Source organism: Desulfovibrio sp. 86, from assembly GCF_902702915.1.
Classification (GTDB): Bacteria; Desulfobacterota; Desulfovibrionia; order Desulfovibrionales; family Desulfovibrionaceae; genus Desulfovibrio.
The window spans coordinates 3,196,715-3,380,000 of the sequence record NZ_LR738849.1; the positions used below are offsets into that span (position 1 = coordinate 3,196,715).

A 183,286-nucleotide genomic window follows, 5' to 3' on the forward strand; every position below is an offset into this window, starting at 1 on the left:
ATAGTGTATAAAACCAGCCATAAGCCGTGGATGGTGTACGGAAGGGCTTTCGTTCCCTTGTACTTGGGCTTGTAATCTTCCAGGCGCACAACAAAATCACCGATGGCCGCTGGTTCCACAAGGGTGGCGTGGTGCTTGGCCTTTACCCGCTTCTTGCGGTATCTGCCCAAATTTTGCGCGACATTCGGGAGGCTTTTGTCGTGCAGCTCCGCGTATTCGTAGAGCTGCTTCCAGACACCCGCAACTTTTTTCGCCTGGGCATGTTTTTCCGATTCGGTGAGCAAGCGTATGCAGTCTTCGATCACGGCATGGGTTATATCCCTAAGTTTCATGTGGCCGTAAGGTTTGACAATATATTTCTGCGCCCTGTCGCTCTTGGTCTTGATGGTATTTTTTGACCAGTTGGGGTCGCTTTTGAGCCACTTTTCGACATACTGCTTTACTGTCCAGTGTTGCGGCGAATCGGGTGGCGCGGGGGTATCGGGGTTTCTTTTTTGAGCTTTGGCTTTTCGCGCCATTTGAGGCGGAACAAAGAGGGCGGGGTGAAGCCCCTGGTCGAGATGGGCGCGGAAGGCGGCGTTTAATTGCCTTGCTTCCGCCAGAGAGGTATCGGGAAAAGCGCCGAGCGTTTTATTGTTGGCCTTGCCTTCCCAACGGAAGCGGGCAATCCATTTTTTCGTGCAACCCTTCCTTACGGACGGTTCGACGTGAAGCTCCAGGGCTTCGCCGTCGCCGTAGGCTGCTTTTTTGTCGGTAGCCTTTACTCCCTCAACGAATTTGACAGTGAGTTTTCCCATGTGAAGCTCCAAAAAAAACGTGAGTAGGTATTTGCTTTGTAGCAAATTCCTACTCACATTTCAACTCACATCGGCGCTGGACTGAAGCGGATAAATGCGGACCTACTCACACATTTTTGGCTTCAAAGTATTGCTATTACAGCGACTTAAAAAACTTCCTCGAACCTCTGTGATAAAAGTTTTGGCGTCCCCAAGGGGATTTGAACCCCTGTCGACGGCGTGAAAGCCGCTCGACAAGCGCTTGCCAGCCTTAAATATCAACGACTTACATGCACTGCATGGCGTGTAAATGCACCCAAATGCAGATGCGTTTGTAACCCGTTTTTGTAACCCCTTTGCGATAGCCCATACTCGCAGAGAGGCCCGTTTGTGCTCCGTCTTCGGCCTTACGAAGAGCAGCACATCTTTTTGTCGTCATCACGAAGCACCCCCCGTTTTGGGAATGGGTGCTTTTTTGTTTTCGCTGACTGCCTCATGCCGAGACCCACCCCTGTACCTGCCGGTACCGGGGTGGGTCTTTTTTTGTGCCCGCCCCTTTGGCGAAACACCCTCCGGGGTGTCGTCGTGGGGTGGTTCCCACGGCCTGACGAGCCAGCCGCTCGGTCAATCACCTCAAGCAAAGGAAATAGATTGAGGAAAGCCAGGGCCTAGATAGGCGAAAAGCCAATACGTTGGCGCGTATCGGCTTAACAGCAGAGTGCAAAAATCCTTGTTCTGCGATGGAACGAGGAAACACTAACCCAAAGGGTTCCTCTTTGTCAAGCACATGGGGTCTGCCTGTTTTCGCTTTTTTTCGGCCCGCCCCGTGTTGGGGAGGAGCGCGTGACCATGCAGACATTTGCACCCAGAGGAAAGATTCACGGGCCGATTTTACCACAGTTTGTGTTGGAAACCTCACTAAGTTTTGGAGCCAAGATCATGTACGCCCTGCTGTGCAACTACGCTTCGGAAAACGATCATTGCTGGCCGTCACAGGCTACGTTGGCCGTTCGGCTCTCGTGTAGCGTGAGCAGTGTGAAAAAGTATCTGGCCGAGTTGGCCGGAGCACAGCTCATCAGTGTGCGCCGTGAGCAATATCGCTCATCTGTCTACTATATGTTGCAACCGACAACGCTGAAGACGGTTCGTCATGAAGCAGCAAAGTCTGACCCCCAGGGGACAAATCCTGTCTGTCGCCAGTCAGATGCTGCCTGCGCACAGCCAAATTCTGGCTACATAAATACTCTTAACAAGCAAAGAGAAATACAAAATCCCCCCTTACCCCCCGTGCCGCAAATGCCTCCAAAGGTCGTGCCCACACCCACACGCCCTGCTGCGGGGGGTGGGGGGTCTTTTCTTCATGATTTTGAAAAAGCCTGGGAACTCTACCCCAAAAAAGAGGCCAAGGGCTTGGCCCGTGTCGCCTGGCAGCATCTCAAGCGTATGGGACAGCTTCCGGCCCTGACGGAACTTGAAGCCAGCATCCGCCACTTCATGTCCACGGAAAACTGGCAGCGAGAACAAGGGCGCTTTGTGCCCCAGATGGGCAACTGGCTCAAAGGGCAACGCTGGCTGGATACGTCTGCCCCTGTAGCCGCTGTCACCACACAGGAAGCGGCCAAGACGCAACAGGCGGTCAGTGCTGCGCAGGCCATGCAGGTGCAGCACGAAGCCGACAAGGCCCGGCGCAAAGACGAGTTGGAAACCCTGCGGCCAACCTTTGCTGCTTTTGCCGCAAAATTCCACGAGAAGGAAAGCCCCTGGCATATGCCGATGGCCTTTGGCCTGTGGGCATATTTGCACGGCAAACACATGGCCCCCACGCCTGCCGATGTGCCGGACGACAACAGCCTGGGCATCGTCGCCTTTCTGCAAGCCTTCAAGCGGCGTTGCGAAGAGGCTGCCTGGCAGCAGGCCCATGCTCATAATCCCGCCCTGAACTCCTTTGCGGGCCAGTACGCCGCCAAGGCCGCGCCGCACAACGATACTTCGCTGCACCATCCGCTGTTTTCCCGAAGGCCTCCGCAAGAAGCCTTCGGCAGGGCTGTTTGACGACTTTAACACGAGGGGATTTTTCGTGAAACAAACACATTTTTATTGCCTGCTCCCGGCACTGACCATGCTGCTGTGGGGCTTTCCGGCAGGGGCTGCGGAACAAGCTCCCGCACCTCCGGCACCCGTAATCGGCCAACAAGGGATTGTCCTTGGGCAACCGGAAATGCAGCGGCCTGCCGCTGCGCCCCTTCCTCCGGCTGCGGCGCTTCCTGCAACGCCTGCCGCTCCGGCAGCGCCGCCCGCGCAGGCGGCAACACCTGCTGTACAGGCTGAAGCCAAAAAACAGCCGGATGTCCAGACGCTGTTTCAGGAAAGCCTGCGGCAGATGATGCCGCTCGATGACAGCCAGATTCAGGAATACCGCAAGCATTCGGATCAGCGCGAACGGGCCTTGCTGCCGGTGTCGCCCGCCTTGGCGTCACGCACGGTTCGGGTGTCGCTGGAGCCGGGCACAGCCCCGATCAAGGTATTCACCACGGCCAATATCGCCACGTCACTGCTCATCCACGATTCCACGGGGCAGCCCTGGCCCATCACTTCCGTGACCAACGGCGGGCCGCATTTTTTCCAAGTGCTGCGCCCTGAACTGCCGGACGGGAATCTGCTCAACATCATGCCCACCCAGAGTTACGGCACCACAACCATCGTGGTCACGCTGGACAAGCAGGACATTCCACTGGTCATCCGGCTGGAATCCGACTCCGTGCGCGGGCCGGAGCGCCGGGCTGACGCGCTGGTGCTCTTTCAGATTGCCCAGCACGGCCCCAGGGCCAAGCCGCCTGTCATTCAGGACATCAAAGAGACCGTGAACTCGGCCATGCTGGCCTTTCTGGATCATGTGCCGCCAACAGGGGCTGTGCGGGTGCGCATGGAGCCGCGCCTGGACAAGGTACAAGTGTGGAAGCTGGGTGAGGCGCATTACATCCGCACCAATCACAGCATGATGTGGCCCGCCTGGTCGGCGGTGGTGCATGGCGCGGGCAGCATGAAGTGCTACGAGGTGCCTGTCACGTCACGGGTCATGCTCTCCATTGACGGAAAAATCCAGACTCTGGTGTTGAAGGATGCCGCAAGCGGTGAGGTAAAGCCATGAGCGTCACCAGCACCGAAAAAAAGCGTCGCTTCTTCATGTTCGCCCTGTTGGGCGTGGCCGTGGCCGCTGTAATTGTGATTGGCTCCATGATGCTGTTTGCGCCGAAAAAGCCCCCGGCTTCGGCCAATCTGGGCACGGCCCGCACGGATGCCGTCAAAGGCCAGGCGGGCGGCGAAGGCTCGGAGGAGTACAACAAAAAGCTGGAAACTCACGATCAGCAAAAGGCCAACAGCGCCCTTGCCGCTGGCGAGAGCTTTATTCCCACGCCTGTGGGCACAAAGTCGCCGGTGGTGACGCGCAAGCCAGACACACCCCCGCCGCCCCCGCCAGTGACGCCGCCGCGTGTTGCGCCCGCACAGGCTCCGCGCACAGACAACACCCTGCAAAAACGGATGATGGAGGATTTGGCAGCACTGGACGCCAAACTTTCCGGTGTGGCTCTGGAGCAAGGAAAGATCGTTTTTGTGAGCGACTTTTCCAAGGACAAGACAGTGGCGGCTCCTGCGGCCATCGCAGGCGGCGCGGAACAGCCAACCGGCACCGCGGCGCTGGCTCTGAAGCCCGGCGACATGCTCTACGCCGTCATTGATACCGGCGTGAACTCTGACGTGCCGTCCGCTGTCATGGCGACCGTGGCCTCTGGCAAATACAAAAACGCCCGTCTGCTCGGCAAGTTTCAGCGTTTTGAGGAACGTCTGGTGCTGGCCTTCACCAGGGTCATTCTGCCGGACGGCTCGGACGCGCAGATTGAAGGCTATGCCGTTGACCCGGCCACGTCCGAAGCCTCTGTGGCCTCTTCGGTGGACACGCATTTTTTCAGCCGCTGGGGCGGGCTGGTGGCATCGGCCTTTCTGGAAGGCCTGTCCAACGCCAAAAAGTACAGCGGCTCGCAAAGCACCATCTATGGGGGCATGAACGGCCAGACCACGGATCAGATGGTCTGGAACACCTACAGCCCTGCGGATCAAGCGTGGATTGCCGCTGGCAAGGTGGGGGAAAAGGCCGGGAAAATCTTTGAAAAAGGCTTTGACCGTCCCCCTACAGTCTACCTCGAAAGCGGCACGGCGGTGGGCATTCTCGTGCTCAACGTGAAGGCCCAATCAGGGAGGTGATGTATGGAAAATTACGTCGCCAACGTCATTCCGCACCTGCAACAATGGTGGCCCGTGATCATTGTGCTGGCCTACCTTGTGGGCATCGGCTTTGCGATGGTCTCGCTGGCACAAAGCGTCAGCCACAAGCACCGCTTCAGCCGTTCCACAGCCGTGTGGACGCTGTGGGCTGCCGTGCTTTTGCTGAACATCCCCGCGCTCATGGATTCTCTCGCCATGACCGTCTTCAACCAGACCTCGGAACAGACCCTGAGCTATTCGCCTCCGGCTTCGCCCGGCGCGGTCTACATCCAGTTCGCTGTTTACGGCATCGCCACGGTGGGAGTCATCGGCATCATCCGAGGCCTGTGCCTGCTGCGGGACACGCCCAATCAATCCATGAACCTGAGCCGCTGCATCGTGCATCTGTTCGGCGGCATCATCGCTGTGAACCTCGTCACCTTCCTGCGCGGCATCGGGGCCACACTGGGCGGTGATGTGCAGACAACCATTGCCAAAATCATCGGGTAATGAAGGAGGATTCTATGAACACCCGTTTTTCTCTCACTTCGGTGTCCCCTGTCCGTCTGACCGCTGCGGCCCTGGCTGCCGCCGCTGTGTGGCTCTTTGCGCCGGAACTGGCACAGGCTGCCGTGACCTTTGGCGACATCGGCCAGAACGTGGCCGACAGCGCCAAGGGGGTAGCCAAGGGCGTCACAATGGTGGGCTTTGCCTCTGGTGCGGGCATGGGCGTGTGGGGTTGCATTGATATGTACAAGGCCAGCAAAAGCCAGTCCGGCCAGTCGGGCAACTACGCGCCGGGCATCGCTAAGGTCGTGATCGGCGCTCTGGCGCTCGGCATTGGGGAGTTTCTCGGCTCCGGTTCCGCCACGCTCTTCGGCACTGACCAGACCACGGGCCTTGATGAACTTGGGCTGCGGTAAGCAGGAGGGCGTATGAACTGGTTCAAAAAGAAGAAGCCCTTGCCGGAGCTTGCGACGGTGGATGCGGAAGGAACGACAGCACCGACTGATGTTGTGGAAAATCCTTCCCCGGATGCGCCTCCGGCCTACAACGCCGAAACCATCATCGGCGGGCTTGGCTGGTATCGCTCGCAGTATCAGCGGGCCATGAAGCTGGCGGTGGGGCTGGTGCTTCTGCTGCTTGTCTGCATTGCGGTCGTTGTGCTGCTCATCCTGAAACAGCCCACGCCGCGCTATTTCGCGGCCACGCCCGATTTGCGCCTGGCTCCGCTCATCCCTCTGGACAAGCCCGTGCTCACGCAACAGGGCCTCCTGAATTGGGTGACGGAGACCATCAGCAACGCCGTGTCGCTGGACTTTCTCGAATGGCGCGAGAAGCTCTCCAACGTGCGGGAGAACTTTGACGATACGGCCTTCAAGTCCTTTCTGGCCTCGCTGGGCAGCTCCGGCATTCTGGACATGATCAAGGAGAAACGCCTTTCCGTGTCTGCCGTGGTCACACGAGCGCCGGTCATCACCGCATCGGGCCTTGTGGGTGGCAAAATGACCTGGAAGGTCGAGTTCCCGCTCATCGTGTCCTACGAATCCAGCCAGGGAGTAGAAAGCACCCAGCGCCTCATGGCGACCGTGCTGGTGGCGCGGGCCTCTACCGTGCTCACGCCTCGCGGGGTGGTCATTCAGCAAGTTGTGCTGAAAAGGGGGGACGGCTGATGCTGGATACCCTCGTACACGGCGTTGATCGTGGTCTTCGTGCTCTGTCCGAGACCTTTTACGGGCCTGCGGGGTCGTATTGCAAGCTGGAAACCGTGGACAGAGGTGCCCTGGTGGCCGACGACGGCAGCCTCATCACCGTCTTGCGGCTGGAAGGGGCGCTCAAGCAGGTGGGCCTTGCCGAGCACAAAACCATCATGCTTGGCCTAACGGAAAAGCTGCAATCCACGCTCTCGCGTCCCGGCCACTGCATTCAGGTGGTGTTTGAATATGACCCGGAGGCCAGCGAGGGGCGCATCCGTGAAATGCTGTTGCCCTCGCGCCGTACCGCGCAAAACCTTGGTCTGGACATTGGCCCCTTACTGGAAAACTGGGGTCAAGCGTTGCAACGCTATTGCTCGATGGAGACCTGCTGGCTGGTTTTGTGGACGCGGCCTGGTGTGCTGGCAGAAAGTCTCCGCAAAACAGCCCTCAAAGAGCGCATGGTTTCCATGCGTAAAGCCCCCATGCAACCGGGTTGCCAGCAGATTGCTGCGGGCATTGCCGCCCTGCACGACGCGCACAACGGCTTTGTGACCGGCGTGTTGGATGCTTTCAAGCAGGTGGAGCTGTTAACCTATCCGCTGACGCCTCATGAAGCTTTGCGGGATATTCGCGTGTGCATTGACCCGGACTTCACCAGTCTGGATTGGCAGGCGCGTATTCCCGGCGACCCGTTGCCCCTGCGCCTGCCCGATGCGGACGCTCCGGCATCAGCCATGCTGCACAACGTCATTTACCCGGATTTCAAGACACAGCTCTGGCCGCGTGAGGGACACATGCTTTCGCGCAGTGCTCTTCAGGTAGGAGATCGGTTGTATGGGCCGCTCGTCATGACACTCATGCCCCAAACCCCCAAGCCATTTCAGGAATTTTTCAGAGTGTTGGCTAGGCGGGACGAACGCATGCCGTATCGCGTGGCTTTTCTGCTGGAGCCGGGTGGGCTTTTTTTGGGCCTCAAGCCGCTGCTGTCTGCTGTGCTGGCGTTTGCCAGCACGGACAACAAGCGCTTCAACAAAGCTCTGGAAGGCTTGCGGGCCTTGGACTTGGAGGGAATGTGCTGCATTCGCTTTCGCATCATGTTCTGTACCTGGGCTTCCTGTATAAACCTGCCGGTGCCGCAGGCGCACGGTTTGCTGCGTCGGCGCATGGCGGAGCTGACCAAGGCAGTTCAGGGCTGGGGCACCACGGATGTGACAGAATCCATAGGCGATCCTCTGCTGGGGCTGACGGCCACGGTGCCCGGCATGATGCCTTCAAGTCCGGCTCCGGTTACGGCAGCGCCGCTTGATGACGCCATTGGCATGTTGCCGCAACGTGCGGCCTCTCCCTGGAAAGAAGGGAGTCTTCTGCTGCGTACTTTGGACGGCAAGCTCATTCCCTTTGCCCCAAATTCGTCAGAACAGGCTGCGTGGATTGATCTTGGTGTGGCTCCGATGGGCGGCGGCAAGTCGGTCTTTCTTAACGCCATGAACTTCGCTTTTGTGACCCAGGCCGGGCTTTCGCGCCTGCCGTGGGTGTCCATCGTGGACGTTGGCCCATCCAGTTCCGGCCTCATTACGCTGCTCAAAGAAAATCTGCCCGAAGGTAAAAAACACCTGGCCGCTTATCACCGGCTCAGGATGACGGAAGAGTATTGCATCAATCCTTTTGACACGCCGCTGGGCTGTCGGTGTCCTTTGCCCGCACACAAGGCGTTTTTGTCCAACCTGCTGTCGTTGATGGCAACGCCTGTAAAAGAGACCGCCCCTCCCGAAAGTGTGCCCAATATCATGATGCGGGCCATTGACAGCGCCTATCTGGAACTTTCTGAAGGCAACAAGCCCAAATTGTACCAGTCCAATATACTGCCTGATTTACATGAGCTTTTGTTGCGAGAAAAAGTGCCCCTGGACGCTATCACCACATGGTGGGAGGTGGTGGATGCACTGTTTGTGCGGGGGTACGTCCATGAAGCTATTCAGGCGCAACGTTATGCTGTGCCCGTACTTGCCGACGTTGCAGCGCAGATCGCCCAGAACCAGGGCATCATCTACAGCTATGATCAGGGTGTCCGTGACAAGACAAGAACCGCGTTGGTGGACGCCTCTGACTCGTATGTGGTGCTGAAAAACCCGACGCGCTTTGACCTGGGGGACGCCCAGATCGTCAGCCTTGATCTCGATGAGGTGGCACCGCGCGGGGGGGATTTGCAGGACAGGCAATCGGCCATCATGTATATGCTGGCACGGCATGTGCTGGGCAGTCGCTTTTTTCTCATGCCTGCGGATGTGGAACTGATGCCGGAGCAGTATCAGGCCTACCACGCCGAACGCATTGAAGCCATTCGGGAAGACCCCAAAAGGCTTTGCTACGATGAAGCGCACCGCGTGACAAAGAACACCTCCGTATCAGGTCAGCTAGAAGCGGATATGACCACGATGGCGCGGGAATCACGCAAATGGAACCTTTCCATCGGCTTGTACACGCAATCCATTGACGACATCCCCGACATCATCATCGAGCTTGCCACCACCATTCTCATCCTGGGAGCCGGAACGGACAAGGGCATTGAAGATTTGGCAAAGCGTTTTGCGTTGAACGGAGCCTGTCGCTATGCCCTGGGGCATCTGGGCAAGCCCGGCCCGGCAGGTTCCAACCTTGTGGGGCTGTTCCGAACCGGCGCGGGCCTCTCACAACTGGTGCTCAGTCTGACCATCGGCGGGCAGCCGCTGTGGGCCTTTTCCACCACCACCGAAGACGTGGCCATTCGTAACCATCTCTACAAACGCATGGAACCTTCCGAAGCATTGCGGCGTCTGGCAGCGCGTTTTCCGGGCGGCTCCGCCAAGTCGGAAGTGGAGCGTCGCCGTCGCCGGGTCACTGATCAGAGCAGCGCGGATGATGTGCTGGTCAACGTGATTCAGGAAATCGTCAACGAGATTGCGAGGAATGTATGAAAAAGCTCTTTCTGGCGACACTGCTGGCTTTACTGCCCGTGCAGGCCCTGGCGGCAGGGTGCGACTGTGGCTCCATCAACGCCATGATCACAATGGCGAAAATGGGAACCATCCAATCCGTGAACATCAACACATCGGCGGAAGCCGTTTCCATCCGCTCGGAGATTCTGCTGGCGGCGCAGAACATCATCGGCACCATCAAGACCGAAAGCGCCACCATCGTGCGGGCCATCATCAGCCTGAAAGAAAGCAATGCCGCCATGATCAAGGGGCAGGCCACGGCTGGCCAGGCCACGCGCACGGAAGATGTGTACGGCAAGGCCGCGCAACCCTCCGGGCTATGCGGGGCCAGTGCGCTGGGGGCCGGGGTGCAGCTTGGGGCGCAGGCGTCACGCCAGGTGCATCAGACCATGCGCGGCAAGCAGTTGGAGTATTCCAACAGGCCGGACACAAAACCGGTGGAGTTTCTGGGGCGGGTGCTGGCTGACGATCACCCCACGGAGCAGGAAATGGTGGATTCACTCTTTCCGCTACAGGCAACGCTCACTGAGGATCAGGTGGGCCAGGCGCACGAGACCATCAAGACCCTTGCCAATCCCCGGCCTCTGCCCGTGGTCACAGACGCGCAAAAAGACACGCCCTCCGGCCAGACCTATGCCGTGGGCAGGAAAATTCATGAAGGACGCCTTGCCGCGGCAATGGAAAGCCTCAACAGCCATGTGGCCTATCACGCGCCCACGCTGCCGGATGACGTGGCGAATTGGGCGCAAAGCCAGTGGCAGGAGGCGGGCGGCAGCGGCACCCCTCCGGGGCTTGTCAACGGCAAGATGTCTGAGGCCGGGCTGTACAAGCTGCTCAGTCAGATGCGGCTCGGCAATCCCAACTGGTTCACGCAGGTCACAGCAGCCACGGAGGCGGGGCTTTTGCGGGAACTGGTGATGATGCAGGCCATTCAGATCGAACTGACCCGCAAGAACAACGAGTTTCTTGACCGCCTGAGTTTCACCACGGCGCTGGATTACCTGACGCGCATGGACGGCACCACCGGCAGGGAAATGACCGACCTGTACACCCGCATGATCGGGGCGCAGCAATAGGTGTTTGGTAATGACGACAATGCACACGGGCTACATGAGGCCCAGCACAATCTTCATGGATTCGGTCAACGTGGCCAGGTCGGCGGCGGAAAGATCGCAGAGCTTTTTGCCAAAGCGTTTTTTGTCTGCCGCGCAAAGCTGGTCGCACACAGCCACAGAGCCAGCCCCTGCGGAGTCAAGAGGCACCACGATGGGCGGGCGGGGCTTGGCCGAAGTGGAAAGCGGCACCACCACGACCGTACCCCTGGCTTTGTTGAGCGCGTTGACCGTGAGGATCACGGCAGGGCGGCATTTTTGTATCTCCATCCCCTGGGACGGGTCGAAGTTTACCCACCAGACTTCACCGCGCTGCATGTGCGCCTCCGACTTCTTCGCCGCGAATGCCGTCAGTCATCAGGGCGTCGCGCCACTCCTGCATTTCGGCGTTGAGCACGGCGTCCTGCTCAACCTCAAGCGCAATGAGGTACAGCGGGTCGTTTTCCACGGGCAAAGCCTTTTCGAGCAAATCCGCCACATAGGCGCTTCGCTGGCGGGCAGGCACGGTCTGCTTGAAGCGTTCCGCAATGGGGTCGGGGATATGAAGCAGCAGTTGCATGGTCGTCCTCCTCTGTTGATAGCAATATTAATATCAATAGCAATTAATCTTGTCAATACCCTTCCACGCAGCAACGGAGGAACACAGCATGGCCTCATCTGATATTCCCGCAACCTCTGAGGTGCTGCTCAAAAGTGACGCCAGCAAGCAGTTTTTGGACACCCTGCTGGGACAAGGCTGGGACGCCTGGGGCCAGGGGCTTGGCGGCTCGCAAGCTGCGGAACTCATGCTGCAACTGTTCAGCGCATTCAACATCGTGGCGCTGGCGACCATTTCGGCGCTCTTTCTCTGGGTGCTGGCAATGGCCGTGGCGGGCACGGCGCATGAGGGTACGCCATTTGGCAAACGCTACAGCTCCTTATGGATGCCGCTGCGCTTTGTGGGGGCAATGGGGGCGCTGGCACCCATATTCAAGGGGCTGAGTTTCTTTCAGGTGGCGATTCTGGCCTGCATCGGCTTTTCCATCAACCTGGGCAATTTCGTCTGGGAGCTGGGCACCAACTACTTTGTGGAGCACGGCGGGCAGATCACCGTGCAGGCTCCCGACCAGAACGTGACCCACTATGCCGCCATTGCCAACGGTTCGCTGGAATCGCTGACCATGCAGTATTACCTGAACGAGCGCCGGGGCATGAATGTCTCGCCGGGCGGTCAATGGAAGTACAGCGGCAACTGGATTCGCTCTGGCGGCGAGTACCGCTTCACCTTCAACGGCAACACCGGCTCCATCATGGTGGAGTGCGTGGACGAAGGTGATGCGCTGTGCCGGGGCAAGGTCAATGCCGTAGGCACGGCGGTGTCGTCGCTCTCCAGTGTGGCAAGCCAGCTTGCCAACCCGGATACGCCCGCCGACGCCATTGACCCGTTGGCTTTGCACTCTGCGGCCAACAGCATCAACGCCACCATTCTGTCCTCCTTGCAAAGCTACGCCAAACAGGGGCAGCTCAAGAACAAATTGCAGGACTTTCAGGACATATCCAAGCAGTACGGCTGGTTTATCGCCGGTTCGTCCTACTGGTCAATCGCCTGGATCAATCAGGAAGTGCGCGAAGCCATGTATTCGGGCATTTCGTATGCCCCCAGAGAATACACGGAGTCCGAACTGCTCGCCATGAACTACGGCTTGCAGGATTACGAGGCCGTCAAAGAGCGCGTGGCCAACTACATCAAGACGGCCTACACCACGCGGCGCGGCATCTCGGACACCACGGCGCATCCTGCGGTGACGGATGAAAACCGGACACTGAGCGAAGTCGGCAACTGGCTGCGGGCTACGCTGAACAATCTTGTGAGCGCCAATATCCTGCCCATTGCGGTGGAAAAGCTCTCCACCAACGACCCCATCATGGCCGTGTCCAACGTGGGGGATTACCTCATCGGCACGGCCTGGGGGCTGGCCGCAGCTCTGGGCGGCCTTGATGTGGCGCATTCTATGAGCAAGGCTATTCCCTTTATCGGCAAGGCTGTGCCCAATCTGGACAAGTATATTTCTTTCGTTCTGTTCTCCGTCTTCTTGCCGCTGCTGCTCTACGGCCTGGCGCTGGCCTATTACCTTCCGGCCATTCCCTTTATCCGCTGGATTGCCGCCCTGGCGGGCTGGGTGATTCTCATTGTGGAATCGCTCGTGGCCGCGCCGCTGTGGCTGTGCGCCCATGCCCTGCCCGAAGGAGAAGGGGCAGCCGGGCAGCACGGCAAGCGCGGGTATCTCTTGCTGCTCGGCATCATCATTCGCCCGCCGCTCATGGTGGCCGGGTTTTTCTGCGCCGTGATCCTGCTCAACGTGCTGGGGCGGCTCATCGGGGCCAGTTTCGAGATGTTCATTGCGGGCACTTCACAAGCCAAGGTCATCGGCCTCACGGGCACCATTTCCATGCTGGTGATCCTCGGCATCGTGGTGATCATGACGGCCAACAAATTCTTCAGCCTTATCCACTACCTGCCGGAGCATGTGACCAACTGGATCGGCCAGCAATTCCATTCCCTGGGTGAAAAAGAAGACCAGAGCGGGGTCAAGGGCGTGTTTGTGGGTTCCACCAACGCGGTCTCGTCCGGCGCGGACGGGGCGCGGGGCCTGCGCAATACCGTGCTTGGCAGCAAGCCGAAACCTGACCTCTCTGAACACAATTTCAGGAGTTAGCCATGTTTGAGAACGCCAAAGAAGCCCTTCGGGCGCGAATTGCGCCCACCAGTACACACCTTTCGGCCTTGCGCGGGGATTTACAGAGCCGCCTGCGTCATTTCAGGGCAGAGCGCACCCCGGAAGAGCAAAAGGCTCTGGAAGAGGACTTCGCACAGATGCTCACAGCCTGGGGGATTGCGGATGTGGCGCAACTTCCCGCTGTACTGCGAGAACTACGGTTGCGCCTGGTGGTGTTCATTCTGCCGGTGCTGGTCTGTCTGGGCGCGGCGCTGCTCACGCAGCGGCCTGCCGTATGGCTGGCCGTGGCCCTGGTCGCGCCGCCGTGCTTTTTCGGCATCCTCACCACCTGCTGGCGCGTGGCCGTGCTGAAAAATCGTTGCTTTCAGCCCTTCACAAGCTGGCTGTGCTCACTCGTCGGTTTTACCCAGGAACGCCCGTAGGGAGGCTTCGATGACGGCGATTTCCTTCATGTCGTTCTGCACAGCAAAGAGCTTCAGGGCTTTGGCAAGGTCGCGGTCAATGAGAAAGTATTTGCCCACGCGGTTTTCCTTGCCTTTGGGAGCTTCTTTGCCTTTGCCCGCCGCTGCTGCGGGGGGCGGGGGTGTGTCTGTCTCCGGCTTTTGCTTTGACGCTCCGAATACGCTGTCCAGCAAATCTTCCTGCGGTTCTACGGTTGTGGCCTGTCCCAGACCACCTTTCTTACGCGCCATAACGGGCCTCCAATCGGGTTATCACTTCACTGCCAAGGGCGGCGTAATCCTGCGCCCCGTAGGATTTGGGGTCATAGACAAAGACACTCTGGCCGTGGCTGGGCGCTTCGGCCAGCGTCACGTTGTCACGGATGACGGCCTGCATGAGATCGGTGCTGTGCTTTTCGGCCAGCACGTCCAGAACGTCACGGCACAGCCGCTTTCTGCGGTCAACAAAGGTCGGGACAATGCCAAGCACCGCCAGATTGGGGTTCAAGCGGCGGCGCACCCGTTCCAGATCGTCCTGCATGAGCGCGAGACCTTCCAGCGAATGGAACTCCGTCTGCACTGGGATGAGCACGGCGTCCGCCGCCGCATAGGTGTTGATGGCCAGCAAGTCCAGCGAGGGCGGGCTGTCGATGAGCGCCACGTCAAACATGCCCTGCACCCGTTCCAGAGCTTCTTTCAGCAGCAATTCCTTGCCAATTTCCTGCGCAAAGACTTCCGGCATGGCCGCAAGCTGCCGATTGGCTGGAGCCAGCAGAACGCAGCCGCCCGCCGCGCCTTTTTCCACCGGCAACGCAATGTCCTGCCAACTCGCCTTGCCACGCAGCACATCCAGAATGCTTTTGCCCTCATTTCCCTTGCCCCAGGCGCGGGTCAGGTTGGCCTGCGCGTCCATGTCCACGGCCAGCACTTTCTTGCCGTGGGCGGCCAGGGCTGCGGTCAAGTTCTGGGTGGTGGTCGTTTTGCCCACGCCCCCCTTTTTGTTGGCGATGACGATGCAGCGCATGAAGAACCTCCTGATGCGTCAGTGTGGATGTGGCGCAAAAGATATAGCATTATATAAATATATGTTCAATAGCAAAAATATAAATATATAAAAATATATTTATATGAACCATAACGGAAAGGAGCGAATTTCTATGAAACGATGTGCCTTCTTCCTCTGCATCCTTGCCCTTGCGGGATGCGCAAAAAAGGCTGCTGTGCCGGACGCGGCAAATCCCGGTGACTTTGTGGCTGTCACGCTGGGCGATGCGGCGCAGACCGCCCACGGCGAACTTGCCATGCTGGCAAAACTGCGCGGTCAGGGCCTGCAACCTCTGTTGCCACCCGCCGACCCCTCTCTCAGTCAGTCGGTGTCCATCTCGTGGACTGGCCCTGCCGAAGGCGCTCTCAAAGAACTCTGCCTGCAACTCGGCTACCGCTATCAGGAGACGGGCACCCCTTCGACACAGACCCTCACGGTTGTGGTGCGCGGGCTGAACCGCCCGGCCCATGTGCTGCTGGAAGACATCGCCTGGCAGGTGCAGCCGCAGGCGGTGGTGCGTGTTGATCCCATTGGCCGGGTCATCACCCTGGCCCGCACCAAGAAAGCAGGGGGTCAGTCATGAGCCGCCGTATCTGCCTGCTCCTGGTTATGCTCCTGAGTCTGTGGGGCTGCGCTGCAAAGAAAGAAGCTCAAGAACCCACGCCCCTCGTGCCCATGCCGCCCCTGGAAAATGTCGCGGCAACACCTCCGAAACCCGTTTCTGTGGCTCCGGCGCAGGAAGAGGGCCAGACGCTCACGGTCTATCGGCCTGCGGACACGGCCTCCGGCCCGCGCCGGGGAGAACCGGAAGAGTTGGCCGCTCTGCTTGAAATGAAGGGCGAGCCGGTTAACGTCACCGCCGTGAACCTCATGCGCCCTAACGCTATCCGCGAAGCCGCGCAGACCGTCACGTTTCAGGCGGCAATGGCGTATCGCTACAAGCAGCTTGTGGCAGCTACAGAACGGCACAGCGCCGCTCTGGACGCGGCCTTCAACTTCTCGCCGCTCCTCATGACGCAGGGGGATGCGCTTATTCTGCCGCCCGTGCTCACGCGGGCCGAGGCCTCCATGCGCATTGAATCCGAGGATGCGGCCACAACTGCGAACACCTCCTACGAATTGCTTGCCCCTGCCCGGTATGTACCCACCGTGCCCACCTGGCGCGAGTTCCTGATGACGGACGGCTTCCCTGAGCCGGAAAAACCCAACCCTGCGGTCATGCCCAAGAACGACAAGGAACGCGCTATCTGGCGAGCTGCCGTGCGCGAAGCCTGGGCGCAGGGCCTGACGGAAGCGGATCAGCTTTATGCCGACAACGTGTCCCGCATGGCGCGGCAGTATCGCGGGGTCATGCTCTACCACCTGCTCACCGCGCAGCACCTGCTGAGTCAGGTCAACACGGCTTCCGCCGACCTTGGCATGAAGACCACGGACAACGGCAGCAAGCTCCATATCGGGCAGAAGGTTTACCGCATTACCGCGCCATCAGCCTTCACACCCGACAATGCCGCGCAGACAACCCCACGCAGGAAGTGAACTATGAGTAACGCGCCTGCTGGCCTTTTCCCCAGTGAACCGCCTTTGCGTTGGGAGCACGCGGACATCAACGCCTTGCTCATCTGGGCTACCCGTGAGGGTATGTCGGATTTGCTTTTGTGCTCCGGCAGTCCTGCTTGGATGCGTCTGCACGGTGCATGGCGCATCGTGTCCAGTCGGCCCATTACCGCTGACGAACTCCTGCTGGCTCTGGAACGCCTGACCAAGAACAACTCTGTAGCGGCCATGATCAAATCCGGTCAACGCGACTATGATTTTGCCTATCAGGTGGAAGAGCGACGCGGCCTGCGTCGCCGGTATCGCGGCAACGCCACACCGGTAGCTGACGGCTACTCCACAGGGGTAAAAGTCGTGTTTCGAGCACTGCCCCTCATGCCGCCCACACTGGATGAATTGCATGTAGAGTCTGCCATTCTGGAACACGCCATACCGGATAACGGCCTGGTGCTGGTGACGGGCGTCATGGGGTCGGGCAAAAGCACATTTCTGGCCGCCATTCTGCGGCACATCATCGAGCAGGGGGGCCGCAACGTCACCACCTATGAGGCTCCCATCGAGTTTGACTTTCTCAATCTGCCTCAGCAGGGGGGGCCTGTATCCCAAAGCACCATCCCCGAACATTTGCAGTCGTTTCAAACCGCCACACGCAACTCCACCCGTTCGGCCCCTGATGTGGTGCTCATCGGGGAAAGCCGCGACCCGGAAACGCTGCGGGGGATGATCGAAAGCGCAGAAATCGGCGTGGCCGCCTATTCTACCGTGCATACCCGTTCGGTGCCCGAAACTCTTTCGCGCATCATCAACGTCTTTCCCGTGGAAGAGCGGTTGCAAGTCTCGGCAACTCTCCTTTCTTGTTTGCGGCTGGTGGTGTCGCAACGCCTTTTGCCCTTGCCGGACGGCAAGGGGCGCACCGCACTACGCGAGTATCTGGCCTTTACGCCGGAGATTCGGGAGGAGCTGCTGGAAACGCCACCTGAACGGCTTATCCGCACTTGTGAAACCCTGATCGCGCAGCATGGTCAGCGTATTCAAGACGCCGCAGAAATTGCCTACGCGGCGGGCAAGATTGCCAGAGACAAGTACTTGGCCATTCTTGCTGAAAGGAAAAACCCGGCAAAGGAGTCGCAATCATGAATCACGATGTGCTCTGGCGGGATACCGCCCTCAGTCCCAAAATCTTCATTCTGGACGCTCGCGCAGTCTTTCCCCTTGCCCTGTGGCTCTTTCACTGGGCGTACTGGACGGCCTGTGTTGCAGTGGCCGGAATCGTCATCCTCTATCTTGTGCAGCGCACGGGCATGACGCCGCTGGCCTGCGCCCGTACTTTGCGCGTGGCCTTCATGGGCAGGCGGCGGGAGACGCGACAGCACGAGGCGCACTGGCGGCAACGCTGTCGCTGGTAGCATATAAACATATATTTCTATGTAAAATATAAAAATATTTTCTATGGAGGCCAGTATGGATTCACAAAAGCCTAACATTTACAGCGTTTTTGATGCACCTGTGCGCCTGAAGGAAAAGGAGCGTGTCGTCCTTACCCCTGAAGACATTGAACGGCAGTTGGACGCCGGAGCCTTTGTCATGACTCGTGAGGATGCCATCGCAGCGGGTTTCCTTTCTCCCCATGAAGAACCGGATACGGTGATCGTTGATGTGCGGGAGGGCGTATGAGCCAGGAACACACTGCGGAAAAGAAAAACCGCTTCCAGATCAGCCGGGAAGTGCAGGAAGAGTTCGTCAACTCTGTTGCCGCAAACATGCTGGCCCTCGCAGAGACGGCGGGCAAATGGCAAAAGCCCTGGGTGGCGGACAAGCCCCTGGGGATGCCGTTCTGCGCCACCACGGGCCGGGAGTACGGCGGGGCCAACATGGTCAAGCTCATGCTGACCAGCATCGTCAACGGCTACAACGATGACAGGTGGATGACGTTTAAGCAATTTCAACAAATTCAGGCTGATCATCCTGCGCGGGATATGAAGGTGAAGAAAGGCGTCAAGGGCACCAAGCTCCTGCGGCCCGAAGAGATCACTTTCATCGTCAAAGAGGATGGCAAGTGGGAATATCTTACGGATAAGCAGATCAAGGAGTTCGCCGCCCGAAAGGAACAAGGGCTGGACGTGCCCGATGTGCAGCGCATGACCTTGTTCTATCCGTTCACTGTATTCAACGCCGCACAGATCGATGGTTTTCCGCCCAAGGAACAGCAGGCGCAACCCATGACGCCCATTGAACGTAATGACTTTGTGGAGCGATTCATCGCCTGCACGGGCATTCCGGTGGAGCACCATACGGGGGATGCCTACTACGAGCCGAAAGCTGATACGGTAAAAATGCCTTTTCCCGAGCGCTTCATCAGCACGGAAGAATACTACGCATCCAAACTGCATGAGACATACCACGCCACGGGTCACGCTATGCGGGAAAACCGCAAGGAAAAAGAAACCCCCAACATCAAGAACTACGCTTTTGAAGAAATGCGGGCAGAAATGTTCTCCATGCTGGCCGGGGCACGGTTTGACCTGCCCATGCCGGAAAGCAATTCCTCCGCATACATCAATAAGTGGAATCAGACCTTCTCAGGAGGCGATGCCAAGGCCGTGTTCCAGGCAGCGGCAGAAGCGGCCAAGGTGCTGACCATCATGCACCAGTTTGAAATGGGCGAGCAGCCCAAGGCCCAGTGGTTCCCGCGCAGTGAAAACTGGCCGGGCCTCATTGCTGATCAGGTGCAGCGTGATGCCGCCTGCGGTGCGCACATGCCCGTGCCTGCGGAACAGGTTGCGGCCAGAAGCACGGACGATCCCATGCCCCGCCCAGCGCCGTTGTCGTTCGAAGCGTCGGCGGCTGCCTTTCAGGAAGCGGATAACCCCCTGATCAAGGCCCGCATCATTCTTCAAAATCCCGATTTTCTGGAAATGGCCCTCAAGCAGGATGCCGCAACGGCCCGGTCGCTGGCCTCGCTGTGTGATTCTTTTGCCCAGACGCTGAGCATGGAACTGGACGAAAAGAACCGGGCCGCACTGGCTCCCACCGGAACAGAAGCGCCTGCAACGCGCATGAGGATGTGACCATGAATCTGCTCATTTTGGAATCCCCCGGCAAGGTTAAGAAAGTGCAGTCCTTCCTGGGAAGTGATTGGAAGGTTGTTGCCTCGGTAGGCCATGTGCGCGATTTGCCGGAGCGGGAACTGGGCATTGGCCTGCCGGATTTTACCCCGGAATATCTGCCCACGGAACGCGGCAAGGAAGTGCTTAATCGCCTGAAGGGTCTGGCGGCTTCGGCTTCTGCCGTTTATCTGGCTACAGACCCCGACCGTGAAGGCGAGGCCATCGCCTGGCACATTGCCGATGCCCTGCGGTTGAAAACCCCCAAGCGCGTCACCTGTGGGGAGATCACGGCTGCTGCCATTCAGGCGGCTATCAAGAATCCCCGCTCGCTGGATATGGCGTTGGTGGCCGCACAGGAGGCCCGGCGCGTTCTCGACCGTTTCTGCGGCTATCTCGTCAGTGGGCCGCTTTCCCGTGCCGCCAATGAACGCCTTTCAGCGGGGCGGGTGCAAAGCCCGGCTGTGCGGTTGGTGGTGGAGCGCGAACGGGCCATCAGGGACTTTGTGGCCGTGACCCACTATGGCGCGGAGTTGGTGTTCGCAGACGGCTGGAGCGCAACGTGGCTCACCAAGCCCTGGCTGCAAGCCGGGGAAGAATACCTGCTGGACAACGCTCTGGCCGACCGGGCCGCTGCCGTGCGTGCCCTCACGGTGAAGGAATGCAAGGAGTCCGAAAGCCGCACGGCTCCGCCCGCGCCGTTCACCACGTCCAGTCTGCAACAGGCTGCCTCCAATGCCCTCAAGCTCACGCCCAAGCAGACCATGCAGTTGGCGCAGAAACTCTATGAGGGCGGGCATATAACCTATATGCGCACGGATTCTCCCAATCTGTCAGCGGAAGCCGTGACGGAAATCCGGGCCTTCTGCGAAGCGCAGGGCTGGTCGCTGGTGGACAAGGCCCGCACCTGGAAGTCCAAGGATGGCGCTCAGGAAGCTCATGAAGCCATACGCCCCACGCACATTGACGTGGAAGAGGCCGGGGACCCCCCGGACGAGCAGGCTTTGTACAGGCTCATCCGGCTGCGGACGCTGGCCTCTCAACTGGCCGATGCCGTCTATGACGTGCGCACCGTGCGACTGGGGGCAGATGTGGACGGTAAAGAGGCTGTTTTTGAGGCCAGAGGGCGCGTCCTGCGTGAGCAGGGCTGGAAGGTGCTGATAGCTACCGACGCGGCCACGCAGGATGAAGAAGGGGAAGCGGATGCTCCCGACAATCCTGTGCCCATGTTGCCGCAGGGGGAAAACGTCACCGCCGCCAGCGGCAAGCTCCTGACCAAAAAGACCAAGCCGCCCACGCGCTTTTCCGAAGCCAGCCTGGTTCGTGAACTGGAGAATCGGGGCATCGGTCGCCCGGCCACCTTCGCCGCCATTGTGGACACCATCATGAAGCGTGAATACGTCCGGGTCGAAAAGCGGCAGCTCGTACCCACGCTGTTGGGGGAAAAGGTTGTGGACTTGCTCGCCGGGGTCTTCACCTTTCTGGATTACGACTTCACCCGGATGATGGAAGATTCCCTGGACGCCATTGCCGGAGGCAAAGCCTCATACCGTGAGGTGATGAACAAAGCCCATGCTCGGCTTGTGTCCGAGGTGACGGCTTTCACCGCAAAATACCTTGGGCAAGAGCGCAACGCTCCGAAACTCACAAACTTCACCTGCGATGCCTGCGGCAAAGCCCTTGTGCATATGCAGGGGCAGCGCAAAGACGGCTCCGGCACCTATGATTTTTTTGCCTGCTCTGACCGCGCATGTAACACCAGCTACGCCAATGTGGACGGCAAACCCGGCGATGCCCGCAAACACACTCCGCCCACAAAATTCAAATGTAAAGCCTGCGGCAAATCGCTGGTACGTCGTGAAAGCGCAAAAGGCGCGTTCTTCGGCTGTTCCGGCTATCCCGGCTGCAAGCAGCTCTATCAGGTGGCTGACGACGGCAAACCCGACTTCACTGACAAGAAAGGGATTTCCCAAAAAGGCGGCAAGAAATGAAAGCTCTTCTCCTGACCCTCATGCTTGTGCTGACCTCTGTGCCCTGTTTCGCGGCCTCGTGCAGCGATACCCAGAACGCGGCCACAGAAGCCATCAAAGAGCGCAACGCCCGCGTGAAAGACACCCACAACACCACCATGCCCGACCCGGAAGAAGATCGGGGGCCGCTCTCCAACTGTCTGGGCAGCATTGCCAGCATCGGGGATGCCTTTTCGCTCGGTGTGAGTATTCCCAGCATGGATTCCATCATCAACGGCATGTGCCGCCAGGTGGATTCGCTGATCCAAAGCAAGATGAACGAGGTCTTGAGCGAAGCCCGCTCCAGCGTAGGTGCCATCGGCCGCAATAACCCCTTTCAGGTGTCGGGCAGCAGTGATGTTTCCGGCCTGCTGCGGAAGATCAAATGAGCGCCTATGAAAATATATGTCATAGCAACATAGTTATATATATTGCTATGGTCTTTTTACTCCTGCCGGAGCAGGGCTTCGCCGCAGGGCGGGCGCGTGTCGCTGTTGCCGTGGCGCGCCCGCTCACCTGGGAGTGTGTGGTGGACGCGGCCCACGCCTACAATCTGCCGCTGGCGGCACTGGTGGGCATTCTGGCGACCGAAGGCGGCAAAACCGGCGAAGCCCTCAGCAATACCAACGGCACCTGGGACATGGGGCCGTTTCAGGTGAACACCTGCCACGTTGAAGAATTACTCTTGGCGGGCTTCGCTCCTGACGTGTTGCTGCGCGACGGTTGCGCCAATGCCTACGCCGCTGCCTGGATTTTGCGCAAAGAGTACGACCGCACCCGCAATATATGGGGTGCCGTGGGCGCGTACCATTCCCGCACCCCTCATTTGCGTGAGGCCTATCTTGGCCGGGTCAGAAAGCATCTGGCCCGGCTGGAACGTGCGGGGCTGGCAGGCCTTCTGGCAAAGGCGGGAGGTGTGCGGTGAAGAACCAGCATGAAGATTCCGGCAATACCTTCTTTCTCCTGGTCTGCCTCATGGTCGCCGTGCTGCTTGTGCTGCCCGCATGGTACGCGGCCAGGGCGGGCAGCATCAATAGCTCGCTGCTCGACCTTGCAAAGGCGCAGCTCAGCGCCTTCACGGTGTTTTCCGAGGAAGCGGTAGAGGCTCTGGAACGTATCACGCGGGCAGACCCCGCCTCCCTGACCTGGGATCAGGTGATGAATGTGCTGCGCTACAGCGGCAAATGGATTCGCTGGCCCTACGTCCTGGTGCTGACGGCTCTCGGCGCGATGACCATCTTCATGGGCAGAACGGCAGGCCTTGTCCGCCGCCTGAACATGGACAGCCTGCTCAAGCACAATGCCGAATCCTTCGCATGTCTGCGGCCCATCGTGGGGCGCGGCAAACATCTGCTCTCGCCGGAATCGTATGATGTCGGCCCCTGGCGCATTGCCCGCAGCCCCGTGCAGTTTGCTCTGGAGCACGGCCTGCTGCTGGATACCGAAGGTACGATCTTCACCCCGGAACAGGCGTTGCGGCGTGGCCTTGCCCATGCCGACCTTCCGGCCTGGGGTCACGCCTACCTGGATGAAGAAAAGGCTGGGGCGGTACTGCTTACGCAGCTCGGCAACAGGCTGCGAGGCTTTGGCGCACTGAGCTGCGAACGTAAAGTTCTGGCCGCTTCCTTTCTGGCCTATGCCGTGGGCGACAAGAAAGGGTGCCTCAGCCTGCTGGATGCGGTGTCTGCCTCCTATACAGAAAATCCGGCCCCGGCCTGCCTCGTGCTGGAACAGCCCGCCTTCACGCAAAACATGGTGCGGGTCTGGAACGCCAACAAAAGGCTGCTGGCCAATCCGCTTATCAAGCGTCATGCCGCCTTTGAACTGCCGTGGTTCATGGCCCTGCTCACGCTGGCCCGCCGCAAGGGGGTGCTGGCGTCTTCGCAATTCCTTTGGCTGCGGCCTTGTGACCGCCGGCTCTGGTACGCGCTGAGTCAGTGCGGTGGCCGGGTGGCCTGGGCAGAGGGTTTCGCCGCCTGGGCGCATTACGCGGCGGAAGAAAAGGCGGGCAGGACGCTACGGGAAATGCGCACGGCCCATGCCGTGAAGCGCCTGCGGGACACACTGGCCGCGCAGGGGTGGCTGGCAGACAGGGTGCTTCATTCTGCGCAGGTGGAGGGCGATGTGGTGACGGCGGCGGCTGAGGAGCCTGACCCCCCATATGATGCCAATATTGACCCCAATTTGTACCAGGAACAATTTTGAGGACTTGTCTATGAGCGAACGGAAAGTACGCGGTCTGGAAGACAGAGAGGCTCAGGAACGCAAAACCCTGCTGCGCGATGTGCGTTCGCCGGTGCAGCAACTGGCGGACGCCCTCAAAAACGGCACGGTGCAGACTTCCGGCGTGTTCGGGGCGGGAGTGTGTCTGTTTGCCTTCCCTGTGGCGGCAACGCCGCTGTTCGGGCTTGGCTTGTTCTTCTTTATCCTGCGCTGTCTGTGTGTGAGGAATGAACGACTGCCGTTCCGTATGCCGCTCGGTTTGTACGGCACGGATAGGGGCGACCCCCTGCCCGGCAGACGGGGCTTTGCCAAGCCCGAAGGCATTTTCTTTCTGGGCAATCGCTTGCAGGACAGCAAAGAGCTGTGGCTGAAGGCCAAGGATATTCTGACCCATGCGCTGCTTTTCGGCACCACCGGCTCCGGCAAAACGGAGACTCTGGTCTCGCTTGCCTACAATGCCCTCGCCACGGGCAGCGGCCTTTTCTACATCGACCCCAAAGCCAGCCCCAAGCTGGCCGTGCAGATTTGGCAGATGGCGCGGTTTCTGGGGCGTGATGATGATTTCCGGGTGCTCAACTACGGCACAAGCGGCAAGGTCAAGGGTAAATCCCCGCGCCGTCTCTCCAACACCAACAATCCCTTCACTTTCGGCAGCGCCGAAGCCCTGACGCAACTTCTGGTGTCGCTCATGCCCGTTTCGGATGGGGCCAACAGCATCTTTGCCGACAAGGCGCAGGCCCTCATTTCCGGCGTCATGTATGCCCTGGTGGACTTGCGGGACAAGGGATTGCTCAAGCTTTCCACCAGTGTGATCCGCGACGCCCTGGCTCTGGAAAAATGCGTGGAACTGGCTCTGCGTCCTGAGTTGGACGCGGAATCGAGCGCCTCCATCAAAGCGGCCCTGGGCACGTCCGGCTGGATTGCCGGGCGGGAATTGAAGGATCAGCCTCCTTCGTTTGCGGAGCAATTCGGCTATGCCCAATCCTACTTCGGCAAGGCGCTGTCCAGCCTGACAGATACCTACAGCCATATCTACGGTGCGGAAGACGGCGAGGTCGATTTCGCGGACGCCATCATGCAGCGGCGCATCCTCGTAGTTTTATTGCCTTCGCTGGAAAAAGCGCCTGCGGAACTGGCGAGCCTCGGCAAAATCAGCCTGTCGGCTATCCGTAATGCCTGCGCCGTGGGGCTGGGGGCGCAGATTGAAGGTGACGCCGCTGATGTGCTGGAAGCCCTGCCTACGGACACCATCGGCATCGGGCCGTATCTGTGCATCGTGGACGAATACGCGGCCATCGTGACGCCGGGCTTTGAAGTGGTGCTGACGCAGGGGCGTGGCCTTGGCATTGCGGCCATTGTGGCCAGTCAGGATTACGCGGGCATTCTGGAGGCGGACAAGAAAGGCGCACAACAGATGGTGGCCAACACATCCATAAAAATATTCATGAAGCTGCAAGACGCTGAAAAGACCTGGGAGCTGATACGCGGCCAGGCCGGGCAAGGCACGGTGGTGCGCAGCTCCGGCTTCTCGGTCAACGACAAGTCCGGCTCCGTCTACGCCGACACCATGAATACCACCATAGAAAAAGAAGACCGCGTGGATTTACGCGATCTTCAGGAACAGATCGAGGGTGAGGCGCATTTCATCTTCTCCGGGCAGGTGGTGCGCGGAGACATGTTCTACGCCAACCCTTCACTCAAAATGGCGCAGCTCCGTGTGCCGCAACTTATCCAACTTGGACAGGAGGTTTCCTATGATGTGGCAGCATAACATTTTTGCAATTGTCGTTAGCACGTTGTTGTTCTTGCCTGTGTATATGGCTCATGCCGGAACGCCCATGTCGGATCGCGTTGCCGTGGAAGCCAAAGTCCGGGCCGAAGTGGGCAAAGACTTGGCTCTTCCCTATAATCCCTTTGAAACCCTGGCTGACCGTCAATGCCTGGACGGGCGGTCTGCAAAAGACTTTCAGGGCGATCTTGTGGAGTATTGGGTCAATCTTGAATGCTCCTATTGCGGCATCCGCGAACCGCTGCAAGCCCAACGAGCCGTGCCGGATATGTGTATTGTGGTGCGGCATATTCCGACTGACCAATACGGCGAATCCCTCAAAAAGGCTCTGAGCTACGAGGCTCTCAAAAAGTTCTCTGCCAACGCGGCCAACCTCTTCTGGGACAAGGTGCTGCCGCAGACGGCCCTGGGCATTCCCGTGCCCTATGAAGCCTCGCTCCTGCTGGCCTTTCAGGAAGCGGCCATTCCCGCTGAAAGTTTTGGCGAAGCACTTGCCGACAGCGCCACTACGATCGTCAATGAAGACATTCTCGCGGGGTATGGACGCATCAGCATTACGCCCACCTATGTTCTGGCGGGCATCCGCTTTCCTTCCTGCGACTTCACGGCAGGCCAACTGCGCGAGGCTCTATCCATCGCCAGGAAGGCCCGTGAGGGCGACACGGCGGCGCGGGATAAAGTCATTACCATTATCACCAACGCGCAGCTCAACGAAAAAATGCTCTAACCGGGGGAGGTGCCCTCGTTTTCGCTTGCTTTTTTCTTGGTAAGGAATACAAGGAAAGTAAGGAATAAAACAAGGAGCACCTCATGAACATGGAAGTGTCCACCATGACCTCCAAGGGGCAGATCACCATCCCCGTGGCGGTTCGCAAGAAACTGGATTTGCAACAGGGTGACAAGGTTGTCTTTATTGAGGACGACTCCCCCAAGGGGGGCATCCGCATACTGAACGCGGCCACACTGTCCTTTGGCAAAAGCGGGGAGGTTGTGACCGTACCAAGGTAGGCATTATGGCGCGGCCACGCAAGCAGACCTATGACCCACGGCAACTGAGTTTCAATTTTGACGTGGCAGCGGATCAAATTGAACAACTTCGGCGCGAGAACGCACACGCCGACAAGAAGGAGGAACACCATGCTCGACCGACAGACCAACCCGCTGGACATCGCCCGCACAGTGCTGCGCCCAGAAACCCTGCGCGAAGTACGCCGGGGCGGGTTCCCCAACTCAGCCTATTTGATTCTGGATCGCTGGGCGCTGAACCAGCCGGACGATCTGCGCCGTCTGGAAGCGAGAGGGGAAGTTTCGTTTCTGGTGACGCTGGATCAGCAATGTACGAGGGAAGCGAACGTGCTGAACTCGGATTCGGCCTGGGAAGCCAGCCGCCAGGGGATGAGCGACTGGGAGATTTTGCAGAACGCCGGGGTGGATACGAGCCTGAGAATTACCATATAGGCCCGGACGACCGGCTTGGCCACGGCGGCGCAAAGACCAAGTTTGCCGACAACATCGCCGCCATCCGCCTGCTCAAGGATTTGCAGGAACGCAAGGTGGATGTGGCCGGGCCGGATGAAAAAAAGGTTCTGGTGCGCTATGTGGGCTGGGGGGGACTCCCCCAGGCCTTTGACGCCCGCAACGAAAAGTGGGCTGCGGAATATCAGGAGCTGCAAAGCCTGCTTGCGCCGGACGAGTACGCCAAGGCCCGTCGTTCCACCCAGGACGCGCATTTCACGTCCGAAACCGTCATTCAGGGTATTTACCAGGGCCTGAACACCCTTGGTTTGCGTGAAGGCGGGCCGCTGCGCGTTCTGGAGCCTTCTGCGGGCATCGGCAACTTCATGGGGTTGATGCCCCAGGGCTACAATGCCGACATTCTGGCCGTGGAACTTGACCCCACCACAGCGGCCATTTCGCGCTATCTCTACCCCAAGGCCCGGCACCTGAACAACGGCTTTCAGAATGTGGAGCTTCAGCGGGCCAACTTTGATCTTGTCGTCGGCAACCCGCCCTTTGGCAAGCAGACCCTCTACGATCCCAACTTCCCTGAGCTGCGCGGCTTTTCCATCCACAATTACTTTCTGGCAAAATCCGTCAGTCTGCTGCGCCCTGGCGGCATCGGGGCCTTTGTGGTCAGCCGCTTCTTCATGGACGCGGCAGACCCCAGCGCACGGGCGCATATTGCGGAGTCCGCCGACCTTCTGGGGGCCGTGCGCCTGCCGGAGACAGCTTTTCGGCAGAACGCCCTCACGGACGTGACCACCGATATTCTCTTCTTCCGCAAACATGACGGTCAGCCTTTACGCAGCAAGGATTGGGTGCAGACGGCCACGGTGGAAGCTGAAGACCTGAAAGAAGGCGGCACCCGTCCTGCCACCATCAACAAATACTTTGTCGAACTGCCCGGCCAGATCATCGGCAGCATGGTCTATTCGGGCGGCATGTTTCAGGACGCGCTCAACTGTGTGGCTCCATCAGACATTGATTTGGGTGCGGAAATTGCCAAGCGGGTGCAGGTGCTGCCGCCCATGCAGTATGTGCCAAGGGAAGAAAGCCCGGCAGCGGCCGTCAGCGAAGCCCGCAATGAAGCCTTCATCGCCTCCGACTACTTTCAGTCCCTGAAAATGGGCGCGTTCTGCGTGGAGCCGCAGAGCCGCAAAATCGTTTTCAAGGCTGCCGGTGGTTTTGGCGACAGCACCTACGAAGCGGTGCCCATCAAGAATGATACGGCCCGGCAACGCCTTGCGGCCATGATTCAGGTGCGCGACAGCCTGCGCGACCTTCTCAATCTGGAAAAAAATGACGCAGAAGAGAAAATGATTGAAGGCGCACGGCGTCAGCTCAACGTGCAGTATGACAATTTTGTGCGCCGCCACGGGCACCTCAATTCCCAGACCAACCGCAGCCTCATGCGCGAAGACCCGGAGCATTCGCTGCTGGAGTCGCTGGAACTGGAGTACGACAAGGGGCTTTCCAAAGACCTGGCCAGGCGTCAGGAGCGGTCTCCGCGTCCGGCATCGGCCCGCAAGGCCGCTATTTTCCGGCAGCGGGTGTTAAAACCCACACAGATAGTGGATCGGGCCGACACGGCCAAGGACGCCCTGGTCATCAGCCTGCGCGAATCGGGCAAGGTGGATTTTGCCCGCATGAACCAGTTGCTGCACCGCCCGGCAGAAGCCATTCAGAAGGAATTGCAGGACGAAGGCCTGATTTTCCGCAACCCGGCCAGCGCGGAATGGGAAATCCGCGACAAATATCTCACCGGCAATGTGCGCGACAAGCTCCACAGGGCGCGGGCTGTGGCAGTAGACAACCCGCAGTATCAGCCCAATGTGGAAGCCCTCACCGCCGCCATGCCGCCAGAGATCGAGGCCGTGGACATTGGCGTGAAGTTCGGTTCCACCTGGGTGCCCGGCGAGGTGCTCTCCGACTTCATCGAAGAGCGCATCCACGGAGGCCGGGGGCATCAGAGCGTCAAATACGTTCCCATTCTGGGGCGCTGGGAAGCCAAGGTGTCCATCTATGACCGGTCGGCCAATACGGAGGTATGGGGCATTCCCGAATACCCTGCGGAAAAAATTCTTGAATCTCTGCTCTCCAATCGCCCCATCAAGGTGGAAAAGGAGAGCGGTGCCTATGACGAGCAAGACCGCCCTATCATGGTGGTGGATCAGGAACTCACCGCCGCCGCCATGCAGAAGGCCGATGAGGTGAAGCAAGCCTTTCTGGATTGGGTATGGACGGATGACGAGCGGCGCACCATGCTGGCCACGCTGTATAATGAACGCTTCAATACCCATGTGCCGCCGCGCTATGACGGCTCGCATGTGCAGCTTGTGGGCGCGTCTTCTGACGTGACCCTGCGACCGCATCAGAAGGATGTGGTCTGGCGCGGCATTCAGGAAGGCACGGCGCTGTTTGACCACGTTGTGGGCGCGGGTAAGACGATGGCCTGCATTGCTACCATCATGGAATCCAAGCGCATGGGCTTTTGCGCCAAGCCGATGGTGGTGGTGCCCAACCACCTGCTGTACCAGTGGCGAGATGAGTTTTACCGATTGTATCCCGGTGCCAACATTCTGGTGGCCGACAAGACCGACTTCACAAAGCAGAACCGCGAACGCCTCTTCAGCCGGGTGGCCACCGGCGATTGGGACGCCGTGGTGGTGGCGCATTCCAGCTTCAAAAAAATCGACATGCCCCGCGATATGCAGGAAGAAATCCTGCAAGAACAGATTGATGCCGTCATTGAAGCCATTGCCGACGCCAAGGAAAACAACGGGGGTCGGGCCACCATCAAGCAGCTTGAAAAACAGCGGGAGAAGATGGAAACCCGCTATGAGGCGCTCATGGCCAAAACCGGCCCCAAGGACAGGGCCGTGGATTTTGGCGACTTAGGGGTGGACGCGCTCTTTGTGGACGAGAGCCACGAGTTCAAGAACCTGAGCTATACAACCACGATGAACGTGTCGGGCCTTGGCAATATCACAGGTTCTGCCAAGGCTTTGGACATGTTCATCAAGTGCCGGTATCTGCAAAAAAAGAATGATGGCCGGGGCGTGTATTTCATGACCGGCACCCCCATCAGCAACACCATTGCCGAAGTGTATACGCTGCAACGCTATTTGCAGTCTGATGAGCTGAAAAGCAAGGGCATCGAGTATTTTGACGCCTGGGCATCCACCTTCGGGCAGATCACCAACGGCTGGGAACTTGACGCCACGGGGGTGAATTACAAGCTGAAATCGCGTTTTGCCAGCTTTCAGAACGTGCCGGAGTTGCTCTCCATGTACCGCTCCTTTGCGGACGTGGTGACGAAAAACGATCTGGACGAACAGGCCAAGCAGGCCGGTATGCGCCCCCTGACACCTCCGATCACGGGCGGCAAGCCGCATAATCATGTGGTGGAGCGTTCCGGCGACCAGGCTGTCTACATGGATCAGATCATCCACCGTATGGAGCATCTGCCCAAAGACCCTCGCATCGACAATCCGCTGAAAATTACCAATGACGCCCGCAAGGCCGGGCTGGATTATCGTCTCATTGACTCGGAAGCCGGAGACAATGACGCTTCCAAGGTCAACGCGGCGGTGGATCGCATCGTGCAGATTTGGCAGGACACGGCGGCGGACAAGGGGACGCAGCTCGTGTTCTGCGATTTGTCCACACCCAAGGGCGTGGGGTCGGCAGCGCCTGCCCCCGTCCCCGGGTTGGAGTTTGTGGAAGAGGACTTTGGAGCGGGCGCGTCTGAAGACGTGGGGGATTTTTCGGATCGGGATGACGCAGCGCCTGACACGGATTCGGTGGAACCCGGCGACGATGACGGTGTGGACACATCCGTGGCCGCAGACATGGACGCCTGCGTGGCCGCTGATGCGCGTTTTTCCGTTTATGAGGACATGCGGCAAAAGCTCATGGAGCGCGGCATTCCCGCCGACGAGATCGCCTTCATCCACGATGCCAATACCGACATCCGCAAGGCCAAGCTGTTCAGCGACATGCAGGCGGGCCGGGTGCGCATCCTGCTTGGCTCCACGGCCAAAATGGGCGCGGGCATGAACGTGCAGAAACGCCTTGTGGCCGCGCATCATCTGGACGCGCCGTGGAGGCCAAGTGATCTTGAGCAACGCAACGGGCGCATCATCCGCCAGGGCAATAGCCTGTATGAGCGCGACCCGGACAAGTTTTCCGTAGGTATCTATTATTACGCCACAAAACAGACATATGACGCCAGGATGTGGCAGGTCATAGAGCAAAAAGCCGCCGCCATCGAGCAATTCCGCAAGGGCGACCTGCTCCAGCGCGTCATTGACGATGTGCAGTCCGAAGCCGCCAATGCGGCAGACATGAAGGCAGCGGCCTCCGGCAACCCGCTCATCCTCATGCAGGTGAAGCTGGCCAGCGACTTGCGCAAGCTGGAAGCCCTGTATTCGCAGCACCAGCGGTCGCAGCACCGCCTGCGCGACCGCCTCAAATGGCTTGGCGCTGCCGAAGAGAGGCTTGCCAAGGCTCAGGAAGCCTACGCCGCCAACTGTTCACAGCGCGACAGCCACACCCGCACCTTCAGCGAAAAGGGCAAGGAGCGCATTCGGCTGGAGTGGTTCAAGGACGGCAAAGTGCTGGGGGAGAAAAACAGCGAGCAGATCCAAAACATCTTGCGTGACGGCGTAAAGGACATCACGCGGGAAGCGCGAGCAAAGCCCACCCTGGGCACCTACCGGGGCTTTGAGGTGTCCATGCTGCGCTCGTCACTTGGGGCGGGCGGGGACGGCTTTCGCCTGGCCCTCAAAGGCAAGGGTGAACAGGAGTTTCAGCCCGACAATTTGGTCTACGGCTTTGACGAAAAGTTCAGCCTCTCCGGCATGTTTCAGCGCCTGGATAACTTTCTGGATAAGGGCCTTGAACAGGCGCACCAGACCTATCAAACCAACGTGCGCCAGGAAATGGCGGAATTGGCTACGGTCAAGGCCGCTCTGGGGCAGGAGTTCCCGCAGCAAGGCGAACTGGCCCTGGTGCGCGAGAACCACGGTGCCGTCATGCGCGAATTGAAGCGTATGCAGGATGAACCGGGCTATGTACCAGAATGGCGACTTAGAACGACATTGCCTGAAGCACAAGAAAGTCTGAAGAGGGCTACAGACTTTCCTTCAGTGCCTTGCCGGGGGTGAACTTCACCACCGTTGACGCAGGGATTTGAATTTCAGCGCCTGTCCGAGGGTTGCGGCCTTTGCGGGCAGCGCGCTTTGTGGTTTTGAAGCTGCCAAAGCCCGGAATGGTAACGGCATTGCCACTCTTCAATGTCTCGGCAATGCTGGCAAATAACTTTTCATACGCTGCTTCGGCTTGGGCCAGTGTGGCAAGCCCGGCTTCTTCTTTCAGTTTTTTGATCAGGTCTGATTTGCTCATAAGCCCTCCATAAGTATTTCGGCAAGGTAGCTCATACTCGCTGCTCATGCAAGTCGGCCTTTATGAAACGCTCAAGCCCCTCTTGCTCTGAAACAAGAGGGGCTGTGTACTGTACCGTGCGACCCCACATATCAGGCAAGTCTTACATTCAACTTTGGCAGTTTGGGCAGACCAATTGACCTGCATGGATGTATGCCCCTTTCAGGGGCTTTTTGTCGCCGTGACTTGTACAGATAAAATACTGTCATTTTCTGCCATGCAGACAAAAAAATAGAGGGAAGGCCTGAAAGAGCCAATTTACCGCTTTTTCTAAGAAACATATTTTACGGTGGCCCCTGCTTCAAGCTTTTTACGATTCATTTCGAAGCGTACAGAAAAATAGCCCATATCTCCTATCTGCATGATGCCCATCACGTTCATGCTGGGCGGCAGATCACCATGTTCCTCTCCCCATTGATCATTTAGGTAAGAAACAAATTTCTTATTAAATTCAACGCTAAAAGTTCTGGCAACGTCATCAACCGAGGTGTCAGGAACCGTTAAAATTTGCGTCCAGGCCGTATCTGCCTCTTCTCGTTTGTTCCAACCGGCACTATTCAGAAAAGTATAAAAACCGTCCCGATAGCTTTCAGCATCTTTCAAATCAAGCGTGAGCAGGGAATACAATAACGTTGTATCGCTAGCCATATTTCCTCCATCTGAACTGGGCTTAGGTTTTCTCCTATATTAAATAAAACACACTACTACACCGTCAAGGGGAGAATCGGCTCCGGCCGCCTGCGCAATGTAATGTGCGGCAGCCGTGACAAAAGGAGCGTAGTAAGGCTTTGGCACGGAGGTGTGCGTGAGTGCCCAAGAAACTGGAGGGTTGGGTGGCTATGTGAACATGATTAGAGGCCGTTGCTTTTCATCCGGCCTTCGGGCATAAAAAAGCAGGTGCTTCTAACACCTTTATTCCTAGCGGGCCGTGGCTCATCCACGGGGTCGCTTTCCCGCACTCGCTGGTTGGCGACATTCTTATGTCGTATGGTCTGCCGGGTGTGCGAGGAATACAATACCCTGCTTGCAGGGGAATAACTCCGCCGCCGCTAGGACGGTTAGAAGCTCCCGGCAATCGCTTTTCGGTGGTTGCCATTCTGGCAACACCGGAGAGCTGTCATGACCAATCACACGTCTTTTCCCCTGCCGGAACCAGACGCGGGTGCCTGTCTTGCCCGCGTGTATGAAGCCGTTCCCTGCCGCACACAGGTAGAGCTTGCCGAATTTCTGGGCATTCGCCAGTCCAGCATTTCGGATGCGAAAAAGCGCGGCGCTGTGCCTGCCGAATGGCTTCTCAAGCTGCTGTTGATGAAAGGGATCAATCCTGTGTGGGTGTTGACCGGGCAAGGTTCGCGCTGGCTGCAACCAGCAGAGCAAGTACCTATTCTGCTTCCTCTGGCCACATCGGGTGGCGTATGTACACTGGAAGGGTTCAGTACTGAAGTCCTTCTGAAAGAGCTTTTGCGCCGCGCCTTGCACACAAATGCTTGAGGCGTTGACATTGTCGTCTTCGTCACGAGGCTATTCGTTGTATTGGTTGTCTCAATGATGCAAATTCATCCTGCGCTCGTTATCGGGTGTAGACGGTAACGGCTTTCGTCTGGCGCTCAGTGACAAGGACGAACAGAAGTGCCAGCCTGGTAATCTTGTCTACCGCTTTTACGAAAGACACAGCCTGCCCGACATGTTTCAGCACTTGATAGTTTTCTGAATAAAGGCCCTGATTCATCATTTAAGATATGCAAAGCATCACCAGCCTAGAACTGGCAGAAACAAAAACCGTTAAGGCCGCTCATGGGCAACTGTTCCCACAAAAGGTCAAACTGGCCCTTGTGCGCCAAAACTACGGTGCCATCATGAGTTAACTGAAGCATATGCAGGGCGAACCGGGCTATGGAAGTGATATTATAGGGGTATAGCTATTCAGTAATAATAGGATATTTTGCAAGCTCCTGCCTTGCTATATTCCATATGCTATCTTGTTCGGGAGGCAAGCCGCTCAAATGTAGACGTATAGCGTCTGTCAAAACAGTTTGCGCTTCTTCTGAGAGAATCCACGGCAGAGGGCGAAGACTGGCAACAGATGGTTCTATTGGTTGAATATGGTCAAGGCGTAAAATGGCACTGTGTCCACGTTCATGGGGCAAACTATCCCAAAAGAATTGAGTATACTGTAATGAGCGCACTCGCTGAACAAATTCAGGTTTGAATCCTTCTCTGATGCCGCCAGAGTCGACAGAATAATAAGGGGCAACCAAATACACAGGAGCAAATTTTGCCCTCGATGCTTTCTGCCGTAGATGTTCTTCTACAGCCGTACCTGGCCCAGCTAAAATAAGGACAGGGCGACGTTTGCCCCTGCCTACTGTAAGTATTTCACCGGGGAAACATGGAACAGCCGCAATGGGAAGATTGGTGATTTCAGGTACAGACTTCGCGTTATCAAATGCTGTCATTTTAAAATGTGCAACAGAATGATCTCCAGCATGAGACCCGCCACGTCCAACAGGCTCCAATACATAAGGGGTTTCACCAACATGCCGGACATGCGCTTCAGCCAAACACCACGCGGTTCTTTTAAGGTTATCCCGTTTTTCCCACCAGGAGGTGCAGAGTGGCTGGACACAATCTATCGGATAATCAGGGGTCATAACGAGCCTTTGATTTCCAAACATCTTCTGCAATAGAAACGCTTATGTTTCCCTCAGCCAAAGGGGGACTTATGTCTGCATCAAGCGCAGCAATCCCTTCAAAATAGACAGAATCGTAAACCGCAATAGGCTGCATAGTATTTTTTTTTCTTTTCGCTATTTGCTCAGCTATTTTTGCTTGCAGTATTTTTGACGCACTTGACTGCCATTCTTTGATTTTTTTTTCTTGTTTTGCCGTTAATGTAATATTTTTACTTTTGGTGAACACTGTTGGCTCAAAAACCCAACCAGATGGTGTAAAATCAAGGAATTCTTGCGGTGCAGCACGCAACATTGGTGGTGTATTGTATACGAAATGCAAAATATCAGAAGTACTATTCGCAAATTTCCTTACAGCCCTTGATACAAAACCTTGAATATCAATGCTTAAGTTCTTCGCCGCATCTTGAAGACACTCAATAGAGTTAATATTCCAACGTGTGTACCCGGTGTCAGAGAAGTCAGAAGGAAAATTGGCGGCCTGCGCACCAGAGGCTGTTAGGCTGGGTTCAATTCTTTGCCACAGAGCCGTATCCCAAGGGCCAAAATGATGGAACCTCCATTGAATGCCTGTAAAAGTTTCACCTTCATGGTTTTCGGCATAGGACAAATCTGCCAAATATATATATTTAATAAAATGAATAGGCCCTAGAGAGCGCTCTCCAAAATCATCAGATTTTTGAGCCTCTAGAAGAATATAGGCAAGAAGCGCGTCAACACGCTGGGTATTCATGGGGTATTCGCTTTAGCAAAAAGGCTGAATCGTAGAGCGACTGAAACGCACACGCTCGGTCTTCAACTAGCTATCATACTTGACCCCGTGTTGCCATAGGCAATTTTAGGTTCCCCACGACCACATCCGCGCTCATGCACTAATCAGGCCAGTTCATCGCATCCGCACACGCGGGGCTTCTTGCCTATCTTCGCGCTCCACAACCCCCTCGATCCTGCGCCAGTGCTCAAAATACTTCTCATTCCGCGCCAGGGCCACGTCACCGGCCACGCCGAAGGCATAGGCCGTCGTGCGCTCGGCATAGCGGTGCCAGTCACGACCTTCATTTTTGGCGCGGCCCTGTCTGATGGACGGGGCGCACTGGCGGATGGTTTCAGCCACGGCCTGCAGGCTGTGGCCGTTGGCCCGCAGGCGCAGCGCGATCATGGCGTCCAGGCGCGAGAAGTCTTCCACGGTCAGATGCCTGCGGATATTCTCAAAATGCGTGAAGTAGGCCGCTGTGGTGTCGGTGGGGCGCGGCGCGGGAGAGACAGGGCGGCGGGGCTGCACCTGCTGCCGTCTGGCTTCCAATTGGGCGCACTCCCGCTCAATGTGGCGTGACAGCTCCAGCGCTTTGGCGCATTGGCATTTTTCAGCCCGAAGCAGCTTGACCTTGGGGAAGGTGCCGTCCTCGCGCCGGTGCTTGGGCTTCAGGTTGCCGAAGCCCGGTGCCCGGTGCGGATGAATGCAGCCGGAGAGCTTTTTGTCCCCATATTCCCGATTCAACTGCTCGGTGAGCCGGTTGCCCACGTCGCGGTTGTGCGGGCTTTGCAGCTTGGGGATGGTGAGCACACATTGGTAGTTGTCCGGCGAGCTTTCGAGCACCACGGCGGGCCGGAAGCCGTCTTCATGGAGCTTTTCCAAGCTCTCCCGCGTCATGTCGTCAATGAGGATATGGTGCCGCCCCTCGGAAAGCGGCGTGTAGTAGATGTTTTCGCCGCGTTGCTGCAATCGCAGCATTTCCGGCATGTGGGCCTGCACCTCTTCCAGCGTGAAGCCCTTGCTCATGCCATTCTGCTTCTCGAGGATGAAGACTTTTTTGCCGCCGTCAGCCTCCATGCGGATGCAGGTGACGCGGACGCGATCCGCGTTCACCGCTGCCAGATACTGCTCAAAATACTGCTGCTCTGGACTGCTGACCGTGCTGAGGGGCGCGGGCTGCGGCACAAGCTGTTCTGCCGGAGGTGCTGACGGCATCGTCTCAAAACGCCTTCTGTGCCTCCAGCGGTCGGCCTGAACGTGCAAACCCCGCCTGCGCAGCCAGGTCTCAAAGGTCGGCCTGCCGCGCCGCCTTTGGGGCCGCAACTCCTGCCGAAGCTGGCGCACCTCTTCCTGCTGCTGCACCTTCAGGAAGTGCCGGGCGATGTTGAGCATGGAAAATCCGTGCTTGGCCACACGGGGCAGAATGCGTTGCCGCTGTTCCCTATGCCGCGCCCTGAGCGCCTCCCGCCGAGTGCTGTTTTCGTCGCTTTTGGGAGTCACTTTCGGGGTTGCATGGCGTTCTGCCTGATACTCGCGCCATTCCTCCAGATTAACCGTGCTCACGGGTTCTGGGGTCAGTTTTTGGGGCGGTTCTGTGTCCGTTGTGGCTTCCGGCGCGGGCACAAATTCGCCCAACCGCTTGCACAGCTTGCCCATGCCGAAGTCCCGATCCACGGACGAAGCCTTGACCGCAATGTCCCCCACAAAGACGATGGCTCCTGACCCCTTCTTTTCAAAACGCAGCCCTTTTTCAGCCAGTTTTTCGTGTAATTCTTGCCAGGATTGCGCGTTTTTGATGATGTCGTGCCCGCGCTCCTGAGCAATTCTCTGCGCGGATTTCTCGCCGGTGTGGCGTTCCACGGCCAGGGCTTCCTGACGGGGCTGGGGCGGTTTCTGTACCCTGTTGCGGGCGATTTCTCCGTCTTCCAACATCACATAGCGCGTATAGTCTTCACTGGCCCAACCCTGTTTGCGTTCCACCTTGGCGACGATTTTGTGCCCCTCTTCAATGTCAAAACCTTTGAAGGGCATCGCTACTTTCAGCGTCCCTGGGTGCATGCGATTGACGGCGATGTGGACGTGATAATTTTTCGTATTGTAGTGCAGGCCGTAGACGGTCTGATGCTCCGACAGGCCCATGTGCGCGAGAAATATGTCCACCAGTTCGTCCACCTGGGCAGGGGCAGGCTGCTCGTTCTCCTTCCATGAAAAAATCCAATGTGAGACAGGCATCTTGCTGTGGACGCTCTCCTCTGCAAGCAGAATCATCTCCAGTTTCTGGCCGACATGCGTACCGGACATGAAGTTGCGACTGCCCGCGTGGGCGATTTTTTCATGCGCGTTCGTATTGTGCGGATGGCGGATGTAATCCACCAGATCGCCGATTTGCCAGACCTTGGGCTTGTCCTGATCGGTGTATTTGACCTTCTTGACGATCATCGCTTTTCTCTCCCCAGACGTTCCACGGCGCGGCCCAAAATCCGCAGGGTTTCTTCCTGTTCTTCGAGGTGCTCGCGGCTGGCCCCGGCCTGGCGCAGCGTCTCGAAATGATGCTTGAGCAGCCCCCCGATGCGGCGCAGCTCGCGCAAGGTATTCATGTCCGTGTGGGCGACAATCCGCGACCTCGTGCAAGGGGGTCTGCCCCCGAAGCCGCGTCGCCGGATGCATTCGGAGACCGAAAGCCCGGACATGCTGGCCTGTTCTTCAAGCTGCGCCGCTTCCCCTTCCGTCACCCAGAGGGTGTACCTCTTGTGGAATTTGCCTTTCTGCTTTGTCATGCCTTTGCCTTTTTTCTTCTGCCTCTGGCGTGTGAGAAGCCTGCGCCGAAAACGCCTGCCTTGGGGAGTCCAGAGGGCACAGCCCTTGGCAGGGTGCGTGTTGTCGTCAGACAACACCCAGCCTGCCACGAAGAACCCACGACGGGGAGTGGCATAATTGTGTAATTTTTGCTGTTCGTGTAAGAATGGACGGAAAATCATTTCAGGAGGCAAGCAATGTCAAAAGCAGTCAGATTTGGGCCAGAACAGGTTGCCGCTGCCCGCAAGCTCTTGCAGGAGCTGCCGGTCAAGGAAAAGGACAAGTCCAAGCAGGAGTTGGCGGCGCATCTTGGCAGAGACATCCAGGCCGCATTGAAAAAGGGCTACAGCGCCAAAGACCTCAGCGAGTTGCTGAAAGAAAATGGTCTGGGACTTTCGGCGTCGCTTATTAAGGCGCACGCTGACGTGCGCACAGCTCACAAACGGAGGCCTGTGGGTGGCGCAAAAGAGGAGAGCGGTTCGGTAGTGTCTGGTGAAAAAGGGATGCCGAGAAATGCATCTTTAACAGATGACGCGGATGCAAACCAGTGACCATTTCAAGGAGACAACGAACGCCGTACCGGGCTGCCTTGAGGTAGCCCGCAAGACTACCTCGTGGCGTTGCCGATCTACTGATAGGCGAGCCAACTCATCGTTCATCTGAAGACTATACGGTTGACGAATTGATGGGTGAAGTACAGAGGTGGGGGCTGGAGAGATGAAAGGAAATTATATGTGGTAGAGCTAAGGAAATAGACGGATGCAATTCTGGGATCAATTTATACTGACAGGGTGTCCACCTTGGGGGGCACCTGTGAGCTCAAAGCAACAACAAAATTCCGAAGCAAGAGGCATGGGTCAATTTTTGGTGTTAATATTGTAGTCTTATTCTTACTTCTTGTAACGCTCACACGTAAGTTTTGTCGAGCCTGTGCCGTGACATTGTCTTCTGTGTTAGACCAAACAATTCTGTCTGGGTTGTGGGAAAGTTCGCGCTTGATAATAACGGGGGCACCTTCAAAGATGATCACTTCCTCAAACTGCTTCCCTTTGGCTTTGTGCATATTCATAATGATGACACCAGAATCTGGCTTTGATGTCGTTGCAAAATGTACTTGAACAAATGCTTGGCGTATGATTTTTAGGGCATTATGGTATCCGCCATTAGCAAGCCAGTCTTGTGAAAGAGCCTGGCGCAGTTGCGTCCCTCTTTCCAATATCTTTAAAACGCCTACATGTTTTGCAAGCTCTTTTAGGCGCACGCATTCGCCGTGCGCAAGAATATCCAAAATAGCCATCCAATCTTCGGCCGGATTACCCGTCAGCATAAGTGAACGCACTTGTTCGTGTACCGCTAGCGTGTTAAGAAGGTTAGCCTGCGATTTCTTTGTCTTAGTAGCGTTTTGTGCACTCACTAATTCTTCATAAGCCTTACTGATGGCGATGGCTTCATGCAAATCTTTCTTTGTAGGATTGCCGCCTTTTCTGCCCTTATAATAGGAACACAAGATGTCAATAAAACAGGCCTCGCAGTGTGCAGTTTTGGTTTGCATTAAATAAGCAACAACTTCAGCCCCAAGTATAGAGGCCTCCATTTCGGTGACTGCGGAATGCTTGATTGGGGGCATCTTTGCCGGAGGATTGTGCAAAACGTCGGAAACTAAGTGAACCATGTTTTTTGTAGGTACAAGCACAGCTAATGACCAATTTTTTCCATATTTAGAGACAAGCTGACTTCTGGCAGTATATATAGTTTTCACCAATGTTGTCATAGCGACGTTCGGAACGTGATCACACTGGATTAACTCGATGCCATGATAGCTTTGCTTGCCAAAGTCCCCCGTGAGGATGTCGTCTCCAAACTGAGAAATATCAGTTCCTGGGCTACGGTGGTTGTCTGTACCCAGGTCGAACTCTAGCGGTACGCACAGCCCCCGGAAATGATCCAGCCTTGCGGGGTCTGCGCCAAGCCAATCGTAGATACGTTGGTCTGGGTCTGCTAGCGCTATTAACCGGCAAAACTCACCTAATGCCTGAACAACTTGCCACTGGGCAGTATTTGTATCCTGAAATTCATCCAGAATTATCACAGGATGCATGTCGGCAACGAGCTTGCGGATGCGAGAACTCCTGTGGAGAAGGTCGCCGACTAAGGGGGCATACAAGTCGAAACAAACTTGCCCTTCTTCATATGCCAAGCGTTTTCGCTCTGTCTCCTCGGCGAGCAATTTTGCCTGCTCTTGTTCGGGGGTAATCTTTCTCGACGGAAAATTTGTACGGATGTGAGATAATGCTATGGCCTCACCCGGGGGAGTGAGAATGGTTAAACGCCGTGGAAGTCCAATGAGGTAGCCATGAGTCTTTAAAATGCGCCAAAAAAAGGAGTGATATGTAGTAGTTCAGACTTGATCTGACAGTCGGTTCCGTTTTGATGGTTCCGATTGTCAGGTTAGTTGAGTTGTCCGACCTTTTCCTTCCAGATCTGTTTTCCGTCAAGGAGTGTTTGCAATGGCGTTCTGCCGCAACACTTTTTCCCTTGATGTGTCCTTTCGATGTTGTAATGTTCCATCCAGACATCCAGATCGGCCTGCAGTTCCTCCAGAGAGTTATACAGTTTCCGCCGGAAGGCAACCTGGTAAAACTCGTGCAGGATGGTCTTGTGGAAACGTTCGCAGATGCCGTTTGTCTGCGGATGCCGCGCCTTGGCCTTGGTGTGTTCTATGTTGTTTATGCCCAGATAAAGCTGGTAGTCATGCGTTTCCAGTCTGCCGCAGTACTCTGTGCCCCTGTCCGTCAGCATGCGGATAATGCCCATTTCCATTGAAGTGAAGAATGGCAAAACCCGGTCATTGAGCAGGTCGGCTCCGGTGATGGGTGTTTTGGTAGTGTAGAGCTTGGCAGCCGCCCACTTAGAGTAGGTATCCACAAAGGTTTGCTGATAAATACGGCCGACGCCCTTGATGGTGCCGACGTAAAATGTGTCCTGACTGCCGAGATATCCGGGATGATGGCTTTCTATTTCGCCGCAAGCCTCATCGTCGTGTTTTTTACGCTCCAGAGCTTGTACCTGGGCTTCGGTGAGCACAATGCCCTCTTCAGCGGACTTCTTCTCCAGGGCGTTCAGGCGCTGCTTCATTGAGGCCAGGTCATGGCGCAACCAGATGGAACGCACCCCTGACGGCGACACAAATACGCCGGTTTTGCGCAGTTCGTTGCTGGCCCGCACTTGCCCATGAGCAGGGAAGGCTATCGCAAAATCCAACACCGCCAGTTCCGTGGCCTCTTCCACGCGATTTTTCAGGTTGGGCTTTTTGCGGCTGACCTCAAACAGCGCTTCAACGCCTCCGGCGTCTCGTGCTGTTTGATACCGGTAGAAGGTATCTCTGGAAAAGCCCATGATGCGGCAGGCTCTGGAGACATTGCCGAGTTCGGCAGCAAGGTTGAGAAGTCCGGTCTTGTGTTTGATGACGTTTTGATTGAAACTTTCCATGGGGAAACTCCGTGGGCGCTGTGCCCGGTTGATGGTACGTTTACACTTCCATCAAAACGGAGTTCCCCTCGCTTTTCAAGGGACAACTGTCAGATCAAATCGCGACTACTTCAAGTGATACGTCTCAACATGGATGCATGCCTTTTGCGACGTTGGAATTTTATGCTCATGTTCAATCGCTTCAATAACCCGCGCGACTGTGGCACGAGCAAAACTGAGGAATAATACTCTTTGACCCAGGCTGAGGTGCTGGTCAACGATACGCCCTGCTTTGAGGATTGAAATGGTAGTTTTTCCTGACCCTGGGCCACCGGTAACGAGCAGATTCCCATCTGCATCTATTATCTCTTGTTGAATTTTAGTGAGTAGCATCGGTTCCAGCTTCATGCATAACACACATGTTCATGGCGGCTTCGGGCATGGGCTCACATGCTGCTTTCAGTTGTAACGCTGCGTCACGCAGCCACGTTGGAATCTCAGTTTCACAGCACTGTGCTATAAAGTCAGCGATGCCCCAGTTGGCTTTGGCCCACATGAAGTATTCTTTTAACGCCTCAAGTGCCTTTACCTCTGGGTCAGGGTACTTTTGTGCAAGATGGTGAGGCCAATCAATGCGTGCGACAAAGCGTTTTAATGCAACCTCTGTCGTGCCGCTTAACACCATATTTTCAAAGCCCTTTTCCTCATGCATCAGCAATAATTCAACCTGTTCCTTAATGAGCGCTTTGTTGTTTTCTTCTTGCTTATCACATATGGCGAAAGTCCTTTTCCCAAGCTCGCGGTAAAGCTTGGCCATTCCAGGAATATTGCTCTCGCCATCTGCATCCACTATGCACACGCCAAGCGCTTCAAGCGAAGAGTACTTTTCAGGGTTTAACTCTGCCAGGAGGCGACAGGCAACAGGGAAAGCCGACGCCTCAGTTGCTCCTTCTGCAATAAGAATTCGCCGGGCAAGGAGCCCTTCACAGAATCTGATACGGAATTCTTGTCTGTAGCGCTTCATCTTTACATTATCTGGCAGCGATATTGGGCGATTTGAAAGGATGCAATCTTCCCCGCGTGAAAGCACAACAGTTTGTTCAGGGGTAAATTCTTCCAATACATAGGGGGAATGTGATGTAAAAAGAGTTGGTTCTTCCGGGTTTTCCGTGGGTAGCCCCTGTCAGGAACTGGCCGGGTAGAGGTCCAGACCACCACAGAAGAAGTAGATGGCTGTCTTGAAATGCTCCCGGTTCCTATAACCGCAAGCCTTCCTCTTGATGGCCATGATCTTGCTGTTGAGGCCCTCGGCCACGCCGTTGGTGATCCTGTGGCGGCAGAAGGTCAGGATGTTCTCAAGATGTCTCTGAATCAGTCCGCCCACTTTGCGCATTGAGGCAAGATCTGACCTGTTCACCCAGACCAGCCATCGCTTCACAAAACGTCTGGCCCATCCCGTGCTCAGGTACTTCCAGACGTCGTTCAGGCTTTCCTTCATGGCCCAGGCCTTGGCCACCTTGAGGTTCGCTGTCTTCAAGGCCTCCAGGGCTGGCCGGTGTTTGTCCGGCAGATTCTCCTCCCGGTATAGCCAGAGGAATTTCGTGCCCTTGAGTCGATGGTCATCCTGACTTGTGAGTTCGCGGTGCTCTTGCTTGCGTACCCGGTCCACAGCCTCGCCTACGTGTTTCATGACGTGGAACCGATCGTGAACGATTTTCCCCGCCGCGTCCGGCACATGTTTGAGCGTAGCTTTAAAATAGGGCTCCCACATGTCCATGGCCACGGCCTTGATCCGCTCCAACTGAGCCTTGGTGAACTGAAGGTAGTACCCCTCAAGGCTTTCGGCCTTACGCTCGTCGGCCACATACTCCACCGTGCTGCCGATCAGATCACAAACCACGGTCACATAGTCGTGCCCCTTGCGGAATGCCTTCTCGTCAACGCCAAGATACCGCGAGGGATTCGATTGCTTGCGCTCCCGGCCCCGGCGCACCGCCCTTTCCATGACACCCCATGCTTCGTCCCAGGTGATGCGCAGGATGCGCCGCGCTCCTGTTACGGTGGCGCACTCGGTCAGCACGTCGATGATCAATCGCTCCATCAATATGGTGAAACGTGCCTTGGACTCGGCCCAAGGCACGTTGACCTGAAGGACGCCATGCTCGGGGCAGTCCACTCGGGGAATCCGAGCATGCAGGAACGTCTTGAACTGGCACGTGTCCAGATGGCGCCAGACACGAGGCTCGACATGGTCGCGGCAAGCCAGCTCTCGACCACAAGTAGGGCAAAACCAGCGAACACCAGGACCATGCTCCACGCGGATGTCTACCCGACCTTCCGCCGTGTCCAGTTGGGGACGTCTCAGAAAACGGAAAATAAAGCACGTTAAGCCCATTGCAGACGCTAGATATTGACGAGTACGTCGGGTTTTCTCTTGTTTGAGTTGCCTTCTTGTGGTAGGATAGTAATTAATTACTATCTTACAAGGAGTGCTCGTGGACACCCATCCAAAGCATCTGCCGGCCGATGAACGTCGTGCCGTAACTGTCGAGTCCGTCGTGGCGCTTGCCGGTTCACAAAACCCAAGCGAGATAACCACTGCGGCTATCGCTAAACACATGAACTTGACCCAGGGTGCGCTGTTTCGGCACTTCCCGAACAAGGAAGCCATTTGGCAGGCGGTCATGGAGTGGGTAGCAGAGCGCCTATTAGCCAGAATCGATCGATCCGCACAAGGAATCGAGTCGCCCTTGGCAGCCATGGAGGCGATGTTCATGAGTCATATCGAATTTGTAGCTGAGCACCCAGGCGTGCCAAGAATGATGTTTGGTGAGCTTCAGCGTGCCGAATCGACACCGGCCAAGCGCATGGTGCAAACCTTGATTCAGCGCTACGGCGAACGTTTGCATCGTCTCATCGAGAAAGGCAAGGCCAGCGGCGAGTTGTCTCCCTCGCTTGACAACGAGGCGGCGGCAACGCTGTTCATTGGCACGATCCAGGGCTTGGTCATGCAGTCGCTGTTGGCGGGTGATGTGGGACGTATGCACCGCGATGCGCCGCGCGTCTTTGCAATTTATCGGCGTGGCATAAGGAGTGCGCAATGAAAAAGTTACCCTTGCAAGGCCGCACCCTGGCGCTGCTTGCCGTCATCATTCCTTTGCTGGTGCTTTTTATTTATGTCGGTCTGCGATCAGGGCCGCTCGCCCCGGTCGCTGTGACGGTGGCAAGCGTGGAATCACGGGCTATCACACCGGCGCTGTTCGGCATCGGCACGGTGGAGGCGCGCTACACCTACAAGATCGGGCCGACGTTTGCCGGGCGCGTCAAACGCCTGGAGGTGCATGTAGGCGACCAGGTCAAGGCCGGACAGGTGCTCGGCGAGATGGAGCCGGTCGACCTCGATGATCGGGTGCGCTCACAGGAGTCGGCATTCAAGCGTGCGGAAGCGGCTTTGCGCGAGGCAGAAGCCCGGCAAGCCTACGCGCAAACCCAGGCGCGCCGCTACGAGCAATTGTTTGCGGTGCGCTCGACCAGCGAGGAAATCGTCACCACCAAGCGGCAGGAACTGCAGATCGCCGATGCCGCCTTATCTGCCGCTCGGGAAGATATTGTCCGGGCACGCTCCGACCGCGAAGGACTCGTCGCGCAGCGGAGCAATCTGCGCCTGATCGCGCCGGTCGACGGTGTAGTCGCCGTGCGCGATGCCGATCCCGGCACGACCATCGTCGCGGGCCAGGCCGTGGTGGAAGTGATCGACCCCAAGAGTTTGTGGATCAATGCGCGCTTCGACCAGATCAGCGCATCGGGGCTGGCTGGGGGGTTGCCGACTCTTATCGTCCTGCGTTCGCGTGGTGGCCAGACCTTGAAAGGTCGCGTGCTGCGGGTGGAACCCAAGGCCGACGCGGTAACCGAGGAAACGCTTGCCAAGGTGACATTCGATAACAAACCAGAACCTTTGCCACCGGTGGGTGAACTGGCCGAAGTCACGGTTGACTTGCCGGCGCTCCCGGCCGCTCCACTGATCCCCAACGCTGCCGTCCAGCGTGAGGGCGACAAAGTTGGTGTCTGGCAAATCGTGGATGGTGATCTGCATTTCTCCCCGGTCAAGCTCGGCACTTCCGACCTCAATGGTTACGTGCAGGTGCGCGAAGGGCTCAAGAATGGGGACCAGGTTGTGACCTATAGCGAAAAGGCACTGACGGCGCGCAGCCGCATCCATGTGGTCGACCATATCCCAGGAGTGTCACGATGATCAGCCTGGCCGGCCGCGACATTCTCCATGCCTGGGGAAAATTCGTCTTCACCGGCATCGGTCTGGGTCTGCTGATCGGCGTCACCCTGGTCATGGCTGGGGTGTACCGAGGCATGGTGGACGACGGCAAGGCGTTGCTCGACAACAGTGGCGCTGACCTTTGGGTGGTGCAAAAGGATACTCTGGGTCCTTATGCGGAGTCGTCCAGCCTCAACGATGACGTGTATCGCGCCATTCTCGCCATGCCGGGAGTCTCACAGGCAGCGAACGTGACCTACCTGACCATGCAGGTACGCAAGGGCGAGAGTGATGTACGCACCATGGTGGTCGGCATCGCGCCCGGTGCGTTGGGGGCTACACCCGGATGGCCTCCTTATCTCGTCGCTGGACGCCAGATCACGCGCGGTCACTACGAGGCGGTGGCCGACATCGCCACCGGCTTCAAACTGGGAGATCGTCTTGCCATTCGCCGAAATCATTACACCGTCGTGGGGCTGACACGGCGCATGGTGTCGTCCAGCGGCGACCCGATGGTATTCATTCCGCTCAAGGATGCCCAAGAGGCTCAGTTCCTCAAGGACAACGACGCCATTTGGCAAAGCCGGCGTCGCACCGAAGCCAACCCGGCCTTCAATCGACCCGGTGTTCCTGGTTTGCTGGATGCCGTGATTGCTTCACAGAGCACCAACGCGTTCGTCAATGCAGTGCTGGTCACTCTGAAACCTGGTCATGCGCCGGACGAGGTTGCCGAATCCATCCGACGCTGGAAGCGTTTGACGGTCTACACACGGGCACAGATGGAAGACATCCTCGTCGGCAAGTTGATCGCCACGTCGGCCAAACAGATAGGCATGTTCTTGGTGATTCTGGCCATCGTTAGCGCGGCCATCGTCGCTTTCATCATCTACTCGCTGACGATGGACAAAATCCGCGAGATCGCGGTATTGAAGCTCATCGGCACACGCAACCGAACTATCGCCGCGATGATCATGCAGCAGGCGCTCGCCTTGGGGGTGATTGGCTTCGTGGTCGGCAAGATCACCGCCACTTTCTCAGCCCCCCTGTTCCCCAAATATGTGCTGCTCACGCCAATGGATTCCGTGACCGGTTTTTTTGCCGTGCTCGTGATTTGCGTGCTGGCCAGCATCGTCGCCATTCGCATGGCACTCAAGGTCGATCCGGCCGAAGCGATAGGGTGACCCCATGATTGGAAAAGGAATCCGCATCGAAGGCCTAAGCAAACGCTTTGGCAAAGGTGACACGGCTGTCTACGCGTTGAAGGACGTGAATATGCAGGTTGCACCAGGTGAGGTGGTCGGATTGGTCGGCCCTTCCGGCTCGGGCAAGAGCACGCTGCTTAAATGCCTGGGTGCGGTGATCGATCCGAGCGACGGCCGCATGACGCTGGGTAATGAAGTGATATACGACGGCGGTTGGCAAGTTCGTGATCTGCGCGCCTTGCGGCGCGACAAAATTGGTTTTGTCTTCCAATCGCCGTACCTGATTCCGTTTCTCGATGTCACCGACAACGTGGCCCTGCTGCCGATGCTTGCAGGCGTCGCGAATGCAGAGGCGCGAGCGAAGGCATTGGAATTGCTTACGGCGCTTGATGTGCAACACCGAGTTCACGCCATGCCATCGCAACTCTCCGGTGGCGAGCAGCAACGGGTTGCCATCGCGCGCGGATTGGTTAACCGCCCACCGGTGATCCTGGCGGATGAACCCACCGCACCTCTCGACAGCGTGCGTGCCATGGCGGTGATTCGCATCCTCAACGACATGGCTCGGAAGTTCGAGACCGCCATCATCGTCGTCACCCATGACGAAAAGATCATCCCCACTTTCAAGCGCATCTACCACATCCGCGACGGTGTGACCCATGAGGAAGCTGGCGAAGGGCGGGAGTTCGAATGAGAGAACGATTGAATTACAGGAGAATTTCATGACCCACCGCAAACACAGCCACGCATTTGGAACTATCACCCTGACCGTTACGGCCTGCCTGCTTTTATGGGGTTTTCAGTTGCCAGCTTGGGCTGGTGACGCTACCCAGGTTGAGCCACTGGCGCTACGCAAGATCATGCAGGAACTCGGGCGCAACATGCAGGCTATTACCGGTGCGATTTCGCAGGAGAAATGGGTTCAGGTCGTTCAGCTCGCCCCAAAAGTTGCTGCACACCCCGAGCCACCGCTTACTGAAAAAATGCGCATCCTTGCTTACCTCGGCGCTGATGCGACCAAGTTCAGAAACTTTGACGCGCAGACTCACGAGGCGGCGCTGGCCATGAAGCTGGCTGCTGCGAGCAGCGACGGCAAGGCGGTGATCCAATCATTCGCCCACGTGCAGGAAAGCTGCTTGGGCTGCCACCAAGCTTTCCGTAAACCTTTCGTGGAGCATTTTTATGGAGCACGCTAAAACATGCCAGCGCCCCATCAGCCTCAAAAGACGGCTTGCGGCAACTTACCTGGTAGCTGGTCTGGTCACCGCCGGTCTGGCCGGCTGCGCCGCCGGCCCTGATTTTCAGCGTCCCACCGCACCCGATGTGGCTCGCTACACTGCAACACCGGTGGCTGATAGAACCGCGTCCGCTCCCACGCAGTTCGGCGAAACACAACGTCTAGTCGAAGGGCTTCCGATCGAAACGCAATGGTGGCAAAGCTTGGGTTCATCCGCACTCGACGGACTGATCAACGAAGCTTTCCATGTCAGCCCGACGCTGGCGAGCATCAGCGCCAATTTGCGACAGGCGCAGGAGCTTCTTGCCGCACAGGCGGGCTCGACGCAATATCCACAGGTAGATGTCGCACTGGGATCTCAGCGCCAGCAAATGAGTCCCAGTAGCCAAGGGTTGAGCGGAGACGCACGTCAATTCAGCCTCTACAACGCCAGCGTTGGCGTGCATTACAACCTCGATCTGGCTGGCGGCAACCGGCGCGCACTCGAAGCCTTGGCTGCTCGCGCCGACTACCGTCGCTTCGAACTGAATGCTGCGCGCCTGGCCCTTGCCGGCAACATGGCAACCGCTGCCATTACCCGAGCACGCCTCGCCGCGCAACTAGAAGCCACTACTGCCATTTTGCGCGTGCAGGATGAGCAACTGCGCCTAGCCCATGAACGCGTGCGTATCGGTCAGGCCTCACCTGATGAAGCGTTGAGCCTACAAGCTCAGGCGGAGCAAACGCGGGCAGAACTGCCTGCGCTGCGTAAACAACTGCAACAAACCGAACATCTACTGGCGGTGCTAGCCGGTCGTGCCCCAGGCACGGGTGGCATCCCGGCCTTCACTCTGGCCGATTTCACTCTGCCCGTCGAGATGCCGCTCGTCGTGCCCTCAGAACTGGTGCGCCGCCGACCGGATATCCAGGCGTCAGAGGCGCTGTTGCATGCGGCCAATGCAGACTATGGTGTGGCTGTCGCCAAGCTCTACCCACAGATCAACCTGAGCGCCAACCTTGGCTCTCAAGCGCTGACCACCGGTGCCCTGTTCGGTGGTGGCTCGGCAGTGTGGGGCCTGGTTGCGCAGCTCACCCAGCCTCTTTTTAATCCAGGGCTACCCGCTGAAAAAAGAGCGGCGCTCGCCGCTTTTGATGCCGCCGCAGCCAATTACCAGAGCGTCGTATTGGAGTCTTTGCGTAACGTCGCCGACACCCTGCGCGCGGTGGAAAGCGATGCACAAACTTTGACTGCCCTCGCTGCCGCTGATATGGCTGCACAGGCCTCCTTGCAGTCGGTCGAGCGGCAATACCGGCTGGGCGCGGCCAGCTACCTGCAACTGCTCATCGCGCAGCAACAGGCACAGTCAATCCGGATCAATATGATTGCGGCCCAGGCACAACGCCTAGTCGATAGTGTTGCTTTATATCAGGCCCTGGGAGGTGGTGTCAGTTAAGGCTATGCCCTAACCTGATGTCAGATGTTGAGCACAAACAACGTCAGAGTAGAGTGTGAATTTATATTTATTGACACATTCAGCCAAGGGTAATAGATTTCATCCTGACATTTTTACCTTTGGAGGCATCTTGCAAGGTCAACGTATCGGCTACGTCCGCGTCAGCAGCTTCGACCAGAATCCTGATCGACAACTGGAACAAATAGAAGTCGGCAAGGTATTCACCGATAAGGCTTCAGGCAAGGACACACAACGTCCCGAACTTGAAAGGCTGCTGGCCTTCGTCCGCGAGGGCGACACCGTGGTGGTGCATAGCATGGACAGGTTGGCACGCAACCTTGATGACCTGCGCCGCATCGTCCAAGGGCTGACACAACGGGGCGTGCGCATGGAGTTCGTCAAAGAAGGGCTGACGTTCACCGGCGAGGACTCACCGATGGCCAATCTGATGCTGTCGGTCATGGGAGCCTTTGCTGAGTTCGAGCGCGCCCTGATCCGCGAACGTCAGCGCGAGGGAATCGTGCTGGCCAAGCAGCGCGGTGCCTACCGGGGACGAAAGAAATCGCTGAACAGCGAACAAATTGCCGAGTTGAAACGGCGAGTTGCGGCAGGCGACCAAAAAACCTTGGTGGCCCGTGACTTCGGCATCAGCCGCGAAACCTTGTACCAGTACCTGCGGGAAGACTGACCATGCCACGCCGCTCAATCCTGTCCGCCACCGAGCGCGAAAGTCTGCTGGCACTGCCAGATGTCAAAGACGAACTGATACGGCACTACACGTTCAACGAAACCGACCTGTCGGTGATCCGTCAGCGTCGCGGCGCCGCGAATCGATTGGGCTTCGCCGTGCAGCTTTGCTACTTGCGATTCCCTGGCATCTTCTTGGGCGTCGATGAACCTCCATTTCCGCCCCTGCTGCGCATGGTGGCCGCACAACTCAAGGTGCCGGTGGAAAGCTGGAACGATTACGGCCAGCGCGAGCAGACACGGCGGGAGCATTTGGTCGAGCTGCAAACGGTGTTTGGATTCAAGCCCTTCACCATGAGTCACTACCGGCAAGCCGTGCATACATTGACCGAACTGGCCTTGCAAACAGACAAAGGCATTGTGCTGGCCAGCACCCTTGTTGAAAACCTGCGGCGGCAGAGCATCATCCTACCCGCCATGAATGCCATCGAGCGCGCAAGCGCCGAGGCCATTACCCGTGCCAACCGGAGCATCCATGCGGCATTGGCCGATTCCTTGATACCTGTCCATCGCCAGCGCCTGGACGAACTGCTCAAGCGCAAGGATGGTAGCAAAATGACGTGGCTAGCGTGGCTGCGCCAATCGCCCGCCAAGCCGAACTCGCGCCACATGCTTGAACACATCGAACGCCTCAAAGCCTGGCAGGCGCTTGACCTACCTGCTGGCATCGAACGGCAGGTACACCAAAACCGCTTGCTCAAGATCGCCCGCGAGGGCGGCCAGATGACGCCCGCCGACCTGGCCAAGTTCGAGTCGCAGCGGCGTTACGCCACCTTGGTAGCACTGGCCATCGAGGGCATGGCCACCGTCACTGATGAAATCATCGACCTTCACGACCGCATCATCGGCAAGCTGTTCAATGCGGCCAAGAACAAGCATCAACAGCAGTTCCAGGCTTCCGGCAAGGCGATCAACGACAAGGTGCGGATGTATGGGCGCATCGGTCAGGCGCTGATTGAAGCCAAACAAAGCGGCGGCGATCCGTTCGCCGCCATCGAAGCGGTCATGCCGTGGGACACCTTCGCCGCCAGCGTCACCGAGGCGCAAACGCTGGCGCGGCCTGCCGATTTTGATTTCCTGCACCATATCGGCGAGAGTTACGCCACGCTGCGCCGCTATGCGCCGCAGTTCCTGGACGTGCTCAAACTGCGCGCCGCGCCCACCGCCAAGGGTGTGCTCGATGCCATCGACGTGCTGCGCGGCATGAACAGCGACAGCGCGCGCAAGGTGCCCGCCGATGCGCCAACCGCATTCATCAAGCCGCGCTGGGCAAAGCTGGTTCTGACCGACGAGGGTATTGACCGGCGTTACTACGAGTTATGCGCCCTGTCGGAGCTGAAGAACGCACTGCGCTCTGGTGATGTTTGGGTGCAGGGTTCGCGCCAGTTCAAGGACTTCGACGAATACCTGGTGCCGATCGAGAAGTTCGCCACCCTGAAGCTGGCCAGCGAATTGCCACTGGCCGTGGCCACCGACTGCGACCAATATCTGCATGACCGACTGGAATTATTGGAGGCGCAACTCGCCACAGTCAACCGCATGGCGGCGACCAACGACTTACCGGACGCCATCATCACCACTGCATCGGGCCTGAAGATCACGCCGCTGGACGCAGCGGTGCCAGACGCCGCGCAAGCCTTGATTGACCAGTCGGCGATGTTGCTGCCGCACCTCAAGATCACCGAGTTGCTGATGGAGGTCGATGAATGGACGGGCTTCACGCGCCACTTCACACACCTGAAGACCGGCGACACGGCCAAGGACAAAACCTTGCTGATGACGACGATTCTGGCTGATGGTATCAATCTTGGGCTCACCAAGATGGCCGAATCCTGCCCTGGCACCACCTACGCCAAGCTGTCTTGGCTGCAAGCCTGGCACGTTCGCGACGAAACCTATTCGACGGCGCTGGCCGAGCTGGTGAACGCACAGTTTCGACAACCCTTCGCCGGAAACTGGGGCGACGGCACCACGTCATCGTCGGACGGCCAGAACTTCCGAACCGGCAGCAAGGCAGAGAGCACCGGGCATATCAATCCGAAGTATGGAAGTAGCCCTGGGCGGACGTTCTATACCCATATCTCCGACCAATACGCGCCCTTCAGCGCCAAGGTGGTCAACGTCGGCTTGCGCGACTCGACCTATGTGCTCGATGGCCTGCTGTACCACGAGTCTGACTTGCGTATCGAGGAACACTACACCGACACGGCGGGCTTCACCGATCATGTGTTCGGCCTGATGCACTTTCTGGGATTCCGGTTCGCGCCGCGCATCCGCGACCTGGGCGACACCAAGCTGTTCATTCCCAAGGGCGATACTGCCTACGATGCACTCAAGCCGATGATTAGCAGCGACAGGCTGAACATCAAGGCTATTCGCGCTCATTGGGATGAAATCCTACGGCTGGCCACTTCGATCAAGCAGGGCACGGTGACGGCCTCGCTGATGCTGCGCAAGCTCGGCAGCTATCCGCGCCAAAACGGCTTGGCCGTCGCCCTGCGCGAGCTGGGGCGCATCGAGCGCACGCTGTTCATTCTGGATTGGCTGCAAAGCGTGGAGCTGCGCCGCCGCGTCCATGCGGGGCTGAATAAGGGCGAGGCGCGCAACGCGCTGGCCAGGGCGGTCTTCTTCTACCGATTGGGTGAAATCCGCGACCGCAGTTTTGAGCAGCAGCGCTACCGGGCCAGCGGCCTCAATCTGGTGACGGCGGCCATCGTGTTGTGGAACACGGTCTATCTGGAGCGTGCCACCAGTGCTTTGCGTGCCCACGGCAAGGCGCTGGACGACACGTTGCTGCAATATCTGTCACCGCTGGGGTGGGAGCATATCAACCTGACCGGCGATTACCTATGGCGCAGCAGTGCCAAGGTCGGTGCGGGGAAGTTCAGGCCATTGCGACCGCTGCCACCGGCTTAGCGTGCTTTATTTTCCGTTTTCTGAGACGACCCCCAGTTCAACAGCCTCAACAAACCAGGGCTCGGTCAGCCCCAGAATCCGAAAATATAGGTCCGTATCCTTCATTGGTGCCCTCCGGGAAGGACATTAGCAGATCAGCTACCCACGGAAAACCCGGAAGAGCCAAAGAGTTTGTGACGCTAGTTGCTGTACTTCGTGGATAATACGTTTTTGAGCATAGGGCGGCATTGCCGTTTCTGGCTCTTCCATAACGAAGATTACATTCTGCTGTCTTCCTTCTGCTATTTGCGAAAGCATTGCCAGGACAAGCATATTGATTGTGCCTGTCCCTTGCCGATAAAATGGTGCTGCATGCTCTCCATCACCAGTTGAAATAAACGCAGTAATTACCTTTCTAAGATGTTCACGAGTCAACGTTGATACCTTTAAGTGAGGCTCTCCTCCCCATTCTTTTGGAACATATTTTTTTAATGCAGTGCTTATACTCTCTAGGGTATGTGACAGACCAAGTTCTGGGTTGTTGGCCACCGTTATAGCTGAAAGTGTAGTGAGAGTATCTTCCCACATTTGTGGTCTTATTTCTTTAATGCGCAAAATGATGTCAAGCAAGCTTCCGCGCTCTAAACTTAATGCACGTGAACCAGTCCGCACGGAACGAAGATACAAAAAACCAAATATCCTTTTGTGTTTTTTTGTAAAAATCTCAGGCTTTTCCCCTTCGGTAAGGCTTCGGGTAAAATATGTCTTCCCTTCAAAGTCGTCATCTTCGGCATCATACCAGCCGTGAAAGGTGACGCGAAGCGCCTCAGTGATATTGGCGGCATCTATTCCTTCAGGAGCTGGGACATCATAAAATTTGTTTGCTATGGAATCCCAATATTCAGCGTAATCACCCAAAGTGGCCTTCTGCTCTGTAGTCAAATCTACAAGAGTCACTTCGATCTCAATTTGAGGGGCAGCGCATTCTTCAGCAATTTCTACAGCCTCTTGTGTAGTTTCTGCATCATCTTGTATTGGGACATCCTGTCTGCTTGCGGCAGTTGGTGTATAGCAACCTTTGAAAAAATCATGCTCGTCAATTGGGGGCTGTCGATTAAGACGATCTGGGCCAAGGACAAGATCAAGTGCTTCAAAAATGGTTGTCTTCCCGGTGTTGTTGTCGCCGATCAGAACTCCGTGGGCAGGAAGGAGGAGTTCAGCGCTCTTGACGCCTCGAAAGTTTGCAATTTTGATGCGAGAAACACGCATGCAACCCCTCCTATTCTATAGGCTATTCCTCAAACGCAGCACTTCTGAACTTCAGTGTACTGGCATTTTCTTTCAACACTCGCTGTATGTCTTCCTGAAATCCACTGGCATTTTCGGCTTGAATTTCAATGTTAATGATCGCCTTGGTATCGGTCCGTTCGGTCAAATGGTGAACAATGTTGTCCACAATGTCGGCAAAACGCATTTTTGCACCGTGCGGTTCAATATCCACAGCAGCGTAAAATCGGGTTTTTCGTAGCGTAGGGACAGGCCTTGGCGCTTCACTAGGCAGCGCCGTGGACGTGGACGTTGGCGTTGCGCCAGTTTCTGGCACAGATGGCGTTGCTCCTGGTTGCCTTGTCGCTGCTTCTCGCTCGCTTTTTTCTTCATCCAGCACCACCTGCCATGCTGTAGCGGCTTCCGGATTGATCAGCAGCAAATCGTTATCCATGAAGGGCATGGCGGCAACGCCAAATGTAAAACCAAGATAACGGTCAGTTTCTTTACCCTGAGCAAGCCCAAAGAAATCCCGGCTGGTTGAACCGGCTTGTATGGCTGCGGTAAACACGCTTTCTGTTTTCAGGCGCGGTAAATACAGTTGGCGGCACATGTGCTGCCACACGCTTCGCGCAACGGCTTCGTTTTGCTCTGGCTTCCAGAACCATAGTTTGAGCAGGTTGCGCAGGTGAATGGGTGCCCACTCACTGATGAGCAATTCGTTATCGCGCAGTACCTGGTCAATGGTTTTGGGGATACTCTGAGCTGCCGTGTTCAGTGAGAAAGGTTCCCACTCTATGTCACTAACTTTACCGCTTGAAGCCGTTTGCATGGGGGAAAGCAGCCATTTGTACACTTCGGCTATCATGCGCTGCATGGTGTCCTGTGCTGTGATATGGCTTTGCCGCGCTTGCTTTGCCTGATATTGATCAAGGTTCAGGCGCATATCCTTGATGTCATCTTCAATGGACTTCCATGCTAACACCGTGCTTACCTGATCCAAGAGGCGGCTTGCCCCATCGTAGTCGGGCGCTAGAAAGAGCAGGCGATTTTGATTGACACGAGGCTGTTCGCCACGTTTTTTCAGTACGTCCAGGGCTGCGCCAAAGGCCATGTTGTTGCCGTTACGGCTATACGCCTGAGCGGGGTCAAGCACGACTAGCCGCAGAGCTTCATCATCGGGGATATCTTGGCTGGGGGTAAAGACATGCACACCACTAAAGGTGCTGGTGCGCAATGCCTCCTGCAATTTCCCGCGAATAACAGGGAAAATTGCCTCACGATGGTAGCGGCGTTTACGCTCTTCCATCTCGCGGCGCAGATTGGGCCGGGTATCAAACCAAAAACGCGAATCAGCCGAGTTGATATAGTGGAGACTATGGCTGATACGGCGCAGTGCGTCGCGGAACAAGCCCACCTGTTGCCCTGGCATGGCTGTGCCAAGCATGATGCGCTGTTGTTCAATTCCGCGAATACCGGTACCCGCTGAAAGTAATCCAGACCCCGGCGCACTACCCAAGAAGATAGCACGCGCAACGCGGCGACACGATTGCACACTTCCAAGGCGCGTATCTTGTGTTTCCAGTGTAGTGGTTTCTGCTCTGTCTCCGTCAATATCGCGCTCTATGACCGGATCCCAGCCATTGGGCAGGTAGTAGACCATTTCATTGCGCACATCGGCATCGTAGAGCGGCAGGCTGCCGGGCATGAGCAGGGGATCATTGTTGCCGTCTTTCCACAAGCGGTAGATAACCTTGGCCATGAGCTTGAGCACGCCGCGTGTACGCTGAAAATTATCCAGTGTCGACCAGTCTTCATACAGGCGGTCAAACACTTCAGGATGAATAGGATAGGCCTGCTCCATACGCGCAGCATAGCGGGCATCCTGCGTCTCCATGGGGAACTCGTCTTTATTGCCTGTGTATAGGTCAATATAGGCCCTACAGGCGGCCTTGGCGGAGTCCTTATCATGGGCAGGTGCAAAAAGACGACGCCGAACGATTTCAAAGGCTTCTTCCGCAGCCACAGGTTTCCATAAGGCATGCACACGCCCAAAGCAGTGGGCCAGAGCTTCGAGCGCCATAACACCACGCTGGCTACCCGCTTCTTTTTGTGATTCTGGCAGTGATGCCAACAGCACCGCCGTAGGCACAAGCTTCAGGGCTTCGGTAAGGTTTTGCACAAAACTTAAGTTGGAATCAAAACTGCCACCAGTAAGATTCTTGCTCTCTTCAAACTGGCGGATATAGGCCACCACTTCGTCCATCAAGATAACGCACGGCGCATGGCTTTGCAGCAAGGGTAAGAGCACTTCCTTGCCGGGAGCCGTGCCGGAGCTGTCGGCATCAGCCACTTGTGCATAGGCATCGGCCCCGCCAAGCTGCCAGGCCAACTCCCCCCAGAGCGTGCGCACCGTGCAGTTGCCGCGTTTGGCTGGCTGGTTAGGGGACAGCTTGGTGCCGTCCAGCACCACAAGGCGGGCGTGGGGGGCTTCCATCACATTGGCTGAATCGAGTAAGCCCGGAATGCCCTGCATCTTGCTGGCAGGAGCCTTGCCGTTCACCAGATGATAGACCGCCAGCAGGGTGTGAGTTTTGCCGCCACCAAAGGCCGTTTGCAGTTGGATAACCGGATCGCCCCCCTGACCGGAAAGACGCTTGAGCACCGAGAGCATGAGCAGGCGCATGCCTTCCGTAATGAAGGTGCGGTCAAAGAAGAGCACCGGGTCGAGGTAGCCGACGGGCGCTGTGCCTTCATGCACGCTGCTGATGTCTGCGGCAAACTCGGATTGCTGAAAGGTGCCTTTCAGCACATCTTCATGGGGGACGACCACTTCACGCCAGGGGCGGATTGGGGACATTAGAGCACCTCAGCTTTCCAAGGATGATTCTGCATATTCTGGGAATGAAGGACACGCACAGCAAAGCCAAAATTTGCAAATACTATTTTTAGTTTTTTAAGAATTTGGGCGTAGATACTTTCCTTTGTGAGCAGGTGATTTTCATGCTCAAGATCAATGTAAAGTTCAATTTTGTGGTGGCTTCCATATGGTTGCGTTAAAAAAACTTCGTAGTATACTTCCAGACTGTTATCATTGCTGACGTAAGCAGAAACAAGCCCAAAAATTGTATCTTTAAATTGTAAACTTACTTTTTGTATCAACTCATCAACGTCTTCAAGTGCTTTTTCTTTGTAGCGTTTTGATTCAACAACAATAAGTTTTGTGTTGTCACAGCATAAAAAATCAACGGCTTTTGCTTGCTGTAAAGGCATTATTCGATCTTTGTAAAATGGAGCTTTGTCGTACTGAACAACGTTCCATGTGTCTGGAAATGAAAATTTTAGGCCACGCTCTTCAAAGACAGGCATAGTCTCAGTCTCCCATATTAAGATAGCGTGAAGATTGGGCTATTTCCTCATCAAGCGCAACAATATCCCCAATATGATTGGAAGAACCGCCTTGCGTCACACTGACGCCGTTTCCATCTTCATTAAAGTGCAAACCAAAATATTTTGAATTTTTGAGCTGCTTATTTTCATGTAATATTTCCAGTTCACGGACAAGAAACAGGCTGTGAGTAGCAATAGTAATTTGCATGATAGAGGAAAGTCTTACCAAGATATCAGCAAGGGCTACAAGAAGCTTTGGATTAAGATTTGCTTCTGGCTCATCCCAAAAGAGAGAAGAACTGTTTGTCAGCTCACCTGTCTTCAGAAGATAAGCCAACATTCCAAGCTTCCTGCTGCCCTCTGCCATCAAGTGCGCTTCAAAAATGCCCTTGCCTTTTGAAGAGTGAAAATAGAATGAATTATTCTCAAGGCGCATATCGCCACCCATAATTTCTTCAAGCGGGTTAAGATGTGTCGCGATGTCTGTAAGGCGTTTCCCTTTTAAGGGCACACCATTCAGGTTTTTACATATGTCAAGGTACGTTTCATCAAAAGCGAACTCCTTGTTTTCCAAAGCAAGCGCAAAGCCGGGGTATACTGATAAAACTTCCTTGGGCGGAATAAATAGAGATTTTGCCTTTAATGCTTCCTTGAAATCAATATTGTCGATATTTACAAGGTCAGAACTCTGTGTCGAAAAATTAAATAAAAGGTCTGCTGTGCCATGAATTTTAGCAGAGACTTCACATCTGCTGCGCCCTTGTACACGTGAAGCCAAACGTCCGAGAGAATCTGGCTTGAACAGTGCAACAAGGTGGTTTGCAAGGTCACGCCCATAAGCTTCTTTGGCTGGTGCCTTTTGCATATTTCTGAGAGAACGCAATACAGCATACCCCAATTTGAGCAAATGGCTTTTTCCCGTACCGTTCTCCCCCACAATGACATTGAGGCCGGGAGAAAACTCCAGCTTTGCTTTGGGGAAGCAGGTAAAGTTTGTAATATCCAGTGTTTTCAGCATGGTTTTTCTCCTGCTCAAATATCAAAGCGTATTTGTTCCGGCCCAGTGGTCACGGCATGCGTACTCATAGTTTGTTCAATGGACGGCCACGAGGTGATAAGCTCGTTGTAGGCGCGGGCGTCTTCGGCCCAGCCTTTGCGTTCGCACAGGGTGTACAGGCGATAGGCCAAGCTGCGTATGGCTTCAGTTTTGTTCAGCATATGGGCCAGCAATTTGCCTGCTTCCGCTTCGCCCTGCTGGTTGAGGGCGCGGATAAGCTGGTGCAGCCCTTCCCACACCGGCAGGCGGTTATCCTTGGCCGGGTTCCAGTCGGCAGGCATCTGTGCCCAGCGCAGCAAGCGCACGTTGCCACCGCCGCTTTCCACCACGCCAGCCTCCACAAGGCCGCCCACGCTGGTGCCTTTGGCGCGGGCCAGCACGTCGGCCTCGCCGTATTTGCCCACATCCCAGCCCACCTGATCGAACCAGGCCAGGCAGAATTGCGTGTCGGCGTCAAAGTCGTCTTCCGCCAGAAAGCGATTGATAAGGGTAAGGGCGGTGCGCACGCTCATGGGCGTGCCGTCTGCCTCAAGCACAGCGCTGTATTTGGAAAACACCGCCATGCCCGGCCCTATGATGGCCTGCGACAAATCCACGGGGGCCACAGGCGAATTGACACCGCCGCGCGTCATATCCAGCAGGGCTTCGGGCAACAAGGCGTTGAGTTCGCGGGTAAATTCGCGCCGTGAAATGGTGGGAGCGCTGGGGTCACGCTTGCGGCACACAAGGACTATGGAGGAGGCAAGGGCGTTGGTACCTATTCCTATCATTCTGCTCGATTGTTCACTTCGCATCGGCCATGTGCCAGTAATGGCAAATCCGGAATCCAGAGCTGCTGCTAAAAATGCTTCCCAGCCTGTACTATTGGTGCTGTCATTAGCAGCTGTTTCAGATTGTTTAAAGGCGTAATAAATGCTCACAGGAAATGCAGCATGAGCACATTCTGCCATTTTCTTGATAGCTAATCCCATGCCATTGAGGAAAAATAGTTCAGCTCTTTCTTTAGATCCGTGACGATAAGGAGTTGCAACTAATTCATCCTCCTTAGGAACAACAAGTGTAAAATATATTGCTTTGTAAATAGAAGATAAGCTTCTTTTTATCCATAAATAAAAAAAATCTGATAAGTCGGCGTATCCTATGTTATCATAATATGGTGGATCAGTAGATATAACTTTTCTATTGCTTATTTTATTATTCTTTGCATCGCTTTGAGTTGCTATTCCTGGCAAGCTATTGCCTGCAAGCTTTAAAATACATTGAGAAATAAATTCAGCTGCGGGGTAAAACCCTCCAACGGTATCATATAAAATAGCTGTTTCTGGAAAATCCCAAGTCATAGCGATAGATTGCTTTGCGAAAAGATTCATGACTTTTTGGTTGCCTGCCACCCATCGTGTACAGGTATTAGAAAAGTCAGAGCACCTATCCACTGCAAATGCCAAATACACCCCCACAGCCTCAGCATAGGCCTGTGCGCCAAGGCCGCCAGCGTCCAGCCCCTTGTCGTCGTCCGGCAAGCCTGCCTTTATGGCATCGGCTCGGCATTTGGCTATGGCCTCACCCACCAGATCAGAAAAGGTGGTCAGAGCCACAAGCTGGCGCGGGGTGAAGAGGTCGCCGTAGGTTGCGAGGCCATAGCTGACTGTCCAAAAGTTACGCGGGTCATCAGGAAGTGAAGTCTCAGGCTTCCATGTGGGTTGAGCCTGACCAGCGACTTTCTCGTGCTCCTCCGTCGGCGTCAGGTACACTCTGCCTCTATCGCCTTCTGCCACAATGGCCATGAGCTTTGCGCCCATGCGCCCGGCCATGCCCTCGTTCTTGATATAGTCAGGCGTAAGAGGCGAAGTAGAAAGCAGGCACTGAAAGTTAGCCCCACGAGTGAGCTTGGTCCCAGCCTTCGCCCCTTCCGGCGGTGTACCCACCTTCACGGTGAAGCGGTAGCTGTCGCCTTCCACCACAGGCTGCACATAGGCTTCCTTACCTGTTTTGCTGGACAGCACAAAGGAGGCGGCCAGCGGCACATCCACATGATTAAAGGCCGGGTTAGGGCTTTTGACGGTGCGCGCCCAGAGCCAGGCTATGACGGTGAGCTTTTGACCCTTGTACTGTTCCAAATCAGGCCGTTCTGTCACCATTTCTGGCGTAATTTCTACCTGCGGGTACAGATGCCCGATGCGCTTTTGCGCTTCGGCCCGCATCCACGCGCCATAGCGGCGCACGTCTTCGGCCAGACCCGAAGCCCCTGTCCATTGCCCCTGCAAGCGTTCACCACTGCCCCCCTGTGTGGGCGGGCCAATGGGGGCGCGGCCCGCGAACTTGGGCGGGATTTCAATCATAGCCTTGTTGATGGTCACAGCCACGGGGTTCAAGTCCGAGGCCCAGGCCTCCAGCCCCAGCCGTTGCGCCTCCAAAGGAATGCTGCCGCCCCCGGCAAAGGGGTCGTGAAAGGCGGGGAGTTTGTCAGGGTTGAACAGTTCTGCCGCTTGCGGATGGTTTTTATTGAGGGCGCAGGTTTCGCGCCATGACTTCCATATTTCCGCCTTGGCAGCGTCCAGCACTTCAGAGTTGTTGGTGTTTTCCCACTTAACCAAGTCTTCTATGATTCTGAAAAGCCGCTCGCGCTCGATGGCAGCTTTTTCTTTGTTCAGGCCGCGCCCAAGGTTGCGTTCGTAACCGGGATCATTGACAAGCTGGGCAAAAAGCACGGCGCGCGCCGCCGCCAAAGGCCGCCGCGCCCACCATTGGTGGAGCCCGCGAGGATGCGGCCCAATGCCGGGTAACTTTTCATAGGCGCATGCAGCGTTGATGGCATCCAGCGGCAGGGCTGTTTCTATGAGCTTGCGCGGCGATTTTATATCTGCGGGCATGGGTTAGGCCTTTTTCTTTTTTGCAGGGCGCGGAGGTATTTCGGCTTTAATGGCGTTCACTTTGGGTCCAATTATGTCTTGATGTAATAAAAGCTCAACTGTATCAAGCAGCAACGTTATTGCTTCTGGCTCAGGGTTAAATTGCCTGTGTATTGCTGCATTGCCGCAATCCACGACAATTTCCAAAATTTCTTTCATTTTCTGCGTGATGTGCCCATTTGCGAGGAGAGCATCCATACCCTTCGTGAATGTTCCGCAATCGCCAACTTTTTCAGTGATATAGGCATCTACAATGCTTCTGATTCCCATTGCAGCCAAAGAAAGACAATCATTTCCAAGCGCAATATAGACTTCCCTTAATAATTTTTTATGGGCACTGCCTAAACGTGATGTCCATCCGGGTTCTTTTCTTAGGGTGCGCGGTGGGTATATTTCGTGCTGTGGCTCGCTTGGTTCTTCAGACCAAGTAGAGATACAAACAAAAGATGTTGTCTTGCACCCACAGCAACTTACTATATAACAGACTTCATCTGTATATAATTCATCGCATTCTGGGTGATAGTGAGTTTGTCGAAAGCTACTTTCAACATAATGGTTCGTAACACAAGAACATTTATTGCAATGCTCTTTTCTTGTCATTTTTGGAGTGTTTTGCATAGTAGTCAAAATCTCCCCCCACCCCTACGCGGGCTTTTCCGCACGGCTCATGAGTTTGGCAACATCCAGATTCACACTGGTCACATGCCAGTCGGGTTCCACCTCAAAGGGGTTACGCACATAATGCGGCCCGTCCACGCTCTCACCATCCACAAAGACCAGCGCCAGAATGAATTTGTCTTTCTGGTTGAGGCCATAGCACACTTCGTTACGGGTAACGGTGACGGTGGCGCTGCCGCGCACACGGCCCTTGACCTCGATATGCCGGGCATCGGGTATTTTGCCCTCATGCAGGGGCGGAGTGCTGGTGATGTCCCAGCCACATTTGTCGGCAGAAACATCCTTCACTGTATTGCCTAGCGCCCTTTCTGCATTCATGACGACCTGCATGGCAAGCTGTTCTACCCGGCTTCTGGCCTGCGCGTCTGGACAAAATTGGGCGGCCTCATTCTGCGCCTCCCGCGCCAACAATCCTGCCGGAATAATCAAGGCTCCGCCCGTGACCACCGGGGTAAGCGATACTATGGCCCGCATGGCTCCCAGCTCCTGACGGCGGAGGGTTAGCCTGGCGCTTAAGGTTTCCACCACTCTGCGGGCATTTTCCATATTAGGGCGGGCTTCTTTGTGCGTGTCCAGCTTGCTTTGCCAAAGTTGGTATTGATTGTCTGCCTGCTGGATTTCTTTGCTCAATCGCTCATGCACGGCAGTCAGGGTTTTTTCCACATGCTGTTCGCGGCGATATTTGACTTCGTCCAAATGTTCCGGCACCAGATGCTGCGAGGCAAAGCTCAGTGCCTTCTGCTCCAGATCGCGAGATATCCAGGCTGTATTCAGAAGCTTGTGCAGGAGTGAATTTTCAGCCTCATTTTCTGGAGTAAACGCCTCAAAATCAAGGTGCGGTGCCCAACCTCCGTTGTGAACAGCCCCTGTTTCATCAATGGTCACAAACTGCATGCGGCGGGAAATGGGGCGGTCACCGCCAGTGCTATCGCGGATGGTGTGATCCAGCACAAACATGATTCTGGGGACGGTGCCCGTATCATTGGGGTCAACGAGTACAGCCCCCTGCTTGAGCTTGCCCAGTGAGCTCTCAAGGGTCATATCAACTACGGCCTGCATGAGCGGATGCCCAGGATGAATAAGCCCTGCCAAGGGCGCACCAGCACGGTCTTTCAGGCGCACATAGTCTTTTTCAAAACAAATGCGTTCGTATTTTGCCTGCACCGGCGTCATGCAGCGGCGGCCTTTGCCCATAAGGCTGCGATCGCGCTCTCTGATGATGGCAGGAACGTGCTTGATTTCATAGCGGCCCTTTTCACGCGGGGCCATACTGCCGCCCACCTGCTCAAAAGCCTTGGCAAAAAAACTGCGGATAAAATAGGGTTGAAGTTTGCGGGCTTCAGCCTTTTCCATCTCTTCCTTAACGGCAAAAATGCGCTCTTCAGTCATGCTTTCTTCGCACAAGGCATTACGATCAAGGATGCTGCGAATGTGCGCAGAATCCATGACTCCATCAACCTTGGCGAACAACTTTTCTTTGCGGGCCGGGTCATCACCATAGCGGATGGCTTCAATGAGCAAGTCTTTCAGACTTTGCCCCTCGAACACTTCGCCCAGAATATCAAACACTCTGCCGTCCAAAGCTTTACGTTCTGTATCCAGCTTTTCCAGCAGACGGGTAAAGACTTCGCCCTCTCTGGTGCCAGCGGCAATAAGGTTCCACAAATGGCAAACCTCAATCTGCCCGATGCGGTGAATGCGCCCAAAACGCTGCTCCAGCCTGTTGGGGTTCCACGGCAGATCATAATTGATCATGAGGTTGGCATTTTGCAGGTTTACGCCTTCACCGGCAGCATCGGTTGCTACCAGCACTTGCACTTCGGCATCGGTACGGAAGCGCTCCTGAATGTCACGACGGTCAAGACGTTTGACGTTACCGTGAATGGACACCACAGCGTCCGGATTTCCCAAAAGGCCCTGAATACGAGTTTGCAGGTAATTGAGGGTGTCGCGGTATTCGGTAAAGATAATCAGCTTGCGTAGCCGCCCGTTGGGGTCGCGCATTTCCGGTGTGTTTTGCAAAAGTTCAGAAAGCTGATCCCACTTTTTATCCTGCTCAGATGCAACGATGGCATAGGCCTGCTCTTTCAGGCCCAGCAGCAAGGTTATTTCCGCCTGCAATTCCTGCCTTGTTTCCGCAGTGCTTGCTTCGTCGGCAAGCTTTTCTTCCATATTTTCAAAGTCTTCAGAGTTCAGGGATTCATCGGCTTCCCATATGTTTTCCGGCAAAGCCTGAAGAAGTGAGGCAGGCAGGGCAAAGGAACGCGCTCCTGCGGGGTCTGACAGGGTGGGATTGTCTAGCTTTTCGAGTTTATCCTGCAATTTTTTGTGTCTGCGGGTGAGTGACTGATAAATTGCTTCGGGGCTGGAGGCCAAGCGACGCTGCAATGAGGTGAGCGCAAAACCAATGGAGCCACGGCGTGCGCCATCAACCATGCGCTCGGCTTTGTTCATTTCATTGCGTACATAGTCGGTAACAGCGTCGTAAAGCTCCTGCTCCTTTTCTGAAAGAGGGTAAGGCACGGTATAGGCCCAGCGCTCTGGAAACAGGTGGGAACCGTCAAAACGGCGCAAGTCTTCTTTTATCATGCGGCGCATAAGGTCGCTGACATCCACACTGCTTTTGTCATCGCCCTTCAGTTTTCCACCAAAGCGATCCGGGTCAAGAAGCGACATAAAAAGCCGGAAATCTTCTTCTTTGCCATTGTGCGGGGTTGCCGTCATGAGAAGAAAATGGCGTGTGATGGCGCGCAACTGCTCACCAAGCAGAAAGCGCTTGGTGCGCTTGATGTCGTTACCGGAAAAACTGGCAGAAAGCTTGTGGGCTTCATCCACGACAATCAGATCCCAGTGTGATGCCTTGAGCTTTTCCAGCAAATCTTCGCTGCGTGAAAGCTGATCCAGTCTGGCTATGAGGAAGTCATGCTCGTCAAAAGGGTTAGCGCTGTGCGCCAGCTCTATGTGCTCACGCGAAAAAATTGTGAAGCTCATGCCGAATTTTTCAAAAAGTTCATCGTGCCATTGTTCCACCAGGCTGCCAGGGGCGACTATGAGCACGCGCTGGGCATCGGCCCGCATGTTCAGTTCACGTATTAAAAGCCCGGCCATCACAGTTTTTCCCGCGCCAGGGTCGTCAGCCAGCACAAAGCGCAGGGGCTGCATGGGCAGCATGGACTCATATACTGCCGTGAGCTGATGGGGCAAAGGCTCCACGTCAGAAGCGTGAACCGCCATCATAGGGTCAAAAAGGTGGGCAAGGCTTATGCGATAAGCTTCCAACCCCAGTTTGAAATCATCACCAGAGGCGGTGAAAGCCCAGGGGCGTTCGGCTTCGGCAAGCGAAAGACTGGCTTCGTCTGTGCGAAAAACCATTCGGTCGCCAAGCTGGCCGTCTGGAGTGCGGTACACAACAGAACAGCTTTGGCCCATCGGCTCGACAGCCAGAATACGGACTACCGCATGAGGAATTATGCCGATAACGGTGAGATTGGGCTTGAGTTCTTCAATCCGAAGCATGCTGTTACCTTTTAAAAATTGTCATTGCCAAGCTCACTTTAGCCTGCGGACACCTGCAATTCAGAGCAATCAACCACTATCCTGTACGAGCTGGCAGTCTTTGAACCAATACTGCACTAAAGCTGCTGACACTAACTTTACTCAAAAACTGGCTACCCCTCTTTTCTGGCTTTTTTCGTCTTGCCCGAACCCGGCCCCGCAATGACAAGGTGCGGCCCATCTGTCTGACAGATCACCGCCTGTTGCTGCGAGGTTGGTGTTTGGGGCATTAAGGCCTCCCTGAAGGCGGTCAGATCAGAGGAATATTGAACAGGAGAACAGGAGAACAACATGCAGGGGCTTCTTGATACAGCATTTTTCATGAAAAATCAAATTTGCTGTCGGTGACAATCTACTGTCATCGGCATTGAAATGACGTGTTTCGTGCCGTTCTGAGCAGCGAGTCAGGATATTGCCGGGCAAAACTTTTTTTACCCCAGGGCAAAACTTACACAGTTTTGCCAATGCACCTGCCCCTTGTACTTATGCTACTGCCTCAAATGAATAGCTTTTCCGATAACCAAACAACAAGGAGGCAGTATGGAAGAACGCTTGACACGGCAGCAGCGCAAGGTCGTTGCGCTGCTTTGTAACGGGGTGGGGATAAAAAGGTATTGCAGCCCAGCTTTACCTCCAAAAATCGACGGTGCTCCGACACTTGGCCACGATCAGAAAAATGTTGAACGTGCATAGCAATGTCGCGCTGATGCGGGTTCTCAGTGCGCAGGAGTTGCCGGCAAGCTCAACCGTCAAGCTCACGCCGCGTGGCGCTGAAATCTTTGCGCTCATTCTTGAAGATGTCAGTAACACTGAGATAGCAACGCGATTGGGCATCAGCTACAGCACAGTACGTCGCCACCGCGAAAAAATGCTTCTGTGTAATGCCTGTGGAACCATGAAAGAGTTAATTGCCAAGCATTATGGCAAGTTCAATGAAATAATGGAGAGTTAGCGGAACGACATATTTTCCATGAGGAGGCGCGGTATGCATAACAACGCGATTCCCATAACAGTGACGCCAGCAACAGGTGGGGGGCATTGCGGGACATTTGTCCGCGCCCCCGATGATTTTCTCACTCTCGACGAGCTTGCGAACGCGCTGCGTCTTGACCCGCGCACAGTGAAAAGAGTAGCTTACGCCTTAGGCGGCAAGCGCTTTGGGAACCGCTGGCGTTTCAAATGGGGCACTGTGATGGAGTATTTCAGCAATGCCGACTTTGAGAACGGACAAAGGCAATCGGTGGATGGCGCGGGTGGTTTTGGACGGCAGGCAGGTTGCCTGCAAGATGTTTCCGCCCGGCAAGAAGCACGGCCCGGAATGGCGGGCGGCAAAAGAATGGGAGGAGGAGCAACGCAAACTGGCCGAAGCGGGCCAACTCCCCGTTCCGGTGGTGGAGGAGACGCCCCAGACCCCTACGGGCTGCGAGAGGCTCTTGGCCTGGGGGGAGGCGTATCTGGCCCACGCGCACCGCACAATGGGGCGCACAACGTGGGTTGAGAAGAAGACGCACATGCAGGCCTTCTTCGCCTTCTGTCGGGAGAACCGCATTGAACACCTTGAGGCGATTACAAAGCCCCAGGTTTATGTGTTTCTCTCCCTGGTGCAGGATGAGCGGGGGGCCAAAACGGCCAACAAGTATCGCAAGAACCTGCTGGCTGCATGGAACTGGGGCATGGAGTGTGTGGAAGGCTTCCCGCAGGTGGTCGCCCCCTTCAAAGGTATCAAACCCTTCAAGGTAGAGCAGAAAGACCGCTATGTGCCTTCCGAAGAGGATGTGGTCAAGGTGCTGCAACAAGCGCAGGGGCAGGATTTGGTGTTGCTCCTTACCCTGTACTTCACCGGGGGCAGGCGAGGCGAAATTTTTCGTCTTTCCTGGGAACGGGATGTCAAGCTGGAAGACGGCAAGCTGCGCCTGAGCGACAACAAGGCAGGCAGCGGTCAAAAACGCTACCGTTGGCTGGATATGCACCCGGAGTTGGTGAAGGCCTTGACGTGGTGGCGCGAGGCGCGGCCTTGCAAGGTGGACAACGTGTTCATGCAGACGCATTGTGACGGCGCTCTGGGAGAGCCTTACCGGCAGCGGAACACGTTTATGAAGCGGCTGTGTGCGCGGGCAAAGGTGAAACCCTTCGGGTTTCACGCCCTGCGGCACAAAAGTGCGGCCATCACCTTCGTGACTTCCGGCCTGAACGCGGCCCAGGTGCTCATGGGGCACTACAGGGCGACGACCACAGATCGGTATGTGCGCAGCGCGGGATTGTACACGGATCATTCCGCCATCATGGCGGCACTTGGCGGCAGCGGCATCGGGCAGGCAGTGGGTAGCCTGCTGGAAAGTAAAATTCCCCACGAGATTGCGACTCGCAGGGAAATTGTAACCTCGGAGTTTGTAACCCGGTAACTCCGATAACAGGCACTGTGTGTAACCTGTTGAAATTTTTGGCGTCCCCAAGGGGATTTGAACCCCTGTCGACGGCGTGAAAGGCCGTTGTCCTGGGCCGGCTAGACGATGGGGACGCGCTGTGAGGTGTTCTTTTAAGGGGAAAAAGAGCAAAGTGTCAAGCAGAATTTTATAATTTCTTTCGTCATGTTACACAAAGTGCTGCCAAGGGCTGGCATGGGGGCCGTGTTGCCCCAAACAGGCTTTACCGTCAGGGCATGTTTACTTTGAAGCTACCCTGTAAAAGCCTGGCAGGCGTCTGGTCTAGAGCAGATCAACTTTGAAATGAAAAGCATTTCAAAGTTTTCATTCAGCCGAAAATGCGATTTGCGACAACCATCAGCAGGCTGGTCGCTCTATTAACCAATTGCTGTCTTTGCGGCAGTCGTTGGCGAGGTTACGAGCCTTACGAATGGCGACAGCGATTGCACAGAACAAAACGTATAGTTACTCATGCTGTCTTTATCCGTAGTTTCCTGCGTCACAACGCTTGAAGCATCCGTAGCTTCCTTCGTTGCAACGGCTAAAGCTCGGCTGAATCCACGCCATGTTGTGGCGCGCTGCACGAAAGTGCAGCTTTAGAGCATTTACACTTTTTCAAAGTTAAAATGCTCTAAAGCGTATGCGCGGGATCTTTGCGTGATATCCGCGCGGTCATGCCGGAGCGGGCGTGTCCAAACCTCTAAAGCGTGTCTTTGCAAAGATGACCTGCTGAGAAAACTCAGGCGCATCGCGCCAGTCTGAGGGGCTTCAAAAAAAGGCGTCGGCATTATGCCGACGCCTGCACGGAAGGAAAGGGCACAGCGCTATCCCCAACGCCGTAGAGGGTTCGGCTTTCGGCTGTGCCAGAGCCGAACCCTCCATCCTTTCAAACAGATTGCTTACTATCTCTTCATGCCGATAACGGTTTCCAGCATGGTGTCCACGGTTGTGATGCCTTTGGAGTTCGCCTGGAAGCCACGCTGTGTCGAAATCATCTGCACGAACTCTGTGGTCATATCCACGTTGGACTGTTCAATATTGTAGGCTCGTGTCGTGCCAAAGCCATTGTCGCCCGCCACGCCCAGTCGCGGTTCGCCGGAATCATTTGTCGCAGAGAAGAGGTTGCCGCCTTCGCGGTACAGACCCTGATGATTCTGAAAATCATACAGAGCTATCTGATACAGGGGCAAGGTTTTGCCGTTGGAGTAGACACCATGAACGACGCCGGAGTTATCTATGCTCACGTTGCTTAAAGTACCCGAAGCATAGCCATCCTGAGTGCGGTTTTGTACAGTATAGGATGTCGTGTTGGCCACGCTGGCGTATTCCTGGCGTTGCCCGTTGCTCATGATGGGAACATTGGAATAGTCAACAAATGGGGTCGTGGCTGGCGGAGTAGGAGTCTGTACCGCCAGGTCGGCGAGTGATGTGCTGTTCGTCCACGTAGGAGTGCCAAGGCTTTTGAGGCCGAAATCCAGTTCCGTAATGTAATTCTGCACCTGGCTTACAGGGGTTCCCCCGCCACTGGACATGGTTTCGCTCACACTGTTGGCCAAGGGCTGTCCCGTGAAGTTGGCGGAGAAAACCGGCAGGCCGTTGCTGGACACTTTGGTTGGCTGCCAGGAAGATTTGGCCGAAGGATCCACGGCAACCTGATTGTTGGCGGCAGGACTTTCCGTAGCGCCATAGGTGTAGGCGGTCTGGTTGACCAGCTGACCACTGGCGTTAAAGATCATGACGCCGCTCATGAGCACGCCCGCATTCTTATTGGTGCCAGCCGTGGGATCGTTGTAAAACTTGGTCGGCTCAGTAGTCCAGGTGTTGGTGGCCTCATTGTACCCTGTGCCGCCAAAACTGCGGTTGTCCTGTGAAGGGGGGATGGTGACCAGATATTCGTACATAGTGTACCCGGCGGGCAATCCCTTGATGTTGTATATGGTATTGCCGGTGGAATCTGTCTTGCTGGCGTCAACCTGGTCATAGTAGACTGTCATTGTATGGGTGCCGCCGCCTTCATCATAGACATCAATGCTGGACTGCGTGGCATAGGCGGTATCGGCTATTGGGGGAGTGCTTTTTCCATCCCACAGGTCAAAGAGGGCGGTCATGGGGCTGGTGCTGCTGGTGGTGCGATCCCCCTTGCCATCATTGGTAAGGCCCATAGTGAAGGTAACATTCGTGGTCTGCTGGGGAACGATATTCCAGCTGTCCAGCACGATGTCAGTGGGGGTTCCTGAACCAACATACGCCGACTTGCTCAGACTGGCATTGCCAAGGTTGGTAGCACCGTTGTTGAATGTCAGCTTCTTTTCGTTATTGACCTTCCAGCCTTGCAGCAAATAGCCTTCAGGATTCTGGAGTTCGCGGCTTTTGTTGAAATAGAAATCACCGGCGCGCGAGTAGTACATCTGTTCGCTGTTGGGCTTGCGCACCTGGAAGAATCCGTTGCCGTCAATGGCAAGGTCAGTCGCGGAGTTGGTGGTTTCAAGCGACCCCTGCGAAAAATCACCAAGGATGGCGTACACGCCGGCTCCCGCGCCTATCTGGTTGGTGCCGCTGGTGGTGCCGATGCCCCTGTAAAGATAATCGTTGAAGTCCATACGCTGACTCTTGAATCCAAGAGTGCTCACGTTGGCTATATTGTTGCCGACCACATTCATTTTTTGACCGTGGGTGAGCAGGCCTGAAACGCTTGTCCACATGCTGGCTGAAAGACCCATAACTTCCTCCGTGTCTTGGGATAGGGGGATATCTTTTTTTCTGAGCGGGCGCGTTGTTATGCGCTGCCCTGGCTCATTTTGCCGATTTACTGTTGTTAAAGCACGTCGCCCAGACTGATGTTGTTGTTGGCTGCCGCGTCACGGACTGCCGAATTGATGGCCGCAGCGCTGCTGGCTGCCGCATTGCTGGCCGCAGCGCTGCTGGCTGCCGCATTGCTGGCGGCCGTACTGATGGCCGCTGCACTGGTGGTTGCCGCATCGCTGATTGCCGCACTTAAAGCTGCTGCACTGGATGCTACTGCACTTTTAGTGGTGGCAGCGCTGCTGCCGGTATTTGTACCCGTGCTTGTGCTGGAATCACTGCTGTCAGTTGCAGTTGTCGTGACAGGCAGCGCGACCTGACGAACGTTGGCGAGCGGCATGAGCTGGCCGCCCTCAAGGCCGAGGTAAACCACGCCATTGTCAGTGACAACGCCCGTCACCTTGGCGTCCACCACCTGGTCAGAAAGAACCGCGTCTCCCTTGGTGTCGCGCAGCACAAGGTTGACCGTATATACGCCGTCGCCAGCCACGGTGCCGTCGTTTCTCTTGCCATCCCATGCGAAATCGTATGTCGTGCCCTTGTTCTTGGCGCTGAGTTCTTCAACATAGACGGCGTTGTTGTCGGCATCACGTACTGTAATGGTGCCGCCAGCGGTATTGTCCGCAGGGGCATAGCGGAAGCGCGTGACGCTGACTTCCTTGGTGGTCTCGTTGGTCGTCTTGCCGATGGAGTTGCCAGTAACGGTCACCTGCTTGCCGATGTACGACGTGGCATTGACCATTTGCTGAGTGTTGGTGGCGTCTGTAAGCCCCTTCATGCTCGTATTGAGGTTCATGAGCTGCTCAAGACTGGAGAATTGCGCCATCTGGGCAATAAATTCCTTATCTTCCATCGGGTTCAACGGATCCTGATACTTGAACTGCGTTACCAGCAAAAGCATGAAGGAGTCCTTGTCCAGATTACTGCCCTTCTGTTTGCTCAGGGCTGTATTGAACTCATTATTGGTCTGGTTCAGTGAATTGGTAATGGTGCTGGCCATGGCTTGTTCCTTACGCTCGGCTGTTTTTACGCCACCACATTTAATGAACGGGTGGCATATCTTGCCGCATGGGCAGAAGAATGCACAGGCTGTTCCAAAATGGTTCCGTCAGAATTATCTGAAGAATTTCGCATTGTTGAAAGTTGCTTTAACCGCGCAAGTTCTTCACGCCGGGCATCTTCTTCCTGCCATGAGTTGTGCTGATCTAGATTTTGCCAGGCATTTTCGTCCTGCTGGCGTGAGTTCAGCTGCACCTCCACCTTGTCTACCTTAAGCCCTTGCTGCTCAAGGTTGGTGCGGATGGCATCAAGCTGGCGGGTGACAATTTCGGCTGTTTCTGATTTTTCCGAGCGTATGGTAGCGCTTACTTCGCCGTTGCGCAGGCTGAGGCTGAGGGTGATGGCCCCCAGTTCCTGCGGGTGCAGTTGCAGGTCGAGGCGCGTAGTGCCGTTGCGGGAGCTTGAAAGCAGGCCCTGCTCAACTTGCTGCCCAACATATCTGGCCAGGGGGGCCGGCTGCGCAACGGCTTCGGTTTGCTCAAGGACAACATTGGGATTGTGCATTATGGAGGGCGCAACCTGAGTGTCCTGCCGCATGGCAAAGATGGGACTCGTTTCAACTTTGCGGGTGAGTTCATTCCAGGATGAATCGCGCCCTGTCTCGGCGTTGGCATCCTGGCGGTTCTCGCCCGCGTGGCGGCCTGTATTGTTTTGGCGCTCATCAGTTGCGCGCGTCAGAGGCGTGTCTTCGGATCGCCTGTTGGTGGCGCTCTGGGTATTGGATGCCTGCTCCCTGTTGGAAGAAGCCTTGGAAAACCCTGTGTCGGCAGAAGCTTTTGCTTCCTGGCTGCCTGCATGGCCAATACCAGCGCTCTGGCTGCCGTCAAGCTTTCTGCTTATGGCGTCGCTCTGACGCAGTGCGCTTTCGGCGTCAACGGGCCTTGTGCCTTCATTGCCCGCAGCGTTCAATGTTTCGTCCAACATCTGACGGCTGTTTTTTGATACCGTTTTGCTGATGAGAACCTTGCTTTGCTGGGCTTCTTTTATGCGCAGGGCGCTTGCCTGACGTTCTTTTTCAGTACGGGCGCGGGCCTTGCTCACAAGGGGCTGCAGGGTCGTTTGCAGGGCGGTGTCCAACTGCTTCTGGGCGGTCTTTTGCTCATTGAAAAAACCGCTTGCAGGAGCCATGAGAGCGGAAAATTGTCCCACAAGAAGGGTAACACCGTTGTTGCCGCCAAAACCGTTGGCCAGCGTTTGCAGATTTGAGGAGTCAAGCCCCAGACCACGCCCGAAGGCAAGGGCCTCCGTCGCGCTCACCTCAAGAGCCGTGGTGGCGTCCATCTGCGAAATAAAAGCATAGACGGTGCCGAGCGCCGCTTCTCCTTTGCCTTCAGCCATGAGCTGCTGCACCCGTGCGTCCAGAACGCCCGAGGGGTCTATTTTTTTGAGCAGCGAGGTGATCTGGGCCTTATCGTCATCACTGAGTTGGGGCGCGCCGTTCAAGGTCTGCAAGCTGGCCATAACCTGAGCCAGTGTTGCGCCGTCGGGCTGTCCCGCCAGAGCATCAAGCTTTTTCAGGGCGGCTTCTGGCGCTCCGGCCTTCACAAGATCGTAGCGCAATTGCGCCAGTTCCTGCTTGGTGAAGCACACCTCATCCAGCGTATATGTTACGCCATCGGAAGAGGCGCGGCTGTAGGGGCTTTGCACCTTGGGCGCCGCGGCTGCGGGCTGCTCTTCCTCAAGCGCTGAACTTACCGAGACGTTTTCACCCTCTTGCATGCTGTTGATAGCGTCGTGCACAGAAGCGAAAAAGTCAGCAAAGGAAGAGTTTTCCTTATTGCTGCTGATGAAGGAATCAAATGATCCGGCGCTTGTGGGAAGAATCTGCATCATGCACTCCTTGATGCCCTTCCCATTCAAAGAGTGTTCCAAAATAAAAAATTAGTAATATTAGAGTGTTATGTTTTATGGTGTTTGGCGGCGAAGGCAAGTATTGCCGGAATTGGGGGAGAAAAAGAGGGCAGGGGCCGTACGAACCGGCGCGTATTGGCGGGAAAAGAAGAATTTTCAGGGCAAGCGGGTAAAAAAGGAGCTGATTTCGTCCAGAGTTTTCAGCGCGGTGTTCCAGGCATGTGAGGAATAGCCATCATTCTGCAAGCGCATATGAATGTAGCCTGTAAAAAGACGGATGGCAGGCGGCTGAGAACGCCAGAAGCCGCCCGGCAAGTCTGCTCTGGACATCCTGAGATGTTGCGCGCACTGGCCGCACAGCGAGGCAAGATCCTTGGCGATGTTTTTGGTCACAAGGGGAAAGGCGGCATGCAGCCTTTCGAGTCTCTGCACCAGTAACCCACGCTGGTCGGGGTCGTAGAGGAAAAGAAAGACGGCCTGCCAGAAATCTTCCAGCAGCGGGCGGCAACTTTTTTCTGCCGGAGCGTCCAGTCGTTCAAGGGTGTGCAGCCCCATGGCATCGCGGCCCGTACGGGACAGGGCCATACCCGGCGGCACAGCGGGGCGCCCGGAAGAGTGCAGCAGGCTCAGAATCAGGGCCGCCACACCGGGCGGCGTGAAAGCCTGCTTGCAGAAAAGCTGGCTGCGGTGGCACTGCCAGCAACCGACGCAGCTCATGGCGGCGCGCAACACATACTGCCCCGGAGATGATGGCCCCGTTTCACGGGCATGCACCGGCCCCATTGAAAGGTTAAGTACTGGTACGCCTGTCATGTCCGCCAGATGCATGGGGCCAGTGTCAGGGGTGACGCACAGATCCAGCGTGCTCATGAGCGCCGCCAGGTCTTTAAGAGACAGGCGTCCGCACAGGTCAGCGCCGCGCAGTCCGGCTTTACGGGCCACTTCACGCCCCATTTCCTGTTCTGCCGGGCCGCCAAGAAGCAGCGGCAGGACGCCTTCCGCAGCCAGACGCCGCGCCAGCCGTGCCCAAAAATCAACATCTGGCCGTTTGGCCGCTTCGCTCGCGCCGAGCACCAGCCCGACGCGCCGCGTACCGGCAGCCTTTGCCCGTGGGTGTGCTACCCCCGACAGGTTGGGATGTGTAAAAAGATCCAGCAGATGCAGGTCAGCCCAATGGAATGCATTGTTCCAGTTATTTTGCGTCAGGGCGGCCCGGTACAACTGCCAGTAGCCGCAGACATGCTGATTGCTGAAACTGCCGGGCACGCTGTTTTTTGCCAGCAGCTCAGGCCCAAGTTTTCGGGCCGCCTTGAGCCGCGCCTGGCAGTCCAGAGCCTGCGGGCGGCTGCTCAGATTAATGGCCAGCTCGTAATGGCGCTGGGCCAATGCATCGCAATGGCTTGGCGGAAAAAAAACCACATTGGGCAAAAGAGGCATGAGCCCCTGAAAAAACTGCGGTTCTGCTGTGACCCACAGTTCATGCTCCGGGTGATGACGCAGCAGGTGCAAGAGCAGGGGGAGAGTGAGGATCAGGTCCCCCATACGGTGCATCTGGAGGACAAGTATGGGGTCTGCACTCATGCGCGCTCCCTGTGCCCCGGGGGAGTTTTGGCGGCAGGGGTTCCGTATACCTGGCGCATGTGCTGCAGCAGCGTTTGCAAGCGGTGCGCCCAGGTATGGCAGGCCAGAACACGTTTGCGGGCCCGCTGGGCGACGGTCTGGCGTTCGGTGTGGTTGGCCAGATAGTGCCGCGCCAGATGCGGCGCTTCCTCTGGCTCACGGTAGCAGATCATTTCATGCGGTTCAAAGAGCTGTTCCATCTGGGGGCGCCAGTCAGTAAGAACAAAGGACCCGGCGGCGGGCACGTCAAAAATTCTCTGGTTCACCGCGCCTTTCATCTGCTTGCTGGTACAGTTGAAATTCACCAGCGAGCGGCAGTAAAAGCGCGGCAGGTCGGTATAGTAACTCAGCGCGTCCAGATAACGCGGCTGGACTGGCTCGCGCCTGAATTCGGCCTTCCAGCCGTCATCGCCCACAATAAGCGGTTTCAGGGGCAAAAGGCGGCGCACGCAGCCATTGCGGTACAGGCGCGTGGCTTGCCAGGTGACGGCGGTTTCATAAGCGAGTCTTGCCTCATTGTCGGGTAGGGCTTCATACTGGGCAAACACCTGAGGAAAGGCATCGCGCAGAAAGCCGGCCACAGAGCGCTGCTCGCTCTCCATAAAAGCCTGCGAAACCTCATTGAAGGGGAGCAGCAGGGCGCGGGGAAAGCGCCCGTGCTTCAGGCGGCCGCCCACTTTGTAGACCATTGAATTTCCCACAAAGGAAATATCCGCCTGCCACGCGGCAGGGGCGTCTGCGCCCTTGTCGGGATGAAATCGCTCAGGGTCCGTGCCCAGGGGCAGATAGAAAACATGCGCAAAACCTGAAGTCCGCAAGCTTTCGATATTGTCCGCATCCCAGGTGAACAGGGTTGTCCAGGGGCTGACGCAACGGGAATACAGGTGGATGATGAGGTGGGGATTGTCCACAAACCATGAGGCCAGGGGCAACTGAAGGCGGGCCAGCAGATCCATGAGTACGCCTTCAACGTCCACGCCCATGTGATTCAGCGTGATGCAGCAGTCCGGGCGGAACGACACCACGGCTTCCAGCAATTGCTGCACAAAATCAGTGCAGGCCAGGGTGTCGTTCTTGATATGCACAAGTTTGTACTCAAGACCCAGCCTGCGGCACGCTCCCTCTACCTCGCCCATGAGAAAATATTTGCTGGTGAGCAGAAGGACGCGCGGTTGCGCATCTGCAAATCGCGGCCCCGTGGCCCGGCTCCAGAAGTCGAACTGGACGCTGGCCGCAAGCTCTTTTTGCAGGCGGCCGTAGTAGGCGCGATCTAGGCGCAGATAGAAGGGAAGCGGCAAGGGCAACAGGCGCAAGTCATTATGCTGTGCCTGCCAGTGGGTCAGCTGGCGCAATGCCTCATCCACGTCTGTCGGGGAGACAAGCTGCACTCTTTGGCGGTCTTGTGGGGGCAGGGCGGCAATAACACCGCTAAGTTTTTGGATTTCAGCTTCTTTTTCCACAACGGCCACAGGGCCTGCACAGCGTTCAAGCAGGAGACGCAGGGCATGCCCCATGCCACAGCCGAGAAGCACAGGCAGGACGTCGCGCAACTGTTCATCCGGCAGCGCCTGGACCACGGCGGTTTCTCGCTCCGGGCCGCCCGGTGAAAGCATGGCGAAGCTGCGGGCGCTGCAGAAAGCTTCCAGGTCAACAGGAGCGGCATCGGGAGCGATGTTCTCGCCACCAGGATAGATGGCCCGAAACGAATAGTGGTCTGACAGGGAACCCGGCTGGCTCATTGAGGCGCGCCCAGATGCGAGTGCTGTAAGTGCTCGATGATAATTTCATTATCAACCAGACGGCACACCACTTTGTCGTAGATGCTGTCAATGGTGAGGAAGGCACGCCCGATGGAAAGTTCCACGCCAGGATAGATGCGTCCCGGCACCAGCAGGCGACAGTTGTGCATATAGTTTTCGTCCAGGGAAAGACGCGCCCAGAGATCGTTGCGTCGTTTGATGAGTTGCTGGCGTTGCGCCCGAAGAGCCTCCAGCTTGCGGCTCGTTTCATTGGTTTCGGGCGGCAGGTGTCCGGCAACGGCATTGAGGTGCGTAATGGTCTGTGACTGCTGGGCAATGATGCTGTCGATTTTTTCCAACTGGCGAATGCTCAGCGGGTCATACCCCAGGTAGACCTTGGTGGGAATGCCGGCCTTGTTGCCAAGCTGCTTGCCAACATAAACGCTGCCGTAGGCGTTGATGATGCCCCCATAAGCAAGCTCCCGAACGACGATGCTGGCTCCGGCATACACAGTGGAATACAGACAACTTTTTTCAATAACGATATTGTCGCGGGCGCGGGCCTCCACTTTTTCCAGAAAGGGGGAGAGCAGTTTGCCCCCGGCATCCACCAGGCTATGCTGTCCTGCGCCGCCCCGCACGCCGCCGTCAATCATGAGATTACGTCTGGCGCGCACAACGCCGCCTTCCACCATGCCCATTATGCGCACATTGTTGGCCTGGACGGAAAAGCCCGCCCGCACGGAGCCGTGAATGGCCATGTCGCCCACAAAGAAAATATTGCCTGTCTGGAAGCTGATGTCCTGACGGACATTGAGCAGACATTTTACCGTGATTTTGCCGTCAAGATAAAATACATAGCCGTTGGCGGCAGCGAGCAGATAATTGGGATATTGGGGGTCTACGCGGGTGTTGGGGCCAGCCGGAAACTTGTGCTTGTCAAGCATAAAGCGGGGGTCGGGATCCGGCCCGGCATCTTCCAGGGGGATGATTTCAGCGAGCACCTGACCGTCAATAGCGTTCTGGACGTACCCCAGGCTATAGACGTCAGAAGAGCCGTTCTCTCCGCCCGGTTTGAGGTGGAGGTGGTCGAAATCGGGATTGAAGTAATGCCGCAGGTAGTATTGCACCATGCACCATCCGTAAAGCCTGTAAGCATGCGCCCGGGCGGTCAGTCCGCAGCGTCGGGAATATAGCCCTTCAATTCCTCTTCGCTGTCAAAAGTGGGGAAAAAACCCTCAATTTCCACTTTTTTCAAAAGCTCCGCCACGTGGGGCGCTGGCGTCAGGAGAACCAGTCTTCTGCCGTGCCCCCGGCTCTTGGTGCTGGCGCTCACAAGCACTCCCAGACCGGAGGAGTCCACCTTGTCAACGTGGCTCAGATCCAGAATCACCTGTTTGATGCCAGGGGCCAGAAGGTGTGCTTCCAATTGGCGGCTGAACTGGGGAACATCAGGCAAGAGCATATCGCCCAGATAGCGCAGAACCGTGACGTTTTTATGAGACTCCGCTTGCAGGGTAAACACAGGCTGCCCTCCAGGCTGCGCGGGCGTCAACGGGCAAAAAGATTTGCCGAATCAAGCCATATGGTGACAGGTCCCCAGTTGCACAGGCGTACCGCCATATCGGCACCGAAGATGCCTGAAGATACGCTGACGGCACAAGATTCGTCAACCATCTTCACAAAATAGTCAAACATTGGTCTTGCCCAGTCGGGATCTCCCGCATCGATAAAGGATGGGCGTCGCCCTTTGCGGCAGTCCGCGTACAGGGTGAACTGGGGAACAAGAAGAAGCTGGCCGCCAAACTCTTCAAGCGAAGTATGAAACTTGTTGGAGAGTTCGCCCTGACCGGGAAAGATACGCAAACCAAGCAGTTTATGAGCCATACCCTGAAATGCCGGGCTTGTGCTGAAATCAGGCCCGTCTTCCTGACCAAAGCCCACCAGAGCCATAATGCCAGGGCCGATGGCCGCCACCTGGCGGCCATCAACGCTGACGGAAGCTTCCGTGACCCTTTGGGCCAGAATACGCATCAGGAATGCCCCATGGGTTCTTCGCCATTCCCGGCCGCGTTGGGCACTGTACCGTTTTGCGCCTTGCGCTGCTTGCGTTTGGCCATCTTGGCTTCTTCCTCTTCGCGCAGGGCGCGTCTGAGTACTTTGCCCACAATGGTCTTGGGCAGTTCCTTGCGGAACTCCACAAGGCGCGGCACCTTGTATCCGGCAAGCTTCTGGCGGCACCAGGCGATGATGTCAGCCTTGGTGAGCTCTTCCCCTTCCTGGGGCACAACATATGCCTTGAGCACCTCACCGCGAATATCGTCGCGTATGCCCACGCTCACCGCTTCCTGAACCTTGGGGTGTTCCAGCAGCACTTCATCCACCTCGCGGGGGTACACGTTGTAACCGCTGACAATGACCATGTCCTTCTTTCTGTCCACAATATAAAAATAGCCGTCTTCATCCATGGTGGCCAGGTCGCCGGTATAGAGCCATCCGTTGCGCAGGGCGCTGGCCGACTCATCAGGCCGCCGCCAGTAACCGCTCATGATCTGCGGGCCTGAGACGATAAGTTCGCCCATCTTGCCGGGGGGCAGGGTCAGGGAACCGCCTTCCATATCCACGATGCGGGCGTCGGTGCCGGGCAGGGGCATGCCAATGGAGTTGGGCTTCTGCCCCTGTCTGCCCAAGGGGTTGCAGTGGGTGATGGGCGATGCCTCCGTAAGCCCGTAGCCCTCAAGAATGGACGCGCCGGTGGTTTCCTGAAACTGGCGGAAGATTTCTCTTGGCAGCGGAGCCGAGCCGGACACGCATATCTTGATGCTGTGCAGGTTGAACTGCGCCAGATTTTTCTGCTGTAAAAGAGAAATGTACACCGAAGGTGCGCCGGGGAAAATGGTGGGTTTGTGCTTGGCGATGAGGCGCAGCACGTCCTGCGGCACGTACCGGGGCAGCGGCAGAGTGGTGGCAGCCAGGGCAATGGGGATGATAAGCCCGGTCGTAAGACCATACACATGAAAAAAAGGTAGAAGCGATATGAAGGTGTGGTGGTCTTCTGCCTTGACGTTGATGATGTCCAGCACCTGTCGGCAGTTGGTGCCCAGGTTGGAATGCGTAAGGGTAACGCCCTTGGGCAGGCCCGTGGTGCCTCCCGTGTACTGGAGCATGATCGGGTCATGCATGGGGTCGGCGATGGGGGCGGAATAGCGCTCCGCACCCTTGAAGATTTTTTTCCACTCAAAAACGTTTTTGCCGTCGTAGGGGATGGGGGCTTTTTTGCTGCGGCCCTTTTTAAGGCGATACAGCCAGTTCAGGGGAAAAGACAGGGCGTCAGCCGCGCCGGTTATGATAAAATTGCGCAGGGGCAGGCGGTCACGCAGGGCGGAAACGCGCGGCCAGAGCATGTCGAGCATGACAATATGTTCCGCCCCGGAATCCTGCATATTGGCCATGATCTCTTTTTCCATATACAATGGATTGGTCATGACCACCACTGCCCCGGCCTTGATAATGCCCCAAAAGGCGATGACCGTCTGCGGCATGTTGGGCATCATGAGGGCGACGCGCTGGCCGGTCTTTACGCCAAGGCGCTTGAGCGCCCCTGCGAAAAGTTCGGCAGATTCGTGCAGCTTTTTGTAGGAAATGCGCGTGTTATGAAAAATGATCGCCGGGCGGTTGGGATACTTGTCCGCAGCTTCGTCCAACATGGCGTACAGAGGCTTGTCCCACGGCTCGGTAATGCGGGGGACAAAGGCGTCATAGTGGGCAAACCAGGGACGGTACAGTTCTGTGTTCATGGCGATCCTTATGGAATCAGATGTCGCGTTGCAATGGAGAAGGCGGCACAAGAGCGGGGCAGTCTTGTGCCCACGCGGTAACAGCGGCGTATGCCTTGATGCCCTCGGCGCGGCCCGTAAAGCCCAGTCCCTCCTCGGTGCTGGCTTTAAGATTGACGCAGGCGGGCGGCAGAGCCAGCAGGCGAGCGATATTTTTTCTGATCTCTTCGCGGTAGGGGGCAAGGCGTGGCGTCTGGGCAACAACTGTCATATCAGCGTGGCACAGGCGCACGCCTGCCTGCCGCGCCATGTCCAGAGCCTGATCCAGCAGAAGCGCCGAAGAAATATTGTCAAACCGGGGGTCTTTGTCGGGAAAGTGCTGGCCGATATCGCCCAGGCCCGCGCAGCCGAGCACGGCATCGGTAAGGGCATGGAGGAGGACATCGCCGTCAGAGTGGGCCACAACCTCGGGGCCTGCGGGAATGAGAATTCCCCCCAGCCTCATGGGCCGACCAGGGCCGTAACGATGCACATCATAGCCCATGCCGGTACAGGGACGTGGCAGGGCAGGGGCCTCCTGCAAAAGGGCCAGATCATCGGGATTGGTAATTTTCACGTTGGCAGCCTCGCCTTCAACCACATGAACGCTGTGCCCAAGGGCTTCCAGCAGGGAGGCGTCATCAGTGACGCTCAGTCCCGTTTCCCTGGCATGGGCATGCGCCTGGCGCAAAAGGTCGGAAGAAAAACCCTGCGGCGTCTGAACAGCCATAAGGGCCTGACGCGGCAAGGTTCCTGTGACAAGGCCGTCAGCAACGGTCTTGATGGTGTCCGTCACGGGCAGGGCCGGAATGACCCCGCACGCGCCGCGCTGCAAAGCTTCGCACACGCGACGCACCAGAGCGGGTGTCAGGAAAGGGCGCGCCGCGTCGTGGATAAGCACATGACGGACGTCTGCGGGCAACACGGACAGGGCGTTCCGTACGGAATCCTGACGCATTTCGCCACCGACAGCCGTGAGCCAGGGAATGCCCAGGTCTTCGGCCGCATGAAGCTCGCGCAGGCGCTCTTCGTGTTCTGCATGTCCGTTTTGGGGAAAAACAAAAACAATGCCCGCCACTACCGCGCTGCGGCTCATGGCCCTAGCGGAGTGCCAGTACAGGGGCGCGCCCCGCCAATGCAGAAACTGCTTGGCGCGGCCGTCAGCGGCGGCGGCAAGGCGGCTGCCCTGCCCGGCCGCCAGAAGTATGGCCCAGGGCTTGATCTGCCCTGGGAGGGGGATGGAACTTTCAGGCATGATTGAGCCTTTGGCTGACAGTATGCGGGAGTCGGACTGTAAGCCGGGTTCTGTCACAACGGTTGCCCGTGTGTGACCGTCATTCCTCTAGGAGTACGGTTGCCCGCACCCTCAAGCAACCTACCCGGAAGGCTGTGGCCGGGCCAGCCGCCTTCCCTATTTGGTCTTGCTCCGAACGGGGTATGCCGAGCATGCCGCGTCACCGCGGCATCTGGTGGTCTCTTACACCACCGTTTCACCCTTACCCGACCAAGGTCGGGCGGTTTGCTTTCTGTGGCGCTGTCCGAGGGTCGCCCCTCCTGGGTGTTACCCAGCGTCCTGCCCTGTGGAGCCCGGACTTTCCTCCCCGGGTTTTCACCCGCGGCGACGGTCTGTCCGACTCCCGCAATCTGTGGCTGCATGGGCGGCAAAGCACGCCGCAAGACCGGATCGCATCATCTTTATGGGAGCGATCCGGTCTTGGCTCATGAGCCAAAAGTTTTAGTCAGTCAGCGTCTGCGGCTTGGGGGCGCATTGCGGCGCATCAGCCACGCTGAAGTGCTCGCACCAGAAAATGAGGCGCTGGCAGTTGGGGCAACTCAAAATCTGCTGGCCGCGCTGCAGTTCGATGAAAGACTGCGGCGGAACGGCAATGTGACAGCCAGAGCAGATGCCTTCTTTAACAGCCACAATGACGGGATGTTCCAGGCGTTCACGGATGAATTCGTAGCGCATGAAGACGGGCTGGGGAATGGCTTTGCTGACCTCGGCGCGTTTGGCATTGAGCTCGGTAAGCGCGGCATTGCCTTTTTGCAGCTTTTCTTCAAGGCCGTCACGCTTAACTTCAAGTTCGGCCTTTATGCCCATATGGGTGAGATCAATTTCGGCCAGCGCGTCTTTCTGGAACTGCAGTTCTTCCATGAGAGTCATTTTTTCTTCTTCACGGGAGCGGTTCACTTTTTCCATGCTGTCCATTTCACGCATCATGGCATGGTATTCGCGCGTATTTTCCACCTGCATAAGCTTGTTCTTGCTTTTCTTGATGCGGGCGCTGTCATCATCGATTTCAAGCGACAGGCGCTTTTGCTGATCCTGAAGGTGGGTCAGCTTGTCCACTATATAGTTGCGTTGCGTTTCGCTGGCGCTGAAACGCTGTTCAAGCGAATCCAGTTCGCTGGGGGCACGCTCCATTTCCTGCCGTACTGTGTGAATGGCGTCATCAACTTTCTGCAGCTCAACAAGCTGCTTTATCTGTTCAAAGTAAACGGCATTATTCATTTATTAGATCCTCCTGAGGATTCATGACAGGGCAACGGTGCGAAACGGGGATGCAGAAGGCACAAAGTGCACTGCGACACCGTGAGCACGTTGTTGGAGCACGTGGCACATACGGCGCATCATTTCTTCTTCAAGGCTGTGGTGACCCACATCCAGAAGCGGGATTTCAGCGTCCAGCGCAGTGTGGTATTTTACATCACCAGTAATGAACAACTGGGCCCCGGCCTCATGGGCCGCAGCCAGCAGTGATGAACCGGAACCGGTGCAGTATGCCAGCCGGTCTATTTTTCCTGGGGGCGGCCCGCTCAGGGTCGCCGTGGAAAGATCAAGAATGCTTTCAAGCGCGCGAATGATGTGCTCGACAGTCTGGGGCTGCGGCAGGTCGCCCGCAAGGCCGTATCCCAGCATATGCCCGTCCGCGTCGGCAGGGGCTACCGGTTCAAGCACAGTCAGGTTGTCAAGCCGCAAGTCTGTGGCCAACCAGCCCGCAGGCCCTCTGGGGTTGACGTCCAGCGAGGTGTGGGCCGCGTACAGGGGAACATCCGCGCGCAAAAGCAGGCGCAACACGTCATGGTATGCGTCAAGTTTTGCCGGCAGCGAGGGCTTGAGCGTCAAGGGGTGATGGCTCAGGATGAACTGCGCTCCAAGATCAAGGCATTGCCTGACGGAGTGCGGCGTCGGGTCAAGGCAGACCGCGATGCTGTTGACCTCATGCCGCAAGCTTGCCACCTGAAGCCCGGAAATGTCCCACGGGGCTGCTGCCTTCAAAGGCGCAACTTCTTCAATGGTGTTAATTAATTCAGCTACTTGCATGTATGTGCTCCACCATAAAAAACGGCGCTTTCTTGCTGTGCAGAGAAAGCGCCAAAAATCACCGGCGTTAAAAGAAATTTGAGCGATACCGACAAGATAGTTTTATACCTACCAATTGGTGCGATGCCGTAATCCACAAATATCGATGAGGTCGCACCGTCAGGCTTTGAATCTCCATTTCATAGTTCTAAAATAGGCGGCTGTCAAGACTGGTTGTGCCCAAAAGAGCACTGGTCCGGTTGCTCCGTGTGGGCGGCGGCTGGCAGGAAAGCGCGTTGGCCTGCTGCGGAGAATCAGGTTTTAGAGCATGTTGTCTATGAAAATGAACATGCTCTACCGCTCACGCAAATGCAGCGTGGGCAACGGAAAATGCGGTTTTCGCCTCATGACATATTGTACTGTGAAGGGTTGAAAGCTAATCTGATAATGTCAGCGAAATCAGTACGCCGTTTTGCCAGCATCGGAGAGCCATGTGGCGAATGTGTTGCATGCTTCGTCGCAATGCAGCTGTTCGATGGGCAGTTTTCTTTCTGTCAGATCTCTTGAGAGCTCCTGGTAAATGGCCGCATCATCAAAACCCGCGGCTGCCGCATCTTCGCGTGTATTGCAAAAATATATTTTTTCTATGCGAGCCCACCAGATGGCGCTGAGGCACATGGGGCAAGGTTCACAGCTGGCAAAGACCACCGCGCCCGAGAGGTCAAAGGTTGCAAGTTTTTGACAGGCCTCGCGTATGGCCACAACTTCGGCATGGGCGGTAGGGTCGTTGAGGGGGACAACCCTGTTCATGCCCTCGCCAATTATTTTTCCGTCCTTCACAACGACTGCGCCAAAAGGTCCCCCGCCAAGCCGCATGCTTTCTTTGGAAAGCTCGACGGCTCTTTTCATAAAGCGCATATTTTCCATTAGAATCACCTTTTATAATCAGACAGTAATGAGCTTTAGCCAAAGTTGACCCAAATCAGGCCACATGGCAAGCCGGAGTTGGCCGTTGCGGGCATTTGGCTTCTGCGTTAGAAACTGCGGATGAGTATGCGCAGTTTCTTTCGAATATTTCGTGATCTTTTTTTGCCGCAACCGCGCAATGCCTGCCCGCACTGTGGCGGGATCCGCTGCATCGGGGTTTGCCAGTTTGACAAGAAAGCAGGGGAAAACAATTCTTCAACATCAGAGGTCAATGGAGAGCATCACAGTAATTCTGGCGTGAAAGCCAGGCTTGACAGCAAATAACGAAAAGCAAAATATAACATATTGCCCTGTTAAACGGACGTTGACATAATTGTTTTATGTTTTACGGCGTCATGCATGTCGTGAACTGCATCTCGCCAGAAAGACACGACAGATAAAACAGTTTTGCATCAAAAATGGTTACAGTACTTCCCTCCTGATATTATGCTGCCATGGGCATCGGTTCCGAGTGGGCGGATGTTTGGCGGCAGGATGCTCCGAATCATCTTTTGCAAAATTTTCTATTTCCCCGCCATCATCACCGCTTCGATTCGGGCGTTTTTGTCCGACAACACTATAATCCCGGCAGTCGCCTGCATAACTACAGATGAATTTTGTCAAAAATAACAGCTTGTTCATCAGGCTTGTAATGATGGTCAGTCTGGCCCTCTGCCCCCCCATACTTCTGAGCCATTTGGCAAGCTCGTATTTCATCAGCAAATACGGCTTTGAACAGGCGGAACAGACGGTCTCCAATGTGGCGCAACTTTCCGCAGAATCGCCTGTTGTCATTGAAGGAATGCGGTCTCCAAAAGGGGATGCCTGGCTTCAGATGGCAGGTTTTCTTCGCATGCTCACAAGTGTTTCAGGCGTAAAATTTATTGTGCTCATAGACATGCATGGCAACCGAATATATCACCCCGAGGAGCAAAAAATCGGCGCGCACATTGTGGGCGGCGACGAGGGCGAAGCGTTGCAGGGCAAGACCTATATTTCTTCCGCGCGAGGCACGTTTGGTTTTTCGCAAAGGGCTTTCAGGCCCGTGTTTAACGAAAGTGGCCAGCAGATCGGCGCCGTTGTGGTTGGCATCATGTCTCGTGATATTGAAAAAAACGTATCCGGTCTTACCAGCCACATGACGTGGCTGTTCAGCCTTGCACTGGTCATTGGCCTTCTGTTGGCCGTTTTGTTGTCACGTAAAATCAAAAAAATTCTTTTTGGCCTGGAACCGCACCAGATCGCCCGGCTTCTTGAGGAACGCAACGCCATCCTGAGCACTGTACGCGAGGGCATCATCGCCATTAACAGAAACAACAGGCTTGTTGTCGTCAATGAAATGGCTGAGAAAATCCTGCGTTCCGCAGGGGTGCAGGGAGAGTTGCTGGGACGCCCCGTACAGGAAGTGGTGCCGTCAACGCGCCTTGATGCCATTCTCAAGGAAGGCAAGCCTGAATACGACTGCGAACAGAACATCAATGGACAGATCATCATGACCAATCGATCCCCCATTATTATTCAGGGCAAAACCATTGGCGCTGTGGCAACATTCCGGGATATGACGGAGATGCGCGCCCTGGCGGAGCGCATGACGGGGCTGAGCAATTATGCAGAGGCTTTGCGATCCCGCTCGCACGAATATCTGAATAAATTGCATGTTATTTCGGGACTGCTGCGCAACAAGCGTTATGAAGAGCTTGAAGAATATCTGTCGCAGATCATCGGCAGCAAAATACGCGAAACTTCATCCATCAAACTTAATGTGCAGGACCCAATTCTTGTCGGACTTTTGGAAAGCAAGTTCAGTCGTGCCAACGAACGCCATGTTACACTGACATTGGGCGGAAGTGGTGTTATTCCACCGCTTTCGCCAACAGGATCGCATGCTCTTGTAACAATACTTGGCAACCTTGTGGACAATGCCTTTGACGCTGTCAGCTATACGCAGGAAAAGCACATTGATCTGTCCGTGCATTGCGAGGATGATACTCTTGTCATAACCGTTGCGGATACCGGGCGGGGCATTAACGAAGAGCATCTGCCGGAGATCTTCAAAAAAGGCTTTTCCACCAAGGGGGCGGGCAGAGGCATCGGCCTGTATATGCTGCTTTTGACCCTTGACGAGCTGGATGGATCCATTGAGGTTGATTCTCATGTGGGGCAGGGGACGTCCTTTACGGTGCATATTCCCCTGGCCATGCTCACCAGCGGAGGGCGGGCATGATCCGCACAATAATCGTTGAAGACGATCCTATGGTGGCTGACATTGCCGCCGGATATCTGGAGCGTATTGATGAGTTCAGCCTTGAACATACCGCCAGATCGGGCGAAGATGCCCTGGCTCTGTTGCGTGCCTGCCATGTGGATTTGGTGCTGCTCGACGTGTTCATGCCCGGAATGGACGGTATGGAACTGCTGCGTATTATCAAATCCCAGTTTTTTCATACAGATGTCATTATGATCACGGCAGCCCAGAACAGCGAAGACATCCTGAAGGCCCTGAGGCTTGGAGTGGCGGATTATATCGTCAAACCCTTCACCTATGAGCGCTTTCGGGAATCTATGTTGCAGTTTCAAGAAAAGCGCCGCCTGCTTATGTCGCCTGAAGTCGCCATAACTCAGGACATCCTGGACAGGCGTATTTTCATAAAAAAGCCCGAAGGGGGCGCTGGCAGGCCAAAGGGTATTGATGCCCAAACCCTTGAAGCCGTAGTGTCAGTGTTGAAAGAACAGCCCGGCCTCTTCAGTCTTAAAGACATTGAACGCGTAGCTGGAATTTCGCGTATTTCTTTAAAGAAGTATTTCGATTATCTGGCGGAAACCGGACGGCTTGGCAGTTCCAAGGGGTACGGTGGGCAGGGGAGACCGGTAACCCTGTATAATTGGCTGGGTTGAGCCTTGCCCTAAGCGGTCCGTTGTGTCACGGAACCTGACTGCCGGAGGTGCAGCATGCCACGCATAGTAACCATGGCCTTTGTTTTGACTCTCGCCCTGCTGGCGGCAACTCCGGGCATGACCGCCCAGGCGGAATGGCCTGCCTACAGGGGGAACGTAAAATCACGCATTTACCACAACAATGGTTGCAAGTATTTCAATTGCAAGGCGTGCACTGTGCCGCTGGCCTCTCCACAGGAAGCGAAAGCAAAGGGCTTTCGGGCCTGCAAAGTGTGCGGCGGGTAGTTTGGGCATCACGGAAAAACGAGCACGAAACAACCCGCACAGTGCCGCAGTCCTGATGTCTTCGAAGCCTTACGGCTTTGCAATGTCCAGGTGAGCAATTCCGGTCAGAGTCTTTTTCAGCGCCGCTGTTAACCATGTGCGCATGAACGGGATACTCTCGAGAGTTGCGAGTTTTTTATCAGCGCATTGCACACGACTATATAACAATCAATCCGGCAAATAGGAGGCAGACAAAGAACCCTGCCAACATAAAACCTGCCACGCCGGCTGAGATTGCCATGATAAATACGACGCCCCGGCTTGCGGGCGGCACAGAAATGCTTGGGTGTCCGGTTTTCATTTTTTGCGAATATCTTTCATTATCTTGTTGGATTATGGTTCTTGTTCTCTGCCGAGCGCTTCTCCGCCGGGGAGGTGGCGCATGCTTGTGCTTCAGTTGTTGCCGCATCTTACCTGCAGGGTACACTTCTGGCTGCGCAGGAGAAAGGCATTCCCATAAATCCCTGGTCAAATACATACGTTCCTCTTCGGAAATAATCATGTATGTACCATCCTTCAATCAGAATGCCATTTTTTTGCACAATGCGGATCTGTGCCCCACGTCCAATTTTCGCACGCCAAGCGAAACCCAGCTCCAAAGGCGGTAACTGGAAATGTCGGGTAAGAGCGGGCTGTCACAGAAGCTTCCTTCACCGACTAAAAAGTATTCCTACGTTGACTATGAGAGGGCATGGCGATGCATGCCGTTTTTGCGGGTGGGTATGTTGCTTTGTTGCCATTGATCGACCTCCTTGTTATTAAGAAAATGCGGTTTTTTGTACGTGGTTTTTGGCTGCGGCTATCAGGGCCTTTTCATTTTGAAACACTCCGACGGCTGCGCGAACAGGCGCCGGTCGTGGTGGCGTAAGCGCATATTATTTTGCGGGTACGCGCCATTACGAATGTGGCTTAAACTTTAAGAATACCTATTCTCAAAAGTTCTTTGCTCTAGCTGCTGGTGATAAATATTTAGTCGAAAATTCGAATATGGTCAATCGAAAATTAGAACAAAAAGAGATTTGCGAACGCCTGCGAGATTTGATCGCCTGGCGTAAAAGCATTGATGGCTTGACGCAGAATGATTTTGCGGTGATGGTTGGCTCAAAGCCAACCACGTTTCTTGACTACCTTAAGCCTAAGGGCCAGTCGAAAATTCGACTTGAGCTTTTGAATAATATTGTCCGCGCTTTTCCCCAGGTGAACCGGGAATGGCTTTTTTGGGGAGAGGGCGCGATGTTAATGACAGAAAAACAACGTCTCGGCTGCGACCAGGTGGAGAAACACTCTGCAAATATTAGCGATGCGTTATTGGAAAAACTGCTTGCCAGGAATGAGGAGCTTCAGGAAAAAATCCTGAAGCTTATACGTGAAAATGCCACGTTGAAAACAAGGATGGAAATTTTGGCAAGCGAGTGTGGGCAGGCACAAGAATCCGGCACAATTCAGCCCTCTGGAGAAGATGCGGCAGAATAGCCCCAAGCCTATACGATTGATCTCACTTCGGTTCGATGGTTTCTTGTCTGCTTACAGCCGGTCCGGCGCACTTTCTAGGTTGCGGACGTTTTGAGTCTGCATTCTGATGCATACTGCGGCCAGCCCGAGTAATCCCTTTTTAGTAGCTCTTCAGAGTAGAACCTATGTCACCAGTTTACGTTTCATGACCGGGGTGATGCCGCCAATGCCATGTTTGGCCGTTCATTGTTATATGTCCACAGCCAGGCCGTGGCAAATTCCTGTATTTCTTCCAGTGATTCAAAAAAGATACTGATTCAGCCACCGTAACGGACTGTTCGGTTGTAGCGCTCAATGTAGGCATTCCGCTGCGGTTTTCCCGGTTGAATATGCGTATTGTAATGTTCAGCTTCTCTGCCCACGATAAAAGCCGGACGCTTATGTATTCCGGGCCGTTATCTCAGCGAATTTCTTGCGGGCAACCACTTCAGACGAGCATTTTCCTTTTTCAGCTTTTTCATTCGAGCCATCATGGATGCATCCATTCCGCCGAACCTGGGCCGCCATTTGTAAAAAGACGCGCTACTCATGCCGTGCTTACGGCAAAGTTCGGGAACGGGCAGCCTTTTTTTGGCCTGTTTTAAAATCACCAAGATTTTACTGTCCGTGAATCGGGACTTTTTCAGCGTAAAATTTCCTGATTGCTTATTCTCTGAAACTCTATCTTGAAATACTACTTTTTTTGGGGGGGATTACCAAGATTCTGGACTTCTGCCTGTTCAGCAGCATCACTAGAGTATGAAAAATCAGCGGGAATTGGCTGTAGCGATACCGTGAAGAGCGCCCTCAAGAATTCCAGGATCACATGGCGGCGGCTGAAGAGCAGAAAAGCAATGCACCCCAGAATGTTTCTACCTAAGGGTTGCATGGACAGGGAGGATGTCTGCAATTTTTCTCTATAATTACATAATATTATAAGAAAATTATCTTAATATTCTGACTGGTGCTTCAAGGTATCCTGGGCTGCTAAATGGAGTAGCCCCCATTTCGACCGGACACCCCTCTAACTAAGGAGGAGGTGCTGGAACTATGTCTGGAACTAGTGCTAAAACAAGTTCAACGGTGGAGATAGTAAACATAACGCCCCGTCGCCGTTGGTCTGTCGGCGAGAAAGTTCGCCTGATAGAGGCCAGCATGGCCCCAGGTCAGTCGGTTTCTCTGGTGGCACGAACGTATGGCGTTGCTCCCAATTTGCTTTACCGCTGGAGAAAGCAGATGAGTGAAGGCGGCAAAACAGCCATTGGAGCCAATGACGAGGTTGTCAGCGTTGCCGAAGTAAAGGCCCTGAAAAAGCGAATCCGTCAGTTGGAACGCGTCCTTGGCAACAAAACACTGGAAGTGGAAATCCTCAAAGAAGCTGTTCGCATTGGCCGCGAAAAAAAACTTATCTCGCGGCTGCCCTTGTCCGGCGTGGAGGATTTCCAGTGAAACGGGTCACAGACGCCCTGGCGGTGTCCCGATCCAACACCTATGAACGTAGCCGCAGCCCACGGCCTCGCCCGGAACGATACAGCAAAGCAGAAGACGCATTCCTTCTACCGCTGATCGTCGAACTTTTGGGCGGACGCCAGACCTACGGCTATCGGCGTATCCAGCGACTGCTTAATCGGCAACTGGTTGCCGATGGGCGCACTCCGGTCAACCATAAACGTGTGTACAGGATAATGAGGCAAAATAACCTGTTGCTGGCACGGTTTACTGGCAGCCAACCTGACAAGGCACACACGGGCAAGGTTTCCACACTACAAAGAAATCAGCGTTGGTGCTCTGACGGGTTTGAGATTGCCTGCGACAACGGTGAGCGGGTGCGCGTCATTTTTGCCCTGGATACTTGCGACCGAGAAGTTATGGCCTATGCCGCCACCACTGGCGGGTACAGTGCTGACATGGCGCAAAGCGTCATGCTGGCATGCGTTGAAAAGCGGTTTGGGGATGTCAAAACATTGCAGCCAGTTGAATGGCTCTCCGACAACGGCTCCTGCTACACGGCAAGAGAAACAGTAACGTTTGCCGCCGCCTTGGGCATCGTCAGCAAGTTTACTCCAGTTCGCAGCCCTCAAAGTAACGGTATGGCTGAAGCTCTCGTCAAAACATTCAAAAGGGATTACGTCTTCTGCAATGATCGACCGGATGCCGAAACTGTGATGGCGCTACTCCCTTGCTGGTTTGAAGACTATAATGAAAATGCCCCGCACAAGGCCCTGCGGATGCTCTCGCCTCGTGAGTTTATCCGTTCATTGCAAATCTTGGAGTGTCCGGTTTAGCAGGGGCAACTCCACTAAAGCCTAGCAGCCCAGGATACAAAAAGCTTTTAGTAAGCTGTATTATTAGAGGCTACACCGGCATAACTGGAACGCGACTGGATGCCCCAGTGATCTCCATGCCTTGTGATAATATAGAAAGATTCATAGGTGACAATGCGCTTATGTTCTTTGGTAAATCTTGAAAACTCAACCGCATAGTGCAATTTATCGGCACTGGCCTGGATAAGGTGACGCAGACCCCATGCAGAATACCCCCATTGAACGGAATCCTTAAGGGCCTCGTGCCCGCTGTCTCTGGCATATTCTTCAGGTGTTTGCCAGATTTGAATCTTGTCTCCCGCGATTCGCACATGCGGATAGTGCAACTTTTGCGCTAACTCCAGAGCATTAGCGCGGCTGAAGTATTCAATAAATTCGTCCAGCACTGTGCGACCAATACGGTCGAGATCCATAAGTTCTTCGGGCAGCAATTCTGATGTACATGTGGAAATCATACGCTTTTTCCTTTTGTTTAAAGATTACTTGTGACACACAACAACCTGGCAGCGTCTCCTTTTATGAGTGGATTTATCGATCAGATGGCTCCGGCCAATTTCCAGTACGGGTAAAAGACGATGACGAGCAAAATCAAGGTCATGAATAACCGTGCTGTGAAAAATTTCACTATAGAGCTTAAGCTGACATATCCGGTGGCATAGTACACGAGCAGAACAGCGTACTCGTAGGGCAACACAAACTGATCCAGCCCATATATAAAGGTATATATAAGACCAAGAGGATTCATCCCAAGAGATCTCGCAATCTCTACCAGGGGGACAGTAAAAGCTCCGGCTGCCGCTACTGGGGTCAATAAAAATTTAAGCGTTGTGGCTGAAAGATACGTGCTGACGATAGTGAACAACTCTCCTTTGCCACTAAGGAGGGGGAGTAGTTGGGCAGCAATAAGCTTATCCACGCCTGTGACTTTTGCACCTGCGCCGACAGCCATGCAGCCGACTACAAAAAAGACTGGACCGAGCTTCAGTGTTTCCAGCTGTTTTTTATCTACAAGCCCAAGACCTGGGATAAAGCTGATAAACCCGATCAGCATGATGGTCCAACCGGCATTTATGCCATGGTATTTATCAGTCATCATCAATGCAGTCAGGATGATGAACAGACATACCGCCCGCTTTTCTATGGTGCTTATTGTTCCGATCTGCCGGTATTGGCTTTCTACATAGCTCCTAGTATTTATATTTTGTTTCGGGCGAAGCACCGGCAGAAGGAGCAGCATTGAGCATACACAATAGACAATGTTCGGCACATAGTTTTGGATAAAATAGTCGCCCCAGGTCAGAGCGACTCCGGTTGACTTCATCAGTTCCAGAGCCAGAGTCACATCTCCGCCACCTGTATACAGCCCCATGCGCGGCGCTGTTGAGGCAAGAAATCCGGCTAACATGATGACCGATGCTTCACGTGATTTGGGGGCATATTTAGCAGCATCACAAATGCCGATACAGATGACCGACATAAGAATGCCCTTACCGAGTGCCGTAGGAAGCAATGGGGCAATGATAAATCCGACAAGCAACAAGCCACAGAGCAAGGTAAACATGGAGCCGCTCGTTTTATGGAGCGACCAAAGGGCAATGCGCTTGGCCAGCCCTGTGTGCGAAAGAACAAGACCAGTTAGCAACCCACCAAGAACCAGCCACCCCATAGGCGCTGTCCAACTGACCAACATGTCGTGCGGCGTTCCCACTCCCACCAAAATGTAACTGACAGGCAGCATCATGGCGACGAGATTGCTTGGCATAACACCTGTCGCCCACATGCAAACGGCACACGCTGTTAGCCCCAGAAAGTAGGCTACCTCTTTACTAAGCCCGCCATAGAAGCATGCAAGAATTATCATGCTTGGCGCTAGGATGGTTGTCCCCCATTTGATGCAAGATACGTAAAGTTTTTTGTTTGATTCTTGTAACACTGGTGGCGACAGAATTTGTGTGGTCACGTTACCCTCCTCAACTCAAGTTTATGACGGATCATCCTTCCAATTATTGACTTCAAATTAGCAAGGCGTGTGCCATAGAACTTGAATTCATGTAACATGCTGGTTTGTTAGAATTTTATATTATCGCTTCTCATTTTTTATGCTCCATGTTACAGGAAAAAATCCAATTTTCTGGATTTTTTCTTGTAATCTGCACGGGGAGAGGGATGACCATGCCTGTCAATAACGATCCTTCGGTGAAGTCAGTGCTGTTGTTGTTGCTGTCTGCTTTAGGCAAACCAGTTTCCCTGTTGTACCTTGCAGAACCCATGGGTATTTCACAGAAAGAAGCGCTTGTTTTGCTTACTAAATTGGAAAAACAAGGGCACACTATGCACGATCAGTCGGCAGGACTTTGGATGCTGACCGAGACTTGTCAACCTGCGCAGGTAGTCAATTTTTCTGTCGGATGCTTTGTAGAGAAGGGGCATGCGCAGCACGATATTGCCAAAGGTCTAGCCCTGCTTCACAACAAGGATTACCTCAGTGCAAGTGAAGCCTTGCTGAAACAAGTGCGTTCCTTCATTCATTTCGGCAAAAGCGCGGCGGCAAAGACATGCCTTGATATGCTGATGGAAATTCTTCAGGGGTGGTCATGGCACAACGCTCAAGCGGATGCCATCGCAAAGTATGTTGTCTTGATTCGGTGTACAGAGAATCTTGCCATGTACCTGGCAAAAAACGTCCCTGAAGCACTTGCCCTTTTATCTAACGCAAGGCGGGCCGCAGCATCTATTGGTGATGTGCGTTCAACCCTGTTGCTTGACTTGACTGAAGCCTGCCAATTGCATTTGTCAAATGAGCACAATACAGCTTACACGCACGCATTTCTGTCTAGGACAATTGTAAATCTTGAAGCTTTGGCAGATTCTGATATTTTGAGCTCTACTAAATATGCTCAAGGTCTTATTTACTTTATGCAAGGAGAGTGCAAGGAAACTTTGCGCTGCTTACAACTGCATGAAATAGGAATTTTTGCAGATAGATTTGACTATTTTTCTGCAATGGGAATTAGAACTGCAGCTAGTGCAGCTTGTAGCTGCGGCGACTTTACGCTAGCACTTGGATTAATGGAATCTGTACGCAGGCAATCTCATGTTCAGGGCAACCGCCTTGCAGAATTGTGGAGCGAAGTTCAAGTTGCAGATGTTTTGATGCGTATGGGCGAACATCACAAATCGCTAAAATTTCTTGATGATGTATTTTCCTCTACGCAGGTTGAAATAGAAACTCGATTATGGATTTGGGGAAAAAGAGTCCTTGCCTTTTATTATTATCAAAGAAATATGATTACGGAATCGCATGCTGTCCTCCATAAAAGCATGCAGCAGGCGGCGTTATATGGGCAATCTCGTCCGTATTACGGGTGCACCTGGCTTTTTGACATGCTGTGGTCGTATGAAGAGCACGATTTGCCCCGCATACCTGGATATGATTTTGAGCAGGAGCTTTCGTTTGCGTTGAGTGGGCCTAACAAGATGTTTCGTGCCGCAGCGTTACGCATTCGGGCCAAGAAGTATCAGCGAGACGGGGCTGCACCATATGTGGTGGCAGAGACTCTTCGCCAAAGCCTGGCCTATGCCGAGGCAGCACAGGCGCCGCTGGAGTTGGCGCGAACATGTCTTGCACTGGCTCAATCATATGAACAGGCGGGATCAAAAGAAGAAGCAAATGCGCTTTACGCCAGAGGCAAAAAACTCTTTTCCCAGCACCTGAGTTACGATGGGATTCCTTACCAGCGGCGCCCTAATCTGCTGACAGACTCAGAGGAACTTGCCAAGGTTGAGGCCCTTACCCAATGCCTTGAAAAGAATTCATTTTGGACACAACCCGAAGCAAGAATTCAAGAAATTATTGTTGTCATATGTGAGGAACTGAGAATTGAACGCGGCGCTATCTTTAGCATAGATAACACAGGGGGCTGCACGTGCCTTGGTGCAAATCATATTACATCAGAAGAAATTGGGAGTCTTTTTTTTGAAAAACACTTGCAACGCCTTAAGAGTATTAATGACCAGACCCCTGAAATCTACAACGATGGCACTGAGGCAACTCTATATTTCCCGTTTATGAGCCTTGAAGGCTCATTTTTTTGTATGATGTTAGAAAATATTTATTTACCTGATTATATTGCGCATCTTTCACGAAAAATACTGGATCCATTACATAAACTTCTCAAGCAGGAGTTGCGCATTGTTCATGAAACAAAAAAGCGCATGGAATTCTCGTCATCCACGGCGGCCCACAAAAATAAAGAAGCTGCAGCCAGAATAGACGCCAGCAAAACACCGTATTACGGAAAATCCTTACAGACCATGCTGCAGGAAGTGGATCGTGTGGCGCCTACCGACGCATCCATCCTTATACTAGGAGAAACTGGTGTGGGAAAGGAGGTGTTGGCGAAGCGTATACACGAGCATAGCGGGTGCCTGGGTTCCTTTATCCCTGTTCATCCATCCAGTATTCCTGAGACCCTTTTTGAAAGTGAATTCTTCGGGCATGAACAAGGCGCGTTTACCGGAGCCTTACGCCAACGATGCGGCCTTGTGGAACTCGCAGACAAAGGAACGCTGTTTATCGATGAATTGGGCGACATCCCCATGTCAATACAGGTCAAACTGCTCCGGGTTCTACAGGAAAAAACATTTTTCCGAATCGGCGGAGAAAAGGCACGCATATCTGATTTTCGCCTGGTTGCGGCCACAAACCGTGATTTGCAGTGCATGGTCGCGGACGGAACATTTCGTGAAGATCTCTACTACCGCATTTCTGTTGTTCCATTTGTCCTGCCCCCACTAAGGGAAAGGCGCGATGACATCCTTTTGCTCGCCCAACACTTTATCGATTACTACACTAAACGTTATAAGCGGAAGCAATCTAAAATTTCCATTGCGGAACAGCAGCAGCTTATGGCCTACGCATGGCCTGGCAATATTCGGGAATTAAAAAGTGTCATCGAACGCGCTGTTATCCTCTCTCGCAATGGCACTCTGGACTTAAAACTCCTTGTGACGTCACAGACAAAGGAGCGTGAAACAGTTTCTGATCATGCATCTAACAAAAAAACAATTTATTTCGATGATTTTCCCAGTATTGAAGAGATGCAAAAACGCTACATCAAGTACGTTCTTGAAGCTTGCAAAGGGAAAATATATGGGCCGGGCAGTGCCTGTGATATTTTGAAAATCAAGCGATCCACATTGTATGCCAAGATAAAGCAGTTAAAGTTGGACAAGACATCAAGACTCTACGGTGAAGAATGACAAGACCAGTTCCGGATAATTGACTTTGGCCCACGAATCTCTGGCCGTTTAATCATTCTAGAGAGGATTTATAATTTCAGCCAACTGGGGCTGGCACGTGGACTTCATGCATGAGCGGTTTCGCACGCTCTCTTATAGTTGACTTAGCCCTGAATGCCTCGCCATTGGGGTGGTGTGTACACTCCGGGGTAACCACAGGGTAGTCGCCAGTGTACGCAAAAATGCCCTTACGAAGTTATCGTAAGGGCATTGAAAAATAGGTGAACAAAAGAAAACAGCTACTCTAAGGGGTTCTGCCTAAAAAGAATTTATTTATGCCTTGGAGCAACTGGCGCAGGCTTCCGGTTCATTGCCGCTTTTCTTAAAGATGATCAGGGGGCAGTTTTTACAGATATCCGCGCCCGGGAAAGGATCGCCGGGACGTGTAATGGATGCGGCCCCTGATTTGGCTATGCGTTCCATCAGGCGATCAACCGTAGCCCCGATGTGCGCGCCGGGAATGAAGACGTTCAGTTCGCCGCGCTCGGTTTTGCCTGCGTTGTAGCTGCCGGAGCAGGCCGGGCACATGTTCATGCTCTGTTCAAGGTAGGTGAATACAGAGCCGCCGCAGGCGGAGGAGCTCATAGTCACCATGGGGCGCAGGGGATGGGTATCTGTTCCTGCCATGTAATCTACTGCAAGATGGTAGGATTGCAGGTTGTCGCAGTAAAAATGCACCACGTCCGGCTGCATGACGGCGTCAGCCAGCGGGCCCACAGACACTGCCACAACGGAGTTCAGAGGCAGGCGGGGTTTGGAGCGCAAAAAACGCTCGGCCTGCGCCAAGTCTTTGCAGTATTTGGATTGTGATTTGATCTCAGCTTCGTCGATGTCTTTCCAGCCGAAAGAAACCTGCGAGTTGGTACAACCAAGCTTTTCCTTGGTCGCCAGCACGGTCTGCCCCTGCATGCGTGCGGTTATTTCCCATTGGCAATAAGTAATTGGCTTAACGGGCTCAACATAGCGGGCCTTCTTTTTGAACTCTTCCACATCAGCCTGAGTTTTATGAAAATTTATGGCGATGGGAAAATGGTACAGTCGCAGCTCCCGCATCAACAAGTCCTGCATGTCTTTATAGCTCAGGGGCATTGCGATCTCCTTTTTTGTAGTTAGTAATCGTTGTCAGTATGGGTGGTAATGTTAAAAGATATTCTTCGATATGGCTATACCCCTAAGCACCTTTTTTTGACTTTTACTTCAGCAGGGGCGCGGGTGACAGGCGGGTGACAACCGCGGGCAACCAAATCCAAAATTTCGCAAAAATAACAAAAGGGATGCGCGATAAAATCGCATATCCCTTTGAAATATAATGGTGCGCCCGACAAGAATCGAACTTGTGGCCTACAGCTTAGGAGTAAGCCGCGCATACTTCCCCATGGTTCCCTTTGAATTGTAATACCTTGAAAATCATGGTGCTGTGGTGTAACCCCTTTCCTTAAAGTTCCCCAAATAACTTTGAAGGTGGGCACCATATGGGCACCAAAAAGAACGGTGACGCTACAAATACTGGCGGCGATGATTTGCGTTGGCACGCAAGCAGCGCCACGGGTGTTCTCTATCGTGATCACCCTGAGCGCAAGTATGGCAGACGTTCTGATCGGTATCTCGCAATACGGTATCGCTCTGGTTCTGGCAAGAGAAATCTTGAGGCCCTTGGCTGGGCCTCTGAGGGCTGGACGCTTGAAATGGCGGTAAACCTCCTCCACGAGCTGAAGCAAAACATCCGTTCTGGAGAGCGCCCCCAGTCTCTTAAAGAAAAGCGTGAGATGCAGGAAGCCGCCAGGGCGGAAGAAGCCCGCATTGCCGAGCGCGTGAAGCTCAAGCGCGTCACCTTTGGTGAACTGGCTGAGGCGTACCGCTCCTGGGCCAAGGAGCACCGCCTTGATGCATCCAATGTCGAAGGACTGCTTGACCACCATATTCTGCCCGTATTGGGCCCCCGTGTCGCCCACGAGATTACTACCGCCGACCTCCAGGCCCTTGGGGATACCATTGCTGCCAAAAGGCCGCTCTCCGGGCGCAACAAAAACAACAAAGAAGGCCGGCTGTCGCCGCAAACTGTGCTCCATGCCCTTAAAGTAGTGCGTGAGACATTCAATTATGCCAAACAAACGGACGCGCCTGGAGCTCCTGGCACAGTGCTTTTTGACGGGCCGAACCCTGCTGTCATTACGCACCGTGGACACCGTGGAGTGCGCGTTCAAAAGGCTGATGCTCGCCGACTGCGCGTGCTCAATGACAGGGAGATTGAATCTCTGCTGGGTTATGAAGGGCGCAGGCACGAAGACGTAACCGAGCTGCACGACATGATCCTGCTCTCTCTGGACATTGGCCTGCGCGCAGGAGAGCTTGTTCACCTGCTGCGCGAGTCGTGCGACCCGATAAAGGGCACGGTCAGCGTAATCAAGGGCTCTGAGAACAATGTTTCCACCAAGGGCGGGCGTTCCCGAACCTTGCATGTGGGGCAGCTGTTTTCTGATGCCCTTGCAATGCTTCGGCGCAGAATGGCCAGCCCAAGTGCGGGGCCTTATCTCTTTCCAGGGCAGGATGGCGCCGCACGCGACGCCAACGGCCTTAACCGGGCCATGCGCCGTATTACCGAAAAGCTGAAGCTCAACGAGGGCGTTATCAACGCCCAGAACCGCGTTGTGTGGCATACCTTGCGCCACACTTTTGCCACCCGGATGCTGGAAGCCGGGGCGGACGTTTACATGCTTAAAGAACTTATGGGGCACGGGTCTGTGACAACAACCGAGGTCTACCTGCACCTGTGCGACCTCGATAAGCGTCGCAAAGCTCTGGCCAGACTGACGCTCTCGCAGGGTGGCGAGCCGGGAGCTATATCTTTGGGACAACAATTGTCGTAACTCCTTGTGATTCAAGGTATGCGAGAAAAAACGGAGTAGGGTACACGACCGCGTCGCCAATTTTTTGCCGAACTTTTGGCCCTTTGCCGCCCCAGTCATCATTGGCCAGCTTTTTGGATGAAATGGCCCCACCAGTAAAAAATGGGACTCTTTTTCTGGCTATCATGGGCGGCAGGAGGGGCAGGTAGCTCTTGAGTGCGCCAAGTTCCGGCGCTGGGGGGATGATTGCAGGTGTGCTCATAAAATTTCTCCCTCTGCGTGTGGTAGACGGATACGCAGCCCCCGTTAGTGAGGGAGTCAGATGGAATTTGTGGCCATCGTGCAGGAGCGTTCGGCCCGGCATGATCGGCAGTCCTGATCCGCCTCGCCATGCAGGCGGCAGCGGGCCATGCGTTTGATGCGCCCAATAGCCTCAAACGGCCCTGGCACCCACTCGGCCACCGCGCTATGCAGCATGAGCCCTGGTTCTTCCAGTGGCCCGGCTATACCCAGGATGGGAGTGCCGATGGCCTTGGCCATGCCGATTTGAACTGCAGTGTCTTTGCCGGAATCGCCCAGGTAGACCATAAGGTCGGCCTGCCCGCAGGAGGTTTCACAAAATTCGGCCATAGCGCAGCTCTTGCCGGCGTTCATCCATTGCCGGCGTTCGTTGACGGGCAAGCCCAAAGGCGCAGCGGCCCATGTCCAGTCCAGCACCCTGACGCCCGGCAGAAGGCGCAACTGCGCCTGGAACAGGCGCACGGCATGCAGGTGGCGGTAGGATGCCACGGTGTAGACCGTCAGCTGGTCAGTATTGGCGGGTATGGCGTTCATGCGCGTTTTTCCTGCCGACAAACTTGGGAGATACGGCCACCTTCGCTCAAAATACCGGGCAGCATGTCCAGCAGGTCATGGTGCGTTGCCCGCACGGGCAACCGTTTACCACCAACAGCTATAATGTAGGTGGCCACGTACGGGCCTTTGTTGCAGACCTCAGGCTTGACAGGTTGCCGCTTTTCGAAATAGATTTTTGCCATCAGATAGCTCCTATGGAGTTTTGCCCCGGCGTGGTTCCAGCACGTCGGGGCGTTTTTATTTGCCGTACTTAGCCTCGTGTGTGGCCAGTGCCAGTTTGCGAAAGCTCAGTATGGCCTCAACCACGTCATTGGTTTCGCGGTCGATCTTGACCATCTCTTCGGGGTCAACATCGCCGTCGGCAATGCGTTCCGCAGCCGAGGCCGCGTATTCGCCAAATTCCTTTATGGTTCGGGCCAGGCTCTGCACCAGCTCGCCACCGCTGGCGGCTGGTTGCTGCAGGCGCAAAAAAATGCCGCCGCGCTCCCTGGCCAGAAAATCCACGGGCGCGTCGCACTCGCACACGTCCATAAGCGGCAGCAGCATGTCTGCGCCGAGCTTGTGGCCTGGCTGGCGCGACAGCTCAGACATCATCGTGTTGTAGTTGGTGTAGCCCACAAATTCGGCAATGCTGCCGGGCGTAAGCCCCGAGGGCGCAGCCTTGACCATCTGGTGCGTCACAGCGACCAGCGAAGGGTAGGGTTTGATAACGATATTTCCGGCCATGCTATTGCGCCTCCGTAAATTGCGTGGGCAAAAGTCAAAAAAAGGGTTTAGTGTAATAAGGGGTGCTTATTGAGCGTGAGCCTGCAGGCCAGGGAATATCGGCTCGCGCTTGCGTCTGCCCATTCTTTCTTCACAGGGTTCAGGCAGTAAATCTTTGGGGAAGCCCAAAATTACCAACCTGTCGTGATGCTTTTGGAATATCTCTGGTTTCAATAGAGCTTGGCGGGCACCATTAGCGGTCATACCCAGCTGCTTACCGATATCATTGAAGGAAATGTGATGCGCATCCTTCCAGGCCAGAAGGCGTTCATACCGCGACATTGCCATAGGGTGGCCTCCCTGCTAAGAAAATGATTGCATTTACGCTTTGCGAAATTGGTTCTAAAAGCGTGGCGTCTTTAGTTGGTATTTATGGTAAAAAATTACCAATGGTCAAGTAATTTTATACTATATATGGGAATTTTTCACCATGCTATATGATAGAGTACTGAAAATACTTGATAAAAATCATCTCGCCAAATCAAAATGCGCCCAACAGCTCGGAGTTACCCATAAAACTCTTGGTGGGTATCTGAAGCCAGAAGGCCAGCACAACCTTTGGCAATACTTACCAACATTTTTAGAGTGGTACCCTCGCTTGTCGCGCCAGTGGCTCTACTTCGGTGAAGGCCCAATGTTTATTGGGCGAGGTACCCCCGAGGGTTTGCCCGTGCCACCGCTGGAAATCCTGCGCGTGGGCGAAGCCATGGCAGCAGACTGCGGCGGCTCGTGGGGACAGGTACTGCGCATGATTGTGGACAACGCGCGGGAAGAGCTGGAGACGAACGAATCCACCAATGAAATGAAGATGGCCCCGGAAGCCAAAAAAGAGCTTGCCGAGGCCAAGGGCGAGATCATACGCCTGTACAAAAAGTTAGAAGGGCTTCAGGACGAAGTTATCAACCTGCAGAAAGAACTGCTGGCCATGCAAAGAACTGAAAAACCCCAAACTAATGAATGCCCAGGGCGACCAGTAGACATGGTGTCTGCCCCTGGCATGCCCAGTGCTGCCCATTCGTTGCACCAAGGAACTGACAGGGAATAAGGTTAATTGAAAATCGCCGGTGTATTTGGGGATTTGCTAGGGTTAAAGCAGTGAAAGAAGGCACGGTAATGTGTGCCGCAGACGTAGAGGAACGTAATTTTCAGCCAGATAGAGCCGATTCACCAAAAGGGAGCCACGATGACTGATAACGCCAGTATCCCTCAAGAGCTCAATGCCACTTCGGCCGCAAAGCAACCACAACAGCCTTTTATTGTCTTGCCATTTGATGAAGAAATATCTTTTCAATCAGCAGAAAATCTTTTGGATTGGGTGAACAAAGATAAAGAGATGTTCCAAAGCTTTCGGGAGGATAATTTTCCAGCAGGAATTGATTTGTTAAGAGAGAGAGGAAACAAAGGAAACCTAACATACATAGAAGCTTTAATTTCTGATTATAAATTATGGTATAACAGTTTGGTAGATTTATCAGAAGAAGTTAATTCATTGGCCAGATTGAGCACCACAGCACGCTCGATTGAAGAACTTGATGACAAGAAAAAGTTGCTTATAGAAAAATGGATTGAAAGTACGAATAAAGGGCTAGTTCCCATGCAAAGTCCCATAGGATATTGCGCCATGGGTATGGGCAGCGGTAGTTCAAGTGGGTCAGAAAGCCCACCGGAGCAGTCTACGCAGGGCGGTGTCTGGCTGTATGCAATGATAGATTTCCGCAAACAGCAGGCAAAACAACAAAAGGGGGCAACAGAATTTAGTGAAAATGTTGAAAAATCTATCGGGCAACTTCGTACGCTGAACGGAAATATACAATTAGCACAAGAAGATCTTGAAGCATTCAAGAAGAATGTCTTAAAATCAGCGGCCCTAAAATCTCCGGCTAATGCTCTTGGCCGGTTAGAAAAAAGTCACAGATGTCTTTCAATCTTGTATTTTGGCATTGCGGCATTGATAATTATTGCGTGGATTACTTTTATTGTCAGATGGTATTATCCCGACATTGTTGAGCCTGTCCTGAACAAGTTGCCAGATGCTCCGCTTGAAGCCGGACCCATGATACTTATAAGCTTAGTCTTTACAGGTATTGTTCTGACGTCAGTAATCATTTTTCTTAGACTTGCGGTGTCCCTAGTCAATTTCAGCATTGCCGCCGGTGAGCGAAAGGCAATGGCAACCGCCTACAGAGCTTTGCTTGTTCAAAATGCCATAACGGATGCCCAGCAAATGGTCTTTCTTCAAAGCATTGTTGGCGGCAAACCCACAGGTTTTGTTCAGACCAGTGACATCCGCCTACCAGCGGATGAGATATGCAAGATTATTCGGGCGGTACGTGATGTTGGAACAACTGGTATCACGCCCTCTGGGGCGTAAAGTGCATTACGTTGGCAGGGGCAACGGTGGGCGCTCTTTTTTATGCTCCGCAACCCCATGCCCCGGATTTCACTTTTCGCATAGCCAAAAACCTGTGTTGTGACAAAGTAGCTGTTGACTGTGGCTCCACTGACCGTGAGGGGCATGCTATGAAAAAATCCTGTGGTTTTTTGGTTTTGTTCATCCTGTTTGCATTTCAGGCAGATGCAAATGCAGCCAACATGGAAGATCGTGTTGCCGCGGCCGGAGCCGCCATGGCTCTTGATGCTGCTGGCAAGTCCGCTTTGACTCCCCCCCCGGCCGAAGCTGCTCCATCATGGGACGTAGCCAAGGCAAAATCTCTGCCATATGCCGTGTATGACGCCAAAAGGGACCACCGCGCCACAACGGGCCGCACCAAACTGAACCTGCGCATCATTCTGGCCAGCAAAAACGCCAAGGGGCAGATTATTCCGCTGGAAGACACGTCCACAGTTACCAAGGAACAGCTGGCAGCCACGGTTATTGCTGCTGCCAAATATTATGCCAAGGCGGCTGGCGTGCAGTTTGTGGGTGTGGCTCTGGATTCGCAGTTTGGCGCGGGCGTTGCGACTACGCAGCTTGCCGTTGCGGACTATGCGCCAGACGGCAAAGGCGTTTCCGGCAACGACAACTGGACATGGCAGCAGGTGAAGGCTGCGGAAAACGGCCTGACCAAACAGGAACTGACCATGCAGGAACTGTGGGGCAAGTGGCGCAGCCAGTATCAGACGCCGCAGGGCATAACTGACGAGGCTGCCTTGAGCGCCGCCATTGGCAGTAAATTAGGCATTGCCCCCAGTGAAGTTTCCACTGCCTATAAGCCGCTGTTTGATGTGCCGGAAAGCTTTGTGGACACCGTGCAGCCTGCGCCAGGGCTTACTCCCAAGCAAAAATAACCGCCGCTTCCCTATGCCATTTTGGCCAGCTCACTCTGGAGGTTCTCCACGCGTTCCCTTGCCCAATCGTCTGTCGGGTCAAGCTCCACAGCACGCGCAAATTTTTTCAGTGCATCGCGCAGTAATCCGCCTTTGGCCACGCCATCAGTCGTAAGGCCAGCAAGGTCTTTGAGCGCAGATCCCAAAAGAGAAAAGGAATGGCTGCGTGTCGAATCAAGCTGCACAACACGCTCGTATTTTTCTACCGCACTCTGCAGCAATTCCCGCTTGGTCTCCACATCAGGCGTCATCCTTGAAAGCTCTACAAGAGTTGCCCCAACATTGCTCCATGCAGCAGGCTCTGCCGGGTCAATAGATTTAGCCTGTTCGCATTTTTCAAGTGCATCACGGAGCAATTTTTCTTTCGCGGCGTTATCGGGCTCCAGTTTGGAAAGCCCTATAAGAGTCACCCCCCAAGTAGACCACGCCGAACTACATTCCTTGTCATTCTTCACAGCGCGTTTGATATTTTTTACTGCTTTACACAGTAATTCGTGTTTTGATGCCAATTCATGTTCAATATCTGAAAGGAACATAAGCGTTTCCGCGAGGGAAATCCAGATAGTCGTGTCAACAAGTTGAGGTTCTATTGAAGCATTAGAAAAGTTTTTCAGTGCTTCGTACAGCCGTTTGCACTTTTCAGAGTCGCTCTTTTCATAAAAAGCAAGTTGTTGTAAACAATAACCAGCATTCGCATAGGCGGTAATGGTTGTCGGATCAAGCTCAGCAGCGTACATACTTTTTTCCAGTGCGTCGTTCAGCAATTTAAACTGAAGCGCCGTATCATTTTCAAGCAAGGCAAGTGCCCTAAGAACAAGGCCAGTGTTACTCCATGCGACACTGTTTTTCGGGTCAAGCTCCACAGCTGTTTCGCATTTTTTCCGCGCATCATATAGCGATTTTCTTTTGGCCGCTGTACTCTCTTGACGCCTAGCAATCTCAATAAGACTGAAACCGGCACTACTCCAAACATTACTAGCTGTCGGATTAAGCGCAATAGCCTGCGTGTAATAATCCAGCGCACGCTGCAGTGATGGACCGGCCTTCACATCATCGGGCTCAATTTGAGCCAATTCAGTGAGGCAATATCCGGAATTTATCAAGCCTGAAAAGGAATCACCTTCACTGTATTGAATGTTACATTCAAAATTCTCCAATGCTAACAGTAGTATCTTTTTTCGTTCCGCATGACTTGATGAACATCTAGCATAAAAGGTTAGTACATTTCCATATGTATCAAAAAAGCTACTCTCAGTATTGTACTTGTCCTTAACTGCACGGCAGGTCAGCAAAGCCAACCGCGCTACAAAGCGCCGCTGCCTATACCCTAGCTGGAATTCAAGGTTGAACCAAAAGACAATTGCGGCCATTTCTGGGAAGTGCGCATTTTCACGCGTGGCAATGTCGGCAAGGCTCTCCATGGCTTTCCGCCGGAGGCGCTTGGCCTTCTGTGGATCGGCGCAGCAAAACGAAGCGCGAAATCGCGCCTCGGACAAAGGCCACTGAAAGTGCTTATGCCCCTGCAGATCAGGCATTGCGAGAACATGCTCAAAATAGTAGCAGGCCTCGATGAACAGGCGGTACTGGTCCGCAGGCAAAATGTCTTTGGTGCTCTTGCCCTGCTGCAATAAGCACCACCCCAGATAATACAGACTCACCGCATTATCAGGGGCGACCGCAAGATATTTTTGCCAAAAGAAGCAGGCCTCTTCCCAGTTTCCTTCCTCCATGGCCAGTCGGGCATGGCACGGAAACAGGTATATCCCAGCGACATTGCGAAGATCTTCAATTTTCATGGCAAGCGCGTCTTCAAGCGTGATGGGTTGTGCCGTTTTTAACTGAGGTAGTCGCGACTTGATCTGACAGTAGCCCTTGAAAGAGAAGGGACTCTCCGTTTTGATGGAAGTGTAAACGCACCATCAAACAGGGTACTATGCCCACGGAGAATCCCAATGGAAAGCTTCAATCAAAACGTCATCAAGCACAAGACCGGACTTCTGAATCTCGCCGCCGAACTCGGCAACATTTCCAAGGCCTGCCGCGTCATGGGCTTTTCGAGAGACACCTTTTACCGGTATCAAACAGCACGAGATGCCGGGGGCGTCGAGGCGCTGTTTGATGTCAGCAGGCGCAAACCCAATCTGAAAAATCGTGTTGAAGAAGCCACGGAAGTCGCCGTGACCACTTTTGCCATCGATTTTCCCGCCCACGGGCAAGTGCGGGCCAGTAACGAGTTGCGTAAACAAGGTGTATTTGTTTCTCCCTCCGGAGTGCGTTCCATCTGGATGCGGCACGGGCTGGCATCCATGAAACAGCGTTTACGCGCACTGGAAAAGAAGTCCGCCGAGGAAGGCCTTGTGCTGACGGAAGCTCAGGTGCAGGCCCTGGAGCGTAAAAAGCACGACGACGAAGCCTGTGGTGAAATCGAAACTCACCATCCCGGGTATCTCGGCAGCCAGGACACGTTTTACGTCGGGACCATCAAAGGCGTGGGGCGCATTTACCAACAAACCTTCGTGGATACATACTCCAAGTGGGCCGCAGCCAAGCTCTACACCACCAAGACGCCCATCACCGGAGCCGATTTGCTCAACGACCGAGTTCTGCCGTTCTTTTCCTCACAGGAAATGGGTCTTATCCGTATCCTGACGGACAGGGGCACGGAATACTGCGGCAAGGTTGAACAGCATGATTATGAACTATATCTTGGCGTGAACGGCATAGAGCATACCAAAACAAAGGCCAGGCATCCGCAGACAAACGGCATTTGCGAGCGCTTCCACAAAACGATCTTGCAGGAGTTTTATCAGGTTGCTTTTCGGCGTAAGCTGTATCACTCTCTGGACGAGTTGCAGGTAGACTTGGACGCCTGGATAGACAACTACAATTCAAAGCGAACTCATCAAGGGAAAATGTGTTGTGGCAGAACGCCTATGCAGACACTCCTTGACGGAAAACAACTTTGGATGGAAAAGGTCGGACAGCTCAACTAATCGGACAGAAAAATCCGTCAAAACGGAGAGGACTGTCAGATAAAGTCTAAACTACTACATTTTAACACATCAACAACTTTTTGAACCTCAGACACTTGCTGCAATAGGGGATTCCCGTCATCTATATTTGTCAGAAGCGCCGCGAGGCGCCTGTTATTGCTTTCAATGTTATCCTGTTCCAGCAACACCGAAAGCCGCTCATTATTGTTCGTTATCTTCTGATACGTTCTTTCAAGCGCTTGGTGCGTTTTTTGGAAATCATTAAATTTTCTGCTCACTTCATCCTTTTCTTCTTTTGCTTCCTTTTTAATTTTATCAATTCTTCTTTTTGCATCTTTCAGATACCCAAACACCAACAAAAGAGTGGTCAATAAAAGACCGACAAATTGTCCAGCCCATTTGGGCAGCCCAAACTTTGAGACCTGATTTGAAAAGCCTGACAGCAGCGTTGTGTCTTCCTCAATATTTGCAGTTCTATGCTCCAGTCTATCAAGCTGCTTTTTTTGTTCAGCAGAAGTTTCCTCTATCTGTTTGAGGCGATATTCCACAACATCTGCAGCAGCTAGAGGCACCGCGAAGACAAATAAAACCGCCAGAAGGCAAAGAAGTACTTTCCCAACATTTGCAGCAGTACGCATGGCAACATCCCATTATAATAGTGGAAACAGCTCAAAACGCCTGTATATACATTACGTGATAAAATATTACCACTATTCTAAATGTGATGACAATCCCCAGTTGCCCTCAAATTTGTTGCCGCTCAATACGTTTCTGTTTCTTTTGCCACTGCATTCAATTTTTTTCTCACCCAATACCGCTATCCAGCAACCGTACAGCGGCCCAGTATGTCTATGCTCGGCCGCTGGCCTACCGGCACAACTTCCACCGTTTTGCCCAACAATAGAGATGAGGTCAGGTCTCGTGCGGCTTCTCCATGCGGTTGCCCAAGCTCGGGACAGTCGATTCCATAAATGCGAATAGCGACAACCGTAGAGTCCGACCGGCGCACACGAATGCTGTCGCCATCGTGAACGGAAACAACCGTGCCCGGCCAGGCGTAAACCTGGGCGGGCACGAGCATGAGTATAAGTAATAGCAGAACTTTCATGGAAGAAGCATATGCTAGATAGAGCAGAGTGCAAGTGCTACTCTCGCATCTCCGGCGGCAGCTGCCGCCCCTCGACCTCGCTTTTGTAGCTTTCCAGGCAGTGATCATCATCGCCCAGGATGAGCGCCATGCCATCGACCAGGCGGCGCGGCCAACTGCGCACGCCGTGGATATGCCAGCGCCAACAGTGGGCGCTTATGGTTTCATCCGCCCACCACAGCCCGGGCCTGGGCAGCCGGGGGCAAAGGCAGAGCAGGGCAAGGAGGAAGCCCGCCAGGGCGTTTACAAGCTGGTCGAAGGCGATGAGTAGCTGCTTGGCGTTGTGCAGCAATACAGCTGTGCGCGTCATATGCTTTCAATCTCCGCTGCGGTTGCGCCACGTTCCAAGGCTTCGGCCACAGCGGCCTTGCGCGCGCCGCCCATCTGCATTTTTGCCGCTTTATGGGCCAGTGCGCCCCCTACGTACAGATTGAGAAAATCCGCCGGGCCAAAGTTCAGCCGCACCAGCTCGCCCCCAGCTTCAGGCGTCCAGTTTTTATAGGCGTTCCATGTCACACTGGCAGGCAGGCCCGACAAGCCCGTAGCCGAGAGCATGGCCACGTTGGCGCTGTCCGCAAAATTCTGCTGGTCTGAGGCGTCATACGAAAAATGGTAGGTCACATCAGCCACCACGTAGTCAAAACCAGCAGTAATGGCTGCGGAGGTCTCGGCGTCAATGGCTGTGAGTTTGCGGGCGGCTGCGTTTTCAGACTTGTTGTATTCGGCCAGGCGTGCCACTTCGGCTTCGGCTGCTTCGGCTGCGCGGGCGGCTTCCCATTCTTCGACAGTAATGTATCCCTCTGGCTGTTCATCCCATATTTCGGGGTTGCCATCTGGCGAGTAAAAAGTAGTCATAGTATCCCCCTATACAGGCACGATTTTGATTTTTATGCAGCCTTGACGACCTGCGGAACCGCCGCTACCTGGGTAAGTACCTGGGTTCTCGCTTGCTGTAGCCCCTCTCCCACCAGAGCCGCCATTACCGTAGTAGCCATCATAGGAGGTCGCACCACCTCCGCCACCACCTCCACCGCCATAAAATGCACTTTTTCCTGCAGCGCCGCCACCGGCCGCACTCCCATAGGAAGCCCCACCCGCGCCACCGTTGCCGGGCCTGGCCTCGCCGCCAGACCAACCGCCACCTGGTTCACCGTTTCCGCCGCCACCTCCGCCACGCGCAGTAAGCAACGCTCCAAAAGAGGACGTACCACTTACTCCGCCAACAGTAAGTACATATGAGGTGCCTTTTGTCAGATTTTGCGTAGTCTGTGTACGCTCACCAGCTCCACCTCCACCACCACCTCCACCACTCCAAGCCCATGAGCTGTCTTCATAGTAACCACTTATTCCTTTTCCCCCGGCACCCCCGTTGCCGCCTCCACCAACAGCCGTTATTTGATAACGGCCCGTTTCTGGTACAACCCAGGTACGAGAGGAAGTAATAACCTGTTCACCTATAATGCCAACCAATCTGTCGAATGCCGTTTTTACTCCCTTGGGGGAAATGGAAATACCGCTTGTAGCATCGGCGTTCTGCTCAAAGTCATCGACCAGCTTGACGTGCCCGAAAAACTGACTGTCGCCCTTGCCATATTTTTTTCCGCTTTCATCCAAGTGGGCAGCAAGCGAAAGCGTACCGGGGGCGGGTAAGCCTTGCCCCTCTTCAATAGGGCCTGAGACATCAAGACCATCTCCAACAATGACCGTTCCAGCGCTGTTTTTTGTCGCTAGATTAATCTCCGGCGGCGGGGGAACAGAAATTATTCCCCCTTCCGTCACGGCAATACCTTCGCCGATTTTAACGATGCCCGCCTTGTCCTTGCTAGCCAGATCAGGCGACTTTGCTTCCACACCGTCTACGCGTCCGGAGAGGGCCACCATGCCTTTTCGCAGCTCCAGGGTGTCATCTTCCAAAACCACGACTCGCTCGACTGCACCCTCCAAGCCAGCCTCCGCGACCGCCATTCGCGCATCGTTCTGGGCGGCAAGCGCGTCCAGCCCGGCCAGCGCCTCGGCGAGGCGCGGCACATCCTCATCCTGCTGGTTGGCCAGATCTGGCAGCGGCAGCCCAAGATACGGAGTTTTATTGTCTACCATAAAAGCTCCTACGCCACGGCCATAAGCCGGATGTTGCTTACCTGGGGGCGGGCCGCAATGGTGCCGGTCAGAGCGAGCCGTACTTTAATGAGACTCGCGTCCGCCAACGCCGATGTAAACTTGAATTCCACCTCGCCCTCACCCTGGGTGACGGTACCGCTCACAGTCATGGCTTCCCACGCGCCGCCGTCAATCTGTATTTCCGGCGTCACGCCAGCGCCGGAGGGAATGACGGCATCGTAAATGAGCACGGCTCGCGTGGCTCCGGCGGCGGGAATGCTGCGACTGTAGTAGTCCGCGGACTCCTGCACGCTGCCAGCCAGCAACTGTGAGCCAGGCCAAAGCACAGGCGACCCCTTGGCGTCGCCAAGCAGCTTGGCGGTTACGGAAATACCGCCGCTGACGGGCTCCGTCAGGCGCACGGGCTGGCCTTCGGCAACGGTCAGCACCGTGCCGCTGGGCAGCTCCAGGGCGTATTCCAGACGTGTTTGCGATGTTGGGGTTTCGGCCAGCGACAGCAGGACCACGTCCGTGGCGGCAGAGGACAATGTGGCACTGCCAAGGGGCACGGTGGCGGCCCCATCGGCGAAAGAGGCCCCAAGAAGCCGGAAGGTCAGGTCGCGGTTCTGATGCGCCGTCCAGGTGACAGCGTTGCTTGACGAGAGCAGCACCCCTACGCTGTAGGGCTGGGCGCTCACCCACTGTTGCAGCGTGGAGTCAAACTGGCTCAGTTCCGCGATAGCCAGGGCCGTTGTCGCGTCATTGCAGAGCACGACCACGGCATAGTCGGTGGCGGCAGCCAGCGGCACAGGGGCATCAAACAACACGCGCGTGTGTCCGCCGCCGGAAACCACTATTTGCGACGACGGCACAATGGCCTCGGCAAGCACGGTCCGGGTGGGATAGCCGCCGCTCACCTCGCGGATCTGCACGCGCACTTCGCCACCTTTTGCCAGAAACCACAAATCCACGCCCGCCAGCTGCACACCTTCGTCCAGAATGAACGTCTGGGCCAGGGGATCGATGACGGTGGACGTGATCGTCTGCACCTGGCGCAGGGTGGTTGCCGTCAGCGTGCCTTGCCCCACAAATGTGGCGCTGCCCTTGGTGCCGCCTGCTCCGGTAAATGCCACGGCTTTCGCCCCGGCAGGGATGTCTGCCGGGATGGTGAAAGAGCCGGTGAGAATGCCGGAAGCATTGGCAGCCAGATTGTTTTGCTTGGCGGACACGTTAACACCGTCAAATACGATTGATTGCAGCTTTTCTTTCGGGCCAAAACCCGAAATCGTGAAGGCCACATCAATCTGACGCAGATACTCGAGCTCGGACGTTGTCGAGCCCACCGCCTCGGTCTTGCTTGATGTGCTTGTGTATGTCGTGCCGTGATCCCACGCCCCAGGCGCGTAGACCATGTTTGTAATCCGTCTGGTTTCAGTGCTGGTCCAATCAGTTTTGGTTTCCGTCCAGCGGTCAACCGCTGGCTCGAGCACGACATCAGCGGGCATGGGGTCAAAAGCCTGATAGGGGTTAACGAGCATGCTGCCGGTTTTGTATGGCTGGGCGAGCAGGACGCGCGGCGTGTAGTTGCGGGCCTTGGGCGTTGCAATGTCGGCCGACAGCCCATACACCCGGGCTGAAACCGGCAGGGTGAGTACCCCGCCCACCACGGCAGCGGTCTGTGCGATGCCTTGATCTCGCATACTGTCGTCGCGCAGCGGGTCAACAAACATACCCACGCGTGCGCCAGACTCGCGGGTAGCCACGTCAGCCTCCAGGCGCTGCCGGGCAATTTCCTGCAGCACATAGTCCACACGGTTTACAAGGGCCTCCATGTCGCTCCAGGGCACAACATGCACACCGTCGTTTTTTACGGTTCCGGGGCCGCGCCAGGTCTGCACGATGCTGGCCAGGGAAAGCATGGTTGCGGGCACTGCCGGAGCCAGAGCATTGCTTTCCGACGCTACCCCTTGCAGCCATGAAAACACGCCGTCCGCACTGATGCACAGTCTGTCGATGCGCGGCAGAGCCTGCTGATACGACACCATGATGCCCGTGCCAGGCACCGCGCCGCTGACGGTAAAGCCGTCAAAGTCCACATCGCCCGGGGTCAGGCTCTTGTCCAGATATGTGTACGTGACCGTGTATGTGGAACCAGGATCGGGTTCCGCCCCTGCAGGCGACCAGTCAACCTTGTCGCCATTTTTTTTGTAGTCATTGCCCGCCTCATACACAGTGTCGCCCTGTTTGACATTCACAAGCGACATGACGGACGTATCAGGCAAGGAGTCGGACGCGCCGGCATATGCGCCGTGCACCAGCGACACGGTCTTTTGAAGGGTCACGCGCAGGGCCGTGATCTCATTGATAGGCGGATGCGCAACGGCGATGCGTTGCGTGGCGCTGCCGTCCGCTTCTATGACTTCGGTGTCAATAAAGCGCAGATCGGGCGCTGCCGTGTAACTGATCCGGCGCGAGGTGAGCAACTCGACTCCGTAGCCGTTCACGCGGCAGCGGCCCTCAGTGACCGTGTACACCTGCGAGCCCCCAACACTGTCCGCTGCGCGCACCAGCATGCCCGAGCTGACATATGTGCCGCCGCCGGTCGAATCGCGGTCATAGCGGGCTATGCCCTGGTTAAAGCTGTCAAGGTTGGGCGGCGTCTCTTTGGCCCTGGGTACGCCGTCGTCAATGGAGTGCACGGGGTAAAATTCGCTGCCGGCCACATCAGTGGAGAGAGCCCAAACGGCGGTTACCTTCAACCGCCAGGCCCCGGCTTCGCTTTCGCCACGGCTGCCCACGGCCGGGTTATACAGCGCGGGGTCGTCAAGCTCCGAGATTGCTGTTTCCACCAGCTGCACACCCACGGTTATGGTGCCAGTGGTAGGCACGGTAAATGTTGCGGACTCCACGTCCCGCACCTCACCTTTGATGTAGATGCGCCCGGCCAGGCAGGTGACAGAGCCCGTGGCAGCATCAACAACAATGCCGGCATCGCTGACGATGTCGCCGTCGGCAAACAAAGCGTCAGCGAGGCGTCTGTCCCGAGCCGCAGAAATGCTCTGCATTTCATTAAGTTCGGCCCCCTGCAGGGCGTAACCGTCACGATACATAACCCGGCTGTAGTGCTTGCTTTCATCGAAATTGTCGTAGTGGTCTTTGATCTCAGGCATGGGATGCTCCTTATATGGGCAGGACGAATTCGACGCTCTGCCGCACGCTGGGTGAGCGGTTAATTGAGGGGCTGATAATCTGGGCGGCCAGCAGCAACCCGGGGTCGGCTATTTCAGCAGGCAGAAAATACCGCTGGCCAGGGGGCAGTCCTTCGGCGGGCGAGCCGCCCATGAACACGCCCATTTCGCGGATAACGGCATTGGCGGCGTCGGCAAAGTCAAATTTTGTCAGCACGTACAGATACGGCGTGGGGGTAACGGACGGGCTATAACGCGCCTCTTGCACCTCCCCGTTGTTCCCCTGACTCACGGGAATGACAATGCTCCCCGAATCATCCGGAGCAGCAAAGCCAACAGTGGAAACGACGCGGCGGCCAACCTCGGCCATAAGCGCTGTTGCATTAACCAGTGATGGCAACGTGGCGCCTTCATCGTCCCAGGACGCATCCCCACTGCCCCAGGCGAGATAGAGCTTTTCATTGGCTATAGCGGCGGCAATGGCCGCTCGGCCTGTTTTGGTAAGGGTTGCAAGGGCCATGTTAGTCCTCCGTTGAGGTAGAGGTTATGTTTGTTTCTGCCACGTATGGCCACCAGCGCCGGGAGGTCCACGGGCCGCCCCAGCGCAGGTCATGAAGCGGCAGGGTCCCCAATGCGGTGCTGCCAGAAATTGTGGCGCAGGGCCGTGCCGTGGGCTCATCACTCACCGCAGCCAGGGCAAAGGCATGACGCTGGTGCGTCATGAGGGTCAGCTCGTGAACCTCGCGGTGCACGGGCTGAGAAAGTCGCATGGATGACAAGCGGCCATATCCGTCAAAGGTGGTGGCATACGTGCGGGACAGGCGGGCGTTACTGTCGCCCAATGTACCCGTGCTGCGGCCGTCGGGCGAGCAGGAAAGCACAATTTGCGACCTGGCCACACGCCGTACTCGATTCATGCGCCACGGGGGCAATGGGCGGTCCCATCCAGCGGCGGTCCGCACTGCCCAGATAAGGCTGGAGATCTGCCCAACAACAAAGCTATGGTTACGTGGGTAGCGGTCGGCGGTGAGTCGTGAACGACCAAGAATAAAGCGGTCGACGTAGGGACATAGCGCCCCATAGCGTAGTGACGTCTGCATGCCTGCAGCCAGGTCGGCCGGGTAGAGCTGCTCGGACTGAAACCCCCGGCGACTGCCGAATGACACCATGACGTTGTCGTCAGCAACAGGCACATGCGTGCCGGAATAGTATGTCAGCCATCCATTGCTGAGAGCCGGGCCCTTGGTCAGCACGATGGGGCGTCGGTCAAATCCCGCATAGACACGCCACAGTCTGCTGCGCGCCGGAGCCATCTCATTGCAGATGGCCACGATGCGGCGCACATCGTCCAGGCCGACAAGCTCCGGCAGCCCAAGCTGGTATGTGGCCCACCAGCGACCGGGTCCGTTGGGTTCGATAATTGCCGAGTAGCCAAAGAGCGCCAGGGCCTTGCGCACACTGGCAGGTGTACCCTTGATGCGGTGCCAGGGGATGCTTTGCCGCACCATTTCCGCGAGTTGCTCCCTGGTGGTGGCCACCTCGCGGAAATCGACATGCATTTGCCACGCGAGCAGCTCCAGCTCGGCCATTGTCAGGGGCTTGAGCCCTTCACGAGCCTCTGTCAGACTGGCCAGCGGCGACAGCATGCTTGCTGCGGGTTGGTTCCACAGGCGCGCCTGGAGCAGCAGGTTGGGTATGGCCAAGTTGGTGCTATGCAGTACGCCATTAAGCGACCTGGCTGCGGCCTGCATGGTGGTGTCGCCGGAGATGCTGCCGGGCAGCAGATCCAGAAAATCCAGACTGCCCAGGCTACTCATCATCCACCCCCGTAAATGTCACCGTCACGGAGGTTTCGCGGGCAAGCTGGCGCGGTACGAGTTTCGTAAAGATGGGGCTTTTAACATGCACCCGGCGTGCTCCAGCTTGCTCCATTAAGCTGATCAGCCGTGTAGGATTTATGTCCCGCCCTGGCACTGTGCGTTGCCATATCCTGTAGCTTTCCACGGCTGCGTCAACAGCGGCGCTGACTGTGCTGGCCATGGCCGACGCAGTGCGGGAAAGTGACCATTCGACATCCAGGTCGTAGAACGCCAAGTCTGGAGCCGCCACGGTCACGGTATCGTTAAGTGGCACAGCATCATCAGGTGACATTCTGGCGCGCACGGCCGCAAGCACTTCCTCGCTGGGCAATTCGCCGCCAGTGGCCACTGGCCGAAGATCTACCGATCCAGGCTCCGGCGACCACACGGCCACGTCTGCGATATCCTGATGTGCAGATCTGGCCAAAGCGCGGTATGCTCCACTTGGTCCGGCGCAGCTGAAGGCCTCCGGCGCGAGCTGGATGCGCTCACGAAACGCATCGTCCATCTCAACATCCGCGCCGAGGGCGCTGGTAGCTGTGTTGGCCGTGCTTTTGACATAGGGCAGTGGGTCAACCAACAGGCATATTTGCCCTGGCACAAGGCCGTTGCATGCCGAGCCTGCGTTGTCAGCCACGACCATTCCCGATCCGGCGACCGTTCCCGGCGGAATGACCAGGTCGGAATGCAGGGCAAAGACCATCTTGCGATCGGCTGTGGTTACCCTTGTACCGGCGGGAATTATGACGGCAAAACTTTGTGCTGCTCCCAGAACAAACTGCTGCGTTGCTCGGGCATGGGATACGCCCAGGCGTTCCGTGCCAACGCCTTTACCCAATTCTTCCAGGTGTTGACCTTCGGCATATCGCACCAGGTTTTGTTTGCCCGCAAGATTAATGACCTGATTCTGGGTGGCGATCACATATGCCAGGGAGCAGAGGAACAGGCGCACAGGGTCGCCATCGTACAGTGTGGTGTTCGTCAGCCTCTCGTAGACGGAGATGACCGAGGCCTCGACGCTGGCGGGATCAATATCCGCAAAGCTAATATCATTCACAATGCCACCCCGTCCTTTCCCGCTTCAACGGCGCAAGCATATGCGGCGGGGCAAGCCCGACCGCATGCGCCATTTACGCTAAACCGCGCTACCGCGCGCCCTGCGGGGCCTATGGTATTCATAATGTCACTCCGTCTTTCCGCCTGTAAGTAACCTTTGGATAAAGACGCCCCTGCATAGCCTCATCTGCAGACGGTTCCAGCGTTATGCGCTCCACAAGCACGCGCGGCTCTTTGGTTTCAATGGCTTCGGTGAGGTCGGCGATCAGGCGGGCGGCCTCGTAGGGAGTAGGAGCGTCAATAAACGCGCCAACATGCGCAAAGCCCCGGTCAAGAGCCACGCTGTAGGCAAGCGTTGTGACAATGATGCGGATGTTTTGTTCAATGGCAGCAAGGCCAGTGGCACCGATGGTCAAGGGCATGGATGTTTCAGCAAGTTCAAGGACGGGCATCAGACGTACTCCTTCAGTGCAACGCGCACGTCCACAGCAAAAATTTTGTCGCCGACCGTATAGCGCATGTCCTGCTGCACGGACTCAACAGCGTAATAACCAAAATTCCAGCCGGCGATGATGAGCCGATAGACCTTGCCGTCTTTGCACAGCTTGCTCAGTCGGTCGGCCTCTCTGACAGGATTGACGCCCATGTCCGCCCGCAGATGAATAGGCATGCCCACAGTGGCCAGTTCCGGAGAAAGAAATTCAAGGCGCGGCAGAGCCCCTACAACCTTGTGTTCTTCAAACCGGGCTTTCCGCTCGCGCGAAATCTGGCCAGGCGTCACCGTGCGGCCGCCTATGGGGCTGACCTCAAAAATTATGTCGCCAAGACTGCCGATGCGCATTTAGCCTCCAACAGGTTCTTGAGAGTTCCCACTGCCAGACTGGACACCTTTGTGGACGTGTTGCCGCACCGATACGTTGCCGGCAGTGACATCATCATCCGGCACGTCCAGCCCGCCTTGCTCGATGCGATAATCACCCAGCAACGTACCGCTCCCGGGCTTGCCATCCTTGTCCGTGCAACGCAGCAGCCCGGCCAGGGTGATTGTGGGCGCGCGCAGCGTGATGTTGATCATGCTTTCAGCGAGGATCTCTTTTTCCGCTTTCACGGTGACCGTGCCGGTTGTTTTCAGATCCACATCGCCTTTGACGTCTGCGTAAAATTTGTGAGCCTCACGGTCATAAAAAATGACCGTGCCATCGCTAAAACGGCTGAACTCCAACTGGCGCTCCTGCTCCGGATCTGGACTGGCCTGGGAGTACACAGCGCCAAGAACCACGCCAGCCTCCAGGCCCTGCCCGGAAAAGAGGCAAGCCACAGGTTCGCCATCATCAGGCAACTTGATCTCCTGGTCTTTGAGCACCCTGCGTTGGAGCGTTGGCAGGGGCGCGCTGACCATACCCTGGCCGTCCTCAAGTTGGACCTTGGCAGCGCCGCCGGATACACCGACAACCTTGCCAAAGCGCAAGCTCGCACCACGGTTAGCCTCCAATGCCCTGACGCGCCGCTCCAATGCCGCAAAATCGAAACCGCCCATAATGCCCCCTAATAGTCCAAGGTCTTGCGTATTTCGACGGAGGTCTTGTAGCCAGATCCGATCTTGTGCTCTGCCTTTTCAACGAACCAGCGGCCATCAAACTGGCCAAAGCCCGTCAAGGCCAAGACCACCCCGGCGACCACAGCGGGGTTGCCCATAAATTCGAGTGTCGCCTTGTTTTTTTCCTTATTTTTATTGCGTAGCTCACCCTTGCCCAGACGTATTGCCTCACCCGAAGACTCGACACGCTGATTGAGCTGCAGGGTTTTTTCATCCACATCGGCGTCGGTGGCCCGCACTTTGGCAGTATGTGTCGTGCCCGTAGTGGGATCGGTGTACGCCACATCGGCATCCTTGTAGCCAGTTTTGGAAGAGGACTCTTTAAAACTGTACGACTCTGGTGAGTACATGTTGCCGGTCTTGGGGATCGTGAGGGCCGCAGATTTTGCATCAGCTCCAGCTGCATCAAACATCACGAGTTTGCCATCGTGTACTTTACAGTTCATGCCGCGTTCGCTGGACAGGCGCTGTAAAAAAGCCAAATCACTTTCTTCGCGCTGATCCTGTCGCGCAAAACTGTGGTCCGGGCCGTCGTACATGAGTTCCAAACCGTTTTCAGTTGCGAGCTGTCCAGCCAAACTACCAAGCGAAAAATTTTCCCAGGCGCGAGTTTTATCTTCGTCGCGCAAGCCAGACGTCAGCGCAGACGTGACGGCCTTAAGCTTGACCTTGTCCGGCGGGCCAGTGAACTCAATTTCATCAACTTTGAAAGTGCCGCAGGGTAGGGTCGCGGTGTGTCCATCGCCCTCCCAATCATGTACTGTGATGCTTGCAAAAACAGCGGTACCCTTCTTGGGACGCCATTCTCCGTTCCATTTACCGTCCCGGTCATGGAGGGTCAGCTGCACTTCGTCCGCCTTGCCGCCGGCATTGTCAGTAAAGCTGAAGTCGAGCAGGTATGGGTCTACATAACTGGCGGCATCGTGCCCGCCGATAGAAACAGACAGTGTGACCCGCCGCGCGGTTTTTACTCCGTTCATTGCATCCATGGCGGCAAACCCTCCGTTGTTGTTGAAGATACGGGTAGGGCAGGGACAGACAGCTCAATTCCGGCCGTGAATACGAGAATATCAAGGTGCGCGGGGTTGGCAGCCATGAGGTAATGCATGAAATGCTCTTTGGCCCACAGCTTGTAGGCAATGGAATCCCAGGCATCGCCCTGGACTGTTCTGTATGTCTTAGCCGCCATAAGCCAAACGCTCCTGGTCATGCACGATGCTTGATACAAGGCGCTCAAATTCGCCGCGATTATTATCAAGCGCAGCCATAAGACGCTTTGCAAAGCCGGCATCGCTGAGGCCGTTGAGAGTAAAGTTCATACTGACAGACGCACCAGCGCCGCCCATTGCGGGCATTGCTCCAGCAGCGCCGGGCATGCCGCCCTGACCAAGGGCATCAAGATCTGCTTTGCTGGGGAGTGAAGGGACAGCGCCCGATGTAGGCAAAGCTGGCACGTCGGGAGGGGGAGCCGTCACAACACCATCAGGCACGGGTACTGCTTCGGCCTTATCAACAACACCAAGCCATTCCCCAACCGTGCGCAGCTTGCCGACGGCCCAGCCGACTTTTGCACCAATGAAGCCAAAAACCTTGTCAAACGCAGTGCGTATGGGTTCACAGGTATTGTAGAGGTAGATCATGCCGCCAACCAAGGCCACAACACCGGCAATAACCAGGCCGATAGGGTTGGCATACATGGCTGCATTGAGCAGCCATTGACCAGCTGCAGCAGCGCGACTGGCGGCAGCTCCGGCAATCATTACCCCTTTGTGCCATACCCAGGCGGCGCTGGTACGCAACGACGACGCTCCGCTGGCATTAGCTGCCGCTGCAGTGGCTCCTTCGGCCACAGCGGCGGCACGTAAACCGGGAATAAGGAAACCAAGAGCCGCTCGCGTGATATGGTATGCTCCGCTAACCCCGTGAAACATGTAAGCTGCGCCCATGCCTGCAAGGCGCAAAGTAAGGAAGCCTGCAACCGCGCCCACAAGTACGGTCGTCAGTGTTTTATGTTCTTGGGCAAAACCAGCAATGCTGGAAACGATGGGCCCGGCAGTTTCAAGGATAGAATTGATGGCCGGCAGCAAGCCGTTGCCTAGGATGATTCCCAGTTCTTTTGCCCTATTGCCTGCAATGATCAGCTTATTGGCCGTCGTATCAGATCGATTGCCAAATTCCTGCTGCATTGCCCCTGCGTACTGTGTTTCGTCGCTGGCAATGACCAGATTTTTTTTGACTTGGTCAAGAGAGTCGAGCAGCGGAGCGATGGCGCCAAGAGATTCTTTGCCGAAAATTTCCTGCATCGTGCTCAACTGCTGGGCCTTGGGGAGTTTTTGCACAGCTTCAAGCACACTGATAATCGCAGCCGGACCGTCTGTTTGCATCTGCTTTGCAAGCTTGACCGTACTAATTCCCAACGAGGCATATGCCTCTTTTTGTGCCTTTGTCGCAGCGCTACCCGCAGTCATGGCCAGAATAAGATTTTTAATACCCGTGGCAGCAATTTCCGGGCTTACCTTCATGGCGTCCAATGTTGCGGCGAGTGCTGTCATGGGCTTTGCCGCCACACCGCCGACGTTGCCCAGCGGTCCGATACGCCTCACCACGTCTGCGATGCCTTTTTCAGACGCTGAGGTTGTATTGGCGAACTGGTTCATAAGATCCAGCATACTACGCGTATCATCAAATGAGAGCCGCATAGCGCTACGGTACCCGCCGATGGCGTCCGCAGCTTCTTCAGTGCTCATGCCAAAGGCCACGCTCATATGCGCAGCCATTGTTGTGAAGTCTTGCAACTCATCCATGCCAGCAATGCCCTGCTGCCCCCCAGACGCAAACAGCCGGGCGATTTCGTCATGCGTCAATGGCAGGGTGCGGCCCAGGGCTTTGATAGCAGATTCCATTTCATAATATTTCGGGGTCAGCTTACCGGTATCATCGCGCATGCCGTCGATCGTTTTGGCTGCGTCAGCCATGGCGCTTTCGAAATCTATGGCAGCCTTGACGGGCAGCGCAGCAGCCATCACGGGCACAGCTGCCTCCATCAAACCGCCGCGAATATCTTTCCGGCGATCTGCAGCGGCCTGGGCTTTTGACAGTGACTGCAAACGGTTTTGCGTCCGTGCCAGCTGTGTTTCGGCCTTGGCATGGGCGCGCCCATAGTCCGCCACGGCAACGCCGTACTTTTGTGCCGCCGCCTGAGCCTCTTTATATGCCGCAACCTGACGATGCAGTGTTTCACGCAGCAAAGGATCATGCCCGCCGCCCGCAGCATAAAGTCGCTGCGTTCCCTGGACCTGCGTGCGGAGTGTGTCCGCCCTGGCCAGCGCCTTGGATTTTGCAGACAGCGCCTCCATACGCTGGCTGCTGGACTTGATTTTTTGCTCAACTGTCGTAAATACATTACTGACAGTGGGCGACAGCGTCGCACCAACGGCAAAGCCGATGCCGAATGTATTACTCATGAGGATCTCCGATGGATATTTTTGCCGCCATATTTGTCTACGGGCTTTTTGCTCTGGCTGTGCTGTTCATATGCGGCCCCATGCTCGGAGCCCTTGCCGGGGCCGCTGTTACCGTGGTTCGTGCGCTGGCCAGGGTTGTTACACTCCGGCCGCTCGCCTGATTTCCGCTTCAAGATCCAGAGCGTCCTGAAGCCAGTCCAGGACCTCATCCCAGGTCAACGATCGCAGATCCTGCAACCCCCACCCCGTCAGCCTACCGAGCCGCAGCATCACCTCCCGACGCGTTTTCGGGCTGTTTGGCACCGCGAAAAAAAGCATACTGCTGCTGCAGCTTGAGATAGTCCTCCGCATCCATCGCCCGCAGATCGTCTTCATGCAGCCCGCACAGGGCCGCAAACAGCCGGACTTCTCCGAGATAATCGAGCCCATCACGAACAGGGTTATCAATGAGATCCCCCATGGTCGGACGGCGCATGCAGACGCTGTCGAGCTTGCGGTCTGCAAGCTCGACAGGCCAATCAAGGGCAATGGTCACATTTTTTTCTTTGGCCATGATAAAATCCTTTATGGTTACATACCCAGGTTCGCCCGCACTTCGGCGAGCTGGTCGATACCGTCGAGTCGGAAGATGAAGTTCAGTTTGTCGACTTCGACCAGCTCCCGACCGCCAAGCCACAGTTTGTAGTAGTAGATCTCAAGCTCGGTTTCGGGCTCCATTTTTTTGCCAGGTTCAAACTTGCCGATGCCGATTTTCTTGGGGAGCGACTTGGCCACAACCTTGACGGCCTTGTTCACGAATTTACCGGAGCCCGCATCGAGCTCCTGAATGTTGCCGCGGACTTCAATGTGGTGCCCGACCGGCTGCAGCAGGACCACGGCCTTGTCGTTGGCAGTGTTCCATTTGATTTTGAGAGCCATGGATTTGAAGTGGCCAGCGACGGGCACGTCCATTTCACCAGCGATACCCAAGCCGGATATGGACTCCGTGAGGTATTCGAAATCCGGGGCTTCAACCGTGGCGACGCCAAGCTGATCCACGCCATCCTTGTAGACTTTTGCGTTGGTCAACACGGCAGGAATCAGGTTGGTGGAAGGCAGTATCTGAGACATGACGCGCTCCTGTTATGCCGTCAGGCCGTAGAGAGTGGAGAGGTACGCGGGGTCGTATTCAAGGATGAAGATCAGCTCGCGCGCAGCCTGGGGCGGAGTGAGATAGACATGCCAACGAACCTTGCCAGCCATGAGATCGGTGGTGGGGTTATCCACCTCTTCAAACGTCACGCGGCCGCCAAGCAGGAATTCGCGGCCAACAAGGCCGTTAAGCCATACGTTGAAGGTATCTTGTACGGTTTCGATCATGCGACGGCGCAGCGGGTTGCTCACATACTGCCAGCAGGTGAGCACCAGGGTGTTGCCAACCCAATTGAACATGCGGCGTATGGGTATTGAGGTATCCTTAACGTCGGTGACGCCAGGATAGCCGGCTGTTTGATCGCCCCAGGCAACCAGGCCACCAACCATGTTGAGGCCGGTGACAATGCCGTTGCCATTGAGGTAGGCGGCTTCGGCGGGGGTAAGGTGCATCTCCTTACCGGCATGTACAAGCCCTTCGCATTGGAGGCGTTTGTTGGACGGCGACCAGAACGGGATGCCCTCATTTTCAGCATCGCGCTGGCCAATGACCCCGGCAAGATGGCTGGAACCGTGTTCAACTTTGCCACCGTATACCGGGCTACCGAACATGGCGATCAGGTTGACGTCAGTCAGGTTATTGTCATTGAGCCATGCGGGAACTTCGGTATAGGACTGCACCTCGCCGGGCACATCAATGATGCCTGTGGCGCGGAAATGCCCGCAGATGTTGGTGCAGGCCGTTGCCAACGCCAACGCCACGGACGGCGTGCCGGAAAACCCCGGGGCCAGGATCTGCCCAGGCGTGAGTCGAAAGCGTGGAAACACTTCTTCAACAAGGGACACGCCTTTGCGTGCGTTGGTTGCTGCGTCAATACCGCCGATGATATCCGTGGCAGTGACTTTACTGACATCCGGCGCGCCAGGCGCATCATCGTCAACACCGCCCACATGCTTTGCAGGGTCAAAGACGTTGATGGCAACAATGGGAGCCACCTTATAGCGCGTCAGATAGACCTGCGCCGCTTCATACAGCGTGTAGCCACCGGCGGATTCGTCGGTTGCCGGAGCACCGAACACCGCGACAAAATCGGGCATGCTGTAGATGAGCTTGGGCGCGTTGACAGGGCGGGACGTTTCCGCAGGCAGGTTATGCACCGGGGCCGTACCCACAATGATTGGCAGCGCGGAATTTACTTCTACAGGAGTAACCAGGCCTGTGGCCTGCTCCTGAACATATACGCCGTGGTTGTAACTCATGATTTTAGATCCCCTGCATTTTCCAGTTTGTGAGAATAAAGGCTTCGGCAAAGTGTGGTGGTTGGTCGTCGGGACGATCCCAGAATGCAAAGCGTCCGCGCTCATCGGGTTCAAGCACATATCGCCCGTCCAGAGGTTGCTGTTTGCAGGCAAGCACCGTTCGCCGCAGCAGCCCCAGCAGATTTTGCAGATCGTTTTCCCCGGCCTCTCCATCCTCGTTCCAGATCAACACACGGAGGGCGATGGTCGTGTACGAACAACCGTCTTCATCATGGCCATGTATCGGCTGGATAAGCACAAAAGGAGCGTCGGACGTGTCGCCGCCCTCTTTCGCCGGCAGGCGGCCCACCCGTATGGTCGCGGGCCGAAGCATTTCCTGCCCGGGTTCGGGCCGGGTGTGCCGCTGCCTGCTCGGCAGCGGCAAGGTTGCGAGCTGGGGCTCAAGGCTTTTTCGTAATGCAGTCATGAGTAGATAGACGTTCACCGCAGTTTCCCCAGCCTGTAAGACAGTTCATGCGCCATTCGCTTTTCAAAGTTTTGCCGGGCATTGTTTTCAACCGCGCGGCGCACAGCATCAAAGACCGCGAAATACTGTGCGCTGTATCCATACATGCGCTGCATTTTTTTTCCGCTGCGACGCATGAGGTACAGCTTGCCGCCAAGCCGAACGACAAAACCTTTTGAGCGGCCGCCTCTTTCCGTAGCCTGACGCACCGGCTCCCCAGGGCCGATCTGGTAGCCGGCCAATCCCCACCTGCTGCTGCGCATGCGCTTGCGGGCAGTCACGCGCCTGGGCACCAGGCGGAACTTATCCATAGCAAGAGGTTTGCCCGAAATACGCACAACGCCCTCAAAGCTGCCAGCGCTGCTGGCGAACAGGGGCTTGCTGATGGCCGGGCTGATGTCGCCAGCTTTCAAGAAGCTGTGCAGCCGTATCTGCCTGTTAACGTCAGTGCGCATGGTTGCGGCCGTGCGCCGGATTGCGGAGCGCAGCCCATCATCAACGAGCTTTGGCATGCCCGAGAGCGGACCCAAAACACGCTTCAGATCTTTGACGTCAAACCGCAGATCAATCATGGCGCCTCACGAGTAGACTTTGATGAGTTTGAGGATGAGCATGCCTTTTTCATGGCGCACGCTGTCCGCTTCCGCAGCCACCAGCCAGAATTCGCCGTCCAGTTCCAATTGCTGCTCCGGCACCGGTGTGAAGGGCAGCGCAGATTCATAAAGGAAGACGGTTCTGGTGTTGGACAACAGGGCCAGGCCGGCGGCATCGACAAAGCCGCCGGCGGCCCCGGTTGTCAGCGAACCTTGTGCGTCATCAACGATGGCGACAACAGGGATGCCGTCGATAGTGTGCTCTTCGCCAAACTCATCAAGATCCAGAAAGGTGCCGAGGTCATCGGCAAGGTCGCTGGCAAAGCTCATCGCCCATCCCTCACGTCCCTGAGCGTTTCCAGCCGCACAAGACGGTTGTCGTGATCGACAAGCCTGGTTTCATGCTTGTCCAGCCGATCTGTGATTGCAGCCTGTAGTCCACGCACATCATTACTGAGAGCCTGAAACTCAAACGTAACAAGTCCAAAAAGCATGAGCAGCAGCGCCCCGATGGCCCCAAGCGCGTAATTCAAAACTTTTTCTAAGGACATGTGGCCTCCGCATGCTCAACCCACAATAAGAGTTCTCCGGCTTCGCTGGCCGGGAGGTGTACCCACTGGCCATCCTTGGTCACCAGCTGACCGTCATGCTCGTATGCCCAACTATTTGTCACCACCGCCCCCGGCGTCGTCGGAGCCGGGCTGAGGCTTGCGCTCGTCAGTGCCGCCGAACTTTGACACCCAGGCAGAGCCAGGATCATCACGAACAGCAGTAGTACGTTCAGCGTTTTTCCGCGTTTTCCACCAGTTAACGATCGCATACAGCACCTGTGCGGCCAGCAGGCAAAGCCTAGCCACCGGATTTGGCCGAACTTGCGTTCTTGGCCCGGCCCACGTTCAACGCCGTCCATTGGATCGCCGTATACACAACCTTATAGATGGCGTTGCCCCCTTCCTTGGGGGCGGGCAGGGCCACTGCCAAAGCAGCACAAATGGTGATTGCAAAGGTGACCCAGGTCATGGTGCTTTCGGGCAACAGTCCTTCAAGCATGGAAATGACGTCAAAACTGCCAGCCGAGCTGGCGGCTTCTTCGGCCATGGCGGGAGAACAAAAGGACACAGCAAAGACCATGACGGCCATGAGGGTCACAAAGAACAGGACATGCTTTTTCATGAGAGACTCCTTGCTTCAACCGTTGCGACGCAGGAAGCTACGGGTGAAGACAGCAATTGTGTACTCAGAACGAAGAGCGGAAAAACCGCTGTCGCTATCTGTAAGCCCGCCATGCGGGCTAACAGCTACCGCAATGCGTGCGGGTCATCCAGCCGTCCATGAACTGTCGGTGCTGGTAGTTTTTGGCGGCAAGGCCCACATAGTGTGCGCCCTGCATGCAGTTGAGGGCATGCACGATTTCATTCTGGCCAGAGCGCCGGGCAAGGATGGATGACAGGGCTGCAAGAGTTTTTTGGCCCACTGCGCCGTCTTCCACCAGATCAGTGAAAAGGCGCTGATCAGTGGACTTGTTGTAGTTGAAGGCGTTACACAAACGCTGCAGATATTTGCCGGCACCACCGCGCCCGAGGTTGACGGACTCCTCGAAGATTTCGTTGGCCACAGCCTGCGGAAACTGCGCGAGGCCCATGCGGTTCCACCACTCCGTGCGGTACCAGTCTTCGACCAGATCAGCGAGTCCAGGAATGTTGGTAAGATGGCGGGTGAAGGCCGTGGCCCCCTGGCGGTATGAAGAATGGGACTTGGCGGCATCAATAAGCTGCCACCCCTTCCAAGCGCCAAAGAAATTGCGGGCAATGCCGCTGTATGTTTCACCACCGGCATCACCAATTACGTTGCACCAGCCGCCCTCAAAAGCCTTCACAATGATGTATGCAATCAGGAATTCGGCCATGGTAGCTCCTTACGGCAGATCAAAGCCGTCGTTGCCAGATTCGCCGGTGGTCGCGCCCGTAAGGATATAGCCAGCCCCGGCGAACTGGAGGCGTTCGTCGGTATGCATCCGGACACGGTAGACGTCACTGCGCGTCTGTTCTTCACGGTACTGCTCTGTGACAAGCAGGTTCGGGGCGTCTTCTTCCCATACGAAGGTGCGGCCCAGGGCGGGTTCCTTCAGGTCCTGCCCCCCTGTGGAGACGCAGGCCAGCAAAACCCTGTCCAGAGGCCAGAAGGTTTCCACATTCTTGGGCTGATTGCGGGCCGCGTTATTGTAGACGCCACCGGCGACAATGATATTGGCGACACCAAAGTAGGCCTTGAGCTGCTCAATGGTCAGTTCGCCACGGATTGCGGTGGGGCTGGTGTATTTGATGCGTTCCATCACCGCGTGACACAGGCTGACGTGCCCCAGCACCTCTTTGTCGAGCACCAGGGCATTGGGGGTGAGGCCAACCTCGAAACGGAAATACTTTTTAGCCTTGGTCACGTCCGCCAACGGGTCAGCATTGGCATAATCGTCCCAGGGCTTGGCAACAGCAGAGCGAGAGATGCCGTTGGTTGTGGACATAACCGCTTTGGCCACGCGCTTTTCATGCGAGCGCAAGACCATTAGGGTCGCACGCTTGACGGCAACGACCTCGGCATCAAAGAAGTTGCGGTAAAGAGCGGCCTCGCTGTCATCCACCGGCTCTTCCCAGCCGTTTTCCTTGCAGCTGTAGTCCGCGTCTTCAAACGTCCAATCGCCACGGGCGTAGGCGCTGCGGGCAGCGCGTTGGGTTTCGGCCACTTCCAGAATGGCTTCGGCGGGAATGACGGGGTACTGCGCGGTTTTTTTGGCAGTAAAAAAGGGGGGAAGAACCTGCTGGGCTATGAAGCCCTGGGACGCGGCGTCAAGGCTATACTCATACGCCAGCGTGCCAAGGTCGGGACGAAAAATGGAAGAAGTTCTGGGCATTGGTTACTCCTACTCGCCGGAAAGGGTGGGAACGCACATGGGCATCAGTTCGACAATGCCGCCGGAAGCCGCAGTGCAAAGCGCCATGCCAACCACAGGGGCGGAGCCGCTGCAAGGCACAACAGACCCGTTGGCGCCGCTGGTGAGCAACTGCGCCGCAGTTATGGCTGCAGACGCTACGACTTCGACTGTGCCGGGAGTGTTGAGCATGCGAACGCTTACAGGGTCATCAGCCATACGCGCGCCAGTTTCGGTAACACCGAGAGGCAGCTCGCCCGCGCCGCATACATCAATGCCGGAAGCTGTCAGTTTGACCAGGCTGTCGGCAGGTATGATTCCCGCAGCCGAAAAGGTTTTTCTGGAATTTTCGTGATAAGCCATAACGGGCTCCTACTTGCGCGTCGCGTTCTGCGCGACGATCCATTCTTTGTGGGCATTGGGGTTAGCGTTGGCCACAGCCTTGATAGCCTCGCCCTTGCCGCAGTTGTGGGCCGCTATATGGGCGTCAACCAGAGCGGCGAAATCCTGCTTCGCCGCGTCTTCTTCGCTGCTCACTGCCGCCAGGGGCGATGCCGGCACCTTTGCCGTGGCGGCAGCCAGGGCGGCCAGGGCTTCCTGCTGCCCGCTGGGCTTGGCAGCTTCAGGCTGCCCCAGCACGCCTTGCAGGGTGGCCAGCGTCTCGGCCGAAACACCGGACGCGGCCACGGCCTTCAATTTTTCGCCAGCTTCTTTGCCGAAAATGGCTCCGGCCAGGGCGACAATCCGATCCTGCACGGCAGAGGCGTCAGCCCTGGCGGCGTCCAGCGCCTGACTGTTTTCTGTGGACAGCTCCGCTCGCAGCGCTTCCCGCAGCTCCGCGCGCAACTCCTGCACGGTGTCCGGGTGCTGCGCTTTCAACTCACTGAGTGTCATTGTGCAATCCTTTTGTATTTTGTTGATGAACTCTGTCCGGCTACACACCCGGTCAATGAGGCCCATATCCTGGGCATCCCCAGCCAAAAATATTTTGCCGTCAGCCATGGCCACGGCTTTTTCCCGGCTGACATGACGGCCCTGTTCCACAGCCTGGAGGAACAGTTCATAAACGCTGTCGATATTGGACTGGATGTAGGCGCGCATTTCATCCGACAGAGGCTCGGCCATGTTGCCGGCGGCCTTGTAGTGCCCGGCTGTTATGATGTTGACTTTGACGCCAGCGTTATCCAGCGCCCGGGAGACTTCGCGGTGCATGAGCACCACACCCACGCTGCCCACCTGCGCCGTAGCTGGCGCGGCAATTTCGCGCGCGCCACAGGCTGCCCAGTACGCCGCCGAGGCCATAAGGCCGTCGGCGTATGCGTACAGGGGCTTGGACTGCCCGGCGGCGATCACTGCGGCGGCCAGCTCTTCGGTTCCGTCAACGGTGCCGCCGGGAGACTCCACATCAAGCATGATGGCGCGCACGGAGGGGTCGGCTGCTGCTTGCCGAAGGGCTGCACCGATTTCACGCATGGACGCGAGCAACTGAAAACCAAAAAAGGAGAGGCCGTTCTTGGCCAGAGCGCCTTTGATCGGGATTACAGCCACGGAACCTTCCATGCTGTATGGCGCCTCGATGGGTGTTGCGAGATCGTCATTGGTGCGGGACTCTGGGACTGTTCCAGCGACGAGCTGCGGCAGGTCAGACACAAACGCGTTCAGCGCATCAGGCGTGATGGCCCACAGCCCGGACAGAGCGGTTAACAGGGCATTGAGGTTCATTCTTTTTCCTCCTGGCTTCAACCGTTGCGACGCAGGAAGCTACGGGTGAAGACAGCAATTGTTTACTCAGAACGAGGGGCGGAAAAATCGCTGTCGCTATCTGTAAGCCCGCCAAGCGGGCTAACAGCTACCGCCGCGTCGTCTCCGTCGTGTTGCTGATCGCGCTCGCTGTCTTCGTCGTCGGATGTGTCTGTTTCTTTGGGCTTGCCGGGGGCTGTGGGTGTGGGTTGCAGGCCAAGTTTTTTAAGCAGCTTTTCTTCACGCTGCCGGGTGCGGGCGATGGTTTCAAAGTCCAGACCCCGGGAATGGCAGATGGCAGTGCGTGTTTCTGTGAGGGACTCCAGCCCGCGACTTTCTGCCTCGCGTTCTTTGACTTGGTCGATCTGCCCGCGCGGCGGGCGCGTCCAGACGCAACTGAGCCATGCCTGTGCCATACGGGGAGAATCGTAAATGGACGGAGCGCCAGCGGGCACGGCAAGCAGGCCGCGCAACCAGGCTTCTTCCATGACCATGCCCCAGATGGGGTTCAGATTGCCTCGCACAAACCACTCCTGATAGAGCGTGTGCATTTTCCAGACTTCGAGCAGGGCTGCGCGGGCGCTGGAGTAGTTGGTTTTGGAGAAATCCTTGGCTACCATTTCGTAAGGTTGGCCTGTGCTGGCCGCAGCTGCACGCAGGATGCGCTCATAAAAAGCGTCAAAGGTGGGGCCGGGGCGGGCGGAAGAAATGATGTGGGGCTTGTGCCCGGCTTGCCCTGTGGTGAGGGTTCCGGGCTGCAACTGCGGCGGATATGCAGCAACTGGCCCTGCGGCGGACTTGCCGTCAAGACTGCCCATACCAGCCAGCACTTCGCCTGGGGCTTCGATAAAAACTGTAAAGCTGGCAGCGATGAGAGCGCCCACAAGCTCGTAGTCCACATAATCCGACAAATCGCGGAAAAGCTTCATGGCCGGCGAAAGGATGGTGACCCCGCGTATCTGCTCCGGCATGTCCGAATGGAAGCGGTGGAGGCAGGCGTAACGGTGGCCAATCTTGCGCGGTACATAGGTGAAGTGATCGGACGTGAGGCTGCTGAGGCTGCTTGTATTATCCGACGGGCTGGCGATGAAGTAGCCAAGAGGGCGATTGTATCTGCCCAAATGGACGCCACAGCGCACATCCGCCCGTTGCTGCAGGTCAGAAGGCGTGCGCAGCCGGGCCGGGTGCAGATCCTGTATGGCAAGTCCGAAGGTCCGCCCGGGCTCATCCAGCCAGACCGGCAGATGCAAAAATTCGCCGGTGACGAACATGCTGTGGACGGCCTGATACTGCAGGTCATCAAATGTCAGGGTATCGCCCGCGTGGGCTTCCTTGCACCAGAGCGACCAGGCGGCCTCGGCGGAATCGGCAAAGGCTTCGGCCTGATCCTCGGTGATGCCAAGCACAGCGTGTTCTGGGTACGACTGTGGGCGGAGGCCCGGCCCTGCCACGTTGAGCGCCAGAGAGCTGACACTGCTTGCTGCATGGCCGTCATTGGCAACCAGGGATTCAGCCCGGGCCATGATTGTGTCAAAGGATCTGTTTTCGGCAAGGCGTTGTTCGCGGCGCGGGTTCCAGTTGCCCAAGGTGCCTTCACCGGAACCAGCAAGGCGGCGCACGCCAGTAACCAGGCCGGAGGCCATGTACTGCGCGGCAGCCATCGTATAACGAGACTGCATGCGGCGTGCGCCCCAGATGGGGGCAACATAGCCGATGGCGCGATCAAGCCAGTTCATTTCGAGCTGCGGGGCTTTGGGCATCAGTAGGTCCCCCTGCCGCCGCGACCGGGAACAAGCTGTGTAAACCGCAGGGCCCCACGTCCAGCCTGCTCATCTTCAACCGTGGGCTGGTGGTTAAGCCAGTCAAGGGTGTTGCGGATTTCATGCAGGTCTGCCCGGCGCAGACGGCGCGAACCGATGGTGTATTCCTGACCACGCGCGCATTTGAGCAGGGCTTTATTCCATTCGGCTATTTGTTCTGCTTTTTGGGCTCGGGTGAATGTGGCCATGTTTCCTCGCATCTGTGCTGTCGTCATCCGTACGCCGCGTGGCGGCAACGGCTGACGCAATTTTGCGTTGCACTTTTGCGAGGCTTAACCTGGGGGAAAGAGCGTGTCAGTGTAGGCTGGATAGAATGGAGAGAATGGAGACAGTTTTTTTGAAGTGTTGCGTAATAAAATTGGCGTGTTAGCTGTGGGCGAAAAAACGCGTGTAAAAAAATGGCCCGCACCCCTTGCGAAAGGGTACGGGCCAGTGATGTTAGCGGGTTACAGCGCTCTGGTTATGCGGCCAGCCGCATAGATTGAAAACGTAAAAATAATTAAAAGTGTACAGTATTAAAAGTCTATATCGTAAATGTTATTTTAATGCTGTTGTGATTTTATACTGCATTTTTAATAAAATCTATCTTTCGTGTATATGGTATGCAAGGTATTTTTATGTTATTAAAAAACATGATTTCTTTTCCACGTGGCCGTTCTTTGTTTGCATAGTATGAAATATCAAATTCTACGTTATTTATGTCTTCGTATAGCTTTTTAATTTCTTCTATATTGTCATATGTGACAATCCATGGATGCTTAGAGCCTTTGATGAACTGGGCAAGTGCACTATGGTCTTCTGGTGTATAAAAGTTTTGATACAACATTTTTCCCTTAACATAATATGGTGGGTCAAAATATACCAAAGTTTTATCATCAAAATTTGGGTTTAATTCCTGCACCAGTTGTAAAGCATCTTTGTTGTAAAGTTTAATTCTGCATTTGTACTTTGCAATTAATTGTATTCTTGAAATGAGATCGCTTTTGTTAAATCTTGCATCTATTTTATAATTGCCAGTCTGGTTTTTCCCACCAATTACTCCACCACAAAGAATGCCAGAGCGATTTGTCCTGTTTAGGAAAAAGGTTGCAAAGCCTACTTCCTCAACGGAGTAATTTTTGAAGTTAGTATAAATTTCTTTTTGCTGATGCCATGTTTCCATATCAACGCGGCAGTCTCGAATCTGCTGGCATAGCCCTTCGGTGTTATTGAGGACGCACCACCAAAAAGAATATACACGCTTATCTATGTCGTTGATGACGATATTCCAAGCGTATCCTTCCAGCAAAAGCTTCAAGGCCACTGCAGCACCACCGGCATACGGCTCAACATATGTGCCGTCGCTCAAATTGTTGGCAGTGTAGATGTCTTGGATAAATGGGGCAAGCTTACCCTTGCCGCCAGGGTACCGCAGTGGTGTGTAAAATGCCATTGGGGCTTCCTCCAGTCCCGAAAACTACCACGCCGGTTTTATTCTGGCCAGCTATTTTGTCCAACAAAGACTGATGAATTTTTCAATATTCTCCCAAAATGTGCAAAGGGTTTGCGGGTCTGGTGAGTAATGGGAGTGATGAACCCACGCATTCAGCGTATGCGCGGAAAAGATGGCATCATTTTGGCTTAGCTTATTCAAATTTTCGAATTCTTTTTGATTTATGTAGCTGCCTTTTGATAGGTCTTCAGCGACTTTACTGGCCTTAAAGTATAATTTATCTTTGTCTTTTGGTACAGCGATATCGTGATTGCTTATGTAATTGTCAATTGAAAATTCAATCAACAGTCGTAGTAACACCGCTGCAGCGTTGGGCGCTTTTTTTACTTCAATGCCGTGCGATAGTTCATGGGCGATATTTGATGCTTTTGTGGCGGATTTCGGTATTCCAAGGCGACAACGTTTGGGGATTAAATTTTTTCGATCCCACGATGGTTTTGCAGCAGGGCAGGCAGCATTGTCAGGTGCATGTAGCGGCTTACTCGCTTTAACTGCTCCGTTCGATTCGGAAGTGCCAGCCAGTTCACCTTGCTCTGATGTGTTTTGTTTTGAACTGGAACCAACCTCTGTGTCTGCCGGCTTGGGCTTGGGGACTCCTCGTGCAAAAAGCTCATTAATGTACTTGAGTCTGTCTTTATCAGTAAAGATTTTAAGGGTGGTGCTCCCGCGTTCTGTAAAATCTAAAAATATTTCGGTGAGTATGTTGGCAACTGATTCTTCATCTGCACTAAAGGATAGAATTTCATTTTCCCATTCTATACCAATCAAGTCCCTTACGTCTTTGTCTTGAAAAAGGCGTTGGAAGATTGTTATCTTGATGTTATCTGTTTCAGGAATCCCTATACTTTTGAGGTATGTTAGTACTGCTCGCGCAACATTATTTTGAAGCTTTACACCTTTAAATTCATTAAGGTTATCTTTTTCATTTGAGCCCCATTTGATTTGCCCAATGCCACCTTGAAAGCCAAGGTGAGAAAGCTCCATAAAAGAAAGCGCTGTGTCTTCATCTGTGAGATAACAGTTGATAGATTCACTGATTATAGCGTTTGCATTTTCTGAAAGCGCTGAAAAAGTTGCCTTATAATTATCTGGTGCCTCTGATGGATTATTTAAAAGCTTAAGGGCGGTGACTCTTCTGTTACCGTCTTTTACAGTAAAGCCACCTTTATCATTTTTAACAACAACAATAGGATTTGGTGATAGTCCACGTTCGGCAATGTCTTTTGCTAGAGCTATCATGTGCTCAGCTCTTTTATCTACAAACATTAACCCAATACAATCACGTTGATTGGCAGCTGTACCAATTCGAAAATTATTCGTATCAAGCTGGATGTTTGAAACAGGAATATTGGGCAACAATTCAAATTTATCTCTCATGTTTCCAACTCCCATTTTGGGTCGATGTGTACTTTATTTATGGCATAGATTCTTAACATGAATACTCATGATATTCAATCGCCTATGATGGAGAGATCCTTACTTCAATCTTTCTAGTATATAATGCATAACTACATAATTTTTATTTAATTTTCCACCGCCTGACCCGCCATATACCCCTCAATGCTCCGCACGGTAATCTGCAAGCCCTTGCGATTACCGATGCGGAAGGCCTTAAGCTTTCCGCTTTCCACCAGCTTATAGACCCATGAGCTTGAACAGTTCAGCAGTTCAGACGCCCGTTTCACGTTCACGCGTGCGCCGTCGGCGGCTCTGTCGTAGGGTAGGTTGGTATTCTTGCGGGCCATGTATGCTCCTAAAAATCAGAGCCTCGGCGCATAAAGCCGGGCCGGTTGACGGTACGCTGGGGAAGATCTCTGACAGGCAGTGTGCGTTGCAGCTCCGGACGCTGCGGCATGTGAATGCGAGAGCCCTGTGGAGGCTGAGGATCAGTGATGAGGCGTGCGGGCGCGTTTCGCGCCTGGGCAAGCGCCTCACGTTCAACAAGCATTTGCAGACTGGGCAGCCACGATCCGTCTGTGCAGGCCGTGGCCAGCATGGTGCAGTCCAGGTAGTGGTTGTTTTTACGCTTGCGCTGCCAGACCATTTTGCCGTTGCGGTCACGGATGAGCACCTCGGCCGTGATCTGACTTGCGAACGACATCTCTGTTTTGCGGTGCAAGCTGATGGGCTGGCGCGCATCTTCGGCCAGCCGGGCGAAGATAAGGCTTTTGAAATAATGCGTATCCAGCAAGTGAAGCCAGAGGCCTCCGGGGATGCGAATACGGGAAGTGGGGAAGCGGTCTATCATTACTGCCCGCACAGGCGTTGGGCTTTCATGGCTTGCGCCCTTGCAGGCAAAAACACGCCCAGCCCCGTGAATACGCACCCATCGGTAAACGTCTTCCGTGCGTGAAACAACGTCACTATCTTTACGGGTGCCGCCGGTGTCGATACCAGCGCGCCAGATGCCCAGATCCTGTCCATGCCTGGGTGAATCTTCTTCATAGGGGTAACGGGTTTCCATCAGCAGCGCATGGACTGCATCCCAGTCTGGCAGGCGGCCATAGTCAATAAGCGACGATGCGAGGTTGGCCCTCCACGCCCACACCGTGTACCAGAAACCACGATCCTGAACGTCCACACCAGCGGTAAGAGCTACGGCATCGCCGGGTACGGTGCGCTCCGGCAAGTTTTTGTCAACACGGTCAAGGACGATGTTTTCTTCGACCTCAATTTCTACCGCCCGGTAGGGCAACGCCCACATGCCGTTGGCGTAGTGCTGTCGGAGGGCAGGGGAGTCTGACGCCTCGGCGCGCATTTTTGCAGCCATAATTTCAGACAGGCTGACGTTCTTTGAGAGGATAGCGGGCAGGACAAAGCCCACCTTACGCGGATGGGGCACAGGGGTTTCCGCAGTCCAACGCCCCATGGACACGGCGCGGTCGCGCAGCTGGTCAGTCCACTGGAAGCCGCAAGGGCATTTATATCGTGCAAGCTTGCGCCGTTCCACTTCGCGGGGGTCACTGTTTTTTTCAACCAGCACCAGCCCTTCTTCGCTCAATGGGTGAAACTGCATGCAGGCAGGGCAGCGGGCTTCAAAATGCCGCACCTCATCGCATTCTTCCAATGCCTGCACTATGCTGCATTCATCGCCGCCAATGGGCTTGGACACCCGTAGCACTTTACGGGTACGGGAATAACTGCGGGTTCGTTCCAGAAACTCAAGAGCCGGCACGCCTTGCCCGGCGATTTGTTTATACAATGCCTCTTCATCAAGCATCAGGTCCTGAATGGAAATGGATGCCCGGGCATTCTGTGATTGAGCGCTGGACAAAAATAACGCCGTGCTGTCACGGAAGGATATCTGCCCGCCCCGAACCTTGCCAAGCAGTTCGCGTACCGGGCGGCTGGCGCGGAACATGGGCAGCAACTTATTGCTCACCACTTTGGCCAGGCTTTCATCATCCTGCATGGCAAGCATGCGCGGCCCGGGGCGCATGACCACGCCATAGGCAATGGCCCCGTGCATGACCAGAGTTTTGCCCGTCTGGGCCGAGCCGCACACGTCCACCTCTTCAACATCCGGATGCGACCAGGTGTCCATGATTTCCACAAGGTAGGGGTTCACGTCCTTGCGGTAACGCCCGCCAGCGTAGGGACCATCTTTGACAAGCAGGTTGGCCGCAGCCCAATCGGACAGTGGAATATACGGGCGCTTACGGAAGACGTGCCGCTCGCCATCTGTAAAGCGTATTCGGGCCATCGCTTTAGCCGTTGGCGAGTGTTCGAGCGTTACGGATAAAGACAGCATGCTAGTCGTCTCCGTTCTGCCCCTGCGGTTCATCTTGTTCACCAGCAACAAATTCACGTTCGGACGACCATGCGTCCATCCAGTCGGCGGTCTCCGCCGCCCACCACTTCAAGAGATCGGCCATGAGCCTTTCATCGCCTTTCACCAACGTTATTATTTCTCCAGCTTTTCGAAAGCCGAAGCTGTCCACCTCTGATTTGAAAAACATGGCCCGCGCGGCCAGGTCTTCTTCATGTTGTGACCTGGGCATAAGCAGGCCCTGTTCTTTTTCAAGCTTCAAGCGAGCGCGATCAGCAGTGAAGCGCTTGAGGTCGGCATCGGCAGCAACACGGTTGACGGTTGCATCAGTCAGCGCCCGGTTTTCCGCCTGCGCAGCTGGCGTCAAGTGCGCTGCCGCATAGGCCAACAACGCGCCGTCTTCAAACTGACCCTCGGCATTTGTGGCCACCTTGCGGTCGTTGACGTCGCGGCCGAACTTGCTCTTGGAAAGTTTGAAGCCCTGATTGATAAGAAATGCCTTGGCTTCAAGCTGTGTTTTAAATACGCGCATGACTGGTTTCTCCTTTTGCGGCATCGTTCAGAGCCATCTGCACCCACTGGCCATTGTGGCGCAGCCAGCCCATCAGCTTCCAATAATCCTTTTCTGGCCACCGCTCGTGTCCACTAAGCGTGAAATCGCCCGCCCCATCAGGTACCGGGGTAAGGCCCACGCGGCGCAGAATAGTAAGACTGTCCAACGGGCCAGCTGCAGTTGAAAGCAGGGCTGAAATCCCCGGTTCCGGGCGGGGAGGGCGCTGGTTTATCGGTGCCGCTGTGGCCACAGAAGCTGCCACCTGCTGCACCGCGCAGTGTTCCGCGCGCTGCACCTCGCATTGTTCTGCGCGTTGTTCCGGCTCCACTGTGGGCTGGACTTTCGGCACGTCTTTTTCGCGCGCCCCTTCCTGCGAGGTCATGTCAGGCGCATGTCCTGCCGGCATAGCCATACGCAGGCCTTCAGGAATGCCCGCCTGAACCCACAGGCGCAGGTCGAGGCCAGCGCCAAATGCCTCGCCCGCGTCCTTGCCCATGGGTACAGGCCAACGCTTTGCGGTGGGAAATGTGGCCCGCCAGCGCTGCCAGCCCTCCGCACCTGCTTTGTCAAAGTCCAACGCGACCAAAATGCAGCTGGCCTCCTTCAGCTTCTCGTACACTGTGGTGGACATGTTCCGGATATTGCTGGTCATGGAGGCGAGGCAGCTGGTCAAATCGCCAGCCAGGGCATGAAGCATGTACGAATCCAGCTCGGTCTCCTGCACAACAACCACCCCCGTGTCTTTTTTTGCGGTGCACGGCAGCCACAGCAAATCCATGCTGCTGCCTTCAACAACGTGGTATTTGTGTTCGGGCCGGAACTCCTGGCGATCGACATCGAGGCGGCGGATGCGCAACCGCTCGACAAGGTCGGCACCGTCGGGCCCAGGCATGATCTGCGGCACAATGATGCCCCGTGGCAGCCACAGCCTCTTGGGCTTGCCGTTATCCTTGAGCACCGATGGCAGGCCCCAGCTTTCTCGCGGCCGGATGATGCAATTCTTGCCGCGCTCACCCGGGTTAAATCCCAGGCGGTAGCGCTGCACAGCATCGGCATCCAGCCCGCGCGCCGCCAACCAGGCCATGTGTTCTGGCGCTCGCAGCAGGCACTCTGTCCCCCAGGTCACCAGCTTGGCGGTGTGGGCTTGCCACTTGTCGCGGTCGACGCCCTCAAGCTGACCGAGCTGGCCACTGACTGCCTGGAACGGCTCAACGATCTTTGACTTGGGTATTGCCGGGGCTTTCAGGTTGGCCACCGGAGCTACGCCAACCCGCTTGCAGGCATCGGCGTAGCTCATATCTGCATAGTCACGCAGCAGCTGGATGCCGTCGCCTTTGACGTCGCACTGGCGGCACCAGTAATAACCGCGCCCCTCCTGCTCCTCGGGCCAGATGCTGCACCTGTCTTTTCCCCCGCAGCTGGGGCAGGCCGAGGCCCACTCCTTGGCGGTTTTTTTGGCCGGGTTAAACCCAAGCTCACGAAAGAGGTCAACAATATCTGCGGGCATGGCTGTTTATCCTTAAAGTCCTATTGTCCTGTAAAAGGTCCTATCTCTATCTTTTTATTTTTATTTACTTTTTTAAGAACAGGACAATATGACAAAAACACGGAGTATGTTGTAAAACCCCAATTGTGTTAAACGCATTGGCCCCCCTAGAGAGTTGTCCTTTTGTCATGGCGCAGCTATCCCACTGTTATAAAAAAGAATTTCTGCAGGCCCTTTGCCCCTGAAATGTCATGGCAAAGGCATAAGCTCCTGACAGCATAGTCACTTGGAGACAGGGCGCATGCGTTCGCCGTCCTCAGAGAAGTCGTAGCCGAAGTAGTAGGTGTGGCCGCCGACCTTGCGGCGGTCCACCTTGGCGGAGAGCTGGCGGCCAAAGAGGTGCATGGAGGGCACGGTTTTGGCCGACACGAATTTCTTGTGCCAGACTTGGTACACTTCGTAGACCTCCGTGGCGCTGAGCCTGTATTCGGCATCGGTCTGCTCCAAACAGTGATCGATGAAGAGTTGCATGGTGTCTTCTTCCACCCGGTAATCAGCAGTCCATTGCGTGATGGCCACCGGGGGAATCAGCCCTTCTTTTTGGAATTTGAGGCAGCCGCGCACGAGCCAGGCGAGGATGCCGGGCAGCTCGTCCTCCAGATGCTTCTCAAGCTTGGGGTTGCGCTGGCGGTCGTACTCGCCCTTTGGTTGATCCACGAAGCGATAGGGAAAGTTGATCATCCGCAGCCGCTCCCAAAATGCGGAGTCGTGGGCAGGGGCGCGCGGCAGGAAGTTGGTGAGCAGGAACAGGGTGTGGGTGGGCCGGAATTCTGTGTTTTCTTTATCCCACAGGTAGCGGCCGGTGAGAGAGTCAGATCCGGAGAGCAGCTTCACCTGCGATGTGCTGAAGCGGCGGTTTTCGTTGGTTTCCGAAGCCCAGACCACGCGCAATCCGTTCAAATTCATGATGGTGGGGCTGGCGCTGTCTGGGTCTTTCGGCACGTTGCGGTCCAGCAGCATCTCTGCCGGCACTGGCCCCATGTAGGGCCCAAGCACTTTTTTGAGGGTCTCCATGATGACCGTTTTGCCGTTACGGCCACGGTCGCCATAGAGCATGAGGAACAGAGGCTCGGTGCTCATGCCGGTAATGGCATAGCCTAGCACCTTCTGGACGTAGTCGATGACGCCGTCATACGCGCCAAGGATCTCGGACAGGCTTTGCTCCCAAACAGTGGCTGGAGCATTCAGGCCAGACCACTCAACAGGGCAAGCCCGGCGCATGTAGTCTGAGGGTCGCCCTGGGCGATGCTCGCCAGTGCGCAGATCCACTACGCCATTGGTCACGCCCAACAGCCATGGGTCTTTGTCCCAGACGTCTGGCTTGGTGATCAGCGGCTCCTGGTTGGCCAGGGTGAATTTGATGCAGGCGTTAACGCCCTTACTCGAGTTAAGATATCCAGATCGTTTGCGCAGCCGCTCGGCTGCAGCGGCAAACTTTGCTCCCAGGGCTTCATCGCCGGCGTCCACTGCATCCTGGGCAAGCTTATCGTAGTGGGCGGCGATTTCACGGTACTTGAGGCCCACTTCATCCACAGATGCCTCGACACGATGGATGTGGGTGGACTCCCACTGCTGGCCAATCCAGCGGTACCAGGTCTTGGTTTCAGGGACGTAGACAAGCTTGCCCCTGAACAGGGCGCTGTGCAGAATGCCGTCACCCTTCTCGGCGAAGCCTGCGCACTTGGCCACAAAGTCCGGAGTGATTGCCTCGGCTGGCGGCGTGTCTACCTTAACGGAGGCTTCTTCTTCCTGAACCTTTGCCGCGACAGACGCTGCCATTGCCTCCATGGCAGCGTTGATTGCCGTGCCCGCGGCTTCCAAGTCACCGTGTTTTTCAGTTGCCATGACGCACCTCCACCACTCGGAGGGCCACAGCCACGGCCGCAACTTTTGCTGCAACCACTATCACAGCCGCCATCAACATGACTACGGCGCCGTTTTCTTCCCAAAATCCCAGCGCGAAAAGCCCAAAAAATCCCTGACATCTCGGGCGACCGTTCCGGCCCCTCGACCAGAGGGCGCAGAAGGACCCGTGAAACAAAAAGGAGTGGGCAGTCGGCCATGACCTTTTGCCCTGTCTTTCTCGAAAGAGGGGTGCGGGGAGGGGCGGAAGCCCGCCCCCCTGGGCGTCGGCTGCGCCGACTGAGAAGGAAGCGCCCGCTACATGGGTGTGCCGGCAGCTACTGTGGTTGTCTGGAGCCCCCTCACGGCCGACAATAGAGGCCCAAGGATGGAAGAAGGGTTGGCATCTGTTGGCCAGTCGTTGAGAAAAGGGATAAGCGGGCGCGCCCGCCCGAATGCATGGCAGAAAAGAAAAGGCATGAAGGAATGCCTTCTGATGGTGGGCACCATATGGGCACCAAAAAGAACTTTTAGCCCAAAAACAACAAAAGGGACGCGCGATAAAATCGCGTATCCCTTTGAAATCTAATGGTGCGCCCGACAAGAATCGAACTTGTGGCCTACAGCTTAGGAGGCTGTCGCTCTATCCAACTGAGCTACGAGCGCAACCGAATATATATATTTGTCGGATTGCATGGTGTCAAGTTTTTTGCTTTTACTTGAAGGTTGCCTGTAGATAAAAATTTTCCGTTAGAGCTTGTAACTTTTGAAAAATGTTACAAGCTTTAACGCTGCACGCGAGCGCCGCGCGCCGCACGCGGCGTGGATTATGCCGTCAATCATGTTTTTCGACAGAATGACAAATTACAACGTGAAGCCTTTCAAAGGGAATCTGATCCAGGTGAAAAGCCCCCTGACAGCACAGCAGGCACGGGAGATGCGGTTGTTTTGAGAGTCTTGTTTGTTGCGTGGGCCATACGTAAAATCCGCCGCCTTCAATGAAGAAGGCGGCGGTCAAAACGCGCACGGGAAGGAGGCGCGCGCAGTTGTGGATTGGATCACCGGGGCACAGCGAACCCCGGAATTGGTCAGGTCCTAGAAGCTGTAAGCGAATACAAGCTGGGCTTTGCAGGCATCCCTTTTGTCAAAGTTGCCGTTGCCGCCGCCGCTGTAGTAGCCGTCTTTTTTCCAGGTGTCCTTGTCCATCATGTTCACAACGTAACCCAGTTCAAGATTGGCTTCAAGATTTTCGTAGATCTGCCACTGGTTGATCAGGTTAAATTCAAGCAGGCCGTCGTTGGTCGTCAGGTACGGGCCATCGCCGCCGTAGCCTTCTCTCCACGAAGAGGCTTCCGCCATGTACTTGACCATGGAGGGGGCGTTGGTGCCGCCCCAGTAGGCCACGCGCAGAGTATGCTTGAGGTCTTCCATGAAGCTTATGTCTTTCAGCTGGCCGCCGATACCCCAGGTGCCGGCATAGGACATGTTCCAGTCATTAATGGTGCCGGGCCCTGCACCCCAGGAAAGGTTGCCGTCGCCAATGAAGGACGTGAAGTTGCCGGCACCTGCGATTGACGGCATGCGCTCGGAGCCGTTCTTGATATTGCCGTCATCACCAGAGCCGTACCAGCCAAAGATGCCAGGGGTGGCCCAATCCATCTTGTATTCTACCAAAGCCTTGACGACAAAACCCTGCCGCGCAGAGCTGCCGCGTACGATGTCATTATCATCACCGCGTTTTTTTACATCAAAACGGCCCATCTCTTCCACATAGCCGTAATTGATGTCGAACTCGATGTTCAGGGGATCGAACATGGTGATGCCAACAGGCAGACCGGCCCAGAACATGTTGCCATATTGCTTGCCGGTAGTGCGCGAAGTAAGCGGTGTTCCATCTGCATAATTGAAGCCCGGGGTCAAGCCGGGAATTGTCAAACCAAGAACACCATCGCTGGTTTCCCAGGGAGTAGGACTGTTCTCGTCGATGCGGTCAAGGCCGCGCAGGGCATTGCGGCCAAGCATACCGTACATGGCCCAAGGCGTGATTTCAATACCGTCAAAGGTCATAGGCAGGCTGACGGCAAAGAGGTCCATATTGTCAAGATAGTTATCCTTGGCCTTGCGATCGCCGTTGCCGTAATCTTTAACATTAAAATTGTCATTGACCGGGCGTGCCCAGAAGGCGGTGAGGCCGACGTTCTCGTTGAACTTATAGTTGCCCACAACCGCAGCAACGTCAGCGTCAAGGACGGCAGAACCGCCAGCCATGTTGGGCAGGGCAAGAGCCTGTATGCCCATACGCATACGGGCGTCAGTCTGGGGGATTACCCAGTCGATATACGCGTTCTTGAGTTTGATGACGTTGTTGCCATCGGCGCCGAGAGCGCCGCCTTCGTCACCCTTGCCCCAGTTCTGAGTTCCGATTTCAAAGTACACAGTGCCGGACAGGGCTTCTGAAGCCACTGCATCCAATTGCAAACGCAGGCGCTGGGCCGCGCTGAAGTCGTCGTCTGTGTTGGCTTTCGTTTTTTTTCCTTCGGGCGTTGTGGTGTGTTCTGTCAGCTGGGTGTTCGACAGACTGAAGCCCATGAGCCATTCGCCCTGAGCCTTGAAATCTATGGCTTTGGCCCCCCCGGCCGCGCCCATCAGCAGACCGGCGGCGAGCAGCGCCACCATGCAGCTCTTTTTAAAGCGTTGCAAACCTTTCCTTTGCTTAACGTTCATACCTTTTCCTCCAGATTTTATAGTTTGTGCGGCGGCAATGTGGTCAGGCCGACATTGCGCCACATTTGGACTCCGTGATTGTCATGTCAGCGATTGCCCTTGGCGATGGCAAGGCACCCCCCGCAAGGCTTGCTGAGAGACCATGACCTTTGCTGACAGGTCAGTTATGGGTTTCATGACCATGCTGGGCATGGTGGCCGTCATGTGCATGGTCGTGCCTGTGTTGGCCATCTTTATTGTGACCACATTTACAATTGGCGCAGTTGCCCTTGCAAACATGCTTTTTTTCTTGCTGGATAATGACCCTGTTTCCAGTCACGGCCATGTCAAAACCGCTTTTGCCCTTGAAAATGACCTGATCTTTATTAAATCCATTCAGGATCATGGACGTTTTGAAAGAATCCACAACCGAAGGGTTGGGGTGTTGTATCTGGCGTACATCAATGAAAATACGCTTGCAGGCGGCGTGATTGTGCTGAAGAAGATCAAGTACTGCATTGGCCTGAGGAGGATCAAATTGATCATTGAGGCAAATGTGGAGGTTTTCGTTGCTGAAGCGGTGGGTAACGTCTGAGTTCTGAGTGGAACTGCCATTGTGCGCCATGCTTTCCTCCAGGATGCGTTGTTGACTGGGCGCAAAATGACATTTTTGAAAAGCGATGTCAATAAAAATGAAATTGTTTTTCAAATTATAGGAGTGCGACGCTGGTAACTTCCCTGATTAATTGATGAAAAGAAATGATGTTTTCGTGAAAAAAAAGGTTGAAAAACTTCAGAAATATTATGGTGTTAGATCTGAGCGCATGACGCCCAACATGCCTTTAGCGATGTCAGATGGAGAGCTGCAGAACAGTTATACAGCGAAATTACTCCTACGATTGTAGGAACAGACATTTACCTTCAAGACAATATGTGTGCTTCATATTGTCATGCTGCAAAAAAAAGTAAGACGCTTTTTTATAATATGCTAAAATACAATAAGAATTTTTGAGGGTCGAGGCGTGGGGAGGGACCCTTTTACAAACGGGGCCCTTCCCCACAAAGCGCATCAAAAGTAACATGCGCTAACGAGAATCAGCCGTTGTCCCCATGGGGGACAACGGCTGATTCTCGTATAAAAAACGTGTTGCAGGTTGCGGAAATAGTCAGGCGGCGCGGATTTGCCCCTGCTCAACACAAAAGAGGGCCGCTCCTGGTTCTGCCTTGCGCAGCAGATCCACCATATGGGGCTGGCAGGTAAAATACAGGAGCTGATGCCCCCTGCTGCTGCCCGAGTCCGTCAGGTCCACAAAAGCCCTGGCCGTGCGCTCAGCCCTTTGCGGGTCAAAGTTGACCAGAACTTCATCCATAATAATGGGAAGAGGAACGGCGTGCGCCGCATGGTTCTTGATATAGGCCAGACGCAGGGCCAGATATGCCTGCTCACGCGCGCCTCTGCTGAGATTTTCTGGGGCAAGGGCTTCGCCTTGGGCGGGCAGGATATTCAGCGTCTTGTCCTCAAGAGAAGCGCTGATGCCGAGCCAGCGGCGACCGGTAATGCGGGCAAATATTTCTGAGGCAAGCCGTATGACTTCAGGTTGCCTTTCGCGTTCAAAATTACGCTTGGCAGCTTCAAGAATGGCGCGCGCCAGGGCCCGGCGGCTCCAGTCATAGGCCATACGCTGCATGGCTTCTTCAAGAGCGGCAGCTTCCTGCTGCAACTGCGCCAGCTCCTCATTGTGCGACAGCATTGCAACGCCGGAGCGCAGGGTGCTCACCCTGTCGCCCAATTCCTGCTCCTTGCCCTGAAGTTCAAGCAGTTCTTCGTTGATGTTTGCGCAGCGCTTTTCCTGGGCTTCCTGGCTTTCAGTTTCGAACTGGGGCAGGAATTCTTCCAGGGGGCATTTGTCGGCAGCAAGGCGCAGGGCATCTTCAAGGTCAAGACGGCGTTGTGCAAGGCTGCGCTGTTCTTCATGGCGCGCGGCCTGCCGCAAAAAGTCTTCGGCGTCCGTTGCTCCTGCCAGGGCAAGCAGGCTGCGTTCTGTGTGGATGGCGGAATCCAGGGCTGCCTGAGCGGCGCGCGCTTCGCTTTCAAGCTCCACCAGTTCCTGATCCAGCCCAAGACGGCGGGTCTGGGCCACGGCCATGGCTTCTGCCTCTTCCAGCGCAGCGTCCAGACTGGCCAGCCAGTCCGGGGCATCGTCGGCTCCAGCCAAGGGAGGGCGATCCAGGTTGGCGAGATGCTGCGACAATGGGTCACGCAGGGCAGCCATCTCCGCCTGGCTCTGCGCCAACTCAATGCGTGCCCGTTCCAGCGCGGATTCGGCCGACAGGCAGTTTTCCATATACTTGAAAGCTTCACGCACAGTTTCAGGATCAAGATCCGTACCCAGTCCAAGCCCTTCAAGGCAGTGAGCCCACTGCGCACGTGCTGCATTCAGGCGATCCTCAGCCGCACGCAATTCGTCGGTGGCTTCATTCTGCCGTACTTTGCAGCGCTGCCTGTCGCTTTCGGCATTTTGCAAGGCGGCTTCGGCCTTGATGCGTTGTTCACGCACGGCGTCAGCCTCCCGGCAGGATTCCAGTATCTGGTGCGCGATCTCGGCAAGAGCGTCGGAAAGATTTTCGTCAGGCTGTAAAGGCTGCGCGCCATTGGGCATGACCGGGAGGCGTTCCGCCACCGCTGCCATCTTGCGCATGCGCTCTTCGGTGCGCGCAAGGTCTTCTTCAAGCGCGCCGAGTTCCGCCTGGGCGGCGGCAACGCCGCTGTAGGCCAGTCTGGCGGCTTCCGCTCTGGCAAAAAATGCCGCAGCGCCTTCCGGAGCGGGGACATTGCCCACCTTGAGGGAGAGCATGAATTCATGCCAGCGGCGTCGGGTTTGCTGCACGACGCCCTCAACTTCCTGACACAGCGCCTGCCGCCTGCTGACCTCGGTGCGCGCGAGATCCGTGGTGCGCTTGAGCCCTTCCATATCCTTGCGGGCGCGCTCTTCGTGAAAGCATTGCTCGCGCTCGCGTTCGAGCAGTACTTCCATTGCTTCCAGAGTGACCATATCCATGCTCTGCACCTGCGCTGTCCGGCAGAGTTGGCGGGCCTGTTCTTCCAGTTCGACCACGTGGTTGGAGCATGCTTCACGGCGGTTTTGCAGGCTGGCCAGTTCCTTTTTGCGGCGTTTGGCCTCAGGGCCATTGTGCGGCAGCCCGCCAGCCAGAAAACCCACGCCACAAAGCAGAATGAGATAGCCAGACCAGAGGTTTATGGGAAAATCCAAACCTTCGTTCAGCGAAATGACAGTCAGGCCAAGTCGCCAGTATGTGAGCAGCATGCCAACACCTGACACAAAAAAAATCAGGCCCAAAAGCAGTAATGGAAGATTTTTAATACTTTTGACAGGCGGTTCACTGTCCAGCCTTGCGTCCAGTTCATTGAGCCGCAGCCTTTCCGTCTCAAGCGTTGATGAAAGGGCGCGCAAAGAGCGGAGGGCTGCCGTTTGCCCGTCCAGGTGTTCGCGGGTGGGGCCGTTTTTGCCGCGCTGCTCCTCGCGCAGGGCATCCATGCGGGCCTTGACGGAGAGCAGATGTTCCTCGGCTTGCTGCACGGCCTGGGCCGCTTCACCAGCATGATCCAGACGCTCCTGTACGCTGGCCGCCAACTCAAGGGCTTCGTCCTGGCGGGCGAGCAACGCGTCCAGAGTCGCCACGGCTCCGCTGTTGGCTTCCAGGGTTGTACCGCCAGAAAGCTTCAGCGGAGTGAGCGCACGGGCAAAGGTGGTACGCGCTTCGAGCACGGCACGCTGGCGCAAAGGAATCTGGCGTCGGGCCTCTTCCTGGCGAGCCAGGGACTGGCGTAGCGTGTCGCGCTGGTCGTCATCCAGGGCGGCCACCGGAACAGGGAGCAGCGCCAGATTATTTTGATGTGCAACCACTTCACGCTCGGCGGCTTCCACATCGCGGTTGCACTGGTTCAGCGTATCCACTGCGGCCTGGTGCGCGGACACGGAAGCAGTCATTTCGCGCGCCTGTTTTTCAAGATCTTCACGGGCGAAAAGTGAGCGGTCAGTCAGACGGATGCGGTCACAGCTCCAGTCCGGGCCAAGGCGCGCCAGTTCGCGGGCGAGATCCTCCTCAGCGCGGCGGCAGCGGTCTTTTTGCGCGGGGAGGGCAGTCAATGCCTGCCGGTAGCCGCTTTTGCGTTCCGCCAAACGGCGCAAAGCCGGCAATGCCTCCAGCAGGGGCATATCCAGCCGCACCGCATCACGACGCTCGCGCAAGAGATCAAGTTTTTCTTTGCGGGCGGCGTGATGACGCTCGCAGCTTTCCCTTGCTTCCTGAGCGCGGGCCAGACGGGCCTGAGCGTCTTCGGGGAAAGATTCGTTGACAGGCCCGAGCCGCTCCAGGGCGGTGCAGACCATGCGCCATTCGTTCCATTGCAGCCAGACGCCCAACCGGCGTTCCAGCAGTCGCCGTTCCTCTTCCAACTGGGCTTTATAGCCTCGGATCTCGGTCAGTTCGTCGCGTTTTTGATCCAGTTCACGGGCGAGGTCGTCAAATCCGGCCTGTTGCTGGCGCAGTTCGGCAATACGCTGGCGCAGTTCGTTGAGCTGCTTGAGGGCCTGATTGAGAGGTGGTTTACTGCCGCCGGACTTGAAGATCTCGTCATTCTGTTTTTTCAGGATATTGAGCACTTCGCCGGGGGCGCGCAAGCCGGGGCCAAAGCTGGCGCCATAAAGGGCATGGCGCACGCTTTCGCCGGTGAGGTTGCCCATATGTTCCAGTTCGCTGAGGCTGAAACCGAAAACATTGCGGTATACGTCTCTGCTGACGCCCGAAAGCAGGCGGCGTAAAACGTCTTCATCAAGGGGTTTGCCCTGGCCGTCCGTAAGGGATACCTGTCCGTTTGCGCTGCCCGGACGGCGCGTCAGCCGTAAAAGCTGCGCATCATCCGCGCGCAGGGTCAGGCTCCCGCCTGCCGTGCCACCGCGCAACGCGCCGGGAATGAGCTTGCCTTCCTTGCTGTTTGGGGCCGGATAGCCCGCCAGGGTGGAGCGCAAAAATTCCAGACACGTGGACTTGCCCGCTTCGTTTTCACCCAGAAAAATGGTGAGGCCGGGGCCAAGCCCCTCAACCGTTACATCAGAAAAAATGCCGAATCCGTCCATATGGAAGGACTGGATATACATCAGCGAACCTCCAGAAGGTCAGTGCAAAGGCGTTGGGCCTCCTCAAGGAGCGCCTGCATCTGGGCGTCGTCAGGCTGGGCCAGAATCTTGCGCAACTGCCCATGGGTGAACAGTGGGGCCAGGGCCGGGCCCGCCACCTCCTGAAAAGCTTCATGACTTTCACCCATGCGCCGGGCCATGCGGAGCGTTTCGCCAAGAAGATCCTCGCGCTGCAGGTACTGGGCGGGATCCGTGGCCGGGCTCGTGTCCATGCGCAAGTCCTTGACCCATACTCCGGGCGTGCCGCTGGCAAGGTGCCCAAGGCGTTCCAAAAGGTCTTCCTGATTGCTGGCGTCGCGCAGGACGGCGTCAAGGGCAGTGCGGCCATGCAGGTTTACGCGCGCAAGCAGGGCTTCGCACCCGGGATCGGTATCGCTGGCGGCCTGGTCAAGGCATTGAACCAGATGGTTTTCCACCTGGTCAATCTGGTCAGTGCCGTTCAGGTCCAGATCCAAGGTGGCCCACTGCACGGGCCCAAGACGCATGAATTCCGCATTACAGCGCCATGCGCACTGGGTGGCGGACGGCTCCGCATCAAAGTTTTCAGCCCGGGCCGTGACCAGGAGGCAGCCGCGGGGGCCGGTCTCATTGATGTGCAATCCCTGACTATTGCCGCTGTAGGCAATAAAGGGCTCATCACACAGTATACGGCGCTCGTGCACGTGTCCAAGCGCCCATGCGTCCAGTCCGGCGCTTTTGAGGTCGTCCAGCGAGCAGGGCGCATAGCGGTCAGCCTTGCTTTCACCCTCTACAGTGCAATGCAGCACGCCGAGTTGAAAACACGTTTGTTCGGCATCACGCCGGAACAATCGGGCCAGGTTGCGTCCTTCACGGATTTTGGCGTGACTGATGCCATGTATGACGGCCAGGGGTTTTCCATCTTTTTCAATGAGATGACGTTCAACCTCAGGGCCGAAGATGGTCACATTGTCAGGCCAGCGGATGGAAGCGAGCAGTGAATTGAGCGGATCATGATTGCCGTGGGCGATAAAAACGCGCACCCCCGCATCCCGCAGGCGCAAGCAGCCATCGCGAAGGCGCAATTGGGCTTTGACGCTGCGATCTTCTTCATTATACACATCGCCAGCCAGCACGAGAAAATCGGGTTTTTCCGTTTCGCACAGGCGAAAAAGCCGGTCCAGCGCTTTGAAGGTGGCTTCATGCAGCAACTTGGACAAATGGCCGCCTTGAGCGGTTTCGCGCGAAAGCCCGCGAAAAGGGGTGTCCAGATGCAGATCGGCTGCGTGGATATAACGTACAACGTCCATGCGTGGCCTCACGTGGAATAGGTAGTGAATAAGCGCCAAACTTTAGACTTTTTCTTGAAGCAAGACAAGCGCGCACAAAGTTACGCAGGGCGCAGTGCTGCTATGGTCATGATTACCATGCAGCTACTATTCTCTGAAAGAACAAAAATATAATGGGGTAGGCTAGTTTCCGTTCAGGGTGCGCAGACGAGTGCACTCATTGGCCAGTTGCAGCAATTCCAGATTGTCGGGGGCTTCTTTGAGGCCGTTGCGTGCATGCCCGAGAGCGCGCACGTATTCTCCAGCGTTGAGCATGGCAGTGGCCATCATGGCAAAGACGGCCTGCTCGTCCTTGTAGTATTTCATGACTTCGGCGAAGCAGGCGTCAGCTTCAGAGGGCCGCCCCTCGGAGAGAAGTTTTTTGCCTTCCCTGAGATTGCGGTCAATGTTGAGCTTGCGTTGCAGGGTACTTTCGTAATCCTCCTCTTCAGCACTGTCTTGCAGCTTTTTATAACTATCTGATAATAATTGTAAAAGTTCTTTTTCACTGCCAGGTTGATAAGCAAGTGACGCAGGCAGGATATCTTTCAGGCCAGGGTCTGCGACCAATTCGCTGACAGTGGTGCGAAAGTCGCTGCGCAGGTCTGTGGGGGCAGGCTGCCCGCCCAAATCCTTGAGGGCTGTTATGGTCAGATAGAGGGCGCGCATGGGGTCGCGGCGGGCGCAACTGGCTTTGGCGCGGCCAAGGTCTTCACGGATTTTGCGAACGTTCATTAATACCTCATGTTCTCTGTGCATGCTTGAGGGCAGCGTATCTTTAAGAGCATACTTTTTCAAAGTTGACGATATCCCCGCTGCGGCGTGTTTCACCCAGGGAGCGCAGCGCTTGCGCCTTCATGTCCTCTTACGCCTGCTCACGCAGCAGTCCGAGCTGCTTCAAAGTGGAAGTGAGATTGCTCCTGAATGCTAGATAATAAAAGCCTGTACCGTCAAGATGTTGCAGGTATGCGTCATAACAGTGGCATTGACGGCTGCGCTGGCTGCTTGTTATCCTGTTGCGCTACACAACAAAGGAATACTGCTTTTACGCATCGTTACGCATCCTGAACTTTGGGGCCATCCGGTTTACAGGCATGGGCAGAGCCATGCACGCACAGCAGGAACAGGCGCAGGCCGCTAACAGAAAAAGGAAAATTATGGCGCGCATTCTTTATGGCATACACGGCACCGGGCATGGGCATGCCATGCGTGGGCTGACCATCGCCCGCCGTCTCTCTCGCCACGAGTTCCTTTTTATCGCCAATGACGATGCGCCCAAGATCCTTGAGCCGGAGTTTCCTGTGCGCCGCCTGCCCAACCTGGGCACTGTGTTCAAAAATTACAAGGTGGATCTTGCGGCCACCATTAAAAAAGCCCTGCCCATACTTTGGCATCGTCAGCGGTACATTGATCAGGTTTCGCGTCTGATTGACGAATTCAAACCCGATGTCTGCATGACCGACCTTGAGTACTTTGTGCCCCGCGCCGCAGAAAGGGCGGGCCTCCCGTGTCTGACCCTGGACCACCAGCATGTGATCACGTGTTGCCGTCATGACCTTCCGCCGGACATGTGGTGGGACAGCTTTGTGCAAGGGCTGACGCCACGGTATCTTTTTCGTCCCACGGCAGAAAATCTTATTATTTCCTTCTATGCTCCGCCGGTCTTGCCGCAGTATAAAGCCAGGATAGCGCCGCCCATTTTGCGGAACAGCGTTTTGGCGCTGAATCCGCGCGATGACGGGCATGTGCTGGTGTACCAAAGCAATTCCACGCACCGCAAACTGGTGGACTTTCTGCGTTCGGCCACCCGCAAAACCTGCTATGTTTTCGGGTATGACCGTGAAGAAGGGCAGGAGGATAATGTCATCTTCATGCGCAAGAGCGAAGAGGGCTTTTTGCGCCTGCTGGAAGGGTGCTCATATGTCATCCAGGGGGGCGGTCATACCCTCATGGGCGAGGCCCTGTATCTTGGAAAACCCATCCTCACCCTGCCTCTTAAAGCCATGGTGGAGCAACGCTTCAACGCGATGTATATTGAGCGGCTTGGCTATGGCATGCAGGCCGACATGCTCACGCTTGCGCCGGAACTGCTGAACCGTTTTGAGGCCAGACTTCCCGACTACAAGGCGGCCATAGCCAGAGGCAGTTTTTGCGGTAATGAAACCGTGTTCGGTCTGATTGATTACTTTATCAGGCACGGTTCCTTGCCCACAGTGGGCACGCCCAAGGTTGAAGAATAAGCTGAAGCATTTTACAAAAAAATTAAAGTAAAACTTTAATTGATACGTAAGACCGCAGTTTTTATAGCCGTTTACGAAAGAAATGAGTTAACTGCGCTGCAAGGATTTTTCTAAAAACCCTTCCCACAAAATGCGAGTAGGCAGGCTTTTGCCTGCCTACTCGCATTTCAAGTGTTGAATGCCCTAGTTGGCCGTTGGCGTAAAATGCACTTTGACAACAAGAACTTCGGCGCGTGATGTGTTGCGCATGGGCGGGCCCCAGGTGCCGGTTCCTGCTGACACCACAGAATGAAGCCCATTTTTGATCAGCAGGCCCAGCGGGTTTTCATACAGATTTTCCACCACCCAGTGAAAAGGCCATAGCTGGCCATAATGCGTGTGCCCGGAAAGTTCCAGCACTGCACCTGCCGTGCGCGCCTCATCCAGTGAAGAAGGCTGATGGTCCATGACGAAGAGCGGCAGATCCCCATGCTCCGGCGGCAGATCAGCAAGGATTTCTTTGAGGCTTTTGCGCGGACTCCCGGAAAACATGTGGCCGCTTATATCATCCCTTCCAGCCAGAACAAAGGCATTGTCCAGAACATGCCACTGGTCGCGCAGCACCCGCATGCCGCTGCGGCGCAGGATATCAAGGCTGTCATCAATGGGGCCGGAGATGTATTCATGGTTGCCCGGCACCGCCCAATGGCCCAGCCGGGGTTGTATGCGGGCCAGGGCTGCGGCCATGGCTTCCACGTCAACCAGAACATGGTCGTCAAGGATGTCGCCAACGTAAAGGATGGCATCGGGCTTGTAGGGGGCCAGCAGATCCATGGCGCGCACAAGGCGCGGGGCCGTGATGATCCGCCCGAGATGCATGTCTGCCAGTACGCCGAGAACAAGGGGCGAATGCGTGTACTGCCGGGATACGGCATTGCTGGTGTGTATGGTCAGGTCATATTGCCGCACCACAGGGCAGGCGGCATTGAGCCAACTGGCGCAGCCGATGACGAGAGGCAGGCCCACGACCATCAGGGTGGCCCCCCAACGGGGAGTCGTGGGGGGAACCGCCCAGAGGCGGCTTGCCAGCCCCCAGATGTCCATAAGCAGCACCAGGCAAAAAACATAGAAAAGCATGCCCAGCCAGAACGCGCCCGCCCGCAGCAGCCAGACCTCAGGGGCGGAATCGCCGCCAAGCTTGTACAGCAGGGGAAATGACGCGCCAAGCACAGCCACCGTGAGGCAGAGCGCCGGTCGCAGCCAGCCCGTATGGTCAAGAGCGCGCCATAGCCACCAGGTAACCCATCCATTGGCGAGGACAAGGGCAAACCCCGTCACCACGAAAAATTTTATCATAAATGGATGCGCCTTATGAAGCCCATGCGGCTATAGCCTTGTCCAGATCCGGGCCAGGGCTGACCTTGAGGTTGTTGTCCAGATGCAGATGGCAGACGTGTCCTTCAAGGCAGACCTGGGCGTGAGTTTCCACGGGGCCAGGATGGTTTTCAAGGATGTTGCGCAGCGCCAGCAAGTCCTCCCGGCCCATACGGTGCGAGGGAATCTGCACGCATACCGGAGTATCGTTGAGCCCGCAGCACTCGGCCATCAGCAACAGACTTTGACCCAGAAGTTTGAGTTCGCGGGGGGCGTCCTCATTGTCTTCGTCCAGATCGCGGCTGTCTTCCGGCTCCTTGTCCAGCCTGGCGGTAAGGCACAGCGGCTGCTCCGAATGGAGCAGCTGGCGAACTTCCGCATAACTGCGAGGGAAAAAGGTCACCTCGCCATGGCCCGTGAGGTCTTCAATGGCCGCAAAAGCCATGCGTTCGCCCTTGCTCTTGGTTATGACCTCGCGAATGCCGGTTACAAGCACGGCGCAGCGCACCTCGGCGCCGGGAAACATGTCGCGGGCGTCTTCAAGGGTTGTGAGTCCCAGACGGCGGATTTCACGCACATAGGGCTGCAGCGGATGGCTTGTAAGAAAGAAACCCAGAGCCTCTTTTTCGGCGCGCAGTTTGTCTTCGTCGGGCATTTCGGGCAGATCGGCTTCAGGGCAGTCGAGCCCGATGCCGGGCTGCGGCGCGCTTTCCACCGCCGGGGCCATGGCCAGCAAAGACACCTGATTGGAGTTTTTGTCCTTGGCCTTTTTCTGCGCGCGGGAGACCACTGCTTCAAGCGAAGCCAGCATGGCGGCGCGTGCCACGCCAAAGCAGTCGCAAGCGCCGCCCTTGATAAGAGATTCCAGAACGCGCTTGGTAACCTTGCGCAGGTTCACGCGGCAGCACAGGTCAAAGAGCGAGGCGAATTCTCCCTCAGCATTGCGGGATTCCACCAGTTCGCGGATGGCTTCGTCGCCCACGTTCTTGATGCCGCCCAGCCCGAATACGACCTTGCCTTCATAGGCCGTAAACTCGCGCTGGCTGCGGTTCACTGAAGGCTGCACAACATCAATGCCCATGTCTTTGCAGCAGGAGACGTATTTGAGCAGCTTGTCCTGATTGCCCATTTCCGAGGTGAGCAGGGCAGCCATAAATTCAACTTTAAAGTGAACCTTGAGATAGGCGGTGTAGTAGGAAATGAGAGCATAGGCGGCAGAGTGCGACTTGTTGAAGCCGTATTCCGCAAATTTTTCCATCAAGTCGAATATTTCGTTGGCTTTTTCTTCGCTGATGCCGTTACTTGTGGCGCCAGCCACAAAGGTGACGCGCTCCTTGGCCATGGCTTCGGCCTTTTTCTTGCCCATGGCGCGGCGCAGCAGGTCGGCTCCGCCCAGCGTGTAGCTGGCGATGATCTGGGCGATCTGCATGACCTGTTCCTGGTACACGATAACGCCGTAGGTGTCGCGCAGGCAGTCGGTAAGCGAGTCATGAGGGTAGATGACGGGCACCTGGCCGTGCTTTCGCTTGATGAATTCGTCAACCATGCCGGACCCGAGAGGGCCGGGCCGATATAGCGCCAGCATGGCGATGATGTCTTCAAAGCACGTGGGCCGCAGCATGCGCAGATACTGGCGCATGCCCGAGCTTTCCACCTGAAAAACGCCATCGGTCTCGCCCCTGGCATACAGGTCGTAAGTTTCGGTATCGGTGAGCGGCAGATTGTCCAGATCCGGCGGAGATTGCCCCTGAAGGCTGATGTTGTCCAAGGTGTCCTGAATCAGGGTCATGGTCTTGAGACCCAGAAAGTCGAATTTCACCAGCCCGGCTTTTTCGGTCATGGGGCCGTCGAACTGGGTCACAAGTTCGCCGCGTTTACCCAGATAGAGGGGCAGGTATTCCTCCATGGGCTTGTCGGACACCACAAGGCCTGCGGCATGGGTGGAGGCGTGGCGCGCGAGCCCTTCAAGACGACGTGCCGTATCCAGCAGGTGCTTGACCTGCTGGTCTTCAAGGTAGAGCTTTTCCAGTTCTGGTTCGGCTTCAAGCGCTTTCTTAATGGTCATCTTGAGGTCGGCGGGCACCAGTTTGGCAATCCGGTCGGTTTCGGCAAAGCTCATGCCCAACGCACGGCCCACGTCGCGCACCACGCCCTTGGCCTTCATGGTGCCAAAGGTGGTGATCTGCGCCACCGACCCCTCGCCGTAGGTTTCAACCATATGCCTGATGACGTCGCCCCGACGCCGTTCGCAGAAGTCCACGTCGATATCGGGCAATGACACGCGTTCGCTGTTCAAAAAGCGTTCAAACAGCAGATTGTAGGGGATGGGGTCAAGGTTTGTGATGCGCAAGGCCCATGCCACCAGCGATCCGGCGGCCGATCCGCGCCCCGGGCCTACAGGAATATTGTTGTTTTTTGCCCAGTTGATGAATTCCTGCACGATGAGGAAGTAGCTTGGAAAGCCCATTTCCAGAATGACGCGCAGTTCGTACTGCAGGCGTTCACGGTACATGTCGGCATTGATGGAAGCCCGATCCGGGTGTTTTTTCAGCCTTTTTTCAAGACCATCTTCGGCCAGACGGCGGAATTCCGATTCCATGCTGGCCCCTTCGGGCAACTGGTACACGGGGAAATAATGGTTGCCGAAGTCCAGAGCCACATTGCATTCCTCGGCAATGCGCATGGTGTTGGACAGCGCTTCGGGCACATGGCTGAATGACTTTTCCATCTCTTCAATGGATTTGTAGTACAACTCATGGGTGCCGAACTTCATGCGCTTGGGGTCATCCATGGTGGTCTGCGTCTGTATGCAGAGCAGAACTTCATGGGCTTCGGCGTCGTCCGCGCCAAGGTAATGGCAGTCGTTGGTGGCCACCAGGGGCAGTTTGCAGGTTTCGGCCAACTCCATAAGGGCAATATTGGCTTTTTCCTGCTCTTTCAGTCCGTTGGATTGCAGCTCAAGGTAAAACCGGCCAGGGTAGATGCTGGCGTACTCCAGGGTGAGTTTTTTGGCGAGATCCATATTATCGGCCAAGATGGCGCGGGGGATTTCGCCGGCGATGCAGGCTGAAAGGCAGGTAAGCCCTTCGGAATATTTGCGCAGCAGGGCCTTGTCCACGCGGGGTTTGTAGTAAAAACCCTCAAGAAAACCGTGACTTACCAGTTTGACAAGATTGTGGTAGCCCGTTTTATTTTGCGCCAGCAAAATCAGGTGGTTACGTTTGCGGGCCAGCGGCGATTCCGTTTTTTTGTCCGTATGGTCATGGCAGACGTAAACCTCGCAGCCGAATATGGGCTTGACGCCGAAGTCTTTGCAGCCCTGATAAAAGTAGGCTGCGCCAAAAAGATTGCCATGGTCTGTAATGGCGCAGGCGGGCATGCCGAAATCTTTGGCGCGGGCGCAAAGATCCTTGATGCGTATGGCGCCGTCCAGGAGGCTGTACTCGGTATGGCAATGCAAATGAACGAAATCGGACATGAACTCTCCGGAAATGCTGTAGAAAGAATGGATTGAAGCGTGTGGTGCGGTGGGTCGCAAGCGCGCAGCGAGTGTGAATGGTCTTTATAGCAAATGAGTCACCATGCCTCAAGCGGTTGATAGGCATGCGGACCCGGCGCATTGCCTTGCGTTCGGGCAGGGCGTATAAAAAAGTCATGGAAACAAGTACGGTAACCGCGTGCGATATCAGCGCGCATGAAAAATGGTTTGCGGCATATGCTGCCGGCAAGTGTGCGGAGGAGTCAGCCAATCCCCGTGGCGATGTGGGGCCCATGCACCTGAAAATACGGCACAGCATGGCTGTATTGGAGAATGCCAGGCGCATGGCTGCCTGCGAGAATTTTTCTTCCGTGCAGCGGCGCGTCTGCCTGCTTGCTGCGCTGTATCATGATCTGGGACGGTTCGAGCAGTATTTGCGGTTTCATACCTTCAAGGACAAAGAGTCGTGCGATCACGGCCAGATGGGGGTGCGCATCCTCAAGCAGCAAAAGCGCCTCAATGATGAAACCCCTCTTGTGCGCAAAGCAGTGTTGGCTGCGGTGGCGCTGCACAACCGTTTCGCCTTGCCCAGGGGCTTGCCGGAACTTACGGCCACAGCCGCCCATGTTGTGCGCGACGCCGACAAACTGGATATTCTGCGCGTCATGGACGAACACCTGAGCGGGCCAGGCCCGTACAATCCCACAGTTGTGCTGAGCCTGCCCGATACGCCCGGCGTTTACAGCGAGGCAGTGCTGCGGGCGGCGCGTGAGGGACGTGTGGCGGCCTATGCCGACCTGCGCAGCGTCAATGATTTTCGCCTGCTGCTGGGGACCTGGTTTTTCGACATGCATTTCGCCTCAAGCCGCCGTCAGTTTGTGGAGGACGGCCATGCCCTGAACCTTTTGCGAGGTCTGCCCGAACACGCTCCCTACGGACAGGTCAGGCAGGTGATGCTTGAAAAACTTGAAGCGCTGCGTGAAGCGGCATCATCCTGAAACTGTGCCCGCGACAACCCCCGGCCAGAATCCGGACTTTACGCCCACGCATGCATAAGGCCGACCAAGAAATGAGCGTATTGCACAGTGACCAGCCAGCATGGAGGGGCTTGACGGATCTTCCCGAACCCCCACGTTTTTTTCCGTCAGCCGCGCTTGCGGCCAGAATTCCCTGGCCTGTTGAAGCCCTGGCCACGCCGCTCAATCCTGCTCCCGAATCCCTGTACAGCATGCTTGGCGCACCTCGGCCGCTTTTGTGCATGGCGTACAGGCTTTTTTATCTTTCACTACCACAAGGCGAGGCTTTTCTGAGTCTTGCCCTGGCCGCCGCAAGCGAGGTGCTGGTGGCGGATTTCAAATGCGCCGAACGTAACCTGGAGTTGCCTTGCGCCGCCGCTGCGGCATGTCTGCGGGGACTGTGCGGGGTCCGGGGCACGTCATTTATGCGCGCTGGCGGACTTGAGGGCATGGTTCACCGTCTGGAGTTGACGGTTTCAGAGCGTCGTACCCTTCTTGGCGGAGCGGCGGTTTTGCTGCGGTTGCACGCTGCACGCTGATCAGACTGCAACCGCATGCGGAGCAGAGCGTGCGGAATAACTGCACACGGGAACTCCTGCATCTGGAAAACCTAAACGCGGCACAGAGCGCCCGAAGCGCTCTGTTGGAAAAATTTGCGGGCTGGCGGCTAGCGCGTGAGCGCGCCGTCCCTGGCTCACTGACCCGCAGGCGTCGTGGAGATGGGCGAAGCCGCAGGAGCAGGCGCGGTACGGCCGTCACTACCGGGTGCATCGGGCGAAAGCAGGTTTTCGGGCACAACGCCGGGCCCCGGCACGGTAAGCGTTTCGGGGTTGATGCTGTACCATGCAAACCACATGGAATAGCCACCGAAGTATTCCGGCATTGACGCACCCTTCATGTTGCCCTCAACGGCCGCGCCTGTTGAGGGATCCCATATGCTGCGGGTCTTCAGATCCATAAGTTTGCCGTAACGGCTGATGAACAGGAAGGGTTCGGCCCATATCTGGCGGTTGAACACGCGCACCACGTTGAGCTTGGCATCGTGCGTGGCCAGTAGAGCGTGCGGCCCTGCAAAAAAATTCACCGCGCCCTTTTTCTTCACATAGGCCACATCAATGGCCAGCAAATAGCCTTCATATTCCAGGCAAAGCATATGGGCCTTGCGTGGAAAGCGCTTGTCCATCCGCTGAACAGGGTAGATGAGCCTGTCGTTGTCGTAATAGTTCCCCTTGCGCAGATAATTGCCGTAAGGATCACGGCCGTAAGGGCGGGTTCCGGCAGGCTTGCCCATAACCGGCGCATTGGGATACACGCTGCGGGCCGCACCCCAGTTGGTCCAGAATACGGGAACGGTAGGCAGACCTCTGCCCATAAGGGGGCCGTCAAAGGCCATGCCTGTTTCCTGCAGCCACAGGCTGCCCGAATTTCGGTCAATGAGAACGCTGTTGCCGTCGTAAAGGCGGCCTTCAACGTCAAAAATAAGATTAAGACCGCCCATGGAGGCGTTGTAGGCCATCAGCGTGCCTGTGGTGGGACAGTAGGTAATGGCGTAGGCCACATCATCAACCACCTCGTTGACCACCTGATGCCAGACCATGAATCGTTGCGGGTAGATGTGCGGCCCATTGGGCAGCATGACCACAAAAACGACTTCTTCGGCGCTGGTGTTGAGGTCGGCATCGATAACGCGGTCATAGCGGGGTCTGTACAGCGAGGGAATGGCCCCGTATGAGACGCCGGTTTCCACCAGCTTGCCCATAATGGCCGCCAGTTCCTCCATACTTTTTGGGCGGGCCTGGGCTTCGGGCAGGCAGACGAGCAGCATCAGCAGCGGCAGAAAGAGCCCGAGAAAAATGCGGGAAAGCGCGGGACGCTTCAAGCGGACAGGGGATTTTTTTGCCATAAGCATACGTTTTCCTGACGCAGCGTGCATTGCCGCCCTGGCCTGTTCGGCGAAGGATGCGAGGGCTTGCGCAAGGCCAGGGGGCGTATGCTCCGGCCTGCTGTCAACGCAGATCCTTTTCCTTGCGGTGCGTGGGCAGGTAATCGCTGTAGATATAGTCGCGCAATGCCTGAGGCCAGGGGCGGGGTTTTTTGCCAAGAAATGCGCTCAGTTTGCTGTTATTCAGTACGGAAAATGCCGGGCGTCGCGCTTTTTGCGGCCACTGGCTCGAATCAATGGGCACAACCCGGCAGGATGCCGCAGCCAGCGCAATGGATTCACACGCCAGCTCACACCAACTGGCTTGGCCGCTGTTGACGGCGTGCCAAAGGCCCGTGGCCTGCTTTTCGGCCAGCGCGGCGCTCCATTGGGCCAGATCCATGCTGTAGGTTGGTGAGCCTACCTGATCGTACACAACATTGATGGCGTCACGTTTCACACAAGCTGCCACAATGGTGTCCACAAAATTTTTTCGCCCCGGGCCGAAAAGCCAGGCCGTGCGCAGTACGCAGGAGCGTTCAGGCAGGCTGCGCAGCACGGCCTGTTCGCCTTCCAGCTTGGTGCGGCCATATACGGACTGCGGGTGCACTTCATCACTTTCGGTCAGGGGCGTTTCGCCATGACCGGAAAAGACAAAGTCTGTGCTGTAATGGATCAGATGCCCGTGCCCGAGCGAGCGTAGAATGTGGGCCAGCGCGTCCGGCAAGGCCCGGTTAAGCTCACCGGCAGCTTCAGCGTCATCTTCGGCGGCGTCCACAGCGGTATAGCCCACGGCATTAAAAACCACATCGGCGTGAACCGCATTCAGGCGGGATTGCAGAAAATCAAAATTCAGCATGTCGCCGTCTTGCCGCCCCAATGTCTCAACCTGCCAGCCCCGTGCCGTAAGTACATGCACAAGAGCCTGCCCCAGCAGACCGGTTGCGCCTCCCAAAATCAGCGCCTTTGCCATTCTGACCCCCCCATGCGGCATGCCCCGCTATGTGCGTGGATATGCGATCTCATGTGCGGCCACTGTATCTATGAGAACCGTATGGGTCAATATGGGACGCGCATAAGATGATTCGGCGTCACGCCTTCTTGCCACCATGCTGCAAGTAACGTACAAATGTGACCCATGAGACGTGCGATTTTATTGGTAGCTTTTGGCGCAAGCAGCGCTCAGGGACAAAATGCCCTCAAGGGATTTGACGCTCTGGTGCGCCAGCATTACCCTGGAATTCCCGTGCGTTGGGCCTACACTTCTCTTTTGTTGCGCGAACGCCTGGCCCAGGCCAGGCAGAAGAGCGATTCCGTCCGTAAAGCTTTGCAGCGTCTTTCTTTCGAGCGTTTTACGCACGTGGCGGTGCAGCCCCTGCAGACCATTCCGGGGCGCGAGCATGGCGAAGTGTGCGCGGCGGTGGATGAGGCCATGTCCAATGACAACCTCTGCTGCCGCGTAGGGGTGCCCCTGCTGTCCACGGAAGAAGACCTGCATGCGACGACACAGGCCATTTTGCGCCATTTGCCCCCTGAGCGGATAGCGGGAGAAGACGTGGTCTTTATGGGCCACGGAGCAGAACATCAGGCTGTGGCCCGGTATGCCGATTTGGCGCAGGCCGTGTATGCGCTTGACCCGCACGTGCATGTGGGGGCCATGAACGGCGCTGTGCTGCTTGAAGATATTTTACCCCGTCTGACGTCTGAGCGCGTGTGGCTCATGCCTTTGCTCTCCGTTGTGGGCAATCATGCCCTCAAGGATATGGCAGGCCAGGGCGGTACGTCCTGGCGCGGCAGGGTTGAGGCATTGGGGCACCAGTGTGTTCCCGTGTTGAAAGGTACGGCGGAATACGCCGGTTTTGCTGAAATATGGTTGCGGCATCTGGATTATGCCGCCCAAACCTGTTTCGAATTTGCATGAGGTGATGTATGCGTGGAATTTTGATGACTGTGTTGCTTTTGGGCCTGATGCTTTCCGGTTGCGGGACCGCCAGCAGCAACGGCGGCTCCAAAGCCGCCGTGAACCTGTCGTCCTCGGTGCAGAACGGCAATGCCAACCAGTATAATCCCTATATGCACCAGAGTACGCCCAATCTTCGCGCGGCCTCGTCCGACAGTGCGGACATGCTCAAAAAACTGGGTGGCGGTGTGCCGACCATTGAGGGCGAGGCGGGCCATCGTCCCCAATGGAAATGCGAAATATATCCTGTGGTTTTTGGCACGGCCACTGCGCCGCATGAAATTCTCGTGCTGCTCGATTTTGCCGCGCCCCAGAGCGAAAAGGTCTGGCAGGCCGTGGTGGAGGCCAGCCGCTCGCTTTCACCCCAGCAGTGCAAGATTGTCGTTTTCGCCAACAGTAAGGAATACTATGGCACTGACCTTATGGGGCTTGGCATCTGGATCAGCCATTCCCGCCCAGGTCAGGCAATGCCGTATCTGTCGTACGCCCTCGGTCAGTGGAACAAGGTCAAGGCCGAGCAGAAAAGTACCCGTGGCAAGGCTGTGCCTTTCCAGAACGAATATGACGCCACAGTCAAAAACACGGACTACCCCATCCATTATTCCTATTTTTCACATTTGCGCCCGCCTGTGCCTGCCAGTCAGGAGCTGAGCGTGGCCAAGTACTGCTATGACGCCGGCAACGTAAATTTGTATCAGGCCGAGCAGATCAGCAAATACTACGGAATCAAGAGCCTGCCTGCCGTTGTTGTGGACGGGCAGCACCTTTCTTCCGTCTCTGCGGGTAGCATTCTTAAAGCTTTGCAGTAAGAACGTAAAAGGAACACCGCCGCGCCTTCACCGGTTTTGCGGCAGGTCGTCAGGCAAGACCTCATGTATAAAAAGCCCGCTCTTACGAGCGGGCTTTTTGTGATGCTGGGGGGCAGTTCACAGCCTGAAAAATTCCAATGGCGGTGCCGCGGGAATCATACGGGCAGCCGCAAGCTTGTCGTAAAAAAGTTTCAGGCCGCGCTGCTCTTCTTCACCGAGGCTGTAGACAAGCCCGTTGCTGTAGTAGAAGGCCAGTTCGTCCCTGCTCAGCGGGCAGCCGTGTCCTGTAAGATCAAGTATCACGTCCATATGGGTCAGGCCCCAATCCCGTCCCTGGCGCAGGAGTTCTCCCGGATCAGTGGCGAAAAGGCCTGCGTCGGCGGCAGCCCTGCTTACCACCCAGAGGCCGAAAATAAAGGGCAGTCCTGTCCAGTCACGCCACGCTTCAGCCATATCAAGGCGGTAGGGGTAGTCGGCATGGTTGCGCAGGCGCAGGGCTTCGTCGCCTATGGCCAAAAAGGCTGTTGGCGGATTGTCGCCACGCAGGGCGGGCGTGACCTGCCCGGTACTGTAGGTGACGTTGAGTTTGTAGCGGTCTTGCATGAGCAGGCGCAGCAAGGCCACAGAGGTATGCGTTTCGCCGCTGATCAGAATTTCCTGCCCGTCCAGTTGGTCCAGGGGGACGCGCGAAAGCAGAAGAACGCTCATGACCGGGCCGCGTGAACCTATGGAAAGGTCCTCCACAAGGTAATAGCGTTCCGGTCGGCAGGCATATTCAAAGCAGGATGTGGACGACACGTGCAGCTCGCCACGGGCCATCATGTTGTTGAGCAGGGCGGGCGGGCCGGATACCAGCTCAAAGTCGTGGGGCAGGATGCCCGCTTCAAGCGGATGATAGACTGGAAGAACGTTCAGATAGCCGATACGGCCCATGCGCAGCGGAGGCCGCTGTTGGGGACTGTTCATGACGACAACCTTGTTGCAGGGTGGGCATTGCTTGCCAGAGCAAAAAAAGGAAGCCTGTTTGATAAAATGCGCTGCTAAGGAAGCATTGATTAAAGAACCTCCTGGAAACGCGCAGTTGTAAAGAACGCGCCCGGATGAAAGGCCTGTCTGGCACTTCGTCCGGGCGCGCCTTTATGAACTCTTATACCGAAGGCTGGGGCTCTACGGGCCTGTAGTCCATGGTGCGTTGTACCGGCGTAAACCCGGCGGCGCGGATGACCTTGTGGATGTCGGCCCGGCTCATCTGAAAAGACACTCCGGCCGCAGCCACGACGTTTTCTTCGATCATCAGCGAGCCGAAATCGTTGGCGCCATAAAAAAGGGCCAGTTGGGCAACGTGCGGCCCCATGGTCACCCACGATGCCTGGATGTTGACGATGTTGTCGAGCACCAGGCGCGAGACGGCCAGCAGACGCAAATAGGCGGGCGCGGGCAGGGGATCAACCTGAATGCGCGTATGCGCAGGCTGGAAAGTCCAGGGGATGAAGGCCGTGAACCCCTGTGTCCTGTCCTGTACTTCACGCACGGCAAAAAGGTGGTCAAGCCGGTGGGCCGGGGATTCTTCGTGTCCGAACATCATGGTGGCCGTGGTGCGCAAGCCCAGCTTGTGGGCTTGTTCCATAACGTCGAGCCACTGTTCGGCCGTGCATTTATTGGGCGAAACCTGGGCCCTGACGCCGGTATGCAGGATTTCCGCCCCGCCGCCGGGCAGGGAGTGCAGTCCGGCGTCTTTCAGGCGGCGCAGCACTTCCGTCACGGAAAGATTGAATTTTTCTGCCCAAAAGAAGATTTCCGGCGGTGAAAAGGCGTGAATGTGCAGTTGCGGCCATGTTTGCCGCAACCAGCGCAAAAGGTCTTCATACCACTCAAGGGGAAGGTCCGGATGGTGTCCGCCCTGAAGGAGAATCTGTGTTCCGCCAAGGGCCAGGGTTTCTTCCACCTTTTGGGCCATTTCTTCCCGGCTGATGACGTAGCCGTCTTCATGATCCGGCGCGCGAAAAAAGGCGCAGAACCGGCAGGCGCAGACGCACACGTTGGAATAGTTGATATTGCGGTCGCCCACGTAGGTGACAACGGGTTCGGGATGCATGCGCATGCGCATGCCATGCGCCAGTTGCGCCAGCGTATGGAGGCTGGCCTTGTAGTACAGGGCTTCAGCGGCGGAGCGATCAAGCCTCTGGCCGCTGGCCGCCAGTGCCGCCGCCTCGCGAACATCGGCAAAGGCCGGGCTTTCTTCCTCAAAGGGGCTGTGTGCGGGGGTAAAGATGCTCACTGGCGCGCCTCCGGGCTGTCTGTGTCATTCATGATGTTGAACGTGGCGTTACGGCGCACGGGGGTAAAGCCGGAAGAGCGTATGAGATGCTCCAGTTCGTCAATGGTCATGCCCTGGGCGGACTGGGCCCCGGCCATATGGCCTATGCGTTCCTCAATGATTGTGCCGTCCAGATCGTCCGCGCCGTACCAAAGGGCCACAGGGGCCAGCTTGGGACCCATCATTATCCAATAGGCCTTGAGGTGGGGGATATTGTCCAGCATAAGGCGCGAAACAGCCACGGTGCGCAGTTGATCAAGGCCGCGCTGCGGCCCGACCTTGTCTTCAGGCAGCTTGAGAAGGCTGTTGTCCGTCAGGAAGGGCAGGGGAATAAAGCAGGTGAATCCGCCGCTTTTGTCCTGCTGCTCACGCAGACGGCAAAGATGGTCGACGCGGTGCTCATAGGTCTCAAGGTGTCCAAAAAGCATGGTGCAGTTGGTCTTGATGCCCAGACTGTGCGCTTCACCAGATATGCGCAACCACGCGGCGGCGTCCGCCTTGTGCGGGCAGATTTTGGGGCGCAGTTCTTCATCAAAAATTTCAGCGCCGCCGCCGGGCATCATGACGAGCCCAGCGGCTTGCAGCCTGTGCAGCACTTCAAGGGAGCTGATGCCCTCAAGGCGCGAGAAATGTTCGATTTCCACGGCGGTAAAAGCTTTTACCGGCAGATCAGGATTAAAGGCCCGCACAGCGCGCAGCATGTCCTCAAACCAGGACAAGGGGCGCGTGGGATGGCAACCGCCCACAATATGGAGCTCATCCAGTTGCAGGGGGGTGGCGTCGGCAGCACGCAGGCGGGCCATTACATCGTCAAGGCTCATGGCGAACGCGCCGGGGTCGCTTTCGGCATCACGGCGGAAGGCGCAGAAGGTACAGCCATTGACGCAAACATTGGTGTAGTTGATCTGCCTGTTTACCACATAAAAAGCCTTGTGCCCGTGCAGCCGGCAGCGCACGTGCAGGGCAAGGGCTCCCACGGCGGTAATGTCGGGGCAGCGGAACAGGGCAAGGCCGTCGTCAAAGCTCAGCCGTTGCCCGGCAAGCACTTTTTCATGGATGGACGAAAGGCCCAGTGCGGCGTAGTATGCAGCGTCTAACATGATGAAATCCTGTAGGTGGAGTGGGCCGAAATGGCCGCAAGCAGAGTAGGCCGCCCGCAGCACGCTGTCAATCCGAGGAAACAATGTCTTCAGTTTTTCCGCAAAACACGTTCCAGAGCCTGAGGTTCGGACTTTCACCCTGCCCCAACGACACATATATTTTTCACGCCCTGCTGCACGGTATCGTGCCCGCGCCAGCGGCTCTACGTCCACACATGGCGGACGTTGAAGAACTGAACACGCTGGCCCAGAAAGGCCAGCTTGAGGTTACCAAGCTTTCACTTGGCGTTGTGGCGGAGGTTATGGACAGGTACGCGCTTTTGTCATCAGGGGCGGCCCTGGGCTGGGGGTGCGGCCCTCTTGTAGTTGCCCGCAAAGGTCTGACGCCAGACGACTGGAAAAACGCCACTGTGGCCGTGCCCGGATTGCTGACCACCGCCAATCTTTTGCTTACCCTGCACGGCGGTTTTCAGGGGCCCAGACAGGAAATGCTGTTCAGCGACGTCATGCCCGCCGTGGCCAGAGGCGAGGCCGATCTGGGGCTTGTCATCCACGAGGGCCGATTCACGTATGAAAAACTTGGCCTGACCAAGGTGCTTGATCTTGGCCAGTGGTGGGAAGGCGAGTTTCATCTCCCCCTGCCCTTGGGAGCCATTGCCGTGCGGCGTGATATGCCTTTGCCCCTGGCCCGCCGCGTGCAGAGCGCCATTACGGGCAGCCTGGCCTATGCCAACGCGCATCCCGACACGTCGCGCGACTACATCAGATCCCACGCCCAGGAAATGGACGAAAACGTCACACGCGCGCACATCAAGACATTTGTGACGGATTTCAGCCTTGACCTTGGCGCTTCAGGCCGGACAGCCATTGAGCATCTTGTGGGTCGCGCTGCGGACATGGCGGGCAAAAAACTGCCTGCAGAGGGATTGTTTTTGCGATAAACTGCGCCAAAGCGCAACGCTGCCGCAACATGTTTCCCATATTCTGGCGGTCGCAGCAGACACCGGATGGCCGATCTTTTGGGCCACTGGTTTGAACAGCGCTGATGCTGCTTGCACTTCTGCTGTGCGCCGCCATGGATGACCTTCAACCCCCCCCCAAGACTTATGCTTCATAAATATTTTTCCTTGTCCGAAGCCCGGCGTTTTTACTCCATCGGCCTGCCTATTTTTATCGCCCAGCTTTCACAGACGGGCATGACCTTTGCCGATACCGCCATTGCGGGCCAGTACAGCGCGGAGCACATGGCGGCGGTGGCCGTTGGCAGCAGCGTATGGGTGCCCATCATGCTGCTCGGCATTGGCTGCCTGCTGGCTCTTCCCCCTTTGAGCGCCCAGATGGTGGGCTCTGGCAGGCCGGAAAAAGCGGTGCACCTACTGCGTCAGGGCTTGTGGCTGACCTTGGGCCTGAGCGTTGTGCTCATGAGCTTTTTTTATGTGGCTTCGTGGAGGATGGAATCTTTCGGGCTGACCCCGGAAATGGCGCGGATTTCAGGCGGTTTTTTGCGCGCCATCATGTGGGGACTGCCCGGTTTCATGCTTTTTGTAAATCTGCGCAGCTTTCTTGAAGGATTTGCGCGTACACGGCCTGCCATGATCATTGGGCTCGTGGGGCTGGCCATCAACGTGCCCTGCAACGTCATGTTTGTGTACGGCAAATTCGGCATGCCGGAACTGGGGGGCGTTGGCTGCGGCGTTGCCACGGCCATCAGTTTCTGGGTCATGGCCTTGTGCATGCTATTTTATGTCTGGCGGGATTCGTGCAATACCCATTTGCGGCCGCTTTTTTCTCCTCTCTGGCGCAAGAGCGCTCCGGCTGGGGACGAGAGCGATGGGGTGGGCAACATGCCGCGCTTTGACGGCCCGCTGGTCTGGAGGATTCTGCGCATCGGCACGCCCGGCGCGTTGGCCCTGTTTTTTGAGGTATCGCTTTTCGCGCTCAGCGCCATACTGCTGGCCCCGCTGGGCACGGTAATGGTGGCCGGGCATCAGATTGCGCTCAATTTTGGTTCTCTGGCCTTTATGGTGCCCCTGTCGCTTTGCATGACCGTCACCATTCGCGTGGGGCGCTGCCTTGGAGCGCAGCAGATCGAGCGGGCCAAACTGGTGGCGCGGACCGGCCTTATTCTCAGTGTGGTTTTTGCCCTTGCGATCGCTATCTTCACCGTGCTGTTCCGCCATGGCATCGTGCGTATCTATACAGATAACCCGGAAGTTACGGCGCTTGCCGTACATCTGCTGCTTTTTCAGGCGGCTTATCAGGTGGTGGACGGGCTTCAGGTCACGGGCATAGGCGTTTTGCGCGGCTATAACGACACGCGGATCATTTCCGCCATCTGCTTTATCGCATACTGGGTCATTGGGCTGCCATTGGGCTTTGTGCTGGCCCGCACCAACGTGCTGGCGCCGCTTATGGGGGCCCAGGGCTTCTGGATAGCCTACATTGTGGCCCTTGGTTTTGGCGCCCTGTGTTATCTTTTGCGGGTACGGTTTCTGCACGGCCTTGCGCCCGAAGCCATACTCCTGCGGGTGCGCAGGTAGCGCTGACGGTTATTCCTTGCGGCGTCGGGCCATTTTCCAGGTATACTTCATCACGGACAGCAGATCGGTAAGCCTGTGTGCGTTGTCAGCTGCGACCAGAGGTTCAAGGAGCGGCGTATCGCCATCCGCGCGTGAAACGCCGGAGGCAGATTCCGGGGCGGCATGCTCTTGGCCAAACGCCGTTTGCGGAAAGTCTGTCGTGTCCTGTCCCCATAAAAGGACAGGCAGGATTTCTGCATCGTTATCGCCGGGTTGCCTTTTGAACGCGGCGGTGCTGTCTGCGCTCCGGGGCGGCTTGCCGTCTGCCTGGCTGGCGCTGTGGCCCGTTGCGGCTGGTTGACGTGAAACGGCGGCATTGGGCGACTCTTCTGCCTGTTCAGCATTTTCACGTTGGCGGGCTGCCTGACGGGCTGCCAGCCATTGATTTTCAACCGCTTCCTGACGTTTTCTTTCTTCCTGCTGCCGCGTGAGATTGGCCAGCGTCGAACGGATGGCCTCGGTCAACGGCCCGGCCGCCATGCCCAGGGTACGGCCAAGACTGGTTTCGAGCTCGGCCAGCATATGCTGCGGCTCATCGGTGCCAAGGCAGGTCTGGGCTATGCGCTCGGTCAATTGACGCCGTGGGGTCACATCATGTCCTTGCGAGAGCACCTCGGCGGCCTCGTCGTACTGTCCCTGGCGCATCATCTGAAACGCTTCGGACAGAAAAGGACTTTTGGCGTCCGGGTCTTCCCGGAGCAGCCCGACGTATACGGTGCGCGCCTGGTGCCAGTGACGGGCACGCACAAAGGTTGTGGCTGCCAGCCCGAGATAATGGCGATACTGCGCCATGTCGCCCTTGCCTTTCCAGGCGACGGCCATACCAAGTTCCGCATGCCCCTGAATGACCGCCCCCCTCAGGGCGCGCTGAAAGGCATTTATGGCGTTATTCCATTGGCGCTGCTGCAAGCATTGCATACCCACACGAAAATAGTCCTCGGGCTGACGCACGGGCTTGAGCAGGATGCCGTAGGTGGCAAGCGCCTGGTCAAAAGATTTGGTGTCGGTATAGCGCTGGGCGTCCTGAAGCTGCTGCAAGCTTGGGCGCGAGGCCGTCAGGGAATCCAGATGGGCTTTGAGAACGTTGATGGAGTATGGGCGCGCCAGCAAGGCGCTGGCGCCGCAGCCCAGAGTTTTGAGTTGCTCGACCTCGCTGTCGTTGGGCAGGATGAGCAGAACCGGCAAATCGAGAAGCAGAGGGTGCAGGCGCAGTATGGCGCAGAACTGCTCGCCGTCCATATCAGCCAGTTTTTGCGAGCAGACGACGACGTCGGGCATAAAGGTTGCCTGAACAGGATCAAGAGCTGCCAGCATGCGGGCCGCGTCTATACCGGACGTCATGCTTTCCACACGGTTGGCCCCGGCGTCACGCAGAGCGCGCCGGTCAAGACTGGCCAGCGAATCACTTTCGCTAAGAAGAAGAATGTTCAGAGCGGCTGGCCAGGTCATGTACATCCTCAAGGGGCAAGGGGGCGGGAACTGTCCCCGGGCGGGGAAATTTGCGAGGGGCATTGCTGCCGTTGGCTATGATTCTATAGTGGCGCGGGCATGTAGGCAAGCGAATCAGCGGGCAAAGGGAATGATCCTGGCGTGGCGTAAGGCGGCGCCGTCCTGGTATTCAGCCTCTTGTCTGCCGCCGGGGTAGACGGCATGGCAGTAAGGGCAGTGCAGGGCCTTTTGCCAGCGCTCAAGCCGGATGAGCCCCCCCTCGCTTTCATAGCAGCGCGGGCAGAAGGGGCCTTGCCGCACATCATTGGCAGTCAGCCAGTAGAATCCGTCTTGGACATGCAGGTTTTCAGCAAAAAAAGCTATATCTTCCAGCGTCTTCAGACGAACTTTAAGCATGCTTAACTCATCACGAAGGGCTATGCAGCGGGATTGCACCTCCATGAGCAGGTGGCGGGCCTTGTCGTGCTGACCTGAAGCAAAAAGGTCATTGATTTTTTTGAAAAGGCTATAGTCCAGCATGGTTTTTCCCTGTTATGCGAGTCTATTCGGAACAGGAGAAAAAAGCTTTAGGTCGGGCTTGGGAGGGGTTTTCCCAGATTATGTGTGGATTGGCAGCTGGTTAACACACTTTCAAGGTGTCTGGAAAATTTTTGGAGTTTACGGGCGTGCCCGTCACATTTTACGCCGCGATACAGGCTCAAGCGAGCGCAGCATTTCGCGAAACCTGCGGTCTTCTTCCGGATCGATGCCATCCGGCAGGGCCGTGCCACGCAGCAACTGGCTGTGCAGCATGTCGGCCTCCTTGCGGGCGCCAGCTTTGCGCACCATGTCGGTAGCCGCGTCCGGCACAGGAGACAACACTTCTTCGTTGAGGCGCTGTTCCGCTTTTTCCTGAGCTTCGGCAGCCCGGCGCAAAACATCCTCATTCACCATGATGGGGGCTTCGGCCCGCATGGCCAGGGCAATGGCGTCAGATGGGCGACAGTCCACACGCACGCGCCCGTCCGGCCCTTGCAGCACAAGCAGGGCAAAAAAGACGCCGTCTTTAAGGTCGGTGATTTCCACACGCGTCAGAGAAGCCTTGAGCGCCCTGAGCGTCATAAGCAAAAGGTCATGGGTCAGCGGCCGGGGCAGATTTTCCTTGTTGAGCACAAGAGAAACGGCCATGGCCTCCATGGCGCCGACCCAGACGGGCAGGATGGTTTCTCCGTCCACTTCCCGCAACATTACTATGGGGGTCTTGGTCTGCGGATCAATGGTCAGGCCGAAGACGTTCATCTCTACCATGGCTCCCCCGCGCGCACGGCCATCAGGCTGTGCTTTTTCGCTTCGGTAACGGTTACCTGCACAAGGCGGCCAGTGTGGTCGATTCCGGCGGGCAGCGGCACATGAACAGGCACGCCGTAGGGGTCCCGCCCCTGCCAGCTGGGCTCTTGTCCTTCACTGGTCTTGGGGCTTGGCCCTTCGAGCAGCAGTGTGCTTTGCGCCTGCCCGTCCAGACGGCCGGCGAGCCAGCGGGCCCCCAGTTCGTCCTGAAGCGCCTGGAGGCGCATCAAACGGTCCTGAGCCACTTCTGCAGGTATTTTGTCAGGAAAAAGCGCGGCTCTTGCGCCGGGCCTGTCCGAATAAATGAACGAGAAGCTGGACATGAAGGCACAGGCGCGCATCATGTCGAGCGTTGCCTGAAAATCATCCTCAGTTTCACCCGGAAAGCCCACAATAAGGTCTGTGGACAGCGCGATATCCGGCCGTGCGGCGCGCAGGGCCTCCACCAACTGCAAAAAGGTTGTGCTGTCATAGCGGCGGCGCATGCTCTTGAGTACCGCGTCGGAGCCAGCCTGAAGCGGCAGGTGCAGGCGTGGGCACAGTTGCGGCAGTTCGGCAAAGGCCGCGATGTCCTCAGGACCCATGTCTTTGGGATGCGGGGTCACATAGCGCAGGCGCTCAAGCCCAGGAAGGGCGGCAATCTGCCGCAGCAGTTGCGCAAAGCTTGTGCCGTCGCCGCTTTTGTCCTGGCCGAAGGCGTTGACGTTTTGCCCAAGCAGACTGATCTCTCGTGCTCCCTTGTCAAGAACGGCCCGGCATTCTTCGAGAATGGCCGTTGAGGAGCGCGATTTTTGACGCCCCCGCGTAAAGGGCACGATGCAGTAGGCGCAGAAGTTGTCGCAGCCCTGCATGATATTTATATAGGCCACAGGGTCGGACGGGCCTTCGGCTGTTTCCGGCCCGGCTTCGCGTTCCGCGTAGTGGCTTGTGAAGTCCAGCAGTGAAAGCTTCAGCCCGGGCTCTTCAAGCAGGCGTTCGATGGCCGCAGGAGCGCCGCTGATGCCATCGCTGCCAGCCACGAGGCGCACCTGGCTTTCTTTTGTGAAAAAGGCTTCACCCAGTTGCTGCGCCACACAGCCTGCAACGCCAACCAGAACATCCGGGTTTCCAGCCGTGACCTGACGGATGCGCCCAAGAGCGCTCATGACCTTTTGTTCCGGCTTTTCCCGCACGGAACACGTGTTGACCACGACCACCTGGGCTTCTTCCAGCGGGGCTTCCATAAAGCCCCGAGCGGTAAGGGCACGGCCCAGCCATTGGGAGTCGTGCACGTTCATCTGACAACCGAACGTCATGATATGATAGGTTTTTTCAGTCATAGCGGCTATTGTTCGATGTCCAGATCAGCCTCGTACATGCCGGTAGTGCCTTCTTCTTCCAGGGCGGCCACGCGGTCTTCAAGCCAGTCAAGCACGGCGCGTGCGGTATGGTAGTTGAGCAGCACGCGGCTGTGTATGCAGCGGGTGACTTCGCGCAGGTCGTCTTCACCAGGAATCATTTCATGCCCGATGGAACCGTCAGGGGCCACAAGCTGCTCGGAAAACGCGGGCAGTGAATCACTCTCATGGTAGAAATTCATTTCTATCTCACCCTGGGGGTTGATTCCTCCCCATACGCCATGGCCCGTCTGCAGACGAGCCTCTTTGTCCATAGTATATTTATAGCGGATTTTAGCCGGATGTGCGTTGGGTTTGTTCATGCGCCTTCCTTTCATTTCGTGTACGTATGGTGCAATGGCATATGATAAAAAAGCGGCTCTGCCAAGTAAAGCCGCTTCACGGCCAACGGGGGGTAGCCTTCGGTGCGCCTTAGATGCGAAGACAGCGGTCAGGCTGGCCGCCGTGAAAATTTGATCAAAAAATATTGTCGGCGGGCGTGGCGCTGATCGGATGCAAGGCGATTTGTAGGCTAAAATGCTCTGCTGACAGTGCGGGCAGGCGCTCGACGTGGCGGCGCAAGAGCGGTTTGTCTACGCGATGTGTCTACGCGATGTGTCTGCGCGATGTGTCTGCGCGATTTGTTGTGCAATTACGCTACCTTGTGGACGAGTTGTGCCTTTTGCGATGCATATTTTCAAAGGTAATCTGCTCGATTTGTGCGACTGGCCCTTGACGATGCCCGCCCCTTGGTTAAACTATCCTCTCAAGAACAAGCGTCCGGCCGCAGGGCTGAAACCCGTTTAAGCGACGGCACGTGGTCGTGTTTTTATTCATTGAAGGAGCGTATGTGAGCGAGGCAAGCAGTGCTGGCGTAAAGGAACATGCCATCCAGCCCTATTTTGACATGGAAGGTTTTTTGGTCATGAGCCAGGAAACCCGTCTTGGGGGAGCAGTTTTTGAGCGTCTGGTTGAATTGTGGGGAAAGTGGCTGTCGCAACTCAAAGTGCGCGAAATAACCACGGGCAAAATTTCCTATCTGGCGGTATGGCTGCCGGAAGAAGTGGAGCTTGAAGTGGATGAGGCATGGGGAAAGTCTGCCTCTGACGGCTTTATGATCAATAATCTTGCTCAGTTCATGTGCATGAGCGCAGTGCAGATGATGCTTCCGCAAGTGGAGGACGCAGGCTGTGCGCCCTCACCCAGGCCGACTGAGGCCTTGCGTGCCGTGTTAAGCGAGTTGGGGCTTGAATACAGGCCCGGCGCGTCTGTCCTGTCCCGCCGCTATGCGGTTGTGACGCACTTTCCATTCCGTGGGGGGTGTGAAATCTGTCATCTTCAGGACCAATGCCCCAAAGGGCAGGGTCAGGCTGAAAGTTCCAGCATCCTTTTGCCGGGCCATGAGCGCGGTGCGGATGAAGAAAAGCCCCAGTAGGAGGCTTTCATTGGGCGCTGCCGTGAGAGGTCGCGCCCAATGTTTTTTTCAGCGTCCTTCCATGACGAGAGTGCGCCTGGTGCCGGAAGGTGTGCGCACTACCAGTTCCACAGTACGCGCATTGCGTGTTACGCTTTCAACCAGACACGTTTCAACCGAATCGGAATCGTAGTTGCGAACATCCACCGTGTCGCCCTGAAAAGGCACACGGTCGGGGGTTATTTCCACAAGATCAGCGGAGTCCGCGTCAAATCCATCCCAAGCCCGGGCAACCGGGGGGGCGCACAGGGCTAAACTCAGGATGCCCGCGAGGGCCGCTCCCATAAGCAGGTGTTTCATGCAGGCAGATGTAAATCCATTTTCGCTTCTTGGCAACAGGGATGACGCTACTGTGACAAACGGCGGGCAGAAGGGCGGCCCTCTTTGCCACGACGGGTGCAGTCTTTCGCCGCTTGTGGACAACCACGGACGCACGGTGCGCTATCTGCGGCTTTCCATCACAGACCGGTGCAATCTGCGCTGTATTTACTGCTGCAGCAATGCCCGTCAGACCTATATTCCGCACCCGCAGGTGCTGCGTTATGAAGAAATGGCCCGTATGGTGTCCATCATGGCCGCCATGGGTGTGGTCAAGGTCCGCCTGACAGGAGGCGAGCCTTTTGCACGTAAAGGCAGCGATGAATTTTTGCATATGCTGCACCAGCGTTTTCCGGCCATGGATCTGAGGATTACAACCAACGGAACCTTGCTGGAACCCCATATTCCCCTGTTGCGGCAGATTGGCGTAAAAGCCGTCAACATGTCGCTGGACAGTTTTGACAGGCAGACGTTTGCGCACGTCACCGGGCGCGATATGTTGCCTGCGGTGCTGGCCTCTCTGGATAAATTGCTGGAGGCGGGAATCAAGGTTAAAATCAACGCTGTTGCCATGCGTGGCATTAATGATCGGCAAATGGACGATTTTGTTCATGCCGCCAGAACCATGCCCATTGATCTGCGTTTTATAGAATTCATGCCAATGGGCAGTGGAACCTTGTGGAATGAAGATACCTTCTGGCCTGCCTCACAGATTCGTGCAGAAGCTGAAACCCGCGCCCGGCTCGTGCCCTCGCGTGACGATACGGGCGAGGCCGGGCCAGCTCGCATGTTTGCCATTGAGGGTGGCCTGGGACGACTGGGCTTCATCACTGCGGTGAGTTGTCATTTCTGTGGCTCGTGTAACCGCCTGCGGCTGACCAGCGACGGCAACCTGCGCACATGCCTTTTTGATGACAGGGAATACGGCTTGCGCGATATGTTGCGCGATGCAAGCGTGACCGACGCCCAGATCGGGCAATTTGTGCGCGAGGCATGCGCGGAAAAACCCATTGGCGCGGACTTGCTGGCCAGCAGAACCAAGGGAGCCGTGGCTGACAAGCAGATGGTGGGTATAGGCGGCTAAAAAAAACGATGCCAGCGTATTTGAAAACCCGGGCTGTTCCGTATATACTTAGTCTAGAAAAAATGCCGGACAGTCTTTCTTTGCCAATGCTGATTGTTTTTGTGCGCGATTTGCCGCGTGGCCGCCTTGCGTGAGGTTTTGCGCGGCAAATGCATGAGGCCAAGCCGGACGCGGCAGGCCGCCCGGCTTTCATGACGGATTTTTTGCGGCAGTGCTCCAGAGCTGTCCTTGAAAGTGCTCTGGCAGCAGGGGCGGCAGGTGCTCGCCGTGACTGTACTGTCGCGGCGTGCCCGGCTGTTACGCGCCGGAGCGGGCGTGTCGAAAACGCCGAGAACGGTATTTTCATCGTTGATCTGCTCCAAAGCTGGCGGCAGTACGCACTTCGCGTCGTCAGCAGCACTTTCTGAGATGCAAGGGAATTCATGATCGCCTACCTTGAAGGCCGCCTGGCCGAAATATGGGGCAATGCCTGCCTGCTCGTCACCGAAAGCGGCGTGGGCTATGAAGTGGCCTTGCCCGCCCACACATTGTCGGCCTTGCCGGGCAGGGGCGAGCATCTTGCCTTGTATACGAGCCTTGCCGTGCGTGAAGACGCGCTGGAACTCTTTGGCTTTGCCACCTTTGAAGAACGCCAGACATTTGAAGTGCTGGTTTCCATTTCAAAAGTGGGCGCCCGCACGGCCTTGTCCATCCTTTCCATATACAGGCCCGATGATCTGCGTCGCATAGTGTTTGAAGAAGATGTGATGGCGCTCACCCGCGTGTCGGGAATAGGCAAAAAAACCGCGCAGCATGTCTTTCTGGAGCTCAAGTATAAGCTCAAGGTTGATGATGCGCCGCAGACTGCGGTGCTGGCCGCGACCGGCCAACGGCCCGGGTCGGTGTTCCGGGATGTGCTTGATGGCCTGGCCAACCTGGGCTACGCCGAGGACGAATGCGCCCCCATGGTCAAAAAACTCTTGCTTGAAGAGCCGGATCTGGATGTGACCGGCGCACTCAGAGCCGCGCTGAAGACGCTGGCCAGAGGGAGATCCTGATGGCGGATTTTTGTGAGCCGGAGTGCCCTGTCAATATTGATGAAAGCGTGCGTCCGCACAGTTTGGATGACTTCATCGGCCAGGACGATCTGCGGGCCAATCTACGCGTATTTCTTGATGCCGCCCGCGAACGCGGCAAGGCTCTTGACCATACGCTTTTTTATGGCAACCCTGGCCTCGGCAAGACGACACTGGCCCAGATCATGGCCGCTGAGCTTGGCGTCAATCTTGTCTGCACGTCTGGCCCGGTGCTGGAACGCAGCGGGGATCTTGCCGCCATTCTTACCAATCTGAATCGCCACGACATACTTTTTGTGGACGAAATCCACCGCATGCCCATTGCGGTGGAAGAAGTTCTTTACCCTGCCATGGAAGATTTCAAGCTCGACCTTGTCATTGGGCAGGGCCCGGCAGCCCGAACGGTTAAAATCGATCTTGAGCCATTCACCCTGGCCGGGGCCACCACCCGCATGGGGCTGATCTCTTCTCCACTGCGCGACCGCTTTGGCATTGTGGCCAGGCTTGAATACTACAGCCCCGCTGATCTGGCCCGTGTTGTGCAGCGCACTGCCCGTATTCTGGGCGTGTCCATTACTCCTGAAGGGGCGGAAGAAATTGGCCGCCGCTCGCGCGGCACGCCACGTATTGCCAACCGTCTGTTGCGCCGGGTGCGCGATTTCGCGCTGGTGCATGGCAATGGACAGGTAACGGGGCATGAGGCTTCAGCGGCGCTCAAGCGTATGGATGTGGACGAACATGGCCTGGACCAGATGGATCGCAAGCTTCTTGAAGTGCTTATCAAACACTATGACGGCGGCCCTGTGGGCATAAAAACCCTGGCGGTGGCGTGCTCGGAAGAAGTGCGTACAATTGAAGATATTTACGAGCCATATCTTATCCAATGCGGGTTTCTTAAACGTACTCCGCGCGGCCGTATGGCCACTGCGCGCGCCTACACGCACTTAAAGCTTCTGCTTTCCTGAGGCACTCCTTCGCTGCGGTGTTGGAGTTGCTTCCTGCCACGCGCAGACTTGTCGGCAGGACTTTTTGGGGCAAAAAATCTGCCTGCCAGTCTGCTCCAAGTAAGGTGAAAAAAATCATGCGTCTTGAAGTAGTTGAAGGGGAGTTTTCGGTCAGCAAGGTGTCCGGCATGCATGAGGTAAACCTTGCTGTCCCCTGGCTTTTTATTGGCAGAACCGATGCCGAAACTTCCGTGGTTTGTCTGTCTGCACATGCCCCGGTGCACTGTCTTGCGCGAGAAGACGGCTGGCGCGCTTTTCGGGTGGCGGGACAGATGGACTTCGGCCTGACGGGCGTGCTGGCGGCTTTGGCCACGGTGCTGGCTCAGGCCTCCGTCAGCATCTTCGCGCTTTCCACGTTTGATACAGATTATATCCTGGTCAAAAAGGAAAATCTGTCCAAAGCCCTTGAGGCCCTTGCATTGGCCGGGCACGAGGTGGACTGGTTGGGCTGACTGTGGGGGCTTGGCCGCCCTGTTGATCCGCGCCGCAATGCCCAGTAACAGGGTGTCGTATGTTTTGGGAATGTGTATCCTCGAAGCTGATTTGTAGTAATAAAGAAGGGCACTGCCGCGCAAGCAGTGCCCTTCGTGCGTTTGATATTTTTCGATCTGATTGCCTTTGAAATGTTCCGCATTTTACTTTGTCATTCTGCAGACACTTGCGATGTTCAGCAGATTTCACGCCACGTTGCGGTTCGCCGTACTCTTGCGCAGCGTTATTTGGCGTCGATTTTTCCAGCGCGGGCGGCGTTCAGCACTGCCATGAGCGCCACGCCCACGTCAGCGAATACAGCCTCCCACAGGCCCGAAAGTCCAAGGATGCCAAGCCCCATGAAGACGCTTTTGATGCCAAGAGCCATGGCTATATTTTGCCACACAATGGTTCTGGTGCGGCGGGCAATGCGGAGCAGTTCCGGCAGTCTGGCGGGATTGTCGTCCAAAATGACAACATCGGCGGTTTCTATGGCGGCTTCAGCGCCCAGGCCGCCCATGGCCACGCCTACGCCAGCTGTGGCCAGCACCGGCGCATCGTTGATGCCGTCTCCCACAAAGAGCGTGTTCTTGACGGGCCCAATGGCCTCAAGCGCGCCTGCCTTGTCTTCTGGCAGGAGATCGGCCTTGAGGATGTCCAGCTTCAGGCGTTCAGCCACAGGGAGGGCCTGTTCGGCGCGGTCTCCTGTCAGCATGGCTATGGTGCCCACGCCCATACGGCGGAGTCCTTCAATGGCTTCCGGCGATTGCGGCTTGAGCCGGTCCGCAACCACAAGGGCTCCAAGCAGGCGGCCATTGCTGGCAACCTGAACAACGCTGCCGGGTATGGCTACTGGTTGCGGCACTATGCCATAGGTCTCCATAAGCGCAGCATTGCCCGCGAGCAGGGTGGCATCGGCTGTGTGCACTTCAACGCCTTTGCCAGGAATTTCCTGCATGCCGTTTATGGCCGCGTCGTCAGTGATAATCTTGGCCTCAAGCGCGGCCCGCATCACAGAGCGCGCTATAGGGTGGTTGGAGCGGCTTTCAGCCAAGGCGGCCATTGTGAGCAGTTCATCTGGCTCCACACCCGGAGCGGGCAATACCGCATTGACCTCAAAAACGCCTTCGGTAAGGGTTCCTGTTTTGTCCAGTGCGGCCACGCGAATATCGCGCAGGCTGTCCAGGACTGCCCCGCCCTTGATAAGGATGCCCCTGCGCGAGGCCGCGCCTATGCCCCCAAAGTAGCCGAGGGGGATGGAAATGAGCAGGGCGCATGGGCAGGAAATTACCAGAAGAACCAATGCCCGGTACAACCATTCAGAAAAGGCGCCAAAGCCCAGAATTGGGGGAACTACGGCGACCAGCAGGGCGAGTCCCGTGACGGCAGGAGTGTACCAGCGTGCCACACGGGTGATGAAGCGCTCTGTGGGGGCTTTGCGGGCCACGGCGTTTTCCACCATTTCCAGAATGCGCGCAATGGATGATTCGGCAAAGGCGGCTGTGACCTCTATCCGCAATGAACCGTTCAGATTGATGGTTCCTGCATGCACGCGGCCGCCAGGCAAAAGCCTCAAGGGAACCGACTCGCCCGTGAGAGGGGAGGTGTCAACCTGTGAATCGCCTTCGAGCACTGTACCGTCCAGAGGAATTTTTTCACCGGGCCGCACAAGAATGTGGCTGCCAGGGCCCAGGTCTTCGGGCTTGACGTCACGAGTGCTGCCATCATCAAGAATTTGGTGTGCAATGCTCGGGCGCGCAGCCAGAAGCGCCTTGACGGAGCGGCGGGAATGGCCGGCAGCCCGTTCCTGAACAAATTCTCCGATGCGGTAAAACAGCATGACTCCCACGGCCTCGGGCAACTCGCCCAAAGCAATGGCTGCGATGGTCGCACCTCCCATTAAGGTAAATTCATTAAAGAAGTCCTTATTGAGGATGCTTTTCAAACCCAGGCGGAGAACATCATAGCCACAAAGGATGTAGGGCAGAGCATAAAATATGGCTATGACCAGCCAACTGGGGACATGCTGGGCCATACGGGTATCAGCGAGCATGCCAATGGCGAAAAGCACGGCAGAAACGCCCATGAGCAAAAGTTCGCGTTTGTCGTCGCCCGATCCGTGATCTGGGGCATGGCTGTGGCAACCGCAAGAGCTGCATCCGCAGCCAGATTCGTCTCCGTCAGCAGGGGCTTCAGTAGCGGGAGTGCTTTCGGAGCAGGCGCACGTCTGGTTATGTGCGTGCAGCGGGGTGAGGCCTCCGGCCGGGGCGCAACCGCAACCCTGGGCGCAGCGTTCATGTTTATTGTTATCGGTAGAGCAGTTGCTCATGGTCAGGTCTCCTGGCGGATGTCAGTATGGATCAGTTGGATGTATTGTCTGCGGCGGCGGTTTCAGTGCTGGTACCGGCTTCATCGCTGTCGTCAGCCTCGTCATCGGGAATTCGGATGTGCTTGCGCTTGAGAAAATCGTGGA

Annotated in this window: 166 protein-coding genes, 2 tRNA genes, 2 other RNA genes and 3 pseudogenes (2 of these 173 cut by a window edge); 66 read left to right on the forward strand and 107 right to left on the reverse strand. The window is 55.9% G+C overall.

Annotation, left to right across the window (positions count from 1 at the left end; genetic code table 11):
- Window positions 1-797 carry the 5' portion of a tyrosine-type recombinase/integrase gene (locus DESU86_RS13110; RefSeq protein WP_179981371.1) on the reverse strand. It extends 538 nt beyond the left edge of the window, so 797 of the gene's 1,335 nt are visible here — the first part of the coding sequence; the start codon lies at window positions 795-797; the stop codon falls past the left edge of the window.
- 537 nt (window positions 798-1,334) lie between these two features.
- Between DESU86_RS13110 and DESU86_RS13115 the strand changes: the two genes are divergently transcribed.
- The 9 genes from DESU86_RS13115 to DESU86_RS13155 all read left to right on the forward strand — a co-directional run bounded on the left by DESU86_RS13115 (window position 1,335) and on the right by DESU86_RS13155 (window position 10,784).
- An RNA gene (locus DESU86_RS13115) (hammerhead ribozyme type II) lies at window positions 1,335-1,398 on the forward strand.
- 227 nt (window positions 1,399-1,625) lie between these two features.
- Entirely contained in the window at window positions 1,626-2,828 is a 1,203-nt protein-coding gene (locus tag DESU86_RS13120) for a helix-turn-helix domain-containing protein (RefSeq protein ID WP_179981437.1), read from the forward strand.
- Between the two features lie 25 nt (window positions 2,829-2,853).
- Window positions 2,854-3,924, forward strand: coding sequence for a DotH/IcmK family type IV secretion protein (locus tag DESU86_RS13125; RefSeq protein WP_179981438.1), 1,071 nt, complete (start codon window positions 2,854-2,856; stop codon window positions 3,922-3,924).
- Window positions 3,921-5,036, forward strand: a complete 1,116-nt coding sequence (locus DESU86_RS13130; RefSeq protein WP_179981439.1) for a DotG/IcmE/VirB10 family protein — start codon at window positions 3,921-3,923, stop codon at window positions 5,034-5,036. Before DESU86_RS13125 ends, DESU86_RS13130 begins: the two co-directional genes overlap by 4 nt.
- A gap of 3 nt (window positions 5,037-5,039) precedes the next feature.
- Window positions 5,040-5,546: a hypothetical protein gene (locus tag DESU86_RS13135; RefSeq protein ID WP_179981440.1), complete on the forward strand. Its 507-nt coding sequence runs from the start codon at window positions 5,040-5,042 to the stop codon at window positions 5,544-5,546.
- A 14-nt stretch (window positions 5,547-5,560) separates the two neighbouring features.
- On the forward strand, window positions 5,561-5,959 hold the full coding sequence (locus tag DESU86_RS13140) for a hypothetical protein (protein WP_179981441.1): 399 nt from the start codon (window positions 5,561-5,563) through the stop codon (window positions 5,957-5,959).
- A gap of 12 nt (window positions 5,960-5,971) precedes the next feature.
- The gene (locus DESU86_RS13145; RefSeq protein WP_179981442.1) at window positions 5,972-6,709 is read left to right on the forward strand and encodes a DotI/IcmL/TraM family protein; all 738 of its coding nucleotides are present in this window, start codon (window positions 5,972-5,974) and stop codon (window positions 6,707-6,709) included.
- The gene (locus tag DESU86_RS13150; RefSeq protein ID WP_179981443.1) at window positions 6,709-9,687 is read left to right on the forward strand and encodes a type IV secretion protein IcmB; all 2,979 of its coding nucleotides are present in this window, start codon (window positions 6,709-6,711) and stop codon (window positions 9,685-9,687) included. The genes DESU86_RS13145 and DESU86_RS13150 overlap by 1 nt, the downstream gene beginning before the upstream one ends.
- Window positions 9,684-10,784, forward strand: coding sequence for a hypothetical protein (locus DESU86_RS13155; RefSeq protein ID WP_179981444.1), 1,101 nt, complete (start codon window positions 9,684-9,686; stop codon window positions 10,782-10,784). The genes DESU86_RS13150 and DESU86_RS13155 overlap by 4 nt, the downstream gene beginning before the upstream one ends.
- Window positions 10,785-10,814: 30 nt before the next feature.
- Here the strand turns inward: DESU86_RS13155 and DESU86_RS13160 are convergent, their stop codons facing one another.
- Window positions 10,815-11,138, reverse strand: coding sequence for a type II toxin-antitoxin system PemK/MazF family toxin (locus DESU86_RS13160; protein ID WP_179981445.1), 324 nt, complete (start codon window positions 11,136-11,138; stop codon window positions 10,815-10,817).
- Window positions 11,125-11,379 (reverse strand): hypothetical protein, encoded by a 255-nt coding sequence (locus tag DESU86_RS13165; protein ID WP_179981446.1) that lies wholly within the window; start codon window positions 11,377-11,379, stop codon window positions 11,125-11,127. The genes DESU86_RS13160 and DESU86_RS13165 overlap by 14 nt, the downstream gene beginning before the upstream one ends.
- Window positions 11,380-11,467: 88 nt before the next feature.
- Here DESU86_RS13165 and DESU86_RS13170 point away from each other — a divergent pair, with 88 nt between their 5' ends.
- Entirely contained in the window at window positions 11,468-13,516 is a 2,049-nt protein-coding gene (locus DESU86_RS13170) for a DotA/TraY family protein (protein WP_179981447.1), read from the forward strand.
- A 2-nt stretch (window positions 13,517-13,518) separates the two neighbouring features.
- Window positions 13,519-13,959 carry a hypothetical protein gene (locus DESU86_RS13175; RefSeq protein WP_179981448.1) on the forward strand — a complete coding sequence of 147 codons (441 nt, stop codon included), beginning with the start codon at window positions 13,519-13,521 and terminating at the stop codon, window positions 13,957-13,959.
- Here DESU86_RS13175 and DESU86_RS13180 read toward each other — a convergent pair.
- Both DESU86_RS13180 and DESU86_RS13185 read right to left on the reverse strand, forming a co-directional pair.
- Window positions 13,927-14,229, reverse strand: a complete 303-nt coding sequence (locus DESU86_RS13180) for a hypothetical protein (protein WP_179981449.1) — start codon at window positions 14,227-14,229, stop codon at window positions 13,927-13,929. The two genes, DESU86_RS13175 and DESU86_RS13180, sit on opposite strands and share 33 nt — an antisense overlap.
- Window positions 14,219-15,001, reverse strand: coding sequence for a ParA family protein (locus DESU86_RS13185; protein WP_179981450.1), 783 nt, complete (start codon window positions 14,999-15,001; stop codon window positions 14,219-14,221). Before DESU86_RS13185 ends, DESU86_RS13180 begins: the two co-directional genes overlap by 11 nt.
- 133 nt (window positions 15,002-15,134) lie before the next feature.
- On the opposite strand from DESU86_RS13185, the gene DESU86_RS13190 reads away from it, so the two are divergent.
- The 15 genes from DESU86_RS13190 (at window position 15,135) to DESU86_RS13260 (ending at window position 32,369) form a co-directional block, all read left to right on the forward strand.
- Window positions 15,135-15,605 carry a DotD/TraH family lipoprotein gene (locus DESU86_RS13190; protein ID WP_179981451.1) on the forward strand — a complete coding sequence of 157 codons (471 nt, stop codon included), beginning with the start codon at window positions 15,135-15,137 and terminating at the stop codon, window positions 15,603-15,605.
- Window positions 15,602-16,558, forward strand: coding sequence for a type IV secretory system conjugative DNA transfer family protein (locus DESU86_RS13195; RefSeq protein WP_179981452.1), 957 nt, complete (start codon window positions 15,602-15,604; stop codon window positions 16,556-16,558). Before DESU86_RS13190 ends, DESU86_RS13195 begins: the two co-directional genes overlap by 4 nt.
- Before the next feature lie 3 nt (window positions 16,559-16,561).
- Complete coding sequence (locus DESU86_RS13200) at window positions 16,562-17,713, forward strand: type IV pilus twitching motility protein PilT (protein ID WP_179981453.1); 1,152 nt, start codon at window positions 16,562-16,564, stop codon at window positions 17,711-17,713.
- On the forward strand, window positions 17,710-17,982 hold the full coding sequence (gene icmT, locus DESU86_RS13205) for an IcmT/TraK family protein (protein WP_179981454.1): 273 nt from the start codon (window positions 17,710-17,712) through the stop codon (window positions 17,980-17,982). The genes DESU86_RS13200 and icmT overlap by 4 nt, the downstream gene beginning before the upstream one ends.
- 55 nt (window positions 17,983-18,037) lie before the next feature.
- Window positions 18,038-18,250, forward strand: coding sequence for a hypothetical protein (locus tag DESU86_RS13210; RefSeq protein ID WP_179981455.1), 213 nt, complete (start codon window positions 18,038-18,040; stop codon window positions 18,248-18,250).
- Window positions 18,247-19,644: a zincin-like metallopeptidase domain-containing protein gene (locus DESU86_RS13215; protein ID WP_179981456.1), complete on the forward strand. Its 1,398-nt coding sequence runs from the start codon at window positions 18,247-18,249 to the stop codon at window positions 19,642-19,644. Before DESU86_RS13210 ends, DESU86_RS13215 begins: the two co-directional genes overlap by 4 nt.
- Window positions 19,645-19,646: 2 nt before the next feature.
- Window positions 19,647-21,671, forward strand: coding sequence for a type I DNA topoisomerase (topA, locus tag DESU86_RS13220; RefSeq protein ID WP_179981457.1), 2,025 nt, complete (start codon window positions 19,647-19,649; stop codon window positions 21,669-21,671).
- Complete coding sequence (locus DESU86_RS13225) at window positions 21,668-22,078, forward strand: hypothetical protein (RefSeq protein WP_179981458.1); 411 nt, start codon at window positions 21,668-21,670, stop codon at window positions 22,076-22,078. Before topA ends, DESU86_RS13225 begins: the two co-directional genes overlap by 4 nt.
- A complete protein-coding gene (locus DESU86_RS13230) occupies window positions 22,075-22,614 on the forward strand; it encodes a lytic transglycosylase domain-containing protein (RefSeq protein ID WP_179981459.1) in 540 nt (179 codons plus the stop codon). Before DESU86_RS13225 ends, DESU86_RS13230 begins: the two co-directional genes overlap by 4 nt.
- Window positions 22,611-23,894 (forward strand): secretion/conjugation apparatus DotM-related subunit, encoded by a 1,284-nt coding sequence (locus DESU86_RS13235; protein WP_179981460.1) that lies wholly within the window; start codon window positions 22,611-22,613, stop codon window positions 23,892-23,894. Before DESU86_RS13230 ends, DESU86_RS13235 begins: the two co-directional genes overlap by 4 nt.
- A 10-nt stretch (window positions 23,895-23,904) precedes the next feature.
- Window positions 23,905-25,683 carry a type IV secretory system conjugative DNA transfer family protein gene (locus DESU86_RS13240; protein ID WP_179981461.1) on the forward strand — a complete coding sequence of 593 codons (1,779 nt, stop codon included), beginning with the start codon at window positions 23,905-23,907 and terminating at the stop codon, window positions 25,681-25,683.
- A gap of 67 nt (window positions 25,684-25,750) precedes the next feature.
- Window positions 25,751-26,428 carry a hypothetical protein gene (locus tag DESU86_RS13245; RefSeq protein ID WP_179981462.1) on the forward strand — a complete coding sequence of 226 codons (678 nt, stop codon included), beginning with the start codon at window positions 25,751-25,753 and terminating at the stop codon, window positions 26,426-26,428.
- An 83-nt stretch (window positions 26,429-26,511) separates the two neighbouring features.
- Entirely contained in the window at window positions 26,512-26,709 is a 198-nt protein-coding gene (locus DESU86_RS13250) for an AbrB/MazE/SpoVT family DNA-binding domain-containing protein (protein ID WP_197957568.1), read from the forward strand.
- 129 nt (window positions 26,710-26,838) lie between these two features.
- Window positions 26,839-27,159: a hypothetical protein gene (locus DESU86_RS13255; RefSeq protein WP_179981463.1), complete on the forward strand. Its 321-nt coding sequence runs from the start codon at window positions 26,839-26,841 to the stop codon at window positions 27,157-27,159.
- Between the two features lie 140 nt (window positions 27,160-27,299).
- Window positions 27,300-32,369, forward strand: a complete 5,070-nt coding sequence (locus DESU86_RS13260) for an Eco57I restriction-modification methylase domain-containing protein (protein ID WP_232088430.1) — start codon at window positions 27,300-27,302, stop codon at window positions 32,367-32,369.
- On the opposite strand, the gene DESU86_RS13265 is transcribed toward DESU86_RS13260, so the two are convergent.
- Both DESU86_RS13265 and DESU86_RS13270 read right to left on the reverse strand, forming a co-directional pair.
- The gene (locus DESU86_RS13265) at window positions 32,335-32,607 is read right to left on the reverse strand and encodes an HU family DNA-binding protein (protein ID WP_179981464.1); all 273 of its coding nucleotides are present in this window, start codon (window positions 32,605-32,607) and stop codon (window positions 32,335-32,337) included. The two genes, DESU86_RS13260 and DESU86_RS13265, sit on opposite strands and share 35 nt — an antisense overlap.
- A gap of 309 nt (window positions 32,608-32,916) precedes the next feature.
- Window positions 32,917-33,294: a hypothetical protein gene (locus DESU86_RS13270; RefSeq protein ID WP_179981465.1), complete on the reverse strand. Its 378-nt coding sequence runs from the start codon at window positions 33,292-33,294 to the stop codon at window positions 32,917-32,919.
- A gap of 471 nt (window positions 33,295-33,765) precedes the next feature.
- Here DESU86_RS13270 and DESU86_RS13275 point away from each other — a divergent pair, with 471 nt between their 5' ends.
- Window positions 33,766-34,137 carry a helix-turn-helix domain-containing protein gene (locus DESU86_RS13275; RefSeq protein ID WP_179981466.1) on the forward strand — a complete coding sequence of 124 codons (372 nt, stop codon included), beginning with the start codon at window positions 33,766-33,768 and terminating at the stop codon, window positions 34,135-34,137.
- A 428-nt stretch (window positions 34,138-34,565) separates the two neighbouring features.
- On the opposite strand, the gene DESU86_RS13280 is transcribed toward DESU86_RS13275, so the two are convergent.
- The 4 genes from DESU86_RS13280 to DESU86_RS13295 all read right to left on the reverse strand — a co-directional run bounded on the left by DESU86_RS13280 (window position 34,566) and on the right by DESU86_RS13295 (window position 38,867).
- Entirely contained in the window at window positions 34,566-35,297 is a 732-nt protein-coding gene (locus DESU86_RS13280; RefSeq protein ID WP_179981467.1) for a hypothetical protein, read from the reverse strand.
- Window positions 35,287-36,069 carry a hypothetical protein gene (locus DESU86_RS13285; RefSeq protein ID WP_179981468.1) on the reverse strand — a complete coding sequence of 261 codons (783 nt, stop codon included), beginning with the start codon at window positions 36,067-36,069 and terminating at the stop codon, window positions 35,287-35,289. Before DESU86_RS13285 ends, DESU86_RS13280 begins: the two co-directional genes overlap by 11 nt.
- A 153-nt stretch (window positions 36,070-36,222) precedes the next feature.
- Window positions 36,223-38,529, reverse strand: a complete 2,307-nt coding sequence (gene traI, locus DESU86_RS13290) for a TraI/MobA(P) family conjugative relaxase (protein WP_179981469.1) — start codon at window positions 38,527-38,529, stop codon at window positions 36,223-36,225.
- Window positions 38,526-38,867, reverse strand: coding sequence for a plasmid mobilization protein (locus tag DESU86_RS13295; RefSeq protein WP_179981470.1), 342 nt, complete (start codon window positions 38,865-38,867; stop codon window positions 38,526-38,528). The genes traI and DESU86_RS13295 overlap by 4 nt, the downstream gene beginning before the upstream one ends.
- 216 nt (window positions 38,868-39,083) lie before the next feature.
- On the opposite strand from DESU86_RS13295, the gene DESU86_RS13300 reads away from it, so the two are divergent.
- Window positions 39,084-39,437, forward strand: a complete 354-nt coding sequence (locus DESU86_RS13300) for a hypothetical protein (protein ID WP_179981471.1) — start codon at window positions 39,084-39,086, stop codon at window positions 39,435-39,437.
- 227 nt (window positions 39,438-39,664) lie between these two features.
- On the opposite strand, the gene DESU86_RS13305 is transcribed toward DESU86_RS13300, so the two are convergent.
- The 5 genes and pseudogenes from DESU86_RS13305 to DESU86_RS13325 all read right to left on the reverse strand — a co-directional run.
- A complete protein-coding gene (locus DESU86_RS13305; protein ID WP_197957569.1) occupies window positions 39,665-41,113 on the reverse strand; it encodes a UvrD-helicase domain-containing protein in 1,449 nt (482 codons plus the stop codon).
- 221 nt (window positions 41,114-41,334) lie between these two features.
- Window positions 41,335-42,375: an IS481 family transposase gene (locus tag DESU86_RS13310; protein WP_072312028.1), complete on the reverse strand. Its 1,041-nt coding sequence runs from the start codon at window positions 42,373-42,375 to the stop codon at window positions 41,335-41,337.
- 105 nt (window positions 42,376-42,480) lie between these two features.
- The gene (locus tag DESU86_RS13315; protein ID WP_232088375.1) at window positions 42,481-42,762 is read right to left on the reverse strand and encodes a UvrD-helicase domain-containing protein; all 282 of its coding nucleotides are present in this window, start codon (window positions 42,760-42,762) and stop codon (window positions 42,481-42,483) included.
- Window positions 42,734-43,474, reverse strand: a complete 741-nt coding sequence (locus tag DESU86_RS13320) for a TOPRIM nucleotidyl transferase/hydrolase domain-containing protein (protein WP_197957570.1) — start codon at window positions 43,472-43,474, stop codon at window positions 42,734-42,736. The genes DESU86_RS13315 and DESU86_RS13320 overlap by 29 nt, the downstream gene beginning before the upstream one ends.
- A gap of 63 nt (window positions 43,475-43,537) precedes the next feature.
- Window positions 43,538-44,707: pseudogene (locus DESU86_RS13325) on the reverse strand (ISL3 family transposase); the annotation flags it as partial.
- Between the two features lie 142 nt (window positions 44,708-44,849).
- Between DESU86_RS13325 and DESU86_RS13330 the strand changes: the two are divergent.
- The 8 genes from DESU86_RS13330 to DESU86_RS13365 all read left to right on the forward strand — a co-directional run bounded on the left by DESU86_RS13330 (window position 44,850) and on the right by DESU86_RS13365 (window position 54,159).
- Window positions 44,850-45,458, forward strand: a complete 609-nt coding sequence (locus DESU86_RS13330) for a TetR/AcrR family transcriptional regulator (protein ID WP_004393990.1) — start codon at window positions 44,850-44,852, stop codon at window positions 45,456-45,458.
- Window positions 45,455-46,606: an efflux RND transporter periplasmic adaptor subunit gene (locus DESU86_RS13335; protein ID WP_003056109.1), complete on the forward strand. Its 1,152-nt coding sequence runs from the start codon at window positions 45,455-45,457 to the stop codon at window positions 46,604-46,606. The genes DESU86_RS13330 and DESU86_RS13335 overlap by 4 nt, the downstream gene beginning before the upstream one ends.
- Complete coding sequence (locus tag DESU86_RS13340; RefSeq protein ID WP_094197185.1) at window positions 46,603-47,805, forward strand: ABC transporter permease; 1,203 nt, start codon at window positions 46,603-46,605, stop codon at window positions 47,803-47,805. Before DESU86_RS13335 ends, DESU86_RS13340 begins: the two co-directional genes overlap by 4 nt.
- Before the next feature lie 4 nt (window positions 47,806-47,809).
- Window positions 47,810-48,520 carry an ABC transporter ATP-binding protein gene (locus DESU86_RS13345; RefSeq protein WP_048607673.1) on the forward strand — a complete coding sequence of 237 codons (711 nt, stop codon included), beginning with the start codon at window positions 47,810-47,812 and terminating at the stop codon, window positions 48,518-48,520.
- 28 nt (window positions 48,521-48,548) lie between these two features.
- Window positions 48,549-49,022, forward strand: a complete 474-nt coding sequence (locus DESU86_RS13350) for a cytochrome c (RefSeq protein WP_179981472.1) — start codon at window positions 48,549-48,551, stop codon at window positions 49,020-49,022.
- Complete coding sequence (locus DESU86_RS13355; protein WP_048607676.1) at window positions 49,009-50,496, forward strand: efflux transporter outer membrane subunit; 1,488 nt, start codon at window positions 49,009-49,011, stop codon at window positions 50,494-50,496. Before DESU86_RS13350 ends, DESU86_RS13355 begins: the two co-directional genes overlap by 14 nt.
- 130 nt (window positions 50,497-50,626) lie before the next feature.
- Entirely contained in the window at window positions 50,627-51,184 is a 558-nt protein-coding gene (locus DESU86_RS13360) for a recombinase family protein (RefSeq protein WP_001162010.1), read from the forward strand.
- A 2-nt stretch (window positions 51,185-51,186) separates the two neighbouring features.
- The gene (locus tag DESU86_RS13365; protein WP_179981473.1) at window positions 51,187-54,159 is read left to right on the forward strand and encodes a Tn3 family transposase; all 2,973 of its coding nucleotides are present in this window, start codon (window positions 51,187-51,189) and stop codon (window positions 54,157-54,159) included.
- Between the two features lie 138 nt (window positions 54,160-54,297).
- Here DESU86_RS13365 and DESU86_RS13370 read toward each other — a convergent pair whose 3' ends face one another.
- The 8 genes from DESU86_RS13370 to DESU86_RS13405 all read right to left on the reverse strand — a co-directional run bounded on the left by DESU86_RS13370 (window position 54,298) and on the right by DESU86_RS13405 (window position 67,223).
- The gene (locus DESU86_RS13370) at window positions 54,298-55,407 is read right to left on the reverse strand and encodes an ATP-dependent nuclease (protein ID WP_179981474.1); all 1,110 of its coding nucleotides are present in this window, start codon (window positions 55,405-55,407) and stop codon (window positions 54,298-54,300) included.
- 22 nt (window positions 55,408-55,429) lie between these two features.
- Window positions 55,430-58,264 (reverse strand): ATP-binding protein, encoded by a 2,835-nt coding sequence (locus DESU86_RS13375; protein ID WP_179981475.1) that lies wholly within the window; start codon window positions 58,262-58,264, stop codon window positions 55,430-55,432.
- Window positions 58,264-58,773 carry a hypothetical protein gene (locus DESU86_RS13380; protein ID WP_179981476.1) on the reverse strand — a complete coding sequence of 170 codons (510 nt, stop codon included), beginning with the start codon at window positions 58,771-58,773 and terminating at the stop codon, window positions 58,264-58,266. The genes DESU86_RS13375 and DESU86_RS13380 overlap by 1 nt, the downstream gene beginning before the upstream one ends.
- Before the next feature lie 4 nt (window positions 58,774-58,777).
- A complete protein-coding gene (locus DESU86_RS13385; RefSeq protein ID WP_179981477.1) occupies window positions 58,778-59,812 on the reverse strand; it encodes an AAA family ATPase in 1,035 nt (344 codons plus the stop codon).
- Window positions 59,813-59,826: 14 nt separating this feature from the next.
- Window positions 59,827-62,721 (reverse strand): DUF1156 domain-containing protein, encoded by a 2,895-nt coding sequence (locus tag DESU86_RS13390; RefSeq protein WP_179981478.1) that lies wholly within the window; start codon window positions 62,719-62,721, stop codon window positions 59,827-59,829.
- A 3-nt stretch (window positions 62,722-62,724) separates the two neighbouring features.
- Window positions 62,725-63,378 (reverse strand): DUF4145 domain-containing protein, encoded by a 654-nt coding sequence (locus DESU86_RS13395; RefSeq protein WP_179981479.1) that lies wholly within the window; start codon window positions 63,376-63,378, stop codon window positions 62,725-62,727.
- Window positions 63,379-63,402: 24 nt separating this feature from the next.
- The gene (locus DESU86_RS13400; protein ID WP_179981480.1) at window positions 63,403-66,954 is read right to left on the reverse strand and encodes a helicase-related protein; all 3,552 of its coding nucleotides are present in this window, start codon (window positions 66,952-66,954) and stop codon (window positions 63,403-63,405) included.
- Between the two features lie 152 nt (window positions 66,955-67,106).
- The gene (locus DESU86_RS13405) at window positions 67,107-67,223 is read right to left on the reverse strand and encodes a UvrD-helicase domain-containing protein (RefSeq protein ID WP_179981481.1); all 117 of its coding nucleotides are present in this window, start codon (window positions 67,221-67,223) and stop codon (window positions 67,107-67,109) included.
- A 310-nt stretch (window positions 67,224-67,533) separates the two neighbouring features.
- Here DESU86_RS13405 and DESU86_RS13410 point away from each other — a divergent pair, with 310 nt between their 5' ends.
- The 3 genes from DESU86_RS13410 to DESU86_RS13420 all read left to right on the forward strand — a co-directional run bounded on the left by DESU86_RS13410 (window position 67,534) and on the right by DESU86_RS13420 (window position 69,395).
- Entirely contained in the window at window positions 67,534-67,686 is a 153-nt protein-coding gene (locus tag DESU86_RS13410) for a hypothetical protein (RefSeq protein ID WP_179981482.1), read from the forward strand.
- Window positions 67,670-67,945 (forward strand): LuxR C-terminal-related transcriptional regulator, encoded by a 276-nt coding sequence (locus DESU86_RS13415; protein ID WP_179981483.1) that lies wholly within the window; start codon window positions 67,670-67,672, stop codon window positions 67,943-67,945. Before DESU86_RS13410 ends, DESU86_RS13415 begins: the two co-directional genes overlap by 17 nt.
- 256 nt (window positions 67,946-68,201) lie before the next feature.
- Entirely contained in the window at window positions 68,202-69,395 is a 1,194-nt protein-coding gene (locus tag DESU86_RS13420) for a tyrosine-type recombinase/integrase (RefSeq protein WP_179981484.1), read from the forward strand.
- A gap of 39 nt (window positions 69,396-69,434) precedes the next feature.
- On the opposite strand, the gene DESU86_RS13425 is transcribed toward DESU86_RS13420, so the two are convergent.
- The 15 genes from DESU86_RS13425 to DESU86_RS13495 form a co-directional block, all read right to left on the reverse strand.
- Window positions 69,435-69,511 (reverse strand) — tRNA-Glu (locus tag DESU86_RS13425).
- An 807-nt stretch (window positions 69,512-70,318) separates the two neighbouring features.
- Complete coding sequence (locus DESU86_RS13430; protein WP_179981485.1) at window positions 70,319-72,136, reverse strand: flagellar hook protein FlgE; 1,818 nt, start codon at window positions 72,134-72,136, stop codon at window positions 70,319-70,321.
- A 95-nt stretch (window positions 72,137-72,231) separates the two neighbouring features.
- Complete coding sequence (locus DESU86_RS13435; protein ID WP_232088377.1) at window positions 72,232-73,218, reverse strand: flagellar hook assembly protein FlgD; 987 nt, start codon at window positions 73,216-73,218, stop codon at window positions 72,232-72,234.
- A gap of 26 nt (window positions 73,219-73,244) precedes the next feature.
- On the reverse strand, window positions 73,245-75,110 hold the full coding sequence (locus tag DESU86_RS13440; protein ID WP_232088378.1) for a flagellar hook-length control protein FliK: 1,866 nt from the start codon (window positions 75,108-75,110) through the stop codon (window positions 73,245-73,247).
- Between the two features lie 174 nt (window positions 75,111-75,284).
- Window positions 75,285-76,709 carry a glycosyltransferase family 9 protein gene (locus DESU86_RS13445; RefSeq protein WP_179981486.1) on the reverse strand — a complete coding sequence of 475 codons (1,425 nt, stop codon included), beginning with the start codon at window positions 76,707-76,709 and terminating at the stop codon, window positions 75,285-75,287.
- Window positions 76,706-78,487 (reverse strand): CgeB family protein, encoded by a 1,782-nt coding sequence (locus tag DESU86_RS13450; protein ID WP_179981487.1) that lies wholly within the window; start codon window positions 78,485-78,487, stop codon window positions 76,706-76,708. Before DESU86_RS13450 ends, DESU86_RS13445 begins: the two co-directional genes overlap by 4 nt.
- Window positions 78,484-79,620 carry a FapA family protein gene (locus tag DESU86_RS13455; protein ID WP_179981488.1) on the reverse strand — a complete coding sequence of 379 codons (1,137 nt, stop codon included), beginning with the start codon at window positions 79,618-79,620 and terminating at the stop codon, window positions 78,484-78,486. Before DESU86_RS13455 ends, DESU86_RS13450 begins: the two co-directional genes overlap by 4 nt.
- A gap of 38 nt (window positions 79,621-79,658) precedes the next feature.
- Window positions 79,659-80,012 (reverse strand): STAS domain-containing protein, encoded by a 354-nt coding sequence (locus tag DESU86_RS13460; protein ID WP_179981489.1) that lies wholly within the window; start codon window positions 80,010-80,012, stop codon window positions 79,659-79,661.
- Between the two features lie 26 nt (window positions 80,013-80,038).
- Window positions 80,039-80,521, reverse strand: coding sequence for a D-aminoacyl-tRNA deacylase (dtd, locus tag DESU86_RS13465; protein WP_179981490.1), 483 nt, complete (start codon window positions 80,519-80,521; stop codon window positions 80,039-80,041).
- Window positions 80,521-82,284: a long-chain-fatty-acid--CoA ligase gene (locus tag DESU86_RS13470; protein ID WP_179981491.1), complete on the reverse strand. Its 1,764-nt coding sequence runs from the start codon at window positions 82,282-82,284 to the stop codon at window positions 80,521-80,523. The genes dtd and DESU86_RS13470 overlap by 1 nt, the downstream gene beginning before the upstream one ends.
- Before the next feature lie 16 nt (window positions 82,285-82,300).
- Entirely contained in the window at window positions 82,301-83,524 is a 1,224-nt protein-coding gene (gene ispD / locus DESU86_RS13475; protein WP_179981839.1) for a 2-C-methyl-D-erythritol 4-phosphate cytidylyltransferase, read from the reverse strand.
- 56 nt (window positions 83,525-83,580) lie between these two features.
- Window positions 83,581-83,940, reverse strand: an RNA gene (gene rnpB, locus DESU86_RS13480) — RNase P RNA component class A.
- Window positions 83,941-84,037: 97 nt separating this feature from the next.
- Window positions 84,038-84,814 (reverse strand): zinc ribbon domain-containing protein, encoded by a 777-nt coding sequence (locus tag DESU86_RS13485; protein ID WP_179981492.1) that lies wholly within the window; start codon window positions 84,812-84,814, stop codon window positions 84,038-84,040.
- 21 nt (window positions 84,815-84,835) lie between these two features.
- Entirely contained in the window at window positions 84,836-85,627 is a 792-nt protein-coding gene (locus DESU86_RS13490) for a Nif3-like dinuclear metal center hexameric protein (RefSeq protein WP_179981493.1), read from the reverse strand.
- Between the two features lie 438 nt (window positions 85,628-86,065).
- On the reverse strand, window positions 86,066-86,533 hold the full coding sequence (locus tag DESU86_RS13495) for a nucleoside deaminase (protein WP_179981494.1): 468 nt from the start codon (window positions 86,531-86,533) through the stop codon (window positions 86,066-86,068).
- 649 nt (window positions 86,534-87,182) lie between these two features.
- Here DESU86_RS13495 and dcuS point away from each other — a divergent pair.
- Genes dcuS through DESU86_RS13510 form a run of 3 tightly spaced genes read left to right on the forward strand, consistent with a single transcriptional unit; the run spans window position 87,183 to window position 89,752 of the window.
- Window positions 87,183-88,796 (forward strand): DcuS/MalK family sensor histidine kinase, encoded by a 1,614-nt coding sequence (gene dcuS / locus DESU86_RS13500; RefSeq protein WP_179981495.1) that lies wholly within the window; start codon window positions 87,183-87,185, stop codon window positions 88,794-88,796.
- Window positions 88,793-89,467, forward strand: a complete 675-nt coding sequence (locus tag DESU86_RS13505; RefSeq protein WP_179981496.1) for a response regulator — start codon at window positions 88,793-88,795, stop codon at window positions 89,465-89,467. The genes dcuS and DESU86_RS13505 overlap by 4 nt, the downstream gene beginning before the upstream one ends.
- Before the next feature lie 54 nt (window positions 89,468-89,521).
- Window positions 89,522-89,752 carry an Ada metal-binding domain-containing protein gene (locus tag DESU86_RS13510; RefSeq protein WP_179981497.1) on the forward strand — a complete coding sequence of 77 codons (231 nt, stop codon included), beginning with the start codon at window positions 89,522-89,524 and terminating at the stop codon, window positions 89,750-89,752.
- A gap of 196 nt (window positions 89,753-89,948) precedes the next feature.
- On the opposite strand, the gene DESU86_RS13515 is transcribed toward DESU86_RS13510, so the two are convergent.
- The gene (locus DESU86_RS13515) at window positions 89,949-90,293 is read right to left on the reverse strand and encodes a hypothetical protein (protein WP_179981498.1); all 345 of its coding nucleotides are present in this window, start codon (window positions 90,291-90,293) and stop codon (window positions 89,949-89,951) included.
- Window positions 90,294-90,482: 189 nt separating this feature from the next.
- Between DESU86_RS13515 and DESU86_RS13520 the strand changes: the two genes are divergently transcribed.
- Both DESU86_RS13520 and DESU86_RS13525 read left to right on the forward strand, forming a co-directional pair.
- On the forward strand, window positions 90,483-90,659 hold the full coding sequence (locus tag DESU86_RS13520; RefSeq protein WP_179981499.1) for a hypothetical protein: 177 nt from the start codon (window positions 90,483-90,485) through the stop codon (window positions 90,657-90,659).
- Between the two features lie 119 nt (window positions 90,660-90,778).
- Window positions 90,779-91,264 carry a hypothetical protein gene (locus DESU86_RS13525; protein WP_179981500.1) on the forward strand — a complete coding sequence of 162 codons (486 nt, stop codon included), beginning with the start codon at window positions 90,779-90,781 and terminating at the stop codon, window positions 91,262-91,264.
- Window positions 91,265-91,426: 162 nt separating this feature from the next.
- Here the strand turns inward: DESU86_RS13525 and DESU86_RS14715 are convergent.
- Window positions 91,427-91,703 (reverse strand): annotated as a pseudogene (locus DESU86_RS14715) (transposase); the annotation flags it as partial.
- Window positions 91,702-91,929 (reverse strand): annotated as a pseudogene (locus DESU86_RS14720) (transposase); the annotation flags it as partial. The pseudogenes DESU86_RS14720 and DESU86_RS14715, both read right to left, overlap by 2 nt.
- Before the next feature lie 403 nt (window positions 91,930-92,332).
- On the opposite strand from DESU86_RS14720, the gene DESU86_RS13535 reads away from it, so the two are divergent.
- A protein-coding gene (locus tag DESU86_RS13535) for an IS3 family transposase (protein WP_179980143.1) occupies window positions 92,333-93,567 on the forward strand; the annotation gives its coding sequence in 2 pieces (ribosomal slippage) (window positions 92,333-92,690 and window positions 92,690-93,567; 1,236 coding nt in all).
- A 47-nt stretch (window positions 93,568-93,614) separates the two neighbouring features.
- Here DESU86_RS13535 and DESU86_RS13540 read toward each other — a convergent pair.
- Entirely contained in the window at window positions 93,615-94,061 is a 447-nt protein-coding gene (locus DESU86_RS13540; protein WP_179981501.1) for a hypothetical protein, read from the reverse strand.
- Window positions 94,062-94,141: 80 nt separating this feature from the next.
- Window positions 94,142-95,566 (reverse strand): SLC13 family permease, encoded by a 1,425-nt coding sequence (locus DESU86_RS13545; protein WP_179981502.1) that lies wholly within the window; start codon window positions 95,564-95,566, stop codon window positions 94,142-94,144.
- A 212-nt stretch (window positions 95,567-95,778) separates the two neighbouring features.
- Here DESU86_RS13545 and DESU86_RS13550 point away from each other — a divergent pair, with 212 nt between their 5' ends.
- Window positions 95,779-98,868 carry a sigma-54 interaction domain-containing protein gene (locus DESU86_RS13550; protein ID WP_179981503.1) on the forward strand — a complete coding sequence of 1,030 codons (3,090 nt, stop codon included), beginning with the start codon at window positions 95,779-95,781 and terminating at the stop codon, window positions 98,866-98,868.
- 312 nt (window positions 98,869-99,180) lie between these two features.
- On the opposite strand, the gene DESU86_RS13555 is transcribed toward DESU86_RS13550, so the two are convergent.
- Window positions 99,181-99,996: a DUF169 domain-containing protein gene (locus DESU86_RS13555; RefSeq protein WP_179981504.1), complete on the reverse strand. Its 816-nt coding sequence runs from the start codon at window positions 99,994-99,996 to the stop codon at window positions 99,181-99,183.
- A 383-nt stretch (window positions 99,997-100,379) separates the two neighbouring features.
- Here DESU86_RS13555 and DESU86_RS13560 point away from each other — a divergent pair, with 383 nt between their 5' ends.
- Window positions 100,380-101,774 (forward strand): tyrosine-type recombinase/integrase, encoded by a 1,395-nt coding sequence (locus tag DESU86_RS13560; protein WP_179981505.1) that lies wholly within the window; start codon window positions 100,380-100,382, stop codon window positions 101,772-101,774.
- Here DESU86_RS13560 and DESU86_RS13565 read toward each other — a convergent pair.
- From DESU86_RS13565 to DESU86_RS13585, 5 genes are all read right to left on the reverse strand, one after another.
- Window positions 101,746-102,015, reverse strand: a complete 270-nt coding sequence (locus DESU86_RS13565) for a hypothetical protein (protein ID WP_179981506.1) — start codon at window positions 102,013-102,015, stop codon at window positions 101,746-101,748. The two genes, DESU86_RS13560 and DESU86_RS13565, sit on opposite strands and share 29 nt — an antisense overlap.
- 56 nt (window positions 102,016-102,071) lie before the next feature.
- On the reverse strand, window positions 102,072-102,587 hold the full coding sequence (locus DESU86_RS13570; RefSeq protein WP_179981507.1) for a translation initiation factor 2: 516 nt from the start codon (window positions 102,585-102,587) through the stop codon (window positions 102,072-102,074).
- On the reverse strand, window positions 102,584-102,790 hold the full coding sequence (locus DESU86_RS13575; protein ID WP_179981508.1) for a hypothetical protein: 207 nt from the start codon (window positions 102,788-102,790) through the stop codon (window positions 102,584-102,586). Before DESU86_RS13575 ends, DESU86_RS13570 begins: the two co-directional genes overlap by 4 nt.
- 55 nt (window positions 102,791-102,845) lie before the next feature.
- Window positions 102,846-103,334 (reverse strand): phage regulatory CII family protein, encoded by a 489-nt coding sequence (locus tag DESU86_RS13580; protein WP_179981509.1) that lies wholly within the window; start codon window positions 103,332-103,334, stop codon window positions 102,846-102,848.
- A gap of 66 nt (window positions 103,335-103,400) precedes the next feature.
- On the reverse strand, window positions 103,401-103,661 hold the full coding sequence (locus DESU86_RS13585) for a hypothetical protein (RefSeq protein ID WP_179981510.1): 261 nt from the start codon (window positions 103,659-103,661) through the stop codon (window positions 103,401-103,403).
- Window positions 103,662-103,803: 142 nt separating this feature from the next.
- Here DESU86_RS13585 and DESU86_RS13590 point away from each other — a divergent pair, with 142 nt between their 5' ends.
- The 3 genes from DESU86_RS13590 (at window position 103,804) to DESU86_RS13600 (ending at window position 106,661) form a co-directional block, all read left to right on the forward strand.
- The gene (locus DESU86_RS13590; RefSeq protein ID WP_179981511.1) at window positions 103,804-104,418 is read left to right on the forward strand and encodes a hypothetical protein; all 615 of its coding nucleotides are present in this window, start codon (window positions 103,804-103,806) and stop codon (window positions 104,416-104,418) included.
- Between the two features lie 138 nt (window positions 104,419-104,556).
- Window positions 104,557-105,744 carry a hypothetical protein gene (locus tag DESU86_RS13595; RefSeq protein ID WP_179981512.1) on the forward strand — a complete coding sequence of 396 codons (1,188 nt, stop codon included), beginning with the start codon at window positions 104,557-104,559 and terminating at the stop codon, window positions 105,742-105,744.
- A 221-nt stretch (window positions 105,745-105,965) separates the two neighbouring features.
- Entirely contained in the window at window positions 105,966-106,661 is a 696-nt protein-coding gene (locus tag DESU86_RS13600) for a DUF4875 domain-containing protein (protein WP_179981513.1), read from the forward strand.
- An 11-nt stretch (window positions 106,662-106,672) separates the two neighbouring features.
- Here DESU86_RS13600 and DESU86_RS13605 read toward each other — a convergent pair whose 3' ends face one another.
- Window positions 106,673-108,496 (reverse strand): tetratricopeptide repeat protein, encoded by a 1,824-nt coding sequence (locus DESU86_RS13605; RefSeq protein ID WP_179981514.1) that lies wholly within the window; start codon window positions 108,494-108,496, stop codon window positions 106,673-106,675.
- 156 nt (window positions 108,497-108,652) lie between these two features.
- On the opposite strand from DESU86_RS13605, the gene DESU86_RS13610 reads away from it, so the two are divergent.
- Window positions 108,653-109,693, forward strand: coding sequence for an IS481 family transposase (locus DESU86_RS13610; protein WP_179979759.1), 1,041 nt, complete (start codon window positions 108,653-108,655; stop codon window positions 109,691-109,693).
- Between the two features lie 35 nt (window positions 109,694-109,728).
- On the opposite strand, the gene DESU86_RS13615 is transcribed toward DESU86_RS13610, so the two are convergent.
- The 15 genes from DESU86_RS13615 to DESU86_RS13685 form a co-directional block, all read right to left on the reverse strand.
- Window positions 109,729-110,331, reverse strand: coding sequence for a hypothetical protein (locus DESU86_RS13615; RefSeq protein WP_179981515.1), 603 nt, complete (start codon window positions 110,329-110,331; stop codon window positions 109,729-109,731).
- Window positions 110,332-110,510: 179 nt separating this feature from the next.
- Entirely contained in the window at window positions 110,511-110,801 is a 291-nt protein-coding gene (locus tag DESU86_RS13620; RefSeq protein WP_179981516.1) for a thermonuclease family protein, read from the reverse strand.
- 37 nt (window positions 110,802-110,838) lie between these two features.
- A complete protein-coding gene (locus tag DESU86_RS13625) occupies window positions 110,839-111,150 on the reverse strand; it encodes a pseudouridine synthase (protein WP_332068191.1) in 312 nt (103 codons plus the stop codon).
- Complete coding sequence (locus DESU86_RS13630) at window positions 111,147-111,695, reverse strand: DUF4376 domain-containing protein (RefSeq protein WP_179981517.1); 549 nt, start codon at window positions 111,693-111,695, stop codon at window positions 111,147-111,149. The genes DESU86_RS13625 and DESU86_RS13630 overlap by 4 nt, the downstream gene beginning before the upstream one ends.
- Window positions 111,696-111,704: 9 nt before the next feature.
- Window positions 111,705-112,937: a hypothetical protein gene (locus tag DESU86_RS13635; RefSeq protein ID WP_179981518.1), complete on the reverse strand. Its 1,233-nt coding sequence runs from the start codon at window positions 112,935-112,937 to the stop codon at window positions 111,705-111,707.
- Window positions 112,938-112,945: 8 nt separating this feature from the next.
- Window positions 112,946-116,107 carry a DUF4815 domain-containing protein gene (locus tag DESU86_RS13640; protein ID WP_179981519.1) on the reverse strand — a complete coding sequence of 1,054 codons (3,162 nt, stop codon included), beginning with the start codon at window positions 116,105-116,107 and terminating at the stop codon, window positions 112,946-112,948.
- A gap of 10 nt (window positions 116,108-116,117) precedes the next feature.
- Window positions 116,118-116,645 (reverse strand): hypothetical protein, encoded by a 528-nt coding sequence (locus tag DESU86_RS13645; RefSeq protein WP_179981520.1) that lies wholly within the window; start codon window positions 116,643-116,645, stop codon window positions 116,118-116,120.
- Between the two features lies 1 nt (window position 116,646).
- Window positions 116,647-117,945 carry a phage tail protein gene (locus DESU86_RS13650; protein ID WP_179981521.1) on the reverse strand — a complete coding sequence of 433 codons (1,299 nt, stop codon included), beginning with the start codon at window positions 117,943-117,945 and terminating at the stop codon, window positions 116,647-116,649.
- A complete protein-coding gene (locus tag DESU86_RS13655; RefSeq protein ID WP_179981522.1) occupies window positions 117,935-119,041 on the reverse strand; it encodes a baseplate assembly protein in 1,107 nt (368 codons plus the stop codon). Before DESU86_RS13655 ends, DESU86_RS13650 begins: the two co-directional genes overlap by 11 nt.
- 118 nt (window positions 119,042-119,159) lie before the next feature.
- Window positions 119,160-119,492, reverse strand: coding sequence for a hypothetical protein (locus DESU86_RS13660; protein ID WP_179981523.1), 333 nt, complete (start codon window positions 119,490-119,492; stop codon window positions 119,160-119,162).
- Entirely contained in the window at window positions 119,492-119,881 is a 390-nt protein-coding gene (locus DESU86_RS13665; RefSeq protein ID WP_179981524.1) for a phage tail protein, read from the reverse strand. The genes DESU86_RS13660 and DESU86_RS13665 overlap by 1 nt, the downstream gene beginning before the upstream one ends.
- A complete protein-coding gene (locus tag DESU86_RS13670; protein WP_179981525.1) occupies window positions 119,882-120,577 on the reverse strand; it encodes a phage baseplate assembly protein V in 696 nt (231 codons plus the stop codon).
- Between the two features lie 8 nt (window positions 120,578-120,585).
- A complete protein-coding gene (locus DESU86_RS13675) occupies window positions 120,586-121,626 on the reverse strand; it encodes a phage late control D family protein (RefSeq protein ID WP_179981526.1) in 1,041 nt (346 codons plus the stop codon).
- A complete protein-coding gene (locus tag DESU86_RS13680; RefSeq protein WP_332068192.1) occupies window positions 121,614-121,928 on the reverse strand; it encodes a tail protein X in 315 nt (104 codons plus the stop codon). Before DESU86_RS13680 ends, DESU86_RS13675 begins: the two co-directional genes overlap by 13 nt.
- Window positions 121,816-124,101 (reverse strand): phage tail tape measure protein, encoded by a 2,286-nt coding sequence (locus tag DESU86_RS13685; protein ID WP_179981528.1) that lies wholly within the window; start codon window positions 124,099-124,101, stop codon window positions 121,816-121,818. The genes DESU86_RS13680 and DESU86_RS13685 overlap by 113 nt, the downstream gene beginning before the upstream one ends.
- 11 nt (window positions 124,102-124,112) lie before the next feature.
- On the opposite strand from DESU86_RS13685, the gene DESU86_RS13690 reads away from it, so the two are divergent.
- On the forward strand, window positions 124,113-124,262 hold the full coding sequence (locus DESU86_RS13690) for a hypothetical protein (protein WP_179981529.1): 150 nt from the start codon (window positions 124,113-124,115) through the stop codon (window positions 124,260-124,262).
- A 92-nt stretch (window positions 124,263-124,354) separates the two neighbouring features.
- Here DESU86_RS13690 and DESU86_RS13695 read toward each other — a convergent pair whose 3' ends face one another.
- The 21 genes from DESU86_RS13695 to DESU86_RS13795 all read right to left on the reverse strand — a co-directional run bounded on the left by DESU86_RS13695 (window position 124,355) and on the right by DESU86_RS13795 (window position 143,212).
- Window positions 124,355-124,654: a phage tail assembly protein gene (locus tag DESU86_RS13695; RefSeq protein WP_179981530.1), complete on the reverse strand. Its 300-nt coding sequence runs from the start codon at window positions 124,652-124,654 to the stop codon at window positions 124,355-124,357.
- Window positions 124,655-124,671: 17 nt separating this feature from the next.
- Window positions 124,672-125,211 carry a phage major tail tube protein gene (locus DESU86_RS13700; RefSeq protein ID WP_179981531.1) on the reverse strand — a complete coding sequence of 180 codons (540 nt, stop codon included), beginning with the start codon at window positions 125,209-125,211 and terminating at the stop codon, window positions 124,672-124,674.
- 12 nt (window positions 125,212-125,223) lie between these two features.
- A complete protein-coding gene (locus tag DESU86_RS13705) occupies window positions 125,224-126,492 on the reverse strand; it encodes a phage tail sheath family protein (protein ID WP_232088379.1) in 1,269 nt (422 codons plus the stop codon).
- A gap of 4 nt (window positions 126,493-126,496) precedes the next feature.
- Window positions 126,497-126,976: a hypothetical protein gene (locus DESU86_RS13710; RefSeq protein WP_179981532.1), complete on the reverse strand. Its 480-nt coding sequence runs from the start codon at window positions 126,974-126,976 to the stop codon at window positions 126,497-126,499.
- Window positions 126,973-127,569, reverse strand: coding sequence for a hypothetical protein (locus DESU86_RS13715; RefSeq protein WP_179981533.1), 597 nt, complete (start codon window positions 127,567-127,569; stop codon window positions 126,973-126,975). Before DESU86_RS13715 ends, DESU86_RS13710 begins: the two co-directional genes overlap by 4 nt.
- Window positions 127,570-127,575: 6 nt before the next feature.
- Entirely contained in the window at window positions 127,576-127,920 is a 345-nt protein-coding gene (locus DESU86_RS13720; protein ID WP_179981534.1) for a hypothetical protein, read from the reverse strand.
- Complete coding sequence (locus DESU86_RS13725; protein WP_179981535.1) at window positions 127,917-128,141, reverse strand: hypothetical protein; 225 nt, start codon at window positions 128,139-128,141, stop codon at window positions 127,917-127,919. The genes DESU86_RS13720 and DESU86_RS13725 overlap by 4 nt, the downstream gene beginning before the upstream one ends.
- Before the next feature lie 298 nt (window positions 128,142-128,439).
- Entirely contained in the window at window positions 128,440-128,763 is a 324-nt protein-coding gene (locus tag DESU86_RS13730) for a hypothetical protein (protein ID WP_179981536.1), read from the reverse strand.
- A gap of 118 nt (window positions 128,764-128,881) precedes the next feature.
- Window positions 128,882-129,496: a glycosyl hydrolase 108 family protein gene (locus DESU86_RS13735; RefSeq protein ID WP_179981537.1), complete on the reverse strand. Its 615-nt coding sequence runs from the start codon at window positions 129,494-129,496 to the stop codon at window positions 128,882-128,884.
- 9 nt (window positions 129,497-129,505) lie between these two features.
- The gene (locus tag DESU86_RS13740) at window positions 129,506-130,495 is read right to left on the reverse strand and encodes a hypothetical protein (protein WP_179981538.1); all 990 of its coding nucleotides are present in this window, start codon (window positions 130,493-130,495) and stop codon (window positions 129,506-129,508) included.
- A gap of 9 nt (window positions 130,496-130,504) precedes the next feature.
- On the reverse strand, window positions 130,505-130,876 hold the full coding sequence (locus DESU86_RS13745) for a capsid cement protein (protein WP_179981539.1): 372 nt from the start codon (window positions 130,874-130,876) through the stop codon (window positions 130,505-130,507).
- A gap of 9 nt (window positions 130,877-130,885) precedes the next feature.
- Complete coding sequence (sppA, locus tag DESU86_RS13750) at window positions 130,886-132,235, reverse strand: signal peptide peptidase SppA (RefSeq protein ID WP_179981540.1); 1,350 nt, start codon at window positions 132,233-132,235, stop codon at window positions 130,886-130,888.
- 62 nt (window positions 132,236-132,297) lie between these two features.
- Complete coding sequence (locus DESU86_RS13755) at window positions 132,298-134,013, reverse strand: phage portal protein (RefSeq protein WP_179981541.1); 1,716 nt, start codon at window positions 134,011-134,013, stop codon at window positions 132,298-132,300.
- Window positions 134,013-134,261, reverse strand: coding sequence for a DUF6148 family protein (locus DESU86_RS13760; protein WP_179981542.1), 249 nt, complete (start codon window positions 134,259-134,261; stop codon window positions 134,013-134,015). The genes DESU86_RS13755 and DESU86_RS13760 overlap by 1 nt, the downstream gene beginning before the upstream one ends.
- A gap of 371 nt (window positions 134,262-134,632) precedes the next feature.
- On the reverse strand, window positions 134,633-135,505 hold the full coding sequence (locus tag DESU86_RS13765; protein ID WP_179981543.1) for a DNA adenine methylase: 873 nt from the start codon (window positions 135,503-135,505) through the stop codon (window positions 134,633-134,635).
- A 51-nt stretch (window positions 135,506-135,556) separates the two neighbouring features.
- A complete protein-coding gene (locus tag DESU86_RS13770; RefSeq protein WP_179981544.1) occupies window positions 135,557-136,942 on the reverse strand; it encodes a ParB/Srx family N-terminal domain-containing protein in 1,386 nt (461 codons plus the stop codon).
- Between the two features lie 146 nt (window positions 136,943-137,088).
- Window positions 137,089-137,310 carry a helix-turn-helix domain-containing protein gene (locus tag DESU86_RS13775; RefSeq protein ID WP_179981545.1) on the reverse strand — a complete coding sequence of 74 codons (222 nt, stop codon included), beginning with the start codon at window positions 137,308-137,310 and terminating at the stop codon, window positions 137,089-137,091.
- A gap of 8 nt (window positions 137,311-137,318) precedes the next feature.
- A complete protein-coding gene (locus DESU86_RS13780) occupies window positions 137,319-139,316 on the reverse strand; it encodes a terminase gpA endonuclease subunit (RefSeq protein WP_179981546.1) in 1,998 nt (665 codons plus the stop codon).
- A 1-nt stretch (window position 139,317) separates the two neighbouring features.
- Window positions 139,318-139,866 (reverse strand): hypothetical protein, encoded by a 549-nt coding sequence (locus tag DESU86_RS13785; RefSeq protein ID WP_179981547.1) that lies wholly within the window; start codon window positions 139,864-139,866, stop codon window positions 139,318-139,320.
- The gene (locus DESU86_RS13790) at window positions 139,853-141,394 is read right to left on the reverse strand and encodes a primase-helicase zinc-binding domain-containing protein (RefSeq protein WP_179981548.1); all 1,542 of its coding nucleotides are present in this window, start codon (window positions 141,392-141,394) and stop codon (window positions 139,853-139,855) included. Before DESU86_RS13790 ends, DESU86_RS13785 begins: the two co-directional genes overlap by 14 nt.
- A gap of 261 nt (window positions 141,395-141,655) precedes the next feature.
- Window positions 141,656-143,212, reverse strand: coding sequence for a DNA primase family protein (locus tag DESU86_RS13795; RefSeq protein WP_179981549.1), 1,557 nt, complete (start codon window positions 143,210-143,212; stop codon window positions 141,656-141,658).
- 451 nt (window positions 143,213-143,663) lie between these two features.
- On the opposite strand from DESU86_RS13795, the gene DESU86_RS13800 reads away from it, so the two are divergent.
- Complete coding sequence (locus DESU86_RS13800) at window positions 143,664-143,864, forward strand: hypothetical protein (protein ID WP_179981550.1); 201 nt, start codon at window positions 143,664-143,666, stop codon at window positions 143,862-143,864.
- Here the strand turns inward: DESU86_RS13800 and DESU86_RS13805 are convergent.
- Window positions 143,865-143,941, reverse strand: a tRNA-Arg gene (locus tag DESU86_RS13805). It lies immediately after the preceding gene.
- Between the two features lie 429 nt (window positions 143,942-144,370).
- Window positions 144,371-145,999, reverse strand: coding sequence for an outer membrane homotrimeric porin (locus DESU86_RS13810; protein ID WP_179981551.1), 1,629 nt, complete (start codon window positions 145,997-145,999; stop codon window positions 144,371-144,373).
- Window positions 146,000-146,141: 142 nt separating this feature from the next.
- Here DESU86_RS13810 and DESU86_RS13815 point away from each other — a divergent pair, with 142 nt between their 5' ends.
- Window positions 146,142-146,573, forward strand: coding sequence for a hypothetical protein (locus DESU86_RS13815; RefSeq protein ID WP_179981552.1), 432 nt, complete (start codon window positions 146,142-146,144; stop codon window positions 146,571-146,573).
- Between the two features lie 571 nt (window positions 146,574-147,144).
- On the opposite strand, the gene DESU86_RS13820 is transcribed toward DESU86_RS13815, so the two are convergent.
- From DESU86_RS13820 to DESU86_RS13830, 3 genes are all read right to left on the reverse strand, one after another.
- Window positions 147,145-151,158 carry an AAA family ATPase gene (locus DESU86_RS13820; protein WP_179981553.1) on the reverse strand — a complete coding sequence of 1,338 codons (4,014 nt, stop codon included), beginning with the start codon at window positions 151,156-151,158 and terminating at the stop codon, window positions 147,145-147,147.
- Entirely contained in the window at window positions 151,158-152,465 is a 1,308-nt protein-coding gene (locus DESU86_RS13825) for a metallophosphoesterase family protein (protein WP_179981554.1), read from the reverse strand. The genes DESU86_RS13820 and DESU86_RS13825 overlap by 1 nt, the downstream gene beginning before the upstream one ends.
- Window positions 152,466-152,627: 162 nt before the next feature.
- Window positions 152,628-153,218 carry a hypothetical protein gene (locus tag DESU86_RS13830; RefSeq protein ID WP_179981555.1) on the reverse strand — a complete coding sequence of 197 codons (591 nt, stop codon included), beginning with the start codon at window positions 153,216-153,218 and terminating at the stop codon, window positions 152,628-152,630.
- 422 nt (window positions 153,219-153,640) lie between these two features.
- Between DESU86_RS13830 and DESU86_RS13835 the strand changes: the two genes are divergently transcribed.
- Complete coding sequence (locus DESU86_RS13835; RefSeq protein WP_179981556.1) at window positions 153,641-154,723, forward strand: glycosyltransferase family protein; 1,083 nt, start codon at window positions 153,641-153,643, stop codon at window positions 154,721-154,723.
- Between the two features lie 183 nt (window positions 154,724-154,906).
- On the opposite strand, the gene DESU86_RS13840 is transcribed toward DESU86_RS13835, so the two are convergent.
- Window positions 154,907-156,058, reverse strand: coding sequence for a metallophosphoesterase (locus DESU86_RS13840; RefSeq protein ID WP_179981557.1), 1,152 nt, complete (start codon window positions 156,056-156,058; stop codon window positions 154,907-154,909).
- 13 nt (window positions 156,059-156,071) lie between these two features.
- Window positions 156,072-159,554: a DNA polymerase III subunit alpha gene (gene dnaE, locus DESU86_RS13845; RefSeq protein WP_179981558.1), complete on the reverse strand. Its 3,483-nt coding sequence runs from the start codon at window positions 159,552-159,554 to the stop codon at window positions 156,072-156,074.
- A gap of 293 nt (window positions 159,555-159,847) precedes the next feature.
- Between dnaE and DESU86_RS13850 the strand changes: the two genes are divergently transcribed.
- Both DESU86_RS13850 and DESU86_RS13855 read left to right on the forward strand, forming a co-directional pair.
- Window positions 159,848-160,552 (forward strand): HD domain-containing protein, encoded by a 705-nt coding sequence (locus tag DESU86_RS13850; RefSeq protein WP_232088380.1) that lies wholly within the window; start codon window positions 159,848-159,850, stop codon window positions 160,550-160,552.
- A 110-nt stretch (window positions 160,553-160,662) separates the two neighbouring features.
- Complete coding sequence (locus tag DESU86_RS13855; protein WP_179981560.1) at window positions 160,663-161,109, forward strand: hypothetical protein; 447 nt, start codon at window positions 160,663-160,665, stop codon at window positions 161,107-161,109.
- A 155-nt stretch (window positions 161,110-161,264) separates the two neighbouring features.
- Here DESU86_RS13855 and DESU86_RS13860 read toward each other — a convergent pair whose 3' ends face one another.
- Together DESU86_RS13860 and rfbD are read right to left on the reverse strand one after the other, a co-directional pair.
- Window positions 161,265-162,479 carry a DUF3179 domain-containing protein gene (locus DESU86_RS13860; protein WP_232088381.1) on the reverse strand — a complete coding sequence of 405 codons (1,215 nt, stop codon included), beginning with the start codon at window positions 162,477-162,479 and terminating at the stop codon, window positions 161,265-161,267.
- Window positions 162,480-162,576: 97 nt separating this feature from the next.
- On the reverse strand, window positions 162,577-163,464 hold the full coding sequence (gene rfbD, locus DESU86_RS13865) for a dTDP-4-dehydrorhamnose reductase (protein WP_179981561.1): 888 nt from the start codon (window positions 163,462-163,464) through the stop codon (window positions 162,577-162,579).
- A gap of 165 nt (window positions 163,465-163,629) precedes the next feature.
- Between rfbD and DESU86_RS13870 the strand changes: the two genes are divergently transcribed.
- Both DESU86_RS13870 and DESU86_RS13875 read left to right on the forward strand, forming a co-directional pair.
- Entirely contained in the window at window positions 163,630-164,412 is a 783-nt protein-coding gene (locus DESU86_RS13870; RefSeq protein ID WP_179981562.1) for a sirohydrochlorin cobaltochelatase, read from the forward strand.
- An 8-nt stretch (window positions 164,413-164,420) separates the two neighbouring features.
- Window positions 164,421-165,260 (forward strand): hypothetical protein, encoded by an 840-nt coding sequence (locus tag DESU86_RS13875; protein ID WP_179981563.1) that lies wholly within the window; start codon window positions 164,421-164,423, stop codon window positions 165,258-165,260.
- A 117-nt stretch (window positions 165,261-165,377) separates the two neighbouring features.
- On the opposite strand, the gene DESU86_RS13880 is transcribed toward DESU86_RS13875, so the two are convergent.
- The 3 genes from DESU86_RS13880 to mqnE form a co-directional block, all read right to left on the reverse strand.
- Window positions 165,378-166,226, reverse strand: a complete 849-nt coding sequence (locus tag DESU86_RS13880; RefSeq protein ID WP_179981564.1) for a menaquinone biosynthetic enzyme MqnA/MqnD family protein — start codon at window positions 166,224-166,226, stop codon at window positions 165,378-165,380.
- Between the two features lie 181 nt (window positions 166,227-166,407).
- Window positions 166,408-167,538: a cyclic dehypoxanthinyl futalosine synthase gene (mqnC, locus tag DESU86_RS13885; protein WP_179981565.1), complete on the reverse strand. Its 1,131-nt coding sequence runs from the start codon at window positions 167,536-167,538 to the stop codon at window positions 166,408-166,410.
- Window positions 167,535-168,677, reverse strand: coding sequence for an aminofutalosine synthase MqnE (gene mqnE / locus DESU86_RS13890; protein ID WP_179981566.1), 1,143 nt, complete (start codon window positions 168,675-168,677; stop codon window positions 167,535-167,537). The genes mqnC and mqnE overlap by 4 nt, the downstream gene beginning before the upstream one ends.
- 83 nt (window positions 168,678-168,760) lie before the next feature.
- On the opposite strand from mqnE, the gene DESU86_RS13895 reads away from it, so the two are divergent.
- On the forward strand, window positions 168,761-169,618 hold the full coding sequence (locus tag DESU86_RS13895) for a 1,4-dihydroxy-6-naphthoate synthase (protein WP_179981567.1): 858 nt from the start codon (window positions 168,761-168,763) through the stop codon (window positions 169,616-169,618).
- Window positions 169,619-169,783: 165 nt separating this feature from the next.
- Window positions 169,784-171,217 carry an MATE family efflux transporter gene (locus DESU86_RS13900; RefSeq protein ID WP_179981568.1) on the forward strand — a complete coding sequence of 478 codons (1,434 nt, stop codon included), beginning with the start codon at window positions 169,784-169,786 and terminating at the stop codon, window positions 171,215-171,217.
- A 9-nt stretch (window positions 171,218-171,226) separates the two neighbouring features.
- Here the strand turns inward: DESU86_RS13900 and DESU86_RS13905 are convergent, their stop codons facing one another.
- From DESU86_RS13905 to DESU86_RS13925, 5 genes are all read right to left on the reverse strand, one after another.
- Window positions 171,227-172,705: a histidine kinase gene (locus DESU86_RS13905; protein ID WP_179981569.1), complete on the reverse strand. Its 1,479-nt coding sequence runs from the start codon at window positions 172,703-172,705 to the stop codon at window positions 171,227-171,229.
- A 114-nt stretch (window positions 172,706-172,819) separates the two neighbouring features.
- A complete protein-coding gene (locus tag DESU86_RS13910; protein WP_179981570.1) occupies window positions 172,820-173,224 on the reverse strand; it encodes a hypothetical protein in 405 nt (134 codons plus the stop codon).
- Window positions 173,225-173,377: 153 nt separating this feature from the next.
- Window positions 173,378-173,992, reverse strand: coding sequence for a bifunctional nuclease family protein (locus DESU86_RS13915; protein WP_179981571.1), 615 nt, complete (start codon window positions 173,990-173,992; stop codon window positions 173,378-173,380).
- Window positions 173,986-175,350, reverse strand: a complete 1,365-nt coding sequence (gene miaB / locus DESU86_RS13920; protein ID WP_179981572.1) for a tRNA (N6-isopentenyl adenosine(37)-C2)-methylthiotransferase MiaB — start codon at window positions 175,348-175,350, stop codon at window positions 173,986-173,988. The genes DESU86_RS13915 and miaB overlap by 7 nt, the downstream gene beginning before the upstream one ends.
- A gap of 5 nt (window positions 175,351-175,355) precedes the next feature.
- Window positions 175,356-175,730, reverse strand: coding sequence for a hypothetical protein (locus tag DESU86_RS13925; RefSeq protein WP_179981573.1), 375 nt, complete (start codon window positions 175,728-175,730; stop codon window positions 175,356-175,358).
- Window positions 175,731-176,257: 527 nt separating this feature from the next.
- Between DESU86_RS13925 and DESU86_RS13930 the strand changes: the two genes are divergently transcribed.
- Complete coding sequence (locus tag DESU86_RS13930) at window positions 176,258-176,842, forward strand: hypothetical protein (RefSeq protein ID WP_232088382.1); 585 nt, start codon at window positions 176,258-176,260, stop codon at window positions 176,840-176,842.
- 48 nt (window positions 176,843-176,890) lie between these two features.
- Here the strand turns inward: DESU86_RS13930 and DESU86_RS13935 are convergent, their stop codons facing one another.
- On the reverse strand, window positions 176,891-177,181 hold the full coding sequence (locus DESU86_RS13935; RefSeq protein WP_179981574.1) for a DUF5334 family protein: 291 nt from the start codon (window positions 177,179-177,181) through the stop codon (window positions 176,891-176,893).
- Between DESU86_RS13935 and moaA the strand changes: the two genes are divergently transcribed.
- The 4 genes from moaA (at window position 177,180) to DESU86_RS13955 (ending at window position 180,794) form a co-directional block, all read left to right on the forward strand.
- Window positions 177,180-178,283 carry a GTP 3',8-cyclase MoaA gene (moaA, locus tag DESU86_RS13940; protein ID WP_179981575.1) on the forward strand — a complete coding sequence of 368 codons (1,104 nt, stop codon included), beginning with the start codon at window positions 177,180-177,182 and terminating at the stop codon, window positions 178,281-178,283. The genes DESU86_RS13935 and moaA overlap by 2 nt on opposite strands.
- A 422-nt stretch (window positions 178,284-178,705) precedes the next feature.
- Window positions 178,706-179,320 carry a Holliday junction branch migration protein RuvA gene (gene ruvA / locus DESU86_RS13945; protein ID WP_179981576.1) on the forward strand — a complete coding sequence of 205 codons (615 nt, stop codon included), beginning with the start codon at window positions 178,706-178,708 and terminating at the stop codon, window positions 179,318-179,320.
- Entirely contained in the window at window positions 179,320-180,303 is a 984-nt protein-coding gene (gene ruvB, locus DESU86_RS13950) for a Holliday junction branch migration DNA helicase RuvB (RefSeq protein WP_179981577.1), read from the forward strand. Before ruvA ends, ruvB begins: the two co-directional genes overlap by 1 nt.
- A 116-nt stretch (window positions 180,304-180,419) precedes the next feature.
- Entirely contained in the window at window positions 180,420-180,794 is a 375-nt protein-coding gene (locus tag DESU86_RS13955) for an ACT domain-containing protein (RefSeq protein ID WP_179981578.1), read from the forward strand.
- Window positions 180,795-181,057: 263 nt separating this feature from the next.
- On the opposite strand, the gene DESU86_RS13960 is transcribed toward DESU86_RS13955, so the two are convergent.
- Both DESU86_RS13960 and DESU86_RS13965 read right to left on the reverse strand, forming a co-directional pair.
- Window positions 181,058-183,142: a heavy metal translocating P-type ATPase gene (locus DESU86_RS13960; protein WP_179981579.1), complete on the reverse strand. Its 2,085-nt coding sequence runs from the start codon at window positions 183,140-183,142 to the stop codon at window positions 181,058-181,060.
- Window positions 183,143-183,173: 31 nt separating this feature from the next.
- Window positions 183,174-183,286 carry the 3' portion of an ArsR/SmtB family transcription factor gene (locus DESU86_RS13965; protein WP_179981580.1) on the reverse strand. 331 nt of this gene lie beyond the right edge of the window, so the window shows 113 of its 444 coding nt (coding positions 332-444); its start codon lies beyond the right edge, outside the window; its stop codon occupies window positions 183,174-183,176.

Coding starts and splice junctions, on each gene's coding strand:
- DESU86_RS13120 (WP_179981437.1), top strand. CDS start 1,626: ATGCAGACATTTGCACCCAGAGGAAAGATTCACGGGCCGATTTTACCA.
- DESU86_RS13130 (WP_179981439.1), top strand. CDS start 3,921: ATGAGCGTCACCAGCACCGAAAAAAAGCGTCGCTTCTTCATGTTCGCC.
- DESU86_RS13135 (WP_179981440.1), top strand. CDS start 5,040: ATGGAAAATTACGTCGCCAACGTCATTCCGCACCTGCAACAATGGTGG.
- DESU86_RS13140 (WP_179981441.1), top strand. CDS start 5,561: ATGAACACCCGTTTTTCTCTCACTTCGGTGTCCCCTGTCCGTCTGACC.
- DESU86_RS13145 (WP_179981442.1), top strand. CDS start 5,972: ATGAACTGGTTCAAAAAGAAGAAGCCCTTGCCGGAGCTTGCGACGGTG.
- DESU86_RS13150 (WP_179981443.1), top strand. CDS start 6,709: ATGCTGGATACCCTCGTACACGGCGTTGATCGTGGTCTTCGTGCTCTG.
- DESU86_RS13155 (WP_179981444.1), top strand. CDS start 9,684: ATGAAAAAGCTCTTTCTGGCGACACTGCTGGCTTTACTGCCCGTGCAG.
- DESU86_RS13160 (WP_179981445.1), bottom strand. CDS start 11,138: ATGCAGCGCGGTGAAGTCTGGTGGGTAAACTTCGACCCGTCCCAGGGG.
- DESU86_RS13165 (WP_179981446.1), bottom strand. CDS start 11,379: ATGCAACTGCTGCTTCATATCCCCGACCCCATTGCGGAACGCTTCAAG.
- DESU86_RS13170 (WP_179981447.1), top strand. CDS start 11,468: ATGGCCTCATCTGATATTCCCGCAACCTCTGAGGTGCTGCTCAAAAGT.
- DESU86_RS13175 (WP_179981448.1), top strand. CDS start 13,519: ATGTTTGAGAACGCCAAAGAAGCCCTTCGGGCGCGAATTGCGCCCACC.
- DESU86_RS13180 (WP_179981449.1), bottom strand. CDS start 14,229: ATGGCGCGTAAGAAAGGTGGTCTGGGACAGGCCACAACCGTAGAACCG.
- DESU86_RS13185 (WP_179981450.1), bottom strand. CDS start 15,001: ATGCGCTGCATCGTCATCGCCAACAAAAAGGGGGGCGTGGGCAAAACG.
- DESU86_RS13190 (WP_179981451.1), top strand. CDS start 15,135: ATGAAACGATGTGCCTTCTTCCTCTGCATCCTTGCCCTTGCGGGATGC.
- DESU86_RS13195 (WP_179981452.1), top strand. CDS start 15,602: ATGAGCCGCCGTATCTGCCTGCTCCTGGTTATGCTCCTGAGTCTGTGG.
- DESU86_RS13200 (WP_179981453.1), top strand. CDS start 16,562: ATGAGTAACGCGCCTGCTGGCCTTTTCCCCAGTGAACCGCCTTTGCGT.
- icmT (WP_179981454.1), top strand. CDS start 17,710: ATGAATCACGATGTGCTCTGGCGGGATACCGCCCTCAGTCCCAAAATC.
- DESU86_RS13210 (WP_179981455.1), top strand. CDS start 18,038: ATGGATTCACAAAAGCCTAACATTTACAGCGTTTTTGATGCACCTGTG.
- DESU86_RS13215 (WP_179981456.1), top strand. CDS start 18,247: ATGAGCCAGGAACACACTGCGGAAAAGAAAAACCGCTTCCAGATCAGC.
- topA (WP_179981457.1), top strand. CDS start 19,647: ATGAATCTGCTCATTTTGGAATCCCCCGGCAAGGTTAAGAAAGTGCAG.
- DESU86_RS13225 (WP_179981458.1), top strand. CDS start 21,668: ATGAAAGCTCTTCTCCTGACCCTCATGCTTGTGCTGACCTCTGTGCCC.
- DESU86_RS13230 (WP_179981459.1), top strand. CDS start 22,075: ATGAGCGCCTATGAAAATATATGTCATAGCAACATAGTTATATATATT.
- DESU86_RS13240 (WP_179981461.1), top strand. CDS start 23,905: ATGAGCGAACGGAAAGTACGCGGTCTGGAAGACAGAGAGGCTCAGGAA.
- DESU86_RS13245 (WP_179981462.1), top strand. CDS start 25,751: ATGTCGGATCGCGTTGCCGTGGAAGCCAAAGTCCGGGCCGAAGTGGGC.
- DESU86_RS13250 (WP_197957568.1), top strand. CDS start 26,512: ATGAACATGGAAGTGTCCACCATGACCTCCAAGGGGCAGATCACCATC.
- DESU86_RS13255 (WP_179981463.1), top strand. CDS start 26,839: ATGCTCGACCGACAGACCAACCCGCTGGACATCGCCCGCACAGTGCTG.
- DESU86_RS13265 (WP_179981464.1), bottom strand. CDS start 32,607: ATGAGCAAATCAGACCTGATCAAAAAACTGAAAGAAGAAGCCGGGCTT.
- DESU86_RS13270 (WP_179981465.1), bottom strand. CDS start 33,294: ATGGCTAGCGATACAACGTTATTGTATTCCCTGCTCACGCTTGATTTG.
- DESU86_RS13275 (WP_179981466.1), top strand. CDS start 33,766: ATGACCAATCACACGTCTTTTCCCCTGCCGGAACCAGACGCGGGTGCC.
- DESU86_RS13280 (WP_179981467.1), bottom strand. CDS start 35,297: ATGACCCCTGATTATCCGATAGATTGTGTCCAGCCACTCTGCACCTCC.
- DESU86_RS13285 (WP_179981468.1), bottom strand. CDS start 36,069: ATGAATACCCAGCGTGTTGACGCGCTTCTTGCCTATATTCTTCTAGAG.
- traI (WP_179981469.1), bottom strand. CDS start 38,529: ATGATCGTCAAGAAGGTCAAATACACCGATCAGGACAAGCCCAAGGTC.
- DESU86_RS13295 (WP_179981470.1), bottom strand. CDS start 38,867: ATGACAAAGCAGAAAGGCAAATTCCACAAGAGGTACACCCTCTGGGTG.
- DESU86_RS13300 (WP_179981471.1), top strand. CDS start 39,084: ATGTCAAAAGCAGTCAGATTTGGGCCAGAACAGGTTGCCGCTGCCCGC.
- DESU86_RS13310 (WP_072312028.1), bottom strand. CDS start 42,375: ATGGAAAGTTTCAATCAAAACGTCATCAAACACAAGACCGGACTTCTC.
- DESU86_RS13315 (WP_232088375.1), bottom strand. CDS start 42,762: ATGAAGCTGGAACCGATGCTACTCACTAAAATTCAACAAGAGATAATA.
- DESU86_RS13335 (WP_003056109.1), top strand. CDS start 45,455: ATGAAAAAGTTACCCTTGCAAGGCCGCACCCTGGCGCTGCTTGCCGTC.
- DESU86_RS13340 (WP_094197185.1), top strand. CDS start 46,603: ATGATCAGCCTGGCCGGCCGCGACATTCTCCATGCCTGGGGAAAATTC.
- DESU86_RS13345 (WP_048607673.1), top strand. CDS start 47,810: ATGATTGGAAAAGGAATCCGCATCGAAGGCCTAAGCAAACGCTTTGGC.
- DESU86_RS13350 (WP_179981472.1), top strand. CDS start 48,549: ATGACCCACCGCAAACACAGCCACGCATTTGGAACTATCACCCTGACC.
- DESU86_RS13355 (WP_048607676.1), top strand. CDS start 49,009: ATGGAGCACGCTAAAACATGCCAGCGCCCCATCAGCCTCAAAAGACGG.
- DESU86_RS13365 (WP_179981473.1), top strand. CDS start 51,187: ATGCCACGCCGCTCAATCCTGTCCGCCACCGAGCGCGAAAGTCTGCTG.
- DESU86_RS13370 (WP_179981474.1), bottom strand. CDS start 55,407: ATGCGTGTTTCTCGCATCAAAATTGCAAACTTTCGAGGCGTCAAGAGC.
- DESU86_RS13375 (WP_179981475.1), bottom strand. CDS start 58,264: ATGTCCCCAATCCGCCCCTGGCGTGAAGTGGTCGTCCCCCATGAAGAT.
- DESU86_RS13380 (WP_179981476.1), bottom strand. CDS start 58,773: ATGCCTGTCTTTGAAGAGCGTGGCCTAAAATTTTCATTTCCAGACACA.
- DESU86_RS13385 (WP_179981477.1), bottom strand. CDS start 59,812: ATGCTGAAAACACTGGATATTACAAACTTTACCTGCTTCCCCAAAGCA.
- DESU86_RS13390 (WP_179981478.1), bottom strand. CDS start 62,721: ATGCCCGCAGATATAAAATCGCCGCGCAAGCTCATAGAAACAGCCCTG.
- DESU86_RS13395 (WP_179981479.1), bottom strand. CDS start 63,378: ATGCAAAACACTCCAAAAATGACAAGAAAAGAGCATTGCAATAAATGT.
- DESU86_RS13400 (WP_179981480.1), bottom strand. CDS start 66,954: ATGCTTCGGATTGAAGAACTCAAGCCCAATCTCACCGTTATCGGCATA.
- DESU86_RS13405 (WP_179981481.1), bottom strand. CDS start 67,223: ATGCCCCAAACACCAACCTCGCAGCAACAGGCGGTGATCTGTCAGACA.
- DESU86_RS13410 (WP_179981482.1), top strand. CDS start 67,534: ATGGAAGAACGCTTGACACGGCAGCAGCGCAAGGTCGTTGCGCTGCTT.
- DESU86_RS13415 (WP_179981483.1), top strand. CDS start 67,670: ATGTTGAACGTGCATAGCAATGTCGCGCTGATGCGGGTTCTCAGTGCG.
- DESU86_RS13420 (WP_179981484.1), top strand. CDS start 68,202: ATGCCGACTTTGAGAACGGACAAAGGCAATCGGTGGATGGCGCGGGTG.
- DESU86_RS13430 (WP_179981485.1), bottom strand. CDS start 72,136: ATGGGTCTTTCAGCCAGCATGTGGACAAGCGTTTCAGGCCTGCTCACC.
- DESU86_RS13435 (WP_232088377.1), bottom strand. CDS start 73,218: ATGGCCAGCACCATTACCAATTCACTGAACCAGACCAATAATGAGTTC.
- DESU86_RS13440 (WP_232088378.1), bottom strand. CDS start 75,110: ATGATGCAGATTCTTCCCACAAGCGCCGGATCATTTGATTCCTTCATC.
- DESU86_RS13445 (WP_179981486.1), bottom strand. CDS start 76,709: ATGAGTGCAGACCCCATACTTGTCCTCCAGATGCACCGTATGGGGGAC.
- DESU86_RS13450 (WP_179981487.1), bottom strand. CDS start 78,487: ATGAGCCAGCCGGGTTCCCTGTCAGACCACTATTCGTTTCGGGCCATC.
- DESU86_RS13455 (WP_179981488.1), bottom strand. CDS start 79,620: ATGGTGCAATACTACCTGCGGCATTACTTCAATCCCGATTTCGACCAC.
- dtd (WP_179981490.1), bottom strand. CDS start 80,521: ATGCGTATTCTGGCCCAAAGGGTCACGGAAGCTTCCGTCAGCGTTGAT.
- DESU86_RS13470 (WP_179981491.1), bottom strand. CDS start 82,284: ATGAACACAGAACTGTACCGTCCCTGGTTTGCCCACTATGACGCCTTT.
- DESU86_RS13485 (WP_179981492.1), bottom strand. CDS start 84,814: ATGAATAATGCCGTTTACTTTGAACAGATAAAGCAGCTTGTTGAGCTG.
- DESU86_RS13490 (WP_179981493.1), bottom strand. CDS start 85,627: ATGCAAGTAGCTGAATTAATTAACACCATTGAAGAAGTTGCGCCTTTG.
- DESU86_RS13495 (WP_179981494.1), bottom strand. CDS start 86,533: ATGGAAAATATGCGCTTTATGAAAAGAGCCGTCGAGCTTTCCAAAGAA.
- dcuS (WP_179981495.1), top strand. CDS start 87,183: ATGAATTTTGTCAAAAATAACAGCTTGTTCATCAGGCTTGTAATGATG.
- DESU86_RS13505 (WP_179981496.1), top strand. CDS start 88,793: ATGATCCGCACAATAATCGTTGAAGACGATCCTATGGTGGCTGACATT.
- DESU86_RS13510 (WP_179981497.1), top strand. CDS start 89,522: ATGCCACGCATAGTAACCATGGCCTTTGTTTTGACTCTCGCCCTGCTG.
- DESU86_RS13515 (WP_179981498.1), bottom strand. CDS start 90,293: ATGATTATTTCCGAAGAGGAACGTATGTATTTGACCAGGGATTTATGG.
- DESU86_RS13520 (WP_179981499.1), top strand. CDS start 90,483: ATGGCGATGCATGCCGTTTTTGCGGGTGGGTATGTTGCTTTGTTGCCA.
- DESU86_RS13525 (WP_179981500.1), top strand. CDS start 90,779: ATGGTCAATCGAAAATTAGAACAAAAAGAGATTTGCGAACGCCTGCGA.
- DESU86_RS13540 (WP_179981501.1), bottom strand. CDS start 94,061: ATGATTTCCACATGTACATCAGAATTGCTGCCCGAAGAACTTATGGAT.
- DESU86_RS13550 (WP_179981503.1), top strand. CDS start 95,779: ATGCCTGTCAATAACGATCCTTCGGTGAAGTCAGTGCTGTTGTTGTTG.
- DESU86_RS13555 (WP_179981504.1), bottom strand. CDS start 99,996: ATGCCCCTGAGCTATAAAGACATGCAGGACTTGTTGATGCGGGAGCTG.
- DESU86_RS13560 (WP_179981505.1), top strand. CDS start 100,380: ATGGGCACCAAAAAGAACGGTGACGCTACAAATACTGGCGGCGATGAT.
- DESU86_RS13565 (WP_179981506.1), bottom strand. CDS start 102,015: ATGAGCACACCTGCAATCATCCCCCCAGCGCCGGAACTTGGCGCACTC.
- DESU86_RS13570 (WP_179981507.1), bottom strand. CDS start 102,587: ATGAACGCCATACCCGCCAATACTGACCAGCTGACGGTCTACACCGTG.
- DESU86_RS13575 (WP_179981508.1), bottom strand. CDS start 102,790: ATGGCAAAAATCTATTTCGAAAAGCGGCAACCTGTCAAGCCTGAGGTC.
- DESU86_RS13580 (WP_179981509.1), bottom strand. CDS start 103,334: ATGGCCGGAAATATCGTTATCAAACCCTACCCTTCGCTGGTCGCTGTG.
- DESU86_RS13585 (WP_179981510.1), bottom strand. CDS start 103,661: ATGGCAATGTCGCGGTATGAACGCCTTCTGGCCTGGAAGGATGCGCAT.
- DESU86_RS13590 (WP_179981511.1), top strand. CDS start 103,804: ATGCTATATGATAGAGTACTGAAAATACTTGATAAAAATCATCTCGCC.
- DESU86_RS13595 (WP_179981512.1), top strand. CDS start 104,557: ATGACTGATAACGCCAGTATCCCTCAAGAGCTCAATGCCACTTCGGCC.
- DESU86_RS13600 (WP_179981513.1), top strand. CDS start 105,966: ATGGAAGATCGTGTTGCCGCGGCCGGAGCCGCCATGGCTCTTGATGCT.
- DESU86_RS13605 (WP_179981514.1), bottom strand. CDS start 108,496: ATGAAAATTGAAGATCTTCGCAATGTCGCTGGGATATACCTGTTTCCG.
- DESU86_RS13610 (WP_179979759.1), top strand. CDS start 108,653: ATGGAAAGCTTCAATCAAAACGTCATCAAGCACAAGACCGGACTTCTG.
- DESU86_RS13615 (WP_179981515.1), bottom strand. CDS start 110,331: ATGCGTACTGCTGCAAATGTTGGGAAAGTACTTCTTTGCCTTCTGGCG.
- DESU86_RS13620 (WP_179981516.1), bottom strand. CDS start 110,801: ATGAAAGTTCTGCTATTACTTATACTCATGCTCGTGCCCGCCCAGGTT.
- DESU86_RS13625 (WP_332068191.1), bottom strand. CDS start 111,150: ATGACGCGCACAGCTGTATTGCTGCACAACGCCAAGCAGCTACTCATC.
- DESU86_RS13630 (WP_179981517.1), bottom strand. CDS start 111,695: ATGACTACTTTTTACTCGCCAGATGGCAACCCCGAAATATGGGATGAA.
- DESU86_RS13635 (WP_179981518.1), bottom strand. CDS start 112,937: ATGGTAGACAATAAAACTCCGTATCTTGGGCTGCCGCTGCCAGATCTG.
- DESU86_RS13640 (WP_179981519.1), bottom strand. CDS start 116,107: ATGCCTGAGATCAAAGACCACTACGACAATTTCGATGAAAGCAAGCAC.
- DESU86_RS13645 (WP_179981520.1), bottom strand. CDS start 116,645: ATGGCCCTTGCAACCCTTACCAAAACAGGCCGAGCGGCCATTGCCGCC.
- DESU86_RS13650 (WP_179981521.1), bottom strand. CDS start 117,945: ATGATGAGTAGCCTGGGCAGTCTGGATTTTCTGGATCTGCTGCCCGGC.
- DESU86_RS13660 (WP_179981523.1), bottom strand. CDS start 119,492: ATGCCCGTCCTTGAACTTGCTGAAACATCCATGCCCTTGACCATCGGT.
- DESU86_RS13665 (WP_179981524.1), bottom strand. CDS start 119,881: ATGCGCATCGGCAGTCTTGGCGACATAATTTTTGAGGTCAGCCCCATA.
- DESU86_RS13670 (WP_179981525.1), bottom strand. CDS start 120,577: ATGGGCGGTTTCGATTTTGCGGCATTGGAGCGGCGCGTCAGGGCATTG.
- DESU86_RS13675 (WP_179981526.1), bottom strand. CDS start 121,626: ATGGATGCAATGAACGGAGTAAAAACCGCGCGGCGGGTCACACTGTCT.
- DESU86_RS13680 (WP_332068192.1), bottom strand. CDS start 121,928: ATGCCGGCTTTGCAAAGCGTCTTATGGCTGCGCTTGATAATAATCGCG.
- DESU86_RS13685 (WP_179981528.1), bottom strand. CDS start 124,101: ATGAGTAATACATTCGGCATCGGCTTTGCCGTTGGTGCGACGCTGTCG.
- DESU86_RS13690 (WP_179981529.1), top strand. CDS start 124,113: ATGGATATTTTTGCCGCCATATTTGTCTACGGGCTTTTTGCTCTGGCT.
- DESU86_RS13695 (WP_179981530.1), bottom strand. CDS start 124,654: ATGGCCAAAGAAAAAAATGTGACCATTGCCCTTGATTGGCCTGTCGAG.
- DESU86_RS13700 (WP_179981531.1), bottom strand. CDS start 125,211: ATGTCTCAGATACTGCCTTCCACCAACCTGATTCCTGCCGTGTTGACC.
- DESU86_RS13705 (WP_232088379.1), bottom strand. CDS start 126,492: ATGAGTTACAACCACGGCGTATATGTTCAGGAGCAGGCCACAGGCCTG.
- DESU86_RS13715 (WP_179981533.1), bottom strand. CDS start 127,569: ATGATTGATCTGCGGTTTGACGTCAAAGATCTGAAGCGTGTTTTGGGT.
- DESU86_RS13720 (WP_179981534.1), bottom strand. CDS start 127,920: ATGAGCTTTGCCAGCGACCTTGCCGATGACCTCGGCACCTTTCTGGAT.
- DESU86_RS13725 (WP_179981535.1), bottom strand. CDS start 128,141: ATGTCCTTAGAAAAAGTTTTGAATTACGCGCTTGGGGCCATCGGGGCG.
- DESU86_RS13730 (WP_179981536.1), bottom strand. CDS start 128,763: ATGAAAAAGCATGTCCTGTTCTTTGTGACCCTCATGGCCGTCATGGTC.
- DESU86_RS13735 (WP_179981537.1), bottom strand. CDS start 129,496: ATGGCCGAATTCCTGATTGCATACATCATTGTGAAGGCTTTTGAGGGC.
- DESU86_RS13740 (WP_179981538.1), bottom strand. CDS start 130,495: ATGCCCAGAACTTCTTCCATTTTTCGTCCCGACCTTGGCACGCTGGCG.
- DESU86_RS13745 (WP_179981539.1), bottom strand. CDS start 130,876: ATGGCTTATCACGAAAATTCCAGAAAAACCTTTTCGGCTGCGGGAATC.
- sppA (WP_179981540.1), bottom strand. CDS start 132,235: ATGAACCTCAATGCCCTGTTAACCGCTCTGTCCGGGCTGTGGGCCATC.
- DESU86_RS13755 (WP_179981541.1), bottom strand. CDS start 134,013: ATGCCCAAAGCCCCGCAGCTCGAAATGAACTGGCTTGATCGCGCCATC.
- DESU86_RS13760 (WP_179981542.1), bottom strand. CDS start 134,261: ATGGCCACATTCACCCGAGCCCAAAAAGCAGAACAAATAGCCGAATGG.
- DESU86_RS13765 (WP_179981543.1), bottom strand. CDS start 135,505: ATGGCATTTTACACACCACTGCGGTACCCTGGCGGCAAGGGTAAGCTT.
- DESU86_RS13770 (WP_179981544.1), bottom strand. CDS start 136,942: ATGAGAGATAAATTTGAATTGTTGCCCAATATTCCTGTTTCAAACATC.
- DESU86_RS13775 (WP_179981545.1), bottom strand. CDS start 137,310: ATGGCCCGCAAGAATACCAACCTACCCTACGACAGAGCCGCCGACGGC.
- DESU86_RS13780 (WP_179981546.1), bottom strand. CDS start 139,316: ATGCTGTCTTTATCCGTAACGCTCGAACACTCGCCAACGGCTAAAGCG.
- DESU86_RS13785 (WP_179981547.1), bottom strand. CDS start 139,866: ATGCGCGTATTTAAAACACAGCTTGAAGCCAAGGCATTTCTTATCAAT.
- DESU86_RS13790 (WP_179981548.1), bottom strand. CDS start 141,394: ATGCCCGCAGATATTGTTGACCTCTTTCGTGAGCTTGGGTTTAACCCG.
- DESU86_RS13795 (WP_179981549.1), bottom strand. CDS start 143,212: ATGGCAGCGTCTGTCGCGGCAAAGGTTCAGGAAGAAGAAGCCTCCGTT.
- DESU86_RS13800 (WP_179981550.1), top strand. CDS start 143,664: ATGGAAGAAGGGTTGGCATCTGTTGGCCAGTCGTTGAGAAAAGGGATA.
- DESU86_RS13810 (WP_179981551.1), bottom strand. CDS start 145,999: ATGAACGTTAAGCAAAGGAAAGGTTTGCAACGCTTTAAAAAGAGCTGC.
- DESU86_RS13815 (WP_179981552.1), top strand. CDS start 146,142: ATGACCTTTGCTGACAGGTCAGTTATGGGTTTCATGACCATGCTGGGC.
- DESU86_RS13820 (WP_179981553.1), bottom strand. CDS start 151,158: ATGTATATCCAGTCCTTCCATATGGACGGATTCGGCATTTTTTCTGAT.
- DESU86_RS13825 (WP_179981554.1), bottom strand. CDS start 152,465: ATGGACGTTGTACGTTATATCCACGCAGCCGATCTGCATCTGGACACC.
- DESU86_RS13830 (WP_179981555.1), bottom strand. CDS start 153,218: ATGAACGTTCGCAAAATCCGTGAAGACCTTGGCCGCGCCAAAGCCAGT.
- DESU86_RS13835 (WP_179981556.1), top strand. CDS start 153,641: ATGGCGCGCATTCTTTATGGCATACACGGCACCGGGCATGGGCATGCC.
- DESU86_RS13840 (WP_179981557.1), bottom strand. CDS start 156,058: ATGATAAAATTTTTCGTGGTGACGGGGTTTGCCCTTGTCCTCGCCAAT.
- dnaE (WP_179981558.1), bottom strand. CDS start 159,554: ATGTCCGATTTCGTTCATTTGCATTGCCATACCGAGTACAGCCTCCTG.
- DESU86_RS13850 (WP_232088380.1), top strand. CDS start 159,848: ATGCACCTGAAAATACGGCACAGCATGGCTGTATTGGAGAATGCCAGG.
- DESU86_RS13860 (WP_232088381.1), bottom strand. CDS start 162,479: ATGCTTATGGCAAAAAAATCCCCTGTCCGCTTGAAGCGTCCCGCGCTT.
- rfbD (WP_179981561.1), bottom strand. CDS start 163,464: ATGGCAAAGGCGCTGATTTTGGGAGGCGCAACCGGTCTGCTGGGGCAG.
- DESU86_RS13870 (WP_179981562.1), top strand. CDS start 163,630: ATGAGACGTGCGATTTTATTGGTAGCTTTTGGCGCAAGCAGCGCTCAG.
- DESU86_RS13875 (WP_179981563.1), top strand. CDS start 164,421: ATGCGTGGAATTTTGATGACTGTGTTGCTTTTGGGCCTGATGCTTTCC.
- DESU86_RS13880 (WP_179981564.1), bottom strand. CDS start 166,226: ATGAACAGTCCCCAACAGCGGCCTCCGCTGCGCATGGGCCGTATCGGC.
- mqnE (WP_179981566.1), bottom strand. CDS start 168,677: ATGTTAGACGCTGCATACTACGCCGCACTGGGCCTTTCGTCCATCCAT.
- DESU86_RS13895 (WP_179981567.1), top strand. CDS start 168,761: ATGTCTTCAGTTTTTCCGCAAAACACGTTCCAGAGCCTGAGGTTCGGA.
- DESU86_RS13900 (WP_179981568.1), top strand. CDS start 169,784: ATGCTTCATAAATATTTTTCCTTGTCCGAAGCCCGGCGTTTTTACTCC.
- DESU86_RS13905 (WP_179981569.1), bottom strand. CDS start 172,705: ATGACCTGGCCAGCCGCTCTGAACATTCTTCTTCTTAGCGAAAGTGAT.
- DESU86_RS13910 (WP_179981570.1), bottom strand. CDS start 173,224: ATGCTGGACTATAGCCTTTTCAAAAAAATCAATGACCTTTTTGCTTCA.
- DESU86_RS13915 (WP_179981571.1), bottom strand. CDS start 173,992: ATGGTAGAGATGAACGTCTTCGGCCTGACCATTGATCCGCAGACCAAG.
- miaB (WP_179981572.1), bottom strand. CDS start 175,350: ATGACTGAAAAAACCTATCATATCATGACGTTCGGTTGTCAGATGAAC.
- DESU86_RS13925 (WP_179981573.1), bottom strand. CDS start 175,730: ATGAACAAACCCAACGCACATCCGGCTAAAATCCGCTATAAATATACT.
- moaA (WP_179981575.1), top strand. CDS start 177,180: ATGCAGGCAGATGTAAATCCATTTTCGCTTCTTGGCAACAGGGATGAC.
- DESU86_RS13935 (WP_179981574.1), bottom strand. CDS start 177,181: ATGAAACACCTGCTTATGGGAGCGGCCCTCGCGGGCATCCTGAGTTTA.
- ruvA (WP_179981576.1), top strand. CDS start 178,706: ATGATCGCCTACCTTGAAGGCCGCCTGGCCGAAATATGGGGCAATGCC.
- ruvB (WP_179981577.1), top strand. CDS start 179,320: ATGGCGGATTTTTGTGAGCCGGAGTGCCCTGTCAATATTGATGAAAGC.
- DESU86_RS13955 (WP_179981578.1), top strand. CDS start 180,420: ATGCGTCTTGAAGTAGTTGAAGGGGAGTTTTCGGTCAGCAAGGTGTCC.
- DESU86_RS13960 (WP_179981579.1), bottom strand. CDS start 183,142: ATGAGCAACTGCTCTACCGATAACAATAAACATGAACGCTGCGCCCAG.